Annotated in this window: 168 protein-coding genes, 1 tRNA gene, 6 pseudogenes and 1 riboswitch (2 of these 176 cut by a window edge); of the genes and pseudogenes, 86 read left to right on the top strand and 89 right to left on the bottom strand. The window is 69.4% G+C overall.

Annotation, left to right across the window (positions count from 1 at the left end; genetic code table 11):
* The 6 genes from pglW to HS048_RS34240 form a co-directional block, all read left to right on the top strand.
* On the top strand, positions 1–1,698 hold the 3' end of the coding sequence (pglW, locus tag HS048_RS34215; protein WP_196470000.1) for a BREX system serine/threonine kinase PglW. It extends 2,964 nt beyond the left edge of the window; only the last 1,698 of its 4,662 coding nucleotides appear in the window; the start codon falls outside the window, past its left edge; it ends in the stop codon at positions 1,696–1,698.
* Positions 1,695–5,327, top strand: coding sequence for a BREX-2 system adenine-specific DNA-methyltransferase PglX (pglX, locus tag HS048_RS34220; protein ID WP_196470001.1), 3,633 nt, complete (start codon positions 1,695–1,697; stop codon positions 5,325–5,327). Before pglW ends, pglX begins: the two co-directional genes overlap by 4 nt.
* Before the next feature lie 84 nt (positions 5,328–5,411).
* Positions 5,412–9,344: a hypothetical protein gene (locus HS048_RS34225; RefSeq protein ID WP_196470002.1), complete on the top strand. Its 3,933-nt coding sequence runs from the start codon at positions 5,412–5,414 to the stop codon at positions 9,342–9,344.
* Positions 9,344–12,250: a BREX-2 system phosphatase PglZ gene (gene pglZ, locus HS048_RS34230; protein ID WP_196470003.1), complete on the top strand. Its 2,907-nt coding sequence runs from the start codon at positions 9,344–9,346 to the stop codon at positions 12,248–12,250. The genes HS048_RS34225 and pglZ overlap by 1 nt, the downstream gene beginning before the upstream one ends.
* Before the next feature lie 41 nt (positions 12,251–12,291).
* A complete protein-coding gene (gene brxD, locus HS048_RS34235) occupies positions 12,292–13,620 on the top strand; it encodes a BREX system ATP-binding protein BrxD (RefSeq protein WP_307832746.1) in 1,329 nt (442 codons plus the stop codon).
* The gene (locus tag HS048_RS34240) at positions 13,620–15,797 is read left to right on the top strand and encodes a DEAD/DEAH box helicase (RefSeq protein ID WP_196470005.1); all 2,178 of its coding nucleotides are present in this window, start codon (positions 13,620–13,622) and stop codon (positions 15,795–15,797) included. The genes brxD and HS048_RS34240 overlap by 1 nt, the downstream gene beginning before the upstream one ends.
* Here the strand turns inward: HS048_RS34240 and HS048_RS34245 are convergent.
* From HS048_RS34245 to HS048_RS34270, 6 genes are all read right to left on the bottom strand, one after another.
* Positions 15,787–17,610 carry a competence protein CoiA family protein gene (locus tag HS048_RS34245; protein ID WP_196470006.1) on the bottom strand — a complete coding sequence of 608 codons (1,824 nt, stop codon included), beginning with the start codon at positions 17,608–17,610 and terminating at the stop codon, positions 15,787–15,789. The two genes, HS048_RS34240 and HS048_RS34245, sit on opposite strands and share 11 nt — an antisense overlap.
* A 113-nt stretch (positions 17,611–17,723) precedes the next feature.
* Positions 17,724–18,173, bottom strand: coding sequence for a hypothetical protein (locus HS048_RS34250; protein WP_196470007.1), 450 nt, complete (start codon positions 18,171–18,173; stop codon positions 17,724–17,726).
* 3 nt (positions 18,174–18,176) lie between these two features.
* Positions 18,177–20,333, bottom strand: coding sequence for a WD40 repeat domain-containing serine/threonine protein kinase (locus HS048_RS34255; RefSeq protein WP_196470008.1), 2,157 nt, complete (start codon positions 20,331–20,333; stop codon positions 18,177–18,179).
* 85 nt (positions 20,334–20,418) lie between these two features.
* Positions 20,419–22,038, bottom strand: a complete 1,620-nt coding sequence (locus HS048_RS34260; RefSeq protein ID WP_196470009.1) for a hypothetical protein — start codon at positions 22,036–22,038, stop codon at positions 20,419–20,421.
* A gap of 222 nt (positions 22,039–22,260) precedes the next feature.
* Positions 22,261–22,369, bottom strand: a riboswitch (SAM riboswitch).
* A gap of 156 nt (positions 22,370–22,525) precedes the next feature.
* Positions 22,526–23,041, bottom strand: coding sequence for a kinase (locus tag HS048_RS34265; RefSeq protein ID WP_196470010.1), 516 nt, complete (start codon positions 23,039–23,041; stop codon positions 22,526–22,528).
* Positions 23,042–23,131: 90 nt separating this feature from the next.
* Entirely contained in the window at positions 23,132–23,632 is a 501-nt protein-coding gene (locus HS048_RS34270) for an NUDIX hydrolase (RefSeq protein ID WP_196470011.1), read from the bottom strand.
* Positions 23,633–23,931: 299 nt separating this feature from the next.
* Between HS048_RS34270 and HS048_RS34275 the strand changes: the two genes are divergently transcribed.
* The 6 genes from HS048_RS34275 to HS048_RS38375 all read left to right on the top strand — a co-directional run bounded on the left by HS048_RS34275 (position 23,932) and on the right by HS048_RS38375 (position 28,623).
* Positions 23,932–24,378 carry a hypothetical protein gene (locus HS048_RS34275; protein WP_196470012.1) on the top strand — a complete coding sequence of 149 codons (447 nt, stop codon included), beginning with the start codon at positions 23,932–23,934 and terminating at the stop codon, positions 24,376–24,378.
* Positions 24,375–26,687, top strand: coding sequence for an FxSxx-COOH system tetratricopeptide repeat protein (gene fxsT, locus HS048_RS34280; RefSeq protein ID WP_196470013.1), 2,313 nt, complete (start codon positions 24,375–24,377; stop codon positions 26,685–26,687). Before HS048_RS34275 ends, fxsT begins: the two co-directional genes overlap by 4 nt.
* Before the next feature lie 69 nt (positions 26,688–26,756).
* Positions 26,757–27,544 (top strand): IS5 family transposase gene (locus tag HS048_RS34285; RefSeq protein WP_196470259.1). Its coding sequence is split into 2 segments (ribosomal slippage): positions 26,757–27,090 and positions 27,090–27,544, totalling 789 coding nucleotides; the frame shifts between segments, so codons are not numbered across the junction.
* A 15-nt stretch (positions 27,545–27,559) separates the two neighbouring features.
* A complete protein-coding gene (locus HS048_RS39210; RefSeq protein ID WP_196470014.1) occupies positions 27,560–27,898 on the top strand; it encodes a tetratricopeptide repeat protein in 339 nt (112 codons plus the stop codon).
* A gap of 167 nt (positions 27,899–28,065) precedes the next feature.
* Positions 28,066–28,431: a recombinase family protein gene (locus tag HS048_RS37830; RefSeq protein ID WP_231647480.1), complete on the top strand. Its 366-nt coding sequence runs from the start codon at positions 28,066–28,068 to the stop codon at positions 28,429–28,431.
* A gap of 9 nt (positions 28,432–28,440) precedes the next feature.
* Entirely contained in the window at positions 28,441–28,623 is a 183-nt protein-coding gene (locus tag HS048_RS38375; RefSeq protein ID WP_231647481.1) for a helix-turn-helix domain-containing protein, read from the top strand.
* Between the two features lie 45 nt (positions 28,624–28,668).
* Here the strand turns inward: HS048_RS38375 and HS048_RS34300 are convergent, their stop codons facing one another.
* The 3 genes from HS048_RS34300 to HS048_RS37840 form a co-directional block, all read right to left on the bottom strand.
* Positions 28,669–30,768 carry a tetratricopeptide repeat protein gene (locus tag HS048_RS34300; RefSeq protein WP_196470015.1) on the bottom strand — a complete coding sequence of 700 codons (2,100 nt, stop codon included), beginning with the start codon at positions 30,766–30,768 and terminating at the stop codon, positions 28,669–28,671.
* Positions 30,758–31,261 carry a hypothetical protein gene (locus HS048_RS34305; protein ID WP_196470016.1) on the bottom strand — a complete coding sequence of 168 codons (504 nt, stop codon included), beginning with the start codon at positions 31,259–31,261 and terminating at the stop codon, positions 30,758–30,760. The genes HS048_RS34300 and HS048_RS34305 overlap by 11 nt, the downstream gene beginning before the upstream one ends.
* Before the next feature lie 150 nt (positions 31,262–31,411).
* Positions 31,412–32,044: a DUF6461 domain-containing protein gene (locus HS048_RS37840; RefSeq protein ID WP_196470017.1), complete on the bottom strand. Its 633-nt coding sequence runs from the start codon at positions 32,042–32,044 to the stop codon at positions 31,412–31,414.
* Positions 32,045–32,737: 693 nt separating this feature from the next.
* Between HS048_RS37840 and HS048_RS38380 the strand changes: the two genes are divergently transcribed.
* Positions 32,738–32,866 (top strand): hypothetical protein, encoded by a 129-nt coding sequence (locus HS048_RS38380; RefSeq protein WP_255529872.1) that lies wholly within the window; start codon positions 32,738–32,740, stop codon positions 32,864–32,866.
* Between the two features lie 132 nt (positions 32,867–32,998).
* Here HS048_RS38380 and HS048_RS34315 read toward each other — a convergent pair whose 3' ends face one another.
* On the bottom strand, positions 32,999–33,814 hold the full coding sequence (locus HS048_RS34315) for a hypothetical protein (RefSeq protein WP_196470018.1): 816 nt from the start codon (positions 33,812–33,814) through the stop codon (positions 32,999–33,001).
* A gap of 198 nt (positions 33,815–34,012) precedes the next feature.
* On the opposite strand from HS048_RS34315, the gene HS048_RS34320 reads away from it, so the two are divergent.
* Positions 34,013–35,176, top strand: coding sequence for an SMI1/KNR4 family protein (locus tag HS048_RS34320; protein WP_196470019.1), 1,164 nt, complete (start codon positions 34,013–34,015; stop codon positions 35,174–35,176).
* 405 nt (positions 35,177–35,581) lie between these two features.
* Here HS048_RS34320 and HS048_RS34325 read toward each other — a convergent pair whose 3' ends face one another.
* On the bottom strand, positions 35,582–36,034 hold the full coding sequence (locus HS048_RS34325) for a lamin tail domain-containing protein (protein WP_307832747.1): 453 nt from the start codon (positions 36,032–36,034) through the stop codon (positions 35,582–35,584).
* Positions 36,035–36,416: 382 nt separating this feature from the next.
* Positions 36,417–37,808, bottom strand: a pseudogene (locus tag HS048_RS37845) (hypothetical protein).
* Between the two features lie 240 nt (positions 37,809–38,048).
* Here HS048_RS37845 and HS048_RS34340 point away from each other — a divergent pair.
* Complete coding sequence (locus HS048_RS34340; protein WP_196470021.1) at positions 38,049–38,792, top strand: hypothetical protein; 744 nt, start codon at positions 38,049–38,051, stop codon at positions 38,790–38,792.
* Positions 38,793–39,210: 418 nt separating this feature from the next.
* On the opposite strand, the gene HS048_RS34345 is transcribed toward HS048_RS34340, so the two are convergent.
* Positions 39,211–39,906, bottom strand: a complete 696-nt coding sequence (locus tag HS048_RS34345) for a hypothetical protein (protein WP_196470022.1) — start codon at positions 39,904–39,906, stop codon at positions 39,211–39,213.
* Between the two features lie 196 nt (positions 39,907–40,102).
* Positions 40,103–41,527 (bottom strand): hypothetical protein, encoded by a 1,425-nt coding sequence (locus tag HS048_RS34350; RefSeq protein WP_196470023.1) that lies wholly within the window; start codon positions 41,525–41,527, stop codon positions 40,103–40,105.
* 388 nt (positions 41,528–41,915) lie between these two features.
* Between HS048_RS34350 and HS048_RS34355 the strand changes: the two genes are divergently transcribed.
* Complete coding sequence (locus tag HS048_RS34355) at positions 41,916–42,455, top strand: hypothetical protein (protein WP_196470024.1); 540 nt, start codon at positions 41,916–41,918, stop codon at positions 42,453–42,455.
* Between the two features lie 53 nt (positions 42,456–42,508).
* On the opposite strand, the gene HS048_RS34360 is transcribed toward HS048_RS34355, so the two are convergent.
* Positions 42,509–43,285 carry a hypothetical protein gene (locus HS048_RS34360; protein ID WP_196470025.1) on the bottom strand — a complete coding sequence of 259 codons (777 nt, stop codon included), beginning with the start codon at positions 43,283–43,285 and terminating at the stop codon, positions 42,509–42,511.
* A gap of 289 nt (positions 43,286–43,574) precedes the next feature.
* A complete protein-coding gene (locus HS048_RS34365) occupies positions 43,575–44,816 on the bottom strand; it encodes an IS256 family transposase (protein ID WP_196465821.1) in 1,242 nt (413 codons plus the stop codon).
* A gap of 198 nt (positions 44,817–45,014) precedes the next feature.
* Here HS048_RS34365 and HS048_RS34370 point away from each other — a divergent pair, with 198 nt between their 5' ends.
* The gene (locus tag HS048_RS34370) at positions 45,015–45,506 is read left to right on the top strand and encodes a hypothetical protein (RefSeq protein ID WP_196470026.1); all 492 of its coding nucleotides are present in this window, start codon (positions 45,015–45,017) and stop codon (positions 45,504–45,506) included.
* Positions 45,507–45,762: 256 nt separating this feature from the next.
* A complete protein-coding gene (locus HS048_RS34375) occupies positions 45,763–46,977 on the top strand; it encodes a DUF6461 domain-containing protein (protein ID WP_196470027.1) in 1,215 nt (404 codons plus the stop codon).
* Between the two features lie 98 nt (positions 46,978–47,075).
* On the opposite strand, the gene HS048_RS34380 is transcribed toward HS048_RS34375, so the two are convergent.
* Complete coding sequence (locus HS048_RS34380) at positions 47,076–47,702, bottom strand: HNH endonuclease family protein (RefSeq protein ID WP_196470028.1); 627 nt, start codon at positions 47,700–47,702, stop codon at positions 47,076–47,078.
* Between the two features lie 112 nt (positions 47,703–47,814).
* Here HS048_RS34380 and HS048_RS39215 point away from each other — a divergent pair, with 112 nt between their 5' ends.
* Together HS048_RS39215 and HS048_RS34390 are read left to right on the top strand one after the other, a co-directional pair.
* Complete coding sequence (locus HS048_RS39215) at positions 47,815–48,069, top strand: peptidoglycan-binding protein (RefSeq protein WP_196470029.1); 255 nt, start codon at positions 47,815–47,817, stop codon at positions 48,067–48,069.
* Between the two features lie 163 nt (positions 48,070–48,232).
* The gene (locus tag HS048_RS34390) at positions 48,233–48,391 is read left to right on the top strand and encodes a hypothetical protein (RefSeq protein WP_196470030.1); all 159 of its coding nucleotides are present in this window, start codon (positions 48,233–48,235) and stop codon (positions 48,389–48,391) included.
* Positions 48,392–48,506: 115 nt separating this feature from the next.
* Here HS048_RS34390 and HS048_RS34395 read toward each other — a convergent pair whose 3' ends face one another.
* The 3 genes from HS048_RS34395 to HS048_RS34405 form a co-directional block, all read right to left on the bottom strand.
* Positions 48,507–48,788 carry a hypothetical protein gene (locus HS048_RS34395; protein ID WP_196470031.1) on the bottom strand — a complete coding sequence of 94 codons (282 nt, stop codon included), beginning with the start codon at positions 48,786–48,788 and terminating at the stop codon, positions 48,507–48,509.
* Positions 48,789–48,887: 99 nt separating this feature from the next.
* Entirely contained in the window at positions 48,888–49,772 is an 885-nt protein-coding gene (locus tag HS048_RS34400) for a phosphotransferase family protein (protein WP_196470032.1), read from the bottom strand.
* A 37-nt stretch (positions 49,773–49,809) separates the two neighbouring features.
* Positions 49,810–50,286 carry a hypothetical protein gene (locus HS048_RS34405; protein WP_196470033.1) on the bottom strand — a complete coding sequence of 159 codons (477 nt, stop codon included), beginning with the start codon at positions 50,284–50,286 and terminating at the stop codon, positions 49,810–49,812.
* 186 nt (positions 50,287–50,472) lie between these two features.
* Here HS048_RS34405 and HS048_RS34410 point away from each other — a divergent pair, with 186 nt between their 5' ends.
* Positions 50,473–51,876 (top strand): helix-turn-helix transcriptional regulator, encoded by a 1,404-nt coding sequence (locus tag HS048_RS34410; protein WP_196470034.1) that lies wholly within the window; start codon positions 50,473–50,475, stop codon positions 51,874–51,876.
* 1 nt (position 51,877) lies between these two features.
* On the opposite strand, the gene HS048_RS34415 is transcribed toward HS048_RS34410, so the two are convergent.
* A complete protein-coding gene (locus HS048_RS34415; RefSeq protein WP_196470035.1) occupies positions 51,878–52,144 on the bottom strand; it encodes a hypothetical protein in 267 nt (88 codons plus the stop codon).
* A gap of 35 nt (positions 52,145–52,179) precedes the next feature.
* Between HS048_RS34415 and HS048_RS34420 the strand changes: the two genes are divergently transcribed.
* Entirely contained in the window at positions 52,180–52,719 is a 540-nt protein-coding gene (locus tag HS048_RS34420) for a winged helix-turn-helix domain-containing protein (protein ID WP_196470036.1), read from the top strand.
* Positions 52,644–53,249, top strand: coding sequence for a transposase (locus HS048_RS34425; RefSeq protein ID WP_307832748.1), 606 nt, complete (start codon positions 52,644–52,646; stop codon positions 53,247–53,249). The genes HS048_RS34420 and HS048_RS34425 overlap by 76 nt, the downstream gene beginning before the upstream one ends.
* A gap of 271 nt (positions 53,250–53,520) precedes the next feature.
* On the opposite strand, the gene HS048_RS34430 is transcribed toward HS048_RS34425, so the two are convergent.
* Entirely contained in the window at positions 53,521–53,757 is a 237-nt protein-coding gene (locus tag HS048_RS34430; RefSeq protein WP_196470038.1) for a hypothetical protein, read from the bottom strand.
* Positions 53,754–53,936 carry a hypothetical protein gene (locus HS048_RS34435; RefSeq protein WP_196470039.1) on the bottom strand — a complete coding sequence of 61 codons (183 nt, stop codon included), beginning with the start codon at positions 53,934–53,936 and terminating at the stop codon, positions 53,754–53,756. The genes HS048_RS34430 and HS048_RS34435 overlap by 4 nt, the downstream gene beginning before the upstream one ends.
* A 155-nt stretch (positions 53,937–54,091) precedes the next feature.
* Here HS048_RS34435 and HS048_RS34440 point away from each other — a divergent pair, with 155 nt between their 5' ends.
* Positions 54,092–54,274, top strand: coding sequence for a hypothetical protein (locus tag HS048_RS34440; protein WP_196470040.1), 183 nt, complete (start codon positions 54,092–54,094; stop codon positions 54,272–54,274).
* Between the two features lie 833 nt (positions 54,275–55,107).
* Positions 55,108–55,254, top strand: a complete 147-nt coding sequence (locus tag HS048_RS34445) for a hypothetical protein (protein WP_196470041.1) — start codon at positions 55,108–55,110, stop codon at positions 55,252–55,254.
* A gap of 81 nt (positions 55,255–55,335) precedes the next feature.
* Here the strand turns inward: HS048_RS34445 and HS048_RS34450 are convergent, their stop codons facing one another.
* Entirely contained in the window at positions 55,336–55,617 is a 282-nt protein-coding gene (locus HS048_RS34450; RefSeq protein WP_196470042.1) for a hypothetical protein, read from the bottom strand.
* 86 nt (positions 55,618–55,703) lie between these two features.
* Entirely contained in the window at positions 55,704–56,162 is a 459-nt protein-coding gene (locus HS048_RS34455) for a MarR family transcriptional regulator (RefSeq protein ID WP_196470262.1), read from the bottom strand.
* Positions 56,163–56,290: 128 nt separating this feature from the next.
* On the opposite strand from HS048_RS34455, the gene HS048_RS34460 reads away from it, so the two are divergent.
* Both HS048_RS34460 and HS048_RS34465 read left to right on the top strand, forming a co-directional pair.
* The gene (locus tag HS048_RS34460) at positions 56,291–57,124 is read left to right on the top strand and encodes a sulfurtransferase (protein ID WP_196470043.1); all 834 of its coding nucleotides are present in this window, start codon (positions 56,291–56,293) and stop codon (positions 57,122–57,124) included.
* 100 nt (positions 57,125–57,224) lie between these two features.
* Positions 57,225–57,410 (top strand): hypothetical protein, encoded by a 186-nt coding sequence (locus HS048_RS34465; protein ID WP_196470044.1) that lies wholly within the window; start codon positions 57,225–57,227, stop codon positions 57,408–57,410.
* A 126-nt stretch (positions 57,411–57,536) separates the two neighbouring features.
* Here HS048_RS34465 and HS048_RS34470 read toward each other — a convergent pair whose 3' ends face one another.
* Positions 57,537–58,751 carry an MFS transporter gene (locus HS048_RS34470; RefSeq protein ID WP_196470045.1) on the bottom strand — a complete coding sequence of 405 codons (1,215 nt, stop codon included), beginning with the start codon at positions 58,749–58,751 and terminating at the stop codon, positions 57,537–57,539.
* A 65-nt stretch (positions 58,752–58,816) separates the two neighbouring features.
* Here HS048_RS34470 and HS048_RS34475 point away from each other — a divergent pair, with 65 nt between their 5' ends.
* The 9 genes from HS048_RS34475 (at position 58,817) to HS048_RS34515 (ending at position 66,930) form a co-directional block, all read left to right on the top strand.
* Positions 58,817–59,860, top strand: a complete 1,044-nt coding sequence (locus HS048_RS34475) for a helix-turn-helix transcriptional regulator (protein ID WP_196470046.1) — start codon at positions 58,817–58,819, stop codon at positions 59,858–59,860.
* Positions 59,861–60,141: 281 nt separating this feature from the next.
* A complete protein-coding gene (locus HS048_RS34480; RefSeq protein ID WP_196470047.1) occupies positions 60,142–60,687 on the top strand; it encodes a hypothetical protein in 546 nt (181 codons plus the stop codon).
* Positions 60,672–60,953, top strand: coding sequence for a hypothetical protein (locus HS048_RS34485; RefSeq protein ID WP_196470048.1), 282 nt, complete (start codon positions 60,672–60,674; stop codon positions 60,951–60,953). The genes HS048_RS34480 and HS048_RS34485 overlap by 16 nt, the downstream gene beginning before the upstream one ends.
* Before the next feature lie 381 nt (positions 60,954–61,334).
* Positions 61,335–61,877 carry a nucleotidyltransferase domain-containing protein gene (locus HS048_RS34490; protein ID WP_196470049.1) on the top strand — a complete coding sequence of 181 codons (543 nt, stop codon included), beginning with the start codon at positions 61,335–61,337 and terminating at the stop codon, positions 61,875–61,877.
* A gap of 768 nt (positions 61,878–62,645) precedes the next feature.
* A complete protein-coding gene (locus HS048_RS34495) occupies positions 62,646–63,200 on the top strand; it encodes a DinB family protein (RefSeq protein WP_196470050.1) in 555 nt (184 codons plus the stop codon).
* Positions 63,201–63,872: 672 nt separating this feature from the next.
* Positions 63,873–64,955, top strand: a complete 1,083-nt coding sequence (locus HS048_RS34500) for an IS110 family transposase (RefSeq protein WP_196470051.1) — start codon at positions 63,873–63,875, stop codon at positions 64,953–64,955.
* Between the two features lie 91 nt (positions 64,956–65,046).
* A complete protein-coding gene (locus HS048_RS34505) occupies positions 65,047–65,586 on the top strand; it encodes a hypothetical protein (RefSeq protein WP_196470052.1) in 540 nt (179 codons plus the stop codon).
* Positions 65,587–65,694: 108 nt separating this feature from the next.
* Positions 65,695–66,708: an IS630 family transposase gene (locus HS048_RS34510; protein WP_196470053.1), complete on the top strand. Its 1,014-nt coding sequence runs from the start codon at positions 65,695–65,697 to the stop codon at positions 66,706–66,708.
* A 45-nt stretch (positions 66,709–66,753) separates the two neighbouring features.
* Entirely contained in the window at positions 66,754–66,930 is a 177-nt protein-coding gene (locus tag HS048_RS34515; protein WP_196470054.1) for a hypothetical protein, read from the top strand.
* Positions 66,931–67,072: 142 nt separating this feature from the next.
* Here HS048_RS34515 and HS048_RS34520 read toward each other — a convergent pair whose 3' ends face one another.
* Positions 67,073–67,522, bottom strand: coding sequence for a hypothetical protein (locus HS048_RS34520; RefSeq protein WP_196470055.1), 450 nt, complete (start codon positions 67,520–67,522; stop codon positions 67,073–67,075).
* Positions 67,519–70,242: a DNRLRE domain-containing protein gene (locus tag HS048_RS34525; RefSeq protein WP_196470056.1), complete on the bottom strand. Its 2,724-nt coding sequence runs from the start codon at positions 70,240–70,242 to the stop codon at positions 67,519–67,521. Before HS048_RS34525 ends, HS048_RS34520 begins: the two co-directional genes overlap by 4 nt.
* A gap of 430 nt (positions 70,243–70,672) precedes the next feature.
* Between HS048_RS34525 and HS048_RS34530 the strand changes: the two genes are divergently transcribed.
* Both HS048_RS34530 and HS048_RS34535 read left to right on the top strand, forming a co-directional pair.
* Positions 70,673–70,745, top strand: a tRNA-Arg gene (locus HS048_RS34530).
* 2 nt (positions 70,746–70,747) lie between these two features.
* Complete coding sequence (locus HS048_RS34535) at positions 70,748–73,114, top strand: transcriptional regulator (protein ID WP_196470057.1); 2,367 nt, start codon at positions 70,748–70,750, stop codon at positions 73,112–73,114.
* A 100-nt stretch (positions 73,115–73,214) separates the two neighbouring features.
* On the opposite strand, the gene HS048_RS34540 is transcribed toward HS048_RS34535, so the two are convergent.
* Together HS048_RS34540 and HS048_RS34545 are read right to left on the bottom strand one after the other, a co-directional pair.
* Positions 73,215–74,057: a DUF1932 domain-containing protein gene (locus HS048_RS34540; protein WP_307832749.1), complete on the bottom strand. Its 843-nt coding sequence runs from the start codon at positions 74,055–74,057 to the stop codon at positions 73,215–73,217.
* Positions 74,054–75,064: an XRE family transcriptional regulator gene (locus HS048_RS34545; protein WP_196470058.1), complete on the bottom strand. Its 1,011-nt coding sequence runs from the start codon at positions 75,062–75,064 to the stop codon at positions 74,054–74,056. The genes HS048_RS34540 and HS048_RS34545 overlap by 4 nt, the downstream gene beginning before the upstream one ends.
* A 751-nt stretch (positions 75,065–75,815) precedes the next feature.
* On the opposite strand from HS048_RS34545, the gene HS048_RS34550 reads away from it, so the two are divergent.
* Positions 75,816–75,974 (top strand): hypothetical protein, encoded by a 159-nt coding sequence (locus tag HS048_RS34550; RefSeq protein WP_157237467.1) that lies wholly within the window; start codon positions 75,816–75,818, stop codon positions 75,972–75,974.
* Between the two features lie 222 nt (positions 75,975–76,196).
* On the opposite strand, the gene HS048_RS34555 is transcribed toward HS048_RS34550, so the two are convergent.
* A complete protein-coding gene (locus tag HS048_RS34555; RefSeq protein ID WP_307832750.1) occupies positions 76,197–77,546 on the bottom strand; it encodes a PHB depolymerase family esterase in 1,350 nt (449 codons plus the stop codon).
* A gap of 136 nt (positions 77,547–77,682) precedes the next feature.
* Complete coding sequence (locus HS048_RS34560) at positions 77,683–79,008, bottom strand: PHB depolymerase family esterase (protein ID WP_196470059.1); 1,326 nt, start codon at positions 79,006–79,008, stop codon at positions 77,683–77,685.
* Between the two features lie 850 nt (positions 79,009–79,858).
* Here HS048_RS34560 and HS048_RS34565 point away from each other — a divergent pair.
* The 5 genes and pseudogenes from HS048_RS34565 (at position 79,859) to HS048_RS34585 (ending at position 85,916) form a co-directional block, all read left to right on the top strand.
* Positions 79,859–81,049 (top strand): lectin, encoded by a 1,191-nt coding sequence (locus HS048_RS34565; protein WP_230882573.1) that lies wholly within the window; start codon positions 79,859–79,861, stop codon positions 81,047–81,049.
* A 466-nt stretch (positions 81,050–81,515) separates the two neighbouring features.
* A complete protein-coding gene (gene istA, locus HS048_RS34570) occupies positions 81,516–83,051 on the top strand; it encodes an IS21 family transposase (RefSeq protein WP_196470266.1) in 1,536 nt (511 codons plus the stop codon).
* A gap of 71 nt (positions 83,052–83,122) precedes the next feature.
* Positions 83,123–83,902, top strand: a complete 780-nt coding sequence (gene istB / locus HS048_RS34575; protein ID WP_196466187.1) for an IS21-like element helper ATPase IstB — start codon at positions 83,123–83,125, stop codon at positions 83,900–83,902.
* A 267-nt stretch (positions 83,903–84,169) separates the two neighbouring features.
* Positions 84,170–84,977: pseudogene (locus HS048_RS34580) on the top strand (IS5 family transposase).
* Positions 84,978–85,232: 255 nt separating this feature from the next.
* Positions 85,233–85,916 (top strand): hypothetical protein, encoded by a 684-nt coding sequence (locus tag HS048_RS34585; RefSeq protein ID WP_196470060.1) that lies wholly within the window; start codon positions 85,233–85,235, stop codon positions 85,914–85,916.
* Between the two features lie 1,307 nt (positions 85,917–87,223).
* Here the strand turns inward: HS048_RS34585 and HS048_RS34590 are convergent.
* Complete coding sequence (locus tag HS048_RS34590; RefSeq protein ID WP_196470061.1) at positions 87,224–87,841, bottom strand: transposase; 618 nt, start codon at positions 87,839–87,841, stop codon at positions 87,224–87,226.
* Positions 87,751–88,293 carry a winged helix-turn-helix domain-containing protein gene (locus tag HS048_RS34595; RefSeq protein ID WP_196470062.1) on the bottom strand — a complete coding sequence of 181 codons (543 nt, stop codon included), beginning with the start codon at positions 88,291–88,293 and terminating at the stop codon, positions 87,751–87,753. The genes HS048_RS34590 and HS048_RS34595 overlap by 91 nt, the downstream gene beginning before the upstream one ends.
* A gap of 882 nt (positions 88,294–89,175) precedes the next feature.
* On the opposite strand from HS048_RS34595, the gene HS048_RS34600 reads away from it, so the two are divergent.
* Complete coding sequence (locus HS048_RS34600; RefSeq protein WP_196470063.1) at positions 89,176–89,970, top strand: ParA family protein; 795 nt, start codon at positions 89,176–89,178, stop codon at positions 89,968–89,970.
* Between the two features lie 530 nt (positions 89,971–90,500).
* Positions 90,501–90,902: a hypothetical protein gene (locus HS048_RS34605; protein WP_153054429.1), complete on the top strand. Its 402-nt coding sequence runs from the start codon at positions 90,501–90,503 to the stop codon at positions 90,900–90,902.
* A gap of 219 nt (positions 90,903–91,121) precedes the next feature.
* On the opposite strand, the gene HS048_RS34610 is transcribed toward HS048_RS34605, so the two are convergent.
* Complete coding sequence (locus HS048_RS34610; protein ID WP_196470064.1) at positions 91,122–91,532, bottom strand: hypothetical protein; 411 nt, start codon at positions 91,530–91,532, stop codon at positions 91,122–91,124.
* A 547-nt stretch (positions 91,533–92,079) separates the two neighbouring features.
* Here HS048_RS34610 and HS048_RS34615 point away from each other — a divergent pair.
* Positions 92,080–93,126, top strand: coding sequence for a hypothetical protein (locus HS048_RS34615; RefSeq protein ID WP_196470065.1), 1,047 nt, complete (start codon positions 92,080–92,082; stop codon positions 93,124–93,126).
* Positions 93,127–93,185: 59 nt separating this feature from the next.
* A complete protein-coding gene (locus HS048_RS34620; protein ID WP_196470066.1) occupies positions 93,186–93,953 on the top strand; it encodes a putative dsRNA-binding protein in 768 nt (255 codons plus the stop codon).
* 140 nt (positions 93,954–94,093) lie between these two features.
* Here HS048_RS34620 and HS048_RS34625 read toward each other — a convergent pair whose 3' ends face one another.
* From HS048_RS34625 to HS048_RS34640, 4 genes are all read right to left on the bottom strand, one after another.
* Positions 94,094–94,555, bottom strand: coding sequence for a hypothetical protein (locus HS048_RS34625; protein WP_196470067.1), 462 nt, complete (start codon positions 94,553–94,555; stop codon positions 94,094–94,096).
* Between the two features lie 468 nt (positions 94,556–95,023).
* Positions 95,024–95,548, bottom strand: coding sequence for a thioesterase domain-containing protein (locus HS048_RS34630; RefSeq protein ID WP_196470068.1), 525 nt, complete (start codon positions 95,546–95,548; stop codon positions 95,024–95,026).
* A 292-nt stretch (positions 95,549–95,840) separates the two neighbouring features.
* A complete protein-coding gene (locus HS048_RS34635; RefSeq protein ID WP_068899921.1) occupies positions 95,841–96,155 on the bottom strand; it encodes a type II toxin-antitoxin system PemK/MazF family toxin in 315 nt (104 codons plus the stop codon).
* Positions 96,152–96,391, bottom strand: coding sequence for a hypothetical protein (locus tag HS048_RS34640; RefSeq protein ID WP_068899922.1), 240 nt, complete (start codon positions 96,389–96,391; stop codon positions 96,152–96,154). Before HS048_RS34640 ends, HS048_RS34635 begins: the two co-directional genes overlap by 4 nt.
* A 121-nt stretch (positions 96,392–96,512) precedes the next feature.
* On the opposite strand from HS048_RS34640, the gene HS048_RS34645 reads away from it, so the two are divergent.
* Complete coding sequence (locus HS048_RS34645) at positions 96,513–96,752, top strand: hypothetical protein (protein ID WP_196470069.1); 240 nt, start codon at positions 96,513–96,515, stop codon at positions 96,750–96,752.
* Here HS048_RS34645 and HS048_RS34650 read toward each other — a convergent pair.
* A complete protein-coding gene (locus HS048_RS34650) occupies positions 96,721–97,557 on the bottom strand; it encodes an ATP-binding protein (RefSeq protein ID WP_196470070.1) in 837 nt (278 codons plus the stop codon). The genes HS048_RS34645 and HS048_RS34650 overlap by 32 nt on opposite strands.
* Positions 97,472–99,394, bottom strand: a complete 1,923-nt coding sequence (locus HS048_RS34655) for a CHASE domain-containing protein (RefSeq protein WP_196470071.1) — start codon at positions 99,392–99,394, stop codon at positions 97,472–97,474. Before HS048_RS34655 ends, HS048_RS34650 begins: the two co-directional genes overlap by 86 nt.
* Here HS048_RS34655 and HS048_RS39220 point away from each other — a divergent pair.
* Complete coding sequence (locus HS048_RS39220; RefSeq protein ID WP_196470072.1) at positions 99,384–99,887, top strand: transposase; 504 nt, start codon at positions 99,384–99,386, stop codon at positions 99,885–99,887. The genes HS048_RS34655 and HS048_RS39220 overlap by 11 nt on opposite strands.
* 19 nt (positions 99,888–99,906) lie before the next feature.
* On the opposite strand, the gene HS048_RS34665 is transcribed toward HS048_RS39220, so the two are convergent.
* Positions 99,907–100,809: a phytanoyl-CoA dioxygenase family protein gene (locus tag HS048_RS34665; protein WP_196470073.1), complete on the bottom strand. Its 903-nt coding sequence runs from the start codon at positions 100,807–100,809 to the stop codon at positions 99,907–99,909.
* A gap of 118 nt (positions 100,810–100,927) precedes the next feature.
* On the opposite strand from HS048_RS34665, the gene HS048_RS34670 reads away from it, so the two are divergent.
* Positions 100,928–102,067 (top strand): LacI family DNA-binding transcriptional regulator, encoded by a 1,140-nt coding sequence (locus HS048_RS34670; protein WP_196470074.1) that lies wholly within the window; start codon positions 100,928–100,930, stop codon positions 102,065–102,067.
* A gap of 233 nt (positions 102,068–102,300) precedes the next feature.
* Here the strand turns inward: HS048_RS34670 and HS048_RS34675 are convergent, their stop codons facing one another.
* The 6 genes from HS048_RS34675 to HS048_RS39020 all read right to left on the bottom strand — a co-directional run bounded on the left by HS048_RS34675 (position 102,301) and on the right by HS048_RS39020 (position 111,380).
* Positions 102,301–104,445, bottom strand: coding sequence for a hypothetical protein (locus tag HS048_RS34675; RefSeq protein WP_196470075.1), 2,145 nt, complete (start codon positions 104,443–104,445; stop codon positions 102,301–102,303).
* Positions 104,446–105,707: 1,262 nt separating this feature from the next.
* Positions 105,708–107,288 (bottom strand): hypothetical protein, encoded by a 1,581-nt coding sequence (locus HS048_RS34680; protein ID WP_196470076.1) that lies wholly within the window; start codon positions 107,286–107,288, stop codon positions 105,708–105,710.
* Positions 107,289–107,307: 19 nt separating this feature from the next.
* On the bottom strand, positions 107,308–109,119 hold the full coding sequence (locus HS048_RS34685; protein ID WP_196470077.1) for a hypothetical protein: 1,812 nt from the start codon (positions 109,117–109,119) through the stop codon (positions 107,308–107,310).
* Between the two features lie 178 nt (positions 109,120–109,297).
* A complete protein-coding gene (locus HS048_RS34690; protein WP_196470078.1) occupies positions 109,298–110,380 on the bottom strand; it encodes a C40 family peptidase in 1,083 nt (360 codons plus the stop codon).
* Positions 110,377–110,901: a hypothetical protein gene (locus HS048_RS34695; RefSeq protein WP_196470079.1), complete on the bottom strand. Its 525-nt coding sequence runs from the start codon at positions 110,899–110,901 to the stop codon at positions 110,377–110,379. The genes HS048_RS34690 and HS048_RS34695 overlap by 4 nt, the downstream gene beginning before the upstream one ends.
* 50 nt (positions 110,902–110,951) lie before the next feature.
* Positions 110,952–111,380, bottom strand: coding sequence for a helix-turn-helix domain-containing protein (locus HS048_RS39020; protein WP_196470080.1), 429 nt, complete (start codon positions 111,378–111,380; stop codon positions 110,952–110,954).
* A 150-nt stretch (positions 111,381–111,530) separates the two neighbouring features.
* On the opposite strand from HS048_RS39020, the gene HS048_RS34705 reads away from it, so the two are divergent.
* From HS048_RS34705 to HS048_RS34750, 10 genes are all read left to right on the top strand, one after another.
* A complete protein-coding gene (locus HS048_RS34705; RefSeq protein WP_196470081.1) occupies positions 111,531–111,938 on the top strand; it encodes a DUF6112 family protein in 408 nt (135 codons plus the stop codon).
* Positions 111,939–112,691, top strand: coding sequence for a hypothetical protein (locus HS048_RS34710; protein WP_196470082.1), 753 nt, complete (start codon positions 111,939–111,941; stop codon positions 112,689–112,691). It begins immediately after the preceding gene.
* 355 nt (positions 112,692–113,046) lie between these two features.
* On the top strand, positions 113,047–114,621 hold the full coding sequence (locus HS048_RS34715; RefSeq protein WP_196470083.1) for a proline-rich domain-containing protein: 1,575 nt from the start codon (positions 113,047–113,049) through the stop codon (positions 114,619–114,621).
* Positions 114,618–116,177, top strand: a complete 1,560-nt coding sequence (locus HS048_RS34720) for an SCO6880 family protein (RefSeq protein WP_189239885.1) — start codon at positions 114,618–114,620, stop codon at positions 116,175–116,177. Before HS048_RS34715 ends, HS048_RS34720 begins: the two co-directional genes overlap by 4 nt.
* A 115-nt stretch (positions 116,178–116,292) precedes the next feature.
* Positions 116,293–117,933, top strand: coding sequence for a hypothetical protein (locus HS048_RS34725; RefSeq protein ID WP_196470084.1), 1,641 nt, complete (start codon positions 116,293–116,295; stop codon positions 117,931–117,933).
* Positions 117,930–119,618 carry a type IV secretory system conjugative DNA transfer family protein gene (locus HS048_RS34730; protein WP_196470085.1) on the top strand — a complete coding sequence of 563 codons (1,689 nt, stop codon included), beginning with the start codon at positions 117,930–117,932 and terminating at the stop codon, positions 119,616–119,618. Before HS048_RS34725 ends, HS048_RS34730 begins: the two co-directional genes overlap by 4 nt.
* Entirely contained in the window at positions 119,615–120,442 is an 828-nt protein-coding gene (locus HS048_RS34735; protein ID WP_196470086.1) for a hypothetical protein, read from the top strand. Before HS048_RS34730 ends, HS048_RS34735 begins: the two co-directional genes overlap by 4 nt.
* Positions 120,439–121,566, top strand: a complete 1,128-nt coding sequence (locus HS048_RS34740) for a DnaB-like helicase N-terminal domain-containing protein (protein ID WP_196470087.1) — start codon at positions 120,439–120,441, stop codon at positions 121,564–121,566. The genes HS048_RS34735 and HS048_RS34740 overlap by 4 nt, the downstream gene beginning before the upstream one ends.
* 25 nt (positions 121,567–121,591) lie before the next feature.
* Positions 121,592–122,722 (top strand): DnaB-like helicase N-terminal domain-containing protein, encoded by a 1,131-nt coding sequence (locus tag HS048_RS34745; RefSeq protein ID WP_196470088.1) that lies wholly within the window; start codon positions 121,592–121,594, stop codon positions 122,720–122,722.
* Positions 122,723–123,066: 344 nt separating this feature from the next.
* Positions 123,067–123,675: a hypothetical protein gene (locus HS048_RS34750; protein WP_196470089.1), complete on the top strand. Its 609-nt coding sequence runs from the start codon at positions 123,067–123,069 to the stop codon at positions 123,673–123,675.
* Between the two features lie 60 nt (positions 123,676–123,735).
* Here the strand turns inward: HS048_RS34750 and HS048_RS34755 are convergent, their stop codons facing one another.
* Positions 123,736–124,980 (bottom strand): DUF1173 family protein, encoded by a 1,245-nt coding sequence (locus HS048_RS34755; RefSeq protein ID WP_196470090.1) that lies wholly within the window; start codon positions 124,978–124,980, stop codon positions 123,736–123,738.
* 227 nt (positions 124,981–125,207) lie between these two features.
* Positions 125,208–125,756 (bottom strand): GNAT family N-acetyltransferase, encoded by a 549-nt coding sequence (locus HS048_RS34760; protein WP_307832759.1) that lies wholly within the window; start codon positions 125,754–125,756, stop codon positions 125,208–125,210.
* A gap of 149 nt (positions 125,757–125,905) precedes the next feature.
* On the opposite strand from HS048_RS34760, the gene HS048_RS34765 reads away from it, so the two are divergent.
* From HS048_RS34765 to HS048_RS34785, 5 genes are all read left to right on the top strand, one after another.
* A complete protein-coding gene (locus HS048_RS34765; RefSeq protein WP_196465821.1) occupies positions 125,906–127,147 on the top strand; it encodes an IS256 family transposase in 1,242 nt (413 codons plus the stop codon).
* Positions 127,148–127,481: 334 nt separating this feature from the next.
* A complete protein-coding gene (locus HS048_RS34770; protein ID WP_196470092.1) occupies positions 127,482–129,167 on the top strand; it encodes a hypothetical protein in 1,686 nt (561 codons plus the stop codon).
* A gap of 581 nt (positions 129,168–129,748) precedes the next feature.
* Entirely contained in the window at positions 129,749–130,954 is a 1,206-nt protein-coding gene (locus tag HS048_RS34775) for a recombinase family protein (RefSeq protein ID WP_196470093.1), read from the top strand.
* Positions 130,951–131,334, top strand: coding sequence for a hypothetical protein (locus HS048_RS34780; RefSeq protein ID WP_196470094.1), 384 nt, complete (start codon positions 130,951–130,953; stop codon positions 131,332–131,334). The genes HS048_RS34775 and HS048_RS34780 overlap by 4 nt, the downstream gene beginning before the upstream one ends.
* A 136-nt stretch (positions 131,335–131,470) precedes the next feature.
* Positions 131,471–132,565, top strand: a complete 1,095-nt coding sequence (locus HS048_RS34785) for a transposase (protein WP_196470095.1) — start codon at positions 131,471–131,473, stop codon at positions 132,563–132,565.
* Here the strand turns inward: HS048_RS34785 and HS048_RS34790 are convergent.
* From HS048_RS34790 to HS048_RS34800, 3 genes are all read right to left on the bottom strand, one after another.
* Positions 132,562–132,741, bottom strand: coding sequence for a hypothetical protein (locus tag HS048_RS34790; RefSeq protein ID WP_196470096.1), 180 nt, complete (start codon positions 132,739–132,741; stop codon positions 132,562–132,564). The two genes, HS048_RS34785 and HS048_RS34790, sit on opposite strands and share 4 nt — an antisense overlap.
* Positions 132,742–132,946: 205 nt before the next feature.
* Positions 132,947–133,186, bottom strand: a complete 240-nt coding sequence (locus HS048_RS34795) for a hypothetical protein (RefSeq protein ID WP_196470097.1) — start codon at positions 133,184–133,186, stop codon at positions 132,947–132,949.
* A gap of 5 nt (positions 133,187–133,191) precedes the next feature.
* Positions 133,192–143,007 carry a DNRLRE domain-containing protein gene (locus HS048_RS34800; RefSeq protein ID WP_196470098.1) on the bottom strand — a complete coding sequence of 3,272 codons (9,816 nt, stop codon included), beginning with the start codon at positions 143,005–143,007 and terminating at the stop codon, positions 133,192–133,194.
* Between the two features lie 1,160 nt (positions 143,008–144,167).
* Between HS048_RS34800 and HS048_RS34805 the strand changes: the two genes are divergently transcribed.
* Positions 144,168–144,755, top strand: coding sequence for an RICIN domain-containing protein (locus HS048_RS34805; RefSeq protein WP_196470099.1), 588 nt, complete (start codon positions 144,168–144,170; stop codon positions 144,753–144,755).
* Between the two features lie 131 nt (positions 144,756–144,886).
* Positions 144,887–146,005 carry a right-handed parallel beta-helix repeat-containing protein gene (locus tag HS048_RS39025; RefSeq protein ID WP_196470100.1) on the top strand — a complete coding sequence of 373 codons (1,119 nt, stop codon included), beginning with the start codon at positions 144,887–144,889 and terminating at the stop codon, positions 146,003–146,005.
* 44 nt (positions 146,006–146,049) lie between these two features.
* Here HS048_RS39025 and HS048_RS34815 read toward each other — a convergent pair whose 3' ends face one another.
* The 6 genes and pseudogenes from HS048_RS34815 to HS048_RS34835 all read right to left on the bottom strand — a co-directional run bounded on the left by HS048_RS34815 (position 146,050) and on the right by HS048_RS34835 (position 149,820).
* On the bottom strand, positions 146,050–146,370 hold the full coding sequence (locus HS048_RS34815; RefSeq protein ID WP_196470101.1) for a hypothetical protein: 321 nt from the start codon (positions 146,368–146,370) through the stop codon (positions 146,050–146,052).
* Between the two features lie 39 nt (positions 146,371–146,409).
* On the bottom strand, positions 146,410–147,219 hold the full coding sequence (locus tag HS048_RS34820) for a hypothetical protein (RefSeq protein WP_196470102.1): 810 nt from the start codon (positions 147,217–147,219) through the stop codon (positions 146,410–146,412).
* 218 nt (positions 147,220–147,437) lie between these two features.
* Positions 147,438–148,295 carry a zinc-ribbon domain-containing protein gene (locus tag HS048_RS39030; protein ID WP_307832753.1) on the bottom strand — a complete coding sequence of 286 codons (858 nt, stop codon included), beginning with the start codon at positions 148,293–148,295 and terminating at the stop codon, positions 147,438–147,440.
* 66 nt (positions 148,296–148,361) lie between these two features.
* A pseudogene (locus HS048_RS39225) lies at positions 148,362–148,970 on the bottom strand (zinc-ribbon domain-containing protein); the annotation flags it as partial.
* Positions 148,971–149,212: 242 nt separating this feature from the next.
* The gene (locus tag HS048_RS34830) at positions 149,213–149,611 is read right to left on the bottom strand and encodes a hypothetical protein (RefSeq protein WP_196470104.1); all 399 of its coding nucleotides are present in this window, start codon (positions 149,609–149,611) and stop codon (positions 149,213–149,215) included.
* A complete protein-coding gene (locus HS048_RS34835) occupies positions 149,608–149,820 on the bottom strand; it encodes a hypothetical protein (protein ID WP_196470105.1) in 213 nt (70 codons plus the stop codon). Before HS048_RS34835 ends, HS048_RS34830 begins: the two co-directional genes overlap by 4 nt.
* A gap of 391 nt (positions 149,821–150,211) precedes the next feature.
* Here HS048_RS34835 and HS048_RS38390 point away from each other — a divergent pair, with 391 nt between their 5' ends.
* From HS048_RS38390 to HS048_RS34865, 6 genes are all read left to right on the top strand, one after another.
* Positions 150,212–151,195, top strand: coding sequence for a hypothetical protein (locus HS048_RS38390; protein WP_196470106.1), 984 nt, complete (start codon positions 150,212–150,214; stop codon positions 151,193–151,195).
* A 35-nt stretch (positions 151,196–151,230) separates the two neighbouring features.
* Positions 151,231–151,809, top strand: coding sequence for a hypothetical protein (locus tag HS048_RS34845; RefSeq protein ID WP_196470107.1), 579 nt, complete (start codon positions 151,231–151,233; stop codon positions 151,807–151,809).
* A 104-nt stretch (positions 151,810–151,913) separates the two neighbouring features.
* A complete protein-coding gene (locus HS048_RS34850; protein WP_196470108.1) occupies positions 151,914–190,229 on the top strand; it encodes a UvrD-helicase domain-containing protein in 38,316 nt (12,771 codons plus the stop codon).
* A 124-nt stretch (positions 190,230–190,353) separates the two neighbouring features.
* Entirely contained in the window at positions 190,354–190,767 is a 414-nt protein-coding gene (locus HS048_RS34855; protein WP_196470109.1) for a hypothetical protein, read from the top strand.
* Positions 190,764–192,488, top strand: coding sequence for a hypothetical protein (locus tag HS048_RS34860; protein ID WP_196470110.1), 1,725 nt, complete (start codon positions 190,764–190,766; stop codon positions 192,486–192,488). The genes HS048_RS34855 and HS048_RS34860 overlap by 4 nt, the downstream gene beginning before the upstream one ends.
* A 70-nt stretch (positions 192,489–192,558) precedes the next feature.
* Positions 192,559–192,717: a hypothetical protein gene (locus tag HS048_RS34865; protein WP_196470111.1), complete on the top strand. Its 159-nt coding sequence runs from the start codon at positions 192,559–192,561 to the stop codon at positions 192,715–192,717.
* Positions 192,718–192,876: 159 nt separating this feature from the next.
* On the opposite strand, the gene mobF is transcribed toward HS048_RS34865, so the two are convergent.
* Positions 192,877–197,415: a MobF family relaxase gene (gene mobF / locus HS048_RS34870; RefSeq protein WP_196470112.1), complete on the bottom strand. Its 4,539-nt coding sequence runs from the start codon at positions 197,413–197,415 to the stop codon at positions 192,877–192,879.
* Between the two features lie 176 nt (positions 197,416–197,591).
* Here mobF and HS048_RS34875 point away from each other — a divergent pair, with 176 nt between their 5' ends.
* Positions 197,592–198,209: a hypothetical protein gene (locus HS048_RS34875; RefSeq protein ID WP_196470113.1), complete on the top strand. Its 618-nt coding sequence runs from the start codon at positions 197,592–197,594 to the stop codon at positions 198,207–198,209.
* A gap of 7 nt (positions 198,210–198,216) precedes the next feature.
* Here the strand turns inward: HS048_RS34875 and HS048_RS34880 are convergent, their stop codons facing one another.
* From HS048_RS34880 to HS048_RS34940, 13 genes are all read right to left on the bottom strand, one after another.
* Entirely contained in the window at positions 198,217–198,678 is a 462-nt protein-coding gene (locus tag HS048_RS34880; RefSeq protein ID WP_196470114.1) for a hypothetical protein, read from the bottom strand.
* 98 nt (positions 198,679–198,776) lie between these two features.
* Positions 198,777–199,223, bottom strand: a complete 447-nt coding sequence (locus HS048_RS34885) for a hypothetical protein (protein ID WP_196470115.1) — start codon at positions 199,221–199,223, stop codon at positions 198,777–198,779.
* A 97-nt stretch (positions 199,224–199,320) separates the two neighbouring features.
* Positions 199,321–199,644 carry a hypothetical protein gene (locus HS048_RS34890; protein WP_196470116.1) on the bottom strand — a complete coding sequence of 108 codons (324 nt, stop codon included), beginning with the start codon at positions 199,642–199,644 and terminating at the stop codon, positions 199,321–199,323.
* A 78-nt stretch (positions 199,645–199,722) separates the two neighbouring features.
* Positions 199,723–200,274, bottom strand: coding sequence for a hypothetical protein (locus HS048_RS34895; RefSeq protein ID WP_196470117.1), 552 nt, complete (start codon positions 200,272–200,274; stop codon positions 199,723–199,725).
* A 172-nt stretch (positions 200,275–200,446) separates the two neighbouring features.
* Complete coding sequence (locus tag HS048_RS34900) at positions 200,447–201,679, bottom strand: hypothetical protein (protein ID WP_196470118.1); 1,233 nt, start codon at positions 201,677–201,679, stop codon at positions 200,447–200,449.
* A gap of 64 nt (positions 201,680–201,743) precedes the next feature.
* Positions 201,744–202,088, bottom strand: a complete 345-nt coding sequence (locus HS048_RS34905; RefSeq protein WP_196470119.1) for a hypothetical protein — start codon at positions 202,086–202,088, stop codon at positions 201,744–201,746.
* Between the two features lie 236 nt (positions 202,089–202,324).
* A complete protein-coding gene (locus HS048_RS34910; RefSeq protein ID WP_196470120.1) occupies positions 202,325–203,980 on the bottom strand; it encodes a DNA cytosine methyltransferase in 1,656 nt (551 codons plus the stop codon).
* A gap of 266 nt (positions 203,981–204,246) precedes the next feature.
* The gene (locus HS048_RS34915) at positions 204,247–205,065 is read right to left on the bottom strand and encodes a hypothetical protein (RefSeq protein WP_196470121.1); all 819 of its coding nucleotides are present in this window, start codon (positions 205,063–205,065) and stop codon (positions 204,247–204,249) included.
* A 64-nt stretch (positions 205,066–205,129) separates the two neighbouring features.
* A complete protein-coding gene (locus HS048_RS34920; protein WP_196470122.1) occupies positions 205,130–205,462 on the bottom strand; it encodes a hypothetical protein in 333 nt (110 codons plus the stop codon).
* 169 nt (positions 205,463–205,631) lie between these two features.
* On the bottom strand, positions 205,632–206,441 hold the full coding sequence (locus HS048_RS34925; protein WP_196470123.1) for a hypothetical protein: 810 nt from the start codon (positions 206,439–206,441) through the stop codon (positions 205,632–205,634).
* Between the two features lie 305 nt (positions 206,442–206,746).
* Entirely contained in the window at positions 206,747–207,367 is a 621-nt protein-coding gene (locus HS048_RS34930; protein ID WP_196470124.1) for a hypothetical protein, read from the bottom strand.
* Positions 207,368–207,663: 296 nt separating this feature from the next.
* Entirely contained in the window at positions 207,664–207,864 is a 201-nt protein-coding gene (locus HS048_RS34935; protein ID WP_196470125.1) for a hypothetical protein, read from the bottom strand.
* A gap of 507 nt (positions 207,865–208,371) precedes the next feature.
* On the bottom strand, positions 208,372–209,703 hold the full coding sequence (locus HS048_RS34940) for a hypothetical protein (RefSeq protein ID WP_196470126.1): 1,332 nt from the start codon (positions 209,701–209,703) through the stop codon (positions 208,372–208,374).
* 267 nt (positions 209,704–209,970) lie between these two features.
* Between HS048_RS34940 and HS048_RS34945 the strand changes: the two are divergent.
* Positions 209,971–210,866: pseudogene (locus HS048_RS34945) on the top strand (IS5 family transposase).
* Here HS048_RS34945 and HS048_RS34950 read toward each other — a convergent pair.
* The 4 genes from HS048_RS34950 to HS048_RS34965 form a co-directional block, all read right to left on the bottom strand.
* Positions 210,863–211,705, bottom strand: coding sequence for a hypothetical protein (locus HS048_RS34950; protein WP_196470127.1), 843 nt, complete (start codon positions 211,703–211,705; stop codon positions 210,863–210,865). The pseudogene HS048_RS34945 and the gene HS048_RS34950 overlap by 4 nt on opposite strands.
* Positions 211,706–211,770: 65 nt before the next feature.
* The gene (locus HS048_RS34955; protein WP_196470128.1) at positions 211,771–212,727 is read right to left on the bottom strand and encodes a hypothetical protein; all 957 of its coding nucleotides are present in this window, start codon (positions 212,725–212,727) and stop codon (positions 211,771–211,773) included.
* Positions 212,728–212,962: 235 nt separating this feature from the next.
* The gene (locus HS048_RS34960) at positions 212,963–213,289 is read right to left on the bottom strand and encodes a hypothetical protein (RefSeq protein WP_196470129.1); all 327 of its coding nucleotides are present in this window, start codon (positions 213,287–213,289) and stop codon (positions 212,963–212,965) included.
* Positions 213,286–214,002 (bottom strand): hypothetical protein, encoded by a 717-nt coding sequence (locus HS048_RS34965; RefSeq protein ID WP_196470130.1) that lies wholly within the window; start codon positions 214,000–214,002, stop codon positions 213,286–213,288. The genes HS048_RS34960 and HS048_RS34965 overlap by 4 nt, the downstream gene beginning before the upstream one ends.
* A gap of 517 nt (positions 214,003–214,519) precedes the next feature.
* Between HS048_RS34965 and HS048_RS34970 the strand changes: the two genes are divergently transcribed.
* From HS048_RS34970 to HS048_RS34980, 3 genes are all read left to right on the top strand, one after another.
* Positions 214,520–215,050 (top strand): helix-turn-helix domain-containing protein, encoded by a 531-nt coding sequence (locus HS048_RS34970; RefSeq protein ID WP_196470131.1) that lies wholly within the window; start codon positions 214,520–214,522, stop codon positions 215,048–215,050.
* Entirely contained in the window at positions 215,047–215,259 is a 213-nt protein-coding gene (locus HS048_RS37875; RefSeq protein ID WP_230882576.1) for a hypothetical protein, read from the top strand. Before HS048_RS34970 ends, HS048_RS37875 begins: the two co-directional genes overlap by 4 nt.
* 1,819 nt (positions 215,260–217,078) lie before the next feature.
* Positions 217,079–217,831 carry a hypothetical protein gene (locus HS048_RS34980; protein WP_196470132.1) on the top strand — a complete coding sequence of 251 codons (753 nt, stop codon included), beginning with the start codon at positions 217,079–217,081 and terminating at the stop codon, positions 217,829–217,831.
* A 249-nt stretch (positions 217,832–218,080) separates the two neighbouring features.
* Here HS048_RS34980 and HS048_RS39230 read toward each other — a convergent pair.
* The 6 genes and pseudogenes from HS048_RS39230 to HS048_RS35010 all read right to left on the bottom strand — a co-directional run.
* Positions 218,081–218,158, bottom strand: a pseudogene (locus tag HS048_RS39230) (transposase); the annotation flags it as partial.
* A 97-nt stretch (positions 218,159–218,255) separates the two neighbouring features.
* Entirely contained in the window at positions 218,256–218,501 is a 246-nt protein-coding gene (locus tag HS048_RS34990; RefSeq protein ID WP_196470133.1) for a transposase, read from the bottom strand.
* 29 nt (positions 218,502–218,530) lie between these two features.
* Positions 218,531–219,976, bottom strand: a complete 1,446-nt coding sequence (locus tag HS048_RS34995) for an IS4 family transposase (RefSeq protein ID WP_196470134.1) — start codon at positions 219,974–219,976, stop codon at positions 218,531–218,533.
* A gap of 47 nt (positions 219,977–220,023) precedes the next feature.
* Positions 220,024–220,257: a hypothetical protein gene (locus tag HS048_RS35000; RefSeq protein WP_196470135.1), complete on the bottom strand. Its 234-nt coding sequence runs from the start codon at positions 220,255–220,257 to the stop codon at positions 220,024–220,026.
* Positions 220,258–220,302: 45 nt separating this feature from the next.
* On the bottom strand, positions 220,303–220,845 hold the full coding sequence (locus HS048_RS35005) for a winged helix-turn-helix domain-containing protein (RefSeq protein WP_196470136.1): 543 nt from the start codon (positions 220,843–220,845) through the stop codon (positions 220,303–220,305).
* A 57-nt stretch (positions 220,846–220,902) separates the two neighbouring features.
* Positions 220,903–221,262 (bottom strand): hypothetical protein, encoded by a 360-nt coding sequence (locus HS048_RS35010; protein WP_196470137.1) that lies wholly within the window; start codon positions 221,260–221,262, stop codon positions 220,903–220,905.
* 88 nt (positions 221,263–221,350) lie between these two features.
* Between HS048_RS35010 and HS048_RS35015 the strand changes: the two genes are divergently transcribed.
* A complete protein-coding gene (locus HS048_RS35015) occupies positions 221,351–221,689 on the top strand; it encodes a transposase (protein ID WP_196470138.1) in 339 nt (112 codons plus the stop codon).
* Here HS048_RS35015 and HS048_RS35020 read toward each other — a convergent pair.
* The 3 genes from HS048_RS35020 to HS048_RS38395 all read right to left on the bottom strand — a co-directional run bounded on the left by HS048_RS35020 (position 221,679) and on the right by HS048_RS38395 (position 222,774).
* Positions 221,679–221,852 (bottom strand): hypothetical protein, encoded by a 174-nt coding sequence (locus HS048_RS35020; protein ID WP_196470139.1) that lies wholly within the window; start codon positions 221,850–221,852, stop codon positions 221,679–221,681. The genes HS048_RS35015 and HS048_RS35020 overlap by 11 nt on opposite strands.
* A complete protein-coding gene (locus tag HS048_RS35025; RefSeq protein ID WP_196470140.1) occupies positions 221,849–222,154 on the bottom strand; it encodes a transposase in 306 nt (101 codons plus the stop codon). Before HS048_RS35025 ends, HS048_RS35020 begins: the two co-directional genes overlap by 4 nt.
* Positions 222,155–222,297: 143 nt before the next feature.
* Positions 222,298–222,774 carry a transposase gene (locus HS048_RS38395; protein ID WP_196470141.1) on the bottom strand — a complete coding sequence of 159 codons (477 nt, stop codon included), beginning with the start codon at positions 222,772–222,774 and terminating at the stop codon, positions 222,298–222,300.
* 260 nt (positions 222,775–223,034) lie between these two features.
* On the opposite strand from HS048_RS38395, the gene HS048_RS35035 reads away from it, so the two are divergent.
* From HS048_RS35035 to HS048_RS35060, 6 genes and pseudogenes are all read left to right on the top strand, one after another.
* Positions 223,035–223,724, top strand: coding sequence for an IS3 family transposase (locus HS048_RS35035; RefSeq protein WP_196470142.1), 690 nt, complete (start codon positions 223,035–223,037; stop codon positions 223,722–223,724).
* A gap of 83 nt (positions 223,725–223,807) precedes the next feature.
* Positions 223,808–224,890, top strand: coding sequence for a tyrosine-type recombinase/integrase (locus tag HS048_RS35040; protein ID WP_196470144.1), 1,083 nt, complete (start codon positions 223,808–223,810; stop codon positions 224,888–224,890).
* Positions 224,859–226,763 (top strand): tyrosine-type recombinase/integrase, encoded by a 1,905-nt coding sequence (locus HS048_RS35045; protein ID WP_196470145.1) that lies wholly within the window; start codon positions 224,859–224,861, stop codon positions 226,761–226,763. The genes HS048_RS35040 and HS048_RS35045 overlap by 32 nt, the downstream gene beginning before the upstream one ends.
* Positions 226,760–227,059, top strand: a complete 300-nt coding sequence (locus tag HS048_RS35050) for a DUF6262 family protein (protein ID WP_196470146.1) — start codon at positions 226,760–226,762, stop codon at positions 227,057–227,059. Before HS048_RS35045 ends, HS048_RS35050 begins: the two co-directional genes overlap by 4 nt.
* A 62-nt stretch (positions 227,060–227,121) precedes the next feature.
* Positions 227,122–227,346 (top strand): annotated as a pseudogene (locus HS048_RS39235) (integrase core domain-containing protein); the annotation flags it as partial.
* A gap of 154 nt (positions 227,347–227,500) precedes the next feature.
* On the top strand, positions 227,501–227,974 hold the full coding sequence (locus tag HS048_RS35060) for a transposase (protein ID WP_196470148.1): 474 nt from the start codon (positions 227,501–227,503) through the stop codon (positions 227,972–227,974).
* Between the two features lie 79 nt (positions 227,975–228,053).
* Here HS048_RS35060 and HS048_RS35065 read toward each other — a convergent pair whose 3' ends face one another.
* From HS048_RS35065 to HS048_RS35075, 3 genes are all read right to left on the bottom strand, one after another.
* Positions 228,054–228,596 (bottom strand): winged helix-turn-helix domain-containing protein, encoded by a 543-nt coding sequence (locus HS048_RS35065; protein WP_196470136.1) that lies wholly within the window; start codon positions 228,594–228,596, stop codon positions 228,054–228,056.
* Between the two features lie 169 nt (positions 228,597–228,765).
* A complete protein-coding gene (locus HS048_RS35070; RefSeq protein WP_196470149.1) occupies positions 228,766–229,224 on the bottom strand; it encodes a hypothetical protein in 459 nt (152 codons plus the stop codon).
* A 46-nt stretch (positions 229,225–229,270) separates the two neighbouring features.
* Positions 229,271–230,686 carry the final stretch of a GDSL-type esterase/lipase family protein gene (locus HS048_RS35075; protein ID WP_196470150.1) on the bottom strand. The gene runs 2,535 nt beyond the window's last position, so only the last 1,416 of its 3,951 coding nucleotides appear in the window; its start codon lies beyond the right edge, outside the window; it ends in the stop codon at positions 229,271–229,273.

The following is a 230,686-nucleotide window of genomic DNA, read 5'->3' on the forward strand; positions in this document are numbered from 1 at the left end:
GCCGCGCTGCTAGTGCCGGAGCTGAAGAAGAACGGCTCCAACCGCAGCGAGGTCGAGATGGTGCGGCTGCTGCTGCGCCTGCCCGACGAGCGGGGCGAGCTGCCGGGCATCGGCGTCTGGCCGAAGCAGCGGGAGGTCGCCGAGGCCCTGGGCCTCAGCGCCGGCCGCATTCCGCAGCTGCTGAAGACCCAGCGGACCCGGTGGAAGAAACTCCCCGCGGTGCAGGCGCTCCGCGAGGAGATCCTGACGCTGCTGGCAGGGCTCGGCCGGATCGCCTCCGCCGCCGAACTCGCCGACGCCCTGGCGGTACGGCGCGGCACCCGCCTGCAGGGCCGCGAGCAGCGCCGCGCGCTCGCCTTGGCCGCGGTACGGGCCGTGGTGGAGGTCGAGCAGCTCGTCCCGGAGGAGAGCGCGTTCCGGCACGCCGCCAACCGCGAGGCCACCGGCGAAGCGATGGGCGCGGGCCTGCTGGCCCTGGAGGTCGGCGAGGACGACGCCCCCGACACCCCGTCGGCTCCCGGCCTGCTCGACTACGCGCACCGCCTGGGCCGGGCCGCCGACCGCCTCGCCAAGCTCGACACGCTGCCGACCGCGACCACCGTACTGAACGAACTGGGGGCGATCACCCCGCCGCCGGGCACGATCGAATGGGACGAGCGCCGCACGGTCGAGCTGGCCGTCGCCGCCTCCCGGAACGCCGCCGCCACCCCGCGGCTGGAAATCTACCCCCGTGACCTGTCCCTGGTGCGGGCCCTGCGACTCACCCAGGCCGGCCTGGTACGGCTCATCCCCGGCGTACCCGAGGGACGGCAGCCGGGCCTGACCGCCGAAGACGTCCACGAGCGGGTGCGCGCCCGCTTCCCCGAGCTGACGGACGGCCGAGGCGCCCGCGACCTGCCGACCGCAGGAGCCTTGACCAAGGCCCTGCGGGACGCCGGGTTCGACCTCACCCTGTCCACCCGCGAGGACACCGGAACCCTGCGCTACCTGCCCGCGCGCATGGACACCGCCTCCAGCTACCTGACCGTGCGCGCCTGGCGGCACACCACGGCCGGCACCGGCATCACCCGATACGCCGACGACCCTCAGATCGCGGACGCGGTCCGCACAGAGGAACGACTCGCCGCCTCGGCGGGGCGGGACGGGTTCCGGGTACTGACGGTGCGAACCGGGCTGAGCCGGGAGGCGGTCGCCGAGCTCGCGGACACCTCCGGCAGATTCGGAGCCGAGGTAACCTCGATAACCGAACTGTTCCTGCAGGCCATGCACGACCTCGTGCCGCCGGGCACGAAACCGGCCTGGGAGACCATCCTGCGCGCGGACGTCGCCGAGCCCGGCACGCGAGCGGCACTGAAGTTCACCGAGTACACCCGCACGGCCTGGGGCCGAATCGAACCGAAGCTGCGCGAGCTGCTGGAGACGGGCACCGGCCCGGTGCTGCTGACCGACGCCGCCGCGCTCGCCCGCTACGACGCGATGGGCATGCTCGACCGGCTCGCGGCGGCGGCCCGCCAGGGCCTGCGCGGCCTGTGGCTGCTCTGCCCGCAGGGCGACCCGGCGCGCGAACCGAGGCTGGGCACGGTCGCCGTGCCGTACCAGGCAGGACTGGGCGAGTGGATCGAGCTGCCGGACGCGTGGGTGAGCAACACCCACCGGGCCGGACAGAAGAGTCAGAAGGTGTGGGGAGAGACCGAATGATCGACCGCAAGGCGCTGTTGGACGATCTGAAGCAGCAGGTCAAGGCGGTTGAGGCCGACCTCGCCAAGCAGGTCAAGGCGCTGCCGGAGGTCGAGGGGCGGTTGCGCGCCGAGTACGACCGGGCCCGTGCGCTGGGCCGTACCGCGGCGACCTGGAACACCTGGCTTTATGGTGACGGCAAAAAATATGAGGGACGCATCACGCAGGTTGCTGTGACGTGGGTGCTGGGCACGGTCTTCGTACGCTTCTGCGAGGACAACTGGCTGATCCCCGAGCCTTACTTGACTGCTCCAGATGCCGAGCGCCGGGACCTGGCACAGGCGCGGTACGAGGCGTACGTCGAGCATGACCCCAACCCGACCTACCGCGGCTGGTTGGAACGTGCCTTCACAGAGCTGGGGGAAGGGCAAGCGGGGAGGTTGCTTTTCGACCGGGCGCACAACCCACTCTTCCAGATCCCACTCTCGCACGATGGAGCGGGCGCATTGATGGAGTTCTGGCGAGAGCGGGACAAGGTTGGTGCGCTTGTCCACGACTTCACCGACCCGCTGAACGACGACGGTACCAAAGGGTGGGACACCCGCTTTCTAGGCGACCTGTACCAGGAACTGTCAGAGACTGCTCGTGAGGTTTACAAGCTGCTCCAGACCCCAGTGTTTGTAGAGGAATTCATTCTCGATCGGACGATGGATCCAGCGGTGGGGGAGTTCGGTTTTGAGGAGCTGAAGATGATCGACCCGACCTGCGGGTCGGGCCACTTCGTGCTGGGCGCGTTCCGGCGACTGGTACGGCTCTGGGCCGAGCAGCGGCCGGATGTTGATCGGCACGAGCGGGTACGGGCAGCGCTGGACTCGGTGCACGGGGTGGACGTGAACCCGTTCGCGGTGGCGATCGCCCGGTTCCGGTTGCTGGTCGCCGCGATGGCGGCAGCGGGCATGCGGACGATGAGGGAAGCGGCCAAGTACGACTGGCCGATGCACCTCGCGGTCGGCGACTCGCTCATCAAGCAGCGCCAGCTCGAACTGACCTTGGGTGACGAGATGCCTCGGGACCCGCTGGCGGAATTTGCCTACGTCGTGGAGGACATGCACGAGCACCCCGACATCCTGAAGCCGGGCCGCTATCACTTGGTGGTAGGGAATCCGCCGTACAATCAAGTCAAGGACAAGAGCCTGAATGCGTTGTACCGGGAGCTGTACAGCGCTTGCGTGGGCAAGTATGCGCTCTCAGTGCCATTCGCGCAGCGGTTCTTCGAGCTGGCTAAGCACGGCGATGCCGACGGACGAGGGTATGGCATGGTTGGCCAGATTACGGCGAACTCATTTATGAAGCGGGAGTTCGGGACCAAGCTGATCGAGGAGTTCTTCGCGCACAAGGTCGAGTTGGTCGAGGTCATCGACACGTCGGGGGCATACATCCCGGGACATGGGACTCCGACAGTTATCCTTATCGGTACATGTCGCGCAGGGAAGATCCGTTCGGAGACCGTTCGCGCGGTTCGGAGTGTGCAGGGCGAGCCTTATACGCCCAAGAGCGGTGAGGATGGACTAGTTTGGAATGCCATCGTAAAACAGATTGACAATCCAGGCTCCACTAGCCAATGGGTCTCAGTAGGAGATCTGGGGCGCGAGCGATACTTTGGCAAGCAGCCCTGGGTTCTTGCGGATGGCGGCCTTGAGATGATTGAACAGATAGACAAAGCCAAGCAGGCAGTCTTGAAGCATAACATTAAGCGCATCGGCTTCTATGGCATCATGGGATCCGATGATTCGATGGTAGCTCCTTTTCATGCATTTCGGAGGGTTAGTGCAGAGGAGTCATTTATTAGGCAACTTGTGGTTGGCGATGAGGTTCGTGACTTAATCTTCAATGATGGTGACTTTGCTTTTTACCCTTATGACGTTGATAGAAGAATCCAGCATTTCGATGCCTTCCCGAGTCTGTCTCGATGGATCTGGGCTTCGCGTACCGAGCTAGGAAACCGAGCTACCTTCTCGGGCGGTACCTATTTCAGAGATCGTCGCCCTTGGTGGGAATGGCACCAGCTCCCAAAGGATCAGGATGCTCATTCGTGGTCCATCTCATACGCGGAGGTGGCCACGCATAATCACTTCGCACTAGATCGTGATGGAAAAGTATTCAAGCAGACTGCGCCGGTAATTAAATTGCGAGAAGGGGCGAGCGAGGAAAGTCACCTTGAGTTGCTCGGTTTGCTTAATAGTTCCACGGCTGCCTTTTGGCTTAAGATGAGGTGTCACAATAAGGGGAGTACGGTTGATGCCCGAGGAGCTCGTCAGGCGACGATTCCATTTGAGGATTTTTATCAGTTCAATGGAACCAATGTTGCTGATTTTCCTATCCCCGCCATGGGCCCTATTGATCTTACTTCTTCCCTAGATGATCTCGCGCAATCTCTCGTTGCTTCCAGCCCTTCCAAGGTTGCCGAATCTGAAATTCCTGCTGCCGTTAGATTTCGAGAGGCTAAGGCTACTTGGCAGCTCATCCGTGCTCGTATGATTGCTCTTCAGGAGGAGCTGGACTGGCAGGTCTACTCCCTCTACAACCTCCATCCCGAGGACCTGCGTATCCCCAACGAGGCCGACATCCCCGAACTCGCCCTCGGCGAGCGTGCCTTCGAGATTGTGCTCGCCCGCAGGGTGGCCAAGGGAGAAGCGTCCGACGAGTGGTTCAAGCGGCACGGGTCCACGCCCATCACCGAGATCCCCCTGCACTGGCCTGAGCCGTACCGGCAGATCGTCCAGAAGCGCATCGACGTCATCGAGTCGTCCCGCGCCATTGGGATGATCGAGCGGCCCGAGTACAAGCGGCGCTGGGCCACTGAAGGGTGGGACGCGCTCCAAGAGAAGGCCCTGCGTTCCTGGTTGCTGGACCGGATCGAGACGCGTGAGCATTGGTACGACGAGAACGGGCAGCCCGCCATCGTCACGCTCGCCCGGCTCGTCGACATCCTCTCCCGTGACGAGGATTTCGTCTCCGTCACCGCGCTCTACGCCCCCCGCCGGGACCTTACGGCCGTCGTCGCCGACCTGATGGCCGATGAGCATGTGCCGTTCCTCGCTGCCCTGCGTTACAAGTCGGCCGGGTTGAAGAAGCGTGCCGACTGGGAGCATGTCTGGGACCTGCAGCGTCAGGAGGACGCGGCCCCGGGCGAGTCGGCCAAGCGGAAGATCCGCGACTCGATTCCCGTGCCGCCGAAGTACATCTCTGCCGACTTCATCAAGGCGTCCTACTGGCGGGCGCGGGGCAAGCTCGACGTGCCCAAGGAGCGGTTCATCTCCTACTCCCGGGCCGTCTCCGGCTCCCCCGACCTGTACGGCTGGGCGGGCTGGGACCACCGGGAGCAGGCGCAGGCGCTGGCCACCTACTTCACCAACCACACCCTGTCCACCGAGGAGATCACCCCGTTCCTCGCCGGATTGCTGGAGCTGCAGCCGTGGCTGCAGCAGTGGCACGGCGAGTTCGACGCCATGTACAGCGGTTCCCCGGCGGACTTCTTCGCAGGCTACCGGCAGCAGATTCAGGGTGAGCACGGCCTGACCGACGACGCCCTGCGGGACTGGCGGCCGGCCGCACCCGCCCGCGGACGCCGTACCGCGAAGAAGCAGTAGCGGAGCGGACGGACCTGCGCGGGCACCGGCAGCAGGGCATGCAGAGGCAAGGCACGGCGGAAGAGAAGGAGAGCGAGAGCGTCCATGGCAGAGCAGCCCCTCCTCAAAGATGTCATCGACATCAAGGAGTCCATCTCCACCTCGGACTTCGTGCTGAGCCTCGCCGAGGCGGTGACGCCGGAGGGAGCCGGGCACGCCCTCAAGGACTACGTCGTCACCGACCGGCTGCTGGAGAACTTCGACGAGGCGCTCGGACTGATCAAGTCCGCTCTCGACGGGCACACCTCCAAGGCCGCCTACCTGCACGGCTCGTTCGGTTCCGGTAAGTCGCACTTCATGGCGGTGCTGTACGCGCTGCTCAGCGGAAACCCGGCGGCCCGCGCACGCGGCGAGTTCGACCCCGTGCTCACCAAGCACGAGTGGCTGGAATCCGAGGGCAAGCGGTTCCTGCTCGTGCCGTACCACATGCTCGGCGCCAAGGCCCTGGAGCAGCGGGTGTTGGGCGGCTACGTCAGCCACGTCAAGAAGCTGCACCCCGAGGCGCCGATCCCGCAGGTGTACCGGACCGACGCGCTGTTCACCGACATCCGGGCGATGCGCGCCCGGATGGGCGACGCGGCGGTCATCAGTGGGCTCGGCTCCGGCGACAGGGCGATGGATGAGGACGACGAGTGGGGCGAGTCGTTCGCCTGGACGCCCGCACTGCTGGACGCGGCTCTGTCCGCCGAGGAGACGCACGATGGCGACACGCCGTTGGACCTGGTGCACCCGAGTACTCCGACCGAGTTGCGGGCCAAGCTCGTGCAGGACGCGAGCACCAACCTGCTGCCCGGGTTCGCGAAGAACGCCGCCGAGGACGAGCACGGGTTCGTCTCCCTGGACGCCGGCCTGTCGGTGATCGCCGAGCACGCCAAATCGCTGGGCTACCACGGTCTGATCCTCTTCATGGACGAGCTGATCCTGTGGCTGGCGACGCTCATCCACGACCAGAAGTTCGTGGCCCGCGAAGCCAGCAAGATCACGAACTTCGTGGAAGGCGGGGACGCCCGGCGGGCCATCCCGATCGTGTCGTTCATCGCCCGCCAGCGGGACCTGCGCGAACTGGTCGGCGAGCAGGTCTCCGGCGCGGCAGAGGCGTCGATCCAGGACACGCTGAACCTCGCCTCGGGGCGGTTCGACAAGATCACGCTGGAGGATCGCAACCTCCCGCAGATCGCGCACGCCCGCCTGCTGAAGGCTAAGCCGGGCCAGGAGGCGCTCATCGACGCGGCGTTCGAGCGGACCAAGAAGGTCGGCCCGCAGGTGTGGGACACGCTGCTCGGCTCCGACAAGGGAACGACCGGGGCGGACGAGGAGTCGTTCCGGCTGACATATCCCTTCTCGCCCGCGTTCATGGACACCCTGGTCCACATCTCCTCGGCGTTGCAGCGCTCCCGCACCGGTCTAAAGCTGATGGGGCAGCTGCTCGCCGCCCACCGCGACAGCCTGCGGCTCGGGGACCTGGTCCCGGTGGGCGACCTGTACCCGGTGATCGCCGACGGAGGCGACAAGCCGTTCGCCGACAGCCTGAAGGTGGTCTTCGAGGCCGCCGACAAGCTGTACAAGACCAAGCTCCGGCCGTACCTGCTGACCTCCTACAACGTCACCGAGGACGACATCGAGCGCTACCTGCACCGGCCGGAGACCGTCACCGACCCCGTTCTGGCCCAGAACTGCAAGTCGTTCATCGGCGACAACCGGCTGATCTGCACGCTGCTGCTCTCAGCGCTCGCACCCAGCGTGCCCGCCCTCGGCGACCTGACGAACCGCCGCCTCGGCGCACTCAACCACGGCTCGGTGACCGCGCCGATCCCGGGCAGCGAGGTCGGCATCATCAAAAGCAAGGTCGCCGAGTGGGCCGCCCGCTTCCCCGAGATCAAGGAGACCGGCGACGGTCCCACCGCGGGCGTGCGGCTGGAGCTGTCCGGCGTCGACGTCGACTCGGTCATCGCCAACGCCGCCGTCAACGACAACCCCGGCAACCGGATGGCGCTCGCCAAGCGGCTGCTCGCCGACGAGCTGGGGGTGGACCGCTCCGACGGCAGGCTCGGCGCCGACGACCTGAACCTCGTGTGGAAGGGCTCCAACCGCTCGGTGGAGGTGGTCTTCGGCAACATCGCCGACGAGGACGACCTGCCCGACCACGAGCTGCAGCCGCAGATCGAGGGCCGGTGGCGGATCGTCGTCGACCTGCCCTTCGACGAGGGCGATTACGGTCCCGTCGACGACGTCAACCGCCTGCACATCTTGCGGGAGCGGCAGCGCGAGCGCTCCCTCACATTCGCGTGGGTGCCCGCACACCTGTCCGCCCAGCGGTTCGCGGACTTCCGCCGGCTTCTGGTCATCGACAAGGCCCTCGCCGACGACCACCGGTTCGCCACGCAGTACGCGGCCCACCTCAACGCCGACAACCGGACCCGGGCCAAGGGACTGCTGGAGACTCAGCGCGTGGCTCTGCTCAAGCAGGTGACGACCGCCTTCAAGCAGGCGTACGGCCTGGCGGACAAGAAGGCGTCCGACGTCGAGCTGGGCTTCGACGACCACCTCGTGGCGCTGCCCGACGTCGGCGGTCTGGCCATCTCCTTCGCCAAGCCGATGCGCGAGGCCATAAGGGACATCGCGGGCAAACTGCTCGCCCACCAGTTCCCCGCGCACCCCGACCTGGATGCGGGCGGCACCGGCGTCGCGGTGAAACCCGCCGACGCCAGGACCATCCTGGCGCACGTCCGGACGGCTGCCGAGGCCCGTGACCGGCGGGTCGAGGTGCCCGAGAAAGACCGCAAGCTGATGCTGCGGGTCGCCGAGCCGCTCGGCCTCGGACAGCAGAAGGAGGCGTACTTCGCGCTGTCGGCCCGCTGGGCCGACCACTTCCGGCGGATGGCCCAAACCGAAGGCGTCACCGGAGACCTGAGCCTGATCACTCTCCTCGGTTGGATGGACAAGCCGGAGCGGCGTGGGCTGGAGCCGTTCCTGGCCAACCTGGTCGTCGCCGCGTTCGCGGAGATGGACGACCGGGTGTGGGTACGCGGCGGGGTCCCGATCGATCCGGCGCCCGAGCTGGCGCAGATCAAGCCGGGCGACGCGCTGCGCAGCCAGCCGCTGCCGAGCGAGGACGACTGGAACGAGGCCCGGCACCGCTACGAGACCATCTTCGGGGCCAAGGCGCCGATGCTGCGGCGCGGACGCATGGTGAACCAGTTCGCCCGGCAGATCATCGAGAGCGCCCGCACCTACCAGGAACCAACCATCGAGCTGGTCCGCCGGCTGGAGGCGCACGCCGTGTTCCTTGCTCTGGATGAGACCGACGAGAAGGGACGCCTCGCGCTCGCCCGGCGCTCGCGTGACCTGCTGAAGGAACTGGTGGCCACCGGAGGAGGTACGGCGGGCGCGAGCGGTGCGAAGAAGACCGTCGAGACGCTGGCCCGCTTCGACCTCGGGCAGGTGAGCGCCGACCGGTACGGGACCTGCGTCAAGCGGGCGCACGACGTCGCTCAGGCGCTGGCCGCGGCGGCCTGGGACACGCTGGAGCTGGCAGAAGGGCAGGGCGCCGAAGGCCAGGCGCTGCTGCAGTCCTTGCGCGGGGTGGCGCAGGCCGACCAGTTGACGGCCGACCTCATCGAGGCCCTGGCCGAGACGCGCCGCGAGGTCACCGCGCTGGTCAAGCGCAACCAGCTTCCGCCCGTTCCCCCGGTCACGCCCCCGACTCCCCCACCGGGCCGAACTGCAGGAGAGGTGGACCTGGACACGTCGTCGAGTCACCCGCGCGTACCCGGAACCACCGGGCAGGACACGGGAACCGGAATCACCTCCGAGACCGAGACCGAGGTCGGCGTCCCCGACCCCGGAGGGGAGCAGCCGGTGCGCAAGAAGCGCACGACGGCGGCCAAGGCGGCCGCCGACCTGCGCGCGGAGCTGGCCGACCTGGCGGCGCGAAACCCCGGCGCCACCATCGAGATCACCTGGCGGGTCGTGGACTGATGAGCACATTAACCACCACGGTGGTCATCGGCGGGAGCGCGGGCGTGATGCGGCTGACCACCGCGACGGTCACCCAGTTCCTGTCCTCCCAGTCCTCGCTGGCCGACTCCCTGACCGGCGACGGGCGGCGACGGGTCGTGCTGCTGCGCTCGATGCCCCAGTGGGACGGGCCCGCGGAGCTGGCCTGGGGAGAGGGGCGGCGGGCCCGGATCGCGGCGGCCCCCTCGCCGCTGGCCGTGCACGAACTGGTGCTCGACCATCTGGCGGAGCAGGCCGCGGGACCGGCGGTGCTGGTAGTGCTGACCGACCGGGAGCAGAGCGAGCTCGATCCGGCGATCCTCGCCCGCACGCACAAGCAGCGCATCGAGACCGTCGACGGCTGGGATGTCGTGCGGGAGGCGTTCGGCGCCGAGCAGGTCGACCCGCGCCTGCGGGCCGACGGCTGGGCCGCTGAGGCGCTCTTGGACGCCACCCCGCCGGGCGGCTGGCCGCCGCTCGCCGGCGGCGTGCTGTCGCGTCGTACCGCGCTGTCGGCGCTCGCGCTGCGCCGTCTGCGGCTCGGCCGCTACGACACCGACCAGACCTCGAGCGCCGGCCGGGCGCAGGACGCCGACAGCCTGGACACGCACGCTCTGCTGCGGTGGTCGCTCACCCCGGGCGGACCGGAGCGGCTGCTGGCGTTGCGCGGCCCGGAACGCGCCGGGCTGGTGGCGTTCCTCGGCGAGGAGGATCAGGCCGGGCTCGCCGGGCGGGCGCTGCTCGCGCTGGCCCAGGCCGAGCATGGCGCGGACGCGGTGCCGTTCGGGCTGGTGTGCGCGGCACTGTGGTCGCATGCCGAGGCCGACGCGCAGACCTACCGGGTGCGGGGGCGGGCCGAGCGGTGGTTCGGGGAGGAGCCGCCCGCGGCCGGTGAAGCCCTGGACGCGCTGGTGGCTGCGTTCGGGCGCTCGTGTGAGGAGTTTGTGACCGCGCTGCTGGAGGCGGGCCGGACCGGCGCAGATGAGGAGACGGCGCGCGAGGCGCGGCGGATCACCGGCACGGTGCTGGACCGGGCCACCTCGCTGGCCCGGCAGTTCGGCGCCGAGACCGCGGTGGAGGCCAGCCCGGTGCTGGCCGCCGGTCTGGAGGCCCGCTTCGCGCGAGCCGGGCGGGCCCTGGCCGGCCACGAGCCGCACACGCTCGCGCAGGCCGTACAGGACGTGGAGGCCCACCGGCTGGCCGCCGACCCGGATGTGCGGGTGCGGATCGAGCGGGCCCGGATGGGGCAGCGGCTCGCCCGCTGGCTCGCCGGCGACCCGGGTGTGGAGGCCGGGACGGTCGCGGCGGCGATCGACCGCCACCTGGCGGAGACGGGCTGGGTGGACCAGGCCCTGGAGCACCTGGAAGCCGGAGGTGATCCTAACCCCGCGCTGAAAGCCGCCTATGACACCCTCGGCGCCCGGGTGCGCGCCCGGCGCCGCGAGATCGACCAGGCCTTCGCGCGGACGCTCGCCACCTGGACGGCCGCGGGCACGGACCCCGGTGTGATGCTGACCGTGGAATCCTTCCTGACGCGGGTCGTGAAACCGGTCGCGGCCACCAAGACCGGACGGCGGATACTGCTGCTGATCCTGGACGGGATGAGCGCGGCGATCGCCACCGAACTGGGCGAGGAACTCCGCCGGCATTGGGCCGAATACGACCCGCTGCCCGACCCAGAGAATCGGCCGCCGCGGCGGCGCGCCATGGCCGCCGCCCTGCCGACCTTGACCGCGATCTCCCGGACGTCACTGCTGGCCGGGAAGCTGATGAAGGGCGCCCAAGCCGACGAAAAACGGCTGTTTCCTGCACACCGGTTCTGGGGCGGGTCCCGGGCCGCCGTCTTCCACAAGGACGACCTGCGGGGCCGAAGCACCGGTGACCCGTTCGGGCCGGAGCTGACCGAGGCGCTGGCCGACGAGCACACCCATGTGGCGGTCGTGCTGAACACCATCGACGACCGGCTCGCCAAGGAGCAGAAGCTCGGCGACGGCGCGTGGCGCCTCGACCAGATCGGCAAGCTACGGGAACTGCTGCAGGCGGCCGCGGCCCAGGGCATGGCCGTGATCCTCACCAGCGACCACGGGCACGTCGTGGACCGCCACGGGGTGAAGATCGACGGCGATGGTGTCGGCTCCGCCCGGCACCGCGCTCCCGGCGGCCCGCTGGGCGAGACCGAGATCACGCTGTCCGGGCCGCGAGTGGTGTGGCCGGAACCGAATGCTGCGATCGTGGCGCTGTGGGACGCCGACTCCCGCTACACCTCGCAGAAGGCCGGCTACCACGGCGGTGCCTCGCTCGCCGAGGTCACCATCCCCGTCCTGGCGTTCCTGCCCTTCGTCGCGGAGCCGCCCAAGGGCTGGCGTGAGCTCGGTGACCAGCGTCCGGCCTGGTGGATCGGAGAGGAGACCGCCCCCCCAGCCACCCCGGCCGCCCCGGCCACCGTGGTGGTCGAGCCGAAGCGGCGCGCCAAGCCGTCGAAGGCGGCGCAGGCGCAGGCCGCGATGAGCGATCCGCTCTTCGACGTCGCGCCGGCCCCCGCAGCCGACGACGTGCTCCTGGCTCCTCGCCTGGCCTCGCCCGACGACGCCCTGGTCGACGCCCTGGTGGCGTCGGAGATCTTCCAGGCGCAGGTGGGGCTGCTGGCCCGCAAGCCTCCCCTGGACAAGGTCGGCAACGCGGTGCGGGCCCTGCTCGACACCGGCGCTCTGCCGGTCACCGCGCTGGCCCAGCGCGTCGGCTACCCGACGGGCCGCGCCGACGGGTTCGCCGCCGTCCTGCGCCAGCTCCTCAACTACGACGGCGTGCAGGTCCTGGAGACCCTCCCGGACGGGCGCACGCTGCGGTTGAACACCGGACTGCTGCGTGACCAGTTCGACCTGGCATGACCCCGGACCCGCCTGATGAGCACGATGGGAGACTGGCAGGCGTGAACACTGCTCGGCCGTCCCGTTCCGCCCAGGTCAGCGCGGTGCGCCGCCGCGCCGTGATCAACGCGCTGCGGCGCGGCGCCGTGCCTGAGAGCGGCCTCGATCTGCTCGCCACCGGCCTGGAGCGGTTCGCATCGGCGCTCGACGCCGAACTGGACGCCGTTGCCTCCGGCGCGTCGGTGTTCAAGGCCGTGCGGGGCGAGTACGGGTCCGGCAAGACGTTCTTCACCCGGTGGCTGGGCGAGCGGGCCAAGCGGCGGAACTTCGCCGTCGCCGAGATCCAGGTCTCGGAGACCGAGACGCCCCTGCACCGGCTGGAGACCGTCTACCGGCGGCTGACCGAACGGCTCACCACCGCCAGCTTCCCGCCGAGCGCGCTGAGGTCGGTGGTGGACGCGTGGTTCTACGCGCTGGAGGAGGACGCCCTGGCCGCCGGAGCCGGCGAGGACAAGCTCGGCGCTGAGGTGAACAAGCTGCTGGCCGACCGGCTCACCGAGGTGTCGCGGCACGCGCCGTCGTTCGCGACCGCGCTGCGCGGCTACCGGGCCGCGCTCACCGCCGGGGACGAGGCGACCGCCGCCGCGGTGCTGTCCTGGCTCGGCGGGCAGCCGCACGTCGCCGCCGCCGCGCGCCGGTTCGCGGGCGTGCGCGGCGACCTCGACCACTTCGGGGCGCTCGGCTTCCTGCAAGGCCTGCTGACCGTGCTGCGCGACTCCGGGCACCCCGGGCTCCTCATCGTGCTCGACGAGGTCGAGACCCTGCAGCGGGTACGCGCCGACGCGCGCGACAAGGCGCTCAACGCGCTGCGCCAACTCATCGACGAGGTGCACTCGGGCCGCTTCCCCGGCCTGTACCTGGTGATCACCGGGACGCCGGCGTTCTACGACGGCCAGCAGGGGGTGCAGCGCCTGGCGCCGCTGGCCCAGCGGCTGGCGACCGACTTCACCACCGACCCGCGCTTCGACAACCCGCGCGCGGTGCAGCTGCGGCTGCCCGGCTTCACCCTGGAATCACTGGTGGACCTCGGGGCGGCCGTCCGCGACCTGTATGCCGCCGGAGCCGACGCCCCCGGCAGGATCAAGGACCTGGCCGACGACGCGTACATCGCCGACCTGGCGCGGGCAGTCGGCGGGGCACTCGGCGGCAAGGTCGGCGTGGCTCCCCGCCTGTTTTTGAAGAAGCTCGTCGGCGACGTGCTCGACCGCATCGACCAGTTCGACGACTTCGACCCCCGGCGGCACTACACGCTGACCGTGCAGAGCAGCGAACTCACCGACACCGAACGCAACCATGCCGCCTCGGCCGACGACGTCGACCTGGACCTGTGATGGCGTCCGGCGGCGGGCCCGGTGACGTGCTGGACCGGCTCGACCCGGTCGTGCTGCACCACATCGTCAACAGCCTCGGCTGGCCCGACCTGCGCCCGCTGCAGCGGGAGGCGATCGGGCCGCTGATGGACGGCCAGGACGCGATCCTGCTCGCCCCGACCGCGGGCGGCAAGACCGAGGCGGCCTGCTTTCCGCTGCTGTCGGCGATGGCGCAACAGCAGTGGACCGGCACGTCGGTGCTCTACCTGTGCCCGCTCAAGGCGCTGCTCAACAACCTCCTGCCGCGGATCGACTCCTACGCCCAGTGGCTCGGGCGGCGGACCGCGCTCTGGCACGGCGATGTGCGCGAGTCGCAGCGGCGCCGGATCCGCACCGACCCGCCCGACATCCTGCTCACCACGCCCGAGTCGCTCGAGGCGATGCTGATCGGCGTGAAGACCGACCACGCGCACCTGCTCGGCCGCATCCGGGCGGTGGTCGTCGATGAGGTGCACGCCTTCGCGGGCGACGACCGGGGTTGGCACCTGCTGGCCGTACTGGAACGGCTGGAGCGCGTGACCGGGCATGCCATCCAACGGATCGGCCTGTCGGCGACCGTGGGCAACCCGGAGCAGCTGCTCGAGTGGCTGCAGGGCGCCGGCGCCGGGAAGCGGACCGGGCAGGTGGTGGCGCCCGACCTCCCGCGTGCGGTCACAGGCAACCCCCGCCCGCAGACGTCCGGCTCGGCCGGCTCCCGACCGGCCGGAGACGTCGAACTCGACTACGTCGGTTCGCTGGACAACGCCGCCAAACTGATCGCCGCCCTGCACCAGGGCGAGAAACGGCTGGTGTTCTGCGACTCGCGGCGGCAGGTGGAGCAGCTGGGCGCGGCCCTGCGCGCCCGGCAGGTGAACGTCTTCCTGTCCCACGCCTCGCTCTCCGCCGACGAACGCGCCCGCTCGGAGCAGGCCTTCGCCGAGGCCCGCGACTGCGTCATCGTCTCCACCTCCACGCTCGAACTCGGCATCGACGTCGGCGACCTGGACCGGGTGATCCAGATCGACGCACCCGGCACCGTCGCCTCCTTCCTGCAGCGCCTCGGCCGCACCGGACGGCGGACCGGCACCGTGCGCAACTGCCTGTTCCTCGCGACCAAGGAGGAGACCCTGCTCCAGGCCGCGGGCCTGCTCCTGCTGTGGGGACGCGGCTGGGTCGAACCGGTGACCGCACCCCCGCAACCGCGTCACCTGGTGGCGCAGCAACTGCTCGCCGTCACCCTCCAGCAGCACCGGATCGGCGACCGGGTATGGCCCGAGGAGTGGAACGGCCTGGAGCCCTTCGACCGCTCAGCGGCCCCCATCCTGCGGCACATGATCGCGGAGGGATTCCTCGACGAGGACGGCGGAATGCTGTTCATCGGCCCCGAGGCCGAACGGCGCTTCGGCCGGCGCCACTTCATCGAGTTGACCGCCTCCTTCACCGCGCCGCCGCAGTTCACCGTGCTGGCCGGACGCCAGGAGATCGGGCGGACCGACCCCTCGGTGCTGACCGAGGAACGACCAGGTCCTCGCCTGCTGCTGCTCGGCGGCCGGAGCTGGCGGGTGACCTTCATCGACTGGACACGTAAGCGGGCCTTCGTCGAACCGGCCAGCAGCGGCGGCGTCGCCAAGTGGACGAGCGGCGGCGTCTCCGGGCTCTCCTACGACCTGGCGCGGGCCATGCGGGAGGTCCTGCTCGGCGCCGACCCGCCGGTGTCGCTGACCCGCCGCGCCCAGGCGTGTCTCGCCGGCTGGCGCGAGGAGGAGGCCCCCGGCATCGTGCATCCCGGCGGGACACTGGTCACCCGGGCGGGGGATGACGTGCGGTGGTGGACCTGGGCCGGCTACCGCGCGAACGCGACGCTCGCCGCCACGCTGCCGTCGATCGCCGACCCGGTCCAGCGGCCGACGGACTTCTCCGTCCGGCTGCGCGAGGACCTGACCCCCGCCGCCTGGCAGGAGGCCCGCAGCAGGGCGGGCGACGGCGAGTTGCTGGTGCTGCCGGACGTCGACCGCCGCGCCGTCAGCGGGTTGAAGTTCTCCGCCGTCCTGCCGGAACGGCTGGCGGTGGCAACCGTCGCGGCCCGGATGGCCGACTTCGACGGAGCCCGTGCTGCGCTGACCGAGCCGGTCCGCCTACAGTTCGCTGCTAATTTCTAGGACTGTGGTGACTATCCCTGATCCACTGCCTGAACTCATCGAGTCGGGCACGTTCGGCGCCGTATTCGTCTCCGGGTAGCCTTTCGAGAAGATTTTCCAGTGAGTCACAGAGCCGTCTCACATAACTGACCCTGGCCTTGCCGCCTTTCATTTCCTCCTGTATCAGCGATATATAATATCCGATTCTATTTCTACCGAATCTATAGGAAGGCACAGGCCTTTCAGGTGCAGCGGTCGCGGCTCTCGGTGTGACCGCAGAGATCATGTCCTGCCTGATCGCTTGCCGAAGCTCTCTCAGCCGCTCCTGGCGACTCCCTGTTTCCTCTATCGGGATTATCTTGAACAAGCCGAGCGCCTTGCCGTAAAGACCCCGCACTTTGCTAAAATTCATGGCGGCGACTTCCCTAAATGCGTGATCGAGTGTTCGATCCAGCGCCTCGGCGACTTCACTGGGCTTTAATTTTTCCTCTCTTGCTTTCTTTTCAGGCTTGCGCTGATTCTCCAGCAATTCGCTTGCGAGCTTCTGGTGACCGTCGCTCAGATTCTCCATGATCGAGAATGCTTCTTCATAAAGATGAGCCAGCGTGTTGACGTCCTTCCTTTTTCTTGCTTCTACAATTTCTTCGATTGCTTTTTCCATTCGCTCCCAGGCCTGTGACTCTGTCCTGCTGGACGTCTCCGGATTGTGAGTGGCCTGAGTGCTCTCAGATGCGGAGGCCCTCGGCTCGGGGTCTGCTGGGGCTGTCGGGACAATCCCTTCGACGTACAGCGTCCATGAGATGTCTGAGGCGCCCTGCTGGAGTTCGGCGGTGAGAAGCGCGGAACCGACGATGCGGTGTTCGGTGCCCAGGGCCGACTCCCCCTGCGGATCCGAGACCACCACTCGGGCCGAAGTCGTCGGCAAGGAGAAGCCGGCACAACTGAGGTCGGCCTCAAACTCTTGGAGGGAATCGTTCTTGGCTGACCTGGGGGTCACCGTGAGCAGGCTGCCGTGCACCGGGAAACCGACAGGTCCGTCAGGCTTGGCCGTGGTGTGCGGAGAGGAGGCGGGTAGCGCGGGGGTGGAGGGCGGGACGGCGGTCGCTCGAGGCTTGCGGAACTCCGTCAATTGAGGAGTCCAGATGTGCCCCCGGGAATCAACCTCGCATTCAGACAGGTCCGCCCAGACCGGAATCCGTCCGCCGATCTTCGTGCCGATCCTTACGACGCGCCTGTGACCCACGGATTCGCAGCCCACCACCAAGGCGTAGCCTTCGCGCTTGGTCATATGGCGGACCATCGGGACGTTGGGCGCGAAAAGCCAGTCGACGGCTCGGTGAGATCGCCTGAGGGCTGCGTCCAGTTTCGGCCACTTCTTGTCCGAATCGTTTGCGATGTCGTTCCTCAGCGAGACCGCGATCAGTCCGCCTTCTGCTGTCTCGATCGTCAGGCCGGTGCAGGATCCTCCTTCACGGGGAACCGTGCCCTCAAAGGAAACATTTTTGACTGTGCGACCGAATTGCTTCAACCAGGACGTGAGCTCTCGCCGGATGTAGAGGTGGTCGGCGCTCCGCTCGTCCGTGCTGGAACGACGGCAGCTCACCGCCTTTTCGCTGTTGTCGGGATGATGTGCGAAGTGCGGAACCCGGACGGGTCCGATCCGCGTATAGAGCTCTTTCCCGCACCCGCCCAGCCATTCGCCGCAAAAGAACCGCTTTCCTCTATAATTTTTACGGAGCAGCTCGGCGTCGATTCGTTCGGTCGGCATCACGATCGGCTCGTGCGAAAGAGGGGATCCGAGGACGGCGGTCTGGACTTTCCGGGTGTCCTGCATGGAGAACTCTCAGTGGGCTGTAGGGATTTCAGCGTGTTGCAGATGGAAGATTGCGGCGTATGTGGATGTTCATCGACCTGTCGATCTTCGATAGGCGGGTTGATGGGCGATAGTCAGGATAACCACCGGTCGAGGAAGGCGCCGTCACTGCCGAGGCTGCCCCCGACCACGGTGAATCCGAAATCGCGGAGCGCCTGCTCGATCTCCGCCTGCCGCTCGATGGGGTAGAGGTGCTCGGCAGGCCAGTAGTCGAGGCCGAACCCGTTGTCCGGCACGCCGAAACGTTCGGCGATCTCCATGGGCATCCACTCGTCGGTGACCAGGTGCAGCGGGAGCCGGTGCTCGTTGTACTGGTACTCATGCCAAGCCTCTTCGCTCATCTCGAGGTCGGCGAGCTCCTCCTCGGACGGGGTCGGCGGCTGGTCGAGCAGGGTGTCCTGCCACTGCTGGAGAACAGCGAACACCACATTGCCGTAACTCCCGTCGATGATCATCGTGGCGGCCGGCCATACGGTGAGGATGCCGGCGGCGGTCTTACGTGCCTGTCCGGTCAGCTCGGGCACGGCTCATTCCTTCCTGACGGGTTTTCCGGTGGCCAGGTCCCAGACGTGGAGGCCATCCTGGCTGTCGCGGGAGGTCACCAGCTGGCGCCCGCCGGCCTTGACCGGGAACAGGCCGGTGACGTCGGGGTTTTGGCCGGGGTCGCTCTCGGTGACGTGCGGGGTGATCGTGGCGCCAATCCGGCGGCCGGTGCGCGGGTCGAAGACGCGGATGGTGCCGTCGCTCCAGCCGCTGAGCACCACGGTCCGGCCGCCGCGCTCGGCCAGGGCGACGGAGCAAGCCTCGAAGTGATCCTTGCCGTCGGAGCGGGCCGCATCCAGCGGCGGGACCAGGAGCGCTCCGGTGTCCAGAGCGATGACGTGCACGCCGTCGTAGCCGGCGGCGGAGACGGCGACCCGGCGGCCGCCGACCGTGCCGGTGACGATCTGGAAGGGGCCGTAGCCGCCGCCGTCCCCGCTTTCGCCGGTGATGCCGAGCTCGGTCACCTTCTCGTGGTCGCTCAGGGGGAAGGTCTTGAGTTTCTTGCTGTGGCCGTCGCCGTACACGACGGCGGGCCGGCCGCCGCGTTCGGTCAAGGCGAGGGTGCGGATGCCGTAGGTGGTCCGGTACGGCCTGACCAGGCGGCGGCCGGTCCTTAGGTCGTAGGCGCGGATCTCATGGCCGCTGCCGGTGCATAGCACGGCCGGGTGACCGCTGATCTCGGCGACCGACAGGGCGGTGATCGGGTTGAGGCCGCCTCCGTTGCAGTCGACGGGCTCGCCGATCGTGGTGCCCTTGGCCGGGTCCCAGGCGGTGACCCAGCCGTCGCCGCCACCCGACACGGCGACGGTGCGGCCATCGATCTGAGCGGTCGCGTCGTAGCCCTGGCTCTGGGCCAGCCAGGTCGTGATCCCCTCGCCGGGGGCGGGCGCTGTCGTCTGCTCGGGGGAAGGTGCGGAAGACGCGGTGCTGTCCTCGGGCTCCGGCTCCAGAGTGGGTTCCGGTACGGCAGGAGCCGTCACCGCAGCCGAGGGCGTCACGGTCACGGTCGCGACGGCCGGTATCGGACTCGCAGGGGCAGTTGTGGACGATGAGTCCTGACCGGCCGCGCGGTTGACCACCAAGGTGCCCGCGACCGCGAGTGCGAGCGCGGCGGCGACGGCTCCCGCGATGCGGGCAGAGGATGCCGGCGCCGGAGGGCGGGTGGGGCCGGGGATCCGTGTCGGCGGTGTGGAGGGAGCACGGAAACCGGGAGCCCCTGCCGGAGGGCCGGTAGGTGGTGGGGTGGGCTCGGTGGCCGTCACCGGCGGCGCGAAGCGCTCTTCCAGGCGCCTGGTGTAGGCCAGGGTCGCGGCGTGGCGCAGGTCCACGGTGAGCGGGTCGTCCGTTGTGAGCTGCTCAGCCGCGCCGTGTCCGGTCAGGGTGAGCAAGATCTCAGCCGGGGAGGGCCGGTCGGCCGGCTGCTTGGCCAAGCAGCCGGCCAGCAGCCCGTGCAGCGGCTCCGGTACGCCGGTCAGGTCGGGCTCATGGTGGGAGATCCGGTTGAGCACCGCCGGGATGCTGTCACCGCCGAAGAGCATCCGGCCGGTCGCGGCGAAGGCCGTGGTGACGGCCCAGCTGAACACGTCCGAGGCGGGCCCGACCTGCTCGCCGGCGACCTGCTCGGGTGACATGAAGGACGGGGTGCCCACGACCGCACTGGACTGGGTGGAGGTGGCATCCAGTACCTTGGCGATACCGAAGTCGATCACCACTGGGCCCTCGGGGCCGAGCAGCACGTTGCTCGGCTTGAAGTCGCGGTGCACGATCCCGGCCCGGTGGATGGCCAGCAGCGCGGTCATCGTGCCGATCGCCAGGCGGGCCAGCGCGCCCGCGTCCCGTGGTCCGTCAGCGCGTACCAGTTCGGCCAGCGACTTGCCCTCGACGTATTCGCTGACGATGTACGGCTGATCTCCGGTCAGGTCGGCCTCGATGACGCGCGCCGTGCAGAACGCGGCGACCCTGCGTGCGGTCTGCACCTCGCGTAGGAAGCGCTCTCGGGCGCCGGGCTCGTCTGCGAAGCGGGCGTGCAGCACCTTCACGGCGACTTTCACCCCGGACGGGTCCTCGCCCAGGTGGACCACGCCCTGCCCGCCCCTGCCCAGCTCGCGCAGCAGGAGGTAGTCGCCCAATCGCGTGGTCATAGGGCGGGCCGTCCAGTGCCGGCGCATCCCGTGACAGCGTCGGGCAGGACTTCCGGGACGGGCGGCCGCAAACGGTCGAAGGGTCTCATCGGCCGAGGATCGCCCGGATGCGCTGGGCGGTTCCGGTGTCGCCCGAGTAGGTCTCCAGCAGGGCGTGCAGGAAGCGCATCCCTTCGTCGCCGCGTGGTTCGAAGCCGAGTTCGGGCACGCCGAAGGCGTAGTGCGCCGCCTCGTCATCGGCGTCGTACACCTCGAAGTCCTCTTCCGCAGGAGCCTTCGGGCCTCCGAGCACACCGTCCAGGAGGCGGCCGCTGAATTCGGAGCGCTGAAGCTGCCGGGCGGCGAACCCCGGCAGGCCGTCGCGCGACAGTGTCAGGCTCCGGTCCCACATCTCTTCGGCGAAGTCTCCCCAGGAGACGTTGAGGCCAGGCCGGATCTCGCCGATCGTCTCGACCCCGGGGCCGCTGGAGCTACCGCCGCCGTCGTAGTCGTAGCCGATCGATAGGAACATGCGGTTCAGGACGGGTGAGGGGAACCTGCCCTCACCCGTGACGGGCACGAGCACCTGATCGCCGTCGAGGTCCGCAGCGAAGTGCGGTATGCCGTTGACCCGCACGGTGAGGGGGACGAGGTTGCCGAAGTAGCCGAGCAGCCGTTCCTCCTCGCCGCGCAAGAAGCCGTCTTCGAGACGGTCGTATGCGTGAGGCGGGACATCCCGCTCGCGAGCGGGGTCGAGGTCGGCGCTGAAGCGGATGGCGTCGGCGACGGCGTACGGGGTGTCGCTCGTGATGTCCACCGTCGCGTCCGGAGAGAAGGTGAGAAGGTCGGGAACGACCCGCAGGGCGAAGGCCAGCGGGTCATCGTCGGGCTCCGGCCGACCCAGCGCGGTGACGGTCCCAGCGCCCTCCGGCCCGGATCTGATCAGTTCGAGAACGCCGCCGCGCGTGCGCAGCGCGAACTCACCGGCGCCTGCGATATGGACGGTGAGGAAGGACTGCAGCGGCAGAGCGGACACGTGATCCCGCTGGTCCCGCCAGTCGCTGTGGAAGAGCGCGGGCCCCTGGTAGGTGGCCGCCAGTCTCCACTCGTGGCCCCAGGACGCTTCGAGGACCTCCGGCGGTACGGCGGGCAGCAGGCGAGGAGCGGGGCCACCGTAGTGACGGCACAGCAATTCGGGCTGGCCCTGTCCGGTCCGGGCGTAGAAGGCCAGGCCGTGGCCATGGTCGAGCAGGAGATCGTAGAAGTCGTGTCCGCCGGACCGCGAACCGCAGCTCTGGAGCGTGGACAGCAGGAACTGTCGTGCCCGGCGCGCGTTGAGCGTCTGCACCGCGGGCCAGGGTGATTCCTCATCTGCGTCGGCAGTGGAATCATCGGTGAGATCGTCGAAGCCGTCTTCGTCGTTCTCGTCCTCGTACCGGTCCTCCTCGTCGTCGAACTCCTCATCATGGTGCTCCCCCACCGCCGGGGAGGGATTGAGGAACACCTCGATCAGGTCGGCGGAGCCGTACCGGTCACTGAGCAGTTTCTTCGACGGGGACTCGGCCCGGCCCGCAGGCCGGGCGAGTACGCGGCCGTCGGTGGCCCGGTAGAAGGCCACATCATGCCCCTGGGCAAGCCACCGGTCGAACGCCTGGGCGGTGCCGCGCTCGCCCTCCGGGGTGGTCTCGGCCGTCAGGAACAGGTCCTTCGCCGTGGCGGCGTCCATTCCGGTAGGTCCTTCCACTGAGGGCTGCTCTTCCTTGCTGTTGTCACGGGGGTCGCCGAAGTAGCGTGAGCGGCAGTCGGGAGCCTCAAGGAACGTTCCAGGAGGCGAACGTCATCGACTGGCAGCGGCGCAGCCGTTCGGCAGCGGATCGAAGACGACGCCGGGTACGGCCATGACGACGCTCCTGCGGAGTCTGGGACCCCGGTGGTGCCGCGCCCCGGTGATCCGCCGTTCTCCACGCACCACGCGTGGAGCAGGTCCTCACCCGGGGCACCTGCGGCAGGCGGGATGCCGTCCAGCGGGCCGGGGCTTGTCACTGGAACTCATGACCTGCCTCGGAGGCTAGCGATTTGTTCACTTAATCGTCAATTGCCCGGCGAGGAATCACGCAGGCCACAAACGGCAGGTCGCATGGCCGCCTTCGCCGTCGACCGCAAGCACCCCGACTCTGACCACGCGCCTATGGTGGCGACCTTCGAGCTGAGAATCAGCGGTGCAGGCGGGTGTCGGTCAGGATCCGCCGGACGGTCTCCTGCAGCGAGCTGCCGACGCCGATGATCTCCTCGCGTCCATCGTCGAGCAGGTCCCGCGGCCGATACCACCGGCGCATCTCCGCTTCGCCGTAGGCGCCGGCGGTGGGCTTGGTGGCGTGCCGGCGCAGGGTCTCGGCGAACGGCACATCGAGGTAGTAGAAGCGGCTCACCCCGCGATGGTCGGCGCCCAGGGCCGTCAGCATCGGGCCGTAGCGGTCGGCGTACAGGATGCCTTCCACGACGACGTGGTAGCCGGCGTCCAGCGCGTAGCGGGCCACCACGTCGATCAGCCCGATGTTCACCGCCCCGGGGACATCGGGCTCCTTGAGGATGTCGCGGCGGACGACGTCCTGGCCCACCACCGCCAGACCACGCCCGTAGCAGGCGCGCAGGCGCGCGGCGACGGCGCTCTTGCCCGAGGCGGAGTTGCCCCGCAGCACGATCAGGCGCGTGGTGTCCGAGCCGACCATCGCCTGTAGCGTACGAGCCGCCCGGCCATCCCGGAAGACCGGACCGGCCGGGCGCCTGCCGCCCGGACCCGGGCGCGCTGCCCGAGCCGGTCAGCTGGCCGGGTGGCCGTCGTCCAGGCACGCCGCCGTGCCGTCGGCCGCCGCCCGCAGGGCCGCGGCGATGCGCCGGGCCAGCGCGGCCGGCACCAGCGAGGGCACCCGGCCCGGGTCGGCGAACCTCCAGCCAGCCAGCTCGTCGGCCGGCAGCCGGAGCGCGGCGATCTCCTCGGAGGTCAGGACACCGCCGTCGTAGAGGAAGATCACCCCGTCCGGCCAGCCGGGCCGCGGCGGGATCCAATCCGCCGCCAGCAGGCGTCCGACCGGCCGGTCCAGGCCGAGCTCCTCGGCCACCTCCCGGCGGCACGCCGCGGTGGGGGACTCGCCGGGCTCGACGGCGCCGCCGGGCACGTCCCACCGGGGCTTGTAGACCGGGTCGACCAGCAGCACCGCGCCCGCCGCATCGCGCAGCAGCGCGCCGGCGGCCATCCATTTGCGTCCCAGCGAGGCGGCGTACGGATCGAGCGGTGCCGCGGGAAAATCCTGCGTCGTCATGACCGCGACCGTAACGGTCCGTCGCCGCGACCGGCAGGCTCCGAGACGGATCGCCATGGCCACCCGGGTTCCGGAAACAACGGCTTCCGAAACTCCTGCGGCCGGTCAGGTTCGGGGCCCGGATCCCGCACCGGACCCTTCTCGTCTCACCCTGCTTCTGGCTGATCAGATCGGGTTCCTTGCCCGCCGATCGGTGGATTCGTCTGTCATTGCGGCGTATGCGGATCTACAGTCCAAGTGACCGGAGGTGAGGGCCTGCTCCACCTCAGCGGCGGGCGGGCCGGTGAAGGAGGGGTGCGATGAGTGCGGAGCTGACGGTCCTGGCCGAGCAGGCGATCCCGTACGTGAGCGCGGCCGCATCCGCCTACGGCGGCGCGGTGCTGGCCCGCACCCAGGAGCAGGCCGCCGACGCCACCGTGGCCTGGGGCCAGCGCCTCCTCCAGCGCCTCTTCGGCACCGCCTCGACCGAAGAAGAGACCCCGGAGGCGGTCGCGGACCTGGTCGCGGCGCCGGAGGATCCCGACGTGCAGGCGGCGATGCGCCTGGCCATCCGCAAGGCGCTGGCCGCCGATGCGCAGCTGGCCGCCGAGATCACCGACATGCTCGACCAGGCCCGGGCGACGGTCTCGGCCGGCGGCAACGTGGTGCAGACCGGCGACGTCTCGCACGGTGGCCGCATCTACGGCGGCGATCATGTCGACTTCTCCCGCGGTACCTTCCACGGCCCGGTCACCGGCAAGGGATGAGCACCCGGGAGCAGCCGTCACCAGACCAGGGCGTCGGCTCCGGCGGCGGCCGCGTCTACGGCGCGGACCACGTCGACTTCTCCTCCGGCACCTTCCACGGCCTCGTCGCCGGGATGGTCACCGCCGCCCCAGCTCCGGTACTGCCGCCGGTGACCAGAGTGCCGGCGACCGGGTTGGTGGGGCTGCCGCGCCGACCGGCGGCGGTGTTCGTCGGCCGCGACGACGAACTGGGGGCGCTGGGGCAGATGCTGGCGGCCGGGCCCGGAGTGATCGCCCAGACCGTGGTCGGGTTGGGCGGAATCGGCAAAAGCGAACTGGCCTTGCACTATGCCCTGCGCCACCACGACGGCTACCACCTGGTGTGGTGGATCGACGCCGAGTCCCCGCAGGCCATCGAGGCGGGCCTGGCCGCTCTATGTCGGGCGCTGTGCGCGGGCGTGGCCGCCGAGGCCGCCGCCCAGGCCTCGGCTGAGACGGCGACGGCCTGGGCGCTGGCCTGGCTGGCCGCGCACCGGCGCTGGCTGGTCGTCTTCGACAACGTCGAGGATGCCGATCATCTGCAGCCGTACCTGGGCCGCTTGACCGGCGGACAGGTACTCATCACCTCCCGCCGTGATACCGGCTGGCAGGAGATCGGCGGCGTGCTGCGCCTGGGCACGCTGACTCGGGCCGCCGCGGTCCAGCTGTTGCAGGGCTTGATCGCCCCGGCCGCGTGGGATCCGATCGCTGCCGCCGAGCTCGCCGCGGAGCTCGGGGAGCTGCCGCTGGCGCTCAAGCACGCCGGCGCCTACATTGCCCGCACCCCCGGAATGACCATCCCTGGTTACCTGCACCTGTTGCGCACCGCCTCGGCTCGCCATGCCGCCCGACCTTGGGAAGGGTCGGCCGAGCACGCGGTAGCGCGCACCTGGGCGGTGACCATGGACCGCATCGCCGCCACCGATCGGCTGGCGATGCGCCTACTGCGGCTGCTGGCCTGCTACGCCCCGGACGATCTGCCATGTGCGGTGCTGTACGGCTTGGCCGAGGACGGAACGGTCGACGAGATACAGGTCGCCGAGACGTTGGGGGTCCTGGCCGCCTACAGCATGATCAACCGCTCGGGCGACGGCCACGCCGTCAGCGTGCACCGCCTCGTCCAGGCCGTCACCCGTACCAGTATGGACGAGCGCGATCGCACCGTCCTGGCGGCCGAGGCGGCCGCCCTGCTGCAGGCCGCCCTACCCGATGATCCGGACCGCATCACTTCCTGGCCCGCCTACGCTCGGCTACTGCCACACGCCCGAATCGTGCTGACTCCCGATTCACCCGGCATGAGCTATGTCCTGGCCTATCTGCACGCCAGTGGGGATTGGCGCACCGCCCGCACCCTGCAGCAGCAGCATCTGGAGGCACTGAACGAGAACCTCGGCCCTGGTCACCCAGAGACGCTGACCGCCCGCCATGGGCTCGCCGTCTGGACGGGGGAAGCGGGAGACGCGGTGGCAGCACGCGAGTTGTTCGCTGAGCTGCTGCCGGTGCGCGAGCGGGTACTGGGAGCCGACCACCCCGACACGCTGACCACCCGCCACGGGCTCGCCTATTGGACAGGAAGGGCGGGAGATGTGGTGGCAGCACGCGAGTTGTTCGCTGAGCTGCTGCCGGTGCGCGAGCGGGTACTGGGAGCCGACCACCCGGACACGCTGACCACCCGGAACCAACTCGCCGTCTGGACGGGGAGGGCGGGGGATGCGGTGGCAGCACGTGAGTTGTTCGCTGAGCTGCTGCCGATGCGCGAGCGGGTACTGGGAGCCGACCACCCCGACACGCTGACCACCCGCCACGGGCTGGCCCGTTGGACGGGGGAAGCGGGAGATGCGGTGGCAGTGTGCGAGTTGTTCGCTGAGCTGTTGCCGGTGCGCGAGCGGGTACTGGGAGCCGACCACCCCAACACGCTGACCACCCGCCACGGGCTGGCCCGTTGGACGGGGGAGGCGGGGGATGCAGCCGGGGCACGTGAACTGCTCGCTGCACTGTTGCCGGTACGTGAGCGGGTACTGGGAGCCGACCACCCGGACACGCTGACCACCCGCCACGGGCTCGCCTATTGGACAGGAAGGGCGGGAGATGCGGTGGCAGCACGTGAGTTGTTCGCTGAGCTGCTGCCGATGCGCGAGCGGGTACTGGGAGCCGACCACCCCAACACGCTGACCACCCGCCACGGGCTGGCCCGTTGGACGGGGGAAGCAGGGGATGCAACCGGGGCACGTGAACTGCTCGCTGCACTGTTGCCGGTACGTGAGCGGGTTTTACAACTCCTAACAAAATGACCTTGGCCGTATCCGTCCGTCTCGACGGTCGTTGATCTGCGCGTGAGGAAGGGTGAACAGCCTCCGTGGATCGTCTCGGACGGCTTGTGGGAACGGATCGAGCCGCTGCTGCCGAAGACGGAGCGACGGCAGCGCTACCCCGGCCGCAAGCGGCTGGATGACCGCAAGGCCCTGTGCGGCATCCTGTTCGTGCTCTACACCGCGATCCCGTGGGAGTTCCTGCCCCAGGAACTGGGCTTCGGCTCGGGAATGACCTGCTGGCGGCGCCTGCGCGACTGGCATCACGCCGGCGTGTGGGAACGACTGCACCAGCTCCTTCTGGCCGAACTGCACGCCGCCGACAAGCTCGACTGGTCCAAGGCGGTGATCGACAGCTCCCATGTCCGGGCGCTCAAGGGCGGCCCAAAACCGGCCCGAGCCCGGTCGACCGCGGCAAGACCGGCTCCAAACACCATGTGATCACCGACGGCAACGGCATTCCCCTCGCGATCGGCCTGACCGGCGGCAACCGCAATGACGTCACCCAGCTCATGCCGCTACTCACGGGCATCCCACCGGTCCGGGGCCGACGCGGGCGGCCCCGGCAACGCCCGAAGACGCTGTACGCCGACCGCGGCTACGACCACGACAAATACCGCCGCATGGTCTGGGCCAAGGGTGTGAAGCCCGTCATCGCCCGCCGGGGCACCCTGCACGGTTCCGGGCTCGGCGTGCATCGCTGGGTGATCGAGCAGACGATCGCGCTGCTGCACTGGTTCCGCCGCCTGCGCATCCGCTGGGAGATCCGCGACGACATGCACGAGGCCTTCATGACGCTGGCCGCATCGATCATCTGCTGGCGACGCCTCGCCCGCTGATCATTCTGTTAGGAGTTGTTAGGAGCTGAACATCCGGACACGCTGATCACTCGAAATCAGCTCGCTCGTTGGACAGGGGAGGCGGGGGATGCAGCCGGAGCACGTGAACTGCTCGCTGCACTGTTGCCGGTACGTGAGCGGGTTTTAGGAGCTGAACATCCGGACACGCTGATCACTCGAAATCAGCTCGCTCGTTGGACAGGGGAGGCGGGGGATGCAGCCGGAGCACGTGAACTGCTCGCTGCACTGTTGCCGGTACGTGAGCGGGTTTTAGGAGCTGAACATCCGGACACATTGGCTATCCGACGCGAGCTCGCCTACTGGACGAACATAGCCGAGGGTAACTCTGGGTGAGACGCAAGGGCAGAAGATGAGCACTGTAGTTGGTGTCCGTTAGAGGATCCTCTATCGGACACTCGTGATCTTGAGTGGCGGGAGGGCGCGACCTGTGCGGACACCGTCTCATATAGGTGGTCCGGTGAACTGTCCGCTGATGGGAGGCTAAACATTACACGTCCCGAGTGACCGTCACCGTGATCGGCTACGTCCGCTGCTCCACCGACGCCCAAGACCTCACCGCCCAGAAGAACCTTCTCCTCGGCCTCGGGGTATCGGATGATCGGATCTACCTCGACCACGGGCTCACCGGCACCAACCGGGCCCGGCCCGGACTCGACCATGCCTTGGCCGCGGTGCGCACCGGTGACACCCTCGTAGTGCCCAAACTCGACCGGCTGGCGCGCTCGGTGCCCGACGCCCGCGGCGTGCGCCTGTCGCTCGGCGGCACCCTCTACGACCCGACCGACCCGATGGGCAAGATGTTCTTCAACATCCTGGCCACCTTCGCCGAGTTCGAGGTCGACCTGCTGCGCATGCGCACCCGCTAGGGCATGGCCGTGGCCCGCGCAAAGGGCAAGCTGCGCGGCAAGCAGCCCAAGCTCGGGCCTCGCCAGCAGAGCGGGCTGGCCCGCATGCACGCCACCGGCGACTACACCATCGCCGACCTCGCGGAGGTGTTCTCGGTGTCACGGCCCACGGTGTACCGGGTGCTGGCGCACGCCCCCGGTCAGTCCTCCTGACATTTACCGCGCCGATTCTGCCGTACCTCACGATCTCTGTTGAAGTTACGGTGCCAACCGTCGCGTCGCCTGCAGGTTGGCGCGAACGGTGACCGTCGTCGGATGCTCACTGCCCAGGAGCTGCTCGCAGTCGGCCAAGGTCTGCTCGTACAGGGGGATGGCGCGGGCCAGATCCCCGGCCGATTCGTAGGTGCTGGCGAGGTTGTTGCGGGAGGCCAGAGTCGAGGGGTGATCGGCACCCAGCACCCGCTCACGATCGGCCAAGGTCTGCTCGTACAGGAGGGTGGCGCGGGCCAGATCCCCGGCCGCGTAGTAAGCGCTGGCGAGGTTGTTGCGGGAGGTCAGGGTAGAGGGGTGGTCGGCGCCCAGTGCCTGCTCGCAGTCGGTCGCGGTCTGCTTGTGCAAGGGGATGGCGCGGGCCAGATCCCCGGCCGATTCGTAGACGTAGGCGAGGTTGTTGCGGGAGGCCAGGGTATCGGGGTGATCGGCACCCAGCACCCGCTCACGATCGGCCAAGGTCTGCTCGTACAGGGGGATGGCGCGGGCCAGATCCCCGGCCGATTCGTAGGTGCTGGCGAGGTTGTTGCGAGAGGTCAGGGTGGAGGGGTGGTCGGCACCCAGCACCCGCTCACTGTCGGCCAGGGTCTGCTCGTACAGGGGGATGGCGCGGGCCAGATCCCCGGCCGATTCGTAGGCGTAGGCGAGGTTGTTGCGAGAGGCCAGGGTGGAGGGGTGATCGGCACCCAGCACCCGCTCACGATCGGCCAGCGTCTGCTCCAGTAGAGGGGGGGCGCGTCTGAGATCCGCCAGGTCGTGCAGGTACTGGCCGCACCAGGTCCGCAGGTTCAGCAGGCCGGGAGTCAGTGCATCGGCGCGGCATGCGATGGCATACACGGTGCTGGTCTGCTCGTGCAGCACCTCCACCGCCGCTCGGGCGCCCCAGGTGGCCGCCCCGTCCGGGAGGGTGGTGTTGTAGGCGGCCAGCAGGCCGGTGGTGGTCTGCAGGATCTGCGATAGGCGGTCCTCGTGGGTGGCGCGCTCGCGCAGTACGCGCTGGATGAGGCGGTGCATCAGCACCGCGGTGCCGTCCTCGCTGAAGCCGATCAGCGAGGCCTCGGCCAGGATGGCCAGCGCCTCGTCGACCGCATCAACTACTTGGGCATCCGGTGCCAATCCGTCGACGGCCCTGCCGTACAGGATCGTGCGCGGGATTCCGGCCGGGGACAGGACCGCCAGGACCTCCAGCAGGTCCCGGATCTCCGGGGTGGACTCCTCGGCCTGGGTGATCGACAGCAGGATCGCCTGCGCCGTGCCGGTCGGGTACGGATCGCCGTCCAGGCGCGGCAGGTAGCGCTCCAGCGGGAAGGCGCGCAGCAGGTCCAGGTAGGCGGCGTAGGTGATGCGGCGGCGAGTGATGACGGCCGCGGCCTGGGCCAGGGCTAGTGGCAGGCCTCCCAGCTCGGCGGCGACTTCAGCGGCGCCGTCGTCATCGTCGCGGATGCCGGTGTAGCCGGTCAGGAAGGCCGTCGCCTGCCGCGGGGTGAACGCGTGCACCTCGACCAGGGGGTAGGCGCGGGTGAAGGCGTGGTTGCGGGAGGTGATGATGACGCGGGTGGCGCCGGTGGACGGGCACCAGCGCTGAACCGTCTCCACCTCGAGGGCGTTGTCGAAGACCACCAGCGCCGGCTCACGCGTGGCGGCCAGGTGGGTTTTGACCCGGAGTGCGACCGTGGCCGCGTCGTCCTCGCTACGGCGGAGGCCTAGCCGGTCGGCCAGGGCGCCCAGGCCGGTGAGGATCTGCTCTTCGCCGGCGGCGGGGATCCAGGCCACGATCGGCCAGTTCGCGTGCTGGCAGGCCCAGGCGTAGGAGGCGGCCAGCATGCTTTTGCCGACTCCGGGGGTGCCGGCCATGGCGCAGATGGCCACCGCGCCGCCGGTGTCGGCCTGCGGGCGCAGTACCTCGTCCAGTTCTTCCAGCAGGGCGGGGCGGGGCTGGAAGACCTTGGGTGGCTGCGGGATATCGCCTTCGATGATCTGCCCGGGCTTCGGCGGCGGCGGATAGTGGTGGTGGTGCTCTTCCTTGCCGACCACCTTGTCGTGGAAGGTGCCGCTGGAGAAGTCGATGTGGTCGCCGTCACCGGGCATCGTCGTTCTCCTCACCAGGGGCCGGCGCAGCGGGCGGGACCGCGGGGCCGGTGACGGATTTGCCGGTGACGGGGGCGTGGAAGACCCCGCGGGAGAAGTCGATGTGGTCGCCGCTGTAGGAGCGCGGCTCCGACGTCTCGGCCGCGTGCCCGCTCGCGTCGGCCTCGGTCGGCGGTGGGTCTGCGGCGGCCTGCGCCGCGGGCGCAGACGGCTCGGGCGCCGCATGGGCGGCTGCGCGCTCGGTGCGCAGCAGCGCCCCCACCGAGACCACCAGTCCGATCGCGGCGATGACCACGCCGATCACGCTGGCGCGCTTGTCGAGCACGTCCAGCACCTCGGCGGGAAGCCCGAGCGGGTCGGCCACCAGCCCGATGCCCGCCACCACCAGCAGCACCGTCAAGGCTGCGATCACGACGATCACGATCGTCCGGCGGCGCGGCCGCTCCGGCGGTCCGCTCGCGCTCTGGGATGGTGGGGGCTGCTGGGTCGGCATGTCTCCACGATGACCTTTTCGCGGGACGAAGCGCTGGAAAGTGATACAGGAGTTACCTGCCGCTATGGCCCGTGCAGGTGAGCGCCCGCATCGGCGCGTCCGGTCCGGGCTGTTTCCTGACGCTGATCGCTTCGGGGACGGGTGAGCGCGCTAATCCGGGATGGGACCGCCGAACGTCAGGTAGGGGTGCTCCGCATCGAGCCATCCGCGGTCCAGCCGTACCCCTGTCGCCAGCTCGATGCCGGTGAGGAAACCTGCCCTCCAGTCCCAGTCGTCGTCTCTGCCGGTCCAGTCGGTGTCGTCGTAGTCGAGGAAGAAGCCGCTGATCGTCGTCAGTTCAGGCCAGAACGTCAAGTTCGGGTGGTCTTCGGGGCGCCGGGGGAACAGTCCGTTGATCGCCAGGAGGACCTCGCCATCGAGGGTGAGGGACAGGGAGTTCGCGTAGTTGACGTTCCACCAGGCGTTGTAGACGCGGGCATTGGCACTCAGGCGCCGGATCACCGCGGGCTGTGCCCCGAGCTGGTCGAGCCGGTACACGACGATCGCCGGACCGGCCTGGTCCACCGCTACCGGAGGCGGGTCCAGGCGGTAGTCGGGCAGGTCGACGACATCAAGGCCGGCCGCTTCGTGGACCTCGTATGCGGTGCCTCCGCTCAGGCGGGTACCGATGTCTTCCACGGTGAGAGGTGCACCGGCGTCGGGGACGACGACCGTCCAGCACAGCGCCACATCCAGCGCCGGTGATACGGGCTCACCGATGAGCCGCCGGTAGTGCTCGTACACCTCATCGACCCCGGGTCGTCGGACATCCACGTTGCGCCCTCTTTCGAACCATCGTCGCGTGAGTCGTGAAGATCATTGCAGAAGGCGGGCCGCTCACACCCGATCCCGGACTCAGGTGCTTCCACCGCAGGGGCCGGACACTCGACGGGGTGGCCGAGACGGCATCCCGAAAACGATCGTCTGTGTGGCACAGAGATCACTTGCGGGCGGGAGCGGCACGACCCAGGTCATCCCGTGATCATCGTGTATCGGAAAGGGTCACACAATCACTGTCACGCAATGACCCCACGGCGATGAGTTCGGCGGCCGTCAGCGGCCCGTCCCGTGGATTCCGGTCACGTCCGCCTCGCTCCGGCGCGTGCCGTACGGCGGGGTGTTTCCTCGCCTGCGGGGTCGCCGTTCGCAGGGGCGAACCGGGGTGCGGTCGGGGGCGTCAATGTCGACCAGGAACACGGGCAGCCCACGCGGGTGCAGAAGGTTTTCCCGCCGCGGCCATCCGTCCGATGCGCTCCCTCGCGCGAAACCCTCCCGGACCGGATCGGGAGAGCAGGATATGAGATCGGCCGGGCCGATTCGGCACCGCCGGCCGGGCCTGGTCGTTCACCCTTCAGCAGGCGATCGGCGGGAGGAGACCTCCGAATGTTGATCATGGTCGGTCATTTCATTCGAGCCGCCGTGTGTGTAGGTGCGGCGGTGTTCGCCTACAACCGCCTCCAGGAGGGGGCGGAGGGCTTCTACCTGTACGCCGCGCTCGTCGGCGGCCCGGTTCTCGCCCTGGCGCTCGTGGTGACCGGGATCCGGGCCGAAAACGACGACGGCTGAGGCGACTGCGGAAAGAAGTCTGATCCGCACCGAGTACCGCCCTGGGCGGTTGTTCACCCAGGCGGGCATGGTCGGCCGGTACGGCGGCGGCTGTACCGGCTAAAACGGGGATCGTACGGTGTCCGGCCGCCCTCAGGGGTGCGGCGGCGCGGGCGGGGCCGCCGGCTGGCGGGGCGGGTCGGCCAACTCGTGGGCGGAGCGGGCCAGCCAGACCAGCATCAGGGTGCCGACGGCGGCCCCGGCGGCGTCGAGGTGGAGATCCCCCGTGAGGGCGAGCAGCGGACCCGCCGATATCAGGCCGAACGGCGCCAGCAGGGCGGCGATGCCGTACCGGACGGTGGCGCGCCGCCAGCGGCCGTCGCGCCACTGCGCCCGCAGGGCCAGCACCGTCCAGACCAGCGCCGCCACGACGCAGACCAGGGGCAGCCCGGCGGGTATCAGCGAGGCAGGGCCGTCCAGCGCCGCGAAGACGGCGGAACCTCCATACCCCAGTACGCCCACGGTCCCCATGTGAGCGACACGCGTGAGGTTGCGCCTCAGCACCGGCTGGAACCACTCCACGACCGCGCACATCACCATGGCATAGAGAATCTCTGTCCCTCGGGGCCACGACGGTATGACGGCGAGCAGCCACGACGCCGCCGCGGCGGCGTACAACCCCGCCCGCAACCGTCGCACGCCCCGATCCAGGATCGGCGGCGGCCCTGCCAGGGGGCCGCGCAGGCTCTGCCACAGCGCCCAGGCCCATGCCAGGCCGGCCGCGCACAGCACGAGCACGTTCGGCCACGTCACCGCGGCGTCTTCATCCACCTCGGTGAACAGCGTCACCCGCCACAACGCGCCGAGCTCACCGGTGGCCGGCGCGAGCACGGCGGCGCCCGCCACCACGGCGAGGTACACGCTCGCGATGAGCAGGGCGGGAACACCGAAACGGTGGCGGTGGAGCATGGGGCACGTCCTGGGGGGTGAACGGGATTCGCGTGCCTCACCCTAGCGAGCCGCCGCCACGAAGCTGATCAACCCCCCCCCGCCCTGTCCGGAGGGGTTCGGCACCCTCCTCGCCAGGCACGTGACGTGGGCGGCACGCCAATGTCAGCGGTCGCTGCTGCAATGGGCGCGGCATGATCGAGACGAAGGAGCGGCCGCATGGACCGGGAGACATGGAAGCCCTTCTTGAAGCGCTGGAGTGAGGAGTGGCTCGCGGTTCACGACGTGGAGCCGCGTTCGGCGTTCGAGGAACCGGTCGTCGATGGCTGGCTGGGTTCCCCGCCCGCCTCGGCTGAGCAGGTCGCCGAGGCGGAGGCACGGCTGGGGTGCACGCTGCCGCCGTCGTTGCGGGAGTTCCTCCTGACGACCGACGGCTGGCGCAACGCGGGCAACTTCGTCTGGCTGCTACGCGGCGCCGACGACATCGGGTGGCTGCGCGATCTGGACTCGCCCTGGGCCGCGGACTGCGCCGACATTGGCGATGAGGACGACGATGAGGATGAAGAGGATGACGCCGTCATCCTTCGGCGATCGCTGCAGATCTCTCTGGAGGCGGACGCGGGCGTGCTGTTCCTCGACCCGGCCGACGTCGACGAGCACGGGGAATGGGCCGCCTACGAGCTGTTCACGTGGACGGCCAGGGGCCCGGAGCGGCACGGGTCCTTCTCCGAGCTGATGTACGACCTGTACGCCGGCTTCCACGCCCTGGACCGTCCGCAGTGCCAGACCCAGCGGGAGTGGGATGCCGCGATCGAACACGCCCGTCTGGCGAGCTTGGCGGGCGAGGTCGACGGGCCGATGGAAGTCTTCGCGGAAGCCGCCCGCTTCGGCCGTGACCGCGCCGGGATCCTGCTGTTCCAGATGCAGGCCATGCTGGGCGACCGCGACGCGAGCCGGCTGATCGGCTCGATGCTGTGGCGCGGCATCGAGTCCACCTGGCCCCTGGACGCCCCCTTCCTGGAGGCCGAGGTCCTGCCCGTACTGTTCGCCGAGCACAAACGCGCCGCCCGCTGGTCGGTGCAGTCCACCTTCGTCAGCCTGTCCAAGCACGGATCCGAACCGGTCCAGAAAATGATCTCCGACTACCGGGCGAGCCCAGGCGAGCCCCGGTTCGGCAACCCGGAGTTCGACGCCGCGGTGCGCGCCGCGATCACCGCCCCCACCCCCGATGACGCCTGGACGCTCCTGCGCAAGGCCCTGTCAGCGTGGCGGCCGATGAGCGACGACCATCTCGCGCCGATCGTCCTGCTGGCCGACCCTCGGACCGCCCGGCTGATCACACCGGAGCGTGGACGCGAGATCCTCGCCATGCGGCGCGGCTGACCATCCCGGGCCACGGCGCTCAATCCTCTCCTCGGCCGGTATCCACATAACGCGCGTGGGGACGGCCACCTGCCTGTAGGTCCGTGGCGGTCACCTACCCGGGCCCGTACAGCCACCGGCCGGGGCCGTTCCGTGACCGTGCACCGTGCGGCCGGCGCCTCGGTCCGGCGACCGGCCCGCGCAGGTGGTCAGGCAGGCGGACCGGGCATGGGAAAGCGCGCCGCATTCGTGGTGGTGAGCCGCTCGCCGGCCTGCTGCGCTCCCGGCTCGGGCCGCTGCACGGTCATGATCCGGAGCGGCTGCTCGCCGCCGTGCTGGCCACGACGTCGAGCAGCGCATCACCGGTGCCCGTCCGGTCTCCGGTGACGGCAGCGGGCACTGTTTCCCGTCGCCGGAGGGTAGGGCTCAGCAGGTCGTGTAGTCGGCGCGGGTGGAGTCGTAGGCGCAGGAGTCGACCAGACGCCCATCGGGACGTCGGACGTAGGCGGTGTCACGGTCGTTGTTCCACACGTAAGCTCGCCTGCCCCAGTACAGGGTGGTGGCGGTGTCGCGGCCCTGACCGGTGCGCAGGGTGAGCTTCTTGCCCGCGCCGAGCAGGACGTCGTCGCCGACCGTGTATGTGTAGCCGGTCTTGTCGCGGATCGTCCACCCGGCCAGGTCGATCGCCCGGCGGGTGGTGTTCTTGACCGTGACGTATTCACCGTTGAGGCTGGTGTTGCTGCGCCGGTCGGTCCCGGGAGAGTCGTAGTAGACGCGGGTGATCTGGATGGCCGGAACGGCTGCGGCATGCGCGGGCAGCGCGGGAGCGAGCACGGCGGCCGCGAGCAGGGCCGAGCCGAGAACCGAGGACAGACGCACCGGCGAACCTCCAGGTGACGGGGATGAATACGTCACACAAGACGGTCCAGCTCATAGCGGGGTTGGCCGGTGCGACGGATTCGGTTGGGGCTCCTGGTGAACGTGCGGCGTTCATAGCGTTCCTCCACGCGGCACCACCAACGCGCTGACCACCGGCAGGAGCCTCAGCGCGGGAAGGGAAGAGAGCCCATCTGCCGTGTTCTGCCGTGGGCGGCTTTGAAGCACCCCGCATCTTCAGCGCGTCGCCGGCAGCCGTCTGTCCTCCGGAACCGTGGTACGCCGCCCAGATGACGGCCTGCGGTGGCCTCCTCGGCGCTGTGATGCGGTTCATCGAGCGGGGCGCCGACGGCGTCGGCCACCAGCCGGGCGCGCATCGCGCCGCTCAGTAGCGCCAGCGGCTGCGCGCGACGACCTCATCGGCGCTCACGCCGTCGAACAGGGCGACCTCGCCGCGCCGTACCGCCGCGACGGTGTCCACGACCTCGGGCCCGAGCGCCGCACCCAGGACCGGGTCGGTCTCGAACGCGGCCACGACCTCGGCCAGCGAACCCGGCAGCGCCGCGATCCCCAGTCCCTGCCGGGTCTGGCTGTCCAGGGCGGCGGGATCGGTCTCGACCGGCTCGGGCAGGCGCAACCCGTCGGCGATGCCCGCCCGTCCGGCGGCCAGCAACGCGGCCAGCAGCAGGTACGGGTTGGCCGCCAGGTCGACGCACTTGACCTCCAGGTTGGCCGCCCGGTCCCGCTCCCCGGGCGAGCCGGTGACCAACCGCAGCGCCGCCTCCCGGTTCTCTCTGCCCCAGCAGGCGATCGCGCCGGCCTAACGCGAGGGCACCAGCCGCAGGTAGCTGGCGACCGCCGGCGCGCCGACGGCGAACAGGGCGGGCAGCCGCTCCAGGATCCCGGCGGCGATCCCCTCGCCCTCGCGCGTCAGCCCTCAGGGGCCGGGACCGCTGGACATCAGGGACACGCCGTCGCGCCACAGGCTCAGGTGCACATGGCCGCCGTTGTCGACCCCGCCGGCCAGCACCTTCGGCGCGAAGGCGGCGCGCATCCCGGTGCGCGCGGTGACGGCGCGGACGGTCTCGCGCACCAGCACGGCCAGGTCCGCCGCGCCGACCGGGTGCGTCGCGGCGGCGGAGACCTCGTACTGGCCGGGGGCGTATTCGGGATGCACCTGCTCGACCGCGACCCCTTGGGCGGCCAGGGCGGAGAGGATCTCACCCAGGTAGCCGGCGGGGACGAAGTCGTCGCCGTCGCCGGCCGAGGCGCACCATTCGATCTCGAACGCCGCACGCACCGCATAACCGTCGCCGGCCAGGCGGTCGGCCTGCCTCCGTGCCAGGACGCGCCCGTCCAGCGGGTGCGGCGCGCCGTCCTGGTCGTAGCGGTCGGCCGGTGCCCAGGCCCAGCCGGGCAGCGCGGCCAGCCGGGTGAGCGAGCCGGGGTCGGGGAGCAGCCGCAGGTCCCCGACCGGGCCGCCGGCGTAGCGGCCGCGGACGGCCGAGTCGTCGAGGAGGAACGTGTCGAACACCGGTGAGGCGCCGATGCCCCAGGCGGCGACGTGCTCCAGGCGGGCCAGCGGTACCGCCTTGACGCGGGTGATACCGCTGGTGTCCACCCAGGTCACCGCGACGGCCTGGACGCCGGCGGCGGCCAGGCCGGCCGCGGCCGTACGGGCTCGTTCGGCGCGGCGAGCCCGCTCGGGGCCGCTCAGCGGCCCGGCCGGCGACTCGGTCGGCAGCTGGGGTGCCGGTGGTATCGGCGCGGCCTCCACACCTCCAGCCTAAAGACCGGGCACCCGGTGCTTTCCGCCCGGTGCGGCCCGCGTCGGACGGTGCTGCTCGCCAGGGGCGCGCGGCACGAGCGCCGTCCCGGCCACCGTCCGCCCTCTGGGGAGAGCGCGGGGGCGGGGTGGTGTGTGGCCACAACGGGCCATCACCGGGTCCGGCATTGCCCGCGCCAGCCGGCGGTGGGAATGTCGGGGTCGCGGGCACGACGTCACCGGGAGATCACCATGAGCCAGGGCACGCACGGCACCACAGATCCCAAACAGGTCCGGATGGCCGCCGTGCAGGCGGCCCTGGACCAGACCCCGATGACCACCGCGCGATTGTGGAACCCGTGGCCGCAGGTCGTCGACGACAGCCTCGACATCACCACCCTGCAGACTCCGGCCCGGCGAGGCGAGGTCCCCGACATCATCGCCGACGGCATGACGTTCGCCACGCTCAAGCCGGTGCACCGCGCGCCTTTGGGACAGGCGGCGGGGCTGGACGGGCCGGTGACCGAGGCCACGTTCGACCAGGCCCGCGCGGAACTCAAACGCAGGTACGTGGCCGCCGGGAGGGCCAAGTACCGCACGCTCACCGACGGCAACTGCACGCTGCTGGCCTGCTGCGTCATCGGGATGCTCGCCGACCGGCCCGAGCTGCTGGGCCCCGGCGTCACGGTGGAGCTGGTCAACATCGTCGACACCACCGGCGGCCACGGCCACGCCTACGTGGTGATCGGCCGCGCCCCAGGCGATGTGGGCAAGGTCGGCGGGTACGGGCCCGGCTGCTTCTTCGTCGACCCGTGGTACGCCCGCCAGCAGGCTACCCCGCCGGGCACCCGCGCCGTCAAGGACGCCACCTCGATCTACGGGGACGGAACGAGCCCGTTCTGGGACCTGAACTTCATCGCCTTCATCGACGACGACACCACGCCCGTGGTCCGGCTCACCTTCACCAGCGACGAACTCGCCAAGCTCGGCGCCTGACCGCCCCGACATCCCCGCAAGCGGCCGACACCCGGCCGCGGAAGGCGGATGCCGGCCGGTGTGGGGACGCCGGCAGCAGATCCGATTTCTTTCCGGACCGGCCCGGCCGCCGCGGGAAGGCAGACGACGGCCACCGGACCGGTGCGCGGGAATCCGGAGAAGGCAAGGCGCCCATGGTCATGGGTGTGGTGCGGCCAGCGGCCGCGCCACGGGTGCCCGGTAGCGGTACGGCGCACCGTCGGGCGGCGCTCACCGCGCTGTACGTTACCGCGGCGCCTATCGGCCGGATGGATCTGATCGGCGGGGCGGCACCAGATCCGGTGTTCCCCCCCTGGCAGGGTGAGAAGCGCCGCTACACCCGGCTGGGGATACCGTCTCGAGGGCAGCGGCCGGGATCGAAGTGCAGTAGTGCTTGGGGTCAGCCTGCTGAAGGCCGGGGCGGGAGGTCTTCCGGTGGCGGAGGGGTGAACCCGTCCGGGATATCGAAGTCCCAGTACTCGCTGGTCATCGAGACGAGCCCGTAAAGGGCGCGCTGGCTGCGCAGCGTGGTGGCGTGGGAGCGGACGCGCCGCACGCGGTCGTCGGTGGTGAGCCAGACCTCCCAGGTCATCCGGTCGGCGCCGTACAGTCGCAGGTACTGATACAGGTCAGCGGCTACCGGATCCTCATCGTGGCGCGGTCGCAGCAGGAAGGTGTAGTGACGCAGTTCCTCCCCGTCCCGGTCTTCCCGGGCGAAGGACCGCAGCTGCCCGCTGCGCTGAATCAGGGCGCTGGTCGGGCCCCACCCGTGATGGGTGTGTCCCGGCAGGCTTCTAGCCCAGATCCATCGCTTGCCGGTCTTGCGCTGCTCGGCCTCCGACAGCCGGTGGTAGATCTCAGAACCGATCCGCAGCATGCGCACCGGCCCGTCCTCCGTCGTCATCACGCCGATCTCGAGGTCATCGGCGATGTTCGCGACGCCCTGGGTACGGATCACGGTGTCGCCGTTGTGGCCGTCCAGCACAGTGGTGTGCGCTGTCCGGGCGGTGCGGGGCTCCCACCGGCCGGCCAGGAAATCCGCAGGCGGGTCGACCGGTGAGCGGTCTGCGGTCAGCAGTCGGCGAAGTCGCACCATGCGCCGCAGCATATGCCCAATAGGGCAGATAGCGGGCGTCTCCTGCCGGTGCCGGTGAGCGCGTTGACGCGGTCTGTTTCGCCATCGGGGACGGTACGTTCGGCCACGACGGCCTGTCGAAAGCCATCGCCGAGAAGGGGGACCATCCCCGCAGGAATGGTCCCCAGACGGCCTCCGAACTACCGCCTCCAGCGACTCAGCCGGGCCCCAGCTCGTCCACGGTGCCTCGGGCGGCGGCGTGACGTCCCCGCGCGCCACCTTTTCCCCGCCTCTTCAGATCGATGACCTGATCACCGCGGCCGGGGTAGACCATGACCAGCAGATGCTGGGGGGTGAAGGCATCCCCCTCGGGCGCGCGGTAGTGCACCCGTACGCGGTAGTGGCCTTTGCCGGCGATGGCCAGGTTGGGCAGCTCGGGCGCGTCCATCGGGTCCCGCAGCGTCAAGTCCCCGCCGGGGCTGTGGTAGCCGACTTCGATCACCTTGTCCCAGCCCTTGACCTCCACCGGTGGGTGGCGCCGGTAGGCCTCGGCGGTGACGCACACTTCGTAGTCGGCGTGGAAGTCGATCCGCAAGTGGCCCGGCACGCTGCCCACCAGGTCGCCGTGGACGACGGGCTCCTCCTGCGCGGTGTCCGCGTGGTCCTCGTAGGACTCCATGCCGATCTCGGAGAACTCGCGGAGGCGCGCCGCGCGGGCGGGCGTGATCCGGGGCCGGTGGCGCAAGCGGTTGCAGATCGCCTGGTTGGTGGCCTCTTGGCGGAGGTATTCGGCCTCCTCAGCGACGATCTCGCGCTGTCGGTCGGCTGCGGCAGGTGGGCAGATGGGCGCGAGGAACGCTTTGTCCTCGGTCGAGTTCGGGTAGGCGGCGCACTGCTTGCGGCCGTAGGCCAGCAGGAGGTGATCGGGTAGGTGGGGGAAGGCGCGCGCTCGGCGGGCGGTGCAGAGGAAGACCTGCTCATCCGTTGCCGCCCGGGTGCGGGACGGGTCGGTGGGCGGGCACTGGTCGGCGGTCGTGATGCGGCCTGAGCCGAAGTCGGTCACCGGCACCAGTCCCAGCACGGCCAGTGCGGCCGCGCCCGCCACGGCCCGTCGCGGCCGGCGCGTTCGCAGGGCGCGGGTCAGGACGCGGGCCAGGGAGCGCAGGCGGTGGCGGGGCCGTCGCACGGCCGCCAGCATGCACAGCGCGGCCAGTACGGGCGCCACGGTCTGGTCGAGGAAGAACCGTACTCCTTCCCATCCTCCCCACGAGGAGAGGCAGTCGCGGTCGATGACCATGTCCGCGAGGAAGGCCAGCGGGCCGATGCCGTACAGCACGAGCAGGGCCGCAGCTGCGCTCCGCGCGGCCATCCGCCCGATCCGAGGCCGATCGCGACGCGTGCTCAGCCAGTGCGCGGCGAAGCCGAAGGCCACCGCCGGCGCGCCCGCAGCCCACAGGACAGGCAGGAAACTCTCCACATTCCATAGGCGGTACTGGGCGGAGAAGTAGAGGTCGACGCCGGGGCAGAAGGCGCCGTAGCTGAAAAACCCGAAACTCTGTTCTGCCAGCGACAGCAGGTAGACCGCGCCGGCGGCGGCGATGGTCAGGGCGGCGGCCCACCATGATCGAGATCTGCGGGACATGGTCCGCCAACTTACCTGCCTTTGCCCGGCTTCGGTGATCGTCGCGGGCGGGGCTGTCGGCGAGCTTCGCGGTGTTCACCTGCCGGAGCGCGCTGTCCTGGGCGGGGGAAGGACATCAAAGCGACGCGTTCACGCAGAGCCGCGATCGGCTCACCCCCATGCGGGGTGAGGTGAATGACCAGTAGAGCGGTCAGCTCAAGCAGCCGTCCGGCTCCTTGGAAGAAGGATGGCGTGCCCGCCTACGCCGCGCTGTCCTACGATGCGGGCGAAATGGTGGATTCCCGAGGGAGGCCGGGGCGACTCCATCCCGACGCTTCAGGAGACCGATCATGAACATGTCCGCCCTGCACCGCGCGCTCATGCGGCACTCCGGCTGATGGGCCGGCCGGTGTGGTTGCTCGATGTCGACGGCGTGATCAACGCCTCCCGGCCCGGCTGGGGCACCGCCCCGCGCAGCGGCACCGCCTACTCCGGCAGCGATGCCTACCGCATACGCTGGGCACCAGCCCTACTGGATCGCATCCGCGCGCTGCACCGGGCCGGCGATGTGGAGATCCGCTGGTGCAGCACCTGGTGCGCCGACGCCGACCAGCTGGAGCGGCTGTTCGCCCTGCCCCGGCTGGCCCGCGCCTGGTCCGAGCACCTGTCCGCCGCCGCCGCGGCGGCGGCCAAACTCGCCGCCGCCCGCGACGTCCTGGCGCGGGGGCGGCGGCTGATCTGGACCGACGACGTCGAGGTGCCCGTCTGCGGACCGGTCTATGAGGAGCTGACCGGAGGCGGCCGAGCCCTGCTGATCGCGCCCTCGCCCGGCAGAGGGCTGCAGCCCGGCCACATGGCCGCCATCGAGACCTTCATCTCTGTTCCGGCCGATGACGGGCCCGGCTCCCCTGCAGGTGCCACCGCAGCGGATGACCGCCGGGGACGCTGAGCAGATCGGCGCCCTTCTTCCTGATGATCGAGGCGTCGGGGCGCCCTCCGGTCTCAGAGGCGATCGCGGTCGGCCGGCGCCGGGTTGATCCGGTCACCGTCCCAGCCCAGCGCATCATCGACATCCACGGCCAAGACCTCCAGCTGCGCATCGGCCACCACCTGCGCGATGCATTCGCCGCTGCCGCCGATATAGGTGCTCATCAGATCCACGTCCGTGGCCACGCACCAGGCGCGGTCCTCCGGCCACCACAGGCTCGCGCTCTGATGACCCCACGACGCCTGCGCGAACGACGTGGCCGCCGCCGACAGCGGCCCCGACAGCAGCAGCATGTCCCTGCCGGGCATCGCCACCCGCGGGACGCCCGCGTCCTCCACCGGCAGGGCGAGGTCACCGTACCCCTCCCAGACGGCGAACCAGCAGCGCTGCGGTGCGCGGGTGTGCCCGGCCAGCAGAGCGGCCAGGCGGGCCGCATGCCGTACCGGTAGCGATCCCTCCTCCGGCGGGTACTCCCAGAGGCCGGGCTGATCATCGGCATGGACGAACCGCCATGAACCGGTGATGCACGGCCACTGCATCGCCGGATGCGCCAGGCGTCCGTTGGCGCGGGCCACCTGCGCCCACGTCACCTCCTCGGTCCGCTCGACCGGCCCGGCGGGTCCGCCGAACCGCCGCCGGGCGGGGTGGAACACCCGCGCGTACGCGGCGAAGACCGGCGGGACCAGGGAACCGACCGTACCGTCGAAGTCCCGGACCGCCGCCACCGCCCACGCGGCCGGGACCACGTCGCGGCACAGCGTCAGACCATCGATCACGAAAGGCACGTCCACCCCGGAAGTATGGCCCCGGACACCTCCCGCGGAGCCGATCGAACCGCCGACCGTTTCCCCGTCCGGCACGACCACGGTCACGGCAGGAGCGCAACGGCCGGCTCCCTTCACCGGACCGCCCATAGGAGACAGCACCCGCACAGGCCGCACTCGCTCATCGTTCATGATCGAGAGCGTCCGGTGGCCGACCGGCTTACGTACACCCCTTCGCTGGACGTGACCTTCAGTGGAGGTCACGTCCAGCGAAGTGGTGTATGAGTCGGCCTTCGCGTGATCCCGTTTCTGCAGGTTAAGCGGTAAGTGTCTGCGGCAGCGGGTTCTGCCCCGGTGTGTCGCCGCAGATCAGCCGCAGCCGGACCTTGGCCAGCACGTCCAGCCCCATGTAGCGGCGGGCCTCGGTCCACTCGTCGGTCTGCTCGGCCAGCACCGCACCCACCAGGCGCACGACCGAACTCCGGTCGGGGAAGATACCGACCACGTCGGTGCGGCGGCGGATCTCCTTGTTCAACCGCTCCTGCGGATTGTTCGACCACACCTGCCGCCAGACCTCCCGAGGGAACGCAGCAAAGGCCAGCAACTCCTCCCGGGCCGCGTCCAGATGCGCCGCCGCGGCCGGATACTTCGCCTCCAGGGCGTCGATGACCCAGGCATGCTGGGAGCGCACGGCCTCGGCGGTCGGCTGGTCGAAGATCGTGCGCACCAGGGTCGCCACCCACGGCTGCGCCGACTTGGGCACGGTGGTCAGCAAATTCCGCAGGTAGTGCGTTCGACAGCGCTGCCAGGCCGCGCCCGCCAGCACCGCGCCGACCGCCTCCACCAAGCCCCGGTGGGCATCGGAGACCACCAGCTGCACCCCCGACAGGCCCCGCGCCACCAGGCCCCGCAGGAAGCCCAGCCAGCCCGCGCCGTCCTCGGCCGAGGTCACCTCCAGCCCCAGGATCTCCCGGCGGCCGTCGGCGTTCACGGCCGTGGCGACCAGCACGTGCACGTTCACCGTCCGCCCGTCCTCACGGACCTTCTGCGTCAGCGCGTCCAGCCACAGGAACGCATACGGGCCGCCGTCCAGCGGGCGGGTGCGGAAGGCCTCCACCTGCCCGTCGAGCATCTTGGCCATCTCCGAGACCTGGCTTTTCGAGATGTGCTGCACCCCGAGCTGCTCGATCAGCTTGTCGACGCGGCGGGTGGAGACGCCCAGCAGGTAGCTGGTGGCCACCACGCTGATGAGGGCCTGTTCGGCCCGGCGGCGGCGCTGCAGCAGCCAGTCCGGGAAGTAGGTGCCCGAACGCAGCTTGGGGATGGCGAGCTCGACGGTGCCGGCGCGGGTGTCCCAGTCCCGCTTCCGGTAGCCGTTGCGGCGGTTGGCGCGCTGATCGCTGCGCTCGCCGTAGGCGGCGCCGCACAGGCTGTCGGCCTCAGCCGACATCAACGCCTCGGCCATGGTCTTCACCATGGAGCGCAACAGATCCGGGTCGCTGGTCTGAATCTGCTCCGCCAGCCACGCCATCGGGTCCACACTGTTGTTCACGGCCATCGCTTTCTTCCTTCGATCTTGGTTTCGCAACCCGAAGGATCACGCGATGGCCGTCTTCATGTCCGGCGGCACGCCTGTGTGCTGGGGAAACTCTTACACCACTTCCGTGGACGCAACCTTCAGTGGATGGCTCGGCGCGGCAAGGGATCGTCTACCCTTCCCCTGGCTGGACGATGTCCGGTGTGTCACCATTCACGCATGATCGAATCAAGGCCAGGCGCGTCCGCGGTGAGCGGGAAGCTCGGCAGGCGGCTCGTCCTGGCCGGTGTGGTCGGGATCCTGCTTCCCCTCGGCCTCTTCGGATGGGCATGGCTGATGGCCACGCTCTTCCCGGACTCTCCCCTATGCGGGCACTACACCGGCTGTCTCGGCTTCCTCGTCCAGGCATGGGCGGTCGGGCGGTGGGTCGCGATCGTCCTCGCCTGGCCGTTGCTGTATCTGCTGCGGATACGGTCAGCTTGGCCCATCGCCCTCCTGGCCGCCCTCTTCCTGGCGACGATCTGGCGACTCGCCGAAGCGCTGCCGTTCTCGCTGGCCGACGTCTCCCTCAAGCTCATCGTCTTCAGCGGCGTGATCGCCTACCCGGCTGCGGCCTGGCTGGCCATGCCCCGCACTCCCCGGTGGCTGCTCGCCCTTTCGATTGCGCTGCTCCTGGCCGTTTACGTTTTCGCCTCCCTGTTTGCGGCCTGACGTCCATGCTCCACGCCGCCACCAGGCCGTGATCTCAGCATGCGCCCCGGTGAACACCTTCTGATCATCGGTGTTGCAGCCACGGTAAGAGCCCAGGGATCCCCTGATGGACGCCGTCCGCATCTCGCCTTCGTCCCGGGCCCGAGGCGGAAGTCCTGGGCCGGACGTGCGATGGGCCGATCCTTCCCGTCGGCGGGATGTCGGCTCCGGCTGCCATACTCGCCGCGATCATGAGGAGCGGGCCCGAGGAGAGCCGATGCGCGAGGTCATGCCCGAGGCGTATGCCTGGCAGGAACGGAACTGGGAGGAGATCTACACCGTCACCTTCGTCCGCGGCCTGGACGAGCGCGAGACGCTCCGGCGGTTCGGCGTCGCCGATGACGACATCGGGCCGGCGGATAAGGAGGAGGTCATGGAGCGCATCGAGGAGACCGACGGCTGCTGCGACATGGTGCTGGCGGCCCGATCCGGCGACTGGACGATCGCTTTCGAATACAGCGGCTGGGAGGGAACCCGGCCCGAGACGCTGCGCGAGCTGACCCGCGACGGCGGTGAGGCCGTCGCCGTCATGCGCCACGACTACGCGGCCTCGCACCGTTTCCAGCATGCCGCGGACGGCCGGATCCGGACGGCCTTTCGCCCGCAGTGGCCTCAGGAGCGCTGGGGCAGCCACCCCGACACCCTCAACGACGACATGCGCGCACTCGGCCTGGAACCCGAACCGGACAAGGAGCTTGGGTCCCTGCCGGGTCCTGTCTCCGTCTCCGCGGCCCTCGCCCTGGCCAGCCGCATCAGCGGGGTGCTGTTCACCCCCGCCATGCTGGACGGGCCATTGCTGGGCGGGATCATCACCGACCCGGCGCCCGAGGACCCCCCGACCGGCGACCCGCTCACCACCCACACCCTGCGCTCCTTCAACCGGGAGATGGCCGAGGCCATCGACGGCGCCTCCCCCGACCTCCAGCGGCGAGCCTCGATCGCCGAAGCGCGCCGCCAGTGCACGCTGGCCGGCGTGGCCGACCATCCGGTGCTCACCGAGGCGCTCGCCCGGGCCGAGCAGGGCCAGACGCCGCAGGTCGCCGATGACTCTCCCCTCGCCAAACTCATCCGTATTTGGGAATCGGACCTGACCGGCCAGCCGATCGACACCGCCACCGGCGAATGGAGCGTGGATTCGTGTGAGCAGTCACACCGGTCCCCGGGCGGCCTCTACAGCGTCACCTTCGTCGACGCCACGACCGGCATGCCGACCTGCCCGACCTGTACGCCGCGCCGCTACCTGAGTGAGGAGGAGCGGGATGCAGCGCGCCCGCGCTGGCAGGCGGCCTCCGCGGTGCGCGATGCCCTTTCCCCCGATGCCAGGAAGGCCGCCTACGACATCCACCTCGCCCTGGTCAGCGCCGATCGGATCATGGCCGATCCCGATCACGCGACGGCCGTCATCGCGACGCTGCGCGCCGGGGAGGCGTAGGCGGCCCGCGTCCTTTCCGGGCTGATCCGGCGGCCGCTGCCGCAGGGGGGAAGGCGGACGTCGGCCACCGGACCGGTGCGAGGGGATTCGGTCGCGGGTCAGCAGGTGGCGAGCATGTTCTGCAGCGCGGTCTTCTCCGCCGACTGCAGTTTCAGGCCCCAGTGGTACTTGATCTGGATCCACGCACGCGCGTACAGGCAGTGCTGCTGCGGTGGCTGCCAGGCGGCCGGGTCCTTGTCCCCCTTGGCCTGGTTGAGGTCATCCGTCATCGCCCACAGCTCGGGTCCCCCGAGGTCGTTGGCGAACGATTGCCGCTTGGCCGTGGTCCAGGCATGCGCGCCGGAGCGCCACGCCTCGGCCAGGGGCACGATGTGGTCGATGTCGACGTCGGACGCGGCATTCCAGGTGGCGCCGTCGAACGGCGAATACCAGCGCCCGGAGGTGGCCGCGCAGCTGGAGTTGACGGTGACGTTCGTTCCGTCGCGCTTGAGGACCTGCTCACGGGTGTTGCAGGAGCCGGTGATGGTGATCCAGTGCGGGAACAGATCCCGGTCGTAGGAGCCGGCGTTGGACTCGGCCGCCACGGTGAGTGCGGCCAGGCGGGTGGCGGCGGTGCCGGCGGTGGGGATGTTCGGCGGGGTCGCCGACGCCGCGGTGAAGGCCAGGGCGCTGGTGAGGGTCAGGGCGCTCAGGCAGGCGCCGGCTGCGGTGACGACTCGTCGCATGGCGAGCCTTTCTGTCCCCGGAGTCTCGGCCAGGACGAGAGGAGGGTGTCCTGGTCAGGGGGCGAAACAGCAGGGATATCTCGGACCCTCCCAAGCCGCATGTGTGCCGCCCATGGCGAGGTGTGACGAGCAGGCGCACCGGTCTTGGGCGCACTGTGCCGCTGATCCACTGCAGGAGGCCAACGACCTGCATGGATACCCCGATCGGCAGGCGCGGAGCCGACTACCTGATCCCAGCAGGTACCGACGACACGGTGTTCGGAGCGCCGATGGGGACGCGGTGAAGGTGTTCCAGCGGGCCGCCCGGATCGAGGTCGACGGACGGGTCGGCCGACAGACGTGGACGGTGCTGCTCCACGTCGCCTGACCCGAGCACGCGGCTCTTGGTTTTTCGCTCCGTGGTGAGAGCGGTCGGTCCTTGAGGAGGGGCGACGCACGGAGAACCCATCTCATGCAGCAAGTCGCCGGTCGAGGTGAAAGTCCGATGGACCTCGCTTGGCGGACTCCTCGGCAGCGCTGGCTTCCTGGCCGTGCTTCAGGTCGGGGACTCCGACCACTCGCTGATCGCGTTTTGGCCGGACTGGCTGGAGGCGCTGACGATCCCGCTGCTGCCGACGGCGATCACCGCGGTGGCGGGCTACAAGGCGAAGCACACCGCTCACACTGACCTGCCGATGCCGCAGCGGTAGCCTGACCTGCGGGGCCCCGGGACGCGGCCATACGACCCGGGGCTCTGCTGAAGGCTCCAACGCGAACGCCCCGCCCGGTCCGTAGACCGAGCGGGGCGCTTCTACGTGTCCAGGGTCAGGCGCGTCGCCACCGCCAGTACGGGTCCGCGCTCTTCCATGTGCACCGGTACCGCTTGCTGGTGACCTTCGCGTAGCCCGACTTCCCGCGCGCGGCCTTCGGGCAGAACGCGCCCGGCGTGATGCAGTTCCAGTGCTGGCCGACCCGCCGGTACGTGCACGCCGCCATAGCCACCGCCGTGGGGGCGGAGACGACGGTGGCCGACGCCGGCGCGACCGCGACCGGGACGGCGAGCGCGGAAGCGGCCAGGGCCGCGGAGACGATGAACCGTCCGAGCAAGGGGAGCTCCTGACGTTGAGGATGAGACGCCAGAGAAGACGGGCCAGTCCCGGGACTGGTTGCCTGGTGAACGGCGTTCCGTTGGGACTCCAGGCTCGATCAGCCGGTGCGGTACTCCACCCAGGCCCGGCCCGCAGCCGCCGCCCGAGCACGGGACGCCCGAATCGGCTCCCGTCCGTAGCGAGCGACGAACTCCCGGAACAACGACCAGGCGGCCGCCAGGCCGGTCACGGCCGCGCCGGGCGCCTCCTTCCAGGCGGGCAGCTGCTCGACGAGTTCCTCCGCCTGCGCCGGGGTGTGCCCGGCCAGGATCAGCCGCGGCACCAGCAGCGCGGCCTCCACCCACGCCGCCCCCTGGCAGGCGAGTCCCCAGTCGATGACCCGCATCCCGGCCGGGGCCGCGAGGAGGTTGCCCTCGTGCAGGTCTGCGTGAAGGAGCGTGTCCCCGGCCAGTGCGTCGGTGTTGAGCAGGCTCCGGGCGTGCCGGTAGGCGTCGGACGCTTCCAGGTCAGCGGGCGGGTTGGCCAGGAGGGCGTCCGCGCGCTTACGTAAGAACTCGACGTTGTCGGTGACGGGCGGTACCTCGGCGGGGCTCGGAGTGAGGGTCTCGCCGAGCGCGCGGACGAGGTCGAGGACTCCGTCCAGGTCCGGGGAGCCGATGCCGAGGTCGACCTCTCGCGCGTGGTCGACGTGCTCGAAAACGAGGGTGATCCATCCGCCGGTGTGCCCGCTCCACAGCATTCGGGGAGCGGGCACGGCCGGTGGTAGGGCGGTGCCGACGAGGCGCTCGCGCTGGTAGAGCGGCGCGGACCGCGAGTCGTCCGGCAGAGCCTTGACGAACAGCGTCCCGGACGCCGTGGCCAGTCGTACGGCAGCGCCGGCGGTGAGCCCGCCCGGGAGGCTGATCGCCTGCCGGATCGGGCCGAACTCGGCTGCGATCATGTCCCTGATCTCCGCGGGGAGATCTTCCCACCGGTACATCATGTGCCGCACTGTACGCCGCTCCTACTGGCGAGGTGGGTTACTTCGTCGGGCTGTCGGTGCAGCCCTGGTGGCACTGCGAGCAGCTCCCCGTACCGCTTCCCTCGCACTTACCGGCGTGGCTCCACAGGTCCGTGATGACGGGCAGGCCGAGCTCCCGCATGACGGCCACGGTGTCGGCCGCCGTGCACCCGCCCTTGGTGCCGCCCTCGGCACCGTCCTCAGGACGGTGGTGGATGAAGCGACCGGCGACCCGGTCACAGAACTCGGCATACGGCTGGGTGTAGAGGATGAAAGTGTGCCATCCGATGTCGACCAGCTCCGATGGCGACAGGTGAGCGTTGGGCCGGGTGGCGCAGGCGGAGAGGAACGCGAGCACCTGGTCCATGATGGGCTCGGCCAGGTGCGCCTGCTGAGGGTGCTCGACCTTGATCCGCGCGACGAGCCGGGCATGCAGCTCAGGGGTGATGAGCGTCCGAGGGTCAGGGGCGGCTGGGCGGATGGTGGTGACGGTCATGATGTCGTCCCTTCCGGTTGGCGGGGTCGCCTGCTCTCACGGTGACCGCCGACGGCCAGCCGGTCATTGCCGGACCGCGAGCCGCGTATTGAGGGTCTGCCATCAATGACAGGAGCCTGACCAGCGCGGTAAGTAAGGGAGCGACTACGGTGCATCTCACGGACGCTCGCGACGCGTGGAGGCCCCATGGGGCAGATCACCAGAGCACGACGGGCAGAGATCCAAAGCCAGGCGGTACGCATCCGCATGCAGGCGCAGCGCGCCAGCCACGCCACCGAGCGGGTCGTCACCGAGCTACGCACCGCGCTGCCCGAGCTCACCGCCCTGGAGGCATGGCGGCTCGCCCTCGGCTGGTCCCGCGCCCAGGCCGTCGACCAGGTCGCCAAGGAGTACGTCGCCGACGGCCTGCACCCGCCCGGCCTGTCGCCGGCGCAGCTGTGCCGGTGGGAGCACGGATCCGAGCGGCCGGGTCGGGAGTACGCCACCATGCTCGCCCGCGCGTACGGCGCTCAGCTCGGCCAGCTCGGGTTGGCGCGGCACTGCACATGCGGCCGCGGCGGCGGGTACGGTCGGCACGAGATCCAGCCGCTGCTGCCAGGAGTTGAGCTGATGACCACTGCCAGTGGACTGCCCGCTATCCGTCACTCGCTGTGCCTGGCCCTCCTGGCGGACCCGTACGGCGGGCCGACGGTGGTGGAGCTCGCCGAGGCGGCCGTCGAGCACTACGCCCTCAACTACTCCAAGCACCCGCCCGCGGTGCTGTTCGACGAGGTGCACGCCGCCCGCGGCATGCTCGTCGACGCGCTCGCCACCCCGGCGGACCCGGCCGTCGGCGTAGGCCTGCGCCGGACCGCCGGATGGATGTCCGCGCTGCTCGGCAACCTCGCTCACCACCTCGGCGACCACACCGGAGCCCGCGCACACCTCTCCGTCGCCGCCAGCTTCGGCGAGCACACCGGCGATGCCCGGCTGACCGGGTGGGCACTCGGCGCGCACAGCATGGTCGCCCGCGCCCGCGGGAACCTGACAGCCGCGCTGGGGCACGCCGAGGCCGGCCTGCAGCACGCGGCCGGGCCGCTCGCCCGGGCGCAGCTACTGGCGTGGGCGATGCTGCCAACCCTCGCTCAGCTCGGCCGGGCGACCGAGGCCGAGCAGGCACTCGCCGAGGCGACGACCGCGCTCGAGGCCGACCCCGCTGGCGGGGCGCCGGGCCGGTTCGGCTTCGACGCCGCCGAGCTCGCGCTGCACGAGGCGGAGGCGCTGCTCGCGCTCGGCTGGCCCGGACGGGCGGCCGCGCGAGCAGAGGCCTCGGCGGGGGTGTGCGTGCCGGACACGCCGGGCTGGGCCGCGGCGACACTGGTGCTCGCGCAGACGGAGGCGACCGGCCAGCCGGGGGACGCTGCAGCGCGGGCCCTGAGCGTGCTGGAGCGCGTACCGGCGGATCGGCTGCGCTCGACGGCCCGGGCCCGGCTGACGGCGCTCTCCACCGCGCTGGAAGGGACGGACACCGGGAGCGTGCGAGACCTGCAGGAGCGGGTACGGACACTGCCGCCACCGATCGACGTCCACGGCCGCGGCGCTACCGCCTGATCTACCAGCGCTGCCCGTAGGGGGCGGCGCCCCGGCGCATGCGTATTGGCCGGTCGGTCAAATCCGCGAACCCCGAGGGCCGCTTCTTCGCGGGCGGCAGAGGGTGGGCCTCCCGCCGGTGGCGGGTGGCCGGATGGATCAGCAGCTCCTCGATCGCGGCGACGTCCTCGGGAGAAAACCGCAGCTGTCCGAGAACGAGCCGGGATGGCCACTCGCCAGAGGCGGCCTTGCGATTGCTGATCTTTAATTCGTGATGTTCTCCGATCATGTGATCCTCCAGGGTTCTGGCGGTACGTCCAGGTCATGCGGTACGCACAAGGCGGCGGGCTGACCGCCGCGCAACGCGCCAAACGCGAGCAGCTCCGGCTGGAGGCGGCCGAGTTGTTCGCCCGCGGCTACACCGACACCCACGTGGCCAAGGACCTGCGGGTCAGCCGGATGTCGGCCAACCGGTGGCGCCGCGCCTGGGCGCGCGGCGGCAGCGCGGCGCTGGCCTCCAAGGGCCCGGCCTCGCTGCCCCTGCTGGACGAGACCCAGTTCGCCCGGCTGGAAGCGGCGCTGCTGCGCGGCCCGGCCGCCTACGGCTGGAACGACCAGTACTGGACCCTGGCCCGCATCCAGCGCGTGATCGGCCGGATGTTCCACCGGAGCTACTCCCTGCCCGGGGTGTGGAAGCTGCTCAGGCGGCACGGCTGGTCGTGCCAGGTGCCCGCCCGCCGGGCATGCGAGCGCGACGAGGACGCGATCGTGGTGTGGAAGACGGAGGTGTGGCCCGCCGTGGAAAGACCGCGGCGGACCTGGATGCCTGGGTCTGCTTCGAAGACGAGTGCGGCCGCACGCTGAGACCGCCGGCCGCCCGCACTTGGGCGCCGCGCGGCGCGACCCCGGTGGTGAGGGTGCCGGGCCGGCGCGCAGGCCGGGTCTCGGTCGCGGCCATGGTCTGCTACCGGCCGGGCGAGCGGTCCCGGCTGATCTACCGGGTGCACGTCTACCGGCGGCACGCGGGCGAGACGGCGAGCTTCACCTGGTGCGACTACCGCGACCTGCTCGTCATGGCGCACCTGCAACTCGGTGCGCCGATCGTGCTGGTGTGGGACAACCTCAACCGGCACACCTGCGCGCCGATGCGCCGCTTCATCGCCGAGAACGCCGACTGGCTGCGGGTGGTCCAGCTGCCGTCGTACGCTCCGGACCTCAACCCGGTGGAGGGCGTCTGGTCGCTGCTCAACCGGGACGGGTTGGCCAACCTCGCGGTGGTGGGTCTGGATCAGCTGGTGCGGTTGGTCAAGCGCGGGCTGAAGAAGATCCAGTACCGGCCGCATCTGATCGACGGCTGCCTGGCAGGGACCGACCTGGCCTTCAACCTGCTGTAACTCCACGAGTTAAAGCTCAGTGATGCCGGATACGGAGTCGCCGAGGCCGAGGTACTGGGCCAGCTCGTGCTTGTCGATCCAGCGGTTGGGGAGAGACGTCATCCTTCTGGGGGCAGAGATCGTTCTGGTAGGGAAGGTCTCCTGCCGAAGACCCGGCGAATCACGAGTTTCTCGGAACTGAACGGCCTCCACGAGTTGACGATGGCCTGGATCTTCGGGGACTGAGCCATCTGGGCGAGGCGGGCGATGCGCTCTTCGTCGTAGCCAGCCGTCACGGGAGGCTCCTGGCGTTGAGGGCTGCACGTGCTTCCTCGCGATGGGACCGGATGATCTCGGCGATCTCCTCCACGGATGGACCGCCGGGGATGTACGCCTCCCGCGCAGCCTCCATGACGGGAAGGGAGTCGCGGCGGGCCCGAGCACGGGCGATGACGAACGCCGCCTCGGCGCAGCACCGGTCGTAGACGACCTGTTGTTCCGGCGTCAGGGAGTCGCGGTAGGCGCTCATGGCTTCATCGTCATGAGGTTAGCGAGGTAGGCGAGGGTCGCGGGGTCCTCAACATGGGGTGGGAGCCCGCAGGCCGCGCGGGAGGCGGCGACGTGGGCGCGGAACGCCGGGTCCGTGATGCGCTCCTCGCTGGGGAGGTGTCGCCAGTGCTTTCCCTTGGAGGTGCTTGGTTTTGTCATGACGAGAATCGTGGTCTCGCACTGTGATCATCCGCAGTCACATGGAGTGCTTGTCCGCGACTGGTCAAACCCGTTACGCCGCTGAGCCTGTCCTCCCTTGCTCCGAAGGCCGACCGTAGGGTCTCCCCGCACGAGGCACCCCCGGGGGAGAGACCATGGACGATAACCCACCTGCAGAACTCGTCGAAGCGCAGCGCGCTCTGGACGCTGCGATGCGCGCCTGCGACCAGCTCGCGACCGAGTTGCCGGCCTGGAGCGCGATCCAGGCAGGGGAGCCGAGCCTGATCCGGACGGCGAGCAGCGCCCAGCCGACGCCCACGCCGAGCGGGGCCGCCTGATCGAGACGGTGTACGGCGATGTGCGGCTGAGGCAGGCCGACAACTGGATGGCAAGACATTGGAGAAGGTCGCGCGAACCTGAACACGCGAACGGCTCCGCCCCGGGACTATCCCCGCGGGCGCGGGGCCGACGGCGACCGGGACGCGGTGCCAGTTGTCGGCCCTGCGCCCGTGGGGATGGTCCCCGGTCCCGCTCGTACACCACCCGGGAGGCGATGTCGGCCCCGCACTCGCGGGGATGGTCCCGCGCGTTGCAAGAACCGGTGTGGGGAGGAGCAAGCTAGGCGGCCATGCGGGTTAGAGTCTGCCTCCGATTCGCCCAATCACCGACGATGTCGCTACTTCTGCGCGTACTTCGTCACCGGCAGTTCGAGTACCACTCGTTGATCGTCTGCTGTGGCGGTCAACGCCACGCTCTACCTCCACCGTCCTTTCGTGGTCACCGAGAAGTACGAGTGCCAAGACACTTTCATGACCTTCATCACGGTCACCCTGCGCTGCGAGCAGCGTACGAGCAGCCATGTTCACCTGCGTGAACTCCGCAAGGAGCGGAGCCTTCGTCTGCGGGTTTCCTCTTCGCTTCGGGCAGAACCCCCAGCTGGGGCCTGCTGGGATACCTCAGCTGTCGTGCAAGCCACTCGAGAACCCCGGTATATCTTCACGTACCCCCGCGATCGGGGGTGGGCGGCGTGGCCGGCACCGGAAACGGTGACGGCCCCCTGGGCCAACAGGGAGCCGTCGTTCCGCACGGACACTCGAAAGGTCGCGTCCTAGTGAGGAAGGGTACACATTCCAGCGGTGAGCCTCGGCCACCGCTGTTGCCGAGCCGCACAGTGCTGATCGGCGTAGTCGCCGTCATCGCCGGCGGAGTCGTCGGTCTCCTGTCCGCCGCGGGCGGTGTTCCACTGCCGCTCAGCGTCGTGGCAGGTCTCGGTGCAGGCGGCGCGGTGCTCGTCGCGATGCACCAGCTGATGGAGTAGTGCAGAGCCCGCGGCACTGCGCTGCGGGCTCTTCTGGGTGGGGCGGGGTGCTCGTAGGGGTGCGCCGCCCCGAGACTGGGGTCAGAACGGAGGTGGAGTCCATGGCGCCCACGGGCTGGTGTGGACGGTGCGTGCCCACGGCTGGGCGGGGCCGGGTTCCTGGTGGGCGCGTTCGGCGTCGTCTTCGGTGACGCGGGGCTCGTCGCCGGTCGGCGCGGTAGCGCTGATGATGTACTCGGTGCTGCGGGTCAGGCTGCGCCAGTCGTCGAGGGTGCGGTGGGCGGCGCGCAGCTGGGTGAGCAGCTGGGGGATGGCGTCCAGGGCGGCCATGCCGTTGCGGCCGAGGATGCGGGGCTCGTCCATGGACGCGTTGTAGGCCCAGTACTCCCGCAGCTCCGGCGAGGGGCAAAGTAACCGACAGGTAGTCCCACCCGTCCCTGTTGCCCGCTCTAGCCGTTTGCGACGAGGTGGGCTCCATTGGCGGCGGCGATCACCCGGGTCAGCGCCTTGTGCAGGTCCTGCAGCTCGGCCAGATCCATGCCCAGGCGCTCGACGATCGCCGCCGGGATCTGCTCTGCCTGCGCGCGCAGCGCGCGCCCGTGCTCGGTCAGGGTCACCGCTAGGGAGCGCTCGTCGGTGCTGGCGCGTCGGCGCTCGACAAGGCCGGCGGCCTCCAGGCGCTTGAGCAGCGGCGACAGTGTGGCCGGCTCCAGTTGCAGCAGGCCGCTGAGGTCCTTGACCGACAACGGCGCGTGCTGCCACAGCGCCAGCATCACCAGGTACTGCGGATGGGTCAGCCCCATCGGCTCCAGCACCGGCCGATACAACCCGATCACCGATCGCGAGGCGACCGCCAGGGCGAAGCACACCTGGTTCTCCAGGGACAGCGGATCGGCGATGTCGCCCATGTCACTCATGTAAGCCTCCTCGGTACTTACCGTCACCCTACCTCGCCGAGTACACTAATGCTTAGTACACTAAATATTAGTGGGCGATGCAGCTGACTGTTCGACCCACCGTCATAGGAGAAACACCCATGAGCCGCACAGACGTCCTCGTCGACGCCGACTGGGTCGAGGCCAACCTCGACACCCCCGGGATCGTCCTCGTCGAGGTGGACGAGGACACCCGCGCCTACGACACCGACCACATCCGCGGCGCCGTCAAGATCGACTGGCGTGAGGACCTGCAGGACCCCGTCCGCCGCGACTTCATCGACAAGGCCGCCTTCGAGGCCCTGATGTCACGCAAGGGCATCACCGAGGGCGACACCGTGATCCTGTACGGCGGCAACAACAACTGGTTCGCCGCCTACGCCTACTGGTACTTCAAGATCTACGGCCACCGCGACGTGCGCCTCCTCGACGGCGGCCGCAAGAAGTGGCAGCTGGAGGGCCGCGAGCTGACCGGCGAGCCCGTCCAGCGCCCCGCCACCCGCTACCAGGCCACCGCACCCGACGCCTCCATCCGCGCCTTCCGCGACGACGTCCTGGCGGCCATCGGCACCGCGACCATCGTCGACGTGCGCTCCCCGGACGAGTTCACCGGCAAGATCCTCGCCCCGGCGCACCTGCCCCAGGAGCAGTCCCAGATCACCGGCCACGTGCCCACCGCCAAGAACATCCCCTGGTCGCAGGCCGCCAACGACGACGGCACCTTCAAATCCGACGAACAGCTGCGCGCCCTGTACGGGCAGGCCGGCGTCACCCTGGACGGCGACGGCGAGACGATCGTCTACTGCCGCATCGGCGAGCGCAGCGCCCACACCTGGTTCGTGCTCAGCCAGCTGCTCGACCGGCCCGCCGTCAAGAACTACGACGGCTCCTGGGTCGAGTACGGCTCCCTGGTCGGCGTGCCCGTCGAGCGCTGAGCATCCCTCCCCTCCGGGTCCCCTGCCGCCATTCGGGCAGGGGACCCGGAACACAGCGAATTCCCACAGAGCGGCAATCACCCGACCCCGAGGAACGGTCATGGAACGTCAGAAGCGAAAGAGCCTGGAAGAGCGGATCGCCGACCGCCAGGCGCAGCGCCCTCCCATCAAGGAGGACAAGCACTTCGAACATGGCCCTGCCAAGTGGCTATTCGTCGGCGTGCTGGTGTTCATCGTGCTGATCCACCTCGTCGGCCTCGTCATCGTCATGATGACGGAGACCTGACAGCCCCGCCGTCCGGTCGCCACACGCACATGGTGGCCCCCGGGGAGAATCGGACCGGATTTTGGCGGCAGCGCTTTGGCGGGTCCTGGCGGACGAAACCATGCTGCTTGCTGTTGAGCGTGACCTCTAACTACGGAGGGCGCGGACCAAGATGGGCATCGCGATCAACAAGGTGATCCCCCGCAGCACGCCCGCGACGGGATACGGCGCACGTAGTCCGAACGCATGCGCGACCAGCCCGCCGGCCAGCGCGCCAAGGGGAATGAGGCCCCAGCCGATCATCTTGTAGACGCTTCCCACCCGGCCGAGCAGCTGCGGCGGCACGAGCTGCTGGCGGAGGCTGACGGTCACGACGTTCCACAGCACGACGGCGAAGCCGTTGACGGCCAGCAGGACACCGAGCACGGTCGCGTCCGGGCTCAGCCCGATCCCGACGAAGACGACGGCGTTCACCGCGAGCCCGGCCAGCAGCACGAGAAGCGCCCCGGCCCCGCCGATGATGCGCGCGCCGGTCAGGCCGCCGAACACGCTGCCGAGCGCGGCGCCGGCCAGCAGCAGGCCGTAGCCGCGCGCGTCGAGACCCAGGGTCTGGGTGGCCAGCAGGACGAGGGTGGCATTGCCGAGCTGGGCGCAGAAGGTGTTGACGCCGAGCAGGACGGCCAGGGTGCGCAGCAGCCGGTGGCGGGCCAGCCAGCGCAGGCCGTCGGTGATCGCCGTGCGCATCGGCGGGTGGCCGCCCGGGTGGCGCTTGTGCCGGGGCAGGGTCGCCAGCAGGGCGGCGGACAGGGCGAACGAGGCGGCGTCCATCCCGAGCGGCGCCGCCGCGGCGACCGCGAACAGCAGGCCGCCGATCGGTGGTCCCAGGAACTGGGAGCCGAGCATGGTGATCGTCTGCTGGTGGCCGTTGGCCCGGTGCAGCAGGGGTGCGGCGACGAGGTCCGGCACGATCGCCTGGGCGGCGTTGGCGGAGACGACTGCGCAGGCTCCCAGAGCGAAGGCCGCGGCCGCCAGCGCCGGGACACCGAGGCGGCCGGAGGCGGCGAGGACCGTCATGACGGCGGCGAGCACGGCCTGCACCGCCTGGAAGCGCCACATGAGGCCGGCGCGGTCATGGCGGTCGACGAGCGCGCCGGCGGGCAGCGACAGCAGCAGCCACGGCAGGTACGCCGCGGCGGAGACGACCGCCACCAGCCGCGGATCGCGTGTGACCGTCGCGGCCAGCAGCGGGACCGCCGCGGTGAACGCACCGTCACCGGTGGCGTTGATGCCCGTGGCCCACCACAACCGCCAGTAGGCCGTCGGCAGGCGCGGCCCGGCGGCCGGTGTCGCATCCGGTGTCATGCCGGGATCCTCCGGCGCCGGGCATCGCCGTGACAGCTTTTAGCCCGCTGCTACATAGTCGGTGCGTGGCGTTGCGGATTGATCTCGGCGTGGCCGAGCTGGCGGCGACACGGTTGGCGATCTCGCCGCTGTCGGAGACGGTGGCGGGCCTGCAGCAGTTGAGCGGCCGCTACCGCAATCCGCTCCACCTGCGGTGGCTGCGGTGGGCGGCCGACGAGCTCGCTCGCCGTCCCCTCGAGCTGCCGCACGCCTGGCCGCTGCTGGTGACCGAGCGGCCGAGCTGGCCGGAGTTCCTCGTCCCCGCCCCGCGCGGCACGGCGGCGTCGATCGACGACGACCTGGCCGCGCTACAGGCGACGACGCCTTCTCAGGTGCGGGCCAGCCTCCGGCGCGTGTTCGGCGAAGAGCTCCCGGGTGCCGCCGCCGCGCTCGCCACGCACCCGGCGGCGGGCCTGCGGGCGGTCGCCGCGGAACTGCGCGCGGCGCACGAGCGGCTCGTCGCGCCGCACTGGCCGCGGATCCGGGCCGTCCTGGACGCCGACGTCATCCATCGCGCCCGGCAGCTGGCGGCGGGCGGTGCCGACAAGCTCTTCGCCGATCTGCATCCGGATCTGCGGTGGTGCGACGGCCGGCTGCTGCTGCAAGGGACGCACTGGCGGGCCGAGCATGTGGTGAACCGCGGCCCGGGTGGGCTGGTCCTCATGCCCGTCGTGCTCGGCCCACCCCACGTGATGATCAAGAAGAGTACGTCCACGCAGACCACGGTGCGCTACCCGGCACGGGGCGTCGGCGCGTTGTGGACCGCGGGAACCCGCCCGCCGGTGGGGAGCGTGGTCCGGCTGCTCGGCCGGGCGCGCGCCGAACTGCTGGAGGCGCTACGCTCCCCCGCCACGACGACGGAGCTGGCCCGCGCGCTGGGCGTCACACCCAGCGCGGTGTCGCAGCACCTCGGCGTGCTGCGCGACAGCGGGCTGGTCGCACGCGAGCGATCCGGGCGCACCGTCGTGTACATGACGACCACGCTCGGGGCTTCCCTGCTCGAGGACCACCCGAGCCTCCCCTCGGCCGGACCGCTGACCGGATGGGACCTGTGCGACGCCCCAGCCTAGATGGCCCCCACTCGGACCCGCGCGACCAAGTGCTAAGTAGCTCGATGTAAGGGTCTCATATGCACTCTGCTGCCAACTTGCCCCGCCCGAAGTGATTGATCGCTTCGGGAGGCAGGTTCGGCCTAGCCTTCAAGGATGTCGGCAAACGTTCTAATTCCGACGCCTCGAGACGGCCCGCATGGGAGGCGCAATTTGATGAACGGGCTTCACCGTACTGGACGGGGTGTCTGGATGAACCCTCCAGGCCGGTGGCGCGTCCCTTTGGTGTGAAGAGATCGCGTTTGACCGTCATCGCGCTGCTCGCGTCGTTGTGCGCCTGCGGCCAGTCTGGTGCTGGCCCGGTGCCCACTGTGGCCGGGACCGAGACGATCGTGCTGCCGCGGGCCGATCAGCCCAAAGCGCATCGGCCCACCCTGGAGCGGCTCAAGCGAGAGGCGGCGTCGTCGGGCCGATCCCTGGAGGAGGTCGTCAAGCGGTACGCGACCCGGGTGGCTGCTACCTCGTCACCCAAGCCGACGGACTTCGAGGGGTACGACCCCGCGGTGACCGACCCGGACATGGTGATCGACGGCATTCCTTACGCCGAGCTGGTCGACCTCGGGGCCATCGCTAAATCGGAGGGCATCTCCTACGAGGAGGCCATCGACCGCTTCGGCTCACAGTCGTCCAACAGCCGGGTGATCGACAAACTTACCGAGGAGTTCCCTGACGAGATCTCCGGCGTCAGATACGTCGACGACCATCGGGGGCTGCGCGTCGGTTTAAGGATCCCATCCCGACTCGCGCGATCGAGCTGGCTAGGACCCTCCCCATGGAGGTCACCCTGATCGGCGGCAAGGGATTCTCGGCCTCGGAGCTCCGGCAGGCCCAGGACACGGTCGTCTCCCGGCTCCGCTCCTGTCCTGAGGTGGCCACGATGATGGCGCACTCAGATGAGGAGACCGGCCAGGTCAAGGTCACGGTTCAGCCGAAGGTGATGCCGGACGATGCCGAGGAGTTCAAGCGCGGGCTTCAGCTCCCTCAGCCGGACAATCCGCGCATCACCGTCGAGGTCACGCTCTCCGTCGATTCGGTCGCCGTTCAGCCGCAGTGAGAGCCACCGAAGCGGGGGTTGAGCAGCAATGGAACGGTCAGTGGCGTTAGCGGGCCCTCAGGGCCCTGTACCCCCGAAGCTCCGCCGAGCCGCAAAGTAGCGCGTCGGGCCAGCTCAGCTCTCTGATTGCGGGCACTTCCCGAACCTGCAGGAACGCTGCCTCCCCCAACATGAGCCCTCCGGAAACCAGGCGAAACCGGATGCGAGACGACTCCTGGTGAGGCTTCGAGGCCTACCTTGCGGCTCGGCGCGGTTTCGGGAGCACTGGGCCGTCCAGAGGCGAGATCCAGCGGGCATCCGGTGCTTCATCGCGCCCCCGGACGATAGGACCCGTGTTGTGCGCCCGGCCGTCGTCGGCATCGTGGTGACACACTGATCGGCGTGACCGAACCGGAGATGACCGCAGACGATGTCCAGGAGTTCCTGACCCTGATGGACGGCCTGGGCATCCGTACCTGGTTGGACGGCGGATGGGCGGTGGACGCCTGCCTCGGTTCCCAGACGCGGCCGCACACCGATCTGGACATCGTCGTACAGGAGCACGACGCGCCGGCGGCCGCCGCGGTGCTTCGCGCCCGCGGGTACCGGCCTGTCCCCCGTGATGACACCACCGCGTGGAACTTCGTCCTGGGCGACGAGGCCGGGCACCTGATCGACTTTCACGTCATCGTCCTGGATGCCGACGGCCACGGCGTCTACGGGCCACCCGGCAACGGCGAACGCTACCCGGCTCAAGCCCTGGCCGGCACCGGCCGGATCGGCGGGCGCGAGGTGGCCTGCATCAGCCCGGAATGGCTGGTGCGGTTCCATACCGGCTATGCCGTCGACGCCGAGGACTGGGCCGATGTCTCGGCGCTGTGCGAGCGGTTCGGCATCGCTATACCGGAGGACTATCAGCGGTTCCAGCGGCCTGGCCGGGAGTGACGGGGTCGAGCAGCATCGGCTAGTCACGATAAGGAGCCCGGTGGGCGCGTCTTATCGTGACTGGCCGTTCCGATGCGTTCGTCAAACGCACTGCTCGGAGTAGATGAACGCCATCGGAAAATGAACGGTGAAATGAACGCCTAGGCCGGACGCGGCAGCCTGTCTGGGGCTGCTCCGGGGCCCGTTCATCAGACGAGCGTTAGCTGAACGCCTCGGACGACCCCTCCCGCTCTTGATCATGACCGCCTGGGCCTACGGAAGGCCGTCTGCGTTCGGGATCCACCGAGCCCGTATCTGCTGGGCGGCCTCCAGGGCTGCTCGCCCGACCACCTGGCCGGACTCGTCGTCGGTGGTGTCCAACGCGACGTAGATCGCGGCTTCGACGGTCTCCCACTCCTTCTAGAGTTGCCGTCGGGTTATCCCGTCGTACTGCTCCAGTTCCCGATAGATCCGGCGAGTCTGGCGCATCAGGTCCTCGTAGGTCGCTGGGGCTGAGTCCGGGGTCTCCTTCATGGCTCCCACGTTGCCACCCCCTGTTCCGCGCTCCACCCGGATCGGAACAGCGAGTGGCGGTAAGCCGCGCCCCGACGCCTCGCTAACGCCACTGGCCGCTCCGTTGCTGCTCGACCTCCTTTGCGCTCTCGCAGGGTTACGACTCGAACATGGCAGGATAAGCCCGGCGCGATAATGATCATTCGGTCGTTTCCGCAGGTCCCCGCCAGCGGCAGCATCCCGACCGATCCGAAACCCCCGAGCCCTGGAGTTGACATGGCTGACATGATCGTGCCCGACCCCGTCACGCGGGACGTTCTCGCGATCTTCGAAGAGGTGCGCTACCAGCTGTTCGGGCGCTTGGAGGGCCTGACCGACGCCGAGTACCACTGGGAGCCGGTCGGCGACTGCATCGGCATCCGCCCCGGCGACGACGGCCTCTTCCGCGTCGCCACGCTCTTTCCGGAATCGAGTCCGGACGCGCCGGACCCCGTCACGACGATCGCCTGGCGCATCTGGCACATCGGCAACCTCTGCCTGCGAGGCTACGTGATCTACCTCTTCGACGACGTTCCCGACTACGGCGACCGCGATGTGTGGCCGGGCACCGCCAAAGAGGGCATCCAGGCGCTCGCCGAGGACTGGGAGCACTTCATCTCCCGTATCGCAGCCCTCGGCGACAAGCGCCTGTTGGCGCCGATAGGCATGGGCCCCGGCGGTTGGGCCGATGAGACCTATTTGAAGCTCGCGCTGCACGCTCTGAAGGAGGTCACACATCACGGCGGCGAGATCGGCCTGCTGCGCGACCTGCACCTGCGCGAAGGCGTCTGATTTCGGCGGTGGGCGCCCGTTGGCGTTTCGAGGGCCACGTGAGGTCTGCCGCCGGCGGGGGTGGGAAGGCTCGGGGGCACCGCGTTATGGGTTGTCGAGGGCACCGTACGGGTTGTCCCGGGGCCCGTACGGATCGTCCGTGGGCCGAGATGATTCGTACGGTTGATCTTGAGGGTTGAGTGTTTGGCCCTCCGCTCGGGTCCGTGTCACCAGACGCAAAGTAGCTGTGAGTAACCGGGAGCTCCCGGGCGGCTCGACATAAAAGCCATTAGGCCCGCTACTCCCGAAGCTGCGCCGAGCCGTAAAGTAGCTGAGAGCAATCGTATTCACGCTCTGTGAATGTCTCGGGCTTCAAATAACGATGCCATCGTTTTTTGAAGGCTGTCGATCGAGATCGGGCCTTAAGTTACCCGCGAGGTACTTTGCGGCTCGCCGTAGCTAATGGAAGTGCAACCGCCCGTCAGGGAAGAACGGTTGTGCAGCCAGCCGGCCGGTGAGCACTTGGCGTAGCGGGGCCGTCGATGAGCCCTACCCGAAGATCGTGCCCCGGCCGGCCGGTGAGAAGGGTCGATGGCTGGTGGGATGAGGTGCCGAGGTCCGAGAACTGATCCATTAGCGCGCCGCTGTCCTTCTCGTGGCTGACGAGATCACCGGATGCGGAGGGAGCACTACATGATCTTCGTGGGGATCGACTGGGCCGAACACCACCACGACGTGTGCCTGCTGGACGCCGACGGAGGCGAACTCGACCATGCCAGGATCACCGAGGGCGCGGCCGGAGCGCGTCGGCTGCATGAGCTGATCGCCCGTCACGCCGACGACCCCGACCAAGTGGTCGTCGGGATCGAGACCGATCACGGACTGCTGGTCACCGCGCTGCTGGAAGCCGGCTACCGGGTACACGCGATCAACCCGATGGCCTCGGCCCGCTACCGGGAGCGGTATGCCGCCTCGCGCGCCAAGTCCGACCGCAGCGACGCCCGGGTGCTGGCCGACATCGTCCGCCTCGACCGCCACCGGCACCGCCTGATCGCCGCCGACTCCGACCACGCCGAGGCGATCAAGGCTTTGGCGCGGGCGCACCAGCAGCTGATCCGGGCCCGTCAACGCCAGGTCAACGTGCTGCGCAGCCACCTGCGGGAGTTCTACCCGGCCGCGCTGCAGGCCTTCGACGATCTGACCGCACGCGACGTCCTGGCCGTGCTGGCCAAGGCCCCGACCCCGCAAGCGGGCCGGGCCCTGACCCGGGCGCAGATCACCGCGGCGCTGCGCCGCGGCGGACGGCAGCGCTACCTGCCGACGTGTGCCGAGCTCATCCAGGCCGCACTGCGGGCTGAGCAGCTGGAGGCAACGCCGATGCTCACCGCCGCCTTCGGGCACGCCGTCCAGGCGCTGGCCGGTGTGATCGCGGAGCTGACCGCCCGCATCGACGCGCTCGAAGAGCAGGTCAACCGGCTGCTCGATGCCCACCCCGACGCCCGAGTCGTGCGCAGCCTGCCCGGCCTGGGCGGGGTCGTGGCCGCCCGCCTGCTCGGCGAGTTCGGCGACGCCCCCGGCCGGTTCACCGACGCCAAGGCCCGCAAGGCCTACGCCGGCACCGCTCCCATCACCCGCGCTTCCGGCACCCGGCAGGTGGTGCTGGCGCGCGTCGCCCGCAACCGCCGCCTGGTCGGCATCTACCACGGCTGCCTGCGCCACCACGCCCTTTATGACGAACACCGCGCCTGGGGTGCTCGGATCAGTGCCGCTGCCTGACGCTCAACCGTGAAGGTCGCCTCAAGAGCATCGGGTCGGCACCGGCGGAAAACGAATTCCTTTGTGAAACGGTTCCAGTTACCGTCGTGGCATGCAGGTCACCTTCACCCGCACCGCGGAACGTCGCTATCGCGTGACGGTGGACCGCGAGCTGGCGCCGCCGCTGGTGATGGACCCCGGTCCCGGATACGACCCCTACCTTCCGCACGACCTCCTCCACTTCATCGTGGAATGCCACGGGGAGCTCAGGAACGGCATCTTCGGCCAGCTCGCGGCTGGCGGCGACGCACACACCTTCGAGCTCGCCGACCAGCCCCGGGACTGCAGGCAGGCGCGGCGGCGCACGCGCCGCAGCTCCCGCAGGAACAGCGTGTCCGGAGCCGACATCGCCCTGTCGGAGAAGCTGGCGGGCGTCGCGCTGACCGCGTGGCTGGTGCACACCGGCCGCCTCCCCATGCCGGACAATGCCGAGACGGCGCTTGGGGAGATCGGCGTCACCCAAGCCGAGATCGTCGGGATCCTCGGCCGACTGGACGAGAGCGCGAGCCGCTGGCACGCGCTGGCCGTCGGTGAGTCGCTCACCCTGGACTGGCCCTGGCCGGAACGACGCGGCGGGCGCCGCACCGCATAGGAGCCAGGCATCAGCGCTGATGCTTGACGCTTACTGAGCCGATCATAAGTTTTGGTACTTGTTCGAGGCCGTCGGAGACAGCATGCCGGTACGGGGCACGCTGGGGGAATGGCCAGAAAAGGTCGCAGAGCGACGTTCGAGGAGAAGGTCTTCGCCCTCCGGCTGCTGGAGCAGGGCATGTCACCGGACCGGGTGGCCGAGGCGCTGGACGTGGGCCGCGAATCGATCTTCCGGTGGAAACGCCAGGCACGATCGGGCGGCACCGAGGCGCTGCGGATCAAGAAGGCATCGGGACGGCCACGGAAGCTGAGGCCCGGCCAGGAGCAGACCGTCAAGGCGCTGGTGCGCGATGTCACGCCCCGCCAGGTCCTGGGCACCGCCGTGGTGCTGTGGACCCGGGCGCTGGTCGCCCTGGTGATCACGGCCTGGTTCGGCATCGGGATGTCGGTGGCGGCGGTCGGGCGGCTGCTGCGCGGCCTGGGCCTGTCGGTGCAGCGCCCGCTCTACCGATCGCCGCGGCGTGATGAGGCGGCCATCGCCGGCTGGAGGAGCACCCTCTTCCCGCGGATCCGCCGCAGCGCGCGCCGGCGCGGAGCGCTGGTGCTGTTCGCCGACGAGATGAGCATGCGCGTCGATCACCGCTCGGGCACCACCTGGGGCCTGATCGGGCGGACTCCGGTCGTGGTGGCGGGGGCGGGCCGGCGGTCGGTGAAGATGTTCTCGGCCGTCGGCGCCGACGGCACGCTGCGCTACCGGCTAGGACACGGGTCGATGGACCGGTGGGCCTTCCTCGGGTTCTGCGCGCAGCTGCTGCGCACCGTCACCCGGCCGATCGTCCTGGTCGTCGACGGCTCCTCGATCCACACCGCCCGTGTGGTGCGGGACTTCGTCGCGCGCACCGGCGGGCGGCTGCGCTTGTTCTTCCTGCCCGCGTACGCACCCGAGCTCAACCCCGACGAGTGGGTCAATCAGAACGTCAAGGCCCGGGCGGCTCGTGAGGCGGTTGCCGATGAGCACGAGCTGGCCGCGGCCATGCACAGCGGTATGCGTCGGCTGCAAAAGCGTCCCGACATCGTCCGGGGCTTCTTCACCGACCCGCAGCTGGCCTACATCGGGCCGTAGCGCCGATAGTCCCAGAACTTACGATCGGCTCAGTAGCACTGTGGGATGTCTTCGGGAGTACTGGGCCGACACCACGTCGCCGACGACGACATGGTGCGCCCCTCACCGTTCATGCGCAAGCACATCAACGTGCACGGCCACTACTCCTTCCACCTGCCCGGCCTGGGCGACGGCTGCCGCGTGCTCAGCGACCCTGACGCAGCCGATACCGAGGAGAGCTGACACGAGACGATTCACGCTGGGGGCTCACGCGGGTGCGCTCCCGTGATCGCGGAGATGCGCTTGTTCGTCCTGCTCAGGACGGGCCGGTCCCTCCGGGTCGGCGGAAAGCGGTGACACTTCGCATGAACCGGCAGGTCTGAGGTCAGCGAGACGCTTCTTCCAAACACCGCCGCAGTGTCTCGACGAACGAGCCCGTTGTGGTGGGACAGACCTGGATCTCATGGCCCTCCTGGTCAAGGACCTTCCGGTGGTCCAGGGGTTTCTTGAGCGTGACGGGCACGGCATGATCTGTGCCGGTCCCCACCTGCACGCCGGATCGCTCAGGACAGACGCGACGGAGCACTACTCCCACGGTCACGCTGGTGGGCGACTCGACCACCTCGGCTCGTTCGACCACGGTGCAGATCGTGCCGTCAGCCCTCATGCTTCCGCTGGCGTGTAGGGTGATGACCCGTCCTCCGGGGGCCACCTCGGCCATGCGGACCATCGCGTCGAAAGGCTTGGCCGACTCCTGCGCGCAGGCCGCGGCCAGCACGGTGAGGGCCAGGATGCACCCGGCGCGCAGGAGGGAGGACGGGACCAACGGAGTCATTTCTTGTAGATGTCCTTGCCGACGGCCTTCATCACATCATGGAAGTCGGTGAAGGTATGCATGCAAGTGTCCTGGATCGGTTCCTCCGGAGAGCTGCTTCCGCTGGTGATTCCCTTGGCCACGACGTAGCCGTCGGGACGGAAGGTGTAAACCGGCCCGCCCGAGTCGCCATCGATCACGCACCTTCCGCGCTTCTTGCCGACATGAACCCAGCGCGCCGTTTCCCCGTCCATGTCGATCTTCCAAGCCAGGTCGGTGACCTTCCACCGGCAGATCTGGCCCGTACTGGCTCCGCCGGTGCAGTACTGGTCGCCTTCCTTGGCACGGACCGAATAGCGTCCACCGACCCAGCGCTTGGTGGCGGAGTGCTTGTCGCCGACGAAGATGGTGGGGCTTGTACCGCGGACGTCCACGTGGAGCAGGCCCAAGTCGCCGTAATACGTCGGCTGACCGGGGAGTTTCACCGTTCCGGTTCCTTTGTGCCAGTTAGACCACAGGATGGAGCCGACATTGGCGGATCCACCTTGCGGAAGAAGGCAGTGCCCGGCCGTCACCATCAGCTTGTCACTCGCACTTCCCATGGAGAAACCGGTCGTGCACCCCTTGCCCCAGCCGGGTCGTTCGGTGGTCGCCGTGAAAGAGGACCCGCCGTTAACCTTCCCGATGTCCTCCTGCCGGTTGTCAGCAGCAGCGGTAGTGGTAGCGGCGGTGGTCTGCGTCTGGCTGAGGAGGTGGAAGCGGTCGCTCTCCGATCGCAGCCAGATGGCGACGTTGTAGGTGCCGTACCGGTCGGCCAACGCCTTGCGCAGCTGCGCGGAGGCGTCGGTGGACTGCACCACGACGAGGTTGCGCTCGGGCCAGATGTGGGTGGCGAACAACTCGGTGCCCGCCGGGATCGCGTCATCGAGGTCGAGCACCTCATCGACGATGGTGTTGAGCGCCTGGTAGCTGTTGGCGACCTCGACGACCCGCGGGGTGCTCGAATAGCCGGTCTGCGCGGGAGGCACGGCCGGGACCACGGCCGAGTCCTCGTCCTCGAAGTAGCCCGGGATGGTCTCATCGGCGTCGCCGTTGTCGATCGCCGTGCCGGTGAGCACCTGGCCCGCGGTGCCTTGGCCCGCCGGCGTCGCCGGTGCGACGACCCGCCCGCTCGCCGGGTCGAAGTAGGGCGGCGCCAAGACGGCGGCGTTGCCCTGGGCGCGGTCGTAGGCGCTGTTCAGCGCGTGCGCGCTGGTGGTGGGGATGGGCAGGGTGTCGAGCTTCCAGGCGGCGGGGGCGGTGAACACCTCGACGCCGTCGGGTCCGGCGGGGCTCACCACGGTGGGACCGGGAGCTGGCTGAGCCGTCACGGTGATCTTCGGGGTCAGCTCCGGCCAGCCGTACTCGGAGGAGGCCAGCATCCGGTAGTCGTCGTCCGCGCCGCTCTCATCGGGGGCCTGCAGCACCAGGCCGTAATTGGGGTAACCCTCCGCCCAGGCCCGGGCGATGTCGGTGATCGGCCACTGCAGCGGGCCGATGCCGCAGTCCGGGCCGTAGGACTGGGTGATGACCTTCGCGCCTTCGACCGTGGAGGACGGCGCGGTGTCCCAGGTGAGCGTGGCCGCGTCCCATCCGCTCGTCACGCGGCGCACCTGGATGCCGCTGGCGGTCTCGCCGCATCCGGGGCCGTCGGTGTTGGTCAGGGTCAGCGTGGCGTCCACGACGTCTTGGCCGGCCAGCGCGGTGCCGTCGAACTTCAGATAGGAGCGGTTGAGCGTGCCGAAGATGCTGCCGGTGGTGAGCACGGCCGAATCCGGGTCGGCCTGGTTGCCTTCGTTGCTGATGTCCACGTCGCTGCTGGCGGCGGTGGCAACGGTCGCGCCGATGGTGACCGGGTAGACCGTCTCGGAGTCGGCGAGGAACGCGGCGTCCGGCTCGACGGTCAGAGCCTGCGCCGTCATCTTGGGGCTGGTGCGGAAAGCGGTGTCCGGCTCGACGGGCCGGGCCTGCGCCCCTGTCTTGACGGAGACCCGGCGCCGGGCCGACGCCGACGCCGAACGCATGGCGACCGCGGTCGAGCGGGCGACCTCACGACCGACACCGTCCACGATGGTGGCGGCACCGTTCCTGCCCGGCCGGACGGCGAGGCCTTGAGCCTGGACGGGGAGCGTGAAGGCGGTCTTCTTCGACGGGCGGGACTTCAGCACGATCTCCCAGCGGAAGCCGGTGGGCAGCGCCGTGACGACCAGCGACGAGCCGGGGCCCGCGGCATCGGCGTAGACGGCCTTTCCGCCGGTGACCGTCGGGCGGGCCAGGGCGGTCGGCCAGGTGAAGGCGACCGGTTTGCCGTCCTGGGTGGTCAGCGTCGCCAGCGGCTTGCCGGCGCCGCCGGAGGTGAACTCCACCGGGGTGGCGGTGATCTTGGGGCGCAGCACGCCATCCGATTCCACAAGGGTCGGGTCGATCCACCGCCAGGCTCCGTCGCGATGCACCCGCACCGGTTGGGTCCATGCTTCGATGACCAGGCGCCCGTCGGGTTGTCTGGTGACGCGCCGGTCCTGGGTCGCCGCTCCGAGCAACTCACCGGGTGGTGGAGTCGGCTGGGCGGCCGGGGGCGGGACGGGGGCCGGGCTCGCGGCCGCAGGTAATTGCTGTGCCGAAGCCAGCATCGCCGCCGTGACGGCGACGAGGACGACCGAGGGGGATCGCCGCACCAGTTCTCCTCCGGAGTTGATGATCAAGGACCTCGATCATGCTCTGTGGTGGATTACCAAATGTCAAGATTTAAGTAAAAATCGGCAGTCTCGCCTGGGTGTGGACTGGGCGTCAAATGCCTTCCGGTCGCTTGTATCGGAAACGATGGCACCCTCAAAGGATCAATGGATGATCATGTGAGCCATGGAGGTGCGTGGGGGGACTACGGGTTCTCCTCTGCTCAGCAAGACGAGATCTGGCGGCGCTAGCGCGACGGGGAGTCGTTCAACGCGATGGGTCGCGAACGAGAACCACCGCCCGGGAATGTGATCCGGCCCGTCCGGACGGGGAACGCAACCGCGGGCCGTTTTCGCTTCCCGGGCCCGCCTGTACCAGCACAAGCAGCTCATATATGGATGGGAACGGACATCGGCACCGGGTATCCTCGGCCGAACGGCCACTGCGGTAGCCGTGCGACAGCGTGTAGCTCAGACAGCAGAGCACCGGGCTTCGGACCCGGAGGGCGCGGGGGCGGAGCCCGCCACGCTGGCTATGGAACACCAGGAAGCGAACGTCCAGGCCGGCTCCGGCTACCCTGCCGGGCAGTTCGCCGCGGCGTTCGTCACCGCACTGACCCACCAGGACGAGCAGGTCCGGCGACGGGCCGAGGAGCGGCTGCGCCGCTGGGAGTCCGTGCTGCGCGGCATGGCCGACGGCACTGTGTCCATCGGATCCCGCGCCCCCGTCGCCGGCCTGCCCGCCTGGGTGACGCCGCAGGTGGTGCGGGGTGGGTTCGCCACCGGTGAGGCGGCGGCGGGCGGACCGCTCCGCCCGCACGAGACGGAGATCGTACGGCGCGCGGGCCTGCCGTCCGAGCGGCGTGCGGTGTTCGCCCACCAGCTGTCCGATTCTGGGCTGGCTGAGCTGGACGCCCTGCTGGACGGGGGCGGGTATCGGGTGGAAGTGCCCGAGGAGGCCGGGCTGCTCGTGGTGGCCTGGCTGCTGCGGGCCGGTGACGGCCCGGCCGCGCTGGCCCTGCTGGAGGAGATCGGCCCGTATGCTGACCGGCTCCGGTTCGCCCCGGCCCCGGCCGCCGCCCCGGTGCCCGGCCAGGACGTCGTGTGGCGGGAGACCGCCGCGACAGCCCGCGACAGCCTGGCCCGGCGCGGGCCGAACGAGCGGGTCGAGGCGATGCGGGAGGCGCTGACGGTGTGGAACCCGTTCGCCGACGACCTGCTCTCGCTGTGGCTGGAGACCGTCCAAAACGGCCAGGTCGCCCGCACGATCACCGGCGCGGGCGCCTACAGAAACGACGCGGACGACTCGGAGAGCACCGCTGACCGTGCGCGCGACCCGCGAACCGCCGCCGATGACGCGCAGTGGCTCCGCCGCGCCACAACCCTGCTCGACCGCTACCACGCGCTGGCCGCCGCGCACACGCGCTGCACCAAGCACCGCAAGCCGAAGGAGAACCTCGCGATCCTCCGCTCGGCGCTGGAGGAGGTCGTCGCCGGCCGGCCGCTCACCCCGCGGACCCGGGGGCTGCTCCAGCACGCCGTCGATGCGATGCTCCGCCGCCGCGACCGGCCCGGCTCGGCCCACCACGCCGCGCTGCGGGAACGACAGGCGGCCGTCTCCTCGGCACCCACCCACCACGCGCTGGCCCGGGTCGTCGTCGGCCGACTGGCCGCCCTGCCGCAGGAGCGCGGGGTGCTGCCCGCCGAGATCGAGGCCCTCACCGGGCCCGTCGAGGCCGCCGAGGCCGCGGCCGCCGACGTCGCGGAAGCCACCGCGATCCCTGAGACGATCCGGCGGGTCGTGCGCCGCTGCCTGGCCGGCACCGTCGAAGAACTCATCGCCGCAGGCGTCGTCCCCTCCGCCGAGGTGCTGGCCCGGCTCGTGCCGCAGATCGCCGCGACGACGACCACCGCCGCCTATCCCGACGACGCCCTGCGGTCGCTGATGGCCGCGAACTACCGGGCGTTCCGCAACCGGCGCTCACTGCTGCTGCTCAACCTGGAGCGGCAGGTCAGGCTGGAGGAATTGCCCTGGGTGCAGGCGGTGAGCGGCTACCGCGACACCGGCCGGGACCGGCAGCTCGACACCGCCGCGACGCTGCGGCGCCTCGGTGAGTTGGCGCTCGACGGCTTTCCCGCCACGCTCCTGCCCAACCCGCTCGTCCGCGAGCTGGCCGCGCTGAGCCGGGAGGCGGGCCACGACCTTCCGTGGGTGGAGGAGTTGGCCGCCGACATCTTCATGGGGTCGTTCTCCGGCAAGTTCCTCGCCTCCGCGAAGATCGCCAGTGAGCTGCTCCGCGGCAGCCTGTACGAGAGGTACTACGGCATCGACTACCGGTCGGTGGCGGGAATCGACGACGTGCGGCCCCACCGCCGGTACGCAGCCCGCACCTCGCAGACCTTCGGCGGCCTGTGCCTGACCAGGTCCGGTGTCGCGCAGGGGACGTACTCGGTGGCCGCCAACGGCATGGTCATCGAGCAGGCGCAGATTCTGACCACGCATAATCTCGCCACCCTGGTCCACCGCGTGGGGGTGCGGCCCGCCTCCGGCTGGCAGGCACTGGCCGAGCACGCCTTCTCCACCGCGGCCCGGCTGACCTCACGGCTCGCGCACAACCCCCGGCCGCTGGCGACCATCAAGGACATCGCCTACGCCTGGCGCCACCTGGTCTTCTTTATGTCCCTGCCCGGCGCGGACGACCCCCGAGCCACCGCCGGCCTGCTGGCAGTGCGGCTCAGCGACCAACCCGCCGACGTGCGGACCCTGCTCGCCCCCGCGCTCGCGGGCCTCACCCACATCGCCGCGGGTGGCTCCTTCTCCCCCGACGGCACCGCGGACGGCGGAGGACGCCAGCTGCTCGGCTGGTCGACCGGAGGCCACTGGCTGCGCGGCAGCCAGTGAATATTCAGTTCGCGGCTCGATGCGAGCAACCCCGGTCACGGTAGTGATGATGGTGGCGACTTGGTCGCGGGCGCGCGACTCGAAGCGGTGGACTCCGTGATCACATATCGTCCTTCGCGGATGGACGTAGGCGGGCCAGTGCCTCTTCAAGCGAGAGGTCGAAGCGGTCTTTGTCGGCGGCCCACCGGTCCAGTACGGCCTGTCCTGCGGCTGCCAGGTCGTCGGGAAGACCTGCGGCGCGCAGTGTCTGGGCCACCTCCTCCATTTCCGGTGCCCATCGCCACCCGCGGGCGGCCACGCTCGGCAGGTAGTCAGGATCGGCGAGCGCGGAACCGCCCATCCTGCCGGCCTCGGCGCGCAGCTGCTCGCGTAGGTCGTACTCCTCGGCCAGAGCGTAGGAGACGCCGGCGAGGGCGCGAGCGATCTTCTGGTAGGCGGCGAAGGCCATCTTCAGTGCGGACGCACGACCGAGCTGCTCGCCGAGCTCCATTGTTTGTACGGCGGTGCCGGTGAACAGGTGCGCCACCACGGCGGTGTCTGCTGGTGGCCCGGCCAGGTACAGCCGAGCGGACGCCGAGGAGCTGGGAGGTGAGCCGATGATGCTGGCGTCGATGACATGCGCGCCTGCCAGCAGGGCGATGATGCGTTCCAGACGCTGCGGGCTGATGGCGTTGGCTTCTACGTAGATGCCGTCATAGCCCGCGGCGGCGACCTGGGCGGCGAGGTCCTCGGCTGCCGCGGGCGGGCACACCGCCAGCACGATGTCCGCTTGCACGAGGGCCTGGCCGAGGTCGTCGACCGGTTCCAGACCGGTGGCGGTGGCCCGGCGGGCACTGGCGGTGCTTCGACCGACCGGACACCACAGCAGCCGCTCCCCCGACCGGCGGGCTTGGGCCGCGATCGCCGCGCCCATCTGGCCGGGATGCAACACGAGCACGGTCACTGTTCGGCCTCCAGCGCGGGGACGGCGGAGGTACGGCAGAACACGCCGATCTCCTCGCGCAGGGCCAGGGCGAGCGGCGCGTTCTGGTGTGCCGGGCGGGCCAGCTGGGTGCCGAGCTGCTGGAGGCGCTGGGCCACGCTGTCGGTGCGCCGCCGCGCGCCCATGCTCAATACCTCCTGAGTGACCTCGACGGTGCCGTCGAGGTCACCGCGGGCCAGCCGGGCGGCGGCCAGGTCCAGCATGGCCAGGCACTGCTCGCCGATGCGGCGCCGCTCGGGCGGGGCGGCCTCGTACCAGCCGACCGCGGCGGCGGCCAGCCGTTCGGCTTCCCGGTAGCGGTGTGCTTCGACGTCTCCCAGCCACAGCTGGCAGGTGGAGGCGTAGAACGACTCCTTGCCCTCGGGGAAGCTGAGCATGCCGCCGAACTCGTCGTCGCCGCGCACCTGCTCACGGGCCTGCTCGGCGCGGCGCAGCGCCTCGTCGGCGGCGGAGGTGTCACGCAGTCGGGCGTGGGCGCGGGCCTCCAGCGCGGCCAGCCGCACCCGGACGGTGCCGGTTTCAGGGGTGTGGTCCCATACGGAGCGGGCCAGGGCCACGGCGTCGGCGGGCCGGTTGCCCCAGTAGGCGATCAGGCTCTGGGTGCCGCCGACCCAGCTGAGCAGCCAGTTGTTGTCGGCCAGTTCCGCGCACAGCCGCGCGGCGCGGGCCTGGGTCTGGGCGGCGGCCAGGTGGCCCAGGTCGAAGGAGGCGTTGGCCAGGATGTCGCACAGCACTCCGGCGATCAGGTGGAGCTCGCGGGTCTGGCCGGGGTACTGCCGGCCTTCGAGGAGCTCGAAGGCGCGGTTGCGCAGGTGCAGCACCTCCGTGAAGGTCGGGGCGACGGGGCGGTGGGGGTAGGTGGTGACGATGCGGGTGATGTCGTCGCGGAGCTGCTCCAGGGTGTGCGAGCCGACGTTGGTCTGTTCGGCGCGGCCGATGAAGTCGGCCGACTCGCGGGCTGCGGCCATCACCAGGTCCTGAAGGTCATGCGGAGGCGAGTGGTGATCATCTGTCCTTTCATCCCCGATATGTCGTGGTGCAGGCGCTGCGGGCAGCGGTACGGCCGGCAGCGGTGGTGAGTAATCGGCAGCGAACCCGAGCTGGACGGGGTCGGCGGAAAACAGGCGGCACAGCAGGTCCAGGTAGAAGCGGTCCGGTGCCCCGGTTGCCTCCCATTCCCGCCAGGAGCGATCCACCAGACCGCAGCGGCCCAGACCCCGTTCCTCGCACACAGCGTGGACGCGGCGGACCGCTTCCTCGACCGTCCACCCGGCGGCCAGCCGGAACGCCTTGAGCGGCCGATCCCCGCAGCAGATGCCGATCTGCTCGGCGACCTGGCGCAGCGTGAGGGGTCGAGCGGGTCCGGCGGCTGGGCGCCGGCGAGCTGGAGCCGGATCCGTAGGGCGCATTGTCGATCATGTCTACCAGGTCGTCGTGGGCCCACTGCCGCTCTCCCACTGTCGCTGACGTCATCGTCATGGCCGTACCGCCACCGTATGCCGATGAGGCCAGTGTCGCCCGCGCACCGGCCCCAGCGGGAGTGCGGATCGTCCTCCTTGTCCGTGAGCGTCGTCCTCCGCTCCCGCCAGCCGGAGGATGATCTTCCGGTACGGTGTCCGGTCCTCCTGGACCGGGTGAGCGGTTCTCACTACCGCCGTGCTTTGACCAGGACGATCGTTAGGTCTCCGGCGCCGTTCGGAGGTATCCGCCTGGTACGGCGTGCGCATCTTCACCGACCACCTCGGTGATGCCCCCGTACCTGCGCGGGAGGAGTTCGACCGGATCGTAGAAGTCGAATGGCAGGCCGGGTGCCGCGACCCGTACCGGCGCATCGCGCGGATGATCCACCTCATCGCCCACCGTGCAGCCTTGGTATGAGCCGGTGACCGAGACGCTTTCCCCTGTGGGTGTTGAGCTCTTCGACGTCCGCTGAGAGCCCCGAGCAGGCCTTCGCCCACATGGCGCGTCTGGTCGATGTGCCGGCGTCCGAGGTTTCGGCGGTACCTGGTCCTGCATCGGCGTGAGCCGGACCGGGAGGGCGTCCGCCGCGAATATGAGCGTTAACATCGCGGCGAGGCCCCCAGCCGGGGTTGCGAAGTGTCAGGAGCGGGTCCAGCGCTGGTTGGCGGCGCCGTTGCAGGACCAGATCTGCAGCCTGGTGCCGTTGGCGGTGGTGTTGCTGGGCACGTCCAGGCACTTGCCGGCGCCTACCGCGGTGATGCTGCCGTCGGTGTTGAAGCGCCACTGCTGGTTGTTCTGGCCGTTGCAGTCCCAGATGATCACGCTGCTTCCGTCGGCGGTCCCGTGGTTGTTGACGTCCAGGCACTTGCCGCCGTACACGCGCAGCTCGCCGGCTGCGGTGGACGTCCACTGCTGGTTGGCCTGCCCGTGGCAGTCGTAGATCTGCACCGGCGCGCCGTTGGCCTGCGAGGCGCCGGAGACGTCGAGGCACCTGCCCGATCCGGTGTTCCTGATCGCACTCGTGCCGCCGGGGGTCGGCGTGAGCGTCGGGTTCGGCGAGGTGCCGTCGAGGCCAAGGAAGGCGAGGGCGTAGGGGATCATGCCGTCCAGCGGCAGGGAGTGCCCGTAACCGGCGAAGCTGAGGCCTTCCACGACGGGCTGGGTGCCGGTGCCGCCGTACCGGGTGCGGGTGACGCCCGATCGTGGGCTGTCGGTGGACGCCGGGGTCTGGCTCACGCCGTTCAGGTCGGTCCACTGCTTGATCTCTTCGCCGAAGTTGGCGTAGGCCAGGGTGGTGTCGGTGGTGCCGTGCCACAGCTGCATGCGCGGGTAGCGGCCGGTGTAGCCGGGGTACATCGCGCGGGCCTGGCTGCCCCACTGCTGGGCGGTCTTGATGAGCTGGCCGCCGGAGCACTGGCTGTTCCACAGCGATCCGTTGGTGGTGGCGAAGCAGCCGGCCGGTACGCCGGAGAACGCCGCGGCGGCCGAGAAGACGTCCGGATACTGCGCGGCCAGCACGTTGGTCATCATCGCGCCCGAGGAGAAACCGCTGACGACGATGCGCCCGGGATCGACGTTGTAGCGCTGGCGGACGTAGGCCACCATCGACATGATCCCGGTGGAGTCCCCGCCGCCGTTGCGCGTCAGCGCGGCCGGGGTGGACACGTCGAAGCACTGACCGCTGCGGGTGGCCTCGGGGAGCACGATGACGTACCCGTAGCGGTCGGCCGCGGTGATGTAGTCGCGCCCGACGCTGTTGAACACTCCGGCGGCCGAGCCGGTGCAGTAGTGCACCATGACCAGCAGCGCCGGTCGCGCCGCCACCCGGTCCGGGACGTAGACGTACATGTTCAGGTTGGTCGGGTTGTTGCCGAAGCCGGTCACCCTGGTCAGCGACGCGGCCGCGGCGGGTCTGATCCCCAGCAGGACGCCGGCGGCCATCAGCGACACGGCGAGCGCTGCGAGTACGAGGGGGAATTTTCGTGTCACTCTGTTTCCCTTGCTGTCCGTTGCGTGGACCTGTCGTCCGTAGGCGTGGATCTGTGTCGTCCGTAGGCGGGGGCCGATCGCGCGGGCCGTCGCCATCGCCGTCGTCGCCACCGCGACGAACCCGCGCGATGTCTGATCAGCCCGTCCGGGTCCACTTCTGGTTGGCACCGCCGTGGCAGGTGTAGAGCTGGAGCTGAGTGCCGTTGGCGGCGCCCTGGCCGACGGCCTCCAGGCACAGGCCGGACTGCTGTCCGGTGATGGTGCCGTCGGTGTTCACGCGCCACTTCTGGTTGGCGCCGCCGTGGCAGGAGTAGATCTGGATCTTGGCGCCGTTGCCCGAACCCCCGGCGTCCAGGCACTTGCCGCCGTAGACCCGCAGCTCGCCGACCGAGGTCTGCGTCCACTGCTGGTTGGTCCGGCCGTTGCAGTCCCACAGCTGCACCGCGGTGCCGTCGGCGGTGGCGGCGCCGGGCACGTCCACGCAGCGGCCCGAGCCGACGCCCTTGATCGGGCCGGCGCCGCCGGGACTCGTGGTCGGGGTGGCGGAGCCGTCGTCCAGACCGAAGAAGTGGATCGCGTAGGCGGCCATCCCCCGGTGCGGCAGGTCGTGGCCGGCGCCGGTGACGGTGTACGCCTCGACCTGCCCGGAGCCGAACACCCGCCGCGTCCAGCCGGACTGCGGGCTGTCGGTGGAGGCCGGGGCCTGGCTCAGCCCGTGGACGTCGGTCCACTGGTCGGCCTCTTCCTGCAGCATCGAGTAGGGCAGGACGGAGTCAGCGGTGCCGTGCCAGGCCATCACGCGCGGCCGCGGCCCGGTGTAGCCGGGGTAGGCGTTCCTGACCAGGTCACCCCACTGCTTCGGCGTCTTGTCCCCGCACCCGGCGGGCCCGAGGCAGCCGTACGGGACACCCGCGAACGGCGCGCCGGCCCTGAACACGTCCGGGTACGTGGCGAGCAGGTTGTTGGTCTCCATCGCCCCGGAGGAGAAGCCGGTGGCGAACACCCGCTGCGGGTCACCGTTGTAGCGCTGCAGCACGTAGGTCGCCATGGAGACGATCGAGACCGGGTCGCTGCCGCCACCGTGGCGCAGGGCCTCGTTCGACCACACGTCGAAGCAGTTCGACATGCCGTTGGCGCTCTTGTTCGCCTGCGGGTAGACGACGATGAAGCCGTACCGGTCGGCCAGCGAGGCGAACTCGGTGCCCTGGTGGAAGCCCGGAGCCCAGCCGTTGCAGCCGTGCATCGCCACCAGGACGCCTGGCCTGGGCGCCACCCTGTCGGGGACGTAGAGGTACATCCGCAGGTTGCCGGGGTTGGCGCCGAAGTTCGTCACTTCGGTCAGCGCCGCCGCCGACGCCCGCGAGGCGACCGCCAGGGACATGGACAGCGCGGTGACCACGACCGCGACCAGCGCCGCCAGGCCGAATCCGATGCCGGCGTACCCTCCGGCGAGCCGTTTCATTCTCCGTCCCCTTCTCATCGTTCCGCCTTTCTTCGAATCCTCCGTGCCGACGGAGACGCCTCGCGGCGGCTCGTGTGGCGTCGTTTCCGTCCCTCGTTTCCGTCCCTCGGTCGACGGTGCGGCGAAGTCGATGAACCGCAGGCCGAGGTGGAGGAATAGCGGTCGTCGGTCCGCATTGACGAACGTTTTTGTTAGCGCTAACAATTCACTCGTTACCGGCCCCTTCCTCACTCCTCGACGGGAGGTGGTGGCGGGACGGAGCAAATACGAGGGACAAAGCGCCGTCAAGAGCCCGGGCCGTCGGCGGGCCGGAGCGAGCCGGAGGCGGGCGATCTCACCTGGCGTTATCCGGGACGGCCGTGCCCGCGCAGCAGGAGCGCCGCCGTGAAACTTTCACCCGGGACCCCGTACGGGCAAGTCGGGCCGAAAGTTTCAATGCCGAGATGCAGAGTACGGCCATACCGTCAGGCGCGATCCCGGACATTCGCGTCCGAAAATCTCTACGCCTGTCTTGACAGTTTTCGGAGAGGTTTCCACACTGAGTCTCCACGACGGCCTCTCCGCCAGAACGGTGGTGTGCGGCGGAAGCAGCCGTCACGACGCCCTCGGGTGCGCTTTCCCGGAAATGACGCGGCGTCGTTCCTTCGGGTTCATTCCGCATGCTCATTTCCCGTCATTCGCCTATGGAGGCTCAGGCATGGGCACCGATGCCACGTCCCCACCCGCCGACCGGCGGATCACCGCTCGCAGACGACGCCGGCGGACTTCCCCGGCGGCCTCACCGACACCGTCATCACCCGTGATGACACGTACAAGCCCCCCATTCACCTGGCGCATTCCGGGAGTACAGATGACAACGCGTTCTCATGGGCGGGCGGACGCCGCCGGGCCCGGTGCGGCGACCGCGGACGCCCGAAAAGCGAGCCCGCCCGCCTGGGGACGGCGGCTGGCCACCGCCCTCCTGTCCCTCGTCCTGGCGGTGGGGGGCGCGGTGTGGACCGCGGGTGCGGCCGGCGCCGAGTCGAACGGCGGGGTCCGGGTGATGCCGCTGGGCGATTCGATCACCGAGGGCACGCAGGTGCCGGGCGGGTACCGGATCGGGTTGTGGCAGCGGATGGCCGCCGGCCGGTACACGGTGGACTTCGTCGGCTCGCAGTACAACGGGCCGGGCAGCCTGGGCGACCATGACCACGAGGGGCACCCGGGATGGCGGATCGACCAGATCGACGCCAACATCACCGGCTGGCTGCGCACGCACACCCCGCGCACGGTGCTGCTGCACATCGGCACCAACGACGTACTGCAGAACTACAACGTGTCCACCGCGCCGCAGCGGCTGTCCACACTGATCGACCACATCACCGCGGCCGCGCCCGGCGCGGAGGTGTTCGTGGCGACGATCATCCCGCTGGCCAACTCCGGTCAGGAGGCGGCCGCCCGCACCTTCAACGCGGCCATCCCCGGGATCGTGCAGAACAAGGTGAACGGCGGCAAGCGCGTCCACCTGGTCGACATGCACAGCGCGCTGACCACGGCCGACCTGATCGACGGCGTCCACCCCACCGCGGGCGGCTACGACAAGATGGCCGCCCGCTGGTACGGCGCGCTGCAGTCGGTGCCGGGCAGCATCGGCAGCAGCGGCGGTCCTACCCCCACCGGGAGCGCGCTGCGGGGTGTCGGGTCGGGCCGGTGCCTGGATGTCACGGGCGTGTCGCAGGCCAACGGCGCGCAGGCGCAGATCTGGGACTGCAACGGGCAGTCCAACCAGCAGTGGACGCCGACCGCTGCTGGTGAACTGCGGGTCTACGGCAGCAAGTGCCTGGATGTGTACAGCAACGGCACGGCGGACGGCACAGCGGTGATCATTTGGGACTGCAGCGGCCAGAACAACCAGCAATGGCGCCTCAACAGCGATGGCACCATCACCGCCGTCAGGGCGAACAAGTGTCTGGACGTCTCCGGCTACGGCACCGCCAACGGCACCAAAATCCAGATCTGGACGTGCCACGGCGGCACCAACCAGCGCTGGACCCTCTCCTGACTGCACCCGGCGGCTCTGCGCGGCGATCGAGATCACGATCGCCGCGCAGAGTCAGCCCCCTAATCATTTTCAAGGGGTCCGCCATCCGGCAGACCCGGGCCCGGTAGCCGCTGGCAGGTGAGCGCTGTTCCCCTTGGACCCTTGCGGAGTCCTGGCCGAAGATCGTGCCCCTGTCAATCGGCCGGGAGAGTCGAACCGCGCCGGTTTTGATGAGACCTCAAGGGAAGGCACCCGCGTGTATGCGGCCATCTAAAAATCCAGGTGGGCGGGCAGGTGACTCCAGGTAGATGGCCAGAAGGATCCCGGTAGACGGACATCGGAAATCCTGGTCGATGGCCACGTAATCTCTCGATCTTGCTCGTGTGTCCCAGGCGCATGGCGACGCTTCACCCGGTTTGAGTGGCGGACGAGGTAACCAGCCGTTTCGACCGGGAGGAGCCTTGTGACCAAGTCCGACGCGGAGTTGATGGAGATCTTCAGCGCCTACGACCTGACCGGATGCGCCTGGTCAGCGGCGCAACTGGCCGGATGCGATCCCAAGACGGTGCAGCGCTACGTCGCGATGCGCGAAGCGGGCGGCGTCCCGTCGAAGCGAGCATCGCGGACCAGGTCGATCGATCCGTTCCTGGCCAAGATCGAGGAGAAGGTCGAGCGCTCAGGCGGCAAGGTCCGGGCCGATGTGGTGCACAAAGACCTGGTGGCGATGGGCTTTCGCGGCTCGGAACGGACCACCCGGCGTGCCGTGGCGGCGATCAAGGAGTCGTGGCGGGCAGGCCGGCGGCGCGTCTACCGGCCCTGGATCCCCGAGCCGGGCATGTGGCTGCAGTGGGACTGGGGCGAAGGACCGCGCATCGCCGGACGCCGCACCCAGCTGTTCTGTGCCTGGCTGGCCTGGTCGAAGTTCCGCGTGGTGCTGCCCGCTTGGGACCAGACGCTCGGCTCGCTGACCGCCTGCCTGGACGCGGCGCTGCGGACCATCGGCGCAGCGCCCACCTATCTGCTGACCGACAACCCGCGCACGGTCACCGTCGAACACATCGCCAAGATCCCGGTCCGGCACCCGCAGATGGTCGAACTCGGCCGCCACTACGGATGCGTGGTGCACACCTGCGAGCCGTTCGATCCCGAGTCCAAGGGCGGCGTGGAGAACACCGTGAAGATCGCCAAAGCCGATCTGGTGCCCACCACCACGAACCTGCGCTCCAGCTACGGCAGCTTCACCGAACTGGAGGACGCCTGCGCCCGCCGGAGCGAGCAGGTCAACCACCGCACGCACCGCGCCACCCACCGCCTGCCCGCCCCCCCGCTCGAAGAAGAACGCGCTCACCTGCACGCACTGCCCGCCGAACCCTACGCACTCGCGCTCGGCGAGGAACGCATGGTCGGCGAGGACCGCACCGTCCGCTGGGGCGATGTCCGCTACTCGGTGCCGCCCGGCCACGAAGGCCGGAAGGTCTGGTGCCGCGTCCACGGCGACGAACTGGTCATCGTCGGCCGGCGAGCACACGACGGGCCGGGTCGGCAGCAGACCGGCGGCGCCGGCCTGGCCGAACTCTGGCGCCACCAACTGTCGACCCCGGGCCGGCCCCGCATCGTCGAGGCCCACTACCCGGACCACCCCGGCGGCAACGGCCCCCGCCAGCCCCGGCCACGGCCGCAGACCAAAGCCGAAGAGCGCTTCCTGGCCATCGGACCGGGAGCCGAGGCCTGGCTGATCGAAGCCGCGGCCACCGGCGTCGCCCGCATCCGCGCCAAGATGGCCCGCGCGATCGAACTCGCCTCGCTGGTGGGTGCCGAGCGCGTCGACGCCGCACTCGGCCTGGCCGCCATCCACGGCCGCTTCGGCGAGAGTGATCTGGCGTCCATCTGCGACCACCTGGCCCGCAGCTCAGCTGCCGGTCCGACCTCCATGGCCGATGAAAAGCACTCCGCCCAGCCCGGCACCGCCTCCTGGGCCGCCGTCCGCGGGACACCCCGGGAACGCCGCGGGAACGGGGGCTGACCAGACCGCCGACATCAACCACCATGCCGACCTCGGCGGCCTGACCACTTCACACCACTCGGAGACTACACATGAGCGTTTCGCTGCCCAAGGCGCCACCCATCCCGGCCGAACTGGAAGCGCTGTTCACCCGGATGCGCTTTCCCTACGCCCGCAAAGCCGCACCCGACGTGCTGGCCACCGCCCGCGCTCAGCGCTGGGACCCCGCCGAAGTGGTGCGGGTCCTGCTCGCCGAGGAGGTCGTCGGCCGCGACAACGCCACCCGCCGCAGCCGGCGCAAGAGCGCCAACCTGCCCAACGGCAAGACCTTCGAGTCCTGGAAGAGCGAGCTGTCATCCATCCCGCAGGCCACCCAGAACGCCCTGCGCACCCTGGAATGGGTCAGCCGCCGCGAGAACTGCGTGATCTCCGGCCCGTCCGGCACCGGCAAGACCCACTTCATGGAAGCCCTCTGCCACGAGGCCATCGACGCCGATCTGCGCGTGTCCTGGTTCACTCTGGAGACCCTGGCCGTCACCATCGGCCGCGCCAAAGTCGACAGCAGCGTCGCCCGGACCATCGCCAGGATCTGCCGCTCCGACATCATCGTGGTCGACGACATCGGCCTGCTCCCGGTCAGCCACGAGACCGCCGAAGCCTTCTACCGCCTGGTGGACGCCGCCTACGAACGCCGCAGTCTCGCCGTCACCAGCAACATCCATCCCTCCGGCTTCGACACGATCATGCCCAAGACCATGGCCACCGCCACCGTCGACCGCCTCATGCACCACGCTCACATGGTCGAGACCAGCGGTGAGTCCCATCGCCTGGCCGAAGCACTCGCCGGAAAGGGCGTCGTCCCTCTCACCTGACCGTCCATCTGGACGTTACATGTCCGTCTACCTGGAGATTTCATGGCCGCCAGCCTGGATCAGGCTGGCCGCCTACCTGGAGAGGCTCCTGACCGTCCACACCGCGGACGCCAAGGGGCGTGCATGGGGAGACAGGCACGACGGAAGGCGCATCCCGCGCGGCGGATGCCTCCTGGACGGAAGGAGCGCCTGGCCTTAGAGCTCCTAACAGGATGATCTCCGTTGTGTTTTGATCTCTCGCTGTAACAGCGTCGAGAGGAGCGACAGGTGGCACGGCCGAAGCCGTGGGAGGTCAGTGACGAGCTGTGGGCGGTCATCGAGCCGCTGCTGCCGAAGAAACCGCGCCGTACCCGCTGGCCAGGTCGTAAGCGGCTGGATGACCGCCTGGCGCTGCAGGGCATCCTGTTCGTGCTGCACACCGGCATCTCCTGCGAGCACCTGCCGCAGAAGCTGGGGTGCGGCTCGGGCATGACGTGCCGGCGGCGACTGAAGGAGCGGAACGACGCCGGCGTCTGGCAGCGTCTGCACGAGGTGCTCCTGGATCGACTGAGGGCGGCCGATGCCCTCGGCTTCTCCCGGGCCGTAGTGGACTCCTCCCATGTCAGAGCGTTAAAAGGGGGGCGCAGATCGGCCCGTCGCCGGTCGATCGGGGACGGGCCGGCAGCGAGCACCAGCTGATCACCGACGCCACCGGCATCCCGCTCGCCGTCATCGTGACCGGCGGCAACCGCAATGACGTCACCCAGTTGATGCCGCTGCTGCAGGCCGTCCCAAGGTGCGGGGCAAGCGCGGCCGCCCCCGGCAGCGGCCGGAGGTCGTGCTCGCCGACCGCGGCTACGACCACGACAAGTACCGCTGCCTGGTCCGGCAGTTGCAGGTCCGGCCGCTGATCCCGCCGCGGCACCGAGCACGGCTCCGGCTTGGGCGAACAGCGCTGGGTGGTGGAGCAGACCCTCGCCCTCCTGCACGCCTTTCGCCGTCTGCGCATCCGCTGGGAGGTCCGCGCCGACATCCACGAGGCGTTCAGCTCGGCTGTGCCCTGATCTGCTGGCGTCGTCTCAGCTCGTTCTGTTAGGAGCTCTAAGAGGCCCTGAAATGGACCGGGCACACCCCATGCCCTCGTCGGATGGCGTCGGACTGCCCGTGTGGCGGCTCTGATCATTCCTTGAACACAACTCAATCAGCTGCTTGTGCCTTTTATGCCTTTATGTCGCTGGTTTGTCAGACTGACAAAACCCCAGTTGGCTGCCATCATCGAGGCGTGCCTAAAGGACGCCCACACCCACCAACCCCCACTGACCTGCGAAAACTCCTGCAGAGTCTCTACCAGATGCACGTCGATGCCGACGATCAGAGCCTGGCTCTGTGGCCCGATGACCGAGACGCCGTCGGTATCCTTGCCTACGCTCGGACGCACCATGGAGCCCTCCCGCCGGCGACCTATGAGAACAAGCGCCGGGGCGAACACGCCGGGCTACGCCTGACGCTGATCCGCCATCTGCGCGAACTGCTCGATCGCGAAGAACTGGCAGCACTGGAGGATGCACGCACCGGCGGTCTGACCTGGCAGGCGATCGCCGAGCTGCTCGGGGTCGAGTATCCCGGTAGCGCGTCGAATCGCCTCGACCGGTTGCGGGCGGCAGCCGCAGATCCGGCCGGAGTGCGAACCCCAGCGGCTGGCCGCAGGGCCGTCGCCGCAGAGCAGGCCGCTGCGGATCGGGAGCGCCGTGCAGCACTTGCCGTTACCAGACGGCATCGTCAGGTACGGACTGTCACCCTCGCCCTGCTGCAACAGGCGAACGATCTCGCTCTGACCGAAGATGCGGAAGAGTGGCTGAGAGCGGCCAGGGAAATCCTGGATGAAGAGACGCCAACCCCGACCCAGCAGCAGAGTCTTGCCGCTTACGTCAGCCTCGCGGCTGCAGAGATCAGCCTGCACGCCTCTGTTGAGGAGATCGCTCCAGCTCGGACGGAGGAGGCCATGGTAGCGCTGGAGGCTGCGCGCAACCTCTGAGGTCGCTGGTGAACCGACCTTGATCGGCAGGCGAGAGAGCTCGTGACCCACTGCGGATGCCTGCTGGTCCAGGAGCGGGAGATGCATCGGCTATACGTGATCGGAACAAGCTGTGCGGAAGGGTCGGCTGGTTGGCCCGCATCGCTGACGGCGGTGTCGAGCTCTCGGTGTGATCCGGCTGGGTCTGTGAGCGGCCATCAGGAACTCCCGGTCAGGGGACATCATGTTTCCAGGTGGGTGGCCGCCTGCCTCCAGGTAGGCAGCCATGAGGAATCCCGGTGAACGGACCGCAGACCCACTCAGCAGAGGACTACACGGAGCCCTGCTGAGGGTGGCGCCTGGAGGTCGAGTTCACTGATGCCGTTCAGCTCTCGGTGCGTCACAGCCGTAGGTCCGACATAGGAGGCCCTACGGCACCGATCGCCTTGGCCATCGCCCTGGGCCGGCCACTCTGAGGAGATCGTGATGCCTCGACCGTTCGGCTCCTTGTCGCATGGATGGCCTCTCCGATGTCCGCAGGATCGAGGACCGCGTGGGCGTACACCTGGAGAACCACTGTCCCCGGAACATAATGTTCGTGCCCATGCACTCGAAGCTCCTCGTGTCCGTGCACATGTGTCTTCAACGCCGAACCGGCTGGTACGTGATTTCCCTGCGGACGCCATCGAGTCGCGCCGAGTCACAACGGTCATGTCGCGGCCGGTTGATGGAGAGATAGCGGTCCATGAGACTGGTGATGGACAGGTACTCGCATGGTGCGCTCAGCCGCTCGCCGCTGAGAGCATACGCGCGAGCGACAGCCGATCCACTGACGGCGGCGATGTGATCAAGGATCTGCCCTCCTGATCCCGGTGTCTCGTACACCGTGATCACGGTCGTCCATCTCTTCGTCAGTACCAGGATGTCTGCCGGTGAGCACGGGGAACTGGGTGCCGTCCGTGTGTCAGCTGCGCATCTTTGGAGATCTGTAGCGGCTGGACGGTCAGGCATCGCGCCTGTCTTCTCCCGTTCGCCTCCTCGGTTCGATCAGCGATGTGGATCGATCATCGCCGTTCGCAGTGGCGTCCCGGTGACTGGTTGACGCCTCCGGGCTGTCGGCTGGCGCCCTTCCTGAAGGGCTCTAGGCGGATCGTGGCATGACGTCGGCCCATCTGCACGCCAGTCGTTGTCTCTCGTGTACGCCGTCATGGTCGGCTTCTGACCCTCCTTCGTGGGCGGGTCTGGTGGCTGGATGCACTGTCGGGGAGCGAATGTGACAGCAGCATCGGGCGTTACTCCAGTTGAACTCGTAGGGTCCGCCTACGCGATCACCATGGGTCGATGCTCAGCCCGGTCGCGGTCAGGCACCCGTCGAGCAGATGCGGCCTGAACTGGATCTTCTTCAGCTTGCGCTTCACGATCCGGACCAGACCGTCGAGATCGGTGACGACGAAGTTGGCCATCGCCCGGCGCAGCAGCGACCACACCCCCTCGGCAGGGTTCAGCTCCGGCGCGTACGTCGGCAGCCGCACCACCCGCAACCACGCGGCGTTGGCGGCGGCGAAGTCATCCAACTCCTGGACCAGGTGCAGGTTCAGGTTGTCCCAGCACCACACCAGCGGAGCCCCGAGGTGCTCATGGGTCGCGATGATCAGATCCCGGTACTGCCGCCAGGAAAAGCTCTTGGCCTCGCCCCGGCGGCCCCGGCAGACATGCAACGCGTAGAACAGATGCGCCCGCCGGCCGGGACGGAAACAGAGCACCCCTGCCACGTTGACCCGTCCCGCGTTTCGGCCCCGGACCCGCACCACCGGCCGCATCCCGCGCGGCGCCCAGGTCCTTCCTTTCGGCGGCCTCAGCCCTTGGCCTGTCTCGTCTTCGAAGCAGACGTAGGCGCCCAAGTCCGCCGCGGTGCTTTTACCTGCGGCCACACCTCGTCCTTCCACGCCGCGATGGCGTCCTCGTCGCGCTCGATCGCCCGCCGCAGCGGCACCTGCACCGACCAGTTGTGCCGTTTGAGCAGCTTGGCCACGCCCTGGACGGTGTAGCCGACGTGGAAGAGCCGGCCGATCACCGTCTTGACGCGGCCCAGCGTCCAGCGCTGGTCATCGGCGAACCCGTGCGCCAGCGGCCCCCGCTTCAGTTCCGCCTCGAGCTTCGCCCATGAGCGCGCCGACAGCCGCTCCCGCGAGACCGGCCCGGCCGAGCGCAGAGCCTGTGCTCCGCCTTGCTGCCAGCGTCGGCGCCATCGCCGTACCGTCCGCTCGGTGACCCGTAGGTCCCGGGCGATGACCGCGACCGGCTCCTTTCGGGCGAACCGCTCGGCCGTCTCCAGCCGCAGCCGCTCGCGTCGCTCCTGTTCGGCGGGCGTGTACCCGCCGCGTTGCGCGTACCTCATACTCCCGCTCTACCGCGAAGGCCGCACAACACCACAGTTCAGACGGACCCTACGAGTTCAACTGGAGTATTGGCCACAGACAAGCTCTTCCTTGTGGGCGCCTCCATGGGTGAGATTCACGTTCGCTCTTCCCCGATCGTCTAGTACGGTCGGGGAGAAAGGACGGGCACCGGCTTGGCATGTCCATGCGGTAGAGGAGGACCCGGAGGACACGATGGCACAGAGAGCACCATGGGAGGTTCACCTGATCGCGCTCTCTAACCTCCCCTGGAGCAAAATGCACCCTCCGTCCAGGCGAGATAACCGCAGGTCAGGCCAAACCTGTAGGACTAGCATATATTCAAAGTATTGAATAAGAATTATATATATATTGAATTGAAATGCTATCAGAATACATAAAGAATATGAATAGTATTGTATTAATATATGAGAAGTATCTAATTAAGTATTGGGATAGAATGTTAAGTGAATGAGGTTAGCATCCAGTTCATATTTATTCAGTTAGTTGATCAGCATGGCTGATCGTATGAGGATCGTTTCCCACTGGATAGTAGAACAGTATGTCACCCATAGGTGATCCGACCTGTAGGACAGTAGGACACCCAACGTGTAGGACACCTGCCAACTCACCTGTCCACCAAGCCAGCGGACGGACAGATGGAAGATCATCTAACGGAACAGGCCAAGCAGCGGAGCGCCGACTTATAGGCGTGTCGGTGTGCACAGGAAGCGATCAAAGATGTAGGGTCTCCCGCGATGCATCAGACGACTCGACAGTCCGGGCGCACGTGCATGAGCTCTGCCCATCGTCAACGTGCTTAACGGACCGAGAAGACGATCCTCTTGTCACGTGATGACGAGCTGATACAAAGGGAAGCACCTATGCGCAAGCTGGCCGTCGGTACGCTCAAGGGCGGTACCGGGAAGACAACGACAACCGTCAACATCGGAGCAGCGCTTGCCTTAGCGGGGTACCGGGTCATGACCGTAGACCTCGACCTGCAGGCAGACTCGACGGTGTACCACAAGGTCACGCCGTCACGTGAGCATTCGATCGGTACCCTGTTGCTCGACCCGGACATCGACCCGCTGAGCCATGTCCTTGATGTCAGCCATCTCATGGACGAGAACCCGAACGGGGGCAAGCTCCTCCTCCTGCCCGCGGAGATGAGCAGCCTCGAAGAGGCCTCGTTCAAGATGCAGAGGACTGCCAACCTGATGGCCCTCAGCCGAATCCTCGCCAAGCTGGAGGGCATCGCCGATTACGTGATCATCGATAACAAGCCCGAGCTGGGGATCCTGCACCAGAATGCGATCCTGGCCGCCGACGACGCCATCGCGATCATGCAGCCTGAAATGATGACCACGCGAGGTGGCCTCTCCTTCGAGGTGTCCCTCAGGGAGATCAACGCCAACCGCGTCACTCCCATCAACTTCCTCGGCGTGATCATCAACAAGGATGAGGAAACCGAAGAAGCCGGCTGGGTGGATGAGGTCCTCGCTCAGCAGAACGTGCCCGTGTTCAAGACGACGGTGCCCAAGTCTCGGTTGATCTCCAAGGCCTACAGCTATGGCCGACCAGCTGTGCTGCAGTTCCCCTCGAGCCCCGCGGCCGCCAACTATGTCGAACTGGCGCTCGAGATCCTCTCGCGGTCCAACGCGATGGCGGTGGCCTGATGGCACGTCCGGCGGCGAAGAAGTCGCGTATGCCCGGAAACATCGGAGCGATCATCGCGGCGGGCAACGCTAACGGCATGGCCTCTGTTCCGACGGCTCTGCGAGCGGAGCCGCTGGCCAAACCGGCAACACAGTCACAGACTGTAGCCGCTCCACCGGCGAGTGCGGACGTACCCGCGCAGGTCACACCACCGGTTGAGCCGCCACCGCAGCGCGAGTACCCCGATCCGGTTGTCAGCGAAAGCCCTGCAGCCGCTGTGGTGACCCCGGCTGAAGCGGTACCCGTGAAGCCCGCCGATCACTCCGAAGCGGTGGCGTCTCCAAAGGTTCTGGAGTCACCTCGGTCCACGGCATCGGAAGACCCGGCTGCTTCTGGGAGCATCGAAGAGAATGCCCCTACGACAACGGCTGTGACGGGTTCCCGCAGGCGTAACACGGCCTCACCGAAGAAACCCGCCGTCACAAGTGCGCCCCGCAAGCAGCGGAAGCCTGTAATCACCGCTCAGGCTCCCGCGGTGCAGTCAACGGGGATGAAGGCTCGCCAGGTCAACGCCTACATCCTGCCCAACACCTACGATGCGGCCCTTACCCTCGCCACGCAGCAGGGCGTCCTCTACGCCGACATCGCGATGGACGCGATCGAGTGGGCGCTTGATCAGGGCATCCTCGAACACCTCGTCCGTGAACGTACCAGCCGGACCCGGCCTGCGGGGGGCCGCTTCCCTGGTAGGCGGATAGGCCGTTCCAAGGCCGAAGAAGGGACATCCCGTGTGCCGTGGCCTGTCCAGTTCGATGACGCGCAACGCGTTGTGCTGAAGGAGATCATGGACGAAGTAGGGATCCGTCACATGTCGACGGTCATCGGTGCCGCCGTGGAGGCTTACCTCAGCGACGATGAGGGCGATGAGCGCGCGCACGAGGGCGACTACTGACTGTCGCATAACATCCCTCAACCAGACGGTCGTCCGGGTTCCGGGTGACGGTCGAGACGGCATCGAAGATCGTCCTTAGCGGCTCACCGCAGAGACTGAGACTCTGGAGCAAGAGCACCCGGGGGAGTGCGCATAGGGTGATCGTCCGCCTCGTCTAGCTTGGCGTGTTCGCCCGATCCTCTCCATAGGTCCGTATCTCACGTCAGCCGGATTCCTGCGTCATTCTCTCGAGTGCCGTGTGGCGGAGGAGTCAGCAGGTTGATGCGGCAGCCGTTTCCTGATCTCGCTACGCTGAAGATGGGTGTGCGCCAGGTCGTCGATCTGTCGCTCCCTCACCAGCAGCACGAATCCGTTACGCCGGAACGCCTGCTCGGCGGCCTCGGCCTGCTTCTCCCAGTCGATCCGCCGTTTGGCGCCCATCGGGTAGCCGTTCAGCTCCGTCTCGGTGTCCGTAGGGCGGACCAGGCCGGTAAAGCAGGCTGAGGGGTCGGCGTTGTGGCGAGCGACCTCCTCCCGGATACGCAGCCGTACCAGTTCTCGGGCCGAGATGCTCTCCGGCAGATCAGGTAGCGCGAACTCGGCCAATGGTTTCCTTGTGGCCGTCTCGTCCCGAAAGGTGACTGTCGCCATTCCTTGGCTCCTCAAATCATCGGATGTCGTAATAGCGGTCAGGAGTATCACCGCGGGACGTCAGAACTGCGCGTGCAAGAGCGGGCAGGTAGCGGATCCTCATGCGCCCGACCACGGACGTGATCGCTTCTTGGCCCTAGAGGCAGGTCTCCAGCATGATCTGGGCGCCCGTGACCTGTGGAGCTCGGGGATAGTTGCCGTTGCCGCCGGGCGGGACAGCCCCGGACCGCGATGCACACCGATGCCGCGCTGAGGACCGATTCCATGGGTGGAGGTTGTCGGCGCGTTCGCCGGACTGAGGCGAGCACAGGCCTCGGAGCTCTTTTCGCGTATCCGGGAGCTTGCTTCTCTCGACGCTACCATCTTGTCATGATATTTGACTATCTTTGTCAGAAGACGGTCATGGGGATGCATCCACATCCGAGCTTCCGCAGCGCTCGCTCCCCATGACCGTCTTTGCGACCGGACAGCAACGTGCGGCAAGGAGGCAACGATGAGCCACCGAGGACGGCAGCGCAGATGGCGCCACTGGATCACAGCAGGTGGCATGCTCACCACGACGGTCGCCTGCACGACCGCGACAGCCGCACCGCCGCCTCCGCCGGCGACGTCCTCGCGCGCGTCGCCGCCGCCGACGGCTCCCGTGCCGCAATTCACCGCGGCGGTGACGGAGAAAGCGGCCCGCCGGATCCACGACCGGTACTGGCGGCTGATCACGCGATCGGCCCCGACTGGTGGCACCGGTCTCAGCGACGCCGAGGCGGGGCTGGCGCTGCAGCTCACTCGCGCTCACTACCGCATCCAAGCGCTCCAGGGCGTTCCCGTTGCCCGACCCCGACGGGTGACCAGTGTCCGCTTCTACATCCCGCACATCGCGCCCGGAGTTGGCGGTTCGCCGTGGTTCGTCTCGGATCTGCGGCGCGCGGGCGGAGGCCGTACCCAGATGGTCTATGCCCTGACCCGCAGCGGCTGGCGGGTGATCGCCGGTACCGCCACGCGAACGACTTCTCTACCGCGGATCGCGCTCGACTCCCACGGCCTGGCCACTCCCATCAGCGCGGACGCAGCTGGGTTGTCGGTGTCGCCGCGCCGCGTAGCCCGCGCCCACGCCTCAATCCTCAGTCTCGACCCCAGGGCTACCAGCGCCCAGGACGACGGGGAAATCACGCGGATCGTCGGGCCCGCGGCTTACACGACGCAGGCCGCCGCCGATACCCGTGCTGAACAGCGGGCTCTTCGGGGCCAGTGGACGATGGCGATTGACGTCGACGTCGCACCGACGCTGTATGCACTGCGTACGCACGATGGAGGCGCGGTGGTCTGGTACGCCCTGCGGGAACGACTGATTGTCTGCTCCTTGACCAATCGTCAACCGATATCCTTCAACCGGCCGAGCACCGCAGCGCTCAGCAAGGGCCGACTCTTCCACCAGCAGGCCATGGCGAAGGCGGCCGGCTGGTACGTCGCCGCCATTCCCCCAGCGAGCTCTTCCCCGACTGCGACCGGCCGCGCCACGATCCTGGGGGACTGGCACTCCTACCTATCGGTCACCGACACCGTCCCCGACGGCGGCTGCACCCCCCGCCAGGGATAACCGACAGCAACGGGCATGATACGACCGGGTGACTGTGCGCCCTGGCACAGTGGATCCCCATGAGCATCGACGAACCACGGCAGCGGTCCGAGCAACCTCCGCCGTCGCGCCGCCGCGGCGCCCTGGCCGCCACCCGCTCCGGTCACCAGGAGAACGAGCGGAGCTTCTTCTGCCGGATCTGCCAGCGTTCCGAGCGCGGCATCTGGGTGCCCGCCGGCTGGTACGCGCTGGAGCGGGCGCCCGGCGGCCGCGGTCGACACCTGCGGCTCGGGCTGTACTGCAGCGTCACCTGCCTGATCCAGGCCGGCCAGATGCTGGAGGAGGGCGCCGCCGCGCACGCTCAGCGCATGAGCCTGCCGAGTGAGGAGGATCGGCGCCGGGAGCGGCAGCGGGTCGTCGATGTGGCCCAGACTCTCTTGAACGGCGGGATGAGCATCCGCCAGGCCGCCGGCTCCCTCAAGGTACCGACGTTCACGCTGAGGACGTGGCTGAGGGAGGCGGGCATCCGTATCGAGGTGGCCGCTGGCGAGCGGGAGGCGGCCCGCATCGCGGTGGCCACCACCGCGGTGTCGGCGGGGGAGCGGCTGACGGTCGAGCACCATCCGATCAGTGTGCTGAACGAGCAGGGGCAGCAGGGCCGTATCAGCCCGTTGGAGTGGCAGGTGACCTCCACAGGACCGTCGCATGCCCCGGCGTTCACCGCCACCGTCAGCACGCGGATCATCGCCAGTGACCGGAGTGTGTCTGCGACCGGGACGGGGGCGAGCAAAGCGGCCGCCCGGGCGGCGGCCGCCGCGGCGCTGCTGAGCGAACTCACCGCTTCGTGACCAGCGCGCACCATCGCGGCCGCCCGGGGCGCAAGGGCTGGCGTGCCGTTGACCGTCTCGCCCATCGCTGGCCGCGCTGCTGCCGGCCTGACAAGCCTGGGGGAGGGCCGCGTCGCCGTAGTCAGGCGGTTGTTACCGGTTTACGGCCCGGCGTAGATCCGGGGGACGCGCCGGTAGTCCTCACCCTCGATCGGGCGGACGTCCATGGCGGCCGCCCGATCCTCGATGAGACGCGGGTGGCGCGGCCCGGGGGCGGGGTCGCAGATCACGCGGGAGGTCAAGGCCCACCAGGTGTTGCCGCCTCGGCGCCACCGGCGTAGGAACGCCACGTGCCCGCGGCAGATGACCAAGGGCGGCAGGACCGACCTGACTGCCGGGTCATCGCGGAGCTGCTGGTAGGACTCGGTGGCCAGCTCGCTGATGTCCTCATACGGCAGGTGCTTGTCGGTGAGGAAGGGCTGCGGTGGTTCCTGCTCACCCGTGACGATCCAGCTGATGTGCGCCCACCGGCGGCCCTCGGCCCACCAGCGGCCCGTCAGGAAGACCGGGTTGGTCCCGTAGAGCACCAGTGGCGGCACCGGGAGCGGCTCGGTGTTATGCACGCGTCCGACCGTATCGCCTCATATCGCACACACATTCGATCTCGTGGGGTGTCGATTGCCTTTCCGGCAGGACCGCGGTCGCGGGGAAGGCGGTCCCGCCTTTCAGGGCGAAGAAGGCGCGGTCCGGTTCAGCCTTCACCAGACAGCGGGTGGGCGCCTGGTGTAACCCGTCGACACCGGCGGCCGGGAGGAGGTCGTGTTATTCGAACGCAAGGTCATTGGCCTGGAGCCCCTTCAGGTCCTCACGCTCGCCCGTTTCGTCCGCCTCCACGGCCGCTACGGCTGTCGGTTCTGACCGCACGGCCGTCTCGGGGGCGGGCGTACGGTCAGGACGTGCTGCGCGAGGGTGTGGTCAGGAGCTGTCAGAGTTCAGCGCTCGGATCCTCTCAGCCAGCTTTGTTCCGATCGTCCGGGTAGGAAGCGGATCCAGCATCCGCATGTGGTCGCTGTCGACCCGGACCGCCTCAATCACACCTGTGACATAGGGCTTCCAGGAGGCCGGGGCCTGCCACTCCTGTCCCTCCTCTTTGGTGCCGCCACGAAGACGAGAAGATCGCCGTGGAAGACGTCGGGAAGGTGGGCGGGATAGGCGGAGGTGTTGCCCAGCATGGCTTCCGACGCCGACTTCTGGAGAGACGGCCCAGCGGGGTCGTCCGTCGCCCCGTCCCATCCCATGAGGTCGATCTCCTGCTGGATCAGCCGGGCAACCTCCTCCTCGGCTTCCTCCCTGGTCGGCAGGGTGTCGCGGTCGATGGCTCCTTCGGCGGCGGGGAAGGCGTCGATCACCGCCAGCAGGGCGACGTCATCCCCTTGATCCTGCAGTCGACGGGCGATGGCGTGCGCCAGCATCCCTCCGAAGGACCATCCTGCCAGGAGGTAGGGCCCGGTCGGCTGCTTCGACCGGATGTGAGCGGTATAGCCGTCCGCCATCTCGCGCAGGGAGTCATACCACTCTCCGGGGTCCGAGAGGCGGGGGTCCTGGAGAGCGAACACCGGATGCTCCGCCGGGCGGAACTGCTGGTCGATGGAGACCGCCGGGCCCGGCCGCCAGCAGACACCACAAGATGTAGAGAGCGGCCGGGAAGCACGCGATGGTGCCAGGCGTCGAGGACGCCTATGAGAATGTCCTGCAGGCGCCGTGATCGGTGATGGCGTGCATGAGCGCGACCCCGCCGGCGATGGGGAGGTCATGGCCAGGAACGCTTCGTAGTCGACGGAGTGGATGCGGCCGGCCATGGAGCCGTCCCACCCTGGCTCTTACCGCTGAGCCCTTTCAGGTGTTCGATCAGCCGGTGAGGCCGAAGATGGTGCCGATCATGCTGCGCACGTCGGAGAGCTGAGCCTCCGGCAGGTTGCCCACCTTGCTTTTCAGCCGGGTGACGGCCACCGTGGAAATCCGGTCGACCATGGCGGCCTGGCCGTCGCCGACGTCGACCACGAACGCCGTCAGGCTGCGCGCCATGTCGGCGGGCGCGACGTGCGCGGTGAGCACGTTGTCGCCGTACAACGTGTGGTAGAAGTCGCCGGACACGATCAGCCGGTCTTCCTGGCGGTCGCCGAGCTGGACCGTCCACACCTCTCCGAAGCGGTGGTCGCTCACGCAGCCTCACCCGCGTGACGCTCATCGACGGCCCGCACGGTGTCCTCGGCGAGCAGTCGCTCCTCGGCCTCCTGGGCCGCGATCGCACCGGCGCCGTACACCGCGGCGCGGGCGGTCGGGGAGTGAGTGGCGGCGATCTCACGCAAGGCGCCGCGCTCCAGGACGGTCGAGACGCTGAGCCCTTGCCGTTCGGCGTGCTTGCGCACCGCGTCCAGGATCCACGGAGCGATGCTCACGGAAGTCTTCTCTTTCGCCATAGCCGAAGTGTACCCGTGCGGTAATACCGTGAGTAGGAAGACGCGTCGGTAGCTCCCTTAAGTTGCAACACCGGAAGTCACCGGCCGGCCTCCCGGGGAGGTGTTCCAGCTCGTCGACTGGTACGGCCACGTCGGCGACGCCACCACAGGCCGGGCCGCCCGCGGTAAGGACGCGCACCTGACCGGCCGCAGCATCATCTACATCATCAAGCAGCTCACCAAGCGGCCGGCCTGCCGAACGCCAGCACCTCCACCGCCCTCGGCCCGGCACACGGGCGCTGCAGCGACCCCGAACGCGGGCGCAGCGGTCAGGGCCGGATGGGCGCGGCAGGCAGGGTGAAGGCGAAACGGGCACCGCCGCCGGGGTTGTCTCCGGCGGTGATGGTGCCACCGTGGCGGGCCACGATCCGCTGACAGATGGCAAGCCCCAGCCCGGTGCCGGCGTAAGCGGTGGTGGCGCGGTGGAACCCGGCGAAGATGGCTTGATGCTCTCCCGACGGGATGCCGATACCGCGGTCGGCGACCTCGACGCGTACCCATCCCGAAGCGGCGGGGTGGGCGGTGACATCGACGCGGGCGGCCTGGCCGGGCGGCGTGTACTTGATCGCGTTGGCGATCAGGTTGTCCAGCAGTTGGCGCACCAGCGGCGCATCGGCGCACACGCTCGGCAGCGGCCCGAGATAGATCTGCGGGATGGGGCTGGCCAGGTCCGCGGCGGCTGCGGCCAGATGCCCGGCCATGACGTCGGCCGCCAAATCGTGCAGGTCGACGGGACGCAGGGTCACCGCGCCGTCGCGGGCGACGGCGTAGGTGAGCAGATCGTCGATCAGGCGGGTCATCCGGGCGGTGGCGGCCAGCACCCGGTCCAGATGACGGACCTGCTCGAGCTGGACGGTCCGGGCCGGCGCGGCCGCACCACCGGAGACGCCGTGGCCGGTCGGGCTGGTCTGCTCGACCAGGTCGTCGCGGACCAGTTCGGTGAACCCGCGCACCACGGTCAGCGGCCGCTGCAGGTCGTGGGCGACATTGCCGGCGAAGGCCTGCAGCTCGGCCTCGCGCTCACGCAGCGCGGTGATGTTGAAGGAGGAGGCGACCGCGCCGACGATGCGTCCGTCGGGATGATGCAGCGGGCGGGCGTGCAGCATGATGATCCGCTTGGGCTGGCCGGGCGGGGTCACCGTCGCTTCCAGATCGTCGACGGCCTCGCCGCGCAGCGCGCGCCAGCGGCGTCTCCTCCACCGTCATGGGCGTGCCGTCAGGGTGGGTCAGGCCCAGGCGCGGGGTGGTCTCGGTGATCGTCAGCGGCCGGTCACCGGCCGGGAGCGTGGTACGGGCGACCCGGTTGGCGTGCACGATCGTTCCGTCGGCGTCGCAGGTGATGACGGTCACGTCGATGGCGTCCAGCACCTGGGTCAGATACGCCTTGCTCACCGCCAGCTCGTCGCGGGCCGCGCGCAGCGCGGCTTGGTCGGCCTCATGACGGGCGACCTCGGCCTGCAGGGCGGCAGCGGTGGCGGCCAGCTGCTGTTCGGCGCGCACGGCGGCGGTGACGTCGCGGAAGACCGCTACCGCACCGGCCTGACCGGAAGCGGCGTCCAAGGGCCGGGCCGACACCGAGATGATCCGCCCGTCGGGGTGGGTGGCGTTGCGGATCAGCAGCGGCACCTGTTCCACGATCTCCCCGGCCAGAGCGCGCACCAGCGGCAGGTCCCCGGTCGCGAACGGCGCGGCGCCGTCGGGGGTGAAGATGCCGTAATGGCGCTGCCAGGTGGCGATGTCTCCGGTGTCGGCACCGGTGCCCAGCATGGCCTTGGCGGCCGGGTTGTGCAGCAGGAACGCGCCGGTGGCGTCGCCGACGCTGTCCAGCACGGCGGTCAGCAGGCCGCTCTGGCGGCGCGCGTCGGTCTCGGCGGCGCGCAGCTCGGCGGTGGCGGCCGCCACCGCCGCGCGGGCCCGCATCCGGCCGCTGCCCAGGGCGAACACCAGCATCGCCAGCAGCACGCTGAGGGCGATCCCGATCCCGGTGGTGATGGCTCCCAGCGGGGTGCGCGCGCCGGGCAGGTGCCTGCTGGCGGCGTCGATGTCCAGCTGCCAGGATCGCTGGGCCACCCGCACGGCGCGGGTGCGGTGCAGGTCCCGTACCCCGGCTGCGGTGGCGCGCAGGATGGCGGCGGTGGCGGTGGTGGCGTCGCTGTGCGCGGCGCGCAGTCGCACGTCCGCGGCGTCTTGGGTGATGGTGCGCAGGGTGGCGCCGATGAAGTCCTGGCCGCGCAGTCCCATCAGCACCCAGCCGACAAAAGGCCGCCGTCCGTCCGCGGCGGCGGGCCCGTAGACGGGGGCGGTCAGCACGAACGACAGCTGCCGCTGGGAGGCGGGTAGGTGGGTGTCGCGGATCAGCTGGTAGGTGTCGGAGACGGTGACCTGGCCACTGCGGCGCGATTCGGTCAGTGCGTGGGCGGGTGCGGCCGCCTGGGTGGCGTCGATGCCGGTCGCCGGTGCGGTAGAGCCGTCCAGGGGGTGGCTGAAGATGGAGAAGACGTGTTCGTGCCCGCTGCCCTTGGCATCCAGGACCAGGCCGCTGGCGCCACGGGAGCGCCAGCGCGCCTGGACGGCGGGAATCTGCTCGTCGGTGGCGGGCACCATGAACGCGATGGAGGTCGCCCCGGCCAGGCGCGTCTGATCCAGCGGCGTGACCGCCTGGGTGAACGCGGCCTTGGTCAGCGGGGTGAACGCCCCGGCCGCGGCGGCCACGATGCGCAGCGTGTCGACGTAGCGGCCGGTCTCGGCCTTCACCACCTCGGTCACCAGGGCGGTGCGCTGGTCGATCGCCTGCTCGGCCAGGTGCCGCTGCTGACCGCTCACCAGAGCGCCGGCCGCGACCGACAGCCCCGCTCCGAGGAGGGCGATCAGCAACGCGACAAGGAGCGCCCGTGCACGGCCGGGGTAGACGATCTGGTCGGGGCGGTTGAGGATGCGTATCACGCCGTTCACCATCGGCTGCCGGGCGGCGAAGTTGACCCTGCACTATTCGGCTCGTGCCGATCAAGGCAGCTGTTCGCCGATGCCGAGTTCGCGGGCATGTTCGGGGCATGTGGGCGCCCCGGCCTGTCAGCCCGGGCAGTTGGCGCTGGTGTCGGTGCTGCAGTACGCCGAGAACCTGTCCGATCGGCAGGCCGCCGACGCGGTGCGAGGCCGGATCGAGCGGAAGTACGCGCTGGAACTGGAACTGGAACTGGAGGATCCGAGCTTCGACTTCTCGGTGCTCAGCGGCTTTCGCGCCCTCCTGGTCGCGCACAGCCAGGAGGAACACATCCTTGAGTTGCTCTTGGAACGGTGGGGGAGCCGCGCGGCAAGGTTCCCGTCGTCGAATCCATGGCCGATCGCGCCAAGCTCGCATTGGGCAAAGGCATCATCGGCCGTACCGGTAAGGCGACGCCAGGCGAAGCAGACCAGCGAGGCGCTTCGCCACCGTTAGGGTGTGCCCTGGGCCTCACCTACGCGTCTCCCATCACCAAGCCCTCGATCGTATGTTTCTGCGTGATCGGACGCAGCTCGTCGACCACCGGGCAGGGCAGGTGCTCGCGCACGTGCGGCGGCAGGCTCTCCCAGTAGCCTCGTGTGACGGCCATATCGTGACGGGCGGCGTTTCCCGCACCGGGGGCGTCAACGCCTAAAACGAGCACGGGACGCGCCTTGGCGGACTCGTTGGCCGTGCCCCGGTGGACCGTCAGCGCGGAGCGGGCCGAGATGTCACCCCGCCGCGGGTACTTGCGCACGGCGCGCTCGCGGTAGCGCGGGTAGGCGTCCTTGGGCGGGAACATGCCATGTTCGAAAGACGCGCCGTCGTCCCACTGCGTGCCTAGGGCGATCTCGAATGGTCCCATGTCGGATTCGGTGTCCACTGCGGTCAGGTTGAACGCCAGTGAGGTGAGCCGCCTGTGGTGCCACGTCTCCTCCGGCATGGGGAAGTCGCGGTGCCAGGGTTGGTCGACCGCCCCGGGCAGCGGTACGTCGAAGCCCAGCTCGACGATCTCGTATCGCGGTCCCAGAACAGCTTCGCAGAGGGTGGTCACCCACGGGTGGGTGACCAGGTCGACGAAGCCGCGCAGCTGCTCGGGGTGGATCTCAACGTAGTAGCGGTTCGGACCGCGTCCCACGGCTCCGCCCGGCCGAGAAAGCGCTTCTTGGAAGGCCGTGTCGATGTCTTGTCCCATCTGCTCCGCCCATGCGACATGGAAGGCACCCGGCCGGGCAGTGATCCCCTCGCAATAGAGCTCTTGGGATGCAGCTGTCACGTTCGCTTCGTCCGTGTACGCATCCCGCCAGGCCGCTGTCGCGGGCGGTCGATCCTGGGGCGTGTCGGTCGGTGTTGATGCGGCTTCCTTCGACATGGCCATTGCCTTCCTGTCGCCAGAATCTCCATATTGCAACGTTGCAATAGTGGTTTTCTAGACAGCACTGGCGAGATGCACGAGCATCTCGCCGCGGGCGAGATCGGCCGGACACGGAGGCGCGGTGGGGGCGAGCCTTAAAGATGTGGCGGCGCGCGCCGGAGTGTCCGTACGCACGGTGTCGAATGTCGTCAACGACTTTCCGCTGGTCGCCCCGGAGACCCGGCGTCGCGTGCAGATAGCGCTGGAGGAACTGCGGTACCGGCCCAACGTGGCGGCGCGACGGCTGCGCGCGGGCCGATCCGGCCTGATCGGACTGGTCATCCCGGAGATCGACTCGCCCTACTTCGGAGAGCTCGCCTCTCTACTGGTCCAAGCGGCGCAGGAGCACGGGTGGACGTTGCTGGTGGATCAGACCAATGGCGACCCTGAGCATGAACGCCGGTTGCTGGAGGGTATGCCCGGCCAGCTCGTCGACGGACTGATCATGAGCCCCTGGGGTCTGTCACCCGTCGACCTGCGACGCAACGCCGACGCCGTACCTCTGGTCTTGCTCGGCGAGCAGGACGCCGCCGGACTGATCGATCACGTGAGCGTGAACTCCGTCTTGGCCGCCGCCGAGGCCACCGCCCATCTGATCGGCTTCGGCCGCCGCCGGATCGCGGCGATCGGTGTCCAGCCCCACCTGGCCAATGGCACCGCCGAGCAGCGGCTGACCGGCTACCGGCAAGCGCTACGCGCAGCGGGCATCCCTCACGACCCAGCGTTGGAGGTTCCGGTGACCACTTTGCACCGGGACGAGGGGGCGCGAGCCATGCGCCGGCTGCTGGACGGCGATCGCGTCCCCGACGCGGTCTTCTGCTTCAGCGACCAGCTTGCCCTGGGGGCTTTGCGGGCCGCGCTGGAGCACGGCCTCAGCGTGCCACGCGACCTGGCAGTGTGCGGATTCGACGACATCGAGGACGGCAGGTACGTCACCCCGTCATTGACTACCGTGGCCCCGAACAAGGCCGAGATCGCCCGTCAGGCCCTCGTCTGTCTCGCCGACCGACTGGAGGCAAGGCGGTCGGCGCACGGCTCGGTGGACCTCGACGATGCCGGGATGGTCGCCCGAGTAGAGGGCTCGTCTCCTTCGACTCGCAGGATCGTGGCCTCCCATCGGTTGGTGGTCCGGGAGAGTACGGCCGGGCGAGCACGCAAAAGCACCGGCAACCATCCGGCCGGTTCGGACTTTGCCATCCTGACCCGCCGCATCGTCCGGTGAAGCAAGCGGAGCTCCTCCGAGGAACAGGCGAAGACGTGGGCCAGTGACGGGTCCGCAGTGATTCGGAACGGGATCTGAGAATACGATCCGGACCTTGTTCGCCATCCGTGTCCACCTGAACACTGTCCATCCAGTTCCGCCCGCCTTGCATGCTCCCGCTGAGCACGGCCTTCCTGATCGGGCCAGAACGTCCACCGGCGCGACTCGGCTCTTCCCGACCGCCGAAGGGGCGGTTACGGGCTCGGGCCGTCGGCGCGGGTGCCCGGTCGACGCGGTCGGCGCAGAACGCGCAGCGGGTTACGGCCCGCCTCGACCTCGGTACCCCAGATTTCCTCCCAGACCGGATCGCGCGCGGGAATGCGCCGCGGCAGGGTGTCAGCACCGAGGTGGTCGTCCAGCCAGACGGGTACCTCGGCGTCGGCCACCCGTTGAAGATCATCGTCTTGCGATGCCGGTTCGGGTTGTGCGCCGGTGGGGTGCTGGACTGGGGTGCTGCGTTCGCTCCAAGAGGGCTCGATGGGGATCGGGCCGTCGCCCGGGTTCTGTTGGACGATGTCGTCGACCGTCAGTCTCCAGGAGGCCAGCAGCGCCCTCCACTTAGCTCGATGCGCGCGATACGTCTCGCACAGAGCCTGTACCTGCAGGGTGGCTCCGAGGAAGTCGGCGAGAATGTCCAGGTCCTCGGGACCTCGGACCCAGCCCTCGGAAGTCCGTTCGGCCAGGCCGTACTGCAGCAGGGCGGCCAGCGCCTCGCTGACGGTGCTGGGGGATAGGGCCGCCATTCGGATCAGGTCGTTACGGCTCGTCGGGGCGCTCGTCAGGCACTCATAGACCAGCGCCGTGGTGCCACCGCCCAAGAGGCGGAAGACCGGGTGCAGGGCGTGGATGGTGCCGGCTCGCCAGCGCTGCCACAGCGCCAGCTGTCGGTAGGCGTCCGGGATCTGGAGGAGATACAGGTCGCCTCGCTCGCCACGCCGGGTCTCCAGCCGCTCGATGAAGGCATCTTCCTCCTCCCGCAGGATGGTCAGGATCTGCGCGACGGTGTCATAGTGCAGGCCTGTCATGAGGCTGAGGGAGCGGACTCCGAACTCCACCGCCATGAGGCCGCTCATCTGCGCGGCTGCACCGAGCGCTCGCAGGACCAGGCGGATGGAGGTACTCGCGCGTCCCCACCGTGCCCGGCGGGCGGGGTCATGCTCCGCAAGCAGGACCGCGTTCCACCACACCCGAATGCGCTGGTAGGGGCCCAGGTGGTGGAAGAAGTCCGTACTGGCTGATCTACAAAGTACAGATCTGCTCTCCGCACATCCCACCTGTAGTGGCCACGGTAACGAACCGCTCAGAACATCCCCCTCAGCAGCCACAGCGGGGTGTGAGTTTGACCCCCTGGTGTCGGAACCACGGATAGATTCCTTCCGCTGAACGTAGGCGATCGCTTTTCGCCAGTCCCGCGCGAGGGCGCGATCACGATGCCGTGGGCCGTACCGGGCGTATAGCTGTGCCAGTCCGGGCCAGCTGCCGTCATAGATCCGTCGACGGACTTCGCTCAGCCGCCAGCCGCGGGCAGCCAGGGAGGAGACGACTGCTTGGCGGGCAGCGTGTCCGGCCGTGGCGGTGCCGGCGTTATAGCGGGTGGCGTCGTAGCGGCCGGTGACGGCGATCTCCGCCAGGTCTGCAGGTAGAGGCGTGGGCCCGTTGGCGCGCGGCAGCCACGGATCCCCGGCCTCATCGCGCCGCTGGTCTGCCGGATCGTGGAGCACCTCTGGAGGAGAGGAGAAAGTCTCGACCGTGGGGACGGCCAGAACTGGTGCGGCGTGCGCGAGCTCGGCGGCGAGTTCCTCGTGTAGACGCGCCCAGACATCGGCGTCGTTGGGGTGGGCAAGTGCGGCCAGAGCCTCTTCCAGAGGCATGGTCAACTCCTGGAAACCCGGGCTGTGACCGTGGAGGGATTTGTACCGGGCGCCGGGAGGGCGGATCTGGCCGTGCGGAGTGCTGTGCGGAGTGACGTCCAGCGTGCGGGGGTAGCGACGTTGCAGCGCGCGGGCCAGCAGATAGAGCTCGTGCCAGGGCTGCGGGGTCTGCCACAGCATGTACAGGTGACGGCCACCCAGCGGAGCGACGTCAGCGATGACGCGCCCGCCGCAGCGGGCGATGAGCGCGGCGCAGTCGGCGGCGTCGGCGCGGACTTGGGCGGCGGCGTCACCCGCGCGGGACTCGCGGGCCTTGGAGACGTCGAAGTCCAGGACGAGCATGCAGCCGGTGCCGTGCTCGGGGTGGTACACCGAGATGGTCGCGGGCTGATGCGGGTGCGCGTGGGTGACGCGCTGGCGCCAGCGCTTGGGGTAGCTGCGGCCGCCGTCGCGCGAGACGCGCATCATGCCGTCTTGACTGAGGGCAGGCGCAAATTGAGCCCACTGGTGTTGAGCGGTTTCCGGGAGTCCGGAGGCGCTCGAGGGGGGCTCGCCGAGCCGGTCTGCGGTGGTGTTGACCTGCGCAGATGCGGGTTCAGCACACGTTGTACCGGGATTGGCCCCGATCGCTACGGTCTGACGTGATGACACGCCGACTGCGAGCATGGCGGTGCCAACCCGGGAACCATCAGTTATGATCCCTCCAAGGGACATGTTCCCGAGCAACAAAAGACCGGCCCGTGGCGGCTACGCCGTCCGGACTAGTCGACAGAGAGCACTTCAGCACCTCGGCCTAGGAAACCTGGCTGGAGCGTCTCTCACCTGTGATGTGGAGTGGTGGGCTCCCCCGGACCTAGATAGTGCGTCCGGGGGCTTATGCCCGACCTAGCTTGCGATCGACATCTCCTTCTCGCCGGGTATCGCCCCGGCTCTCGACTTCGAGCATGGTTCCGACCCGCAGGCAGCAGGCCGCTGCTTTTTCACAAGGTCGCGAACGGCTTCGCGGAGCAGTTCGGCTTCGCTGATGCCGAGCTTTTCAGCGATGTCCTTGAAAGCTTGGAGGATCGGACGGTCTTGCGCGTCGCGAAAACTGGCGCCGAGCCTCGGAACTTCTGGCAGGTCTTGGGAAGACGTGCGCCTGCGCTCTCCGAGCTTGGATCCGCCTCTTGCTCCTCCACCACCCTTGGTTCCTGTACGTGCCATAGGGGCGATCATTCCATAGATCCAGCGTTTGAGTGACGCACTCAAATGGGTGTGTCGCACTTTCTCGCAGGACGGTGACCGTTTTCCTCCCGCTTGCCGCGAACATGCTGGTAGCGGCGGTGTGCGGAGCTTGCGCTTTACCTTGGCATCGATGCTGAGACTGCTCGGGGATGGTGTCTTGGGTGTGGGGGGACGTTGAGCGCTGGCGGCGCTGATGTCCGTGAGGCTCTGCACGCCTGGTCGGGGGGAGCCTGCGGTCCTCCTGCGCGGTGTGCTTGCACTCAGAAGAGTCTTGGCGTTGCCCACAGTGACGATCATACGGCTGCCTATCGTTGCACAGGCGGTGCCGCTGTCCGAACTGGTGCCGGGATCCGGCGTGATGGGCATCGGTGTTCTCTCCTCGGCAGCATGGCTGAGTGGTCGGGATTGTCCAGTGCTCTCGGTTGGGTCTCCTAGTTGCCTGACCGCGAGGGAGCGGGCTTGCTCGGGGCGTACGCCACGAGCAAGCGGCTCGACGGCTGGTCGGGTTATTGGGCGTGCAGGTAGACCTCGGCGGCGACCTGACCGATCACCGCCAGGTCTTCGGCGATGCTCTTTTCCGGCTCGTGCGGGTTAAAGGTGATCACGATGCGGCCGAGGTTCTTGCGGCGCATGAGCGAGGTCCACACGGGGTTGGAGGCCAGGCCGGGGTCGGTCAGGCGCCAGGTGGCGCCGTCCCAGACCTGGCGGTGGGTCCACAGCACGACGCTGCGCACGCCGCCGGTGGTGACCGGCTGGTCGACCCGGGCGGCGACGGCGGCTTCGGCGGTCTTGGTGACGGCCTTGGTGACCGTGGTGGGGGCGTCGCCGCGGTGGGCCAGGCCGATCTCGCGGGCGCCGAGCAGGACGCGGGTGTCCCAGCCGCGCATGCGTAGGCGCAGCCACTGGTTGGTCAGGGCGCGTTCCAGGGGGATCTTGTAGGTCTGGTAGTCGGTGGCGAACAGGCCGGAGGAGACGTTGACGACGTCCACGCCGCCGGTCAGCACGTATTTTTCGACCCGCTCCAGCGTCAGGAGCGGGTACTTGGCCTGCAGGCCCTTCTGGCAGGCGGTGTTGGTGCCGCAGCCGAGCTCGGGGACGACGACGTCGACGGCGAGCTGGCGGCGGCCTTCGGGCACGGTGGTGCGGAGCGCGGTGCGCAGGGCGGCGGAGGTCTCGCTGATGAAGCGTTGGATCTCCTCGGCGCTGCTGAAGCCGCGGATGCCGAGGTCGTAGGCGATTTTGATGCCGGCGACGCCGGGTTTGGCGGCGTGCTGGGCCAGGTGGTCGACGGCGGCCTTGAACTGGTCGCTGGTGCCGCGTCGGCTGGTGTCCAGCCAGGTGGTGGTGAGGTCGGCTTCCAGCCAGATGCGCAGGCCTTGGCGGTGGGCGCGGTCGATGGCCTGGCTGAGGGGGTCATCGGCCGGAGCCGGTGCGGCCGTGGTCGGCGCCGGGGTCGGTGAGCTGGTGGCGGTGGCCGCGGGAGTGCTCTGCGAGGTGCTTGTGGGCGAGGGGCTGATCAGCGCGGGGTCCGGTGCGGTGGTCGGTGGGGCAGAGGGGATCTGGTCGGTGGTGGAGAAAGGGGTGGCCGCGGTGCAGTTCCTGGTGGTCGAGGGCTGGCACAGGGCGGCGGGTGGGTCGACCACGTCCCCGTGGTGGTCGACGCAGCGGTAGCCGCCGGTGCCGGCCTGGCGGGTGCAGGTGATGGTGCGGGTGCAGGTGTTGCGGCCGCCCGGGTCGGTGAGGGTGGCGGTGCCGTCGGCGGTGACGCAGTAGAGGAGCGTCTCGGATCCGGTCCCGGCTCCGGTGGTGAAGCCGTCGACGGTGTTGATCGCCGTTTGCTGAGGGGTCCGGGGGTGCTGGGAGACCGAGATGTCGGCGACGATGCCGTTGTCCATGGCGGCGGCGCAGGTGGCGTACTCGCGGGTGCCGGGCGCGTACAGGCTGGTGCACGCCTGGGAGGCGGGGGCCTGCTCGGTGTCGGCGACGGCGAAGCCGCCCCAGATGCCCAGCAGGACGACCACGATCAGCGCGATGGTGCGCCAGGGGCGTCTGCGGGGTGGTGGTTGGGTGGATTCGGGTGGGGTCACGAGGGGCCTTTCCGGAGGGTCAGCCGCACGCGGGGGTGCGGACGGTGATGGTCAACTGGCCGTCGCCGGTCGCGCCGGGGGCCGACCAGGTCACGGTGAGGTGCTGGGCGGAGGCGGCGGCGCAGGCGCCGTAGCCGAAGCGGCCGGGGTCGGCGGCGGGGGCGAGGATCTGCAGCGTGGTGCTCTGGCCGGCGCCCAAGGTGCCGCCGGCGGGCAGCACCTGCAGAGCGGGGCTGTGCGCGCTCCAGGTGAGCGTTGCGCTGGCGGTCAGGGTGACGGTGGCGGTGCCGGAGGCGTCCAGGTCCACCGCGGTGGCCGAAGCGGTCAACGTGGCCGCGGCACCGAACCCCGAGCCGGGGCCGGAGCTCGGCGGTGGCGGAGGTCGGCCGGGGCCGCCCTCGGGCAGCGCGGTGGAGCGGCGCGGCCGGGGCGAGGCCGGGTTGATCTCGCGGCGCGGGACAGCGGGGGAGGAGGTCGCGCGACGGGAAGGGGCGCGGGGGGTGGTGCGCGGGCGCGCGGGCGGGGCCGGTGGCGTGCTGGTGGTCGGATCAGCGGTGGGGGGCGCCGTGGTGCGGGCCGCCGGTGGGGGCGGCGGGGCGGTCTCCATCGGCAGCGGGTCCTGGCTGGGGACGGCGATGGGTTCGGGGTAGCGGGCGCTGGTGGTCTGCACCGGGGCGGGCTGACTGAGGTGGACGCCGATGACCACGCAGATGACCAGGGCGGCGGCGGTCAGGGCCGCTGAGCGGGCGGCGTGCAGGGGGCGCGCGCTCAGGGCGATCAGTACGTCGCGCAGTGTTCTGTCCCGGGGTTCGATCGCGGCGGGGGATGCGATCGCGGCGTCGGGGCCGGGTTCGGCCGGGCGGGACGGTGCGGCCGCAGGGGGGCGTATGGGGTCCTCGGTCCAGAAGGCACGGTCGGCGCGGTCGGTGTCGGCCCAAAAGTCGGTGCCGATGTTGGCGCGGAACCCCTCGAGCGCGGGGTCGGCCGGACCGGCGGGCTCGGGTTCGAGCTGGTCGATCTGGTGCGGGAAGCCGGTGGCGGTCCAGGGGATCGGTGCCGGGGCGGGGTCGGTGGGTGCGGCGGGCTGCAGGATGCGGGCGCGGGCGCGGGGGGTGAGCGGAGCGATCGGCAGGTGCTGCAGCAGGGCGGTGGCGTCCACGGTGAGGTTGGCCGCTTTGGTGCAGGTGGGGCAGCGGCCGACGTGGGAGCGGATCTTGGTGCGGGTGCCGCGGCTGGGCGCGGTGATCCAGTCGCGGGCCAGGGCGGCGGCTGCGGCGCAGGTGGGGTGCTGGCGGCCGGCTTGGCGGATCGCGCTGGCCCAGGCCTCCACCAGGTCGGCGGCGGTGGTGAGCGCGGTGGTGATCGCGGCCGGGTCCTGGCCGAAGAGCGCGGCGAGCTCACCGGCCTCCAGGCGGTGGCGCAGGTGCAGCTCCAGCAGTTCGCGGTCGCGGCGGTCCAGCGCCGAGAGGGCGTCGTAGGCCAGGCGGGGCCCGGTGATGGAGGGTTCGGTGGCCGGTTCGGCGTGCGGAGGGGTCACGTGGCCGGGTACGGCGGGCAGGGGGCCGGTGGAGAAGGCGTGGCCGTCGTCGGGGTGGGCGGCCTGGTGGCGGGCCAGGGCGTACAGCCAGGCGCGCAGGTGGCCGGGGGCGGTCAGGCGGTGGGCGTTGTGGTGGGCCAGGGTCAGGGTGGTGCGGACGGTTTCGGTGGCGCGGTCGGCGTCGCCGAGCCAGAGGCTGGTGTAGTCGAGCAGGGCGGCGCCGTAGCGGTCGCACAGGTGCTCGGGGGTGAGCGGCGGTTCGGGGGTGGTGTGGTGCGGTGGTTGGTCGATCATGTGCCCACCTTCCGGAACCCGAACGACATGACTAGTGAGTCAGGACGATTGTCAAAGCTAAGGGGGATCTTGAATGGAACTCCATGGCGATACCTCGGAAAGGCGTGATTGTGGCCGTTTCGTGACATTGCTTGTCATCCATTCTGACTGCTGTAGTCGGAAAGAAGGGAGGGTGACGTCAGGGCACGATGCGCACCACCGCCACGACACCGCGCCTGTAGGCGGTCCAGTCGGTCAGCTTGACCACGTCCCCGGTGCGCGGCGCCTGGATGACCTTGCCGCCGCCGATGTACATCGCCACGTGCCCGGGCCGGGCGGCGGTGCCGCCGCTGCCGGTGGTGAACACCAGATCACCCGGGGCGATCTCACCGATGCTCACCTTGCGGCCGACCTTGACCTGCTCGTAGGTGGTGCGCGGCAGGGTGACGCCCGCGCTGCGGTAGGCGGCCTGCAGCAGGCTGGAGCAGTCGCAGTTCTGCTGGACGGGGTTGGTCGGGCGGCGCTGGGGGGCCTGGCAGTGGCCGCCCCACTGGTACGGGGTGCCCAGCGCGCGCATGGCCCAGGCGATGGCGGTGCGCACCGCTTGGGGCACCGCGCCGGGCAGGCGCGGCGCGGCCTGCGGGCCCGGGCTGGGCACGGCCGGATCCGGCGTGCAGTCCGGTGCGGGCTCCGCCGGTCCGGCCGCCAGGAGCCGGTTCGCCAGGGCGGTGGCGGCTTTGGCCCAGCGGCGGTAGTTGGAGCCGTCGGGGAAGGCCGAGCGCTGCACGGCCTGGGCCGCGCTCCAGGGCGGCAGGTGCTGCCAGCCGGGGATGTCCAGCAGGCCGGGGTTGGCCGGGGGAGCGGGCCCGCCGAGGAAGGCCAGCGTGGCGTAGCGCACGTCGCGGCGCTGGGCGGCGCTGCCCCATCCGGCGCGCTGCTGGAAGAGTCCCAGGCTGTCGCGGTCGCCGTGGGACAGGTTGCGCAGGGAGGATTCGGCCAGCGCGGTCATCAGCGCGATCGGCGCCGCCGCCCGGGCCTGGGCGGTCGGCAGTCGTTCGGTGATGACGGCGACGATGCGGCGGGCGTTGGCCATCTGCTCGGCGCTGAGCGCCGCCGCGGCGGCGGCGTCGCCGCCGGAGGCGGCAGGCGGCAGGCGGCAGTCCTGCTCGTCGGCGTAGTCGTCCAGGTCGAAGGAGGAGCCCTGACTGATGAGGAACATCACCGCGGCGAGCGCCGCGACGAGGGCCACCACCGCGGTGATGACCGGCCGGGCGGCGCTCATCCGGCCTGGCTCACCTCATCGACGCGCCAGGTCTCGCCGTAGCGCAGCAGGCGCAGGCTCCACACCATCTCGATGCGGTCGGTGCGGCCGTCGGCGGTGAGCGTCTGGGTGCAGGTGAGCAGCACGTACTGGGTACCGGCGTCGCCGGGGGCGTCGGCGGCGGTGCGGGCGCTGGTGATGCGCGCGGCCGAGACCTCGCGCAAGCGGGTGGCCAGGGCGGGGTCGACGCGGTCGCGGGGGGCCAGGGCGGCGGCGTAGCGGTGGGTGATCAGGCCGCGCAGCCGCACCGAGGGCGCCAACTCGGCGGGGGACAGGTGGCTGTAGGTGAGCAGGCGGCGGGTGAAGCGGCGTGCGGCGGCCACCGCGGCGCGCTGCTGGGCGGCCGAGGCCGGCCCGGGCCCGGCGCTGGAGTCGGGCAGGCTCACCTGCGGCGGGGAGGCGCTCGGCGCGGCCGCCGCGGGGGAGGGCGGGCCGCTGGTGCAGCCGGCTATGCCCGCCACCAGGGCGAGCGCCAGCAGCACGACCCGCAGCAGGGGATGGCACCCCGGCTTCAGCGCGGCAGCCCGGTGGGCTACCCGGCGGCAGGCGGCTCCGGGCACAGGCAGCGCAGCAGCGCGGCGCGGGAAAAGCGCCAGGTACCGGCCAGGTGCCGGCCCGGGATGACGCCGGCCGCGGCGGCGCGCAGCAGCGTGGTCATGCCGACGCCCAGCAGGGCGGCCGCCTGCTCGGCGTCCAGGATCTCCTCGTCGTAGACGAGGCCGGCGCACGAGCGGCCGTGCAGGTGCTCCATGAGGCACGGGCGGGAAAAGCGCAGTACCCGCGAGGTCAGACGCAGGTGATGCAGGTCGCCCCGGGCCGCCGCGCGGCGCACGGTGCGCTCGTCGACGCCCTGGAAGGCGGCCACATGGGCCGTCGTCCACACCGGTCCGTCGGCGGGCAGCAGGTCGGCGGGGGCCTGGCCGCGGGGCGGGCGGCCGCGGCCCCGGGAAAGGGCGTCCACACATCGAGTTTCGCATTCGCAGGTTCCGCCTTCTGCCGGTGATCCATTGCCTTTCACCAATCGTGTCCGTAAAAATAGCCCACCGTCCGTAAAATTTGTAAAGTGGCGCTGTCAACGTCAGCGGACCGCTACTGCACCGGATGAGGTCACATGGACGCGACATACCTGAGCGAGCACGCGCACCGGCTGCTGGCGACGGCCCGCACCCACGGGCTCGAGCTGCACGCGCAGCTCGGGCAGGCGCTCACGCCATCACCCGCACCACCGCGTCCGTCCAGTCCGTCCGGGGTCAACCTCGACATCGCCCCGAACCGGACACTGCCGGGCATGAGCGCCTTCGAGGAGATGGTGGGCGGCCTGATCTCGTATGCGCTGATCGGATCACTGGTCGGGCTGGTGATCTCCCTGATGATCATCGCTGCGGGTCGCTGGTTCGGCAATCCCTACGCCAGCTCAGTCGGCCGTACCGGCATCTTCTCCTCCTTGATCGCCGGACTGCTGCTGGGCGCCGGACCGCAGCTGGTGATCTGGATGTACAACATCGGACGGGAGTTTTAGGTGTCACCGGCCGGGCGGATCCGGCTCATGGCCGCCCTCGCCGCCCTGCTGGCCGTCCTGGTGGCCTGGTGGGCCGGGCGCCTCAGCACTACTCCGATACCCGCGACGGCAGGAGCGGCCGGACCGTCGGGCGCGCCTGCCATCGCGGTGACCGGCGCACCACCGCCCGCCGCAGCGGCGCCCGCATCACCGACGACGCCGACGAGCACGGCCGACCGTCACAAGAGCGCGCTGGCGGCGGCCGCACGCGCGGTCGCGCTGATCGGCTCACCGCATCTGCTGTCGGCGGACGGCCGGGCCTGGCTGGTGCGGGTGTTGGCCGCCCCCGCCCACCGCCCGCAGCTGCGCGCCCTGCTGGAGCGCGAGGCCTCGGCCCCGTCCATGGTCGCGCTACGCGACGACGCCGAACGCGGGGTCCGCTACGGGCTGCGCACCGTGCCGGTCGCGCTGCGAGCCGAGCAGGTCCACGCCCGGCAGGCGACCGTGACCGTGTTCGCCGCCTTGTATCTAGCCGGCTCCGCCCAGCCCGCCACGCTGGGCCACGGCCTGACCCGGGTGGAGCTGACCTGGACCGCGGTCGGCTGGCGGGTGCGCACCTATCGCAGCAGCGCCGCCATCGGCCCCATCCCGGCCGGATACACCCCGCCGGACGGTGGCTGGCGGCCGGCCAACGGTGACAACCTCATCCTGCTCAGCGAGCAGCTGCGGGAGCTGCTGTCGGACTCGGCGGCGCCGGACTATGCCCCCTCCTAGGCGGCACACCGGCGCATCCCGCCGTCCGGTCGCGGGTGCGACCGGACGGCGCAAGCGGCGGTGGGCTCGGCGCGCCACCGTCGTGGCCCTGCATCTGCTGGTACTGGTGATTACTGGGCTGGTGGGCGCCCCGGCCGCGGACGCCACCCCGCAACCGGCCCCGCAGCCCGCGCCTACAGCTGAATCGCGCAGTCCGGCTCCGCCGTCACCTCCGGCGCGCCCGTCAGCGCGCCCGTCGGCCTCGCCCTCACCGGCGGCTCCGTCCACGGCGCCCACCACAACGCCGGACCCCACGATCACGGCCGATGTCGACATCTGGTGCGATCTGGTCGCTGGGAACATCGATCCGAACTGCGTGGTCAAAGACGTCGAGAACTCCATCCTGACCCTGATCAGCGAGACCACCGTCTGGCTGGCCCAAAAGATCACTACCGCCATCGAGGAACACGGCCAGCCCGACCTGGAACGGCCCTGGTTCGATGACCTGTACGGCACCATCCGCGCATTGGCCGCGATGGTCGCCCTGATCGCGCTGCTGGTGTCGGTGTTGTTCGCCGCGCTCAGCCGCGACGGCGGCGAGCTCGGCCGCACCCTGGTGCGAGTGCTGACGGCGGGCCTGACCACCGGCCTGGTCGTGGTGATCGTGATGCTGGCCCACCGATTGATCGACGAGTTCTGCGTGATGGTCCTCGGCGAGGGCGGCTGGGATGCGGTCACCAACCGCATCCTGACCCCCGTCGGCTACCTGTGGAAGGTCTCGAGAGGAGGGTCACCCGAGCAGCCGTTCGTGCTGATGGTGCTGCTCAGCCTGGCGCTGCTGTTCGCGTTCGCGGTCATCTGGGTCGAGATGGTGATCCGCCGCATGCTGATCGACCTGTGCGTGATGATGTGGCCGCTGGCCGCCGCGGGCAGCGTGTGGAGCGGCGCCCGGGTATGGACGGCCCGGCTGCGCGACACCATCATCTCCCTGCTGCTGGTCAAGCTGATCATCATCATGTTGCTGCGCATGTCGGCGGGCTTGCTGGAATCGGCCGACTCTCCCGATGATCTGCTGGTGGCCGTCGGCCTGTTCTGGCTGGGCGCCTTCAGCCCGTTCCTCGTCGCCAAGCTCATCGGGCTGGTCAACGGCGCCCTCAGCCCTGGCGGCACCGGGGAAGGCCTGCGCCAGGCGGCCGCCGGCGCCACGATGGCGGCCGCGGGCAAGGCGGTGGGCATGGTCTCACGTCTGGCGGCCAAGGGCGCGGGCGCCGCCGGGGGAGCGATGATGGGCGGCGGCCGTACCCCGATGCCGCAGTTGGGCGAACCCGGTCAGCAGGAGACCACCCCGCCCGGTGGGGAGCAGAACACCCCTGCCGAGCGCGGCAACGGCGCGGTCAAACCGATCGACGCCGAGGTGCTGCGCCGCATGGGCCACCCGGTGCACATCCCGCACACCGGGGCAGGCAATTCGCCTCCGGCAGGCAGCTCACCCGGCTCTGGGCCGGGCCGCCACGCCCGCCCGCAACCAGCCACGCCGCAAGCCTCACCGCAGACCACGGGCAACGGCAATCCGGTCCCGGCTTCTCACGGCGCCCCACCAGCTACCTCCACCCCTAACGGCGCCCCACCACCTGCCTCCACTCCCAACGGCACCCCACCTGCCTCCACCGAACCCGGCTCCGGCGCACCGCCACCCGCCGCGCCTTTGCCGCCGTCGGTGCAGCGCACCTATACCCCCGTCCCTGCGGCGGTGCAGCCACCGCTGGGCGGACCTCCCCCACCCCCTGGACCCGGACGGACGGCCACCCCGCCCCCGCCGCCGCTCCCGCCCCGCACGGTGCGGGAACTGCGCGGCTACGAGGGCGCCGAACCGGTCCCTGCACCGCCGCCCCCGCCGTCGTCTCCGCCTGCGCCTGACCCGCCGCCGCCCCCGCCGAAAGAGCAGCCATGACCCCTGACGCCTCGCCCTACCAGCGCTTCACCTACACCTTCGGCCCGAGGGAGAGCACCGGCGTGGTACTCGGGTTGGGCATGGGCTCGATCCTGGCCCTGTTCGCCGCCCTGTTCCTGCTGATCCGCCTGGCCGCCGCCGGACCCTGGGGGCTGGTGGCCGGGCTGGTGCTCGTGGCGGCCACCGTGGTGGCGGTCTGGGTGCCGATCGCCGAGCGGCCGATCGCGCACTGGCTGCCGATCGCGGCCGCCTTCGCGCTCCGCCGCGCCCTGGGCTACAGCCAGTTCCGCGGCGGGCCCGCCGCCGAACATCCCAGCACCGCGCGCGAGCAGCGCCGCGGCACCGGCAAGAACAGCGGCCGTCCGCCGGCCGCCGAGCCCTTGGAGCTGCCCGGCGAGCTGGCCGGACTGGCGATCATCACCGCGCACGTGCACACCCGCCACGGCCCGCGCAAGGTCGGCGTGGTCAAAGACCGGCGGCGCGGCCTCTACACCCTCCTCCTGGCCACCCGCGGCAGCGCCTTCCACCTGCTCACCCCGGCCGAACAAGACCAACGGCTGCTGCGCTGGGGCGAGACGCTCGCGGCGCTGGCCGCGCCCGGTACCGGCATCGTGCGCGTGCAACTGCTGGACGCCGCCGTCCCCGATTCAGGCGACGCACTGGCCCGCTACTGGCTGGGCGGCGGCGGCCGCGGCAGCACCGCCACCCGCGACTCCTACCGGGAACTGCTGGAAGCCGCCCGCCCCGTCACCCAGCGCCACGAGACCTACATCGGTCTGACCATCCACCCGGCCCGCATCCGCCGCCAGATCCGCACCCTGGGCGGCGGCGACGCCGGCGCCTGCGCCCACCTGATCACCCAGGCCCAGGCCATTCAGCGCGACCTGCTCGGCGCCGGAGTCGACGTCGACGGTGCGCTGGCGCCCCGCCAGATCGCCGCGCTGCTGCGCACCGCCTACGACCCCGGCTCGCGCTGGGCGATCGAGGCCGCCGGACCGGACGCCCAGCGCGGCGGCGGCATCGCGGTGGCCGAGGCCGGGCCGATGGGCTGCGACGGCAACCACGCCGCCTACTACCGCACCGACGGCAGCTACCACGCCGTCTACTGGATCAGTGAATGGCCGCGCCGCCCGGTCACCAGCGCCTTTTTGGAGCAGCTGCTGCTGCACACCCACTGCGAGCGCACCGTCAGCGTGCTGCTGGAGCCCCGCGATGCCCGCAAGGCCGAAGACGAGCTGGCGCGCGCGGAGACCACCAAGGACTCCGACGCCGGGATCCGCCAGCGCTGGGGGTTTCGCACCTCGGCGCGCGAGCGGCACGAGCGCGCCACCCGCCGCCGCCAAGACGACGCCCTGGCCGCCGGACACGCCCCCTACCGGTTCCTGGGCCTGGTGCGCGTCTCCGCCCCCACCCTCAAAGACCTCGATCGGGCCTGCGGTGACATCGAGATCAACGCCCGGGGCCTGAAGCTGCGCCGGCTGTACATGGAGCAGGATGCCGCGTTCGCCGCCACGCTCCCGCTCGGGCGGGGCCTGCGCTACGGGCTGATGCGATGACCGGCCTTCCTCGCCTTCGCGGGCGAGGTTTCCCCTGCCGGTCGCTTGCGACGCGCCCGGCCTTTCCCGGGCTCCGCCGTCTTGCGGCCGCCCCTTCCACCTCCCGGAGGATCGCATGTGGCTGAAGCGCCGTTCCCGCCCTGACGGGCCGCTGGCCAAGGTCGACGTCCAAGTCCCGCGCGTGCGCCGCACCAGGACTGCGGCCGCCGCCCGGCCCGGCCCCACCTGGGCCGCCGAAACCGTGCCCGGCGTGCTCGGCGACGGCGCGCTGCGCCCGATGTCCGGCCGCCAGCTGCGCCGCCTGCACCTGCCGCCGCACCGGGCCACCACCGACGTGCTGCAGGCCGTCTACCCGTGGATGGCCGACGCCGGGGCCGGCGCGCTCGGCCCGCTGGTCGGCCACAACCTGCTCGGCGGCGGCACCTGGTGTTACGACCCGTGGGAGTACTACGACGCCGGGCTGGTCACCAACCCCAACCTGATGGTGCTCGGTGAGATCGGCTCCCGCAAATCCACGCTGGTCAAATGCATGATCGCCCGGGGGTATGAGTTCGGGCGCGACGCCTACATCACCGACGTCAAGGACGAGTATTCCGACCTGGCCGACTTCGTCGGCGCATCTCCGGTCTTCCTCGGGCCCGGCCTGCCGGCCCGACTCAACCCCTTCGACGCCGGGCCGCTCGGCTCGAGCGATCCGGACCTGGTGGCCGAGCGGCAGCTGGCCATGCTGGTGGCGCTGGGCACCGCGGTGCTGGACCGGCCCTTGAGTCAAGCCGAGCACACCCTGTGCAAGATCGCCATGGCCGAAGTCACCGACGGCGCCCTGCACCTGCGTCCCAGCCTTGATCCCCATGGCGGTCCGGTCGCCGCCGTGGCGGCCGCCGACCGGCCCCGCGTGCCGGTCCTGGGCGACGTCATCAACGCCATGATGGACCCCGCCCAGCGCCTGGTCGACCAGCTGCCCATCACCCGCACCGAGCTGCGCGACAAGACCGCCGACCTGATCATGGGCATGCAGCGGCTCGTCGACGGCGACCTGCGCGGCATGTTCGACGCCCCCACCAACATCGACGCCGGACCCCACTCGCGGCTCATCGTCATCAACCTGTCGCGGATCCTCGCCCAGCGCCGCTCGGCGCTGCCGCTGGTGCGCATCTGCGCCACCTCCTGGCTGCAATCGGCCCTCGGCCAGCGCGACGGGCGGCGCCGCTTCGTCGTCTCCGACGAGGCCTGGGCCGACCTGACGTTGGGCACGCTGCGCTGGTATCAGTCGATGCGCAAGCTGGCGCGCGCCAACCTGGTGGCCAACGTGCTGGTCTTCCACCAGCCCGCCGACCTGCACGCCGCCGGCGACGCCGGAAGCGAACGCGAGTCCCTGGCCCTGGGACTGATCGCCGACACCGGCACCGTGGTGCTGTATCAGCAAAAGAGCGGCCAAGTGCCGCTGTGCACCCGCTACTTCGGACTGAACGCCACCGAGGAGCAGATCGTCACCGATCTGCGGCCCGGCATCGGCCTGTGGAAGGTCGCCGGGCGGCGCTCCTTCCTCATCCAGCACGTGCGCTCCCGTGCGGAGGCGCGCTTCACCCACACCGACTACCGGCCGCCCGCCTCCGCGGGCCCGTCCGGGCCGGGGGAGCAGCTGACCCTGCCGGTCGGCACCGACCCGCCTGCCGAACCGGCCGCTCCCGCTTCCGGGCGGACCGGTCGCCGGGCCCCGCGCGGGGCGAACGGAGCAAGCGGGGCGCGCCCATGACCACCTCCCCGGCCCCGGCGCCCTCCAGCACCGGCAACGACCCCTACTACCTGGCGTTCGCGTTCTTCGCCGCATTGGCCGGCCTGGTGCTGCTGGTGTGGCTGGCCGGGCTCGCCGCCGCGGCCGCCGCCGGCAGCACCGGCGACTTCGACGACGCCTTGGCGTTCGTGGTGTTCCTGGCGACGTCGGCCGATGCGGCCGCCTCCTGGCAGCGCGCCACCGGCCAGCCGCCGCTGGAGGCCGGCGTGTTCTGGGGCCTGCTGACGCTGCTGCTGACCGTGACCGGCGCCGCCGTCTACCTGGCCGCAAGCGCCCTGCGCGAGCACCTGGCCCAGCGCGGCAACCGGGGCGCCGCCTGGGCCACGCCCAAGCACGAGCAGCGCATCACCGTGCCGGAGGATCCCGCCGAGCGGCCCGGCCGTATCGTCGCCGGGCGCAGCATGCGCACCCGCAGTCTGCTCGCCGGAGACGACTGCATCTCCGCCACCGTGTTCGGCCCCAACGGATCAGGAAAAACGTTGGGATTGATCATTCCCAACGTTTTGGAGTGGAACGGCCCGTGCGTGGTCTCCACCGCCAAAGGCCCCGACCTGAAATGGATCATCAAAGCGCGGCGCAAGCACGGGCCCGTCTGGGTGGTGGCCCCCGAAGGCCTGTCGTTCATGCGACCGGCCCGCTGGTCACCCACCACGTACGCCACCGACGAGGAAGCCGCCGACCGCATGGCCCGCTGGCTGTGCGACGCCTCGGCCATCACCGACGACCCGCGCGCCCGCCCCTGGGTGCTCAAGGCCCGCTCCCTGGTCGGGCCCGTGCTGATGGCCGCCCAGCTGTCCGGCGGCGGCGTCGACAAGTTCTACCGCTGGTGCCTGGACGGCCAGGATTCGCGGCGTGATGTGCGCAGCATCTTGATGGAGCACGGCTACGAGCAGATGGCCGACAACTACGAGGCCACCTGGCGGCTGCACCCCGACGGGGTGGGCTCGGTGCTGTTCACCGCCGCGGCCGTCGTCGACGCCTACGCCCGCCCGCGCATCCGCGACAGCGCCACCACCAGCGACTTCACCGCCGAACAACTCCTGCGCGAAAAGGGCACGGTGTGCATCGTGGCGCCGCCCTCCCAGGCCGACGCGCTCGCGCCGATGTTCACCGCGCTGGTCGCCTCCATCGTGCACGAGGCCGAGCAGACCTATGAGCGCACCGGCCCGCTCCAGCCGCGGCTGCTGCTGGCGCTCGATGAGGCGGGCAACGTGTTCCGCTACTCCGGCCTGCCGACGCTGCTGACCACCGCGCGCGGCATGGGCATCCAGCTCATCACCGTCTGGCACGACCTGGCTCAGCTGCAGACCCGCTACGGCAACGACTCGGCCCGCACCATCTTGTCCCAGTCCAAGCTGCGGCTGCTGCTGCCCGGCATGGGCGACATGTCCACGCTGCAGTACTTCTCCCAGATGATCGGCAACGAGGTGGCTGAGCGGCCCAGCCACAGCACCGGCAACGACGGCCGGTTCGGCGTCTCCACCCAGCCGCAGAAAGACGAGCTCGCCCCCGTGCACCTGCTGCAGCAGCTGCCCGAATGGCACGCGGTCATGCAGTACGCCAACCTGCCGCCGATGCGCGTGCGCATGCGCACCTGCTTCGGCGAGCCTGCGCTCAAGGCCCTGGCCAAAGGAGAAACCCCATGAGTCAGCCCGCGTCGGCGTTCGTGCCCGTCCCGCCCGCCCCTCGCCTGCCCGCCACCGCACCCCCGGATCAGCCCGGCGGGATCCCCGAGCCGGCCGTACCGGCGGCGCCGCGGTGGATGTGGGAGGCCATGGAGCCCGACCAGCGGCGGGCGCGCATGACGCAGATGGCCGCCTGGGTCGACTGGCTGCGCGAGCGCCACAGCGAACCCCCGCTCGATCTGAAAGACAAGATCCCCGCCTGCTGGTACCTGCATCCCGGCCCGCTCGACATCCTGACCACGCTGTACGCCGAGTGGATCCGCACCCACGCTCCCGCCAGCGACCTGCCGCTGATCTCGTTCTACGACGCACTGGCCCGCCACGCCCCCGCCCTGGGCTATCCCGGCAAATGCCTGCGCGGCAGCCACGACGACCAGCGCGGCACCCTGCCCGGGATGGACTTCGCCACCTGGATCACTACCTCGGCCTGGGCGACCGCCCCGGCCCTGCCGATCACCTTCCTCATCGAACCGGAGACGCCCATGCCCACCCCGACTGCTCCGGCTGAACCGCAGCCGGACATCCTGCCCACCGCCGACATCACCGCCCTGGTCGAGGCCGGCCACGCCGAGCGTCTGGGCCGCACACCCGCGGTACGCATCGACGGCACCTGGTGGCTCGGCGACGAAAGCGCCGGCATCTACGTGCGCGTCCCCGATGCCCAGCTGACCGCCGACCTCGATCGCCGCCTGGCCAAATACACCACCGCTCAGGCCGCCGTCGCCCGCCAGCAGGCCGGCACGCCGCTGGCGAGCGTCCCGGTCGACGGCGAGGCCGCGCGATGACCCCGGACCTGTACGCCGAACGCGCCCTGCTCGCCTCCCTGCTGCGCGACCCCCGCCGGATCCGCGCGACCCTGGCCCTCACCGGCGTCAAAGCAGCCGACTTCGGCGACCCCGGTCACCAAGAGCTCATGCAGGCCATCATCGACGCCAGCCGCGATGACGGACTGGATCTGACCGTCATCGACGGCTGGAACGCCCTGCGCCGCGCCGTAGAAGACGCCGCCATCGCCACCGGTCGCAGCAGCGCTTGGGTAGGCCAGATCGCCGCCACCCCCATCACGCCCTCCCAATCCGCCGAGTACGCCGTCATGGTGCTGGAGGGTGAAACGCGGCGCGTCATCGCCCACCATGCTCAGCGCATCGCCGCCGCCATGGACAGCCATGTGCCTGCAGGGCAGGCCGATGCGCAGATCACCGCCACCCGTCAGGTCCTCACCCAGCTGGCCGAGCGTTGGAGGCTGGATCCGGAGATCCTGACTGAAGCAGCGGCCGAGGACGAGGCCGACGACGTCCTGGATGCTCCGCAGGCCCCGTCCCTGCTGCAGCGCGGCCTGGCCGCGCTGCGTGCGCCGCTGGCCTTCCTGGACGGTACCGCCCGCACCGAGGACCGGCTGCTGGCCTCCCTGGTCGCCGACCCGGGGCAGGTCGCCGAAGTGCGCGACTGGCTGGATCCGCAGGACTTCACCGCGCCCGGCCGCGCCGAGATCTACATCGCGCTGGTGGTCCTGAGCGATCGCGGCCAGCCGATCGACGCGCCCACGGTGCTGTTCGAGGCCAACCGGCAGGTGGCCATCAGCGCCCGCCAGGCCGACCGGTTCATGGCCCGCTGCGCGAAAGCCGAACCCGGCCACGCCATCCCGCTGGCCCGGGATCTGGTCGCCGCCGACGCCGCCGCCTACGTCCAAGCCCAGACCCAGAAGGTCATCACCGCGGTGACCACCCGCACCGCCACTCCCTCAGCCGCTATCGGTACCGCCCTGGCCACCTTGGAACGCCTGGAGGGGCCGCTCGCGCGCTTGGCCGACTCACGAAAAGTGACCGCCAGTGACAGCATGGCCTACGTCCCGCCCCCGCCCGATCGCGCGGCGGTGAGCGGCCCACCCGAGGCCAAGGCGTCCATGTGAGCGCTCCGGCAGAGGTGAGACCACCATGACCACCCTGACCGACCAGGTCGGCGCGCTGTATTCACCGACCGGGCTGGACATCCACATCGAACAAGCCCTGCTGGGCGCGCTGCTGCTGGAGCCGGAGCAGCTCGGCCAGGTGCGCTCCTGGTTGGAGGCCGCCGACTTCGCCCGCCCCGCCCACCAGGAGCTCTACACCGCGCTGCTGGCCCATGCCGACGCCCAGGCCGGTCCCCAGGCCGCTGGACACGCCGGCCCGGCCGAACCGCTTGCGATGGCGGTCTTCGAGCGTGTGCAGCACGTGCCGGGCCTGACCGCCTCCTACCTGCACGACCTCATGCAGGCCTGCCCGGTCCCCGGCCACGCCACCAGCTACGCCCTGCTGGTCGTCGAAGCCGACACCCGGCGCGCCCTCGCCTTGCACACCGCCCGCCTGGCCGGCCTGGCCGATGCGCACCTGCGCGGCGAGAACATCGAGAGCGAAGACGCCGCCTCCCTGTTCGCCGTCACCGAGAACGTCAAAACCGTCATCACCAACCTCGCCGCCCGGCTCAACGTCCCCGACCTGGCCGCCGTCCCGCTGCCGGACGGCACCGACCTCGCCGCCCCGCTCCCCGTGGCTCCCGCTCACCTCAATCAGCAAGACCAGCTGCTGACCGCCCTGATCGCCGACCCGAGCCGCATCCCCGAAGTCCGCACGCTGCTGGACCCCGAGGACTTCACCGATCCGGGCCGCGCCCGGCTGTTCGCGCTGCTGACCACGATGGCCGACCACGGTGAGGCCATCGACCTGGTCACCGTGATGAACCAGGCCCAGCACGCCGGCCTGCTCGCCCCCGACCGGCAAGCAGTCACCGAGTTCCGGCAGCGTTTTGCCGACCCCGGCGGCGCAGTCCCCTGGTATCTGGAACTGGTCCAGCAGATCCAAGAAGCCTCCGCCCTCGCCTGCGCCACCACCGCCGTCATCCGGATCACCGACACCCTCGTCCGCCCCGGCCTGGACACCCGCCAAATGCTCGCCATGGCCGCCCGGGAACTCGCCACCCTGACCGCCCGCCAGCCGCACCACGTTCACTCCGTCGTTCAACCCGCCTATGAGCCGCCCGGCACCGGCCATCCGGCCGCCTCCACCGAGCCACCGGCCATACGCCTATGACCTTCCGCGGGCCCGCGTGGCCACCGCGCCCGCCTCAACGGCCCCGCAGAGCAGAAGAATCGATCCGTCCCTGACCGGCTTCATCACCGGTGGTCGTGTGCGACGCCAGGACGGCCGCCGCCTGCACAGCGTGGTCGGTCCAGCCGGGAATTTCACCGGTTGTGCCGACACACCGGGGCCGTGCGTGATGGGATCGGACCGCCCAGAAATGGCTGTGCCCCGGCTGCGTGCTTTCGCAGAGGCAAGACCGGGGCTTATGCGGCCATGGTAGCACCCGGACGACGATCGGTGGGGGAGAGGTCAACGGAGTGAAGGACGCCGAAGCCCAGCGACTGCGAGGGATCTTGTCGCAGGGACGCCTCGGCGAGTACGAGGCCCTGTGCGGCGGGCAGACCATCGCGGCGCTGCGGCTGCACTGCTGGAACACTCAGATCAGCGCAGCCTTCTATCCGAGCCTGCAGTACCTCGAGCTCGCGGTGCGCAGCGTGCTGGACCGGGAGATGCGCGCCCTGTTCGGTACGGACGCCTGGTGGGATGCGCCCGCGGCCAACCTGCACTTCGGCGCCCAGCAGAAGATCCGCGACCTCAAGGCCCAGCTGCGCCGCCAGGGTGTCCCCGCCGCCGCCCAGCAGATCGTCAGCGAGCTGTCGTTCGGGTTCTGGGTCTCCCTGCTGGGCCCGGGCAACAACTACGACCAGCGGCTGTGGCGCACGGGGCTGTATCGGGCCTTTCCCGGCTACCGGGGCGGCCGCAGAGACCTGCACCGGCAGCTGGACTACCTGCGGGTGCTGCGCAACAAGATCGCCCACCACGGCCCGATCCACCACCGGCACCTGCAGGCCGACCACGAGGCGATCCTCATCCTGCTCGGCTACATCGATGTCGAGCTGGCCGACTGGGTGCGCCGCTACAGCCAGGTCAACGCCATCTTGACCCAACGGCCGCATCCCTGACGCCCTTCGCGCTCCACGCGCGATCCGAACGCTTGGCCACCCCTGCAGATCGCACCCGGCCTACCGGCGAGACAGCTCCGGCAGGGGCTCGGCGACCTCCCACTCGATCACATCGACGCCGGCGGTGCGGTAGTGCTCCTGCTTGACGCGCTTGCGCACCTCATAGGATTCGCGGCCCCGCACCCCGTACACCTCGACATACACCCGCGGGGCGACATCGGTCAGCACGAAGTCCGGGAACACCTCCTGGCCGCCGTAGCGCAACGGCTTGAGGTAACTGCGGCGCGCGGCGTCCAGCGCCTCGGCCATGCGCAGCTCGTGAGAGGACTCGACGGGAACGTAGGCCGCCGTGGTGAGCATCGCGGCCATGTCCACCACCTTCAGCGCGCCCTTGGGGGTGCGCTCGACCGCGGCCAGCACCACCTGGCGGGCCCGCCCGCCGGCGGCCGCGGAAAACACCGGCCGGTAAGAGGCGCGGATGCGCTCCATCAGCTCGCTGCGCAGGTAGAGCGGCGTCCGCAGGTGACACAGCTTGATCTGCTGACCGTAGGCGGTGGCGCTGATCTCCTTGATCTCGCCCAGGACCAGTCCCCGCCGCGCGGTGCCGGAGTGCGCACCCAGCCGGTCGCAGAAGGCGGCCAGCGCCGCGGCGTTGGCGTTGGCGTCCTGGGGCCGGTAGGGCGGCACCACGTACAGCGCTCCGGCCAGGTCGCGGTCGTTGACCGTGCAGTCGGCCATCCGTTGCACCAGCCGCGCCTGGCAGGTCGACCAGGTGCGCCGCCATCCCGGGTTCCAAGTGGTGAGCTGGGCTTCTTCCCAGAGCCAGTGCAGCAGGCCGAGCAGGCCGACCGCCTGGCGCAAGGTGCCGCCGGAGCGGCGGGGGACCGGCGGAGCCGGGGCGCGCGTGGACGCGTGGGGGAGCAGGCGCACCTCCAGCGGGATCTCCAGCCGGATCGTCGTGCCCTCGGCGCTTTCGGTGATCGCGCGTTCGCTGTAGCGGCCACGGCCCGACAGGCCCGGTTCGATCTGGTGGAAGCCGCAGCCGGCCGCATGCCGATCGCCCTCGCCGGGCCAGCGCGCCAGGTGGTAGCGGCCTTCCCGGGTGCGCACGACGAGCTTCAGCGGGGGAGTGGTGCACAGGCATTCGGCATAACCGATCTCGGCCTTGGCCCGGGCCAGCAGGGAGGCGTAGGAGGCCGGGTGGGAGCGCACCGCCGCCAGAGACACCACGCGATCGGCCAGCCGGACCTGACGCTCGGCAGGAAGGTCTTCCCCGACCGGCGGTGAAGCCTGGCCTGGATGCATCCGCTCTCCTTGGTCGCCTACGGTCCGGTACGGCCGGTGCGGTCCCTAGCCTTCTGATCATTTACTTCAGTCTGACACCTTTTGTAAAGAGGGGAGAGGTTGTGGTGTGGTCGTCAACGGAGGCGGACGGTCACAAACCGGAGGCGAACCCGGCCTCCCCACCAGTGCGGTGACGCAGCAGCCAGGGCGGTGGGGATTGCCGGTCGCCAGATGCGGCTGCGGACGCCTTACCTCTTCCCGTACCGGTAGGACATCGCTGACGACGGCCGGCTCGGTATGACTGGCGATGACGCCATGATCGTGAGGTAAGTGCCGCCGGGAGCGACGATGCGCCGCACCTGTCGGGCGGCGTCCAGGGATTTGACCGCCAGCCGATAGCCGTCGCCACCGTCATCGAAACTGATCACGGCGTCGGCGACGTCGATGACGACCGGCTCCCGGTCGGCGGCCAGCCGATAGCCGCGCCGGCGATACCAGCCGAGCACCGGACGGTCATCGGCGCGGATCTTGGCGAATAGCAGCCGGCCGCCGTCTCGACTCGCCCGTTCCTCCACGGCGGCCAGCAGCCGCGTCCCGACACCGCTGCGGCGCGTGTGCTCGGCCACCGCCAGCAGTTCCAACTCGGTCAGCGCCGATGCCAGATCCCGCTGTCCTCGACGTCCAAGCTCGGCGTACTGGTCGATCAACCGCACCGGCGGACAGGTATAGGCCAGGCCGCACACGGGCTCGTCGTCAGCGGCGCAGGCCACCAACGCCGACCCGAAGCCGTACGGCACCTGCAAGCGGCCACCGTGTTGATCGATCGCTGGTTGCGTCCACGGAAGTGGTGTAAGAGTTTCCCCAGCACACAGGCGTGCCGCCGGACATGAAGACGGCCATCGCGTGATCCTTCGGGTTGCGAAACCAAGATCGAAGGAAGAAAGCGATGGCCGTGAACAACAGTGTGGACCCGATGGCGTGGCTGGCGGAGCAGATTCAGACCAGCGACCCGGATCTGTTGCGCTCCATGGTGAAGACCATGGCCGAGGCGTTGATGTCGGCTGAGGCCGACAGCCTGTGCGGCGCCGCCTACGGCGAGCGCAGCGATCAGCGCGCCAACCGCCGCAACGGCTACCGGAAGCGGGACTGGGACACCCGCGCCGGCACCGTCGAGCTCGCCATCCCCAAGCTGCGTTCGGGCACCTACTTCCCGGACTGGCTGCTGCAGCGCCGCCGCCGGGCCGAACAGGCCCTCATCAGCGTGGTGGCCACCAGCTACCTGCTGGGCGTCTCCACCCGCCGCGTCGACAAGCTGATCGAGCAGCTCGGGGTGCAGCACATCTCGAAAAGCCAGGTCTCGGAGATGGCCAAGATGCTCGACGGGCAGGTGGAGGCCTTCCGCACCCGCCCGCTGGACGGCGGCCCGTATGCGTTCCTGTGGCTGGACGCGCTGACGCAGAAGGTCCGTGAGGACGGGCGGACGGTGAACGTGCACGTGCTGGTCGCCACGGCCGTGAACGCCGACGGCCGCCGGGAGATCCTGGGGCTGGAGGTGACCTCGGCCGAGGACGGCGCGGGCTGGCTGGGCTTCCTGCGGGGCCTGGTGGCGCGGGGCCTGTCGGGGGTGCAGCTGGTGGTCTCCGATGCCCACCGGGGCTTGGTGGAGGCGGTCGGCGCGGTGCTGGCGGGCGCGGCCTGGCAGCGCTGTCGAACGCACTACCTGCGGAATTTGCTGACCACCGTGCCCAAGTCGGCGCAGCCGTGGGTGGCGACCCTGGTGCGCACGATCTTCGACCAGCCGACCGCCGAGGCCGTGCGCTCCCAGCATGCCTGGGTCATCGACGCCCTGGAGGCGAAGTATCCGGCCGCGGCGGCGCATCTGGACGCGGCCCGGGAGGAGTTGCTGGCCTTTGCTGCGTTCCCTCGGGAGGTCTGGCGGCAGGTGTGGTCGAACAATCCGCAGGAGCGGTTGAACAAGGAGATCCGCCGCCGCACCGACGTGGTCGGTATCTTCCCCGACCGGAGTTCGGTCGTGCGCCTGGTGGGTGCGGTGCTGGCCGAGCAGACCGACGAGTGGACCGAGGCCCGCCGCTACATGGGGCTGGACGTGCTGGCCAAGGTCCGGCTGCGGCTGATCTGCGGCGACACACCGGGGCAGAACCCGCTGCCGCAGACACTTACCGCTTAACCTGCAGAAACGGGATCACGCGAAGGCCGACTCATACACCACTTCGCTGGACGTGACCCGATCGCTGCGGCGAACGCTCCCGGCGCAGCCGAAGGGGAGGGATCCATGTCGAGCGCGACGGCGGCGAGAGCCTCGGCGCCGACCCCGTCACCTGGTTGAGCGAGGCGGATGATTGCCACGGTCGTCCACAATACGGCTCACTTCGCGAGCGCGCCGTCCCCGACGCATGCGGTGAACGACGTCGCGCTCCCGCCGATACCAACGATGACGGCAGCCCGAAGCGGTGGCGATCGGCCGGTTGCCAGGCGTCGCCGCGGACGTCACCGTAAGGGGCGTGGATTACGCAGCGGGGTGTCCAAGGTGTGGAGTCCAGGCGAAGGAGGATTGCCGCCGCGATGACGGCCGACCACGGGTGATTCCGCACGTCAAGCGGCTGGCGCTGATCATCGCGCACCACCTGCTCGCCTACGCCGTCCCGGCCGATCGCGCCACCGCCGCCGTGCAGGACGCTCTGCTTCTCCTGCAGGCCCAGGCCGCGCTGAAGGCCCACCAGAGCCCCGGCGGCACGGAGCAGGAGAGCGAGATCCTGCTGCGAGCCGCCTGCCTGCAACTGCACGTCCAGAGCGCGCTGAGTGCGGTCAACGGCCGCACCCTCACCGTGCGCGAGCAAATGGAACAGGCCGGCGAGCTGTACGAGATGCTGGTCACCACCCGCCGGACAGCTGAGCTCCTGCACGGTGATCAGATCCAGCCTCCGCACGCCATCATCGAGCCGCCCACGGTGCAGCAGGTCCGCCGCTGGCAGGAGCTGGCCTTCAACGACGAGCTACGCCACCGCACGAAGAACCGCGAAACGATCGCAATCAGCGCACAGGATCCACAGCTGGCTCCTGCTCGCTGGCGGATCATCTGCCATGAGCCCAATGGCTACTTCGAGGCCCTCCACCGAGACGAGCACGGCCTGTTGGGGCCCGTCTACCGCGGGTGGGTTCCCGTTCCCGAGGCGGTCCCCGAAGTGCTGCGCCGCTGGAGCGCGCCCGCCACCCGGCCGATCGAGGTGACGTGGGAATGCACCCCGGCATGGCCGCAGGCATTGCTGCCCTACGGCGGCTGGTTACCCGACCATCACAACAACGACCCCGACCACGTTCGTACGGCCGGCATCCGCGGAGCCGAGGTCTGGCAGGACAACGCCGAAGCCCATCGGGAGCGGTTCGCCGACATGATGCACCAGCTACGGCAGCGCTGGCCGCACGAGCAAAGCGGCATCACCGCCTTCCTGAAGCAGGAGGCGGCCCGCCTCAACGCTGACCAACCGCAAGCATCCTCACTTCCCTCTCACCTGACCTCCGCCAGCCACCGCCGCGACGGGAGCCTGGTCGGGCTCGGCTACACCGTCACCGCAGGCTGGATCGCCCCGATCACCGTGGCCAACACCGGTACCCGCCAGTGGAACGACTTCGCCAACCATCGCCCCAAGACGGTGCCGGCAATGGCTGAGGCACTCCTGAGCGGTGACCTGGAGCATGCCCTGGAGGTCTGGAGCCTGCTCACTGCCCCCATCAGCGTCGTGCGCGTTCACGGCCCGGCAGGCCCGCTCTATCATCTGGGCAGCAACGGAGCACATCGGCTGCATGCCGCGCGATTGCTCGGCCTACCCGCCGTCTGGACGGAAATCCGTCAGGACGCCCTCCCTCTGCAGGTGACCTTCAGCGATGTGACCCCTTACGGTGCGCGGCGCATCGCAGCCGATGTCCTGACCCCCTGCTGGCGCGGCCTGCTGGAACGTGGCCTGGCGGCGGGACGGTTCGATGACGCCCCCATCTCCGCCGCCCTGCATCTGGATACGGTCATGGCCCCGTGGATGCTCGCTATGCCGGACTGCGCGGTCACCTGGGCCGCGGCCTACGACCGCGCCTACCCCGGCGCGCTGAACCAAGCCGGCGTGCCGACCTCCGCGTGGCAGGATCCTCAGGCATGGCTGTCCTGGCTGGACACCGGGAAAACGCCCTCCTCGTGACGCCGGTTGCCTGATCACCAGCGGCCGCCGCCGCGCACCCGGCCAACCCCTGCAGCGATCCCTATGAGCGGGGCCGGTGGGTTGGTAGCGCCCCCAGCGCGTCCCTCACACCCGGTCTACCACCCACCCGCGGCGACGGGAGCCACCCGCTGCGCACCCCGCCGGTCCAGGCCGAGAGCAGGTGCCACCAGGGGTCTCGATGAGCGGCACCTGGAAGCTCGGGCACGGCGACGCCCTGCCCTTTCCCGTTCTTCCGGCCGGTGACCTTCCACCGGCGGCGGCCCGGACGCATCGCGCGCTGGGCACGATCATTGCGACCAGCGCCGTCAGCGGGCAAGAGGACACAGGGTGCCTGCGGCGCTTGCCGTGCGCAGGTCACGCATGGCACCGTAAGGCTCGTTCCGCTCGCGATCACACCCCGCATGCCGGGCGTGATGCACGGACATCACCGGCGGCCGCTGCCTCGGCCGCCGATCGGCCCCGCCGTCGCGGGGATGCTCCCCACGCATGTGGGGGTGGAGCCATCATCAGGCGATGGCTCTCCTCGGCGCCCCCTCGACCACGCAAGGACGGGCCCACCCATGTTCGACCCCCCGATCGGCCTCAGCGACCTGCCGGGTTACCAGACCGCCGCCAGCACGCGGCCGGCTAGGACGGCGTTCATCGGCCGCTGCTCCACCAAAGACAACCAAGACCCCCGCTCCTCAATCGCCGGGCAGCTCGCCGAAGCATCCGCGCTGCTGACGCCCGGTGAGGAGTTCGCCGCTTACTTCTGGGACGTGGAGTCGGGCATGCTCGGCCTGGACGAGCGCAGCCAGGGCTCCGCTGACGACTACGCACGCCTTGGCGTGCCCGTGCCCCGCGACGGCGGACTGCGCGAGTTGCTGGAATGGGTTGAGCGCGGCGAGATCGACCGGGTGGTGTGCGAACGCATCGGCCGCGTCGCCCGCGACATGCTGCCCAGCCTCCAAGTGGAACACCACCTGGCCTCGCGTGGGGTGAGGCTGGAGTGCGCGAATGAACCCCGCGGCGGCATGACCACGGGGCAGTTGGGGCTGCGCCGCGCAGAACAGGTCCGGGCCGAGATCACCCGGCACGAGCTGCTGGAGATGTCCATGCGCGGCCAGCGCCAGCACGCCGCCAACGGGTACCGGCACGGCCCACCCTGCTACGGCTACATCGCCGTGGTGGACCCGGACGCGCCTCCGGCGGCCAACCGGTTCGGCGGGGGCCGGCCCAAGATGCGTCTTGCGTTGCACCCGGACTCGCGTCGCGTCGAAACTGTGCAGGAGGTGTTCCGGCTCCGCCGAGTCGAACGGCTGGGGGACGGCGAGATCCTCCGAATGCTGGCCGCCGACCTTGATCAGCATCCGCTGGCAGCGGGGCAGGTGCTGTGGCGGCGGGCCCGGGTCCAGCGGATGCTCGCCCAGCCTAAATACACCGGCTATCAGGTTTTCAACCGGTGCGCAGCTCGCACCAACCGCGGTCGGAGCAACCCCATCGCCGACTGGGTGTGGTCTCGTGAGCCGGCCCATCCGATGATCGTGCCGCTGGGGGAGTGGCGGGAGACACAGTTAGTGACTGCGCGTCTGCGGGAGCGGAGAATCTCGGGCTGGGAGCGGGTGAACGCGGCCGCCGCCCAGCGCGGGATCCGGCTCACACCGGTGCGGGAGAGCGACACCCATCTCCTGTACGAGGCCGCGGGCCGCCGGCTCGTCCTGCCCCGTGGAGAGCTTCCGGCCGCCGTGGCCGACGAGGTCATCGCCCTCCTGGAGGTGGGCGCGTGACCGGCACCGACCGCGCCGCCGAACCCGCAACCGACGCGAACGCCGTCTTGGTGTCGGCCGTCCGGCGGGAACGACGATGGATCACGCCAGCCGATGACCATGGCATCGTCGTGCACGGCCGTACCCTGCGTGATCTCCAGGCCAGCGCGCAACGGGCGCTGACTCTGCATCTGGGCACCCCTGAGGCCCCACTCGTGCAGGTGCGCCCGCAGTCCGCCGCGCTCGACGAGCTCGCCACGGCGCGCCTGCGCTACGACACGGCCCTGCGCCACGCGGTGCAGGGCCTGCGCGCAGACGGAGCCTCCTGGACCGACATCGCTCAGGCGTGCAACGTCCGTGTCGCTGACGTGCAGGCCGCGCTGGGCCAAGACCCCGGCTGAGCTTGATCTTTAACCTGTGCCCTCGGCCGTCCCACTGATCTGCTTCTGAGATCTCTCCGTTCGGCGGACACGGGTACGGCCTTGGGGCGATCATGCGCGCTGTCGAGACGCCAATGATCACACCAAGGCCGTGAAGGTGAGTCTGCTGGACACCACCGCCCACATCGAGCCCCTGACCGCATCGTCCCGGTTCCGGACCGACCTGTACGACTGCCTGCCCACCCGGGCCGATGCGCTGTTCGAACTCACCGACGCACTGCTGTGCGCCGACGGCGCCGTCCGATCACTGGTCGAGCTGACCTTGACACCCGAGCACCGGCGCGGACACGGCGCCCTCTACGACGCCCTCAACCACGGCCGGATCGATACCGACCGGCTGCGCACCGCCCTGGCCGACCTGCCGCTGCCCCGAGCCTGCGACGGGCGGATCGTCCTGGCCGTCGACGTCAGCCCGTGGCTGCGCTCGGACGCCCCCACCAGCCCCGAACGGCTGTTCTGCCACGTCTACGGCCGCGCCAAGAGCACCTCCCAGCTGATCCCGGGATGGCCGTACTCCTTCGTCGCGGCGTTAGAGCCCGGCCGCACCTCCTGGACGGCGATCCTGGACGCGGTCCGTCTGGGACCGGCCGATGACGCCGCCGCGGTGACCGCCGACCAATTGCGCACCGTGGTCGGCCGCTTGATCGCCGCCGGGCACTGGTGCGACGGCGACCCGGACATCTTGATCGTCATGGACGCCGGCTACGACGTCACCCGGCTGGCGTTCATCCTGTCCGACCTGCCCGTCGAGGTCCTGGGGCGGATTCGCTGCGACCGCGTCATGCTGCTACCCGCACCGCCCAGAGCGCCGGGCACCAACGGTCGGCCGCCCAAGCACGGCCCCGTCCTCGCCCTGGCCGATCCCACCACCTGGCCGGCACCGCAGCACACCACGACCACCCCCACCACCCGCTACGGCCTGGCCGAGGCCGGCAGCCGGGACCGGCTGCACCCGCGCTTGACCCACCGCGCCTGCTGGATCGACCACGAGAGCGATCTGCCCGTCATCGAGGGCACCCTGATCCGCCTGCAGGTCGATCACCTGCCAGGTGACCGCGATCCCCAGCCGGTGCGGCTATGGTCGTCGGCCACCGGCCTGGCCGCCGCCGAGGTCGACCGGCGCTGGCAGTCGTTCCTGCGCAGGTTCGATCTCGAACATACCTTCCGGCTGTTCAAGCAGACCCTGGGCTAGACCCGGCCGAAGCTGCGCAGCCCGCACGCCGCCGACCGCTGGACCTGGCTGATCATCGCCGCCCACACCCAGTTGCGCCTGGCCCGGCCGCCGGCCGAGGACCTGCGCCATCCCTGGGAGAAACCTGCACCACCCGGCAGGCTGACCCCCGCCCAGGTCCGGCGAGGGTTTCGCAACCTTCGCGCGAAGGCTGCCCTTCCAGCCGGCGCGCCGAAACCCGGCCGGCCCGGTCCTGGACGCCCTCCCGGTTCCAAGGACCGTCGACCGGCGCCTCACTACGACGTCGGTAAAACCGTCAAACGAGATCGCACTCTGACCGCCCGACGGCAACGCGCAGGTTAAAGATCAAGCTTAGCCACCCAACAACTAGGCCGACCTCAGCTATCTCGCAAACAGATAATCTTTTGCGTACTCGATACCCCATTGGGCTATATCGATGTCTACTTCGTTGTCGACACTCAGCAGCAATCGATTCGGTTCGTTGTCCGGCTGGGATATTGAGAATAGTATCGTTGGCTCTAGGTCATCTACGCTGGCGAACTCTACGGTTTCACAGTCGTCGACGATATTAGAGATCGCAGTAATGCTGATTTGGCGGTCTTTGACGACTTCGATGCCCATAAGTCCTACCTTCCGAGTCCGGTGACGAATCCTATGAAGTTGCCATCCATATCGAATCGAGCGCCGAATCCGGAAGGCAGTCTGAAGGTATCGAGATCCTGATGCACTCCTGCTACTCTTCCGCGCTCTATACTCCGCGTTGTGTTCGGGTTCGTCAGCAGATCCTCTAGGAAATCTCGCGCTATCGCGTTGTAATTTTCCTCTTTGCCAACCGCCGGCGCAAGGTGCGCCCATGCTTCCTTGCTCCTTGGGTTACCCACCTTCTTGGACAGGGCACGCCCTGCTTGTGTGAATGGCGTTCCCTTGTACATACGATCAACGGCAGCGGCGAAGAGTTCATCAACCCCTCGGGAAAACTTGCTCGCGGCCGCGCCGAGCTTGAGCCATCCGGGGCCGGGGACGAGCACTCCGGCGGCAAGGCCGGCGTTGTCACCGGCGCCATACCAGGAGTTGTTCTCGGTGACGCAGGCGTAGCCGGGGTCGATCTTCTTGCGGGCGTAGCCGGTGGCGCCGAAGGTAATGCTGTCGACGAAGCCGTTGTTGAAGGCCAGCACATCGCCGACGACACCGGTGGTCAGGTCCTCCTCGGTCGGCCCGTACTCGAGGACGAGGTTCTCCAGCCAGCTGCAGGTGTCGCACAGGCCGGCCGGGTCGGTGAACTGCAGGGGGTTGTTCCCGACGTAGGCGTACAGCTGGCCGGTGGTATCGACCAGGGGGTCGATGGACAGGAACTGGCCGGTGGCCGGGTCGTAGTCGCGGGCGCGCAGGTAGACCAGGCCGGTGTCGGGGTCGGTCCAGTTGCCGGTGTAGCCGATGCGGGTGTCGGCGGTGCCGGTGTGGCCGGTGCGCTTGCCGTAGGGGTCGTAGGTGAGGGTGCCGGCGGTGGCGCCGTCGGCGTCGGTGATCAGCCGGGTGGAGCCGAGGTTGTCGCCGTGCAGGTACTCGATCGTGCCGTCGCGGTCGATCTGGGCGTAGGGGGCGAGGTCGGGTCCGTACAGGTAGGTGTGGGTGCCGTCGCCCAGCAGCAGCGGCATGGAACCGACGTTGGCCCACACGAACTTCTCGGTGTCCTGTCCGCGGGTGCGGCTCTGCCGCAGGCCGGTGGCGTCGGCGGTGTAGCCGACGCTGGTGCCGTCGGCGAGGGTGACGCCCGCCAGGGAGCCGGTGCCGGTGGCGGTGACGGTGTAGCGGTAGCCGGTCGCGGCAGTCGATGCCGGGGTGGCGCCGTTGGCGGCGGTGCGGGTGGTGGCGGTGCTGCGGTTGCCGTTGCGGTCGTAGGTGTAGTCGGTGACCGCCGTCGGGGTGGTGGCGCGGGTCAGCTGGCGGGCATTGTTGTAGGTGAAGGTGGTGCCGTCGGGCAGGCCGGTGAGCAGCCCGGCCGAGGTGGTGGAGTAAGCGCCGTCAGGGAAGGGGCTGGTGCCGGTCGTGGTGGTGACCGAGGCCAGCTGGCGGGTGGGGCTGTAGGTGTAGGTGCGCGCGTCCCCGCCGCCGGTGGCTTCGCCGGTCAGCTGGCCGGCGTCGTCGTAACTGTAGGTGTAGCGGCCCAGGGTGCTCTCGCCGTGGCCGATGGCGATATCGATCGGTTGACCGTTGACGTCGTAGCCGGTGGTGGCGGTCACGCCGCCCGGGGTGGTGCGGGTGCGGTTCTGGCCGTCGGCGGTCCAAGTGAAGCGGGTGGTGCGCTCGTTCCAGTCGGTGGCGGCCGTCATCTGCCCGGCCGCGTCGTAGGTGTAGGTGACGGTCTTGTCACCGGGGTAGGTCAGCGCCGCTAGGCGGCCGAGCGCATCGTAGTGGTAGCCGACCTCGGCGCCGGCGCCGTTGACCGAGGCGATGCGCCGCCCGAGCGCGTCGTAGGTGTAGCGGGTGGTGCCGGTGCCATCGGTCATCGCGGTCAGGTGGCCGAGCGCGTCGTAGGTGAAGGTGACGTCGGTGGTCGCGGGGTCGCTGTAGTCGATGCTCTTCAGCAGGCCGCGGGCGGTGTAGGTGCGGGTGATGGTGGATCCGTCGGGAGTGGTGGCGGTCTTCTCCCGTCCGGCCGTGTCGTAGGTGTAGCGGGTGGTCGCGCCGCCGGGCAGAGTGCGGCTGGTCCGCTCGCCGGTGGCCGCATCGTAGGTGTAGCGGGTGGTCGCGCCGTCGGCGTCGATGACGGTCAATAGCTGGCCGTCGGCGTTGTAGGCGTACCGCTCGCTCTTGCCGTCCGGGCCGGTGATCGCCGTCAGCAGCCCGTCACGGTCATAGGAGCGCTTCGTGGTGCGCTTGTTGGGGTCGGTGACGGTGATGAGCCTGCCGAGCGCGTCGTAGGTGGAGCGGGTGGTCTTGCCGCGCGCGTCTGTGACCGCCGTGGGCCGCCCGGCGGCGTCGTAGGCGGTGCTGGTGCGCGCCCCCGACGGCAGGGTGGTGGCGGTCAGCCGGTCGGCCAGGTCGTAGGTGAAGGTGGTGGTGCGTCCCAGTACGTCGGTGACGCGAGTGCGGTTGCCGCGCTTGTCGTAGGTGTAGGTGGTGGTCTTGTCGGCCGCGTCGGTGACGGTGGCCGCCAGCCCGGCATCGGTGTAGGTGGAGGTCGTGCGGTGCTTCAGCACGTCGGTGACCGTGATGAGTTCACCGGCCAGGTTGAAGGCGGTGGTGGTGGTGTGCCCGGCGGCGTCGACGAACTGGGTGCGGTGGCCTTCGGCGTCGTAGACGAACTCGGTGGTGTGCTCCTCGGGGTCGGTGATCGCGGTGACGCGGCCCAGCGCGTCCAGGGTGTAGGTGGTGTTCTGGCGGTTGGCGTCGGTGACGGCCACAGCCCGGCCGTCGGCGTCGTAGGCGCGGGTGGTGGTGCGCCCGCCCGGGCCGGTGACCGCGGTCAGGTCCCCGGCGGTGTTGTAGGTGAAGGTGCTGCGGTAGCCCGCGGCGGTGGTGGCGCTGGCCAGGGTGTTGTTGGTGTTGTAGGTGAAGGTCTGGGTGCGGCCCTCGGGGCTGGTGACGCTGGTGCGGTTGCCGCGCGCGTCGTAGGTGTAGCTCGTGATGTTGCCGGCCGCGTCGACGGTCTCGACCAGGTCGCCCGAGTCGTTGTAGCGCCAGGTGGTCGTGGCACCGACCGGGTCGGTCATCGTCGCGCGCTCACCACTCGGCAGGTAGGTGTAGCGGGTGGTGTGCCCCAGCGCATCGGTGACCGCGCTGACCTGGGAGGTGACCGGGTCGTAGGCGTAGCGGGTGGTCGCCTCCTCGGCGGTGCCGGCGGCCTTGGTCTGGGCGCGCAGCTGCCCGTCGATGTAGGACTCGACGGTCTTGACGCCGCCGGGCGCGGTGATCGTGACCGTGGAGGTACCGAGTGTGTCGCCGTCGGCGTAGGCGAAGCGCCACTCGCGCTCCAACGGGTCGACCTGCTTGATGACCCGACCGGCGGCGTCGTAGGTGTTGGTGGTCACGCCGTCGCGCGCGCTGGTGGCCGTGGCCAGCAGGTGCGCGGCGGTGTAGGTGTAGCGGGTGGTGGCGCCGGTCGGGTCGGTGACCGCGGTCAGGTCCCCGGCCGCATTGTGGGTGTAGGTCACCGTCGCGCCTGAGGGGGCGCTGGCGGTGGCCAGGTTCCCGGCGGTGTCGTAGGTGAAGCGCAGCGCCCTCCCGGAATCGCCGGTGACCGCGGTCAGCTGCCCGGAGCCGTTGTATGCGTACGTCAGCGTCTGGCCGGTGCGGTCCGACTGCTGGGTGAGCTTGCCCGCGCTGTTGAAGGTCATGACCTGCCACCGCTTGCGGGTGAAGGTCCAGGTGCCGTCGCTGTTCTTGACCAGCGAGGCCTGCACCCGGGGGGCGGCGGCGTAGCTGCCGTCGGTCTGGCGGGTGAACGCCACCACGCTGCCGTTCTCCTGGGTCACCAGCGCCTGGCCGGTGACCGGCTCGGTCACGGTCATGCCGTACGGCCAGGCCCACCCGTAGCCGACCGGCGAGCGGGTGCCGGCCGCCGCCGAGCTATAGGTACGTGACATCGCCAACGATCGCGCCTGATCCGAAACGCTCACGTCGGTGACCGGTTCCAACAGCGCACCGGTATCAGTCTGCACCGGGTCACCGTGGCAGGCGTTGTTGCACGCTGCCTCATCGGGGGCGCCCGCGCCGCCGATGGACGGGTTGTAGCCGCCGACAGTCTCCCCGGGCAGACTCGGCCCGCCCTCATGAATCGGCAGCTTCGCCTTGCGGATCGCCAGCAACTGTTTCGAATCGTTCGTCAGATAGAGTCTGGTGCCATCGCTGGCGAGGCTCCTGACCCAGCTGGACATTGGATCGGTATTCACCAACGTGCCGGTACCGTCAACCTTATTGATCCGATACAACCGGTAGTGGGAAACCGAGTTCTGCGAGTACTCGACACTCGTGTAGAGGTAGTCGCCGACCGACAGCAGAGCGGAAGAAACTCTGTGCAGGTTGGTGGTGCTCGTGGCCGAGCTACCGGTGACAGGGTCAATGCGGTGAAGACTGCCATTCTCGACGATCCATAGATACCTATCGTCGCCAGCCAGCCCGCCGCCGGGGAACTTACCGCTCAGGGTTCTGTAGGTACCGGTGACCAGGTCGTATTGGGTGATCTGAGACCAGCCGCTGTCATAGACGTAGAGGCTACTGCCGACCATCGCAGCATCATCGTAGTACGTACCAGTCAGAGTGGTGGTTGCACCGGTGGCCGGATTGACACTGCGCAGCCCGCAGTCGTCGGTGACGTAGATCATCCTGCCGTCGGTCGCCACGACCCTAGGAGGGCGGGCATTGTTGTTGGAGAAGGTCTTGAAGGCGAAGCGGGCATCAGCTCCGTTGGAAGCATCACTGCAAGACGACGATGAGGTCACGCCAGCCAGCGTGGAAGTTGCCCCGGTGCTCTTGTTGACTCCGACGATGCGGGTGCCGTCGGCGACGAACGCGGTATCACCGATCATTGCGATCCCGTTGGCCGTGCCCAGCGCACCGGTCTCGGTCACCGCACTGACCGTCCCAGCCTCTATCACCGGCGCAGTAGCGGCAGAAACGAAAGTGCGGGCACTGACCGCGGTCACACTCTTCAACCAGGCGCCAGTCGAAGAGGAGTCAGCTATATACAGCTTGGTGCCGTCGGTGGCGAGACCGGTAGCGGTATCAAAAGATACGCCACTGTCGGTGCCGCCGCCGGCGATCAGCCGCCGAGATCCATCGGTCTTGCTGATCCGCACCAAGGCCCGATCCTTCGGAGCGCTATACGGCTTCAGAATGTCGTAGAGGTAGTCGCCGACCGACAGCAGAGCGGAAGAGCCCCCATACAGGTTGGTGGTAATCGTGGTCAAGCTGCCGGTGACAGGGTCAATGCGGTGAAGGCTGACATTCTCGGCGAGCCATAGGTAGGTGCCGTCACCAGCCAACGTGCCGCTGTCAGGAACGCTGCTGGTCAAGTTACTGAAGGCGCCGGTGACCAGGTTATAGCGGTCAATGGACCGATAGTTGGAACTGTAGACATAGAGGCTACTGCCGACCACCGCAGCATCATCGTAGTACGTACCAGTCAGAGTGGTGGTTGCACCGGTGGCCGGATTGACACTGCGCAGCCCGCAGTCGTCGGTGACGTAGATCATCCTGCCGTCGGTCGCCACGACCCTAGGAGGGCGGGCATTGTTGTTGGAGAAGGTCTTGAAGGCGAAGCGGGCATCAGCTCCGTTGGAAGCATCACTGCAAGACGACGATGAGGTCACGCCAGCCAGCGTGGAAGTTGCCCCGGTGCTCTTGTTGACTCCGACGATGCGGGTGCCGTCGGCGACGAACGCGGTATCACCGATCATTGCGATCCCGTTGGCCGTGCCCAGCGCACCGGTCTCGGTCACCGCACTGACCGTCCCAGCCTCTATCACCGGCGCAGTAGCGGCAGAAACGAAAGTGCGGGCACTGACCGCGGTCACACTCTTCAACCAGGCGCCAGTCGAAGAGGAGTCAGCTATATACAGCTTGGTGCCGTCGGTGGCGAGACCGGTAGCGGTATCAAAAGATACGCCACTGTCGGTGCCGCCGCCGGCGATCAGCCGCCGAGATCCATCGGTCTTGCTGATCCGCACCAAGGCCCGATCCTTCGGAGCGCTATACGGCTTCAGAATGTCGTAGAGGTAGTCGCCGACCGACAGCAGAGCGGAAGAGCCCCCATACAGGTTGGTGGTAATCGTGGTCAAGCTGCCGGTGACAGGGTCAATGCGGTGAAGGCTGACATTCTCGGCGAGCCATAGGTAGGTGCCGTCACCAGCCAACGTGCCGCTGTCAGGAACGCTGCTGGTCAAGTTACTGAAGGCGCCGGTGACCAGGTTATAGCGGTCAATGGACCGATAGTTGGAACTGTAGACATAGAGGCTACTGCCGACCACCGCAGCATCATCGTAGTACGTACCAGTCAGAGTGGTGGTTGCACCGGTGGCCGGATTGACACTGCGCAGCCCGCAGTCGTCGGTGACGTAGATCATCCTGCCGTCGGTCGCCACGACCCTAGGAGGGCGGGCATTGTTGTTGGAGAAGGTCTTGAAGGCGAAGCGGGCATCAGCTCCGTTGGAAGCATCACTGCAAGACGACGATGAGGTCACGCCAGCCAGCGTGGAAGTTGCCCCGGTGCTCTTGTTGACTCCGACGATGCGGGTGCCGTCGGCGACGAACGCGGTATCACCGATCATCGCGATCCCGTTGGCCGTGCCCAGCGCACCGGTCTCGGTCACCGCACTGACCGTCCCAGCCTCCATGCCAGATACCGGGCCGACGCCGAAGGCATAGGCGGTGACCGAAGAGGTCTGCAGCGCCGCATCACGGGCCTTGGCGTAGAGGGTGCGCCAGCCATCGCCCGGGGTGATGGTGACGCTCAGCGCGTCACCGCCCTTGCCATCGGGATCAGCGACCAGGGTGGCGGGATCGGCGTCATCCAGCGCCCAGTAATAACCCGAACCATCAGTGCTGGTGGTGTCCAGAGTGCAGGTCACCGCACCAGCAGCTTTGGCGCTCCAGGAGCCGGCCGGATAGTCGGCGCACTCGATGCTCGGAGCGGCGGGGGCTTGGGCATCAACGGTGTGAGATTTGTAGGCCGACCAGGGGCCGTAGTCGGTGCCGTCGAAACCGCGGGCGCGCCAACGCCAGGCCTGCCCATCGGCGAGCTTGTCGGCCGGGACCACGACCTTGGCCTGGGTACCAGCGGGTACCCAGGCGCTGCTGCCGGTCCACACGATGGTGCTGGCGGGAGTGGAGACCTCGAAGTCCAAGCGGACAGTGCCGCCGTCGGCGTCGGCGGCCGCGGCGTACAAGGTCGGGGTGGCGCCGGTGTAGGAGACGCCGTCGGTGCCGGTGACCCCACCGCCGGTGCTGACGGTGGCGGTGGCCGGGGCGGAGTTGGCGGCGCGCTCCACGGTGATGGTGACCGGCTCGGAGCAGTCCGCACCACCGGCGCCGCCGGTGAAGCACGCACGCACCTGCACGGGGCCCTCCCCGCGATCGATCGCGGCCAGGGTGGCGGCGACGTCCCAGCTCAGCTCGGCGAAGTTCGCGCTGGTGTCAGTGCGGGTCTGCGGCCAAGCGGTGATCGGGTCGTCTGAGTCGGCCGAGGTGACGTGCGCGGGCGGGATCAGAGCCCAGGTACCGGAGTCGGTGTCATCGGCGCGGTATTCGTAGCGCACGCCGGTGCGATGGCTGGGCGCGCTCGCGGTCAGCGGCACAGCTCGCTGGGTGCGGGCTTCATCAACCGGTTTGAGCAGGCTGCCCCGGCCCACGCCGAAGGCGTAAGCGGTCACCGGAGAGGTCTGCAGCGCCACATCACGGGCCTTGGCGTACAGGGTGTGCCAGCCATCGCCCGGGGTGAGGGTGACGGTCAGCGCGTCACCGCCCTTACCGTCGGGGTCGGCCACCAGCGTGGCGGGGCTGGGGTTGTCCAGCGCCCAGTAATAGCCCGAGCCATCGTCACTGGTGGTGGCCAGGGTGCAGGTGATCGCGCCGTCGGCCTTGGCGCTCCAGGAATCGGCAGGGTAGTCGGCGCACTCGATGCTGGGCGCCGCTGGGACCTGGGCATCGACGGTATAGGCAAGATAGTCCGACCAGGGGCCGTAGTCGGTGCCGTCGAAACCACGGGCGCGCCAGCGCCAGGCCTGCCCGTCGGCGAGCGTGCCGACCGGGACGGTTACCGTGCCCTGGGTACCGGCCACCAGCCCGGAAGCCTGGCTGGTCCACAGGATCGTGCCGTCGAGAGCGGAGACCTCGAAGTAGATGCGGCTCACCCCGCCGTCCTCATCGGCCGCGGCCCCGTACAGGGTCGGGGTGGCGATGGAGTAGGCGGCGCCGTCGGTGCCGACGGCGACGCCTTCGGTCTTGATGGTGGCAGTGGCGGGGTAGGAGTTGTAGGTGACCGTCAGCGCCGGTGGGCGCGCCGTGGCGCCAGCGGCGTAGAAGTCGGTGGAGTGAAACACTCGGTAGGAGCGGATGTCGGTCTCGCTGGCGCCGCGCAACTGCACGCCGTAGTTGGCCGCACCACCGGCCCAGGCCTGGGCGATGGAGGTCAGGGGGAACCGCATCCAGTTGGCCGGGCAGGCGCTGGAGTAGCCGTAGGAGCTCTTGACGATGGCCTCGCCGGAGGCGTACACGCCCGGCTGGTTACTCCAGGTCAGGGTGCTCTGGTCCCAGTTGCTCATCACCCGGCGCATGATGACGCCCGGGCCGTTTTGGTCACATGAGCCCGCATCCATACTCCACAACCGCATCTCGGCGGAGGTGACGTGCTTGCCGACAACCGAGGCGACGTTGAACTTGAGGTAGGAGCGAATCTTGGTGACGCCCTCGTTGAGCGAGCCGGTCCGCAGGTAGTCGCCGCCGGTGGTGCCGGGCTTGTCGCTGCGCACGAACATGTCGGAGGCCACGCCGAGGGTGGTGGTGGGGTCGACCACGACCGGGTACTGCGTGGTCGGGTCGGCCAGGAAATCAGCGTCGGGGGTGAGGACCAGCAACTGCTGATCGCCCTTGTTCACCACCTGGGTGTCGATCTGCACCGGGGTCTCGGCCGCGGCCTGGCTGGTGGCCGAGGGCTTGCCGGCGGCGGTCTCATACATGACCGGCTGCGGCGCCGAGGCGACCATCTTGCCCGCCTCGTCGGTCAGAGTCAGAGCGCCGGTCCTGGTCTCGGCGAGCTTCAGCCCGTCGGTGTCGACTTCCAGCGTGTACTCCACCGGCCCGGCCGGACGCTCGCGCAGCACCACGTCGTGGCGGAACCCGGTAGGCAGCGCGGTGACCACCAGGTCGGCGCCCGGTCCGGCCGCGTCGGTGTAGGTAGCCTTGTTGCCCTCGACCTTCGGGGTGGGCAGCGCGCTCGGCCAGGACAGGGCGAACGACTCATCAGCGGCGTGCTCGAGCCGGGCCATCGGCGCCTCATCGCCGCCGGCGGAGATCTCCACCTCGCCCTTGGCCATCTTCGGCACCAGCACCCCGTCACGCTCGACGAGGGTGGTGTCGATGGCGTGCCAGTCACCGTCGCGCTTGACGCGCACCGGAGCGGGGTTGGCCTCCAGGGTGAAGCTGCCGTCAGGGTTGGCGTAGGTCAGGGTGGTCTCGGTGGTCTCACCGGTGATCAGCACCCGGCTGCCCTGCCGCTGCGCCGCCAGTGCGGCGGTGTGGCGGTCGGGTTGCTCGGTCACCCGCTCGGCCGGTGCCGCGGCAACGGCCGGCACCGCGGCCGGGCGGGCCAGACCGAGGCCGGCCGAGGCTTCGGCGGCAGAGGCTGACGTGGCCGCGATCGCGGTCACCAGCCCGACCACGACGGTCCGCCTCGCCAAGAGGCGATAGCGGCCGAGATCAGAGGAGGCGAAGATGCGCTGTCCCACGTCACACTCACAAACCGGATAAGCAGGGATGAAACGCGTTAACCGTACGCACGGCCTCCTGGTGCCTTATGCCGCTTTTACGCCCACCACGGGCGATCTACCGTCAGTTGGCCATGCGTCGCTATCTGTGATGACAGGGGGATGCGCCCGGGGTGTTGGCCGGGTGCAGAGTGGATTCCCGACGGCGGCGTGCACAGCGGCCCGGGGATGCGGCCCTCTTGGGATGGTGCAGGTGATGCAGGTCACGGACGAGCGGGGATCCTCTCGCCGCCGAAAGATCCACCAACCTTTGCGAGGCTTTACCTCGTTTACCGTTTACGTCGACCATCGATCCCGCTCTGCGCGTTTGCGTAGTTACGTTAAGTGCGCAAGAAGGGCGCTAAGATCATCAATTCAGCGAGACGGCTGCATCCGACAGGAGCCTTGGGCGCTCACAGCACCGTCCCGGTGCCCCACGATTGCGACTGGCTGCGGCGGACGGAGCCGGACTGGCCGCCGTCGTCGATGTAGATCATGTGCATGAGTAGGCCCCCGAACCGATGGCCGGTAGAGGCATATAAGGGATTCCAGCGCCGATACCAGACAGAAATCTAATTCTGTCTGGTTAAGCATTCACCCTCCCACAGGAGCGGCGGTTGCGAACGGGCGACAGCACGCATTCGCTGCCTCTGGAGCCCGTACTCGTCGGCGTGCCGAGGTACCGCAGACCGTCTACAGCCGGTAGATGACGGTGCCTTCCGGCGGTATCGCTCAAGCGAACGGAAACCGAATCATGCAGCCAGTTTTTCGTCCTGAAGTCGCAGCTCAGGACGAGCAAACCGGTACAGGAAGGCATACCAGTCGCTGCGGAACCGTCGTCGACGATTCTGCCCGATCTGAGCATTCCCGGGTCGGCGACTCTCGGAGTGTGCGGCAGCTCTCATCAGGCTTGGGTCCCTATTCTGGATACGCATGATCTCGGTCTCGTACGGCGATTGAGGGAGTGTATACACCAATAGGTGGAGGATATTTTCAAACCAGCGCGGTATGGTTCTTTAAATTCTCCTCCCCTAAAGTTTTCAGTGATCCCTCGAACGGCCACCGTGCAAGCGACATAAATGAGCCCATCCACTCGCAGTGCACGGTGCGCTCAGAAGAACCCGATCCCCTGGAAGGACCCAATGAGACGATCCAAGTTGCTGTCTGCGATGTGCGCCCTCGCCGTCGCGTCTGTCACAATGACGATAGAGTCATCTCAAGCACTAGCCGAGCAGTCCATCCACACCCAAGAGGCGAAAGCCCTGGCGGTCAAGCTGGGAGTCCACTCCTTAGACGGGCCTTACCAGTTCATCAATGGCAGTGGAAAATGTCTGGCGATCGGCGATTCCAGCGATACCAACGGCGCCCACGCCATCCAGTGGGACTGCAAAGGAAACACCCAGGCAAAGCGGTGGTATTACTACATCCACCCGACCGATTCCCGATATCTGCGAATCGTCAACGGCAGTGGCAAATGCCTGGCGATCGGTGATTCCAGCACCGCCAACGGCGCTCACGCCATCCAATGGAAATGCATCGATGAAAGCCCTGGCCAGAAGTGGGATTTCGTCGATTATCCGGAAGACGGTTCCTATCATGTTCATTTCGTCAACGGCAGCGGTAAGTGTCTGGCGATCGGTGATTCCAGCACTGCCAACGGCGCTCACGCCATCCAGTGGAAATGCATCGGCAGAAGCCAGGGCCAGAAGTGGGAGTTCTATCGCCTGTGATGTGAGTCGAGGCCTGAGAGCAGGCCACCGACCAGCGTGGAGTCCGGCGGGGGTGCCTGTACCCGCGCCGACGGCACCGGCGTCCGCCAGCCGCGTGCCGGTGCCGTCACCATGACCGGAGGGATTCCAGAGTGACGATCGATCGAAGGGTCTTCCTCGGCGGCGCCGCCGGGGCCGCCGTCGCTGGCACCCTGGGCGCCGCCGCGCCCATCGGGCCCGCGGCGCTGCCCGACTACGTCAGCGGCTCGGTGATCCAGCGGCTGCTCGACGCCGCCCGCGACGGCATAGGCGCCACGGACGCGGCCGGCCGCCGCATCGCCAAAGTGCCCAAGGGCACCTACCTGCTCACCCGGCCGCTGATCATCCACGGCGGCACCCACCTCGACGCCACCGCGGCCAGGATCGTCGCCCGCTTCCCCGCCACCGGGGTCAAGCACACCATGCTGCTCAACGCGGTCGCCGACACCACCGGCGGCTATGCCGGACGCGGCAACATCGCGGTCACCGGCGGCAGCTGGGATCCGGTCTGGGACTTCGTCCAGCGCGGCGTGCTCTCCCAGGCCCCCGCGATGAACGTGCTCACCTTCGTCCACACCCGTGATGTGCTGGTCAGCAACGCAACGATCTGGAACGTCAAGTGGTGGCACGCGATCGAGCTGAACGCCGTCCGGCGCGGCACGGTCAGCGGCTGCACCCTCAGGGGCTGGATCGCCGACCCCGGCGCGGGCCTGTGGCACGGCGAGGCCGTCCAGCTCGACCTGGCGGCCGACGGGACCGCCTGGGCCGGCCTCGGCGACCGCACCCCCTGCCGGGACATCCTGCTGACCGGCAACGTCTGCGACGCCTCGGGATCGCAGGCGGGGTGGGGGCAGTTCACCGGCTCCCACACCGCGTACGCGGGCCACGTCCACACCGGCGTCCGCATCACCGGCAACACCGTCGCCAACACGCGCTGGGACGCGATCGGCACGCTCAACGCGCAGAACGTCCGCATCACCGGCAACACCGTGACCGGCTGCGCGGGCGGGATCTACGTGAAGTCGATCCAGGACCAGCCGCTGGCGACCGTCGAGATCACCGGCAACCGGGTGAGCGGCATCGGCGGCCGCGACGCCGTGGCGATCAGAGCCGACGCGGCGGGCGCCCCGGTCACCGACGTCATCGTCGACGACAACACCGTCGACTGCGCCAAGGTCCGCTACTACGGCGCCGTCACACCCAGAGCGGGCGCCGTACTCCAGTGCCGCTGACATGGTCGTCTGCACACCCCGCACGACCGTTTCCGCCCCGGACGTCAGCCGCGCAACCGCTCAACGGTGATCGCTCGGCCGGCCTCCGTCTCGGTCGCCGCACGGACCTCGACGAAGCCGTTCTCCTTGCGCAGGATGGTGACGATCCCGGTGAGCAGCGTGTTCTGACGGATGCGGTCGCGGACGATGACCTGCCGGTCGACCGACAGCACGGCGGCATGAGCGTGCTCGTCCGAAGCCCATATCCAGGCGCGGCCGCTGAACCCGGGATCGGGCCCGACCAGGACGGTGCGCACGCTGGAGGCCTCCATCCGCAGGGTGGGGGCGCTGTGCGGGTTGAGCTCCCTGCCGATGCGCATGCTCACGCGCAGCTGCGTGGCGTACTCCTCGATCTGTGACTGTGATCAGGAGTCGATGTCCGCAGGCGGGTTGCCGAGCATGTCGATGCGCAGGTCGCCGAGTACCTCCTCGGTGCGCCGCCCGGAGCCGAGTGCTTCCCGAGGGATGATGCCGCGGCTGATGCGGCCTTCGGCTTCGTGGCTCCTCGGGACGGGCTCCGAGGGCCGGGAGGGGTGGGACCAGGCTCGGATCCCGGTCGGGGGTTCGGGTGCGGGCAGCGGATGCAGCGCGGGCCACTCCCCCGGGGTCGGCGCGGCGGGGCCGGGTTCGAGCGGAAGGATCTCGCACATCCTGGCAGCGGTCTGTCCTCCCGTCTCCGTTTCCGCGCGCAGCGCCGGGTCGGCGGCATCGGCCAGCGGCCAGAACTGCAGCAGCCATGTCTCCACGACGGCTTCGGTCACGGCCGCGTCGTCGTCGGTCGGCTGGGTGCGGACGGGTCCGGCGTAGGCGCGCAGGCCGTAGGCGAAGAACGGCGGGCCGATCAGCAGCATCTGCCCTGAGGGGCCGACCCCGAGGCCGCGCAGGAACACGGTGCCGCCCGGGCTCAGGTAGAGGACCTGCCCGGCTTCGCTCCAGGGTGTGCCGGGTGTGGGAGGTTCGGTGTCCCAGGCCTCCATTCGCACGTGCGCGGTTCGTGCCCAGGCCTGGCTTTTGATGCCGACGTGGCCCAGGGCGATCCGGCCGGGTTCGGTCAGCAGCGCGCCGGTCTCGACCTTCGGTTCGGCGTCGTGGCCGAGGTCGGATCCGTCGAACAGGTCGAACCGGCCGCGGGAGATCGGTACCTCGTCCTCGATGCTGCGGATCAGCTCGGCCATTGAGTTTCTCCATCCGTGATCATTGCTTGCGGATGGAGACCTTAGCGGCCATAGGTGAAATTTGGGGCCTGTCGTTGGTGCACGCTAGGTTTCTCAGTGCGGCCGTCGCGTGCTTACAAACAGAGGATGAGCTGTCCAGCTGTGCGGAGCGGTCAATCAATCGTGATCACATCTCTGCGCAAGATAGGAAGGGTGCTGATGCTACTTATATATGCGTTTCAGTGACTTTTCTTTGCGCATACCGGGCATCCGGACGGATTTTTGCTTCTACTGCGATTCTTTAGTGGCGCGATCCAACCGTGGCCACATCTTTGACAGCGCCAGTTAATCCGCTTCTGGCTACCCGCAGTTATCTCATATGGTGTTACGGAATTTTTCTCATAGTCCCAATCGAGAAGCAATCCGGGACGGACGGCAGCAAGGCAGTTTTCGGAATCAACTCTCCTCCCTGCACAGTACGGGCAGCCGCGTCCGCGCACGCGATCGCAGATCCTCTGCTCGAATCGATGCCCTTTACCGCAGATCCAATTGACTTTTCTGCTGTTTTTTTCGTGAACTTGCCGGGGTGTCAACTCGCCATTGGACGCCTTGTCCCACTCAGTTGCTATATCGGGATGGGTTACGGCTAGCGATTTATCGCCGAGATCGCTTTGGGCGGCGTGGATAAGAATTTCACGTGCGAGCTCCTCTCCGAGAAGCTGACCTCTTTCAACGTAATCTTCCGCCACTTTGGAGGCCGCGCCTTCAATCCATCCGCGTTCAAGCATGCGGCGGACAGTCGCAGTCGCAGCCTCAAGAGGTTTCACATTGGCGGGAACCTCTACGTCGTCAGCGTGCAACGGAGAGAGTGGATGCTCCCGAATCCGGATCAGATGGTAGCCTGCTTTCCGGAGCTGGCGGCTTTTACGACAATCGTGTTCCAATCGAGGAGCATGCCAGTAGGCGCCGTCGAACTCGATCGCGATCGTTCTTAGTGGTGTGGTGATGGTGATATCAACCGGTCCGACGCGAGACGACAGCTCAGATATGTTGACATGATGGCGCACAGCACCGGCGCCTAAAACTGGTTCGAACACTGTCAGAAGTTCGGTGAATAAGCGAACTTCTTGACCTGATCGGTGCGAGGTACTGCAAATTGGGCATCCGGTTCCTTGACCCGTGCGCATGGCAATGACTGCTTGCCATTCATGACCACGTGTGCAGATCCACCAAACTTTAGCACTGGAGTAGGGGGCCATACTCTCGGGGCGGCATGCCGTATTTTTCTCGGAATGCCATTGGTGAGCGATTTCCGGAAAGAGGCCAGCTAAGCTTTGGCTGGGGACTACAGATCGACCTGAACATGCCGGACATTTACTTCGGCGGCGGTTCGCCGGTGAAGCCAAATAAGATGGATGGCCTTCGTCTCTAGGGCATTTCCAGAAAAATTTTCGGTTGGATCCTGCCTTGATGATGTATGGAGTGTAGGGGTGATTGCGCTCGTCGTCCCATTCCACTATCAGATGGGGAAGCTTCTCTGCTAAAGATTGGCCAGGATCGGGATGGTCCCGGCGAGCGCCTGAACATCTTCTGCACCCGAACTCGGGCCCCTTGTCATTATATATTTTAAATCGGTTCGCAACTACTGCTTTGAAGGCGGTCCCGCATCGACGGCAGCGCCACTCTGCACTCAAATGACTTCTATAAGAGACAGTCTCAGGAGTTGCGGTCCCGTTTTTTGTCTGATGCCATTCCTGAGCGAATTCCGGCATGCGGTCACGTACACTATTGCCGGGTCGAGCAGGTCGAGAAACCCCATCGGCCACATGCCGTCCTGTACTCCGAGACACATGGTGATTATGCCTTGTATCACCGACAAAGCAAAACTGGATAGCAAAAAATGATGTTTTGTCCGGAAAGGGGTCTGAGAGGCTCCCGGTACGGGAGCTGCCGGAATTTTGCGCATCTACTCAGTGGAGTACACGGCCACGAGTCACGAACCCGAGGGGTCGGCTTACGGCATCTTCTCAACGTCGAGTCTGAGCGGGAGATAGAGCTCCGGCTCGGCGGTGACGATTGGCCAGCCGGTCTGCACCGCCACCAGGCAGCAGTGCGCGGCGCACACGTCGCGGTGCAGTTCCGGGTATGGCGCGGCCAGGTAGGCGGCGTTCTCCAGGTCGATGCGGTCACTCAAGGCGTGCAGCGCGACGCCGGGTGAGGTCACCAGGTCGAACAGCATCGGTTGCGCCCGCGGTCGGCGGGCGATGGTCACCTGGTAGGCCGAGGCCGGAACGACCAGGGTGGCGCCGTCGCGGGTGGCGACGTTGAGCAGAGTGCGCTGGTAGCCCTCGGGGGCGGCGGCGTACTGCAGGAGCGCGGATGGGTCGAAGATCTTGCCGTAGTTGCTGCTCACGCGCTCACTCGCGCCGGGTCCTCACCGCTGCGCCAGAAGTGCTCCATACGGTCGACGAGCGCGGGGTCGTCGGCGCGGACCGCTTCGACGGCGCGGCGGGCCTCGGCGACCTGGCCGGGCGTGGCGACGCGTACGGCGGAGACGAAGGTGCCGTACAGCCGCTCCCGCAGTTCGTCGATCCCGGGGATGCCGGGTGCCTGGTCGCTCATGGCCTCCACGATAGCGCGCCCAGTGTGCACGCTCCAGGAGGGCGGCGTCCTGCTGCTGGTAAACGCGCCTTTTGCGGGGGAGGGCGGTGGTCGGCCGTCGGTGGGTGCGGCTGATGGCGCAGCTCCGTGGCCCCTTGCCGCTCTGGACGGCAGAAGACGCCCCTTCCTCATCGTGAACATGTGCCGCTATTGCATCGCGGCCGCTTCTTCGTAGACTCTCCTGACCAGACCATGACAAAGTTTGTCAGAAAGGTTCGAGTGAGACTTTCCGCCCTCTCTCGGCCCTCTGATCCGAATCACCGCCGAAGCGGCCGACAGCGATGACGCCACGGGGGCCCACCGCAGCCGCAGGCGCATCAGCCTTGACCGCATTCAATGATCGAAACGGGGCGTGGACGTGAGTGCATCCGCCGACGGCACAGGCGCGGTCAACCTGCTCGATCTCACCGACGGCTCACCGGTGAGCGCCGGGAACGACGCGACGGGACCCGGCGGCAACGACGCCGGCAGCGAGGCGAGCGCCGCCTCCGGCTCCGGCGCTCCTGCGGGTGGGGAGCCCAAGGAGGACATCGAACCGGATTTCTGGGACGACGATGAGGAGCCCCGCCGGTTCTCGCTGCCCTCCCGGACGACTCTGCTGGTCGGCACGGGCGTGCTGGCGATCATCGCCGTTGCGGCGATCATGTTCTTCCTGGGCCGCGACCGGCCACCGCCGCAGGAAAGCGCCGCTCCGGTGCCGTCGGTGCCGGTCGTGCAGGAGCCCGACCCGGCTGTAGTGGAGCCGCCTCCTCCTCCCCCGGTCATCAGCGAACCGCCCTCGCCGCCGCCGGTTAAGCCGCGTGCCACCCGCCGGGCGGACGCGAAGACCACGCTGCCACCTCCGCCGCGGGCCAAGGTCACCTCGGTGCCGTCACGGCCGCCGGCCCGCCGCACGGCCGCCCCGGTGGCGCGGTTGACTGGTGCGCCGACGGCGGCCCCGCCCCCGCCGGACGCGCCCGGGCAGGGCTGGCCCGCCCGGCCGGCGAGCGCTCCCCCGCCCCCGGCCAGGCGGCCGCCGCTGACGGTCTCGACCACCGCGGTGGATCTCAGCGCGGCGCGCACGGCGCCGCTGGTGCTGGCGGCGCGCGAGCCGGTGAGCTGGAGCGTCAGTCCCAGCGCGGGCCTGGCGGTCTCGGCCACCGCGGGGACATTGGCGGCCGGGCAGAGCGCCACCGTCGTGGTCGGCGCGGCGCCGCTGTCCGCCGGGGCGCCGCCGGCCGGGTGCGGGCAGGCGCGCCGCGGCTCGGTCACGGTGCAGTGGAGCGGTGGCGCGGATCCGGCGCGCACGGCGGGGACGTACACGGTCGTGGTGGCGTTGTGGGTGCCGTGCCGATGAGCACCTGTCCCGCTTCTGAGTCTTCCCTCGCGGGGGTGGTTCGGCTGGTGCACCTGCCGCACACCGGGTTGCAGGTGCCCGATGCGCGGCTGCGGGTGGTGCGCTGCCGCCCGCACTATGCGAGCCGGTGGGAGTACCGGGCGCTGCTGGTGCGGGGCGAACAGCGGGCCGGCCACATCCGGGGTCCGCTGCCGGATGTGGCCGAGCCCGGCCCGCAGGGTGCGGCGGGCGGCGGGCTGGTGGTGTCGTTCCATCCCCGCGGGCGGGCCTTCACCGAGGCCGACCTGGAGGACTTCGCGGCGGCCTGCCGCCTGGACGGCCAGGTGCTGTCGACCGCGCGGGTGCTGACGCTGCTGGTCGATGAGTACCGGATCGAGCAGATGGTGGGCGGGTGCGTGCGCCGGGGCGGGGTCATGGCCCGCTGCTGCGGGGAGGGCTGGGTGCACTACGTCCCGTTGCGCACCCGTCCGCGCGACGCCGGGCAGCGCGCGGCCGCGCTGGCGCATCTGGAGTGGGCCAGCGGGGTGGGCGGCCCGTGGCGGATCTGGGACGGCCAGCACTGGAGCCCGCTGTCGATCAGCTCCGGGCCGGACACCTCGACGGGATGTACCTGATGGCCGCGAACCGTGCCTTTGTCATTGCGCGTCGCCGGTTCGACGCCCCTGGCCCAGCGGGCCGGGCGCGGGCGCGTGCTGGTCTTTGCCTCTGGGAGTGAATCATGGCGATCTCCGTCCTGAGAGCAGCGCGCCGTCACCCGCTCGTGCGCCGGGTCCAGCGCGCGGTGGCCATCGGGCGACGCCGGGGTGAGTATCTGGCCGGCATGCGCGGGCAGCGCGCCCGCGCCGCCCAGGCGCACGGTGATGCGGCGCTGGCTACCTATGCCCGCCAGATGCAGGCGCAGCTGGCCGTCGCCCAGCCGAGCATGCGGCAGGTCTACGATCCGGCCTGGTGGGCGCAGGCCTCCCCCGAGCGGCTGGGCGCGGCCTGGCAGCTGATCGTCAGCTGGGCCGCGCTGGCCGAACCGGGGGCGCAGGCGGCGCTGGCGCATCTGAGCGCCCAAACCGAGGCCCGTTACGGGGTGCGCGTCGACAACGTGCGCATGCAGGCCCGGGATGTGGTCGGGTTGCTGGCGCGGGCCTGGCCACCGGACGCGCGCGCTCCCCGGTCCGGTGGTCAGCTGCCGGTCGATGAGCCGGTCTACAGCTACGTGATCCGTGACCTGTGGCAGCAGACGATCGTGGCCCAGCAGATCGGGTGCCGGCCCGGCGCCGGGATCGGCGCGGCGCTGTTCGGCGCCGAGCAGCTGCTGGCCTTCGACGCCGGACTCGGCGCGGCGACCGGGACGACGGGCCCGGCGCTCTCTTTGCGGTTCGCGATCGAGGTCTACCCGGGTGAGGATGTCACCGCCACCCCGGTGGCCGACGTCAGCGGCCTGCACGCCGCCGCCGTCCGGCAGCAGGCGCTGGAGCGGCGCGAAAAGGTCCTGGCCGGAGCCCCGGCCGACGCGCAGGAGCTGCGCGATGCGCTGCTGGTGGAGCAGCGCCGCCTCAACGATCTGATCGCCGTGCACCGGCCGCCGGACACCGAGGAGATCACCGCCCCGGTGCACATCCCGGCGGCCGAGAGCGCCCTGCGCGAGCAACTCGCCTACGTCCAGGTGCGGCTGGAAGCGACCGAAGCGACGCTGCGCGGCGAAAACGGCGAGCACGTCTACCAGCGCGCGGCCCTGCTGCACTGGCTGGATGACGCCTGGTGGCGCTCGGCCTCAGCCCAGGAGATCGCCGAGGTCTGGACGCAGGTCGCCGACTGGGGCGAGGGAGCGGCCAAGCGGCAGACGCTGGACATCCTGGCCGCGGAGCTGCACGCCCACCGCGATGTCACGGTGAGCTCGCAGACCACCGCGGCGCAACTCCTGGACGAGCTGACCGTGGTCATCGTCGACGAACCCCCGGCCACGCCTGACCCGTCCCGACCGGCCGCGCCCGTAGCCGATCAGAAGGTCTGGCCGGCGCCGCCCGTGGATGCGGCCCCGCCGACTGGTGATGCCGTTCGCGCCCCGGCGACCGGTGACCACGCTCCGGCCGCGCCCCGGCAGGACGTGCCTGCTGCCCGGCCGGACACCGGCACGCAGCAGCCGGTCACCGATCCCGAGCCGGACACGCCACCGCCCGCCCCCGCCGCGGCGGCCACTCCCGTCACCGGCCCGCCCGCGCCACCCCGCCCAGAACCCGCGCCTCCCTCCGCTCCCCCTGCCCAGCCCGTCGAGCCTGACCGATCAACGGCCCCGCCCGCCGCCGGAGGCGGGATCCTGCCCCCGGTGTCCGTTGCGCCGCCGGTCGCCGACCGGCGGGTGACATCCCCGCCCCAGTCGGCCCCCGACGTTCGTGACAGCGCACCGCCTGCCGTACCGGCCACGCCGCCCAGCACGGCTGCCTCGCCTCCGGCCCCGCGCGGCGACGAGCACACCACGGAACCGCCGGACCCGGCGCGGCCGGTGGCGCCCGCCGCGCCCTCCACCGGCGTTCCCGACGTGACCGATCCGGGCGCGCCTCCGGCCCCGGAGCGCGAGGGCGCCTCCTTCGGCGCTGTACCTGCCGATGCGCCGACCGCAGCCCACCAGGACAGCGCCCCGGCCGCACCGGCCCCGGCATCCCCGCAGAGGGATACGGCCACACCGGGCGCCGCTGCTACTACCTCGCCGCCCCGCCTCCGCGACCTGCCGCCTGCCGCCAGCGCCCCGGCGCCTCCGGCTCGTCCGGATGCGGCGGTCTCGCCCGGTGACAGCGGTCCGGAGCCGGTTTCCGCGCCGGAACCGCCCGCACCCGCCCGTACTCCCCTCCCGGCACCCGCCGCATCGACGGTTCCCCCGCGGCCGGGCACGGTGGCCGGACCCGATCCCCGCGCCGGCACAGCCCCGCCGGAGCGCACGCCGTCGCCGCCCCTGCCGGAACCGAGCGGCCGCCGCGACCGGTTCGCCTCGGCGGAGGAACTGGGCGCCGCACGCGCCGTGCTCCAGCGCCTCTACCAGGCATGGACCGCCACCCCGACGGCCACGCTCCTGCACAAAGAGGAAGAAGAGCTACGCGCCGAGCTCGGTACGGCCGGAACCAACGAAGGCGCGTTCATCGACCTGGCCTGGAGGAAACTCAGTCCCTCATCCGATGCGCCCGGCCCAGCCGCCGCCGGGTATGCGGGACTGCTTGAGGCGTGCACCACCGGGGAGCGGCTGCTGGCCGCCCGGCAGGCCTTCGTCACCGCCGATGATCGCCACATCCTGCAGCTGCTGGCCGCGCACGCCAGCGAGCTGACCGTACGGCTGCGCGCCACCGCCGCGAGCGGGCCGCCCGCGCGTACGGCTCCCGCCGGTGTCCGCGCACCGGATCGACGCACCCGCCTCGACGACACCCCTCGCAACCCAGCGGTGCCCCGCGACCGCGCTCCCGCCACTCCCCCATCTCCAGCCGGGCGGGAGCAGCCGACCCGCGCCGATACGCCCGCGTCCGCCCCGGCGCCGGCCCGCACCCCGCCGCAACCACAACCGGCCGCGCGTCCGACGGGTGCCCGGTTTACCAGCCTCGCGGAACTGCGCACCTTCTACCGGCAGCAGGGCAGCGCCCTGGCCGATGAGGCCACCCTCGGGCTGGGGCGCGACGGGTTTTTGGCCTACCACCATCCCGCCAACCGCGCCGCTTGGCAGCTGCTGCACGCCGCGACCGCGACCCCGATCCGGCGCACGGACTTTCCCGGCGGCAGCGACGTGCTGCCGCAGTGGGGCAACGAGCGCGCGATCCGCCGCCTGCTTGCGACGATCGAGCACCTGCGCGACGCCCAGGGCCAGCCCGTGGACTGGGACACCGACGATCCTGCGGTCCTGCGGCAGCGACTCGACGCCTTCCGCACCGACGACGGAGAGTCCTGGTGGGATGCGCTGTTGCGGGTGAGTGCCGAGCACGACATCGCCGGTGGCCATCCCACCACCACGGCGGCCTGCCACTGGCTGGCCATCCGCCCCGATCCGGACCGGCCTGCGCTGCCCGAGGGTCACAGCTACGGTGACCAGTTGCGGCCGGGCATGACGCTGACGGTGCGCGAGGACGACCACGCCGTACCGACCTCCGCCCGCATCACTGCGGTCACGCCGGGGCGCCGCACGGGCCAGTTCCAGGTGCACTTCGACAACGGCACCGACATCACCGTGCTGCGCAACGAACGCTTCCTGCTGGGTGAGGCGGCGATCGTGCGCGACCGCAGCGGAGCCGTGCGCGAGGAACTGGTGCTCACCGCCGACCTGTCCGCCGGGCAGCGGGTGCGCTGGACGACCACGGCCGGCGCGGTGGACCTGGAGCTGCTGGAGCGGGGATTTCGGCCCGGTGAGACGGTCACGATCACCGGGATGTTCCTGGGCCGCGATGAGCAGGACCCTTCCCTCATCCTGCTCGGCACCGTGGAGGTCCGCAGCCAGCAGCGCGACCGCGTCGTGCTGGTCCCGGACGTGCACGAGGTGGACGCCCCTGCCCGGGTCATGCTCCTGCACCCCCCAGCGCAGGAACGCACCGAACCCCCGGCGGACACGTCCTCGACCGACCTTGTCCCTGCTGCCGTCCCCGGTCCCGAGCGGTCCCCCGCACCGGCAGCGGAGGGGCCGGTGGCCTCACCGGATCCGCCCCCGGCGCCAGCCCCGCCTGCCGGGCCGCGTCCTTTCGGTGACGCGCCTGCCTCCGCGCCGTCCCACCTGCCGGCCGCTCCTGCCCCCGCTGATCCGCCCCCTGCCCTGCCCGGTTCCGCTGGCCGTGCCGGTGATGCGGCCCCCGAACGCCCGGGCGAGGTCGACGGCGATCAGATGATGCTCGTCATCAGCGAGCCGACACCCCTGTCCCGCAGCGCTCCCGCCCCTAGTGGCACCGCCGGTGAACCGCCGGCATCCGCCATCCCCGCGGCCGTCTCCAGCCCGCAGGCCACACCGCCAGCCACGCCAGCGATCGAGCAGCCGACCGCATCACCGCCGCCTTCAACCGCCACCCCCGCCGCCCCGGCAGCCCCGACCGTCGGCGGCGCTGCCGCTCCGGTGCCCGGGCCCGCCACCGATGCCGACACCGCCCGCGCGCTCGGCCAACTGCCTCCGTCCCTGCTGGCCACCCTGCTGCGCGGCCGCGACGACCCCCGGCACCTGCGCTTTCTGCACGCGGCCCTCGACCATCTGCGCAGCTCCGACCAACCGGATGCCGATGCCGCATCCCAGATCGAGATCACCGCCGCAGGACTGCGCATCAGCGCCGACGGCCACCGCGAAAGCGCCCTGACCTGGCAGGAGGTCATCCAGTGGCTGGAGCCCGCCGCCGAGCTGCCGGAGTGCGACCTCCTGCGGCGCGCCGACCTGCTGCACGCCCGCTACGTCAGCGGTGAGGAAAGCCTGCGCCTGGTCGGCCAAGCACAGCTGGGCGCACTGGTGCGCGAGGAACTCCGCGACTACCAAGCGCAGGCGGCCACGTCGATCCTCCAGGCGGCCCAAGCCGCCCATGAGCGCTCCCCGGGCGGCCGCCCGGCCGCCCGCGTCCGGCCCAAGCCGCGCCGCGATGCTCCCGATGACAACGCGCTGCTGTCGATCGGCGAGGTCGCCCCGGACGACGACCCCGAAGAACGCGCGGCCGCGATCCTTAAGCGCCTGGAGCGCCTGGAGGCGCTGGCCCCGCCGCGCGCCGGCGCGGGCACGCCGGTTCGGGTGAGGCAGCTGAGAGCCGGCATGGTCATCACCGACCCGCAGCGGTCCCGATGGCCGCTGCGATTGACCGGAGCGGCCACGAGCACCGGTACCGGGCTTCAGCTCAGCGGCACCCTGCTGCAGCCCGGCCAGCCGCAGCCGGACACGGTCTGGTCCTACCCCGCTGACGCCGGGGCCGATGAGCCGGCCGTGTGGGCCCTGCGGCCGCCTCCCTCGCTGCGCGAGCTCGACGGCACCTTCCCCGCTAACGTCACGGGAAAGGCCGAACTCTTACCGCCGTCCGCTGTCGACGAGCGCGATGATGCGGCCGCAGCGGAGCGGGCGTGGCCGGGGTTCGCCACCTTGAGCGAGTTGCTGGCCTACCTCGAGAGTTTCCCGCCCGAGATGCGCCCCGAGCGGCAACGGCGGGCCACGCCGTTCGGGCCCGCCGACACCGACGACACCTACGCCGCGAAGATCAAAAAGCAGAAGGATCTGGCCGGGCATATCCGCCGCTGCCGCGAACTGGCCCTCAGCCCCGGCGGGCACCTGCTCATCTACACCGACCGCGACGGCCAGCGCCAGATCGCCCTGGCGCGCACGCTGCTGCATCTGCCCGCGGTGTTCCTGGAAGGGCGCAGCAGCCAGCAGGCCGTGGCCCTGGCCGGGTGGATCGAACAGCAGGTGCGCGACGCCGACGGTGCCGTCTTCCCGTGGAGCTCGCCCCAGGCCCGCCAGGAGATCAGGCAGTGGCACTCGGCCGACGGCCGCAGCATCCGCCAGGAGATCCAGCGGCAGATCGCCGCCTACGACCGCGCCCACGGCATCGCCTCCCTGGCGGTGCGCGAGGACGACGAACAGCAGGCGGCCGACCAGCAGCGCCAGCGGCCTGCGGCCGGTTCCATCACCCCGCAGGCGATCACCCTCGGGGAGCGGATCCGGGTGATCTCCCGCGGCGGCGTATGGGTGCAAGGCCACGTCCAGGCCATCACCGACCACCCCAGCCGTCCGGTCGTGAAGGTGGTGCGGCTGCGCGAGAGCGACGGCACCGAGGCCACGCAGGAGATCGACCCGGCCGAGCACAGCGTGATACGGCTGCCGGACCTGCAGGCCGCCCCCACCGGCCCCAGCCTGAGCGCCGAACCAGCCGCGCGTACCGACGTCCCCACCGCTGTTGCTCCCGCCGCCGCCCAAGCGTCGCCGCCGATGAGTCCGCTCGTCAATCCGCCTGGCACCGCAGAGTCGGTCCAGGCCGTCCTGCCGGCCCCCGGTGCTCGTGCCGAACAACACCCGCCCGCCGCACCGGCCACCGCATCGGCCCGGTCCGCCGACGACATCCCCGTGGAAGAGCTGGACGATCCTCCATCGGCCTCGGCCTGGTTTTCCGGCCTGTTCGGCTTCCCTCTGTCGTCGCAGGAGCGGGCGCAGGCGCTGGAGGCGCTCGACGCCGTGGCCGAGCAGGCGCTCGCGCATCCGGGTCTGCGCCGCGCCGCCACCGAGCTGGAGCTGCGTGATTTCGAGGTGCGGATCTTCCCGTTCTGGCTGACTGAGCAGATCCGCACCTCTCCTGCCGTGCCCGAGGCGTTGCGCCGTACTTACTTCACCTCCAAGGGCACGCAGGGGATGCTGTACATCCGCCTGGCCCGCTACCTGCATGGTCGCTGGCAGCGCATGCCCGCGCCCGCATCGCCGATCTCGGCGCCGATCCCGATCCGCGACGCCTCCACCGACCGGATCATGCAAGGGCTGCGGGATGAGTACGCCTACGGCCACGACCCGGTCTTCCACGACGACGGCCGCGTCCACATCTACGTTTCCCTGCAGGGCGACACCCTTCCGCTGGATGTCGCCGCCGAACGGCACGCCCCCAAGATCGGCGTCCGCTCCAAGCCTCTCACCGACGCCGATCTGGCGACCGTGCTGGGGCACCTCGGCTACCGGTGGCTGGCCCGGGCCCTGCGCGCCACCGACGACCCTCGCCTGACCGAGGAGCTGTTCCCCTGGGGAAGCCGCCGCCAACGCGGCCCAGATGAAGCCGACCCCGGCGCCCTGGAAAACATCCACGCGGACAAGGGCGGCCTGGAGATCCAGATCGAAACCCCTGCCGGTACCCGCCGGGGGCGGCGCGGCTGGCCGAAACTGCTGCCCTGGCTACGCGAGCGGATCCCCGACGGCCAGCGCCAGATCCTGCTGGCCGCCGATACCGCCCTGGACGGCTACCGCACCCACCGGAAGCATTTCGCCCTCACCGGGCAAGAAGCGCTGCGGGATCAGGCCGTTACCGAGCTGACCGGCCTGGCCGACGCGGTCCGCGCCGCCGTACGGCAGACGGCCACCGCACCGGCCGTACCGGCCCGTTCCCAGCCACAGATGGCGACGCTGTTCGACGACGACAACTCGCATCACGACGACGTCGACGTCGAGGCGGTGCTGGCGCGCATCACCGCCCTCAGCGCGGTCCTGCCCGAGGCGCGCACCACCAGTGCGCGCCTGTCGCAACTGCGCCCGGGCGACGTCGTCCACCGCCCCGAACGCAGCAGCGCTCCCCTGCTCGTCACCCAGGAGCCGGCCGAGGCCAACGGCCGCTGGAGCGTGACCGGCGTCGTGCTCACCGCCGGCGTGCGCGGCGAGACCCTGTCATGGCCGCCACCCGGGCGCAGCCCCGAGCCGGACCCCGACGTCATCGTGCTGCACCTGCCCGGCTCCCTGGACGGCATCGTCACCCCGCCTCCGGCAACCGGACTGGCGCACGCAGAACCGCCCGCTACGGCGTCGCCCTCCCCCACGGCACCGCCGAGTGCGGCGCCACGCTCTTCCCGCGCCACCGACCCCGCTTCACCGCATCAGCCCGCGGCACCTGCCGATTCCTCGATCAGCGAATCAGGGCCGGGGCCTGACGCGCCGTGGCAAGAACGGCGGGCCTATGCCGAAACGCTGGTCGAGCAACTGCGGACGCTGCCCCTCCCCGAGGACCTCTTCACACCCGCCGACACCACGCGGATCCGGCAGGCCGCTCTCGCCCTAGCCCAGGCCATCGAGCACCGCCAGACCTGGGAGTGCTACCGGCACTGGATCGCGCTTCAGCACGTTCTGGCCGGCGTCGATCTCTCCGCGGAATCGGGCTCCTCCCCGCACCGCCTGCAAGAACGCGACCGGTTGCTGACGCTGGCCCGCGAGGTCGTGCCCGCGCAAGACCGCGCCTACGGCAATGAGGACATCAGCCCGCGCGCCTCCTTCCCCGCCGACCGGCCGGGATCGGACGTCGTCGTGGCCACGCTGGAGAACGTCATCCAGCAGGCCTGCGCCGACCTGCCGCTGCGCGCGGCCGCAGCCGCCACCCACGAAGACGACTTCGCCGAGCGCATCGTGCCCCTGTGGCTGAACCGGCTGGTGCGGACCGCCGAGCAGCCGCTGCCGGCCGAGTTCCGCGCCGCCTACTTCTCCCACCGGCAACAGCGCATTCACCGCTGGATCGCCATCGCGGTGCACGCGATCGTCGCGGTCGACGGCATCAGTCCCACCGGCCACGCCGAGCCCGTTACTCCCTTCGGACCGAGCACCGAGGCCGAACGGTTCCAGGACCGGGTCATGGCCGGGCTGCGCGACGCGCAGATCCGCTACGAGATCCACTACTGGGACAGCGGGCTCACCGCCGTGTGGGTGCAGTCCCCCGACACCCGGCGGCAGGGCGGCCGCCTGTCCCTGGAGGTCGCCGCCGCCCGCTTCGCCCCCCACCTGGGCATCACCCCCGAGCCGCTGCTCCACAGCGACATCGTCGAAGCCCTTGAGGTGTACGGCACCGGCTGGTGGGCCCGCTTCATCGCCGCGATGGACGACCCGGCCCAGCTGCGCGCGGTCCTGGCCCAATCCAGCGGCCGCGGGGGCATCATGACCACCCGCCAGGGTCTGGAGATCGAAGTCCACACGCTACAGGGCACCCGGTACGGGGTCGTGCCCTGGCAGCAGATCAGCGACCGGTGGATCCGCCCGGCCCTGAGCCCGGTTCAGCGCCAGATTCTGATCGAGGCCGACGCGGCGATCAGTCACGTGCAGGACGACCAGCTCGCGATCGACGATCTCGGTGCCAGGGATCAGGCCACCGCGTTTCGCAACGAGCTCACCGCGGTCAGCCGTGAGGTTCTGGCCGCATTCGTCGACTTCGCCGGTCGTACTCCTCTGGGCGCGGCCTCCGCCTCCCGCACCGCCGCTCCGCAAGCGGCGCTGTTTGACGACCCGGCCCTCGTCGCCGCTTCTTTCGACAAACCCTCCACGCCGCAGGAGGAGGCGACGCTGCAGCGGGTGCGGGAGCTCGCCGCCCAGCTGCCGCCACAGTGGCACGACAGCAAACCGCTGTCGGCGCTGGCCACCGGTGACGCACTGGTCCGCGACGAGGGCGGCGGCGTCTTCGTGCTCACCGCGCCGCCCCGCGATGCCGAAACGCATGTGGAGCTGACCGGCCGGGTGCTGGAGCGCGGTATCTACGCCGATCCCTCTACTCTGGTGATCTCCAAGGACGGGGGCGATACCGAGCAGCACGTCATCGGGCTGCCGGGTTTCGTCCCTCCGCCGCCCGAGATCACCGGCGCGACCACGGACGCCTCCGACCCCAGCGTGCCAGCCGGGCTACCTACGTCGGCGAGCGAAACGAACACCAGGCCCGCCCCGGCAGCGCGGACAACCACCGCGGCACCGCCTTCACCGGCAGAAGACTCGGCGCCCGCCGAACTGACCGACATCGACATCTTCTACGCGTTCAAGCTTTATGGCCCGCGTTTCATGTCGATCGTGCTGCGCAGTAAGGACGACCCCCAGGTCCTGCGCGATGAGATCTCCACTCAGCGGGGCACCAGCGGCCGGCGCAGCGGCGGCCCGGAACACGGCGTATCCGAGTCGATTGACGTGCGGCGCAACGGCTTGGAGATCGAAGTCGGCCGCGGCACCCGGCGCGGGCTGGTGCCCTGGAGACGCCTGCGGCAGTGGCTCACCTCCAACCTGGACCCGCTCACCCAGGAAACCTTCCTAGCCGCCGAGCAACTGGCGACCGGCTACCGCACGGCGAGCACCGGTTTCGCCGCCATCGGCGAGCGGCACCTGCACCGCCAGGCGGTACAAGAGATCAACGACGTCCTGGAGATGCTCACCACCGACATCCTCGAACGAGCCTTGCAGGCGGATCCGCCCTCGCGTCCACCAGGCCGCCGCGCGGCGACCACCGAGGCACCTGATGGGCTGTTCGACCTCGGTACCGAGGCCGTCACGCCCGCCACCGATCCCCCCTATGCCGCGCACCTGGCCCGGCTGCGGCAGCTGAGAGCGCTCTTGCCCGCACACTGGGGTAAGCACATCCCGTTGAGCCAGATACAGCCCGGCAGCGTCATCCACCGCCCTCACTCTGCTGAGCTGTTGCGCGTCACCGAACCGGTCACCGATCGCGGCGATGACCTCGAGCTGGTCGGCGAGCTGGTCGACAGCGGCGCCCGCGCCACCGCGACCTGGTCCAAGCACCCCTTTGGCTCGCCCGTCCCCAACCCCGATCCCACCGTGGAGGTCATCGGGCTGCCGCAGTCGCTGGCTCCCCTGTTCGCCAGCAGCCCGCAATCGACACCCGCCTCTCTCCCCGCCGAGACGCAATCCCTCCGGTCTGCCGACCATCCCGCCCCGGCTGCCGAACACCCCCGCGATCAGCAGGAGCAGCCTGCGTTCTCCCCCGCCCCCGAAAGCGCCGAACACGAGAGCGATGCCCTGGAAAAGGACGGCCCCGCAGGCGGTCGCACCCTCCCGGGCGAGTCCCCCGGCTCGTCGGGTGCGGTGGTCCCGCCGCCCGCTGCTGAGGCCGGTCCCGGCGCGCCCACGCCCGCCCTTCCCGCAGTGGTTCCCCGCCCCGGTACGGCACCGGACGCGCCGGCGACCGCCGACGCGGACCACACCCGGGACACACCTGAGGAGCGCAAGGCGCGCTTGAGCTCCGCAGTGGACGACCTGTGGGCGATCACCCTGCCCAAGGCGACGTTCACCCCCGCCGACGCGGCCCGCATTCAACAGGCCATCGCCGATCTGGCCGAAACGCTCCCCGGGCCGCGCCCGGTGGAGATCTACCGCTGCTGGGCGGTGCTGCAGCACGTGTTGGCAACCGCCGAAGTCCCGGCCGAGGCCCCGGCCGCGGCGAGGTTCCACGACGCCTGCGAGCACCTGCTGGATGTGGCGCGCACCGCCCTGTCCGCCCGCGCGAACTACTACCACGCCCGCACGATGATCACCGTTGAGTCGCTGCTGAAGGCCGACCACCCGGCCCCTGAGGCGATCACCACAGGGGTCAACGCGGTGACCGCGCTGGCGCTGGCCGATGTGCCGTTGCGGGCTGCGGTCGCCACGCTGGAGTTCGACGACTTCACCGAGCGGGTCTTTTCCGTCTGGCTGGTGCGGCTGATGCGAGCCGAGCAGGTGGAGCTGCCGCCGGAGTTTCGCGCCTTCTATTTCTCCAGCCGGCAACACGAGCTGCATCAGCGGCTGGCCGCGGCCGTGCGCGGCATCGTCGCCGTCGACGGCATCGACCCCACCGGCGCCGCCGCCCCCGTCGAGCCCGCTCAACCGGCCACCGAGACCGAACGCGTCCACGACGAGATCCTCACCGCGCTGCGCGCCGCAGGCGTCGTCTACCGGATGACTTATTGGCCCGACGGGCGCACCTCGATCTGGATGACGCACAACGGCAAGGAGCAGGAGACCGCCAGCCTGCCGCTGGACGTCGCCGCCGCCCGCTTCGCCCCCCAGCTGGGCATCACCCCCAAGCCGTTGCGCGACGACGACATCATCACTGGGCTGAGCCGTTACACCACCTCCTGGTGGGCGCACTTCGTGTCCGTGATGGACGACCCTGCCGGACTGCAGGAGCTCACCTCCCGCATCAACGGGCAAGGCAACGCCCACACCACCGCTCAGGGCCTGCACATGGAGGTGCACGCCGTCGACGGCACCCGCCGCGGGGTCGCACCCTGGCGGCAGATCATCGACCGGTGGATCCGGCCCGGCCTGACCCACCAGCAGCGGCGCATCCTGGTCGAAGCCATGGCGGCCCACCACCACTCCATGCAGGGCCATGAAGTGTTCGCCATCACCGGCACCGACGAGCACGCCTCCGCCCTGCGCCGGGAGCTGGACACCTACGCCACGGTGATCCGCGATGAGGCGATGGCGTTTGCCGCCCGCACCCCCTTGGGCCCCATCGGCTCACCGGCATCGGCCCACACGTCGGCGCCGCAGGCAGAAGACCTGTTCTCCGCCGCGGCAACCGATGACGAACAGACGCTCTCGGCGGCCCGCCAGGAAGTGCTGGACCGCATCAGCGAGCTGATGGCCGAGCTCCCCGAGCAGTGGGAGACCACCAAGGCGCTATCACAGTTGCGCGCCGGAGACGCGCTGGGCAGGCTCCGCCACGACATGCGGCTGTTCGTCCTGACCGAGGATCCACGCGATACCGGCGATGAGGTGGTCCTGACCGGCCGCGTCCTGCGCCGCGGCGTCTACGCCGACCCCACCACCCTCACCATCGCCAAGGACGGTGGTGATCCGCCGCAGCAGATCGTACAGCTGCCGCGTTTCGCGCCCCTGCCGCCGGAACTCACCGCCGACCAGGATCCCCTCGCCGACGCCCCGGTGCAGGAACAGTCCGCCACCGCCGCGATGACGGCTCCCGAACCCGTCTCCCACGCGCCGGGCGGGGACACCCTCGCGCTCACCGACATCGACATCCGCTACGCCATCACCGACCAGAACCCGTGGTTCCTGGCCGCGCTGATCCGCAGCATCGACGACCACCGAGCACTCCGCAGGGTGATCTCCGAACGGCACGGATCCTCCGGGACCCGCTCCGGCGGGCCCGAGCCCGGCCTGTACCAGCTGACTCAGGTCCAGCCGAAGGGCATGGAGATCACGGTGCGCGCCCCGGACGGCACCCGGAACGGCCTGGTGACGTGGGGGCGCCTGCGGCAGTGGATCGCCCCGGGCCTCGACCCGCACCTGCGTGATGCGTTCTTGACCGCCTCGTCGGTGGATGCCCGCTACACCTCGGCCCGGGAGGTGTTCGGCGCGATCGGGGAATCCCACCTGCACGCGATGGCCCAGCGAGAACTCGACGCGCTCCTGCACGAGTTGCGGGCCACCATCCTCCACCGCGCCCTGCACACCCACCAGAGCGATCCCGCCGGACAGGATCCGACCTCGCGCCGTACCCCGACGAGCCCGGACACCGCCGCCACGCTGTTCGACCTCGACGCAGACGCCACAGCCGACGATCCCTACGCCGCGGCCATGCAGCGCCTGCGCGATCTGGCGGCGGCCCTGCCCGACCACTGGCACGACCCCACCCCGCTGAGCCAGATCCGGCCCGGCAGCTTCTACAACCACTCCGGCTACTCCGGCGCAGTGTGCCGCGTGAGCGCACCCGCCATCGACCACGGCGAGTATGTCGAGATCGCCGGTGAACTGCTCAACGGCGAAGCCGTCACCAGCCGCTGGTACAAAAACAGCGGCTCCTCTGTCTGGGAGGCGGGCGCCGAGCCCACGGTGAAGATCCTGGTGCTGCCGGGTTCGCTGGCGCCGTTGTTCCCCTCTGCCCCGGACGATCCTGCCACGGCCTCCATCCGCGGACCTCGCGCCGTCGCTTCGGCCGAATCCAGCGAATCCGCCGAACCTGCCGATCCCGTCCTGCTCCGTCCTCGCGATGACCTCGCCTCTGTACCTGAAGCCGACGTTCCGGCCGCCGACGTTCCGGCCGAGCCGGCCAGCACCGGCCGGCGGGCCGACTACTATCCGGCGGACGGAGTCTTCGATCCTGCCGTCACCGAGCAGTTGCGCCAGGCCGCCATCCGGTTGGAGCACGCGCTGCGTCGCGGTACCGCCGCCGATCTGGACATCGCCTACGGCGCGTTCGTCGACGCCGTTCACGATCCTGCGGTCAACGCCGCCCCGACCGAGCCGGGCCCGGTCACCGGTGAAGTCGATCGCCTGCTGTATCGCGCCGCCAAGGCGTGCGAGCAGCGGGCGATGGACCTCATCCCGGCGATCGCCGCCGCCTACGGGCTCGACGAGCAGGCCGCCGCCGCGCATATCGATGCGCAACGGCGTCATCGGCCGCTGGAGGGCGTGGCCGCCTACGCCCGGCGCATGGATGACTGGGAACCGGAACAGGCCGACGCGACCGCGATGACCCTGCTCGCCGACCACCACACCGATCTGCCGGTCGATCCGCGGATCCTGCCGGCCCTGTCGGTCGCGCACCCCGAAGGTCCGGAAACCGAATACCTGGCCGGTGCGCAGCTCGCCGACACCTGCTACACGAAGAACGATCTTCGTTCGGCGTGGACGGCGGACGAGGAGACCGTGCGCGGCGCCGTCGACTACGCCCGTGCCCGGGCCCGCGTGCCGGACACCCGGACCGATCTGGACCCCGCCGGATGGGCCGATCTCGCCGCGGGCCTGGATCGCATCCGCGCCTGGCAGCAGACCATGCCCGAGGCCGAACGCCTCCGCGCGGTCGCGGCCCGCCTGGAGCTTCCCCCCATCGATACGGCCGTCGGCGGGTATGCACGGCGTCGCGCGATCGCCACCGGCGCGCACACGCATCTGGCCCGGCTGCTGACGCTGTCGGACACCGCCCTGCAGGTGGAGGCCATAGGCCTGCACGCCCTGGTGGACCACCACGACCGCGCGCCCGGCCTGCCCCGCTTCCGGCGCGAAGAGATCACCGCCGAGGTATTGGCCCGCCTGGTCGCCTGGGATGCGTTTCTACTGCACACCCAGGTCACCGATCCTGATCGGCCCGTGATTCCTGCTCCCGCCTACCGCTCCGGCATCGCGCTGGCCCGGAACCTGCGCGCCGAACGACGCGACCCTGAGGCGTTTGCCGCCGCGGTGCGCGCCGCCGACCGCGAGGCGTTGATCGGCGCCGCCGACTACGCCCAGGGGCGCGGCATCGATCGCGAACTGGTGCCCTCCGCGCCTGAGGTGAAGGCCGAAGCACAGCGCTGGCAGGATGTGGCCGCCGCTATCTGGACGGCTCTGGAGATCACTGCGGAGCAGCGGCCCGAACTGACCGGCCTCCCCCTCAGTGCCCTTCCATTCCCCGGGACGGCCACCGGTGCCGATGTCCCCGCGGCGCCGTCCGCGCTCTCCGGTCAGCCGAGCGCGCCGTCCACCGCGGATGAGCCGCAGCTTCGCGTACCGACCGGCCCAAAAACCCAAGCCCAGCCCTCGGGACCGTTCACCCCCGCCGATGGCCTGTTTCCCACCGAGACGCACCGCGAGCTGATCGAGCACGCCCGCGCCTACCGCGACGCCCTCGACAGCCATGATGCCGCCAGCATCGATATCGCCTACCAGCAGCTGGCCGCCGCGTGGCGCGGTGCGGTCGCCGACCTGGACCCACCGCGCGACGCCCCCGTGCTCAACGAACGCGACCGCGTCCTGGACCAGGCCCGCCAAGCCGGGATCGAGGCCGCCGTCGCCATCACCCGGCGCATCGCCCTGGCCAACGGCGCCAGCGCCGCAGAAGCCGAACGATTCGCCAGCCAGCAGCGCACCACGCTGGAGCCGTTGGCCGGTGTCAGCCGCCTTGCCGAGTTCCTCGCCCAACGCACGCCGGCCGAGCTGGACGCCTCCGCCATGGTCCAGCGGGCCCGACTGGACGTCGGCCTGTTCTCCAACGAGGCCGCCCTCCCGGCGCTGTCGATCGTCCAGACCCGACCTCCCAGCGTCGCCTACCTGGCCGGGGCCGAATTCGCCCGCACCCTGCATGATCAGCAGAACGTCGACGAGGCATGGGACGCTGATCGTGAGACGGTGCGCGGTGCGCTGGACTACGCCTGGGCGCGGATGGGGATCAGCTCCCACCACGCCGCCGCCCAGGCGTCGACGTGGACTCCCACCCGCAATCACCTGCAGCGCATCTGGAACCACCGCAGCCCTCAGATGGACGAAGCCCGCCTGCGGCGCCTGGCCCGGACCCTGCACCTTGCCGATCCACCCGTGGAGGCCCTGGCCGAGCTGACCTCGACGCCCGCCCCAGCTGAGGAGATCACCCGCCAAGAAAACACCCTGCGGAACGCCAGCGACGACGACCTCCACACCGAGGCGATGGCGATCCGGGCGATGCTCGACCTGCTCGGCGACGCTCCGCAGATCTCCGCCGATGACCGCCGTAACCAGTTGCGGCAGACCCTGCTCGTGCGGCTGCCGGCCTGGGATGCCGTCACCGCGAACCTGGCCCGTGACATCCAGCGCGCGCCGCTGCCGGATCCGGCTTACCTGGACGGCGCCGATCTGGCCCGGAGTCTGCACGACCAACAGCTGGACGCTGCGGGCATCCGCGCCCGGCTCGGCGACTGCGACCCGCGCACGCTGCGCGGCGCCGCCGCCTACGCCCATGAGCGCGGTGACTTGATCAACCGCGGATGGGTACCGCTGGATTCAGCAGCCAGAGCCGCGGGGATGTTCGCCTGGCAGCTCCTCGATTCTCAGCTTCGCCAGCAGCGCGACAGCCTGTCGCAGCCGGCGGACGTTCCCGGCGGCAGCCTCGATCTTGCCTCCGCGTCGATCGCTCCCTCCTCGCCCGTCCCGACCGCTGATGTCATCGCGCCCGTCGCCGGGGCTCCCGCATCGACGGGCGCGTCCCTCAGCGCCGAACCGCCGGCCGACGTCATGCAGATGCTGCGCCGCTGGGGCGCGTTGGCGGCCGATGAATCGGTCCCCCTTCACCCGATGCAGCGGCGGTTCCTTCGCGGTGCCGCCGACCCGGCCAGTGGAAGCGATCTCACGTTCACTCTCACGCCCGGGCGCCGGCTTGCCGTCCAACGCTCCGGGACCAAGGGCAGATACTCCTATCTCATCATCAGCAGCGCCGATGGGCGGATGCTGCCCAAGGCGCTGCAGTCCCAGCACAAAGGGCTCAAGGGTGCGCTCTCGCTGGCGAGCGCGTATGAACAAAAACTAATCGGCACCGACGGCACCCCGTACGGCTGGACCGTCGGGGCTGACATCGATCAGACATGGCGTTCGGAGCGTGATGAGTCCTGGAATGAAGCGCTCGCTCGCATCAAGGGCGAGCACGACCGCGACCACGGGTATGCGACCAAGGACGCCCAGAAGGTCACCGACTACGAGAACGGGACCGCCCTGCGCCCCGATCGGGCGCCATCCGGCCCCGGGCATGTCTACGGCGATCAGATCCAGCCCGGCGATCGCATCCGCGTCCAGGCCGGATTCGCCTGGGAGAACAAGCACGTCATCGACGAGGTCACCCAGACGACGGAAGTACGTCCAGGCGCCTTCGAGGTCGTCTTGGCCGATGGCACCACCGCCACGGTGCTGCGAAACGACCGGCTGGAGCGGGACCCGGATGAGCCGATCGTGCGTGACCAGGACGGGCGCCGCTACGGGCAGAAGGTCCCGAACCACCGGCTGGCGGCCGGAGACAGCGTCGAGTTCGGCGAGTACGACCCGCACCTGAACGCGCTGGCCGGTCTGGGACGCGGCCAGGAGTTGCGGGTGCGGGCGCGCATCGCCGGGGAGCGGTTCGACTGCGTCCAGGGCGGTCCGCTGCAGGATGTGACCTTCCATCGTGCCGACGGCACCGAGCTGCCCGTCGATGACATCTACCGGGGCCGGTACACGCGGTGGGTTCCCGCCCCCGTCACGACGCTGCTCGACGCCCCGCAGCCGGAGCGGCAGATGCTGCCCGCCGCCGCGGCCGCGCTGGATCGGCCGCTGCCGGAGGGCTGGACGCAGGAGGAAGGCTTCTCCTACCTGCTTCAGCCGGGCGATGACTTCGCGATGATCACTACGGTGTCCGTGCGGGACAACCCGGAGGCCTTCGAGGGTACTCCGGCGGCCCACCTGCATCAGGTCCGCGTCACCGGCCGCGTCGCTCCCGGGAGCCGCACCCAGCGGGGAGGAACTTACAGCGAGCTGGAACTGCTGGATGCCCGCTGGCAGGCCCTCGACAGCTTCGGCGCCCCGATGGGGGCTCTGCTGCCGCTGGGCAGCCGGCACACCGATGAGCTGGGGCGGGCGCTGACCTCGCTGCAGGTGTACTCCACCCACCGGGTCGCCTACCGCCGGCCGCCGCAGCTGCCCGACCTGCACCTGCCCCACCACCCCGGCCTGCTGCTGGAGCGTGTCGGCGATCAGCCGGAATACCGCCTGCTGCAGGGGGATGCGCCGCTGGGCGGCATCCGGCGTTTTCCGTCCGGGTGGCACTTCAAGCAAGAAGACGCCGACCCCTCCGAGCTGGAAGCGCACAGCTGGCGCGATGCGCTGGATCATCTCCTGCACGCCACGACCGGGCGCCTGCTGGACGGCGCGGCCCCCGGAGTGCGCTTCACCCGCTTGGAAGCGGCCGTTGAGCATCTGCGATCCGGCGGGGACCGGCCCTTCCCCGCGGCCGCCGCCGGGGCCCAGCACCTGGCGCGCCTGCCGGAACCGCGGTTGGCCGCCGACGGCTCCTTTGTGATCATCCGCGGTCCTGGTGACGCGTCCTGGCGCGTCGCCCACACCGGCAGCGGCCTGCTGCTGCGCAACTACGCTTTCGCCACCGCCCAGCAGGCGACGGATTTTGCCGTCGCCCTCAAGCCGCTGCCCGGCCCCGACGGGCAGCCGTTCGCCTGGGATGCCGCCGACGCGGCCACCCGTCTCACCGCGCTGAGCCCCGCGATCACGACGGCCTACGTCGAGCTGATGATCGGCTCCGCCGTCTCCGGGCTGCCGCCGGAGGAACACCACGATGCCGTCGCGCGTCTGCGGGCGGCCTACGCCGATCAAGAGCCGCCGGACTTTACCCCCTGCCCTCCTGAGGGCGAGCACGCCGCAGAGGCGGTCCTCGCCGACACCGGCCCGGTCCCCACCGTCCATCCCGACGAAGCCGCGCTCGCCACCGACCTGCAGCGCACCTGGCACGACCTGCACGGCTGCGACCCCGCTCACTGCCCGCTGGGCGATCTCGACGACACCCGCGCTGAGCAGTTGCGCCGTGCCCTGGACATCACCGCGCACCTCACCCAGCTGGGGATCGCCGCCGGCAGCCATGCCGTGGTGTGGGAGGCCGGCACCCGCACCCTTCGCGTGCGCTGGCAGCCCCCGGGGCAGGATCCGCCGTGGAGCCTCACCGTCGACGACAGCCCCGACCGGGCGAAAGTCCACCGGGGCAATCAGTGGCTGCTCACCGGATCGCCGGAGATCTCGGCAACGACGCCGCCCGCACAGGCCGCCCGCGCCTTCCACGCCCTGCTGATCGCCATCGCCGGCCTGCCCGACCCGGCGACCGTCCCCGCTCCTGCCTCGGGTACCGAGACGGATCTCGCCGACGACACCACGCTCGAGGAGGTGGCGGCAATCCGCGCCCGTCTGGCGTCTCTTCCGGCCCAGGCCCTGCCCACCCGCCGCCCCGCTGGAGCCGATGAGCCGGAAGAAAGCACTGAAGCCTTCGCCGAACGACTGGCCCGGGCCCGCCAACGGTTGACGGCCATCGCCGCCAGCCCGCACCTGACCCTCACCCCGCACGGGAACCTGCTGGTCGTCGGTGACGAGACCGGTCTGCGCATCGTGACGGCGTTCGCCGGCCTCGACATCGTGCCCGAGATCCTTCTTCGCGGTCGCCCCGCCCAGGAAGTCGACGCGCTGGCCGCCATCGTGGAGGCCGAGCTGCGCGATGCCCACGGCCAGCCGTTCGCCTGGGAGGCGGCCGATACCGCAGCCTGGACCACGTGGAGCTCCGCACGCGGTCTGGGACTCCGCGACGATGTGATCCATCTGATCGCCGGATACGACCGCGACCACGGCCGCAGTGACTCGGCGGCGTTGGTCCGCGACAACGAACGCATCTGGACCGAGCACCACGCCCGCCAAGGCCGCCCCCGGGGGCGCATCGACCGCCATGACATCCGCCCCGGTGACCGGCTCCAGATCATCAAGAGCCGCGGCCGCGGCTGGGACCACGACACGCGCGACGTCCTCGTCGCCGGAGACGATGGTGCGGTCCGCCAGCGTGAGGACGCGACCGAAATCGACATCATCAGTGATGACGGCCCGACCACCCTCACCCTCACCTCCGATCACGCCCTGGTCCGACTCGGTGATCTATGGGCGCTGCCCGCGCCGTCAGCTGCCTCTCCCCCTGCCTCTGGCCCGTTTCCTGACGAGCAGGCCACGCCCCATCCGGGGCAGGCTCTCCCCCTGCCTGCCGAGGCGGCGGTCGAACGGCCATCGGCGCTGGACGGCGTCGACAACACAGCAAGTCCCGAGTCGCCGCAGGAAGAAGGTCCGGCCGCGAGCGCCGGTCCACAGGAGCGGCAGACGCTCCCCGCCACACTCGCCGAGCAGGCCGCAGCGGCTGACCCGGTCCTGCCGCCGGCGGACGCGATCGGTTTCAGCCGCGACGACCTGGAGATCGGCGACTTCATCGAGGTCGACGGCGTCTGGCACCGCGTCCGGCGGCTCAACACCCTGTCGGTCACCGCCGACAATCAAGCAGGCGCCTCCCCCCGCCACAACTACGACCACATCGGCCGGGTCCGCCGCCCCCGCCCGGACGACACCACACCCACCGTCCCCCGCTGGAGGCGCCAGGCCTTCGCCCTGCCGATCGACGCCGTCCGGCACGCCCATCGCCACTCCGACGACCAGCACCTGACCTACCGCGTCTACCGGCGCGACAACGTGTTCGTCGCCGACACCGAACCCACCGACCGGCCGCACTACGCGATCGACCAGGGCGTATGGACCCGCGTCGCCAACGGCACGGCCGAGCCGGTGCCCGGGCCGCCCGACTGGAAGGCCCTGACCGAACTGGCCGACGGCGCCGCGGCGACTGCCATCTCACCGGCTCCGATTGATCTCGCTCCGGAGCAGGCCGCACCGACGAGTACCGCCGGCGAAGACCCCGCTGATGCCCCTGCCGTCCCCAGCGGAACCAGTGACCCCGCCACCCCGGAGCAGGAGCGATCAGCCGCAGAACTGCAGCAGGCCTGGCACCGCGCCCACCAGCACGTCTACGACTGCACCCCGGACGCCTGCCGAGCCGCTCCCGTGAGCGAAAAGGGCCTGCGGGATCTGCAGCACGCACTGAAGATCAACGATGCGCTCGCACGACGCGGCATCCCCAACGGCCACCACGAGGTGATCTGGGACGACAAGGTGCAGGGGTTCGGCGTCAGCTGGCGCCCGAACCGGCGCAGGCGCCGCTGGGCGGTGTACGTCAAGGCCGACGGCGGCGGCATCTTCCCGATCATGTACGGCGATCAGTGGGCCGGTGCCGGGATCCGCCTGACCAGCGCCACCCCCGCCGAGGAGGTCGCCGCCCGCTTCCACGGCCTCTTGATCCAGCGCGCCGGCCTGCAGGCCCCGGCCACGCCGCCGATCGACGCCGCACCCGCCGCGCAACCCGCTGCGCCGCCGGAGGTTCCCCCTCCCGCTGACAGCAACCCGGCCCCGATCCCGGCCGCCTCGCCTGCCTCCGATCCCGGCGATGCGCCTGCCGACGTGCCCGGACCCCTGGCGAACCGCATCCGCATCAGCGCCACCGGCGCGCAGCCCACCGTGTCGGGCACCACCTTCAAGGACCCACCGGCCCTGCGCCAAGCCCTCAAGGACAACCACTTCGAATGGAAGAAAGAGCAGCGTGCCTGGGTCTATGCGGGCCCGTCCGGCGATGCCGACCATCACCTCGCCCAGCTGCGCGCGACCATCACCACCCTGGACCGCCAGCACGCCCGCAACGCCGCCGCGGCCGCAGCCAAAGCCGAAGCGGCCAAGGCCAAACCGTCCTACCCGCCCACCCCTCAGCAGCAAGCCATCATCGACGCCTGCCTGCAAGGCCTGGATGTCGTCGTCCCGGCGCTGGCCGGGACCGGCAAGACCTCCACGCTACGGCTGGTCGCGCACGCGATGGCCGAAGCCCACCCCACCAAGAAGATCATTTACTTCGCGTTCAACCGCTCCATCGCCGACGAGGCGCAAAACGCCTTCCCCGACAACGTCACCGCCAACACCGCGCACTCCTTCGCCCGGGCCGCGCTGATCGACGGCCGCTACAAGAAGAAGATCAGGAACGTCGGCAAGGGCGTGCGCCTGCCCGCCGAGCAGGCCGCCCTCTTGCGCATCCCCGCGACCTTCCTGGCCGACGGGCAGGAGTTCACCGGAGCCGAAGCCGCCCGCCTGGTGATGGCGACGGTGCGGCGCTACCGCGAAAGCGGCGACGAGCGGCTCAGCGAGGAGCACCTGCCGCCCGACGTGCAGGCGAGCCCTTACCTGGCGGGCGCGGTACTGGCGTACGCGCGCGACGCCTGGGCCGACATCACCGATCCCGCCGGGAAACTGATCTTCGATCACGACGACTACTTCAAGATCTGGGCGCTGAGCAAACCACGCCTGCCCTTCGACATGATCTTCTTCGACGAGGCCCAGGACATCAACGGCGTGCTGCTGAAGGTCGTCCAAGACCAGCCGGTGCAGACCATCGTGGTGGGCGACTCCAACCAGAGCATCTACGCCTTCCGCGGGGCGATCGACGCCCTGGACGGCTGGCCCGCCGATACGACCCTGCCGCTGACGCAAAGCTGGCGTTTCGGTCCCGCCGTCGCCGCCGCCGGCAACCGGTTTCTGACCCTGCTCGACTCGCCGTTCCTGCTGGAGGGCAACCCGCGGCTGGACACCCGCATCGGAACGGTGCCGGAGCCGGACGCGGTGCTGTGCCGGACCAACGCCGGAGCGATCGGGGTGGTCGTCGAAGCACTGGAAGCGGGCAAGCGGGTGGCCATGGTCGGCGGCGGCCAAGCGCTCAAGGACATCGCCCGCGCGGCCCTGGACCTGAAGAAAGGCCGCCGGACCAAGCACCCGGAGCTGGCCGACTTCCCCACCTGGGACGCGGTGCGCGACCATGTGCGCGACGATTCCGGCAACCAGAGCCTCCAGGTGTTCGTCACCCTGGTGGAGCGCTACGGTGCCGGGCACCTGATCCGGATCCTGGACCAGCTGGTCGACGAAGACACCGCTGATGAGGAGCAGGCGCCACAGCTGGTGGTCTCCACCGCGCACAAGGCCAAGGGCCGCGAATGGAACCACGTCCAGATCGCTGACGACTTCCGCGTGCCCAACTTCAGCCAGGAGGCCGGGCCGCTCGTCATGCCCTCGGCCGAAGAGCTCCGGCTGGCCTATGTGACCGTCACCCGGGCCCAGCGCAGCGTGGATCTCGGGTCGCTGGGGTGGATCCTCAACGACGAGGTCGTGGCCGAGGTGATGGCCCGGCTGTTTGAGGACCGCCAGGAGATCGATCGGCCGATCCCGGTCATCCCGCAGCCTGCACATCCCGAGGCCGGCACGGCCCTGGATGATCAACCGGTTCGGGGGCAGGAGATCCCCACGGTCGCCGACGCGCCGCAATCCCGGGAACACAGCGACCGCGCGGTGCCGCAGACGCCGCCGGGCGCCGATGGCGCCTTCGCGGTGCACCGCGCCCCGGAGGCTGCCGCCGCAGCGGGAGGCGTGACGGCTGTCGATGCCGCCGGGCTTCCGGGCCCCGGTTCCGGAGATGGCGCCGCTGCCCGCGCCACGGCACCGGCTTCCTCGCCCGGCGATGGCCTCGACACGGTTGCTCCCGCGACCACTGACCCCAGGATCGTGCTGGAGGCCGCCGGCCCGCTGACCTTGAACCAGTTGCGGGCGTACCTGCGTGAGCACCAGGCCGCCATCACGGCCGAGATGCCGGCCGACAAACGCGACAACGCCACCGTTGAACTGCAGCGCCTCGCCGACGACCCGACGCTGACGGTGTCGGCGTCGGGCAACCTGTACTGGTTCAAGGACGGACGCTCCTGGCAGATCGGGGCCGTCGGATCAGCGCTCCCGCTGCTGCGTCCCGACATGGCCGTCCGCACCAAAGAGGTCGCCCACCTGGCGATTCAGCTGGAAAAGCAGCTGAAAGACGCTCACGGGCAGCCCGTGCCCTGGCGGGCGGTCAACCTGCGAGCGATCGCGGCGACCTGGCGCTCAGACGATGGCCTCAACCTGAGCGATGCGCTCACCGTGATCCGCGCGAACTTCGACCGCAGCCGCGGCCGGACCTCCACCGCCGCGACCAAGGCCCACGACCGCGTCATCGCGGCGCAGCAGGCCCGCGCCGAACACGCCCAGCGCCAGGCCGCGCTTCGCGAGCACGCCGCCGCCACCGGCCGGTTCCTCGCCACCGTCACCGAGTTGATCACCGGTGATGAGATCGAGTTCACCACCGTGCTGGACAGCGGGGACGTCAAACGGCTCGGCGGCGACGACCGGCCGGGCCGCGCCAACCAGGTGACGATCACCGGCATCTTGCGGCGCCAACCCGACCCCAAGGCGAAGGTCGTCGAGTTCGTCGCCGGCACGGGCCGCTGGCGCCACGCCAACGGGCGCCACGGTCCTCTCGTCGAAACCCGCGGCAGCGAACGCTGGGCCTACCCGTCGGCCGAGGTCCTGGTGCGCCGTGCTGCGCACCTGCAGCAGCTCACCGTCGGCCCGCAGGCCGCGCACGCGTGCGTCCAGCAGGCCGAAGCGCTCGAGGTCTCCCCCGCGGGGGTGGCCGCCGTCCGGGCCTACCTGATGCGGCTGGAGCAGGAGCCGGTGCTGTGGAGCAGCCGGGCCGCGCGTGATACGGCCGCCGAACACATGAGCCGCAGCGACGCCGACCTGGACGCGGTGACCACAGCGATCCGGGCCTGGTTCGACGTGGCCGAGGCCCATGACCGGCTGGGTGATCCTGCGCAGGAAGGCGGCACGCTCGGCTACCTGGCCCTGCAGCTGCTCGCCGTCCATGCCGAGCGCACCCGCCGAGGCCTGGAGCTCGCGCCGACGCAGCACCACCGGGGCGGCTGGCGGACGGTCACCGCGTGGATCGGAACCCAGCGCTGGCCCGATGACCTGCAAGGGCTGGCGCCGCAGGAGTACACCGGGGCACGCGACTACACCCACGGCCGCATCCACGCTCTCGGCAACTTCCTGAACCGTACGGCCGCGATGGATGCCGAGCTGCAGCAGTGGCACGATCTGGGCGGGGTGTTCACCGCGGTCGATCGCGCCAACGAGCAGGAGCGCGCCCGCCAGCAGCACCGCCAGCAGGCCGACGAGCAGGCCCGCGCGCTACCGGCGCGCATCGCCGCACTTGCCGATCCGACCGGCGATCAGCGGGCCGCCGGGCGGCGCATGACCGAGCTGCTGGTCTCCATCGCGGCCGAGGACGTCGGGGAGGTGCCCGACTCCTGGGCGGTCGTCTCCGACTACCTCAGCGACGCCGACCGGCGCGGCGTCGACGGTGCGGACGCGCTGCTGGACGAGGTCGCCGCACTGCTGGAAGCCGAAGGGTACGAGGCGCCCAGCCCGTACCTGCGCCGGCAACGCGCCGCGTGGGCGGCCATGTCCGATGCCGAACTCCTGCAGACCTACGCCGCCGCCCCGCTCACCCAGGCCGACGTGCGTGAAGGCATCGAGCAGGTGCTGCACGAGCGCGGCTGGGACGCCGACCGGGGGCTTCCGTATCGCGGCACCGCGCACCTGCTGACCGACGCCCAGTACCCGTCGGAGGCGCTGGTGGGCCAGCGCGTGGCCTACAACGACCACGACATCCAGACGCTGGGGTTGTTGGCCCGTGACGCCGGCGGCGACTTCACAATCACCGACTCCTCCGGCCGTCACAGCCTCATCCACCTCGACAACGATGAGTTCGTCGGCGTCGTCGCCCCGGACGATCCGCGTCTGGCGGACCTGGAGCCCGATGAGCTGCTCACCGCCGAACTGGAGGCCCGGCTGGTGGGCGTGGAGCGCCACCTGCAAGGGCTGTGGGAGGCGCGGCGCCGGTTCGACGACCCCGAATTCACCCGCGCCTTCGAACAGCATCGCCTGCTCGTCGCGCTCTGGCAGGCCCGACCGGACCGCGCCACCGCTGAGTCGGTGCCTGTCGTTGACGCCCTCCTGCAGGAACTACCGGACCTGGACGTAGCGCAGGAGTCCGTCGCCGTCGATGAGCGGCAGTCCCTCCCCCTACCGGACGGTGAAGCGTCCCCGCGCCTCGATCGGCCGGCCTCGTCCTCGCAGGCCGCACGCGCCGATGCAGGCGAGGTCCCGGCGCAGACGGCCACGTCGACCGGCACGGCCGCGGATGCCGATGACGGTGACGGTGGCCGGCCCGCCGCGCGCACGGATCATCACCCCATCACCGGCGCGCCGGCCGCCGGATCGGTGCCTGCCGCTGACGGCGCCGTGCTGCCCACATCTGCGGACGCCGCTCCTGCCGCACCGCCGGTGAGCACCTCCGGCCCGCCGCACCGGGACGGTCCTGCTCCGGTCGACGGCACGGACACGGCGGGGACGACGTCCTTCGCGCAGCCGTCGACGGCGGCACCCGACGGCGGATCCGGCACCGAGACCGCACCGGCCGCAGACGATGATCAGCCCGCCCTGACCGGCCAGACCCCGGGCGGCGGCGCTGGCCAGCATCCGGTCGGCGCCCCAGGTGAGGACTTCGACCCGCTGACGGCGCCGCTCGCCGAGCTGCCGGACCGCCCTGCGTTCGCCACGCTGGCCCTGGCGCGCAAGGCGGGTGTCCGGCTGCCGGAGTACGCCAAACTCGCGCCGGGAGGCCGGTACGCCACCGGCAAATCAAGCAGGCACAGCCAGAAGGTGCGCATCTACCGGCTGTCGGACGGCCAGGTCGCCGACCCCGAGGTGTACCCGACCCAGGAAAAGGCGCTATGGGCCGCCGACCGCCTGCTGTGGCAAGAACAGCAGGCCGATGCCCGGCAGTTGGCCGCGGACTCCAGCCCGGGACCGTACGCCGATGTGGCCGCCGACGACGGACCCGCGCTGGCCCGTGAGCGGATGAGGCAGGCGCGACTCGAAGTGGAGGCGGCGTGGCAGGCCTGGGAGACCTCCTCGGAGCGTACGACGCTGAACGGCTCACGCGCCGGGAAGGCGGCCAGCAAGGCGCTGGATGACGCCTGGGCCAGCCGCATCCCCAAGTACGGCAAGCCCAACGTGAGCCTGCGAATCGAGGCGTACCTGGCGGTGCATCGGGCCGCGGTGGCCGCGTTGAAACAGCTGGGCGGCGGAAGTGAAGCGGTTTTCCTCGGCGAGGAGACGTCCACGGGCGGTGAACTGCGGCGTCTGGCGCAGCTCGCCGGGTGGGACGCTCACCGGACGCTGGCCACGGTCGATGCCCATCGTGAGCTCCGCAACCGCGCTAAGCAGGAGGAGAGCCAGGCCGAGCAGGCCGAGAAGCAAGCCGAAAAGCAAGCCGCGGTGGAGGCGGTCGGCCGGTCCCTGAGCGCAGCGGGCGGCGATGCCGTCGACGGCGCTGCGGCGCTGCCGGTGCGCGCGCAACCCGTCGACGGTGAGGACGGCTACCACTACGCGATCATCGAAGGCGACGTCGTCGTCTACGGCCCCGACCGCACTGTCATCAGCCAAGCACCCGCCTCAGAGCGGTGGTCGCGTTACCTGTCGGTCGGCAAGGTCGACGGGCGGCGGGTAGCCGGCCGTGACAGCGGCGAGTTCGCGCGCCATGCCGCGCGCCAGCATCGGACCTTGGCCATGCCTGCAGATCAGCGGGAGAAGGTCTGGATCGAGATCGTGGCGGACCGTACCGCCAAGTCTGGCCTTGTCATTCTGCTGAACGGGAGCAAAGAAGGCGACGCCTATGACCAGGCGGCGAAGAATGCCGGGCATTTCCTGTGGTCGCGTTTGAACAGTGCACGGGTAAGCGGGCGGCAGTGGAAAGCGGACACCCGCGATGATAATTTCGCTGCACTGCTGGCCGAGTTCGCCGCCCAGAACTGGTTCGTTCTCATCGAGGACCGCACCCGCCCCAAAACCTCTGCCGCCACATCAGACGGAGAGAGCCAATCGGCTGTTCGCAGTGTAAGCGAATTGACCGATGAGCAGCTCGTCGAAGCATTCGACAAAGCCGAAGGGAAGATCTCCGCGTGGAGCCACCGTAGCTTCAAAGACACAAGAGTCCCGTATGGGCTCTCCGCTGCCTACACCGAACGAGACGAGCTGCGGGGGGAACTTGCCCGCCGCATGCTGGCGGACGTGAAGACCCGGCCGGTCCCCGAGGAGGTAGCCGACACCGCTGCCCTGGAAGCCGAACTTCAGGCCCTGAAAGACGTGCAACGCCGATACAAGATGAGCGACGCTCAGAGTGCGGTCGAAGACCGCATTCGGGTGATCGACAGGGAGGTCAAGCATCGCGCGGCCCTGCAGGTCGCCGCGCGGCCAGCTCCTGCCCAGCTCGAAACCGTGGATCTGGTGCTGGAGGAGTCCAAGCTTCAACGCATGGAGCCGGACTACGACGCCGGCAGCGACGACCGGCAGATCATCCGGGCGCGGATCACCGCTCTTGCCGCGGAGTGGTCGCACCGCGAGGTGGCCCGCCTGAGGGCCCTGCCGGATCCCGCCGGCTTAGACGACTTCAAACTTGATGCGGAGCGCAAAAAGCTTCTCACCGAAAAGCCGTCCATCACGGAGGTGACCGAGGAGTACCAGGCCGCGTATGCGGCTCGCATCGACGCGCTGGCCGAACAAGCAGAGCGCCGTGATGCCGCCACGCATCAGCAGGTCTTGTCCCGGGTCGCATTGGGTGGCGTACGAAACGATGAGATCTCTATAGACGGCCAGCATTACGGCACACTGGGACCGGTCTACGAGCACCCAGAGCTTTTCATGGCCGAGAAAATTCGAGGGCCAGGAAAAAGCGATGAACGGCGTTATGGCCGCTCCCGGGCCGCGGCATTGGCCTCCATGGTGGCCGCATTCGATGAGGACAAGGACATGGAGGGCGCCCGCACATGGGGCCCGTACATGCGTATAGAGATCCCTGCGGCGTTCTTTACCGCCTACAAGGAGGTGCATCGCTCCCACCGGCGCGAATCTGCCGCCCCTGGGCTGCGCTACCTTGCCGAGGTCTTCCGTCAGCCGGAAAGCTCCACCGCCCGGAAGGCGGTTGTCCAGGTGCCGGCCGGGTTGCTGGCGGAATTGGAACGCCAAACCCGTGCCCTGGTGGCCGACCGGCAGTCGATCCAACTCGACCGCAGCCAGGACCGCACCGACCGGGAGCGGGCCAAGCGGCAGGTGACGGCGGCGGCTGAGGTGCTGCGGGAGATCGAGACGCAGCGCGCCGAAGCCCGGGCCAAGGGATGGGACGATGATCGCAAAGTCCTGTCCCGGCAGGAGATCGAACGGCAGCTCGCCGAGCTGGCCGCGACCGGGGACACCCTGAGTGAGGAGGCCGATGGACAGGTACGGGCAGATGGCCAAGGAGTACTGGACGGCGGAACGGCCCCGCGAGCTGGCGGCGATGCGGGATCCGGAGACGTTCTTCACGAACCTGGGGATGCGCGTGCAGATGCGGATCGGCGAGCTGATGCAGGAGATCAGCGCGCAGATGCCGGAGACGGACGACTACCAGCAGCGGGTCGGCCAGCACAACCAGGCGCGGGCGATGGCCGAGGAGCGGGTGCTGGCGGAGATGGTGTTCATCGGGCCGGAGGAGCCGGTGCCGAGCGACCCGAGCTGACGGCGGAGTGGTGGCGCGCCCAGGAAGAGCACGCACCGACCGATCCGGTGGCCAAGGCGGCGGCGAACGTGGCGGCCGTCAGACTCCTGAAACAGTGTCAGGAGGCACCGCGCGCGCTCACGCGCGCCGAGCTCGGGATCTTGATGCGCTGGTCGGGGTGGGGGTCGGTGCCGCTGCTGTTCGCCGAGCGGCCGCACCAGGGCAGTCCGGTCTATGGGCCCGGCGGGGAACGCGAAGGCGGCTTCGAGGCGGCGCTGGCCGACTGGCAGGAGTTCGCGGCTGCCCGCGGTGAGCTGGAACGGCTGCTGTCGCCGACCGAGTGGCGGGCGGCATCGGCCTCCACCCTCTCGGCGCACTACACCCCGCTCGCGGTCTCCGCTGCGATGTGGCACGGATTGTCGCTGTTCGGGTTCGACGGCGGCGAGGTGCTGGAGCCGGGCTCCGGCGGCGGGATGTTCTTTGCCACCGCTCCCCTCAATGTGCGGTTGACGGGCGTGGAGATCGACCGCACCACCGCGGAGATCTGCCGGCTGTGCTTTCCTGAGGCCACCGTCTTGAACGAGTCGTTCGCCGAGACCGACGTCTCCGAGGGCACGTTCGATGCCGTGATCGGGAACTTCCCGTTCGCGCGCGTCCCGATGGCTGATGCCGATCCGCACCTGGACGGGTTGTCGCTGCACGACTACTTCGCGGTCAAGGCGCTGAAGCTGACCCGGCCCGGCGGGATGATGGTGGCCATCACCTCCCGCTACACCCTGGACGCCCGGCAATCACGCGCCCGCGAAGAGCTGGCCCGCTACGGCGACCTGGTCGGCGCCGTGCGGCTGCCCGCCGGGACCTTCGCCCGCTCGGCCGGCACCGACGTGGTGGCCGATGTGCTCATCCTGCGCCGCCGCCTGCCCGGCGAGAGCACGGGCGATACGGCGTGGCTGCGCGCCAGCCCGATGACGATCGGCTCCCACACCCCGGACGTCAACGACTACTTCCAGGCCCACCCCGAGCACGTCCTCGGCACCCTTGCCGTGGTCGCCAGCCAGTACGGGCCGAAGCTGACCGTCACCGGTGCCCCCGCGGCGGCCGGAGCGGATCTGCAGGCGGCCTTTTCGGCGATCGCCCAGCAGGCCGCCGCCGGCGGCCTGGTCTACGCCCAGCATCCGCAGTGGCCCGACCGGCCGGTCCTGACGCTGCAAGAAGCGCGGATCAAGCACGCCAACGATTTCTCCGGCCGCCTGCAGATCGACGACAACGGCCGTATCTGGCAGCACAACACCGGGCTGGCGCCGATCGAAGCCGTCTGCGCCGACGGCGACACCGACCGCCTGCGGCACCTGATCGGCATGCGCGACCTCGCCCTGGAGCTGCGCGCGCTGGATGCCGCACCGGCCGGGGACCGCGCCGAGGCTGACCGGCTGCGGGCCCGCCTCAGGGCCGCTCATGCCGCTTACACCCAGCGGTGGGGGCCGTTGTCCAAGCCGGGACAGACCACCGCGCGCATGCCGGACGCCGTGCGCGCGGCCGCCCGGCAGAGTGGTGAGGCTACCTCGAGCGCGCAGCAGCGGCCCACCGCGTGGGGCTGGTTCCTGATGGACCCCCAGGCCGCGACCGTGCTCGGGCTGGAACGGTGGGATAAAGAGCGCGGTGAGCCGGTGCTGGCCACGATCCTGCAGCGGCGGGCCGAGGCCGTCGCCGAACCGCCCCAACGCACCGCGGATCCAGCGGTGGCGCTGGCCGCCGTGGTGGGCCGCACCGGCCGCGTCGACTTGGCCGAGATCGCCCGCCTGCTGGGCCTCGACGAGGACCAGGCGCGGGCGGCGCTGGGCACCGAGGTCTTCGACGATCCCGTCAGCGGCGAGTTGGTGCCCGCCTGGAAGTACCTCACCGGTGCGGTCCGCGACAAGCTCCAGCAGGCCCGGGCGGCGGCGCGCTTGGATCCGGCGTTCAACGTCAACGCCGCCGCGCTGGAAGCGGCGTTGCCGCCGCCGCGGAAGATCGGCCAGTTCAAGGCGAAGCTGGGCGCCGCGTGGGTGCCCGAGGAACTGGTCCAGCAGTACCTGCGCGAGATCCTCGACGATCCGACCCTGGTGGTGGCGCACAGCCGCGTGGGCTGGTCGGTGCACGCCACCTCGGTCTCCGATGCCCGCAACCGGCTCCACGGCACGCCGCGGCGGCGGGCGACCGAGGTCGCCATGAAAGCCCTCAACGGCGGCACCACGCAGGTCAAGCGCGTCGAAGTGGTGCAGCTGAAGGGGGAGCGCACCCGCACCATCGAGGTCGTCGACGAGGACGCCTCCCGGGCCTACCGGCAAAAAGTCGACGCGATGCGCGCCGGTTTCGAGGCCTGGGTGCTGGCCGACGACGCCCGCTTGCACGCGGTGAGCGCCGCCTACAACGAGCGGATGAACGCCCATGTCCTGACCACCTGGGAGGGCCGCACCCCACCGATCGACGGGCTGACCCGTGAGCGCACGCTGCAGCCGCACCAGAACGCGGCCGCCGCCCGGATGCTGCATGCCAAGGCGGTGGTCGTCGGCCACGAGGTCGGGCTGGGCAAGACCACCACGGCGCTGGTGGGCGTCATGGGGCTCAAGCAGTCCGGGCGCATCGCCAAGCCGTTCGTCGTGGTGCCCAACAAGGCGGTGGGCGTGTGGGAGCGCGAGGCCCGCTTCCTGTACCCCAACGCCGACATCACCGTCATCCGCACCGAGGACCTGGCCGGCGCCAAGCGGCGCCCGACGCTGGAATACCTGCGCAACCACGTCTATGACCTGGTGATCTGGCAGGAGGAGGCGTTCCAGTCGGTCAAGGCCAGCCCCGAGGCCCAGGAAGCCTACGAAGAACACGAGATCCGCCTGCTGGAACAGCAGATCCGCACCGAGAAGACCCGCCTGGGCAAAGATCTGAAGGTCAAGGTCCTGGAAGAGCGGCTGGAGCGGCGCCGCCAGGAGATCCGCAAGGCCAAGGCGCCCATCCGCACCCCCGGTGAGGTGTACTTCGACGAGTTGCGTTTCGACTACGCGGTGGTCGATGAGGCTCACCGCTACAAGGGCATCGCGATCAAGTCGGGTCTGCTGCACAACGCGCCCGAGGACTCGCTGCGCGGTATCGACCTGCACCAGAAGCTGACCGTGCTGCACGCCGTGCGCGGTGCGGAGCCGACGGTCGCGCTGCTGACGGGCACGCCGATGACCAACACCATCGCCGAGATGCACAACATGCTGCGCCTGGGCGACCCGGGCGTGCTGGAGGCCTTCGGTGTGCTGCGTTTCGACGACTGGGGCATGACGTTCGGTGAAGTCGTCGAACGCATCGAGCAGGCCCCCGACGGATCCGGTATCCGCCTGGTCGAACGTTTCTCCCGCTTCGTGGACCTGCAGGCGCTGCTGACGATGTGGTTGAGTATCGCGGACGTGCAGACGGCCGACGATGCGGGCATCGAACGGCCCGCCATCCGCGGCGGAGCACCCGAGCTGCACGTGGTGGAGGCCACGCCCGCGCAACGCGCGATCGGCGCCCGGCTGATCGCCCGGGGCGCGGCGATCCACTCGGGCCAGGCCACCGCCAACTGGCTGCAGGAGCTGCAGGCGTGGGAGGACGCCGGCCGCCCCGGAGGACGAGCGGGCATGCCCAAGCCCGACATCATGCTGATGATCATGTCTGACGGCCGGAAGATGGCGCTGGACCCGCGGCTGCTGGACGCCTCATCCGATCCCGGCTCGAAGATCCCCTACACGGCGCGGTTGATCGCCGAGCGCTACCATGCCACCGCCGCGCTCACCTACACCTACGCCAAGGCGGATCCGCGCCCGCATCCGCGGCCCGGCGGGGTGATCCTGGTCTTTTGCGACCTGGGCACCCCCGGCGGCGCCTCTGACCTGTTCAACGTCTACCAGGCGCTGAAAGACGAGATCATCGCCCTGGGCGTCGCGGACGAGCACGTCGCCTTCATCCATGACGCTCATAGCCCCGAAGACCTCGCCGACCTGGTCGAGCGGACCTGGGACGGACGCATCCGGGTCTTGGTCGGCTCCTCGGCCAAGATGGGCGAGTCCCTCAACCTGCAAAACCGCGTCACCGACATCATCCACATGGACCCGACGCCCAAGCCGTCAATGATCGACCAGCGCAACGGCCGCGGCCACCGCCAGGGCAACCAGAACGCCGAGATCGGCATCCACCTGATCGGGACCAAGCACAGCCTGGACGCCTTCATGTACGGGCTGCTGACCTCCAAGATCAGTGGATCGCGCACGGTCATGACCCGCGACATCCACGCCCTGCAGCTGCTGGAGATCGACGAGGTCGAGGCCGACTTCGGCACCATGCAGGCCGAATTGTCCGGCAACCCTCATCTGCGGGATCTGTTCCAGATGCGGGCTCAGCTCAGCGCGCTGGAGTCCGATCAGCGGATCGCGGCCGCGCAGCGCGCCGGGGACGTCGACCTGCTGGCCGCCAAGCAGGCCGAGGCCGCCCAGGTCCGCAGCGACATTCCGCGCCGCGCGGCCGCCCTGCCCCGCATCCGGTCCACCACCGGGCCGGACTTCGCCCTGGTGCTCAACGGCACCCTGTATGACCAGTTCGGTCCGGCCGGGGCGGCGCTGCGGCGCCTGGTCATCGACGTGATGAGCGCGCACACCAGCAGCGGCCCCGGCCCCGTCCAGACGGTCGGGGCGTTCGGCGGCCTGGAGCTGGCCGTGCAGACCGACAGCAGCGGCGAGGTCTTCTGCGCCCGCATCTTCTTCCCGGACCTGCCCGGCAGCGCCATGGAGCTGACCACCGACGACCTCAAGGCCGACGCCAGCGGCGGCAAACTCGTTCGCGGGTTGCGCCGCGCCCTGGACTCCGCACCCGAACTGCAGCAGGCCGATATCGACCGGCTCCCCGGCCTGGAGCGTGAGATCGCCGACCTGAGCGACGCCGTCAGCCGCCAGGTCGACTACACCGACCGCATCGAGCACGCCCGATCCCGCGTGTATCTGCTCGAAGCGATCGTCGATGCCATCGCCGAGCTCGACAAGCTGCCGCCTCCCACGGGCGATGACTCCGCCGGGGAACCGGCGGCGGCCACCGAGCGGCAAAAGCGAGAAGCCAAGGTCGACAGCGCGATCGCCGCGCTGGCCGAGTTCGATACCGCCCAGGAGGCTTCAGTCGATACGGGCACCGACCTGGGCGCTGACCGCGAAACAGAACCGTCCGCGCAGGCCGACAACGGGGGAGCTGCTGATGACAGCGCGGACGGTCGCGTGGTGCCCGGCAGGCGGTGGGGGCACGCCTGGGAGGACGGCGGCCGCCGCTCCCGAGTGAACTTCTTCACCCCTGAACAGGCGCAGGCGGCGCTGGAGCGGTTCCGGGCCTACGAGGCCAACCCGCCCGCACGCGGTACGGCGCGCTTGGACAACAGCGCCAACGGCGACGGGCCGCTGCGTGCACGTGACGTGATCGACTTGCCCTCCTGGGACATCTACGGAGGAAGAGTCGAGGCCATCCGGGATGGCGGTATCACCAACCCGCGCGCCAAGCAGCCCACGCCGATGACGGAGATCGAGGTGCGGCGCGCCGACGGCACGCTCGTTCACGTGCGCGTGCCCACCGGAGCCACCGTCCTTCGCTACCTCCCCGATGACGCGCAAGCTCACCGTGCTGCCCTGCTGGAGCCCATCCGGGAACGGGAACGAGCGGAGATGGAGACGACCCGTGCCGCCATCCGCGCCGAACAACAGGCACGCCAGGAGCTGAAAGCCTGGGACGGAACCAGCGAGATCACCGAGGGCAACCTCCGCTACGGGGCCGAACGCCTCGGCCTGCCTCCGGCGATGGCCGACGACGCGGTGGCCGGCAACGAGCGGGTGCCGGGGCGGGTCTCCACCACCGCCGCCACGTTCAATCAGCACCTGGAAAGCGACGGCCGTGAGTTCTTCCACCACAGCGCCATGGCCGCGCACGCATTGGTCGACACCGCCCCGCTGCACCAGCAGGGCGCCATCGGGCCGAACCTGGCCGCGATACTCGCCGCACTGGGGGGCGCTTCCACCCACTGGGACCTCGACACCGCATACATGGCCGGACGCGACCTCGCGCGACGGCTCATGGACGGCGACGAGCAGGCACTCACCGACGCGTCCGCGCGGACCCGCCAAGGAGCCGCCGACTACCTCACGCACTACGGCAGCGCCGCGGCGAACATGCAGGAACCCGAAGGCGAAGCGACGCGCACCCGGGTGAAGCAGGCGCAGCAACGACTGGAGGCCCATGTCGATGAGCCTCCAGCGGGGGCCGAACCCGACCTGGCTCCCGTCCTGAGCACGTTCTCCCCGGAGGCGGCGCGCCCCACCGCGCACGCCCCGTCCGCACCTGAGCACGCACCTACCTCGGCACCGGCGGAGGCGTCCACCGCGCCGACACCCGCGCCGCCTGTGGTTCCATCGGCAGATCCGCCGACGGACACCGACCTGCTCCTCTCCCCCATGCCGGCCGCACCGCTCGCGCCGCAATCACGGAGCCGCACGCTCGAACCCGCCGCCGATGCGCCCGGCCCGTCGACTCGTGTCGACCGCGGCGCGGATCAGATGCGCGCGGCCTTGCTCGCCGCCGGGTTCGACCCGCGGGAATTCAGCATCCGCACCCTGCGGCGCGGCCGTGAACCACTGCACCACTTCGCCACCTTCCGCCCCTCCCGGCCCGGCGACAGCACCGAGGCCCTGCAGGAGCGCGCGCACGCGGCCGCTCCAGTGCTGGCCGAGCGAGGCTTGCACGTCGCGGTACACGTGTGGGGCGACGGCTCGCTGTTGCGCATCACCGTCGACACCACGAGCGGCGGCCAAGGCGCCATCACCCGACACACCTGGAACCGGACGCCGCAATCGGCGGACAACGCCTTCGCCGCCGTGGACCTCGGCGCGACCGGCCCCGAGCAGGCGATGCCAGCCAAGGCAACGGCCCATGAACTGCCCACCTACGAGTTCATCCACCTGCTCGATGCCCGCCCCGGCGATGTGCTGCGCGCCCTGGATCGGTATGGCAGCTGGGGCGCCCCGATCGTCTATGCCAGCACCACCCGCCGCAAGGGCGACATCCAACTCGTGGGCACGCACCCCGACACCGGCGCCCTGCGCAAGGTGACCCTACGAGTGGCCGGCGACGTCAGCCGCATCCAGCGCACGATCGATGCCGGCCGCCTGCAGGAGCTGTTCGACCAGGCGGCCGCGATGGGTGCCATTCCGGCCAGCGGCCCCACCGTCCAAGCGGGCGACCTCATCGCCTACCACGCGCTCGTGCAGGAGAGCTTCCGGGACTTCCTGCGCGGCGGTCCGCCACCAGACGGCGGCGCCATCACCGTGCGCGGGACCGTCACAGACGTGCTTCAAGACTCCGACTACTGGGTCATCCACCTCCAGCCGGGCGGCACCACCTGGGAGGCAGAAGACGGCTCGCAGGGAACCACGCGAATCTTCGACGAGATGGTCGTCACCGCCGAAAACATCGTCTACCGCATCCCCGCGCCCGCGGCTTCGGCTCCAGCGGACCCGGCAGCGACGGCATGGAGCACCGACAGCCACCTCGACGTCGACGCTGCCGCCCTCTCCTCCACCGACGCGCACGCGTCCGATACGCATGATCAGCTCACCGCTGCCATCCCGCCTGCGGGCTCCTCTGCTGACCTGCCCACCCCCACCGCCCCCCAGAGCGCGAAAAACCCCGCAGACACCGCGCACCACCATGAGGTGCACCTGCTGGCCAGCCTGTTCCTCGACCCGGCCCAGATCGCCGAAGTCCACCAGGTCCTGGACGGCCCGGAAGACTTCACCGACCCCGAACTCGGCCAGCTGTATGCGGCGGCGTTGCGCTTGCACGACCGCGGTGAACCCATCGACGCTCGCCGCGTCGACATCGAAGCGGGCACCGCACGCGGCTCGGTGACGCACAACCTCGACCAGCTCACGACCGCCATGCACGCGATCACCAGCGGCCAGCAGCCCGCCGTCGCGCTCCCCCGCGCACTGCACCTGACCGAACTCGCCGCCGCCCGGCTGAGCGCCGAGTACGCCGCGGCGCTTGCGGCGCCGACACGCGTCTACCAGTGGGAAGGACCGGTCCCCGTCGCGCTGGCCCACGCCGCCGACCGCGCCCGCGACAACGGCCGACCGTACTACGTCTACGGCGACGAAGGCCACACCGATGCGCGCGTCAGCGACACGCCACCGGCCGATACCGGCTACTGGATGGTGACCGCCAACGGCATCTGGGTGAGCCTGAGCGGCACGACGATCGCCACGATCTCCATCGCCGACAGCGATTTCGACGCCAGCCGCGGCCGCCCCGCCGTCGTCGTCACCGACGTGCACGCCGACCTGGAACGCAAGCTCGCCGCTGAAAGGCCGTTCCTGCTGGCCGCGTGCATCTCCCCGGTGGCCGCCATGGTCATGGCGACGCGCACCGCCGAAAGCCAGCAGCGCTCCTGCCTGGTGTACATGCGCCAGAACATGTTCGTCGTCACCGACGCCGTGCCGCCGGACGTGCACGCGTACTTCAGCGTGAACGCCGACGGATCATGGCTACAGCACCGCGGCGACGAACAACAGCCCGCCGAAGCACCGAAGACTGCAGCCGCGTTCACCGCGCTGAACACCCCTGCCTCCGCACCGCCCCGCGCAGCGGTCCCGGTGAGCCCTGCCGCTCCGGCGACGAGCGGCACTGCCTACCAGCCACCAACGGCCGACCCGTCGGCCGCACCCGGCATCGGGATGGGGTTGTGATCCCGGTCGTGCGATGACCCGCCCGGGTTATCCACAGGAACGTGTTCCACAACTCGCACACGATCCTTTCCCTGACGATGATCGACCAGGCAGTAGCTCGCCTCCTTTTCTGGAAGGAACCCTGATGATGACCTCACCCCCACTGAGCGACCCGACCCTGCGCGAGCGGCTGCAGCACGCCGACCCGGTGGTCCGCTTGGACGCGACCGTGAGCGCGCTCGCTGCAGCGGCGGCCGCGAGTACAGCGCTGCCTGCCAGGGCAGCGGTCCACGAGTGGCCAGCGTTCGTCTCGGCCGACGAAGCGATCGCCGCCGCACTGCGCACGTTGGGTGAGCCGGCCCCCGATGAGGTGGCAATGACGCTCGCAGAGGAGTTCGCTTCCACCGCGGCCGCGCTCATCGACCTGCTCGCCCTTCTGCGTGCGGCACTGCTGCGCCTGGTGGGTGAGCACGACGATCCCAGCCAGCAGGTACTGCTGTCGGCCGCCGCGGCGCACGTCGCCGAGGCGCACCGGCTGTTGGCGGTGGATGCGTCATGAACGCCACCTTGGGCGACTTCTTCGCCGCCGCCCAGCAGCACATGACGGCCGCCAGCTACCTCAGCCAGCCGCGTCTGGCGACCGGTCAGTGCGTGGCCGCCATCGGCGCGGCCCGTCAGCTCAGCTCGATCACCGCCCAGATGTGGGAATTCCTCTCGGTTCCAGCTTCGACGAACCAGGCCCGCGAGCGGTTGTTCCTCGGGTTGGCCGACTTGAGCACGGTCGGCCACCTCCGCACAGCCGACGACCTTCTCCAGCACAGCGTCGAGCAGATGCAGCACCGCGCCGTCGAGCGTGACGACCCGCTGGCGATGCATTTAGCTGCCGCCGCGCAGATGTTAGGCATCGGTCTTGATCTGCTGCGCACTCACTACTCCATCGACGCCGACGGCACGCGGGTCGCACGTTCGGACTGGGCCCGCGCCATCGACAGCCTCGATGTCCAGCATGCGCTCCTGCACGAGATCACGGTTCACGGCCTGCATTTGGCCGACGTCCTGGAGCGCATCCTGCCCACCGTGAAGCGGCGAAGGCTGCCGGAAGCCGCCACCGTACAGGCCGCGATCGATCAGCTGCGGCACCTGCCGGACGCCTTGCCCATGGTCACCGCCGTCCAGCATCGCGCGGGCGGCCATGCCCTGCTCAGCACGGTTCCACCACGGCCGAGCACCGCCCCCGTCCACCCGACCGAGCACACGCAAACCCCTGAACAACTGTGCCAGGACATCATCGACAACGCCGAGTCGCTGCGCGCGCTCTACACCGACCCGTTCTACGACGGCGACGATCGCGATGTGCTCGATATCCGCCAATGGCAGCGGATCGCCACCGGCGGTGCCATCCTCAGCCACACCCAGTTGCAGCTGTGCCACGCGTTGAGTGCCCGGGCGCTGCGGCTGGGAGCGCGCGCGGGCGGCCATCCCCAGCAGCTGCGCGCGGCGTTGGCCGACGCCCATGGCGTCAGCGAACGTTCGGTCGCCGCCTGGCGCGGCGTCAGCCGCGCATGGACCGAGTTGCTGACCGATGTCCCGGTCACGGCACGCTCCACTGCCGAGGAACATGTCGAGCACCTCGTCATCCGGATGGGGCGGCTGCTGTATGCCAACCCGCGCTGGACGCCGGCGCGCCGCGATGCCGCCCCTGCGAAAGACCCCGCCGACGTGGCGCCGAGTACCGAGACGATCGCCGCGATCAGCATGGCCATGTATCACGTCAACGAGACCATGGCCGTGGTCGCCCGGACCAACCTGGCGCACGCCAACGACGCCATGCTCGCCCACGACATGCTGCTGTTGCGCTCCCCTCGCATCGCCAAACGCCTGCGCCGCACCGCACCGGCCCCGTCGGTCTACCAGCAGGCGCGGACCGTCCTGGCGAGCTATCGCAGCCTCATCAGCGACGTGATGGCCTCGTCCTCGGTGTTCGGCCAGGCCGCGCTGCTGGCCACCCCGCCCGAGCGCCGCAGTGAGCTCGTCGGCCCCATCATGGACCTGCAACGGCGCAGCGACCGGCGCGCCCTGGCCCGCATGTTCGATGACGCCGATGAGCAGCAATGGCCTGATCAACAAGCACTTGGCATCACCCAGGCGCCGCAGCGGTCCGCCGCACCGCGGCGCGGCATCACCGGCGGCGGGCCGCAGACGGGCGCAGCCGTGCCGTACACGCCACCCGGTAATGACGGCCCTGCCGTCGACGGGCCGACCTGGCGCGCCAGGCTGTGATCGGTTGCGCTCGGTGATCACTTCCTTCACACTGGCGGATACTGATTTTTACGGACACAAGGAGGGGGCGATGAACACCGCCCTGAAGGTCCTCACCGTGCTCTTGACGGTCTTCGCCTTCGTCGCCGGCTTGGCCTTCGTCATGATCGTGCTGGCGTTCATCGTGGGAATCGGTGCGATGGCTCCGGGTGCGCGGGGCCCGCGGATTCAGTCGTACCGCCGCTACTAGCCGATTCGTTCCGACAGGCGCGGCACGGCCCTACGGTAGGGAGCACGCCGATGCCGTGTGCGGAAATGCCGATGCGCCGGAGGCCGGCTTCACCGCTGATGGGCTGATGTCCGCTCGGGCGCCGCCGCTGTCGGCCTCGCCTAATGAGCGCAACGACCGCTACATCCGCTGCGCAGGCGCGCCCAGTCCCGTCCCGGGTTCCGGTGCGATCGGCGGTTCCACCACCGCAGCAACCGCCGGGGCATCGCGCCTTTCGAGCACGGCCTTGTTGGTGGAGGTTATGGCGACGCGCGCAAGGAGACGATGGACCGCCTCATGCGCTTCGTCGTCGGTATCGCTCTCTTCACGCAGGGCGGCCTCGGCCCGTAGATGCTGCAGCCGTACCGTCAGTTCCACCGCCTGGCGACGCAGTTGCCGGGCTTGGTCGGCGGTGCGCTCGGCGTCGCGGACATCGGTGTCACGGGCCCGCTCCAGTAGCGTCGGCTGCTGCTCATCGCGCGTCTGCAGGCGGCGCCGGACCGCCTCGAACTGTGAGGCCGGCCCTGCGGCGCGGCGCACGAGGGTGCGGCGCGTGGTGAGCTGGGCGATGCGCTGCCCGCTGGTGGTGATCTGCTCCTTCAATCGCGCGGTTTCGCTCGCCGTGCCTGCCCGGGTGGCTCGGTTCAGCTGTTCGCGCAAGCGCCGCTCGGTGGCGAGCTGGGCCTGCAGGTCGGCTTCGACGGCGGCGAGCTCGTCGATCGCGGCCACGTGCGCGCGCAAGGTCTCGTGGGCACGCAGCACCGCGCTGACGGCGGGCCCGTCGCCGGAGGCGGCGCTGTCGCGCAGAGCGTCGGCCAGGGCGTCGGCTTGGGTGGCGGCGGCGTGCAGGGCGGGCAGGCCGATGGTGATCTCGTCGATCTGCGTGCGCAGTTCGGTGTCGGTGAGCGCGCCGAACAGCCGCTCCTGCCAGGGCGTCACCGCCGGCTCGGCGGCGTGCGGCAGCGGCGAAAGCGGCGACAGGTCGTCCTCGAGATCGTCGAAGGTCTCGGCCGCATCGGGGTGCAGTCGTCCGATGACGATGCCCGGCAGGTGCGCCAGCGCCGCGCGGGCGGCGGCGTCCAGGACCGGCGGGGCGAACGTGCCCGGCTGCGCGCGCCGCGTGAGGGCTGTTTCGCCGTCGAGCTGCTGCTGGATCCGCCAGGCCAGGACGCGCGGCAGGGAGTGCGCGTCGGTCAGCGGTCGTTCGGCGGCCGCGGCGCTGATCAGTGGCTCCAGGTCGTGCCCGTTCTCGGCTGCCCGGTGCAGGACCCGTGCCAGGACGGGCCATTGCGCATCGACGGTGACGATCGCGGCCCAGGGTCCGAGGGCGGCCCGGACCGCCTCAGCCAGCGGGTCGGGCTGATCGATACGGCCGCCTGTAGGCGCTGCAGGGTCCGGTCCGGCCAGGTCGGGCGGGTCAATCGGCGTGATCTTTTCACCGAGTTCGGCGATGATGAGCCCTTCACCGCGGTCGTGTTCGAGGGAGTCGACGAAGGCGTTCAGCGCGCGGTCGAGTTCCTCGACGGGGCTGCGCGGCAGGCCCATACTGGCTTGGCGGTCCTCATCTTCCAGCGCGGTACGCGCCAGAAACAGATGCGCCTCGCGGATGTCGCGCGACAGCGCGGTGTAGGTGGCGTTGGCGTGCAGGCCCACCCCGTAGGTCAGGGCGTAGTGCGCGCCGAGTCCCTGGGTCTTGTGCACGGTCATCGCCATGCCGTACGACAGGCCGCCGTCGGCGATGTAGGCGGCGCTGACCCATTCGCGGATCAGCTGGATCTGCCCGTCGGCGTCGCTGTGACGCCATTCGACCTGTACCCCGTTGTGGCGGTCGATGGCGGTGACGATACCGCGGAACCCGTTGAGCACGTCGGCCTGGGCGCCGTTGCTGCGCCATTCGCGGTACTGGTTCTTGCGGATCAGCACAATGTCACCGACGGTCAGCGCCAGGGTGCCGCCATCGGCCAGGGCGAACATGGTGTCGGGGCCAGGCAGTTCGCCGGCGGCGCGGCGGATCGCGCGCGCCGACAGATTCAGCTCCTCCACATCGCTGTTCTTTCCCGCCAGCATCAGCACCTCGGCGATCGCCTCGTGCACCTGGGGGTACAGGCGGCGCCGCTCGTCCCACATCACCAGCATCTGCGCCAGCGCCTGCTCGCGGGTGGTGGTGGCGTGCACCCGGCCGTGCTCGGCCCAGATGCGCAGCGCCTCGCGCCGGTCCCCCGGGCGCCAGATCTCCAGCGCGCGGCGCTCGACGGCATCCTGCTGGCGGTAGTTCGTCGACAACGTCAGGCCGCCGATCAGGGTGTGCACCGCGGCGAAGCTGCCGCCCACGCCAGGTGATTGCAGCTGCGCCGGGTCGCCGATGCCGATGACCTTGGTACCGGTCTCAGCGGCGTGCGCGAGCAGGACAGCCAGCTGCCGGTCATCGACCATCGCGGACTCGTCGACGATGAGGACGTCCACGCCGGTCAGGCCCGGCCCATGCTCGATGCGCTCCAGCCATTTGGCGATGGTGTAGGCCGGGATGCCGGTCTCCTGGCGCAGGTTGGCGCACGCCACCGCCGCAGTGGAGGCACCGGCGATGACCTTGCCCTCGGCCTGCCAGGCGATCCGCGCCACTTCCATCAGCGTGGTCTTGCCCGCTCCGGCCACACCGATGACCGCATCCACACCGTGTCCGGCCAGCGTCAGGCGCTCCAGCACGGCGCGTTGTTCGGCGCTGAGGATCAGCTGATGGGTGATCTGGTAGGTGCCGATGGCCATCTGCAAGGTCGCCGGTGACAGCACCGCGCACCCGCTGCGGTGGCGCCGGCGAACCGAGGCGATGATCGCGCGCTCGGCCGCGATGATGTCGGCGGTGGTGTAGCGGTCATTGTGGGACAGGTGGACGGGGCCGGTCGACGCCAGTCGAACCGCGTACCCGCCATGCGTGAGCACCAGCTCAGTGAGCTCTTCGGCCTCATCCCGGGAGGCGACCCCGCCTTGGATGGCGTCGGCCACCGCGGCCAGCGCCTGGGCGCTGGTGAAGTCCTTGCGGTGCCCGGTCAGGCCCTCATCGGGGCGAAACAGCCACCGGCACAGCGCGTCCAGATCGGATGGACCGGCTGCTCCGGCTACCTGCCGGCGGCCGATCAGCCGGTGCGGAGCCATCACATCGGCCATGACCGCATCCGGATCGTGTCCGTCCGCGCGAGCCTCGGCCCGCCAGTAGGCGCGCAACCCCGCGGTCGGCGTCGAGGTCGCCTCCCGGGTCTTGGCGTTCTTCAGCACCTCGGCCGCGGTGTGCTGCTCGGTCGCGGTGCAGGTGGTGATGTCGATCCCCCACTGCTGGAACAATGCCAGGATCTCGGTGTTGCGCTTGGAGAACAGCCGGATCGTCTCCTCGGGAACCCCGACGATCTGCCACACCCCGGTGTGGGCGTTGCGCTCCCAGACCATCCCCCAGCGTTCGTGGGTGACCTGCCGGATCCGCGCCTGCATCAGCGCATCGACCGCCAGGATGTGCCGGAACAGGTCCCGGCCGCCGGCCGCGATCGTCGACCACTTGCCGTCGGCGCCCTTGCACATGTTGGCGATCGTGACGTGCGCGTGCAGGTGCGGGTCCCCCACCGGCGCCCCGCCGACCGGCCGGGCGGCCCGGTGCAGGTTCACCCAGCCGATGAACCCGTTGCCGTCGACGCGCTCGGCCTGCTCGCCGTCGCCGTGGTGGCCGCGCATGCCGTAGCACGTCCACGCCTCCGCCGCGGCGATCGCCTCGCTCAGGCAGTCGATGAAGACCTGCTCGACCTCCTTGGCCAGGTCTCCGCGGGCGAAGGCGTACAGCACGCTGAAGGCCTTGGGCAGGTTGATGGTCAGGTCATAGCCCCGGTTGCCGACCACTACCCGGTCGTGCTCGCGCTCCAGTGCCTCTTCCAGTTCGGGCCGTCCGTACAGTGCCAAGGCGTCGACTCCGGCGGCATCGGCCAGGGTCAGCAGCGCCGTCACCTTCACCCGGTGGGTGGAGCCGTAGCGGCGCACCTGGCGGCTCATCCGCTCGAAACTGGTCTTCTGCCGCTGGGAGCGCAGCAGGTCAAGCGGGTCGGTGCGGCCGAGTGCGGCGGCGCGATCGCGGATGGCCTGCAGCAGCGGGGCCGCCGGCAGCTTGGAGCCGGGGTGGGCGGCCATCTTCGGCTCCACCAGCTGCTCGCCCGTACGCGGATCGAGGCCTTTCATCAGCGCTCGGGCGTCGTCGAACTGCTCTCCCGTCAGCTCGGCGCCTGCTTCGATCCCGACGTCTGTACAGCCTCCGCCGATCCACCACAGCGGCCGTTCGGTGTCGCTCATCCGGTAGGTGAGCTGCTCATCGAGTGCAGCGAACGCCGCCAGGACCGACGGTGGATACAGCTGGTGCAGGTCGACGCCGGTCGCCGCGGCGATCTGGATCACCGCACCGAGGTTCATCTCGACATCGGCTCCGTCGCGCTGCAGCCGGGCGACGGCGTCGGCGAACACGTGCCGCTGGCGGTCGGTTTCCAGCAACTGGGCCGCCTCCACGCCCAGCGCGGCGGCCTTGTCCTGGACGGCTTGGATCAGCGGCGCGGCCGCCAGCTGGCCGATGTTGCCGCCCGCGCAGCCGTGCAGACCGGCCAGCCGGTACTCGACCTGGGCGTCGGAGGGGCCGATGACGGTGACCCATGACACGTCTGACCTCCTCCTCCTACGCTCTGTATATTAATCCCAACGTATCGTCACGAAGTGACCGATACCTTAGCACTGTTATTTTGATCTTTGTTTTCTCTTTTGTGAATACTTTTTCTATATCGATCTCTTCTATCTTCTTGATCTTTTGTCTTGTCTTGTCTTGTTGATCTTGTTATATGATCTTCTGTTATCTTTTTGTTACTTTCATTTATGATCTTGATTTTTTTATGATCTTGGTTTGTCATGTCTTCATGACAGATGAAGTCAGAGGCTTGTCAGGAAGACAGTTTAGGAAGGCGCTGCGGGAGCGGGCGCTGGAGAAGGCACGCCAGCAGGAGCTCGCCGCCGTCGGCGCCGAAGCCGCCATCACGCGCCGACGGGCCGCCGACAAGGAGCGGGAGGCGGCGGTGGCGAACGAGCGGGTCGCCTTGGCCGTGCTGGCCCGCCTCTTCGGCGGGGCCGCGCACGCGCACGCGATGCTCAGCGAGACCCTCGGTCCACAGGCATGCCAGGAGTACGGGCTGGGCGTGAAGACCATCGAGGCGGCCGAGCGGGCCGCCGACGGAGAGAAGGTGGACGCAGCCGTACAGGAGATCACCGGTCGCCCCGCCGAGGAGCGTCAACCTCGACGGCGCAGGGCTCGCCGGGCCGATGACGCATCCGAGGAAGCCGGAACGACGGACACGCCTCCTGTCCTTGCTCCCGTCCGTGCCGGGGCAACGCAAGAGCCCCAAGCCGATGATCGGCTCGGGGCTCTTGGGGGGTGGCCGGCGGGCGGCCAGGAACCGGGCTGAGCGCGGCTCAGCCGGGGATCAGGACAAGGCACGGGCAGCCGCAGATGGGACCGCGGGGTCGTTCGGCGTCTCGCCGGATGGCCTCGCGCATGTAGGACAGCTCCATGTGGTGGCTGACCACGGGGGCGTAGGAGTTGCCGGAAGGGTTCTGGGCGAGGAAGACGGGCATGCTGGCGGGCAAGGGGCTGAGCACGCGCTGGAGCGTCTGGACGGTGGTCCACTGCTCAGGATCGCTGGCCGCCCTGGCTGGCGACAGGGCGATGCCTTGGGCGCTGACGCGCGTTCCTGTTCGCCCGGCGTGCGTCCGGTAGGTGAAGAAGCCGATCGTGGCGTGGATGAGCGCGTCGGCCACGGGGCTGAAGTCGTTGCCCTCGGCGTCGGCGGTCATCGCGATGAGTCGATGCCCGGCGATCGGGGCAAGGATCCGGCAGAGAGCGGCGGCGGTCAGTACGGTCGGGGCGGTGGGCATGGTCGGCCTTTCGGGGCAGGGCAGGGCAGGGACGGGGGCGGCCGTGGTGGCCGAGCGGTGCGTTCGGCCCCCACGGCGGAGGGGGAGGCGCTGGTTGGTCAACGTGGCCAGAAGACCGCGCACTCGGGACCGCTCTGGGGGTCGGCGGACAGCGCGTGGGCGGTGTCGGCTGCCGGGTTGTAGTACAGGCGGCCGTAGCTGTAGGCGCGCAGCGTGCTGTAGGTGCTGCCTTCGGGGTCGTGGGCCAGCACGATCGGTGCGCCCGGGTGGATCCGGAGCAGCCGGTCGCACAACTGGCGGACGGTGAGCCCTTCGATCTGCTGACCGGAAAGGACAGGGCGGGGCCACAGCGCCATGCACGGGGTGACGGTGGCAGGGTTCTGTTCGGGTTCGGGGCCGTAGAGGTGGTTCTCGGTGCAGTGGCCGAGAGGGGCGTAGGCGTTGCCTGCGGGATCCAGAGACAAGACGATCAGCAGATCCGGGGGCAGGAGCTCCAATGTGCGGCGGAGCCCTGCGGCGGTGTTCCACGATGCGCGGTTGCTCATGATCAAGGGCCTTCGTGTCCGTGAGGGGTGAAGTCCATCGGGGAGGGCGGCCGCCGGGCGGGAAGGTGCCCCGGCGGCCGCGCGGTCGTGGTGCGGATCAGGAGCGGTGAAGGCCGAGCATGAGGTAGGTCCCTGCTTGCTGCATCCCGTCCCAGACGATGTAGTCGCGGATCATTCGGTCGGCGTCGTCCTCAACGGCCTGCTGGTCGAAGCAGTCGGCGGCCAAGGCCATGCACAGCATGTGCCGTGCGGTGCTGGCCCTGATGGCGGAGTCGTGTGCCTGCTGGCGCAGGACGTGGCGGCGGCGCAGTCGCCAGCGGGGGGTGTCGTCCAGCTGGGCCGCGTCGCGGTCGGCTTCGACCCGGAAGATGGCGGCTCGGGCGACGAGGCGGCGGAGGTGGCGTTCGGGCAGCTTGTTCATGGAAGGTCCCTCTTGTCGAAGAGATGCCGGTGGGTCGGGGCGCCGCCCCCGGCGCGGGGCCGGGGGCAGCGGGCGTCTCTACGCGGGGACCTTCGCGCTGAAGCGGATGCGGGCGTGGATCGCCAGGCTGGCGAGCTGGGTGGGGCTGGTCGTGCGGCGTGCCTCCAGCACGTTGGTCGGGATGATGCGGACGCGCGACCACAACATGTTGTGGGGGTAGACGTCGGCGGTGCGCCGGTTGGTGCGGCCCACCCGGGCCCATATGGTCCGGGTGCTGTGCGGGTCGCTGAAGAAGACCAGGTCACCGGGGCGCAGGTCTGTTACCACGTAACGCCCTTCCGGGCCGGTGGGGCCGACGTGGCGGGCGGCGCTGCTGTGGGCCTCCTCGGCGGGGGCGATCCAGTCGGCGATTTCCACGGTGGTCGCGAACCCCGCCTTGTTGAGCAGGCGCACCACTTCCTCGATGGCCTTCGTATCCGCCGGGAGGTAGGCGGTGTCGGGCTGGATCCATTCGCCGGTGTAGGCGTTCCAGTCGAATCCGGCGCTGGAGAGCATGAGGCCGACTCCGTCCAAGATCTGCTCCTCGATCGCGCGAGTACCGGCGGGCAGGTCGTGCTTGATGCGGATCATGTGGGGGTTTCCTTTCGGATTGGAGAGGCGCGGTCCGGGTGCCATCCGGAATCGCTTGAATTCATTTAATCAGTTTTCGCGCGCTTTGTGGGGGTGGTGACGCGCTGCTGAATGGCGGGCGGATCCATGCGCTCATCGCGTGCGGCTCCGCCCGCCGGGGATCGGTGACCGGCTAGTCCTGCGGGGGGCGGTGGGGTGCGTGGGCGTGGAGGTAGTGCGCGGTCACCTCCGGTGCGGTGAACCTGTCTGGCAGGTCCTGCTCGCTCGCCCAGCACTTGAGGACTTCAGCATCGACCGCAGCGCTACCCACGTTGATGCCGTGCTCGCTGGCGAGGTGTTCGGCGATGTGGCCAGGGTGGAAGATGGCGTGCTCGTACACGGTGTGTGAGGGGACGCACGCCGGGCACGGTTCGCCGGTCAGGCGGTTGTCCCACACCTGGTGGCCGCATGCGGGGCACGGCCGTGACTGCTGTGCTCGCTGGCGTGTGGCGGCGGCGGCCAGGGAGCTGGTGAGGCGCTCGACCTCGGAGCCGAGCGCCTCGGCCAGACGGGAGGGGTCCAGAACGTCGAAGCCGCCTCCCTCGACGGTCGCGCCGTGGAACGTGCGCTCGATTCGCCAGCTTCGCACGGTGGCGGGGTCTGTCGGCAGGGTGCCGGTGCGTGCGCAGCGGGCCGTGAGCGCTCGGCCGCCGGGCAGGGTCGCGGTGATGTGCGCGGTGCAGGCGTCGCGCCGGTCGATGCCTGGGTCGGGCACCCCATGGCGGTTCAGCTCGGCCAGGAGGTCGCTGTAGTCGGTGTGCAGGCGTGCCAGCGCGGCCAGGGTGAAGGCCGGGCGTGCGGGCGAGGGAGAGATCAGGGCGGCGAGGCGGTCGGCGCGCTCGCACAGGCCTGTGAGGATGGGCGACATCGTGGGGGCGAGCACGCCCCAGTGGTTCTTCAACCGCCAGGTGCGCATCGCCGCGCGGGAGCGCAGGAGTTGGACGGCTTCCTGGTAGAGCGCCGTAAGAGTGAAGTAGGCGCCGATCTCCAGCCAGTCGAATTCCGGGTCGATCCCCTGCACGGTCAGGTGTAGCAGGTCGGCCGGGCCCTCCTCGGCGGTGAAGTCGGTGGGGGTGATGGTGTACAGGTAGTGCTCGCCGGGCTGCTTGAGGTGGGGCAGCGGGCCGTCACCGGGGTTCTTGAGCTCCTGGCTGATCGCCTCCTCGGGGAAGGTGGCGGTGTAGGTGCTGTAGCTGGCGGGGGTGACCTTCTGGCCGATGCTCTGGCAGTGGGCGGCGTAGTCGGCCAGGAACGGGATCTGGATTTCGGGGATCGCGTGTGCTCCCGACGTGGTGAAGACGTAGCGGCCCATGGCGTAGTCGCTGGCGAATACGACGGTTCCGGTGATGCCGGTCTCGTGCGTCATGTGATGTGCTCCGTGTGAGGGGTGAGCCCCGCACCATTGGTGCGGGGCTCGGGATCGGTCGGGGTCAGTCGCGGCCGAGGTCGGGCCATAGCTCGGCGGCTTGCTCCACGAGCTCGTGCAGGCGCGTGCACGAGCCGTCGTGGAGCTGGCCGAGTCCGGCCGCCGCGCACGGGCACGGCGGCAAGAGGTCGATGCTGCCGGGCCGGTAGACCCTGACCTTGGCTGCGGCGAGGTCCGGGTAGGGCTGGCCGCCGTCGAGGGTGACGAAGATCTGCTCGCCGCGCGGGTCGGCGGCGACGGGCGGGGCGGTCACGTAGCCGCATGCGAGCGGCTCCAGGACGACGTCGCCGGGGCGCAGTTCCCGGTTGCGGACAACCAGGAAGTAGCTGTCGAGTGCCGTGAATGTCATGCGTGGACTTCCTGTCGGATTGGATGCGGTGCCGGATCAGAGGTGCCATCACCAATCCGGTATTTGAATTAAATCAGTTTTTGCGCGTTTTGTTGGATGGGTGTCTCCCCGGTGCCACGCGGTGCGGCGGGAGGGCGGTGAGTCTGCCGCACCGGCTGCGGTTCGGGCCGGAAGCGGTGTTCCGGCCCGAACCGGTGAGAGGATCGGTCACCGCGCGGCGGCGGTCGCCTCGCCGGTCAGCAACCCAGGGCCTGGGCGACGAGCTGGCCGAGCCATTGGGCGACGTTGGCGCTGACGGCGTTTCCGGCTTGCGCGGTCTGGTCGGTGTGGCCTCCGGTGACGATGTAGTGGTCGGGGAAGCACTGGGCGCGCAGGTGCTCGCGTGCCTTGAGCATCCGGAAGCGGAATTCCTCGATCGGCCGGTGCTCGCGGGGCTGGACGAGGGCGGCCGAGCTCTTGCACGCCACGGTGTGCAGCGGGGTGGCGGTGGTCTTGGCCTCGCCACGCCGGTAGGGGATCACCAGACCGTGGCCGCCGTCCCAGGTGATGCGGTCGTCGGGGGTGGTCAGGAACAGGTGGTTGCCCTTCGCGGTCACGGTGGCCAGCGGGTGGTCGCTGGGGCGGGCGACCGATCCTCCGCCGCGCGCCTCGACCAGGTAGGGCGGCAGCGCGTCGGCGAACTCGATGCCGGGCGGGGTGACCGCGGCGTCGGTGTCGCGGGTCATGCTGGTGCGCAGCGGCAGCCCGGCGGAGTGGGGGGCGGACGTGTTGCCGCCGACCTGGACGAGCATGGGCGGGGTGGCGACCCCGTCGCCGCCCTTCTTGGTGCGGGTGGCCAGCGGGTTGTGCCAGACGGGGTAGTGGCGTCCATCGTGGCCGCCGTGATTGACCTGGATGGCGGTCGGCCCGGCGCTGATCATCTCCAGCCCGGCCCGGATCTTCTTCATGGTGGAGGCGGCCAGCGGCTTGCGGCGCTCGCCGATGCGCTTGCCGGGGTCGCTCAGGTCGAGTGCGGCGGCGGCGGGCAGCACGTAGGGCTCCACGACCGGGTTGGCGTGCGAGCGGCGGGTGTTGGGGCAGGTGTAGAGGTACTGCTCGCGGAACTTACCGATGCGCAGCTTGGCCTGATCGGTGCTCTTCCACGTCTGGCGGGCGCGGACGTTCTCGCCGCAGTCGAAGCAGAACGCCAGCGGGCGCGGCTCCAGGTCCGGCATGGGCACACCCTTGGGCAGCAGGACGATGTACATGCGGTTGCGCCACTGCGGCGCGTACGGGATGCCGTCGCCGCCGATGTGCGCGCTGTTGACGCACACGATCTTGTAGTGGTAACCGAGGGTGGTGAACGCCTCCAGCCACCACCAGAACAGGGGCCACAGGGTGGCGAACTCGACCACGTTCTCGATCAGAATCGCCTCGAAGCGCCAGACCTCGGTGGCGCGCAAGACGTCGTAGGCGGTGGCGCGGGTGCGCGCCCAGCGATCGTCGGTGGCGGGCTCGTCGTCGTCCTCGGCCAGCAGGTCGCCTTGACCTGCGATGCCGCCGGGCAGCTTCGGCTTGTGGTTGCCGCCCGCCGGGGAGGCCTCCCAGCAGATCGGCGAGGCCCACAGCACGTGCGCGCGGGGCAGGCGCCGCATGTCGTAGTTGTTGACGTCGGCGCAAAGGTGGTCGGCGGAGGTGAAATTGGCCGCGTGGGTGGCGATCGCCCGCTTCCAGTGGTTTGCGGCCAGGCGCAGGGAGTAGCCGGCGGCGGTCAGGCCGATGGCCGATCCTCCGGCGCCGCAGAAGATGTCGATGAACGTCAGGCCGTTGGGCCGGGCGGGCTGCCAGTCGGTGGCCCACAGGCTGTAGGGGGAGGCGAGCATCAGTGCCGCCCCCTGCCGGGCGGCGGGCATCGGCGCCGGGGGTCTGCGGCGTCAGGGGCGGCCGGGCGGGCGTGCTCGGCGCGGCGGCCGGGCGGGGGTCGTGCCGGAAGAAGGCATGCATGAAGACGGGTCCTTTGGATCGGATTGGAGTGGTGGCCGGAAGCGGGGGTGCCATCCCCGCCCGACAGATCCATTTAATCCGTTTATGCACGCTTTGTTTTGGATGGCCGATATGCGGCGGTCCCGCACCGTTCGGTCGGTGCGGGACCGCTGTGGCCGGTCGCCCGGCCGACAGGTCAGCCGATGCGGTCCGGCTCGGCCGCCCGCTCGGCCAGCGCCGCCACGGTGCCGCGGTAGATCTCGTAGTAGGCGCGGCCGACGGGCAGTCGGCGGCGCTCGGCGAGATGCTCGGCGAGCGCCGCCAGGCCGGTGGCGAGTTCGACCGGCTGGGCACCGGGACCGCGCCAGTCGGTCAGTACCGCCCAGCGGTGCCAGGCGCGCAGGGAGCTCAGGTATTGCGGATCCCCGGGTCGGCCCGCCGCGTGGGATTCCGGCTGAGCGCGCCACGCCTGCCGCTGCGTCTCATCGGCTGCCGCCCACTCATCGCCCAGCAGTACGTCGAGCAGCAGCATTCGGCCGCGATGCGGGGGAAGAAACAAGGCGTTGGCCTGAAAGTGCTCCAGCTCCCCCAAACGCCCTTTCGCTCTCCAGCCGTAGGCCTGGTGCGACAGGTAGAGGATGTAGGCCTCGGTGATGGCGACCACGTCGCTGGTCATGGTGAGCCGAGGGAAGTCCTCGGTGCTGCCCAGGACGTGCTGGTATATCCATGGCAGGGCGCTGAGGTCGTCGGCGGCCAGCTGCCAGCCGGCACGCTGCGCCGGGTACTCCTGCGGGGAGCCGGGGTTGTCGTAGTCGAACAGCTCCACCGGTCCGGCGGGCGTGATGATGTGCCACATTGCTCCGGCGCCGTCAGGGACGGCGTCGATGGACGGTGGGCCGAACGCGGCTCGCAGGTCGGCGTAGGAGGCGTCCAGGAATCCCTGGAGGTCCAGAGCGGTGATGTCCAGGCGGCGGGGCTGGGGGTCGAAGACACCGTCGAAGGTGAGCGTGGGCATGGTGATCCTTTGCTTGTTGGGATGGGGAGGGGTGCGGGCCATACGGCCCGCACCCGAGTCGGGGTCAGGCGGGGAGCGGGGTCCAGGCAGGACGGTTGCGCTCCATGAGGTCGCTGTACTCCGGCGGCAGGCTCTCCACGGGAGCGCCGGGGAGCTGGCGGCGACTGGTGGACCGCGCGGTCAAGGACTTGTCCTTGCGCAGGACGGTTCCGCGGACCTCGATGCCGTGGTTCACCCACCCGCCACGGCTGTCCCATCGCCAGGTGATGACGGCGGACTCGACGCGCATGTCCCTGCCGTACCAGTCGGGCACAGGCGGAAGGTCGGCGTGGTCGAGCCACACCGTGGTGATGACGAGGGTGTAGTTGCCGGGGTGGTCGGTCGGGATGGTCTTCATGGGGATTCCGTTCGGATCAGAGATGCCGGTGCGCGTGCCTGCGCGACACGGCGGACAGGAGCGCCGGAGCGGTGCGATGATGCCGCCGGGAATGGTGAACTCGGCGGCGCTGGGTGCGGCAGGTGCCCGCGCTCCGGCGCGAGGCGCAGGCACCTGCCCACTGAGCGGCTCAGCGTGAGGCGTCCAGGGCTTCGTCGGTGTCTTCGTAGAGGTGCTCGGTGGGGAAGGTCAGCCCCATCTCCTCGAACCAGCGCTCCACGAGGGAGACGATGTCGCCGCCGTTCCAGTCGCCACCGCGCTCCATGTGGATGGCCAGGATCTCGTTGTAGAGCCGGAAGATCGCGCCGACGGCCTGAGCCGGGTTGGCGGCCAGGCCCTCGGCACCGGTCGCCGGGGCAGTGTCCAGCACGGTGACGCCGCCAACGGTGATCTCCAGCCGCACGTTCCCCGCCTCGTCGAGGACGGCGGCGACGGCCTCCTCCAGATCGAGCGCCACGCACACACCGCCCGTCGCAGGGTGGACGTAGGAGTAGTTCTGCACGCCCGCGACTTCGATGCAGGGCGGGGTGTCGTCGTCGAGCTGGGAGTGGAAGCGGGCCGCCCGGTTGAACCGCTCAGCGGTGCTCTTCGGCAGGCACGCGACAGCCCCGGAGATCCAGTGCGGTTGGTGGTGGACAGGCTGGAAGGGGAGATCGGGAAGCTGGTCGAGCAGGTTCCGGACCGTGTTGGCGAAGCGTGCGGTGTCGCCTTCGGAGTCGCGGTAGCAAAACAGCGCGGCATCGGACAGGCGGTGCAGACGCAGCGTCCAGCAGGGCACGTCCATCGAGTCGTCGGGCAGGGGCTGGTCGTCGCAGCCGATTCGGGCGCTGTAGCCGTCGAGGGCTTCCAGCTCGATGTACCGGTCGGGGGTGATGATGGCCCTGAGGCCGGCCGCGCGAAGCGTGTCGAGGTCGTTTTCGTAGGTGGGGAGATCGTCCATCGTGTTGTCCTGTCGGGGTGTGGCGCGCTGGGGCCAGCACGGCCTGAAGCGCGCCCTGATGCCGGAAAAGGGATGAGGGCCCTTGTCCCTGCCGATGGCCCGGGGCGGCGCGCTGTGGGGCTGTCAGGGGCCGGTGGCGGGGGCTGCGCGGTGCGTGGCCTCGGCGGCGCGAGGCGTTCGCGGGCCGGGGCCACGCACCACGCAGCGGGAAGGGTCGCGCGGTCTTCAGTGCAAGCGTTGTTCTGCGCGCTTAACGCGTGCCCAGGAGCGGCGTCTCGGCGCCACCCCTGGGCACGCTGCCGTCATCAGGTGACAGCGGGAGCGGCGGTGTCTTCCGGCGCGGGTAGAGCGGCCAGATAACCCTTGACCGTGGCCACGGTCACCTCAAGGGCTTCGGCGATCGTCTCCACGTCCTGGTGAAGGACGGTGAAGCGGCGGTGCGCTTCGGCTCGCCTGATGGCCGCCATCGCCTGGCGGCGCTCGGCCATCGCCTGGCCGGGGGTGCGGCCGGATCGGGGCGGAACCTGCTCGGGCCGTCCGGCCTTGTGCCAGCGGTTGTAGCAGGCGCCGCACAGGCCGTTCCTGCCGGCGCCCTTGGGGATGGTGCCGCCGCACTCCTTGTTCTTGCAGGTGGGCAGCTCCGGTGCGGGCGGGGGCGTGAAGTCGGGGTCAGCTTCCGCGGTGAACAGCGCACCGACCGCGTGGGCGTAGTTGACGGCGGTTGAGAACAGGATGTTCTCGCCGTTGCGGATCTTTCGTTCCAGCTCGTAGACACCGTGCCGGGCGATGCCCATTCGCTCGGCGACGTACTCCGTCTTGAGGCCGAAAGCCTCACGGCGTCGAAGCAGGTCCAAAAGCAGCGGATCAGGATGAGGGACGACGAAGAGTCGCGCCCTGCCCTCCGTGAGGGCGACAGCGTGTTGCATGAGTTTCCTTCGGATTGGAGATGTGTTTCTTTCCTCGTTCGGGGTGCCATCCCGTTCGAGGTGTTATTAATTTACCACGAATCCTTATTCGCGTTTGGTCTGTGAATCGCGGCCAGCGAGAGCTGTGTTTATCTTGGTGTTTACCGCTGTCGCCGGTTCGTCTTTTATCCATCATGCGGCAAGCGGACATGCCGACGGCCAGGGCGCTGGATTCGCGCCCTGGCCGTCGTTTGTGTGATGTCACCCTTGCGGTTGTTCCGGGATGACAGTCGGGTAGTGCGGTTCCGCTGTGTTCGTTACCTCAGGCGCCACCAGCCTGATCCGATTTCCTTCAAGGTCTCAGCGGTGAGCGTCCATGTCAGATCGTCGGCTGTGACCACGATCCCGGTGGGATCCAGTCTCAGCAAGCTCCCGCCCTCCTGGATGCGATGCTGGATGGCCACGTCCAGTGGCTCCTCGCTGTAGTTTTCGATTTCGCCGATTATCAGGCGGGCCATGTCTTCGACTGTGGCCCGCTCCAGAGGGGCGGTTGTCTGCTTCTCGCACGAGCGGCAGGGGCAGCCCCGCCGGTGGATCTGAGTGGCGCCGCTGGTCATCATCGGCTGGTCACCCCCGGGGCGGTGGTCTTCGTGAAGCCGATGCCGGTGAGCCGGTAGTGGGGTCTGTCCGCCGCTTCGGTGAAAGCCTCGCGGTGCCGAATCGGGTCCGGTAGCAGCGAATCAGAATGGGGGACGGCGGAGAGTCGTGTCCTTCCCTCTATGAGGGCGACAGCGTGTTGCATGAGTTTCCTCCGAGTTGGAGATGTGTTTCTTTCATCGTCCGGTGTGCCATCCCGTTCGAGGTGTTATTAGGTTATCGCGAATCCTCATTGATCGAGGGAGTTCGGGGCTCGATGGTTGTGCTGTCCGCTTTTTGGAGAAGGAGCGGGTGGGTCGTTGATGGATGGGCGTTGTGGCCGATCGCGGGTTGATGCGGTTCGGCCGCGACGCTTGCCGCGTTGGCATTTACCGGACCAGCCCGCGGTCGATGAGGTCGTCTCGCCATACTGCGGCGTACGCCGGGCAGTTGCGGCAGTCGGCGTGTGTGCAGCCGGGCAGTTTGTCGCGTTGGTGGCGGGCGTGGTCGGACCAGGCGGCCGAGTCGGCCGACATCAGCTTTTCGCCGCACATTTCCAGGCCTCCGATCTTCACACCGAAGCCGTGCAGGCGCAGGCCGAGCTCGGCCAGCTCGTCGATCAGCAGAGCGATGCTGATGGAGTTCTGGCGGCGGCAGATGGACCCGACACCCACGCGGGGTTCGCGTGTCAGGTCGATGCCGGCGGCGGCGTACATCTCGATGTGCCGCAGGTAGTCGCTGCGCCGCCACCCTTGCAGGACGGGCATCCACGGGACGGCGGGAGCCAGTTCCCGCAGCCGCAGGAGGTTGGCGGTGGTCAGCTCCTGGTGTGCGGATATGGACTTGCCCGTCTGCCGGAGGGCGTCCTCTTCGCACATCCAATCAAGCGGGGCCGCGGCGACCATGCGGCCGATCGCCTCCATCCAGAACTGGACTTCCTCGGCGTACTGCTCGGCGGTGATCACCCATCGGCCGTGCTTGCGGATGTGGTTGTAGCCGCTGGAATCCAGCATCCATTCGGTGATGGCGGTGGGAAACTTGCGGACCAGGCGACTCAGGCGCGCTCGGGAGACGAGCATGGGGAAGTCGAAGCGCCCCAGCCAGGAGGGGTCCGGAGCGCCGACGTACAGGCGGGGGCGCGCGGGTGATTGCGGCGGGGCCGGGCCGGGAGCGGCGGGTGCGGCGGGCGGCGCCGGGTGGTCGGCGGTGATCAGCGGCTTGGGCGCCGGTGCGGCGTGCGCCGCGCGGGCGGGCGGCAGCGCCCATCCGGTGCCGTCCAGGAAGGGGCGCATGAGGGCTTCCCACTCGATCAGCCGGTGCTGGCGGTCGGCAGGGACCGCGACCAGGCGTTCAGGGGCGATGTGGCCCCGGATCGTGATGCCGTCGCGGTGGAGGGCCGCTGTTGCGTCGGCCATCGGGGGCGCTGGGGCGGCGATGGCCGTGGTGTGGTGGTCGGGGACCTCGAAGCCGTCCGGGCACAGCAGGGCGGCCCTGATGCCGGTCAGGTTGACCGCGATGATCGCGTGGTCCTGCTGCGGGACCGGGGTGCCGGTCCAGGCCTCGCCCCACACCAGGACGTCGGCGGTGACGAGGTAGACGTGGCCGGGCGCGCGGCTGGTCAGGTCGGGGTAGTCGTATTGCGAGGTGGGCCACAGCCCGGTGTGCAGGACGGTGTCCACCTCGGCGGCCGGGACGATGCCGTACCAGATCGGGCGGGGCAATAACGGGGGTGTGGGGGCGGAAGACTCGCGAGCGAGCGCAGCGCCGCCCGATGCGGTGGACAACATAGGGGGGGACCTTCGGATCGGAGGAGACGAGAGCGGCGAACCGGGGCGCCATCCCGATCACACATATTAACTTTAATTCATTTATGCGCGCTTTGTGGGCGGTAGTGGCCACAGGCCATGGCCGTCAGCGCCGCGCGGCTTCAAGGCCTGTCCTGTGAATCTCCTCCTCAGGAGTTCGACCTGGTCACCGATGTGGCAGGCATGGTGCACCGGGGAGAACTCACCGATCGGCAGTGGGAGCAGATCGAACCGCTGCTACCGCAAGGCGGCGGCCGGGGCGGCCGGTGGCGTGACCACCGGCAGGTGATCAACGGGATTCTGTGGCAGGCCCGGACCGGCGCACCCTGGCGGGACGTCCCCGACCGCTACGGACCGTGGAAGACGCTGCACGAGCGGCTGCGCAGGTGGAGCGCCGATGGCACCTGGGAGCGGCTCTTCGAGCACGTCAAAGCCAATGCCCAGGCCGGTGGGGCCGGCATGGGCGGAGCCGTCTACGGGGTGGTGGTCGACTCCACCGTCACCCGGGCGCACCAGCATGCCGCTGGAGCCCGGAAAAAGGGGGCACCGTTCCCATCGGGGCCTCGGGCGCGACGGTGGACGTCGTCGACGGCGAAGCGCTGGGCCGCTCCCGGGGCGGCCTGAGCAGCAAACTGCATCTGGTCGTGGACGCCTGCTGCCGGGTACTGGCGGTGATCCTGTCTTCTGGCCAGGCCGGAGACAACCCGCACCTGATCCCCTTGATCGATCAGGTACGCCCGCCCGTCGGCTACCCGCCCCCAAGGGCGGGTGGTTTCGGGTGATCGCCGACAAGGCATACAGCGCCCGTGGCACGCGCCGGTATCTGCGCCGTCGGCGGATCGCCGCCACGATCTGAGGAGAAGCAGAACCAGCTGGTCCATCGCCGGAGCCGGGGCTCGCGGGGCGGTCGGCTGTACGCCTTCGATCCGGAGATCTACAAGCGGCGCAACGTCGTGGAACGCGCGATCGCGCGGCTCAAGCGGTACCGCGCGCTGGCCTGTCGGTATGCCAAGCGCGCGGTCATCTACCGCTGCCAGATCCTGCTGGTCGCCGCTTTGGACTGGCTTTCATGCCCTTAATGGCCGGTAGGTGAACCGTCCGGCCGGATCGTGATCCGTGGGCCTGCGTAGCTGGTGGTTTGCTCGTTGAGGATGACCTCGGCGGCGCCGTCGCGAAACGGCAGGACGCTGCGGAACCTTTTCCCGAGCGGGATCCGCCAGGCACCGGTGCCGTCGATCAGGCCGTAGGAGTACGGGGAGCTCTCCTGTGACTCCACCCAGGCCAAGTCCAGATCCTGGGCGGTGTACGGTGCCTGGTCGTAGGAGCCGCCCAGCGAGTAGTCGAGGAGCCGGTGAGGGTCGCCCTCGCCGCCGTTCTTTTCGCGCAGTGCGGTGATCTCATCGGTCTCAAATGCGGTGACGTAGGCGTGCAGCCGGGAGATCTCCCCGTCCAGCCACTCGGTGAAGGTGCCGATCTCCTCCTGCGGCATGCCGCGCTCGACCAGCCAGACGACCGGCTCGCCGCCGCCGGCCGCCGGTCCGAACGAGTAGCCCTCGATCTCGGACAGGTCGTATCCGGCGAAGAAGGCGTACCGGCAGAGGGTCGGCCGATCGTCGGCGGGTTCGGGCCACACATCCTCGGGGGCGGGCAGGTCGACCGAGAGGCGCGCCATCGCCTCCGGCGGGAGGAAGGAGATCCCGTCCCTGTCGTAGTAGCCGAACCCGATGACCGGATATCCCACCTCGGAAACGAACGCCCGGTAGTCGGCGGGGAGGAGGTGATCCACGCCGGCTCCGCGCGGATGCTCGGCGGAGCGGGCGTAGCGGAGTTGTTCCGGGGCGAAGTGCAATCCCCAGTCGAGCTCGCGGTCGCGGAGCGTCTTTTCGAAGGCCCGCCACCGGCCGATGATATCGATCACGTTCTCAGCATAGTTTCGAGCGACGAGCTGGCTGAATCAGCGTTAGAAGATTCACAGGACAGGCCTTAGGACTCGGCCGCGAGATGCTTCTTCGCCTGAGCCAGCAGGCGAAATCCCTGCCGCTCCTTCACCCCGACGTGGGCCGCGACCTGAAAGCCCGTCAACGGTGTTCCGGCGGCGCGCGCGTCGCGCAACAACTGCACCGCCGCGGCCAGCCCAGGACTGATGGTGCGCTGCGGCGCAGCCGGCGGCGGTTGCTGGGATCGGAGCTTCTCGCGGGCCTCGGCCAGGAGAGCACGGGCGTCCTGCACACGGATGCTCAGTTGCTCGGCGAGAGCGGGACCGGTCACCCGGATCCCCTGGGCGGCGGCCTGGCGCAGAATCTGCTCTACGCGGGGGCCCAAGACGGTGCGCTGATCGTCGTCGAGGGGCTGCGGGCGGGCGGCGGCGGTCAGCAGGCGCCGCGCCCGCGGCTCTCCCACGCCCAGCTTTCGGATGATGGCTGTCTCGTCCAGCGGGCGGTCCGCGGCGCGTGCCTCGGCCTGCATGGCTCGCACGTACGGCAGCAGCGGGTCGGGGCGGCCGCGGGGCTGGCGGGCTTTGCTGGGTCGGATCTCGTACCAGAAGGTGACCAGGTCGCCATAACGCCAGCGCGGGCGCCCCTTGCTGTCGGCGTTGGCTGGGTCGTTGCGCTGAACCAGGTAGGGGTGGTCGGCGTACTGCCTGACCACTGCGGCTCCGACCTCTTGCAGGGCCGCGAACTCGGCGAGACGCAGCAAGGTGTCGTCGTGGAGAGCCTCCTGCTGGCGCAGGTAGGCGACGACGTCGTCCAGCCGGAACACGCCGGTGCGCACACTGGCCGGGAACCCGCTGGCGGGGTCGGCGGCCCAGCGCCGGACGGTGGCGGGATGTGAGCCGGTCAGGGCCGCGATACCGGTTGTGGTGATCTCGTCGTCGCCGATGAGGCGGCGTCCGGCGTTCGCTTGGGCGATACGGCGCGCCTGGGTGAGATCGACCTGCATCCGACCATTGTGACGGGTACTCGGGTGCCGGGGTCACCTGCCGGGTGGTGCGCCGGCTTCGAGAAGGGCGCGCCCTCGCGGCGGGCTCGGCAGAGGCGGCCTCACCCACCGGCGCGCCGGTGGGTGAGGCATCGTCTACGCCTGCTGCGGTGCTGGATGGACCGGCGGAGGGAGACCTCCTCGATGGGCGGTCGGCATGGCACCGGCGCCGCCGGTCTGCTCTCTTGGACGGCGCCTACATCCGATGTGGTGCCTGCCGGGCCAGCAGGTTCCGGTCCCGGATGATGGCCGCCAGGGCGAACTCGGCGTGCAGGCGGGCGTCGTGCGCGTACCGGGGCGGGACCGGGATGACCGCGATGTTGCTGCAGATGGTGACGCTCCTGCCCTCGGGACGTCGTCGGCCGATGAGCATGGCGGCGGATGAGCCGTCGTGGGGGGCGTCGTGATCGTCGGCCGGGCACAGGGCGCTGTCGATGGAGTAGACCGACCCGTCCGGCCAGGCCACCTCCACCTGCTGGCCGTGCGTGCTGATGGCGGCGCCGAGGGTACTGATGGCCTTCATCGCCCTCTCCAAGCGAGTGGCGCATGCCCGACGTCCGCCGCGAACGCCGCGTCGCGCTGCCGCGCCAGGACGACGGACTGCTCATACGCTCGCTCGTGCTCCTCCTTCAGTCCGGGCCACAGCTGGTAGGCGATGTTGAGCAGGTCGATCATCGACAGGCAGAAGTCGCTGGAGTGGCTCTCCGCGCACGGCGGGCCGTAGCCGCCGGGTGAACGTTCGGGGTCGATGCACGCGGCGGCGTGCCAGGGATCGGCGGGCCGGTAGAAGCGGACCTGCGCGTCCGCGTCCGGCGCCCGCTGGGGGAAGCCGTTGCGCGTCAGCAGGGGGCCCTGCGACCACTGGACGATGACGCCGCACGCGTCCGGCTCCAGCACGATGTCGCCGTTCGTCACTTCGCGGTAGGGAAGGCGCTGGAAGACTCCGGGCAGGTCCCATCCGACGGGGCGCCCCCGCTCGTCCAGGTGGTGCCAGGTGGTGCGGGCGGCGTACCGGAGGTCGTCGAACAGGGGGCAGTTGACGGCATCGTGCCGCTCCCCCGGCGGGGCTCCGCAGGCGCAGGTGTCGGCGGCGGCCGGGTCGTCTGGCCGGAAGAGCCGCACTTTGTTGGTGCCCGGCACCGAGACGGGCGCCCATCCTTCGATCGTGAGCAGAACCTCGCCGTCGGCGTGCGGGCGCGGGCTGGTGGCCAGGGGGCCGAAAACGCTCCTCTCCATGAGGACATCTCCAGGTTGCGCCGCCTCGGGGGGCAGGAGGAGGAACTGACCGGGAAAGTCGTGGGTGGGTTTCATGGAGCTTCCTGTCGGATCGGTGAATGACGCGCCAGTCTTTGTGCCATAAAGACCGGCATGTTCATTGAATCAGAGTTCCTTGATGTGCGGGAAAGTCGCGGCTGCGGAACGGCGCCTCGGAAGACGGCTCGCCGGGAGGCGAGGGCTTCGGTAGGTATTGACCGCAGGCACCGGTTGCGGGCGCTGTGGAAATCGTGAGGGAGAGGGCGGCCCGGGGACCGAGCCGCCCTCTTTCTTCTCGGTCAGGCTCCGGCTTCTATCGCTGCCTCCTTGGGGATCTCGGTTCGGCGGCAGCCGTAGGGGGAGCAGCCGGGCGGGTCTTCCTCATAGTCGGCGATACTGATCGCGCTTTGCCGGTCGCGCCATTCACGCGGAGTGACCTGGTCGATGTTCGCTTCGGTCAACGGCACCCGGGATCGGTGGACGAACGCTTGACCTCTCAGTGGCGTGCCTGCGGCGGGATGTCCGTGAGTGGGAAGAACGCCAGGTCCGCAAGCTCGCCGGAGCCCGACACGCCCCCGCCGACTGGATCCAGCGCGCCAGGATCGTGGTGCTGAGCTGGAGCGGGATGCGCGGCCCGGCCATCGCCGAGCAGGTCGGCTGCCATCTCGAGACGGTGCGCCGTCGGTTGCGCCGCTTCAACGCAGAAGGCCTGGACGGGCTCGGCGACCGGCCCGGCTCCGGCCGAAAGCCGCGCCTCACCCAGGCCGAACGCTCGCAGATCATCGCGCTGGCCAAGAACACCCCGCCCGGACGGCCGCGCTGGCGACCCTGGGGTGAGCTGGAAGCCGACGACGAGACCGGGCCCGCGGTGTGGACCCTGGACGCGCTCACCGCCGCCGCCCGCAAGAGCGGCATCACCGTCGGCCATAGCCAGGTCCGCCGGATCCTGCTGGCCGAGGGGGTGAGATGGCGGCGTACCCGGCCCTGGAGCACCAGCAAAGATCCCGGGTTCGCCGCAAAAGAACGATGATCGTCGGCCTGTACACCGACCCGCCCGAGGGCGCGGTCGTGGTGTGCGCCGATGAGCAGGGACCCGTCACCCCGCGCACCTTCCCGTCGGAACCAGCTTGGTCGGGAGACGGCCACCGGATCAAGGCGCCACTGGACTACCGGCGCGGGCCGGCCAAGACCTGGGTGTACGCGCGCTGCGCGTGGCCGACGGCACCACGGTCACCATGACGTCCCCGTCCCGCAACAGTGTCTCCTACCAGGAGTTCCTGCAGAAGATCGAGGACACCCACCCCGGCACCGGCGACATCGTGGTGATCGCCGGCAACCTCCTCCAGCCGCAATAGCCTCGCCACCCGTGCCTGGCCGGCCGAGCATCCGCGGATCCGGCATGCGTTCATCCCGGTTGGCGCCTGTTGGCTCAACCTGCGGGAGGCGTGGTGGCGGATCTTCCGTCACCAGGCCCTGGCGGGCGTCTCCTTCGCCGGTCCGGACGACATCGACCACGCCACCCGGATCGCGACCGCCCAGCTCAACCAGCAGGCCAAACCCTGGGTATGGGGACGACCGCCACCGGCTCCCCGACGCCTGCGCCACCGGTTTGTCTACACGCTTTGAGGAACGCAGCACCGGGCGATGACCGCGACCGGCTCCTTTCGCGCGAACCGCTCGGCCGTATCCAACCGCAGCCGCTCACGCCGTTCCTGCTCGGCGGGCGTGTACCCGCCGCGTTGCGTGTGCCTCATATTCCCGCTCTACCCCGAAGGCCGCACAACACCACAGCTCAAGCGGAGTACTTACGGCGAACCGTTAAATACTTTCCTTGACATCCGGAACCGCTGGAGTAATCAAATGACTGCAAGGCGATCAAGCCGGCCGAATACTCTCCGTAACATTCAATTCCGCTGCAGTAACTAAAGGCTACAAGAAGTCTCGTTGAAGTCGGTAACTATCACATCCTAAGCTCTAGATCAAGATGATGTTTCCATGATTATATCTTGCATTGACGGGTCAGGGTGATGCATGATCCATGAAGGTGTTTGATCCTTAGATTCCCCAACATCGGCGAACAAGCATTTCATTCTCATACCATTGACATCATCTGCGATAAAGATGCGTCAACCACAGAAAGGCATGTGCACTCTTTGTTAAAGATCATCCGCAATAATAAGGTTTATTTAAAGCGAGCGGCAATAGTCGCCGCAATATCACCCATTGCGTTTTCATCGATTCCCGCACATGCCGATGGAACTTATACATGGCAGAGTGAGTACAACAGAGGATGCCTAGAGGTATTCTTGTCTTCTAAAGAAAATGGTGCCCGAGTTGTTGTATGGGATTGCTACCCAACCCCCCCCCTCAATCAACTTTGGGCCGATTACAAACTAAGCAAAAGTCGATATTATAGAATATATAATACCAATAGCTGGAAAGCCTTGGGGCATGTAGATACATCCGTACCCGTCACCCACGCTTGCGGCTTGCCTGATCAATGGGATTATATGGGAACTAACTATCAGCTATGGGATTATCGTAGCACATGGTCGAGTACGTTGCAGCGCAATTTTTCCATGTGGGTAAATAAAGCGGGTTGCGGGGGGAATCCATATCACGATGTTCTCTCAGTAGAATTGAGTGGTTCAGGATGGTTTGACAGTGACACTTTCCTCTACACTGAGTCATTCTGTACTGAAGATGGCTACGGATATCCCTCCAACTGCTGGTGGCGAAGGGACGGAAAATAATTTTGACTGTTTGTATGAATTCTAAGAAAGCTCTAATGGCGGCCGCTGGAATAGCCGTCGGGATGGTCATGGCAGGCTGTGGAACCGAACAATGGGACCAAGTTTCATTAAGCAGCGCTAGCGGTGGTCCCACAAGCCCTCCCCCTTCCAGTTCTGGCATCCCCATGCTTGCGCCTACGCCTTCTACAATTAACTCAGCAGTTCCGTCTGGAGGACCGACCCCCGCTAGACCAGCGGAGCCCTCTTTGGGGCCAATCCCTCATGTTTCTAGTACTGAACGGATCGCGCTGCCGTTAGATCCTTACATGACTTCTATGGAAGAGATCCGTCTAATTGATACGGCGCATAGCATTGCTGCCGCTTCCTGCATGCGAGCGCTTGGTTTCAAGGATTGGTCCGAGAAGACAATTGTCCACGCAGGACCAGACACATACAAAGACAAAGATCTATTTGAGTACCTCGACCCTAAGCAAGCAGTATCTTCCGGCTACCCGCGCAGCGAGCCAGATTTAGAGTCGCTTTCTCTGAATAGTGGCGAACAGAAGCGTAAGCTGCCATCACAAGAAGAGATGGCAGCTTACGATGGAACTACAAATCGAACTACCGCAGGAAAAGATATTCCTCAAGGTGGATGCGCCAAAGAGAGTGATCGTAAAGTTTATAAGACAACAACTGATCTTCCAGTTGATTCCCGCTCGCTGGCCGTCGATTCGCGTGTCTTCACTATGACCGATAGCCGGATGAAGCAGGTCCTCGCTTCATGGCGATCGTGCATGGTCAAGAATGGATTGGGCGAGTATGAGAGTCCACTAGTCATACCGCATGATTCCCGTTGGAAGTCACGTGGCGCAAACACTCCTGCTGGCGACGAAGAGAAGCATGTCGCGGGTGTTGATGCAAACTGCCAGCAGGAAGTTAATCTCGTTGGCTTCTATAAGGCGTTGAGATTTGCGTACGAAGAACGCTTAGTCACCGAGAACAAAAATAAGTTGATCGCAGCCAAGCCAATTTTCCGCGGTTGGGTAAAGAACGCTCAATCTATCATCTCCGGCAACTGAGATGCAACGTGTGAAATCTGCAGGCCGCCGTTTGCTATGGCTACCGGCGGTCTGTTAGATCTGGACGTAGAGATCGAGGGTGTGTCCAGCTCCGACGGCGGCGAGTAGGCGGCGGAGTTCAGGGGGCGCGTGGGACTAGGCACACCAGTAGAGGCTGTCTGAAAATTCATGATCGGGACGCTCCGAGGCGGTGCAGGAGCAGCATGCAGGTCGCGGCGTAGATGACGTTCTCCGACGTCGTGATAGCTACTCGTAGTCGCGGGACAGGCGTCGATAGCGGCCCAGCCAGGCGAAAGTCCGCTCCACGACCCAGCGCCGCGGGATCACCCCGATGCGCGGCACCTCACGAGGAGGCGCATCGCTCCTGGCCCAGGTACCGCGCATACCGCTACTCCAGTTGAACGCGTAGGGTCCGCCTACGCGATCACCATGGGTCGAGGCTCAGCCCGGTCGCGGTCAGGCGCCCGTCGAGCAGATATGGCCTGGACTGGATCTTCTTCAGTTTGCGTTTCACGATCCGGACCAGACCGTCGAGATCGGTGACGACAAAGTTGGCCATCGCCCGGCGCAGCAGCGACCACACCCCTTCGGCCGGGTTCAGCTCCGGCGCGTACGTCGGCAGCCGCACCACCCGCAACCACGCGGCGTTGGCCGCGGCGAAGTCACTCAACTCCTAGACCCCAATGCCGTTTAGATAGGTCATCGTGCTGGTTGTGGGCCTGTCAGCGTAAGGAGCTGGACGGTGGGAGGTCCCGTGTGACGGATGCCCTTATCGCTGGGACGTCGTTCGCGGTAGCTGCTGCGCCGGGTGCGTTTGACGGAGCGGGGGTAGGTTCGGTGGCGGCGTTCGGGATTGCGGTTGCGGGGCCGTCCAACGTGATGAACGGTCCTGAACCACAGGTCGTGGTCGGGTTCAGGGGGAAAGGCCGCCCGGTCGGTGACCGAGCGGCGCACGATCCGGAGCGTGGCCAGGAACTTGATCCGGTCTGGGTCGACCCCGGCCGCGGTGGCTGCGGTGCAGATCAGGGTGGCCAGCGCCCAGTGGGTGAGGAGATAGGCCCAGATCTCCTGGCGGACCAGGTCCGGGGTCCGCGATCGCAGGACCCTGCCGGGACCGCGTAGGTGGATCTTCAGTTGAGCGAATCCGGTTTCGGCCTCCCAGCGCTCCTGGTAGCAGGCGGCGAGCTGCTGCGCGCTCGCCTCGCCCGGATCGAGGATGGTGGTGATGAGCCGGATGTGCTCACCCCTGCGGTCGGGCACTGTGTAGTCGACCACCCGGACGATCGCCGCAAGGTCCGGATCCGGTTCACGGCCACGGCGGGCGTCATCTCGCAGCCGGTCCTTCTGCGATCGGTGCAATTTGGCGGGCTTGGTGATGACGGCGAGCCAGGAGCCGTCGTCCAGATCTTCCAGCCGGTACGGGTGCAGGCCGGCTTGGACACGCCACAGCAGTTGAGCGCCGGTCGAGGAGGCGTATTGCCAGGCGCGGAAGCTGTAGAAGCCGCGGTCGGCGGTCAGCAGCATCTCGGGCGTGAGCCGCCCGTACAACGAGTAGGCGAGGGTCTGCTCACTGTCCCAGCAGCCCGAGGTGTCCGCCGCGACGATCGCGTGCGAGGCGTACTCGCTGATCGCCACCACTCTGGCCTGCGGGTATACGGTCTCGTATCCGCCCGCGCTGTCGTTGGGGAACTCCGCCAGGTTCGCCGCCGTGTCCGGCAGATCGAGGATGAACCCGTCGATCGCCATCAACCGCCACCGCCCCAGCCACGCTCCTGAGGTCGTCTCCGTCGCGGCCGGACGGGCGAGGCGCTCGAACACCTCCCGGACGACCTCAGCCCCCAACCGCTGCCGGGCCTGGGTGACCGCGCCCCGCGTCGGCGGCTCCCATCGCACTCCCGGCACCGCCGTGAGCAGGCCGGTCAGTTTCTCCGCGACTTCCTCATAGTCGTCGTCCGCGAACAGGCACAACGCCATCAGCAGGTCGAGCGTCACATGCGCGGGGAGCTTCCGGCCGCACTCCTCGCGGCATCCGTGCAGCTCGATCGCCTCGTCCAGGAGCTGCCGTGGTACCAGCGACGTCAACGCCCCCAGCCCCACCAGATCCGTCAGCCGGCCCGGCCCAGCACCCTTGATCCACTCCGTCACCCGACGGACGCTGCCAGCATAAATGCCTATCTAAATGGCATTGGCTCCTAGACCAGGTGCAGGTTCAGGTTGTCCCAGCACCACACCAGCGGAGCCCCGAGATGCTCATGCACCGCGACGATCAGATCCCGGTACTGCCGCCAGGAAAAGCTCTTGGCCTCGCCCCGGCGGCCCCGGCAGACATGCAGCGCGTAGAACAGATGCGAACGCCGGCCGGGACGCAAACAGACCACCCCGGCCACGTTGACCCGTCCCGCGCCCCGGCCCCGTACCCGCACCACCGGCCGCATCCCGCGCGGCGCCCAGGTCCTTCCCTTTCGGCGGCCTCAGCCCCTGGCCTGTCTCGTCTTCGAAGCAGACGTAGGCGCCCAGGTCCGCCGCGGTGCTTTTACCTGCGGCCACACCTCGTCCTTCCACGCCGCGATGGCCTCCTCGTCGCGCTCGACGGCCCGGCGCAGCGGCACCTGCACCGACCAGTTGTGCCGTTTGAGCAGCCTGGCCACGCCCTGGACGGTGTAACCGACATGGAAGAGCCGACCGATCACCGTCTTGACGCGGCCCAGCGTCCAGCGCTGGTCATCGGCGAACCCATGCGCCAGCGGCCCCCGCTTCAGCTCCGCCTCCAGCGTCGCCCACGACCGCGCCGACAACCGCTCCCGCGAGACCGGCCCGGCCGAACGCAGGGCCTGCGCTCCGCCCTGCCGCCAACGGCGGCGCCATCGCCGTACCGTCCGCTCGGTGACCCGCAGGTCCCGGGCGATAACCGCGACCGGCTCCTCCCGCGCGAACCGCTCGGCCGTCTCCAACCGCAGCCGCTCGCGTCGCTCCTGCTCGGCGGGCGTGTACCCACCCCGTTGCGCGTACCTCATACTCCCGCTCTACCGCGAAGGCCGCACAACACCACAGCTCAGACGGACCCTACGAGTTCAATTGGAGTATCGCGGCACACCCTCACCCCGAGCGCTTCTCGTGCCCAGCCGATGAACCGGTCCCCACGATAGCCCTGGTCGGCCCATACGTGATGGAATCTCGGGAAGCGGTCGATGCTGCGCGACAGCACCACCATCGCCCTTCCCGGCCACCGGCGTTGGCGGGGCTGACGCAAGGCCCAGCACGAGGCCCAGGGTGTCGACCAGCAGGTGCTGTTTGACACCGAGGACCTTCTTGGCGCCGTCGTAGCCGTGCAGGTCGTCGCGTTCGGTATCGCGCACGCTCTGGCTGTCGATGACCCCGGCGCTCGGTGTGGGATCGCGCCCCTGACCGGCGTGCCCCTGCTCGCGCAGCACCGCCAGGGCCTCCTCCCACCAGTCGGCAATCCGCCATTGGCTGAGCTTCCCCTCGTAGCGTGGAGATCGAACCGAGAGAGGTTTGGTCGTGGCAGGTACCACGCGGCGTCGCTTTGATCCGGAGTTCCGGACCGGAGCGGTGCGGATCGTCAAGGAGACCGGCAAACCCGTCGCGCACATCGCCCGGGATCTGGGGATCAACGAGTACACGCTGCACAATTGGGTGCAGATGGATCGGCACGCCAACGGTCAGGTCGACAGCGGAGGCGGAACGCTGAAGGAGTCCGAACAGGAGGAGCTGGCCCGGCTACGGCGGGAGAAGGCCGAGCTGGTGCGGGAGCTCGCGCGCGAGAAGGCGGCCTGGGCCAAGGAGCGCGCCGAGCTGGAAGACGAGCGTGATGACGCCCCTATGCTTGTCAAGCCGTGATCGCCGGATTCGGCGCTGGTGACAGGGCCGCAGTGATGATCGGGAAGACCTCGCGGGTGACGTAGCGCTTGAGGCATCGGATGATCTCTTTCTTGGTTTTGCCTTCGCTGGTACGGCGTTCGGCGTAGTCGCGGGTGCGCTGGTCACGGCTCAGCCGGGTCAAAACGATGGTGTAGAGCGCGCTGTTGCCCCGGCGGTCGCCGCCGCGGTTGAGCCGGTGGCGGTCTTGCCGGAGGACGCCTCGATCGGGTTGACGCCGCACAAGGCGGCGAAGGCCGCCTCGCTGGCCAGCCGGTCGGAGTTGTCGCCTGTGGTGATGAGCAGGGCGGCGGCGGTGTCCGGGCCGATGCCGTGCCGCTCCAGCAGCCGGGGTGCGCAGGCGGTGATGATGGTCTTCATCCACTGCTGGTGGGAGCGGATCTCCTCGGTGAGGGCCAGGATCCACTGGGCCAGGGTGCGCAGCACGCCGGTGGCGATATCGGTGAGGTCGCCTGTCTGGACAACGGGTAGCTCTGCCGGCGAAACAGCGTGGCCAGGCCCAGGCCGACCAGGGATTCGCGCAGGTGCGGCTCAGCGCGGGCGATGACGGCGCGCAGCTGGTTGATGGCCTAGGTACGAGCCTTGCTCGCGGATTCCTTGGCCATCTTGACCAGGCGCAGCATCTCTACGGCACCGTCGCCGGACTTGGCCACGGCGCTGACTTGGCCGGACAGGACCGCGCGGGCGGCGTTCTCGGCGTCGATGGCGTCGGTCTTGCCGCGTCGGCGGCGTACTGCCCGGTCGGGCCGGTTGACCTCGATCACCTGCACCCGGTGACGACGCAGGTAGCGGGTCAGGGCGATGCCGTGGGAGCTGGTGCCCTCCCCGCCGGCACGGTGCAGCCGTCCGTGGCCGCGCGCCCAGGCCAGCAGCTCGGCATAGCCGCGGGCAGTGGCCGGGAAGGCGCGGGTCGCGGCCAAGGCGCCCTGGATCGTGAGGACGGCGGCGACATGGACCTCGGTGTGGGTGTCGACGCCGACGATGACCTCCTCGCGTTCATCATCGGCGCAGCGGGTGACGGGGGTGGGGGCGACGGTGAGGTTCACATGCTTCTCCTGGGGGCGCGGTCGTGGCAGGGGCACCGACCAGGTGAGGGAGGTGAGGACTGTGATGGTGCACGGCAAGGCTCCTATCGGGACATATCCCCCGCCCGGTCGGCGGCACCACCGGCACTGGGGCGACAGGTCATCACGAAGGCAACATGGCCAGTCTCAAGCCGGGTCAGACCCCGGCACCGGGGGCACGCCTCCATCCTCACAGTGCTCAAGCGCTCGGTGGTCTTGTGGGTTCGAGAGGCGATGGGCCGGTGAGCGTGGCGGCCTTCATCCGCTCCCAGAAGACCGAGTACGGCATCAGCCACGTCGTCTCCTGCCGGGCGCTGGGGGTCTGCCCGTCCTGGTTCTACAAGTGGAAGGGCCGCATCGGCGTCGCGGCGCCGACCGGGCGCGAGCAGCGGCGGGCCCGGCTGGATGCCGAGATCGGGCGCCTGTTCACCGCCTCGGGCAGCACCTACGGCTCGCCCCGCATCACCCGTGATCTGCGCGAGCTGGGCTGGCGGGTGTCGGAGAACACGGTCGCCGCGCGGATGGCCGCCCTCGGTCTGGCCGGCCGCGCGCCGAAGAAGCGCCGGTCGCTGACCCGGCCCGGCAAGCGGTCGGCCGCGCCGGACCTGGTCGGGCGGAAGTTCACCGCGGTCGCCGCGGACGTGCTGTGGGTCGGTGACGGCACGCAGATCGACACCGACGAGGGCCCGCTGTATCTGGTCACGGTCGAGGACCTGTTCTCCCGGAGATTGCTCGGGTTCGCCATGTCCGCCCACCACGATGCCGCGTTGACGGTCGCCTCGCTGCAGATGGCCGTCGTCACCCGCGGGGGGAACGCGGACGGGGTGATCTTTCAATCGGAGTACACCGCGGCCCGCTACCAGGCCGAATGCCGCAAGCATGGCGTGGTGCAGTCGATGGGCCGGGTCGGATGCTCCCTCTTAACCGGCTAACGCTTGCGTTTTCCCAGGTCAGCAACACGCCGTGGGATGCCTCCTGCTCGCTTGATGCGGTCATCGCCGATACACCTGTTCCCATGAGCACACAGGCAGGACTTCGGCTTGAGGAACGAGGCGACGGCTGGGGACTGTCCGGGCCGACCGCCGCGCGGTTCGTGCTGGTCGATGAGTACCTGGCGTATCTGGCCGACCGGAACTACTCGCCGAAGACGATCCGTGCCTACGGGTACGACCTGCTGGCGTTCTGCCGATGGCTGACCACCGAAGGACTGGTGTTGCCCGAGGTGACGACCGAGGTACTGCTGCGGTTCCTGCGGGCCTGCCGGGAGGCGAAGATCCCCGGCCGCCCCGGCCCGAACGTGGTCACCTTGTCGGGCCGGCGGATGGATCAGTACGCCGCCACGACGGTCAACCGGAGGCTCGCGGCGATCTCAGGACTGTTCGCGTTCGTCTCGATGCGCGATCCGCAGGCCGCCAACCCGGTCCCCAAGGGTCGCGAGGCCCGCTGGCGCGTGCCCGGTGAGCGGTCCGGGATGCTCGCCCACACGGCCCGCCGTGCCAAGAACCGCTCGGCGCTGCGGCTGCGCGAGCCGCGCCGCCTGCCCAAGGCGCTCTCCCAAGCCGAGGCGGCCGAACTGCTGGCGAGCTTCCACACCTGGCGGGACCGGGCGATCGCGGGGCTGATGCTGTATTGCGGGCTGCGTTCTGCCGAGGTCCTCGGCCTGGACGTCACCGACGCCGATATCGGTGGCCGCTGGCTGCAGGTCCTCGGCAAGGGCAACCGGGAGCGCCGGGTCCCGCTGGATGCCGACGTCGCCTCGGTGATCCAGGTCTATCTGCTGGCTGAACGCCCCGCCTCCGAGCACAGCCGCCTGTTCCTGGTGGCCAAAGGGCCGAACCGGGGCCGGCCGCTGACCGCGGCGGGACTGCGCACGATCTTCCGCTATCACCGGGCCGTCACCGGGATCACCGGCGGTCATCCCCACGCGCTGCGGCACACCTTCGGCACCGCTCTGGCCGAGGCCGGGGTCGATCTCGCGGTGATGCAGGCCCTGCTCGGTCACGCGCACGTCGACACCACCGCCCGCTACGTCCATCTGGCGCCCGCCCACGTGAAAGCCGAGTTCGATGCCGCTCGCACCCGTATGCGCTCCCGGTGAGGACCTGCACGCCGCTTATCTGGAGCAGCTGCGCCGCAGCGGACGCGGGAACGTCTCCTACGAGCGGGCGGCGCGCGCGTTCTTTCGGCGGTGGCCCGACCCGCAGCGGTGGGCGGGCGAGCCGCTTCAGGTCCGCCTGGCCGCAGACAGCGCGACCCGGCCGCTGATCACGTTTTTGATGCTGCACGGCGCCCTGCGGCCGGGCTACGACTACCTGCTGGAACGCAAGCTCTCCAGTATCTGGCGGGAGATCGGCGACTCGCCGATCGGCGCGGACATCGACCGGTTCATGACCGCGGCGGCCGAGCTCGGATTCACCCGGCGCGTGCGGTCGGCCACCGGCTCCCAGGTGCCGGCCCGGCTGCTCATCCAGGCCGGAGGCGGGCTGGATGAGCTCACTCTGGCCGACCTGGCGGAGTTCGCCTGCGCCTGCCGGGACCGGCAGGAACGCACCGGCAAGGGCCACCGCCACTATCTGTCGGCCCTCAGCAACGCCCAGCGGGTGCTGTTCCACCTCGGGATCGTCGATCAGCTGCCCGGCTCGAGCGGACCGGTTGCGTTCGAGCAGCGGCTGGCCGAGGTGGCAGAGCCGATCCGCACCACGATGATCGCCTACCTGGAACGCAAGCGCGCGACCTGCCAGCCCAAGACCGTCTCGGCGATCGCGACCAGGCTCAAGCACTTCGGCCTGTTTCTGGCCCGCATCGACCCCGCTTTGGAGTCGGTCTCGGCTCTGGACCGGCAACGGCACATCGAGCCCTACCTCACCTGGCTGGTCGATGCCGTCAATCCCAAGAACGGCGAGGTCATCACCGTCGCGGACCGATCCCGGCGGGTGGTCGCGCTGACCACCTTCCTGACCGACATCACCGAGTGGGGCTGGGCCGAGGCACCCGCCCGCAGGCTCGTCTTCCGCGACGACAACCCGAAACTCCCGCGCCTGCTGCCCCGCTACCTGCCCGTCGATGCCGACCGCCGCCTGGCCGAGGTCCTGCGCGACCGGCCCGACAACGAGCTGGCCGCCTACGCTCTTCAGCTGCAACGCGCCTGCGGACTGCGGATCGGGGAACTGCTCGACCTGGAGCTGGACTGCGTCCACGAGGTGGCCGGCCACGGCAGCTGGCTGAAGATCCCGCTCGGCAAGCTGGAGACCGAGCGGATGGTCCCGCTCGATGACGAGGTCCTCGACCTGATCGACCACATCACCGAGATCCGCTCGCACGGCAGGCCCATGCCCCATCCCCGCTACCGGCGCCACGCCCAGTTCCTGTTCACCCACCACGGCCGCCGCCTGGGCCAGGCCGCCGTCCGCGCCGAGCTGAACCGGGCCGCCCACGAGGCCGGACTCGGCCACATCACCCCACACCAGCTGCGGCACACCTACGCCACCGCCCTGGTCAACGCCGGGGTCTCACTGCAGGCCCTCATGGCGCTGCTCGGGCATGCCTCCGCCGAGATGAGCCTGCGTTACGGGCGCTTGTTCGACGCCACCGTCCGCACCGAGTACGAGCGCGCCCTGCACCTGGCCAAGCAGCAGGCCCGCACCCCCACCGGCGGCCGCATCCCCCTGCCGCTGGCCGACATCACCGGCGGAGCCGACTGGAAGAACACCCCGCTGATCAAGTCCAGGATGTCCGGCGGGTTCTGCCTGCGGGCACCGGCTCAGGGCGCGTGCACCTACGCCAACATCTGCGAGCACTGCCCGAGCTTTCACGCCGAACCCAGCTCGCTGCCCGTCCTGGCCGCCCAGCGTGTCGATGCCGAAGCCCTCGCCCAAGACGCCGAGAATCGGGGCTGGATCGCCGAAGCCGAACGGCACCGCAAGCTCATCGCCCGACTCGACATCCTGATCAGCGAGGCCCACGCCGGATGACTCACGCCAGCACCCTCAACCGCGTCGAAAGAGCCTGTGCTCAGCTCCATCGCGACGGCCGTGCCGTCACCTTCACCGCGGTCGCCGCCGTGACCGGGCTGGGCCGCACCACCCTCTACCGCCACCCTGCTCTGCGGGTCGTCATCGACGAGCACCGCCGTCGCACCGCCACCGGCGGAACTCTCGCCGGCCTGACCGACGAGATCGCCACCTTGCGCGCCGCCGTCGATGCCATCGCCGCGCGGGTCCGGCAGCATGAAGAGCAACTTCGTCGGCTCACCGCCCGCACGCGCTGAAAGCGTTAACCGGCCAACCCTGAAAACCAAGGTCATTAGCCGGATAAGCGCTCGACAACGCCGCCGCCGAGTCGTTCAACAGCACGGTGACGGTGGAGTTCGTGCACCGACACCGCTTCCGCACCCGGGCCGAGGTCCGGTTGAAGGTCGCGACCTGGATCGTGGACTTCTACAACATACGCAGGCGGCACAGCGCCAATGATGGGCTGCCTCCGGTCACATTCGAGCGTCAGATGATCGAGAGAAGGCAAGCGTCAACGGCCCTGGTGAGGGCCGCTGTGGCATAGGACCGTCTCCACGTTTTCGGGGGATTGACACCCGCAGCGTGTACGGGCCGATCAATCACGCGGGACTGCGGTTGATCACTTGTGGCGGCTCTTTTGGGCTTGTTCCGGTTTGACGGACATCCGAGATCAGGGGCTCGTCCCCGGAAGGATGTCCATGATGGAGCACATGGGGAAGAAGAAACCGCGTCCTCGCCGCTCGTTCACGCGTGAGTTCAAGGCGGAGATCGTCGAGCTGTGCCAACGCGGGGACCGTTCGATCGGCCAGGTGGCCAAGGACTTCAACCTGACCGAGACCGCGGTGCGCGACTGGATCCGCCAGGCCGAGGTCGACACCGGCCGACGTGACGAGCTGACCAGCAACGAACGAGAGGAACTGGCCGCGCTGCGGCGGGAGAACCGCCGCCTGCGCGAGGACGTTAACATCCTCAAGCGGGCCACTGCAGGTTCAGGTTGTCCCAGCACCACACCAGCGGAGCCCCGAGATGCTCATGCACCGCGACGATCAGATCCCGGTACTGCCGCCAGGAAAAGCTCTTGGCCTCGCCCCGGCGGCCCCGGCAGACATGCAGCGCGTAGAACAGATGCGAACGCCGGCCGGGACGCAAACAGACCACCCCGGCCACGTTGACCCGTCCCGCGCCCCGGCCCCGTACCCGCACCACCGGCCGCATCCCGCGCGACGCCCAGGTCCTTCCCTTTCGGCGGCCTCAGCCCCTGGCCTGTCTCGTCTTCGAAGCAGACGTAGGCGCCCAGGTCCGCCGCGGTGCTTTTACCTGCGGCCACACCTCGTCCTTCCACGCCGCGATGGCCTCCTCGTCGCGCTCGACGGCCCGGCGCAGCGGCACCTGCACCGACCAGTTGTGCCGTTTGAGCAGCCTGGCCACGCCCTGGACGGTGTAACCGACATGGAAGAGCCGACCGATCACCGTCTTGACGCGGCCCAGCGTCCAGCGCTGGTCATCGGCGAACCCATGCGCCAGCGGCCCCCGCTTCAGCTCCGCCTCCAGCGTCGCCCACGACCGCGCCGACAACCGCTCCCGCGAGACCGGCCCGGCCGAACGCAGGGCCTGCGCTCCGCCCTGCCGCCAACGGCGGCGCCATCGCCGTACCGTCCGCTCGGTGACCCGCAGGTCCCGGGCGATAACCGCGACCGGCTCCTCCCGCGCGAACCGCTCGGCCGTCTCCAACCGCAGCCGCTCGCGTCGCTCCTGCTCGGCGGGCGTGTACCCACCCCGTTGCGCGTACCTCATACTCCCGCTCTACCGCGAAGGCCGCACAACACCACAGCTCAGACGGACCCTACGAGTTCAACTGGAGTACTCAGGATGAAAAACACTCATTCAACTTCAGCAGCACAAACCTATACCTAAACGACATTGGAGGGGCAATGACGTATTTATTGTCGGAAATCGCATGCGTTCACAGTACGGATGCGTCCGAATCTGGACTCCGTACATACTTCGTGCTGAGCTCTTGGCAATTTCCACGCTCTTTAGGAAGTTCCATCCGAGTGACGGAGGTCGTCGACCCAAGAGGGAGACTGATCTTGTAGAGAATACACAGCCCCGTCTCTTCCTTCGCGGCCTCTACAGAGAAGTAGGCGACGATATCCAAACTCCCGTGCATGCGTTCGGCGGCCCAGCGGAAGCCTATAGCTTTATTGACCTCCCGTACGGTCAGCTCACCGTCTTCGGCTGCCGCCTTCAGGTCTTCCGAGGCTGCGGTGGAGCGCAGGATCATATTGTTCACCTCCGCACGTTCTCCTCCTTCAGGCCATTCGACTGTCAGCCACCACAGGAACATGCCGAACATCGCTAGGGCGGCCACCAGCACCAGGCCGACGGAGAGTATAAGAGATCGGGATGTTGTCTTTCTCATGTGTCTTCACCACCTGCCCGGTGCCGTGGACGATTCGTTCCTTCGATCAGGGTCCTTGGTAGCCGATCTGGGCCAACCGGGTCTGCATGACCTGAGCATAGCCAGTTGTTCCGACTGCCTTCGGGTGGAAGGACTCACGGCTGAGGCATATCTCGGGGAGTATCTCCCAGGCGCAGGTGCCGTTTGCCTGACTGACGGGATCCTCCTCGTGGAAGTCGCCGTCACCGACTGGTCCCTTCACCACCATGTTGATCCACTCATCACTGTCGCATCCCCCATGACCGGCAAAGGTCGGCACGGGGTCGGCATATTCGATCTTGAGCTTGGAAGGCCCTGTCCGCAACGAGTCCACGAGTGTCTTCTGCTTGGTTCCGGCATAATTGACGAGCTCCGCCAGAGCCGCAGCCTCCGGCATGTAGACGTACAGTGAACTGGAGCACTTCACGGTCCGGCTGAACAGTTCCGGGTAGCCCATGAGAACGATCTGGGCGTTCGGCGCCTTTGCCGCGATCTCCCGCAGGGTGGTTTCGATTCTCGGAATGATACTGTTGTCGAGCAGACCCTTGTATCTGGACAGGAAAGTCGTATCCTCGCTGCAATCGGACGGATGAGGTAATGCGCATTCTCTGACCGCTTTTGTGAAAGCGGCCTCATCGTTTCCACCCAAGGTGATCGTGACCAGGGTGGTATCGGCGGAGAGCACACCGGATCGCATCTGATTGATCTCATGGAATTGGCCTTCGCTGAAATCTTGCCTGGTTGCGCTGAAGGCTGCATCCCAGACGTTGTACGTCCGCGCGCCCGAGCAGGCCACGAATCCAAGTTCCGCTTCGGTGCTCCAGCTGTCGGTGAGAGCTCCGAGCGGGCCGGCCGTGTTGGGTAGAACGATCTTGCGGGCCCAGGCGTTCTTGCTGCGTCGGCAGGCGTTCCAGCGTTGGGCGTCACCGTGGTCGGTATCGGTTTCGGCGTAGTAGGAACCCGCACCCTCTCCGGAGGTGTAGGAGTCGCCCAGGACCGCGACGATGTGTTTGGGCTTTCCAGGGAGCGGCTGGAAGGCGACGGCGTCCCAGGCGACGTCCTCGCTTCCATCTCCGTCTTCCGTTACGGATCCGAGCCGGACCCTGGGGGTTCCCTTGATGCGATAAACACCCAGCGACACCCAGTTGTTGGCTTTGCGTTTCTGGTTGATGTAGCGATGCCTGCTGAACGTCCCATCACCGAGATCGATCTCGTATCTGGCCTGCTGAGTGTGGGCCCCGTGATCGGGTAGGTGGACCAGGACACGAGTCCAGCCATCCATCGAGTTGTTCAGCGTCCAGGTACCGGTGGTCTTCAGTCTGCCGCCGTAGGCGCCATCGAGACGGGTGTGAGTGAACCAGAAGTGACTGCTGTATCCGGCGCCGATCTGGTGAAGGTCGACTCGAGCCGAGTCGGTGTGGAAATCGAAGGAGAAGCTTCCGCT

The sequence above is a fragment of the Planomonospora sp. ID91781 genome (assembly GCF_015711595.1).
GTDB lineage: Bacteria > Actinomycetota > Actinomycetes > Streptosporangiales > Streptosporangiaceae > Planomonospora > Planomonospora parontospora.

Excerpts from the sequence above, each read along its gene's own strand:
- HS048_RS34495 (WP_196470050.1), top strand. The coding sequence starts at position 62,646 with ATGGCTGACATGATCGTGCCCGACCCCGTCACGCGGGACGTTCTCGCG.
- HS048_RS34850 (WP_196470108.1), top strand. The coding sequence starts at position 151,914 with ATGGCGATCTCCGTCCTGAGAGCAGCGCGCCGTCACCCGCTCGTGCGC.
- HS048_RS34860 (WP_196470110.1), top strand. The coding sequence starts at position 190,764 with ATGAACGCCACCTTGGGCGACTTCTTCGCCGCCGCCCAGCAGCACATG.
- HS048_RS39215 (WP_196470029.1), top strand. The coding sequence starts at position 47,815 with ATGGCGAGGTGTGACGAGCAGGCGCACCGGTCTTGGGCGCACTGTGCC.
- HS048_RS34900 (WP_196470118.1), bottom strand. The coding sequence starts at position 201,679 with ATGACGCACGAGACCGGCATCACCGGAACCGTCGTATTCGCCAGCGAC.
- HS048_RS34320 (WP_196470019.1), top strand. The coding sequence starts at position 34,013 with ATGGACCGGGAGACATGGAAGCCCTTCTTGAAGCGCTGGAGTGAGGAG.
- HS048_RS34225 (WP_196470002.1), top strand. The coding sequence starts at position 5,412 with ATGGCAGAGCAGCCCCTCCTCAAAGATGTCATCGACATCAAGGAGTCC.
- HS048_RS34595 (WP_196470062.1), bottom strand. The coding sequence starts at position 88,293 with ATGAGGTACGCGCAACGCGGCGGGTACACGCCCGCCGAACAGGAGCGA.
- HS048_RS35045 (WP_196470145.1), top strand. The coding sequence starts at position 224,859 with ATGCCGCTCGCACCCGTATGCGCTCCCGGTGAGGACCTGCACGCCGCT.
- HS048_RS34565 (WP_230882573.1), top strand. The coding sequence starts at position 79,859 with ATGACAACGCGTTCTCATGGGCGGGCGGACGCCGCCGGGCCCGGTGCG.
- HS048_RS34615 (WP_196470065.1), top strand. The coding sequence starts at position 92,080 with ATGCTCACCACGACGGTCGCCTGCACGACCGCGACAGCCGCACCGCCG.
- HS048_RS34610 (WP_196470064.1), bottom strand. The coding sequence starts at position 91,532 with ATGGCGACAGTCACCTTTCGGGACGAGACGGCCACAAGGAAACCATTG.
- HS048_RS34745 (WP_196470088.1), top strand. The coding sequence starts at position 121,592 with ATGACCACCCTGACCGACCAGGTCGGCGCGCTGTATTCACCGACCGGG.
- HS048_RS34270 (WP_196470011.1), bottom strand. The coding sequence starts at position 23,632 with ATGACGACGCAGGATTTTCCCGCGGCACCGCTCGATCCGTACGCCGCC.
- HS048_RS34400 (WP_196470032.1), bottom strand. The coding sequence starts at position 49,772 with ATGATGTACCGGTGGGAAGATCTCCCCGCGGAGATCAGGGACATGATC.
- HS048_RS34865 (WP_196470111.1), top strand. The coding sequence starts at position 192,559 with ATGAACACCGCCCTGAAGGTCCTCACCGTGCTCTTGACGGTCTTCGCC.
- HS048_RS34725 (WP_196470084.1), top strand. The coding sequence starts at position 116,293 with ATGTGGCTGAAGCGCCGTTCCCGCCCTGACGGGCCGCTGGCCAAGGTC.
- HS048_RS39220 (WP_196470072.1), top strand. The coding sequence starts at position 99,384 with ATGCGTATCACGCCGTTCACCATCGGCTGCCGGGCGGCGAAGTTGACC.
- HS048_RS34775 (WP_196470093.1), top strand. The coding sequence starts at position 129,749 with ATGTTCGACCCCCCGATCGGCCTCAGCGACCTGCCGGGTTACCAGACC.
- HS048_RS34690 (WP_196470078.1), bottom strand. The coding sequence starts at position 110,380 with ATGAGCGCCGCCCGGCCGGTCATCACCGCGGTGGTGGCCCTCGTCGCG.
- HS048_RS34960 (WP_196470129.1), bottom strand. The coding sequence starts at position 213,289 with ATGAAGGCCATCAGTACCCTCGGCGCCGCCATCAGCACGCACGGCCAG.
- HS048_RS34795 (WP_196470097.1), bottom strand. The coding sequence starts at position 133,186 with ATGGGCATCGAAGTCGTCAAAGACCGCCAAATCAGCATTACTGCGATC.
- HS048_RS34465 (WP_196470044.1), top strand. The coding sequence starts at position 57,225 with ATGGAACGTCAGAAGCGAAAGAGCCTGGAAGAGCGGATCGCCGACCGC.
- HS048_RS34460 (WP_196470043.1), top strand. The coding sequence starts at position 56,291 with ATGAGCCGCACAGACGTCCTCGTCGACGCCGACTGGGTCGAGGCCAAC.
- HS048_RS34470 (WP_196470045.1), bottom strand. The coding sequence starts at position 58,751 with ATGACACCGGATGCGACACCGGCCGCCGGGCCGCGCCTGCCGACGGCC.
- HS048_RS34805 (WP_196470099.1), top strand. The coding sequence starts at position 144,168 with ATGAGACGATCCAAGTTGCTGTCTGCGATGTGCGCCCTCGCCGTCGCG.
- HS048_RS34505 (WP_196470052.1), top strand. The coding sequence starts at position 65,047 with ATGCAGGTCACCTTCACCCGCACCGCGGAACGTCGCTATCGCGTGACG.
- HS048_RS34300 (WP_196470015.1), bottom strand. The coding sequence starts at position 30,768 with ATGCCCGGTGACGGCGACCACATCGACTTCTCCAGCGGCACCTTCCAC.
- HS048_RS34350 (WP_196470023.1), bottom strand. The coding sequence starts at position 41,527 with ATGTCCCGCAGATCTCGATCATGGTGGGCCGCCGCCCTGACCATCGCC.
- HS048_RS34500 (WP_196470051.1), top strand. The coding sequence starts at position 63,873 with ATGATCTTCGTGGGGATCGACTGGGCCGAACACCACCACGACGTGTGC.
- HS048_RS34765 (WP_196465821.1), top strand. The coding sequence starts at position 125,906 with ATGGCCGTGAACAACAGTGTGGACCCGATGGCGTGGCTGGCGGAGCAG.
- HS048_RS34420 (WP_196470036.1), top strand. The coding sequence starts at position 52,180 with ATGCGGTACGCACAAGGCGGCGGGCTGACCGCCGCGCAACGCGCCAAA.
- HS048_RS34255 (WP_196470008.1), bottom strand. The coding sequence starts at position 20,333 with ATGACCACGCGATTGGGCGACTACCTCCTGCTGCGCGAGCTGGGCAGG.
- HS048_RS34545 (WP_196470058.1), bottom strand. The coding sequence starts at position 75,064 with ATGGCCGCAGCCCGCGAGTCGGCCGACTTCATCGGCCGCGCCGAACAG.
- HS048_RS34455 (WP_196470262.1), bottom strand. The coding sequence starts at position 56,162 with ATGGGCGACATCGCCGATCCGCTGTCCCTGGAGAACCAGGTGTGCTTC.
- HS048_RS35065 (WP_196470136.1), bottom strand. The coding sequence starts at position 228,596 with ATGAGGTACGCGCAACGGGGTGGGTACACGCCCGCCGAGCAGGAGCGA.
- HS048_RS34875 (WP_196470113.1), top strand. The coding sequence starts at position 197,592 with ATGATCTTCTGTTATCTTTTTGTTACTTTCATTTATGATCTTGATTTT.
- HS048_RS34560 (WP_196470059.1), bottom strand. The coding sequence starts at position 79,008 with ATGAAACGGCTCGCCGGAGGGTACGCCGGCATCGGATTCGGCCTGGCG.
- HS048_RS34440 (WP_196470040.1), top strand. The coding sequence starts at position 54,092 with ATGGACGATAACCCACCTGCAGAACTCGTCGAAGCGCAGCGCGCTCTG.
- HS048_RS34415 (WP_196470035.1), bottom strand. The coding sequence starts at position 52,144 with ATGATCGGAGAACATCACGAATTAAAGATCAGCAATCGCAAGGCCGCC.
- HS048_RS34890 (WP_196470116.1), bottom strand. The coding sequence starts at position 199,644 with ATGAACAAGCTGCCCGAACGCCACCTCCGCCGCCTCGTCGCCCGAGCC.
- pglX (WP_196470001.1), top strand. The coding sequence starts at position 1,695 with ATGATCGACCGCAAGGCGCTGTTGGACGATCTGAAGCAGCAGGTCAAG.
- HS048_RS34965 (WP_196470130.1), bottom strand. The coding sequence starts at position 214,002 with ATGGAGAGGAGCGTTTTCGGCCCCCTGGCCACCAGCCCGCGCCCGCAC.
- HS048_RS34260 (WP_196470009.1), bottom strand. The coding sequence starts at position 22,038 with ATGGACGCCGCCACGGCGAAGGACCTGTTCCTGACGGCCGAGACCACC.
- HS048_RS34585 (WP_196470060.1), top strand. The coding sequence starts at position 85,233 with ATGCACGTCGATGCCGACGATCAGAGCCTGGCTCTGTGGCCCGATGAC.
- HS048_RS34930 (WP_196470124.1), bottom strand. The coding sequence starts at position 207,367 with ATGCAACACGCTGTCGCCCTCACGGAGGGCAGGGCGCGACTCTTCGTC.
- istA (WP_196470266.1), top strand. The coding sequence starts at position 81,516 with ATGGAGATCTTCAGCGCCTACGACCTGACCGGATGCGCCTGGTCAGCG.
- fxsT (WP_196470013.1), top strand. The coding sequence starts at position 24,375 with ATGAGCACCCGGGAGCAGCCGTCACCAGACCAGGGCGTCGGCTCCGGC.
- HS048_RS34305 (WP_196470016.1), bottom strand. The coding sequence starts at position 31,261 with ATGCCGACCCAGCAGCCCCCACCATCCCAGAGCGCGAGCGGACCGCCG.
- HS048_RS34650 (WP_196470070.1), bottom strand. The coding sequence starts at position 97,557 with ATGCTGCACGCCCGCCCGCTGCATCATCCCGACGGACGCATCGTCGGC.
- HS048_RS34730 (WP_196470085.1), top strand. The coding sequence starts at position 117,930 with ATGACCACCTCCCCGGCCCCGGCGCCCTCCAGCACCGGCAACGACCCC.
- HS048_RS34315 (WP_196470018.1), bottom strand. The coding sequence starts at position 33,814 with ATGCTCCACCGCCACCGTTTCGGTGTTCCCGCCCTGCTCATCGCGAGC.
- HS048_RS34920 (WP_196470122.1), bottom strand. The coding sequence starts at position 205,462 with ATGAAGACCATCCCGACCGACCACCCCGGCAACTACACCCTCGTCATC.
- HS048_RS35060 (WP_196470148.1), top strand. The coding sequence starts at position 227,501 with ATGATGGAGCACATGGGGAAGAAGAAACCGCGTCCTCGCCGCTCGTTC.
- HS048_RS34365 (WP_196465821.1), bottom strand. The coding sequence starts at position 44,816 with ATGGCCGTGAACAACAGTGTGGACCCGATGGCGTGGCTGGCGGAGCAG.
- HS048_RS34675 (WP_196470075.1), bottom strand. The coding sequence starts at position 104,445 with ATGATGCGCGTCTCGCGCGACGGCGGCCGCAGCTACCCCAAGCGCTGG.
- HS048_RS34740 (WP_196470087.1), top strand. The coding sequence starts at position 120,439 with ATGACCCCGGACCTGTACGCCGAACGCGCCCTGCTCGCCTCCCTGCTG.
- HS048_RS34245 (WP_196470006.1), bottom strand. The coding sequence starts at position 17,610 with ATGCAGGACACCCGGAAAGTCCAGACCGCCGTCCTCGGATCCCCTCTT.
- HS048_RS34275 (WP_196470012.1), top strand. The coding sequence starts at position 23,932 with ATGAGTGCGGAGCTGACGGTCCTGGCCGAGCAGGCGATCCCGTACGTG.
- HS048_RS34935 (WP_196470125.1), bottom strand. The coding sequence starts at position 207,864 with ATGGCCCGCCTGATAATCGGCGAAATCGAAAACTACAGCGAGGAGCCA.
- HS048_RS34515 (WP_196470054.1), top strand. The coding sequence starts at position 66,754 with ATGTCTTCGGGAGTACTGGGCCGACACCACGTCGCCGACGACGACATG.
- HS048_RS34835 (WP_196470105.1), bottom strand. The coding sequence starts at position 149,820 with ATGAGCGACCAGGCACCCGGCATCCCCGGGATCGACGAACTGCGGGAG.
- HS048_RS34720 (WP_189239885.1), top strand. The coding sequence starts at position 114,618 with ATGACCCCTGACGCCTCGCCCTACCAGCGCTTCACCTACACCTTCGGC.
- HS048_RS34910 (WP_196470120.1), bottom strand. The coding sequence starts at position 203,980 with ATGCCCGCCGCCCGGCAGGGGGCGGCACTGATGCTCGCCTCCCCCTAC.
- HS048_RS34600 (WP_196470063.1), top strand. The coding sequence starts at position 89,176 with ATGCGCAAGCTGGCCGTCGGTACGCTCAAGGGCGGTACCGGGAAGACA.
- HS048_RS34380 (WP_196470028.1), bottom strand. The coding sequence starts at position 47,702 with ATGCGACGAGTCGTCACCGCAGCCGGCGCCTGCCTGAGCGCCCTGACC.
- HS048_RS34435 (WP_196470039.1), bottom strand. The coding sequence starts at position 53,936 with ATGACAAAACCAAGCACCTCCAAGGGAAAGCACTGGCGACACCTCCCC.
- HS048_RS34485 (WP_196470048.1), top strand. The coding sequence starts at position 60,672 with ATGGAGGTCACCCTGATCGGCGGCAAGGGATTCTCGGCCTCGGAGCTC.
- HS048_RS34885 (WP_196470115.1), bottom strand. The coding sequence starts at position 199,223 with ATGAGCAACCGCGCATCGTGGAACACCGCCGCAGGGCTCCGCCGCACA.
- HS048_RS34520 (WP_196470055.1), bottom strand. The coding sequence starts at position 67,522 with ATGACTCCGTTGGTCCCGTCCTCCCTCCTGCGCGCCGGGTGCATCCTG.
- HS048_RS34915 (WP_196470121.1), bottom strand. The coding sequence starts at position 205,065 with ATGCCCACGCTCACCTTCGACGGTGTCTTCGACCCCCAGCCCCGCCGC.
- HS048_RS34430 (WP_196470038.1), bottom strand. The coding sequence starts at position 53,757 with ATGAGCGCCTACCGCGACTCCCTGACGCCGGAACAACAGGTCGTCTAC.
- HS048_RS34370 (WP_196470026.1), top strand. The coding sequence starts at position 45,015 with ATGATCGAATCAAGGCCAGGCGCGTCCGCGGTGAGCGGGAAGCTCGGC.
- HS048_RS34410 (WP_196470034.1), top strand. The coding sequence starts at position 50,473 with ATGGGGCAGATCACCAGAGCACGACGGGCAGAGATCCAAAGCCAGGCG.
- HS048_RS34755 (WP_196470090.1), bottom strand. The coding sequence starts at position 124,980 with ATGCATCCAGGCCAGGCTTCACCGCCGGTCGGGGAAGACCTTCCTGCC.
- HS048_RS34895 (WP_196470117.1), bottom strand. The coding sequence starts at position 200,274 with ATGATCCGCATCAAGCACGACCTGCCCGCCGGTACTCGCGCGATCGAG.
- HS048_RS34905 (WP_196470119.1), bottom strand. The coding sequence starts at position 202,088 with ATGACATTCACGGCACTCGACAGCTACTTCCTGGTTGTCCGCAACCGG.
- HS048_RS34735 (WP_196470086.1), top strand. The coding sequence starts at position 119,615 with ATGAGTCAGCCCGCGTCGGCGTTCGTGCCCGTCCCGCCCGCCCCTCGC.
- istB (WP_196466187.1), top strand. The coding sequence starts at position 83,123 with ATGAGCGTTTCGCTGCCCAAGGCGCCACCCATCCCGGCCGAACTGGAA.
- HS048_RS34375 (WP_196470027.1), top strand. The coding sequence starts at position 45,763 with ATGCGCGAGGTCATGCCCGAGGCGTATGCCTGGCAGGAACGGAACTGG.
- HS048_RS34855 (WP_196470109.1), top strand. The coding sequence starts at position 190,354 with ATGATGACCTCACCCCCACTGAGCGACCCGACCCTGCGCGAGCGGCTG.
- HS048_RS35005 (WP_196470136.1), bottom strand. The coding sequence starts at position 220,845 with ATGAGGTACGCGCAACGGGGTGGGTACACGCCCGCCGAGCAGGAGCGA.
- HS048_RS34240 (WP_196470005.1), top strand. The coding sequence starts at position 13,620 with ATGGCGTCCGGCGGCGGGCCCGGTGACGTGCTGGACCGGCTCGACCCG.
- HS048_RS37875 (WP_230882576.1), top strand. The coding sequence starts at position 215,047 with ATGATCGTCGGCCTGTACACCGACCCGCCCGAGGGCGCGGTCGTGGTG.
- HS048_RS34925 (WP_196470123.1), bottom strand. The coding sequence starts at position 206,441 with ATGGACGATCTCCCCACCTACGAAAACGACCTCGACACGCTTCGCGCG.
- HS048_RS35070 (WP_196470149.1), bottom strand. The coding sequence starts at position 229,224 with ATGAGAAAGACAACATCCCGATCTCTTATACTCTCCGTCGGCCTGGTG.
- HS048_RS34535 (WP_196470057.1), top strand. The coding sequence starts at position 70,748 with ATGGAACACCAGGAAGCGAACGTCCAGGCCGGCTCCGGCTACCCTGCC.
- HS048_RS34980 (WP_196470132.1), top strand. The coding sequence starts at position 217,079 with ATGACTTCTATGGAAGAGATCCGTCTAATTGATACGGCGCATAGCATT.
- HS048_RS34510 (WP_196470053.1), top strand. The coding sequence starts at position 65,695 with ATGGCCAGAAAAGGTCGCAGAGCGACGTTCGAGGAGAAGGTCTTCGCC.
- HS048_RS34605 (WP_153054429.1), top strand. The coding sequence starts at position 90,501 with ATGAAGGCTCGCCAGGTCAACGCCTACATCCTGCCCAACACCTACGAT.
- HS048_RS34685 (WP_196470077.1), bottom strand. The coding sequence starts at position 109,119 with ATGATCGACCAACCACCGCACCACACCACCCCCGAACCGCCGCTCACC.
- HS048_RS34340 (WP_196470021.1), top strand. The coding sequence starts at position 38,049 with ATGAGCCAGGGCACGCACGGCACCACAGATCCCAAACAGGTCCGGATG.
- HS048_RS35040 (WP_196470144.1), top strand. The coding sequence starts at position 223,808 with ATGAGCACACAGGCAGGACTTCGGCTTGAGGAACGAGGCGACGGCTGG.
- HS048_RS34880 (WP_196470114.1), bottom strand. The coding sequence starts at position 198,678 with ATGCCCACCGCCCCGACCGTACTGACCGCCGCCGCTCTCTGCCGGATC.
- HS048_RS34955 (WP_196470128.1), bottom strand. The coding sequence starts at position 212,727 with ATGCAGGTCGATCTCACCCAGGCGCGCCGTATCGCCCAAGCGAACGCC.
- pglZ (WP_196470003.1), top strand. The coding sequence starts at position 9,344 with ATGAGCACATTAACCACCACGGTGGTCATCGGCGGGAGCGCGGGCGTG.
- HS048_RS34820 (WP_196470102.1), bottom strand. The coding sequence starts at position 147,219 with ATGGCCGAGCTGATCCGCAGCATCGAGGACGAGGTACCGATCTCCCGC.
- HS048_RS34620 (WP_196470066.1), top strand. The coding sequence starts at position 93,186 with ATGAGCATCGACGAACCACGGCAGCGGTCCGAGCAACCTCCGCCGTCG.
- HS048_RS34265 (WP_196470010.1), bottom strand. The coding sequence starts at position 23,041 with ATGGTCGGCTCGGACACCACGCGCCTGATCGTGCTGCGGGGCAACTCC.
- HS048_RS34450 (WP_196470042.1), bottom strand. The coding sequence starts at position 55,617 with ATGGACGAGCCCCGCATCCTCGGCCGCAACGGCATGGCCGCCCTGGAC.
- HS048_RS35050 (WP_196470146.1), top strand. The coding sequence starts at position 226,760 with ATGACTCACGCCAGCACCCTCAACCGCGTCGAAAGAGCCTGTGCTCAG.
- HS048_RS34705 (WP_196470081.1), top strand. The coding sequence starts at position 111,531 with ATGGACGCGACATACCTGAGCGAGCACGCGCACCGGCTGCTGGCGACG.
- HS048_RS34405 (WP_196470033.1), bottom strand. The coding sequence starts at position 50,286 with ATGACCGTCACCACCATCCGCCCAGCCGCCCCTGACCCTCGGACGCTC.
- HS048_RS34345 (WP_196470022.1), bottom strand. The coding sequence starts at position 39,906 with ATGGTGCGACTTCGCCGACTGCTGACCGCAGACCGCTCACCGGTCGAC.
- HS048_RS34665 (WP_196470073.1), bottom strand. The coding sequence starts at position 100,809 with ATGGCCATGTCGAAGGAAGCCGCATCAACACCGACCGACACGCCCCAG.